The organism is Sphingomonas kyungheensis (assembly GCF_037120395.1).
In the GTDB taxonomy this organism is placed as follows: Bacteria; Pseudomonadota; Alphaproteobacteria; order Sphingomonadales; family Sphingomonadaceae; genus Sphingomonas; species Sphingomonas kyungheensis.
In genome coordinates, this window is sequence record NZ_JBBBDM010000002.1 from 1 (window position 1) to 222,027 (window position 222,027).

At 68.7% G+C, this 222,027-nt stretch carries 225 protein-coding genes and 3 tRNA genes (1 of these 228 only partly in view); 98 read left to right on the top strand and 130 right to left on the bottom strand.

From position 1 onward, the window contains the following. Positions 1-342 precede the first annotated feature (342 nt). Genes V8201_RS03950 through V8201_RS03965 form a run of 4 tightly spaced genes read left to right on the top strand, consistent with a single transcriptional unit; the run spans position 343 to position 2,863 of the window. Positions 343-771, top strand: coding sequence for a hypothetical protein (locus tag V8201_RS03950; protein WP_373276456.1), 429 nt, complete (start codon positions 343-345; stop codon positions 769-771). 3 nt (positions 772-774) lie between these two features. Then, positions 775-1,041 (top strand): HPr-rel-A system PqqD family peptide chaperone, encoded by a 267-nt coding sequence (locus tag V8201_RS03955; protein ID WP_037534705.1) that lies wholly within the window; start codon positions 775-777, stop codon positions 1,039-1,041. Continuing rightward, positions 1,038-1,892, top strand: coding sequence for an HprK-related kinase A (locus V8201_RS03960; protein WP_336544540.1), 855 nt, complete (start codon positions 1,038-1,040; stop codon positions 1,890-1,892). Before V8201_RS03955 ends, V8201_RS03960 begins: the two co-directional genes overlap by 4 nt. Beyond that, positions 1,877-2,863, top strand: a complete 987-nt coding sequence (locus tag V8201_RS03965) for a nucleotidyltransferase domain-containing protein (protein WP_037534702.1) — start codon at positions 1,877-1,879, stop codon at positions 2,861-2,863. The genes V8201_RS03960 and V8201_RS03965 overlap by 16 nt, the downstream gene beginning before the upstream one ends. Before the next feature lie 315 nt (positions 2,864-3,178). On the opposite strand, the gene V8201_RS03970 is transcribed toward V8201_RS03965, so the two are convergent. Further along, the gene (locus V8201_RS03970; RefSeq protein ID WP_336544541.1) at positions 3,179-3,886 is read right to left on the bottom strand and encodes an HAD family hydrolase; all 708 of its coding nucleotides are present in this window, start codon (positions 3,884-3,886) and stop codon (positions 3,179-3,181) included. A 61-nt stretch (positions 3,887-3,947) separates the two neighbouring features. On the opposite strand from V8201_RS03970, the gene glmU reads away from it, so the two are divergent. Genes glmU through glmS form a run of 4 tightly spaced genes read left to right on the top strand, consistent with a single transcriptional unit; the run spans position 3,948 to position 7,912 of the window. Beyond that, positions 3,948-5,300 (top strand): bifunctional UDP-N-acetylglucosamine diphosphorylase/glucosamine-1-phosphate N-acetyltransferase GlmU, encoded by a 1,353-nt coding sequence (gene glmU / locus V8201_RS03975; RefSeq protein ID WP_336544542.1) that lies wholly within the window; start codon positions 3,948-3,950, stop codon positions 5,298-5,300. Positions 5,301-5,325: 25 nt separating this feature from the next. Then, positions 5,326-5,700 carry a ribbon-helix-helix protein, CopG family gene (locus tag V8201_RS03980; RefSeq protein ID WP_271300209.1) on the top strand — a complete coding sequence of 125 codons (375 nt, stop codon included), beginning with the start codon at positions 5,326-5,328 and terminating at the stop codon, positions 5,698-5,700. Next, positions 5,697-6,074, top strand: coding sequence for a PIN domain-containing protein (locus tag V8201_RS03985; protein ID WP_037534696.1), 378 nt, complete (start codon positions 5,697-5,699; stop codon positions 6,072-6,074). Before V8201_RS03980 ends, V8201_RS03985 begins: the two co-directional genes overlap by 4 nt. A gap of 14 nt (positions 6,075-6,088) precedes the next feature. Continuing rightward, positions 6,089-7,912, top strand: coding sequence for a glutamine--fructose-6-phosphate transaminase (isomerizing) (glmS, locus tag V8201_RS03990; RefSeq protein ID WP_037534695.1), 1,824 nt, complete (start codon positions 6,089-6,091; stop codon positions 7,910-7,912). A 194-nt stretch (positions 7,913-8,106) separates the two neighbouring features. On the opposite strand, the gene V8201_RS03995 is transcribed toward glmS, so the two are convergent. Continuing rightward, positions 8,107-8,526, bottom strand: coding sequence for a MerR family transcriptional regulator (locus tag V8201_RS03995; protein ID WP_336544543.1), 420 nt, complete (start codon positions 8,524-8,526; stop codon positions 8,107-8,109). Between the two features lie 72 nt (positions 8,527-8,598). Between V8201_RS03995 and V8201_RS04000 the strand changes: the two genes are divergently transcribed. After that, positions 8,599-9,348 (top strand): MauE/DoxX family redox-associated membrane protein, encoded by a 750-nt coding sequence (locus tag V8201_RS04000; RefSeq protein WP_336544544.1) that lies wholly within the window; start codon positions 8,599-8,601, stop codon positions 9,346-9,348. A gap of 208 nt (positions 9,349-9,556) precedes the next feature. On the opposite strand, the gene V8201_RS04005 is transcribed toward V8201_RS04000, so the two are convergent. Next, positions 9,557-10,195, bottom strand: coding sequence for a 50S ribosomal protein L25/general stress protein Ctc (locus tag V8201_RS04005; RefSeq protein ID WP_037534659.1), 639 nt, complete (start codon positions 10,193-10,195; stop codon positions 9,557-9,559). A 296-nt stretch (positions 10,196-10,491) separates the two neighbouring features. Then, positions 10,492-11,397 carry a TraB/GumN family protein gene (locus tag V8201_RS04010; protein ID WP_037534658.1) on the bottom strand — a complete coding sequence of 302 codons (906 nt, stop codon included), beginning with the start codon at positions 11,395-11,397 and terminating at the stop codon, positions 10,492-10,494. Positions 11,398-11,493: 96 nt separating this feature from the next. Here V8201_RS04010 and V8201_RS04015 point away from each other — a divergent pair, with 96 nt between their 5' ends. The 12 genes from V8201_RS04015 to V8201_RS04070 all read left to right on the top strand — a co-directional run bounded on the left by V8201_RS04015 (position 11,494) and on the right by V8201_RS04070 (position 24,435). Then, positions 11,494-12,363, top strand: a complete 870-nt coding sequence (locus V8201_RS04015) for a glycine--tRNA ligase subunit alpha (RefSeq protein WP_336544545.1) — start codon at positions 11,494-11,496, stop codon at positions 12,361-12,363. After that, positions 12,360-12,827, top strand: a complete 468-nt coding sequence (locus tag V8201_RS04020) for an endonuclease domain-containing protein (RefSeq protein WP_333781843.1) — start codon at positions 12,360-12,362, stop codon at positions 12,825-12,827. The genes V8201_RS04015 and V8201_RS04020 overlap by 4 nt, the downstream gene beginning before the upstream one ends. A gap of 7 nt (positions 12,828-12,834) precedes the next feature. Further along, positions 12,835-14,976 carry a glycine--tRNA ligase subunit beta gene (glyS, locus tag V8201_RS04025; protein WP_336544546.1) on the top strand — a complete coding sequence of 714 codons (2,142 nt, stop codon included), beginning with the start codon at positions 12,835-12,837 and terminating at the stop codon, positions 14,974-14,976. A gap of 65 nt (positions 14,977-15,041) precedes the next feature. Continuing rightward, positions 15,042-17,699, top strand: a complete 2,658-nt coding sequence (gene ppdK, locus V8201_RS04030) for a pyruvate, phosphate dikinase (protein WP_336544547.1) — start codon at positions 15,042-15,044, stop codon at positions 17,697-17,699. Positions 17,700-17,847: 148 nt separating this feature from the next. Continuing rightward, positions 17,848-18,555, top strand: a complete 708-nt coding sequence (locus tag V8201_RS04035) for a CoA transferase subunit A (RefSeq protein WP_336544548.1) — start codon at positions 17,848-17,850, stop codon at positions 18,553-18,555. Beyond that, complete coding sequence (locus V8201_RS04040; protein ID WP_373276457.1) at positions 18,552-19,514, top strand: HAD family acid phosphatase; 963 nt, start codon at positions 18,552-18,554, stop codon at positions 19,512-19,514. The genes V8201_RS04035 and V8201_RS04040 overlap by 4 nt, the downstream gene beginning before the upstream one ends. Then, positions 19,511-19,834 carry a DUF5076 domain-containing protein gene (locus V8201_RS04045; RefSeq protein ID WP_271300216.1) on the top strand — a complete coding sequence of 108 codons (324 nt, stop codon included), beginning with the start codon at positions 19,511-19,513 and terminating at the stop codon, positions 19,832-19,834. Before V8201_RS04040 ends, V8201_RS04045 begins: the two co-directional genes overlap by 4 nt. Continuing rightward, positions 19,834-20,487, top strand: coding sequence for a CoA transferase subunit B (locus V8201_RS04050; protein ID WP_037534650.1), 654 nt, complete (start codon positions 19,834-19,836; stop codon positions 20,485-20,487). Before V8201_RS04045 ends, V8201_RS04050 begins: the two co-directional genes overlap by 1 nt. A 59-nt stretch (positions 20,488-20,546) precedes the next feature. After that, positions 20,547-21,230, top strand: a complete 684-nt coding sequence (locus V8201_RS04055) for a glutathione S-transferase family protein (protein ID WP_336544550.1) — start codon at positions 20,547-20,549, stop codon at positions 21,228-21,230. Positions 21,231-21,289: 59 nt separating this feature from the next. Further along, entirely contained in the window at positions 21,290-22,729 is a 1,440-nt protein-coding gene (leuC, locus tag V8201_RS04060; protein ID WP_336544551.1) for a 3-isopropylmalate dehydratase large subunit, read from the top strand. A 115-nt stretch (positions 22,730-22,844) separates the two neighbouring features. Next, entirely contained in the window at positions 22,845-23,474 is a 630-nt protein-coding gene (gene leuD, locus V8201_RS04065; protein ID WP_037534644.1) for a 3-isopropylmalate dehydratase small subunit, read from the top strand. Further along, entirely contained in the window at positions 23,437-24,435 is a 999-nt protein-coding gene (locus V8201_RS04070; RefSeq protein WP_336544552.1) for an NADPH:quinone oxidoreductase family protein, read from the top strand. The genes leuD and V8201_RS04070 overlap by 38 nt, the downstream gene beginning before the upstream one ends. Positions 24,436-24,439: 4 nt before the next feature. Here V8201_RS04070 and V8201_RS04075 read toward each other — a convergent pair whose 3' ends face one another. Continuing rightward, positions 24,440-24,592, bottom strand: a complete 153-nt coding sequence (locus tag V8201_RS04075; protein ID WP_200870412.1) for a hypothetical protein — start codon at positions 24,590-24,592, stop codon at positions 24,440-24,442. Positions 24,593-24,745: 153 nt separating this feature from the next. Between V8201_RS04075 and V8201_RS04080 the strand changes: the two genes are divergently transcribed. The 8 genes from V8201_RS04080 (at position 24,746) to nadA (ending at position 30,883) form a co-directional block, all read left to right on the top strand. Then, positions 24,746-25,075, top strand: coding sequence for a DUF1476 domain-containing protein (locus V8201_RS04080; RefSeq protein WP_037534642.1), 330 nt, complete (start codon positions 24,746-24,748; stop codon positions 25,073-25,075). Next, positions 25,075-25,305 carry a BolA family protein gene (locus V8201_RS04085; RefSeq protein WP_037534640.1) on the top strand — a complete coding sequence of 77 codons (231 nt, stop codon included), beginning with the start codon at positions 25,075-25,077 and terminating at the stop codon, positions 25,303-25,305. Before V8201_RS04080 ends, V8201_RS04085 begins: the two co-directional genes overlap by 1 nt. Before the next feature lie 9 nt (positions 25,306-25,314). Continuing rightward, positions 25,315-25,635, top strand: a complete 321-nt coding sequence (gene grxD, locus V8201_RS04090) for a Grx4 family monothiol glutaredoxin (RefSeq protein ID WP_271300220.1) — start codon at positions 25,315-25,317, stop codon at positions 25,633-25,635. A 567-nt stretch (positions 25,636-26,202) separates the two neighbouring features. Beyond that, entirely contained in the window at positions 26,203-26,571 is a 369-nt protein-coding gene (locus tag V8201_RS04095; RefSeq protein ID WP_037534638.1) for a BlaI/MecI/CopY family transcriptional regulator, read from the top strand. Continuing rightward, positions 26,568-28,073 carry a M56 family metallopeptidase gene (locus tag V8201_RS04100; RefSeq protein WP_336544553.1) on the top strand — a complete coding sequence of 502 codons (1,506 nt, stop codon included), beginning with the start codon at positions 26,568-26,570 and terminating at the stop codon, positions 28,071-28,073. Before V8201_RS04095 ends, V8201_RS04100 begins: the two co-directional genes overlap by 4 nt. A 187-nt stretch (positions 28,074-28,260) precedes the next feature. Next, positions 28,261-29,118 (top strand): MBL fold metallo-hydrolase, encoded by an 858-nt coding sequence (locus V8201_RS04105; protein WP_336544554.1) that lies wholly within the window; start codon positions 28,261-28,263, stop codon positions 29,116-29,118. Then, positions 29,100-29,837: a DUF4230 domain-containing protein gene (locus V8201_RS04110; protein ID WP_336544555.1), complete on the top strand. Its 738-nt coding sequence runs from the start codon at positions 29,100-29,102 to the stop codon at positions 29,835-29,837. Before V8201_RS04105 ends, V8201_RS04110 begins: the two co-directional genes overlap by 19 nt. Positions 29,838-29,869: 32 nt before the next feature. Further along, the gene (gene nadA, locus V8201_RS04115) at positions 29,870-30,883 is read left to right on the top strand and encodes a quinolinate synthase NadA (RefSeq protein ID WP_271300221.1); all 1,014 of its coding nucleotides are present in this window, start codon (positions 29,870-29,872) and stop codon (positions 30,881-30,883) included. A 1-nt stretch (position 30,884) separates the two neighbouring features. Here the strand turns inward: nadA and V8201_RS04120 are convergent, their stop codons facing one another. After that, positions 30,885-31,031: a hypothetical protein gene (locus V8201_RS04120; RefSeq protein WP_200870411.1), complete on the bottom strand. Its 147-nt coding sequence runs from the start codon at positions 31,029-31,031 to the stop codon at positions 30,885-30,887. Between the two features lie 74 nt (positions 31,032-31,105). Here V8201_RS04120 and nadC point away from each other — a divergent pair, with 74 nt between their 5' ends. From nadC to V8201_RS04135, 3 genes are all read left to right on the top strand, one after another. Beyond that, positions 31,106-31,954 (top strand): carboxylating nicotinate-nucleotide diphosphorylase, encoded by an 849-nt coding sequence (gene nadC, locus V8201_RS04125; RefSeq protein ID WP_336544556.1) that lies wholly within the window; start codon positions 31,106-31,108, stop codon positions 31,952-31,954. 414 nt (positions 31,955-32,368) lie between these two features. After that, positions 32,369-32,815, top strand: a complete 447-nt coding sequence (locus V8201_RS04130) for a hypothetical protein (RefSeq protein ID WP_271300223.1) — start codon at positions 32,369-32,371, stop codon at positions 32,813-32,815. Beyond that, complete coding sequence (locus tag V8201_RS04135; protein ID WP_271300224.1) at positions 32,812-33,516, top strand: ribonuclease T2 family protein; 705 nt, start codon at positions 32,812-32,814, stop codon at positions 33,514-33,516. The genes V8201_RS04130 and V8201_RS04135 overlap by 4 nt, the downstream gene beginning before the upstream one ends. Before the next feature lie 3 nt (positions 33,517-33,519). Here the strand turns inward: V8201_RS04135 and V8201_RS04140 are convergent, their stop codons facing one another. The 7 genes from V8201_RS04140 to aroA form a co-directional block, all read right to left on the bottom strand. After that, on the bottom strand, positions 33,520-33,945 hold the full coding sequence (locus tag V8201_RS04140) for a DUF4112 domain-containing protein (RefSeq protein ID WP_200870410.1): 426 nt from the start codon (positions 33,943-33,945) through the stop codon (positions 33,520-33,522). A gap of 5 nt (positions 33,946-33,950) precedes the next feature. Next, a complete protein-coding gene (locus tag V8201_RS04145) occupies positions 33,951-35,381 on the bottom strand; it encodes an ABC transporter substrate-binding protein (RefSeq protein WP_336544557.1) in 1,431 nt (476 codons plus the stop codon). A gap of 5 nt (positions 35,382-35,386) precedes the next feature. Continuing rightward, positions 35,387-35,470: transfer RNA gene (locus V8201_RS04150), tRNA-Leu, on the bottom strand. A 75-nt stretch (positions 35,471-35,545) separates the two neighbouring features. After that, positions 35,546-35,824: an integration host factor subunit beta gene (locus V8201_RS04155; RefSeq protein ID WP_037534623.1), complete on the bottom strand. Its 279-nt coding sequence runs from the start codon at positions 35,822-35,824 to the stop codon at positions 35,546-35,548. Between the two features lie 131 nt (positions 35,825-35,955). Then, a complete protein-coding gene (rpsA, locus tag V8201_RS04160; RefSeq protein WP_037534621.1) occupies positions 35,956-37,677 on the bottom strand; it encodes a 30S ribosomal protein S1 in 1,722 nt (573 codons plus the stop codon). A 241-nt stretch (positions 37,678-37,918) separates the two neighbouring features. Beyond that, a complete protein-coding gene (cmk, locus tag V8201_RS04165) occupies positions 37,919-38,587 on the bottom strand; it encodes a (d)CMP kinase (protein WP_051583457.1) in 669 nt (222 codons plus the stop codon). Then, on the bottom strand, positions 38,584-39,915 hold the full coding sequence (gene aroA / locus V8201_RS04170; RefSeq protein ID WP_336544558.1) for a 3-phosphoshikimate 1-carboxyvinyltransferase: 1,332 nt from the start codon (positions 39,913-39,915) through the stop codon (positions 38,584-38,586). The genes cmk and aroA overlap by 4 nt, the downstream gene beginning before the upstream one ends. A 106-nt stretch (positions 39,916-40,021) precedes the next feature. On the opposite strand from aroA, the gene V8201_RS04175 reads away from it, so the two are divergent. The 3 genes from V8201_RS04175 to V8201_RS04185 all read left to right on the top strand — a co-directional run bounded on the left by V8201_RS04175 (position 40,022) and on the right by V8201_RS04185 (position 41,384). Further along, positions 40,022-40,342, top strand: coding sequence for a TIGR02300 family protein (locus V8201_RS04175; RefSeq protein WP_037534617.1), 321 nt, complete (start codon positions 40,022-40,024; stop codon positions 40,340-40,342). A gap of 84 nt (positions 40,343-40,426) precedes the next feature. Next, positions 40,427-40,502 (top strand) — tRNA-Ala (locus tag V8201_RS04180). 231 nt (positions 40,503-40,733) lie between these two features. Next, a complete protein-coding gene (locus V8201_RS04185) occupies positions 40,734-41,384 on the top strand; it encodes an outer membrane protein (protein ID WP_051583456.1) in 651 nt (216 codons plus the stop codon). 42 nt (positions 41,385-41,426) lie between these two features. Here V8201_RS04185 and V8201_RS04190 read toward each other — a convergent pair whose 3' ends face one another. Continuing rightward, positions 41,427-41,642, bottom strand: a complete 216-nt coding sequence (locus V8201_RS04190; protein WP_037534615.1) for a cold-shock protein — start codon at positions 41,640-41,642, stop codon at positions 41,427-41,429. 277 nt (positions 41,643-41,919) lie between these two features. Between V8201_RS04190 and V8201_RS04195 the strand changes: the two genes are divergently transcribed. Continuing rightward, complete coding sequence (locus tag V8201_RS04195; protein ID WP_037534613.1) at positions 41,920-42,138, top strand: hypothetical protein; 219 nt, start codon at positions 41,920-41,922, stop codon at positions 42,136-42,138. Positions 42,139-42,176: 38 nt separating this feature from the next. On the opposite strand, the gene V8201_RS04200 is transcribed toward V8201_RS04195, so the two are convergent. The 15 genes from V8201_RS04200 to V8201_RS04270 all read right to left on the bottom strand — a co-directional run bounded on the left by V8201_RS04200 (position 42,177) and on the right by V8201_RS04270 (position 55,804). Then, positions 42,177-43,505: a PQQ-dependent sugar dehydrogenase gene (locus V8201_RS04200; RefSeq protein WP_336544559.1), complete on the bottom strand. Its 1,329-nt coding sequence runs from the start codon at positions 43,503-43,505 to the stop codon at positions 42,177-42,179. Positions 43,506-43,843: 338 nt separating this feature from the next. Then, positions 43,844-46,063, bottom strand: a complete 2,220-nt coding sequence (katG, locus tag V8201_RS04205; protein ID WP_336544560.1) for a catalase/peroxidase HPI — start codon at positions 46,061-46,063, stop codon at positions 43,844-43,846. Between the two features lie 325 nt (positions 46,064-46,388). Beyond that, positions 46,389-47,297: a hemolysin family protein gene (locus V8201_RS04210; protein ID WP_336544561.1), complete on the bottom strand. Its 909-nt coding sequence runs from the start codon at positions 47,295-47,297 to the stop codon at positions 46,389-46,391. A gap of 10 nt (positions 47,298-47,307) precedes the next feature. Further along, a complete protein-coding gene (ybeY, locus tag V8201_RS04215) occupies positions 47,308-47,820 on the bottom strand; it encodes an rRNA maturation RNase YbeY (protein ID WP_336544562.1) in 513 nt (170 codons plus the stop codon). After that, positions 47,817-48,212: a PIN domain-containing protein gene (locus V8201_RS04220; RefSeq protein ID WP_037534774.1), complete on the bottom strand. Its 396-nt coding sequence runs from the start codon at positions 48,210-48,212 to the stop codon at positions 47,817-47,819. Before V8201_RS04220 ends, ybeY begins: the two co-directional genes overlap by 4 nt. Further along, the gene (locus V8201_RS04225) at positions 48,209-48,499 is read right to left on the bottom strand and encodes a type II toxin-antitoxin system VapB family antitoxin (protein ID WP_037534601.1); all 291 of its coding nucleotides are present in this window, start codon (positions 48,497-48,499) and stop codon (positions 48,209-48,211) included. Before V8201_RS04225 ends, V8201_RS04220 begins: the two co-directional genes overlap by 4 nt. A gap of 48 nt (positions 48,500-48,547) precedes the next feature. Beyond that, positions 48,548-49,546, bottom strand: a complete 999-nt coding sequence (locus V8201_RS04230; protein ID WP_037534599.1) for a PhoH family protein — start codon at positions 49,544-49,546, stop codon at positions 48,548-48,550. A gap of 302 nt (positions 49,547-49,848) precedes the next feature. Further along, entirely contained in the window at positions 49,849-51,177 is a 1,329-nt protein-coding gene (miaB, locus tag V8201_RS04235) for a tRNA (N6-isopentenyl adenosine(37)-C2)-methylthiotransferase MiaB (RefSeq protein WP_081793057.1), read from the bottom strand. 69 nt (positions 51,178-51,246) lie between these two features. Continuing rightward, on the bottom strand, positions 51,247-51,963 hold the full coding sequence (locus tag V8201_RS04240; RefSeq protein WP_336544563.1) for a lysophospholipid acyltransferase family protein: 717 nt from the start codon (positions 51,961-51,963) through the stop codon (positions 51,247-51,249). A gap of 24 nt (positions 51,964-51,987) precedes the next feature. Next, complete coding sequence (locus V8201_RS04245) at positions 51,988-52,410, bottom strand: Fur family transcriptional regulator (protein ID WP_037534772.1); 423 nt, start codon at positions 52,408-52,410, stop codon at positions 51,988-51,990. 76 nt (positions 52,411-52,486) lie between these two features. Then, complete coding sequence (locus V8201_RS04250; RefSeq protein WP_037534595.1) at positions 52,487-52,954, bottom strand: GNAT family N-acetyltransferase; 468 nt, start codon at positions 52,952-52,954, stop codon at positions 52,487-52,489. Then, positions 52,954-53,595, bottom strand: coding sequence for a tRNA (adenosine(37)-N6)-threonylcarbamoyltransferase complex dimerization subunit type 1 TsaB (tsaB, locus tag V8201_RS04255; RefSeq protein WP_336544564.1), 642 nt, complete (start codon positions 53,593-53,595; stop codon positions 52,954-52,956). Before tsaB ends, V8201_RS04250 begins: the two co-directional genes overlap by 1 nt. A 183-nt stretch (positions 53,596-53,778) precedes the next feature. Then, positions 53,779-54,372, bottom strand: a complete 594-nt coding sequence (locus V8201_RS04260) for a malonic semialdehyde reductase (RefSeq protein WP_336544565.1) — start codon at positions 54,370-54,372, stop codon at positions 53,779-53,781. Next, positions 54,372-54,944: a NifU family protein gene (locus V8201_RS04265; RefSeq protein ID WP_271300234.1), complete on the bottom strand. Its 573-nt coding sequence runs from the start codon at positions 54,942-54,944 to the stop codon at positions 54,372-54,374. The genes V8201_RS04260 and V8201_RS04265 overlap by 1 nt, the downstream gene beginning before the upstream one ends. Positions 54,945-55,009: 65 nt before the next feature. Beyond that, positions 55,010-55,804, bottom strand: a complete 795-nt coding sequence (locus V8201_RS04270) for an aspartyl/asparaginyl beta-hydroxylase domain-containing protein (RefSeq protein WP_037534587.1) — start codon at positions 55,802-55,804, stop codon at positions 55,010-55,012. A gap of 175 nt (positions 55,805-55,979) precedes the next feature. Between V8201_RS04270 and V8201_RS04275 the strand changes: the two genes are divergently transcribed. Further along, positions 55,980-58,850 carry a M16 family metallopeptidase gene (locus V8201_RS04275; RefSeq protein ID WP_271300235.1) on the top strand — a complete coding sequence of 957 codons (2,871 nt, stop codon included), beginning with the start codon at positions 55,980-55,982 and terminating at the stop codon, positions 58,848-58,850. A 41-nt stretch (positions 58,851-58,891) separates the two neighbouring features. Here the strand turns inward: V8201_RS04275 and V8201_RS04280 are convergent, their stop codons facing one another. Genes V8201_RS04280 through V8201_RS04290 form a run of 3 tightly spaced genes read right to left on the bottom strand, consistent with a single transcriptional unit; the run spans position 58,892 to position 63,497 of the window. Continuing rightward, complete coding sequence (locus tag V8201_RS04280) at positions 58,892-60,676, bottom strand: AMP-dependent synthetase/ligase (protein ID WP_336544566.1); 1,785 nt, start codon at positions 60,674-60,676, stop codon at positions 58,892-58,894. A 37-nt stretch (positions 60,677-60,713) separates the two neighbouring features. Then, complete coding sequence (ggt, locus tag V8201_RS04285; RefSeq protein ID WP_373276458.1) at positions 60,714-62,435, bottom strand: gamma-glutamyltransferase; 1,722 nt, start codon at positions 62,433-62,435, stop codon at positions 60,714-60,716. 39 nt (positions 62,436-62,474) lie between these two features. Beyond that, positions 62,475-63,497, bottom strand: a complete 1,023-nt coding sequence (locus V8201_RS04290) for a quinone-dependent dihydroorotate dehydrogenase (RefSeq protein WP_336544567.1) — start codon at positions 63,495-63,497, stop codon at positions 62,475-62,477. Between the two features lie 335 nt (positions 63,498-63,832). On the opposite strand from V8201_RS04290, the gene V8201_RS04295 reads away from it, so the two are divergent. The 7 genes from V8201_RS04295 (at position 63,833) to V8201_RS04325 (ending at position 69,962) form a co-directional block, all read left to right on the top strand. Further along, the gene (locus V8201_RS04295; RefSeq protein WP_051583454.1) at positions 63,833-64,294 is read left to right on the top strand and encodes an SUF system Fe-S cluster assembly regulator; all 462 of its coding nucleotides are present in this window, start codon (positions 63,833-63,835) and stop codon (positions 64,292-64,294) included. Between the two features lie 2 nt (positions 64,295-64,296). Further along, entirely contained in the window at positions 64,297-65,772 is a 1,476-nt protein-coding gene (gene sufB, locus V8201_RS04300) for a Fe-S cluster assembly protein SufB (protein ID WP_037534581.1), read from the top strand. A gap of 46 nt (positions 65,773-65,818) precedes the next feature. Next, on the top strand, positions 65,819-66,562 hold the full coding sequence (sufC, locus tag V8201_RS04305) for a Fe-S cluster assembly ATPase SufC (RefSeq protein WP_271300236.1): 744 nt from the start codon (positions 65,819-65,821) through the stop codon (positions 66,560-66,562). 307 nt (positions 66,563-66,869) lie between these two features. Continuing rightward, on the top strand, positions 66,870-67,943 hold the full coding sequence (locus V8201_RS04310; protein WP_336544568.1) for a SufD family Fe-S cluster assembly protein: 1,074 nt from the start codon (positions 66,870-66,872) through the stop codon (positions 67,941-67,943). Beyond that, complete coding sequence (locus V8201_RS04315) at positions 67,940-69,154, top strand: aminotransferase class V-fold PLP-dependent enzyme (RefSeq protein ID WP_336544569.1); 1,215 nt, start codon at positions 67,940-67,942, stop codon at positions 69,152-69,154. The genes V8201_RS04310 and V8201_RS04315 overlap by 4 nt, the downstream gene beginning before the upstream one ends. Continuing rightward, positions 69,151-69,609, top strand: a complete 459-nt coding sequence (locus V8201_RS04320) for an SUF system Fe-S cluster assembly protein (RefSeq protein WP_336544570.1) — start codon at positions 69,151-69,153, stop codon at positions 69,607-69,609. The genes V8201_RS04315 and V8201_RS04320 overlap by 4 nt, the downstream gene beginning before the upstream one ends. Next, on the top strand, positions 69,609-69,962 hold the full coding sequence (locus tag V8201_RS04325) for a HesB/IscA family protein (protein WP_037534573.1): 354 nt from the start codon (positions 69,609-69,611) through the stop codon (positions 69,960-69,962). The genes V8201_RS04320 and V8201_RS04325 overlap by 1 nt, the downstream gene beginning before the upstream one ends. Before the next feature lie 306 nt (positions 69,963-70,268). Here the strand turns inward: V8201_RS04325 and V8201_RS04330 are convergent, their stop codons facing one another. Further along, a complete protein-coding gene (locus V8201_RS04330) occupies positions 70,269-71,441 on the bottom strand; it encodes an N-acetyltransferase (protein WP_373276459.1) in 1,173 nt (390 codons plus the stop codon). A 134-nt stretch (positions 71,442-71,575) separates the two neighbouring features. Between V8201_RS04330 and V8201_RS04335 the strand changes: the two genes are divergently transcribed. Continuing rightward, entirely contained in the window at positions 71,576-72,667 is a 1,092-nt protein-coding gene (locus V8201_RS04335) for a fatty acid desaturase family protein (protein WP_336544572.1), read from the top strand. Positions 72,668-72,711: 44 nt separating this feature from the next. Then, positions 72,712-73,245, top strand: coding sequence for a hypothetical protein (locus tag V8201_RS04340; RefSeq protein ID WP_336544573.1), 534 nt, complete (start codon positions 72,712-72,714; stop codon positions 73,243-73,245). Position 73,246: 1 nt separating this feature from the next. Here V8201_RS04340 and lptG read toward each other — a convergent pair whose 3' ends face one another. The 8 genes from lptG to obgE form a co-directional block, all read right to left on the bottom strand. Next, complete coding sequence (gene lptG, locus V8201_RS04345) at positions 73,247-74,338, bottom strand: LPS export ABC transporter permease LptG (RefSeq protein WP_037534566.1); 1,092 nt, start codon at positions 74,336-74,338, stop codon at positions 73,247-73,249. Further along, a complete protein-coding gene (gene lptF, locus V8201_RS04350) occupies positions 74,335-75,531 on the bottom strand; it encodes an LPS export ABC transporter permease LptF (protein ID WP_271300242.1) in 1,197 nt (398 codons plus the stop codon). Before lptF ends, lptG begins: the two co-directional genes overlap by 4 nt. Before the next feature lie 80 nt (positions 75,532-75,611). Next, positions 75,612-77,573: an ATP-binding protein gene (locus tag V8201_RS04355; protein ID WP_373276464.1), complete on the bottom strand. Its 1,962-nt coding sequence runs from the start codon at positions 77,571-77,573 to the stop codon at positions 75,612-75,614. Between the two features lie 220 nt (positions 77,574-77,793). Beyond that, positions 77,794-79,056: a serine palmitoyltransferase gene (spt, locus tag V8201_RS04360; RefSeq protein ID WP_336544574.1), complete on the bottom strand. Its 1,263-nt coding sequence runs from the start codon at positions 79,054-79,056 to the stop codon at positions 77,794-77,796. Positions 79,057-79,058: 2 nt separating this feature from the next. After that, the gene (locus V8201_RS04365; protein ID WP_037534764.1) at positions 79,059-79,301 is read right to left on the bottom strand and encodes an acyl carrier protein; all 243 of its coding nucleotides are present in this window, start codon (positions 79,299-79,301) and stop codon (positions 79,059-79,061) included. Between the two features lie 43 nt (positions 79,302-79,344). Beyond that, complete coding sequence (locus V8201_RS04370; RefSeq protein WP_336544575.1) at positions 79,345-80,247, bottom strand: SDR family oxidoreductase; 903 nt, start codon at positions 80,245-80,247, stop codon at positions 79,345-79,347. A gap of 397 nt (positions 80,248-80,644) precedes the next feature. Then, the gene (gene proB / locus V8201_RS04375) at positions 80,645-81,748 is read right to left on the bottom strand and encodes a glutamate 5-kinase (RefSeq protein WP_037534559.1); all 1,104 of its coding nucleotides are present in this window, start codon (positions 81,746-81,748) and stop codon (positions 80,645-80,647) included. Positions 81,749-81,771: 23 nt separating this feature from the next. Further along, the gene (gene obgE / locus V8201_RS04380) at positions 81,772-82,818 is read right to left on the bottom strand and encodes a GTPase ObgE (protein WP_037534557.1); all 1,047 of its coding nucleotides are present in this window, start codon (positions 82,816-82,818) and stop codon (positions 81,772-81,774) included. A gap of 106 nt (positions 82,819-82,924) precedes the next feature. Between obgE and V8201_RS04385 the strand changes: the two genes are divergently transcribed. Then, positions 82,925-83,902 carry a helix-turn-helix domain-containing protein gene (locus V8201_RS04385; RefSeq protein ID WP_336544576.1) on the top strand — a complete coding sequence of 326 codons (978 nt, stop codon included), beginning with the start codon at positions 82,925-82,927 and terminating at the stop codon, positions 83,900-83,902. Positions 83,903-84,180: 278 nt separating this feature from the next. On the opposite strand, the gene V8201_RS04390 is transcribed toward V8201_RS04385, so the two are convergent. Beyond that, positions 84,181-84,762 (bottom strand): TetR/AcrR family transcriptional regulator, encoded by a 582-nt coding sequence (locus V8201_RS04390; protein ID WP_336544577.1) that lies wholly within the window; start codon positions 84,760-84,762, stop codon positions 84,181-84,183. A gap of 60 nt (positions 84,763-84,822) precedes the next feature. Between V8201_RS04390 and V8201_RS04395 the strand changes: the two genes are divergently transcribed. Next, positions 84,823-85,674, top strand: a complete 852-nt coding sequence (locus tag V8201_RS04395; RefSeq protein ID WP_037534554.1) for a metal-dependent hydrolase — start codon at positions 84,823-84,825, stop codon at positions 85,672-85,674. A 41-nt stretch (positions 85,675-85,715) separates the two neighbouring features. After that, positions 85,716-86,381 (top strand): YoaK family protein, encoded by a 666-nt coding sequence (locus tag V8201_RS04400; protein ID WP_336544578.1) that lies wholly within the window; start codon positions 85,716-85,718, stop codon positions 86,379-86,381. Here the strand turns inward: V8201_RS04400 and V8201_RS04405 are convergent. The 4 genes from V8201_RS04405 to hspQ form a co-directional block, all read right to left on the bottom strand. After that, the gene (locus tag V8201_RS04405; RefSeq protein ID WP_336544579.1) at positions 86,378-86,923 is read right to left on the bottom strand and encodes a GNAT family N-acetyltransferase; all 546 of its coding nucleotides are present in this window, start codon (positions 86,921-86,923) and stop codon (positions 86,378-86,380) included. The two genes, V8201_RS04400 and V8201_RS04405, sit on opposite strands and share 4 nt — an antisense overlap. A 172-nt stretch (positions 86,924-87,095) precedes the next feature. Then, the gene (gene rpmA, locus V8201_RS04410; protein WP_037534549.1) at positions 87,096-87,365 is read right to left on the bottom strand and encodes a 50S ribosomal protein L27; all 270 of its coding nucleotides are present in this window, start codon (positions 87,363-87,365) and stop codon (positions 87,096-87,098) included. Between the two features lie 27 nt (positions 87,366-87,392). Continuing rightward, positions 87,393-87,689 carry a 50S ribosomal protein L21 gene (gene rplU, locus V8201_RS04415; RefSeq protein ID WP_017979337.1) on the bottom strand — a complete coding sequence of 99 codons (297 nt, stop codon included), beginning with the start codon at positions 87,687-87,689 and terminating at the stop codon, positions 87,393-87,395. Between the two features lie 127 nt (positions 87,690-87,816). Beyond that, positions 87,817-88,197, bottom strand: coding sequence for a heat shock protein HspQ (hspQ, locus tag V8201_RS04420; protein ID WP_037534546.1), 381 nt, complete (start codon positions 88,195-88,197; stop codon positions 87,817-87,819). A 129-nt stretch (positions 88,198-88,326) separates the two neighbouring features. Here hspQ and V8201_RS04425 point away from each other — a divergent pair. Both V8201_RS04425 and V8201_RS04430 read left to right on the top strand, forming a co-directional pair. Beyond that, a tRNA-Ser gene (locus V8201_RS04425) sits at positions 88,327-88,416 on the top strand. Between the two features lie 506 nt (positions 88,417-88,922). Continuing rightward, positions 88,923-89,162: a hypothetical protein gene (locus V8201_RS04430; protein ID WP_336544580.1), complete on the top strand. Its 240-nt coding sequence runs from the start codon at positions 88,923-88,925 to the stop codon at positions 89,160-89,162. Positions 89,163-89,222: 60 nt separating this feature from the next. Here V8201_RS04430 and V8201_RS04435 read toward each other — a convergent pair whose 3' ends face one another. Then, entirely contained in the window at positions 89,223-90,089 is an 867-nt protein-coding gene (locus V8201_RS04435) for an SDR family oxidoreductase (RefSeq protein WP_336544581.1), read from the bottom strand. Between the two features lie 101 nt (positions 90,090-90,190). Between V8201_RS04435 and V8201_RS04440 the strand changes: the two genes are divergently transcribed. Then, a complete protein-coding gene (locus tag V8201_RS04440; RefSeq protein ID WP_336544582.1) occupies positions 90,191-91,084 on the top strand; it encodes a LysR family transcriptional regulator in 894 nt (297 codons plus the stop codon). 73 nt (positions 91,085-91,157) lie between these two features. Here the strand turns inward: V8201_RS04440 and V8201_RS04445 are convergent, their stop codons facing one another. Next, complete coding sequence (locus V8201_RS04445; protein WP_037534539.1) at positions 91,158-91,931, bottom strand: alpha/beta fold hydrolase; 774 nt, start codon at positions 91,929-91,931, stop codon at positions 91,158-91,160. Between the two features lie 333 nt (positions 91,932-92,264). Here V8201_RS04445 and V8201_RS04450 point away from each other — a divergent pair, with 333 nt between their 5' ends. After that, entirely contained in the window at positions 92,265-93,272 is a 1,008-nt protein-coding gene (locus V8201_RS04450) for a glycoside hydrolase family 43 protein (protein ID WP_336544583.1), read from the top strand. Positions 93,273-93,684: 412 nt separating this feature from the next. Here the strand turns inward: V8201_RS04450 and V8201_RS04455 are convergent, their stop codons facing one another. After that, positions 93,685-95,787 (bottom strand): TonB-dependent siderophore receptor, encoded by a 2,103-nt coding sequence (locus tag V8201_RS04455; RefSeq protein WP_336544584.1) that lies wholly within the window; start codon positions 95,785-95,787, stop codon positions 93,685-93,687. A 104-nt stretch (positions 95,788-95,891) separates the two neighbouring features. Then, positions 95,892-96,416, bottom strand: a complete 525-nt coding sequence (locus V8201_RS04460) for a hypothetical protein (protein WP_336544585.1) — start codon at positions 96,414-96,416, stop codon at positions 95,892-95,894. Here V8201_RS04460 and V8201_RS04465 point away from each other — a divergent pair. Continuing rightward, a complete protein-coding gene (locus tag V8201_RS04465; RefSeq protein ID WP_336544586.1) occupies positions 96,399-97,841 on the top strand; it encodes a pectate lyase-like domain-containing protein in 1,443 nt (480 codons plus the stop codon). The genes V8201_RS04460 and V8201_RS04465 overlap by 18 nt on opposite strands. Before the next feature lie 15 nt (positions 97,842-97,856). Here V8201_RS04465 and V8201_RS04470 read toward each other — a convergent pair whose 3' ends face one another. The 6 genes from V8201_RS04470 to V8201_RS04495 form a co-directional block, all read right to left on the bottom strand. Continuing rightward, positions 97,857-98,528: a DUF6445 family protein gene (locus V8201_RS04470; protein WP_336544587.1), complete on the bottom strand. Its 672-nt coding sequence runs from the start codon at positions 98,526-98,528 to the stop codon at positions 97,857-97,859. After that, the gene (locus tag V8201_RS04475) at positions 98,525-99,577 is read right to left on the bottom strand and encodes a LacI family DNA-binding transcriptional regulator (RefSeq protein WP_271300258.1); all 1,053 of its coding nucleotides are present in this window, start codon (positions 99,575-99,577) and stop codon (positions 98,525-98,527) included. The genes V8201_RS04470 and V8201_RS04475 overlap by 4 nt, the downstream gene beginning before the upstream one ends. Beyond that, a complete protein-coding gene (locus tag V8201_RS04480) occupies positions 99,577-101,070 on the bottom strand; it encodes a tryptophan halogenase family protein (RefSeq protein WP_336544588.1) in 1,494 nt (497 codons plus the stop codon). Before V8201_RS04480 ends, V8201_RS04475 begins: the two co-directional genes overlap by 1 nt. Next, complete coding sequence (locus V8201_RS04485) at positions 101,067-102,098, bottom strand: cupin-like domain-containing protein (protein WP_037534530.1); 1,032 nt, start codon at positions 102,096-102,098, stop codon at positions 101,067-101,069. The genes V8201_RS04480 and V8201_RS04485 overlap by 4 nt, the downstream gene beginning before the upstream one ends. Beyond that, entirely contained in the window at positions 102,091-102,813 is a 723-nt protein-coding gene (locus V8201_RS04490) for a SapC family protein (RefSeq protein ID WP_271300261.1), read from the bottom strand. Before V8201_RS04490 ends, V8201_RS04485 begins: the two co-directional genes overlap by 8 nt. Positions 102,814-102,924: 111 nt before the next feature. Next, positions 102,925-105,969, bottom strand: coding sequence for a TonB-dependent receptor (locus tag V8201_RS04495; RefSeq protein WP_336544589.1), 3,045 nt, complete (start codon positions 105,967-105,969; stop codon positions 102,925-102,927). Between the two features lie 190 nt (positions 105,970-106,159). Here V8201_RS04495 and V8201_RS04500 point away from each other — a divergent pair, with 190 nt between their 5' ends. The 4 genes from V8201_RS04500 (at position 106,160) to V8201_RS04515 (ending at position 112,174) form a co-directional block, all read left to right on the top strand. Continuing rightward, entirely contained in the window at positions 106,160-108,427 is a 2,268-nt protein-coding gene (locus V8201_RS04500; protein WP_336544590.1) for a beta-glucosidase, read from the top strand. A gap of 605 nt (positions 108,428-109,032) precedes the next feature. Further along, positions 109,033-110,949 (top strand): pilus assembly protein TadG-related protein, encoded by a 1,917-nt coding sequence (locus tag V8201_RS04505; protein ID WP_081793053.1) that lies wholly within the window; start codon positions 109,033-109,035, stop codon positions 110,947-110,949. A gap of 2 nt (positions 110,950-110,951) precedes the next feature. Continuing rightward, the gene (locus V8201_RS04510; RefSeq protein WP_037534759.1) at positions 110,952-111,518 is read left to right on the top strand and encodes a TadE/TadG family type IV pilus assembly protein; all 567 of its coding nucleotides are present in this window, start codon (positions 110,952-110,954) and stop codon (positions 111,516-111,518) included. A gap of 5 nt (positions 111,519-111,523) precedes the next feature. Continuing rightward, positions 111,524-112,174 (top strand): TadE/TadG family type IV pilus assembly protein, encoded by a 651-nt coding sequence (locus V8201_RS04515; protein WP_037534521.1) that lies wholly within the window; start codon positions 111,524-111,526, stop codon positions 112,172-112,174. Between the two features lie 87 nt (positions 112,175-112,261). Here the strand turns inward: V8201_RS04515 and V8201_RS04520 are convergent, their stop codons facing one another. The 11 genes from V8201_RS04520 to V8201_RS04570 all read right to left on the bottom strand — a co-directional run bounded on the left by V8201_RS04520 (position 112,262) and on the right by V8201_RS04570 (position 127,540). Further along, positions 112,262-112,702: a MarR family winged helix-turn-helix transcriptional regulator gene (locus V8201_RS04520; RefSeq protein ID WP_051583450.1), complete on the bottom strand. Its 441-nt coding sequence runs from the start codon at positions 112,700-112,702 to the stop codon at positions 112,262-112,264. A 216-nt stretch (positions 112,703-112,918) separates the two neighbouring features. Then, positions 112,919-114,040, bottom strand: coding sequence for a CapA family protein (locus V8201_RS04525; protein WP_336544591.1), 1,122 nt, complete (start codon positions 114,038-114,040; stop codon positions 112,919-112,921). Continuing rightward, positions 114,037-115,224: a CaiB/BaiF CoA transferase family protein gene (locus tag V8201_RS04530; protein ID WP_336544592.1), complete on the bottom strand. Its 1,188-nt coding sequence runs from the start codon at positions 115,222-115,224 to the stop codon at positions 114,037-114,039. Before V8201_RS04530 ends, V8201_RS04525 begins: the two co-directional genes overlap by 4 nt. Then, positions 115,221-116,408 carry a CaiB/BaiF CoA transferase family protein gene (locus V8201_RS04535; RefSeq protein WP_336544593.1) on the bottom strand — a complete coding sequence of 396 codons (1,188 nt, stop codon included), beginning with the start codon at positions 116,406-116,408 and terminating at the stop codon, positions 115,221-115,223. The genes V8201_RS04530 and V8201_RS04535 overlap by 4 nt, the downstream gene beginning before the upstream one ends. Further along, positions 116,405-118,750, bottom strand: coding sequence for a 2-hydroxyacyl-CoA dehydratase (locus tag V8201_RS04540; protein ID WP_336544594.1), 2,346 nt, complete (start codon positions 118,748-118,750; stop codon positions 116,405-116,407). Before V8201_RS04540 ends, V8201_RS04535 begins: the two co-directional genes overlap by 4 nt. After that, the gene (locus V8201_RS04545; RefSeq protein ID WP_336544595.1) at positions 118,750-120,000 is read right to left on the bottom strand and encodes a CaiB/BaiF CoA transferase family protein; all 1,251 of its coding nucleotides are present in this window, start codon (positions 119,998-120,000) and stop codon (positions 118,750-118,752) included. The genes V8201_RS04540 and V8201_RS04545 overlap by 1 nt, the downstream gene beginning before the upstream one ends. Continuing rightward, positions 119,993-121,063, bottom strand: coding sequence for a TRAP transporter substrate-binding protein DctP (gene dctP, locus V8201_RS04550; RefSeq protein WP_336544596.1), 1,071 nt, complete (start codon positions 121,061-121,063; stop codon positions 119,993-119,995). The genes V8201_RS04545 and dctP overlap by 8 nt, the downstream gene beginning before the upstream one ends. Continuing rightward, complete coding sequence (locus V8201_RS04555; RefSeq protein ID WP_271300270.1) at positions 121,060-122,364, bottom strand: TRAP transporter large permease; 1,305 nt, start codon at positions 122,362-122,364, stop codon at positions 121,060-121,062. The genes dctP and V8201_RS04555 overlap by 4 nt, the downstream gene beginning before the upstream one ends. Continuing rightward, positions 122,361-122,918: a TRAP transporter small permease gene (locus V8201_RS04560; RefSeq protein ID WP_271300271.1), complete on the bottom strand. Its 558-nt coding sequence runs from the start codon at positions 122,916-122,918 to the stop codon at positions 122,361-122,363. Before V8201_RS04560 ends, V8201_RS04555 begins: the two co-directional genes overlap by 4 nt. A 37-nt stretch (positions 122,919-122,955) precedes the next feature. Next, the gene (locus V8201_RS04565; RefSeq protein WP_037534510.1) at positions 122,956-125,742 is read right to left on the bottom strand and encodes a TonB-dependent receptor plug domain-containing protein; all 2,787 of its coding nucleotides are present in this window, start codon (positions 125,740-125,742) and stop codon (positions 122,956-122,958) included. A 37-nt stretch (positions 125,743-125,779) separates the two neighbouring features. Continuing rightward, complete coding sequence (locus V8201_RS04570; protein ID WP_336544597.1) at positions 125,780-127,540, bottom strand: CocE/NonD family hydrolase; 1,761 nt, start codon at positions 127,538-127,540, stop codon at positions 125,780-125,782. A gap of 523 nt (positions 127,541-128,063) precedes the next feature. On the opposite strand from V8201_RS04570, the gene V8201_RS04575 reads away from it, so the two are divergent. From V8201_RS04575 to V8201_RS04590, 4 genes are all read left to right on the top strand, one after another. Further along, positions 128,064-129,065, top strand: coding sequence for a fumarylacetoacetate hydrolase family protein (locus tag V8201_RS04575; RefSeq protein ID WP_271300273.1), 1,002 nt, complete (start codon positions 128,064-128,066; stop codon positions 129,063-129,065). A gap of 106 nt (positions 129,066-129,171) precedes the next feature. Further along, on the top strand, positions 129,172-130,476 hold the full coding sequence (locus V8201_RS04580; protein WP_037534508.1) for a thiamine pyrophosphate-dependent enzyme: 1,305 nt from the start codon (positions 129,172-129,174) through the stop codon (positions 130,474-130,476). A 172-nt stretch (positions 130,477-130,648) separates the two neighbouring features. Further along, positions 130,649-131,656: an alpha-ketoacid dehydrogenase subunit beta gene (locus tag V8201_RS04585; RefSeq protein ID WP_037534748.1), complete on the top strand. Its 1,008-nt coding sequence runs from the start codon at positions 130,649-130,651 to the stop codon at positions 131,654-131,656. Position 131,657: 1 nt separating this feature from the next. Then, positions 131,658-133,097: a dihydrolipoamide acetyltransferase family protein gene (locus V8201_RS04590; RefSeq protein ID WP_336544598.1), complete on the top strand. Its 1,440-nt coding sequence runs from the start codon at positions 131,658-131,660 to the stop codon at positions 133,095-133,097. Here V8201_RS04590 and V8201_RS04595 read toward each other — a convergent pair. After that, positions 133,083-133,457, bottom strand: a complete 375-nt coding sequence (locus V8201_RS04595) for a hypothetical protein (RefSeq protein WP_336544599.1) — start codon at positions 133,455-133,457, stop codon at positions 133,083-133,085. The genes V8201_RS04590 and V8201_RS04595 overlap by 15 nt on opposite strands. Positions 133,458-133,511: 54 nt before the next feature. Between V8201_RS04595 and V8201_RS04600 the strand changes: the two genes are divergently transcribed. Then, the gene (locus tag V8201_RS04600) at positions 133,512-133,928 is read left to right on the top strand and encodes a c-type cytochrome (protein ID WP_336544600.1); all 417 of its coding nucleotides are present in this window, start codon (positions 133,512-133,514) and stop codon (positions 133,926-133,928) included. Positions 133,929-133,938: 10 nt separating this feature from the next. Here the strand turns inward: V8201_RS04600 and V8201_RS04605 are convergent, their stop codons facing one another. The 10 genes from V8201_RS04605 to V8201_RS04650 form a co-directional block, all read right to left on the bottom strand. Next, entirely contained in the window at positions 133,939-134,298 is a 360-nt protein-coding gene (locus tag V8201_RS04605; RefSeq protein WP_235199738.1) for a hypothetical protein, read from the bottom strand. Next, entirely contained in the window at positions 134,295-134,711 is a 417-nt protein-coding gene (locus tag V8201_RS04610) for a hypothetical protein (RefSeq protein ID WP_336544601.1), read from the bottom strand. Before V8201_RS04610 ends, V8201_RS04605 begins: the two co-directional genes overlap by 4 nt. A 34-nt stretch (positions 134,712-134,745) precedes the next feature. Further along, a complete protein-coding gene (gene gloB / locus V8201_RS04615; RefSeq protein WP_336544602.1) occupies positions 134,746-135,474 on the bottom strand; it encodes a hydroxyacylglutathione hydrolase in 729 nt (242 codons plus the stop codon). Between the two features lies 1 nt (position 135,475). After that, a complete protein-coding gene (locus V8201_RS04620) occupies positions 135,476-135,925 on the bottom strand; it encodes a VOC family protein (protein ID WP_271300279.1) in 450 nt (149 codons plus the stop codon). Between the two features lie 72 nt (positions 135,926-135,997). After that, on the bottom strand, positions 135,998-136,831 hold the full coding sequence (locus tag V8201_RS04625; protein WP_271300280.1) for a tetratricopeptide repeat protein: 834 nt from the start codon (positions 136,829-136,831) through the stop codon (positions 135,998-136,000). After that, a complete protein-coding gene (locus tag V8201_RS04630; protein WP_271300281.1) occupies positions 136,828-137,541 on the bottom strand; it encodes an alpha/beta hydrolase in 714 nt (237 codons plus the stop codon). The genes V8201_RS04625 and V8201_RS04630 overlap by 4 nt, the downstream gene beginning before the upstream one ends. A 73-nt stretch (positions 137,542-137,614) precedes the next feature. Continuing rightward, the gene (locus V8201_RS04635; RefSeq protein ID WP_336544603.1) at positions 137,615-138,679 is read right to left on the bottom strand and encodes a M48 family metallopeptidase; all 1,065 of its coding nucleotides are present in this window, start codon (positions 138,677-138,679) and stop codon (positions 137,615-137,617) included. A gap of 1 nt (position 138,680) precedes the next feature. Beyond that, complete coding sequence (locus tag V8201_RS04640) at positions 138,681-139,778, bottom strand: YjgN family protein (RefSeq protein WP_336544604.1); 1,098 nt, start codon at positions 139,776-139,778, stop codon at positions 138,681-138,683. 417 nt (positions 139,779-140,195) lie between these two features. After that, on the bottom strand, positions 140,196-140,432 hold the full coding sequence (locus V8201_RS04645; RefSeq protein ID WP_037534498.1) for a DUF6356 family protein: 237 nt from the start codon (positions 140,430-140,432) through the stop codon (positions 140,196-140,198). A 21-nt stretch (positions 140,433-140,453) separates the two neighbouring features. Continuing rightward, a complete protein-coding gene (locus V8201_RS04650) occupies positions 140,454-141,896 on the bottom strand; it encodes a Mur ligase family protein (protein ID WP_336544605.1) in 1,443 nt (480 codons plus the stop codon). Between the two features lie 66 nt (positions 141,897-141,962). Between V8201_RS04650 and V8201_RS04655 the strand changes: the two genes are divergently transcribed. From V8201_RS04655 to V8201_RS04670, 4 genes are all read left to right on the top strand, one after another. Further along, the gene (locus V8201_RS04655) at positions 141,963-142,778 is read left to right on the top strand and encodes an LD-carboxypeptidase (RefSeq protein ID WP_037534497.1); all 816 of its coding nucleotides are present in this window, start codon (positions 141,963-141,965) and stop codon (positions 142,776-142,778) included. Between the two features lie 180 nt (positions 142,779-142,958). Beyond that, a complete protein-coding gene (thrS, locus tag V8201_RS04660; protein WP_336544606.1) occupies positions 142,959-144,950 on the top strand; it encodes a threonine--tRNA ligase in 1,992 nt (663 codons plus the stop codon). Positions 144,951-145,224: 274 nt separating this feature from the next. Beyond that, complete coding sequence (infC, locus tag V8201_RS04665; RefSeq protein WP_037534495.1) at positions 145,225-145,758, top strand: translation initiation factor IF-3; 534 nt, start codon at positions 145,225-145,227, stop codon at positions 145,756-145,758. 205 nt (positions 145,759-145,963) lie between these two features. Continuing rightward, positions 145,964-148,798, top strand: coding sequence for a TonB-dependent receptor (locus V8201_RS04670; protein WP_271300838.1), 2,835 nt, complete (start codon positions 145,964-145,966; stop codon positions 148,796-148,798). A 76-nt stretch (positions 148,799-148,874) separates the two neighbouring features. On the opposite strand, the gene V8201_RS04675 is transcribed toward V8201_RS04670, so the two are convergent. From V8201_RS04675 to V8201_RS04685, 3 genes are read right to left on the bottom strand one after another with little or no spacing between them, the layout of a single operon-like run. Further along, positions 148,875-151,619, bottom strand: coding sequence for a [protein-PII] uridylyltransferase (locus V8201_RS04675; protein ID WP_037534494.1), 2,745 nt, complete (start codon positions 151,617-151,619; stop codon positions 148,875-148,877). Positions 151,620-151,674: 55 nt separating this feature from the next. Continuing rightward, positions 151,675-154,251 carry a DNA mismatch repair protein MutS gene (gene mutS, locus V8201_RS04680; RefSeq protein ID WP_336544907.1) on the bottom strand — a complete coding sequence of 859 codons (2,577 nt, stop codon included), beginning with the start codon at positions 154,249-154,251 and terminating at the stop codon, positions 151,675-151,677. A gap of 28 nt (positions 154,252-154,279) precedes the next feature. Beyond that, positions 154,280-154,456: a type II toxin-antitoxin system RelE/ParE family toxin gene (locus V8201_RS04685; protein ID WP_235199735.1), complete on the bottom strand. Its 177-nt coding sequence runs from the start codon at positions 154,454-154,456 to the stop codon at positions 154,280-154,282. Between the two features lie 374 nt (positions 154,457-154,830). Here V8201_RS04685 and V8201_RS04690 point away from each other — a divergent pair, with 374 nt between their 5' ends. Next, on the top strand, positions 154,831-157,089 hold the full coding sequence (locus V8201_RS04690; protein ID WP_037534492.1) for an NADP-dependent malic enzyme: 2,259 nt from the start codon (positions 154,831-154,833) through the stop codon (positions 157,087-157,089). A 220-nt stretch (positions 157,090-157,309) separates the two neighbouring features. Here the strand turns inward: V8201_RS04690 and V8201_RS04695 are convergent, their stop codons facing one another. Next, complete coding sequence (locus tag V8201_RS04695; RefSeq protein WP_336544607.1) at positions 157,310-158,101, bottom strand: SDR family oxidoreductase; 792 nt, start codon at positions 158,099-158,101, stop codon at positions 157,310-157,312. Between the two features lie 117 nt (positions 158,102-158,218). Then, on the bottom strand, positions 158,219-159,361 hold the full coding sequence (locus tag V8201_RS04700; protein WP_037534490.1) for an acyl-CoA dehydrogenase family protein: 1,143 nt from the start codon (positions 159,359-159,361) through the stop codon (positions 158,219-158,221). Between the two features lie 559 nt (positions 159,362-159,920). On the opposite strand from V8201_RS04700, the gene V8201_RS04705 reads away from it, so the two are divergent. Further along, positions 159,921-160,412: a CHAP domain-containing protein gene (locus V8201_RS04705; RefSeq protein WP_051583447.1), complete on the top strand. Its 492-nt coding sequence runs from the start codon at positions 159,921-159,923 to the stop codon at positions 160,410-160,412. A gap of 418 nt (positions 160,413-160,830) precedes the next feature. Here V8201_RS04705 and msrB read toward each other — a convergent pair whose 3' ends face one another. From msrB to V8201_RS04725, 4 genes are all read right to left on the bottom strand, one after another. Further along, a complete protein-coding gene (msrB, locus tag V8201_RS04710) occupies positions 160,831-161,325 on the bottom strand; it encodes a peptide-methionine (R)-S-oxide reductase MsrB (RefSeq protein WP_336544608.1) in 495 nt (164 codons plus the stop codon). 68 nt (positions 161,326-161,393) lie between these two features. Further along, on the bottom strand, positions 161,394-162,389 hold the full coding sequence (locus V8201_RS04715) for an endonuclease/exonuclease/phosphatase family protein (protein WP_336544609.1): 996 nt from the start codon (positions 162,387-162,389) through the stop codon (positions 161,394-161,396). 124 nt (positions 162,390-162,513) lie between these two features. Then, a complete protein-coding gene (locus tag V8201_RS04720) occupies positions 162,514-163,737 on the bottom strand; it encodes an ABC transporter permease (protein WP_336544610.1) in 1,224 nt (407 codons plus the stop codon). Next, positions 163,734-164,654: an ABC transporter ATP-binding protein gene (locus V8201_RS04725; protein WP_336544611.1), complete on the bottom strand. Its 921-nt coding sequence runs from the start codon at positions 164,652-164,654 to the stop codon at positions 163,734-163,736. The genes V8201_RS04720 and V8201_RS04725 overlap by 4 nt, the downstream gene beginning before the upstream one ends. Before the next feature lie 66 nt (positions 164,655-164,720). On the opposite strand from V8201_RS04725, the gene queG reads away from it, so the two are divergent. After that, positions 164,721-165,773: a tRNA epoxyqueuosine(34) reductase QueG gene (gene queG / locus V8201_RS04730; RefSeq protein WP_271300288.1), complete on the top strand. Its 1,053-nt coding sequence runs from the start codon at positions 164,721-164,723 to the stop codon at positions 165,771-165,773. Here the strand turns inward: queG and V8201_RS04735 are convergent. The 3 genes from V8201_RS04735 to V8201_RS04745 all read right to left on the bottom strand — a co-directional run bounded on the left by V8201_RS04735 (position 165,770) and on the right by V8201_RS04745 (position 168,368). Beyond that, positions 165,770-166,846, bottom strand: a complete 1,077-nt coding sequence (locus V8201_RS04735; RefSeq protein ID WP_336544612.1) for a PepSY-associated TM helix domain-containing protein — start codon at positions 166,844-166,846, stop codon at positions 165,770-165,772. The two genes, queG and V8201_RS04735, sit on opposite strands and share 4 nt — an antisense overlap. Before the next feature lie 476 nt (positions 166,847-167,322). Then, positions 167,323-167,685 (bottom strand): hypothetical protein, encoded by a 363-nt coding sequence (locus V8201_RS04740; RefSeq protein ID WP_037534480.1) that lies wholly within the window; start codon positions 167,683-167,685, stop codon positions 167,323-167,325. Then, the gene (locus V8201_RS04745) at positions 167,682-168,368 is read right to left on the bottom strand and encodes an EI24 domain-containing protein (RefSeq protein WP_336544908.1); all 687 of its coding nucleotides are present in this window, start codon (positions 168,366-168,368) and stop codon (positions 167,682-167,684) included. Before V8201_RS04745 ends, V8201_RS04740 begins: the two co-directional genes overlap by 4 nt. A gap of 102 nt (positions 168,369-168,470) precedes the next feature. Here V8201_RS04745 and V8201_RS04750 point away from each other — a divergent pair, with 102 nt between their 5' ends. Next, positions 168,471-169,469 carry an adenosine kinase gene (locus V8201_RS04750; RefSeq protein ID WP_336544613.1) on the top strand — a complete coding sequence of 333 codons (999 nt, stop codon included), beginning with the start codon at positions 168,471-168,473 and terminating at the stop codon, positions 169,467-169,469. Positions 169,470-169,845: 376 nt separating this feature from the next. Here the strand turns inward: V8201_RS04750 and V8201_RS04755 are convergent, their stop codons facing one another. The 10 genes from V8201_RS04755 to hisB all read right to left on the bottom strand — a co-directional run bounded on the left by V8201_RS04755 (position 169,846) and on the right by hisB (position 175,839). Continuing rightward, complete coding sequence (locus tag V8201_RS04755) at positions 169,846-171,438, bottom strand: amino acid permease (RefSeq protein WP_336544614.1); 1,593 nt, start codon at positions 171,436-171,438, stop codon at positions 169,846-169,848. 159 nt (positions 171,439-171,597) lie between these two features. Beyond that, positions 171,598-171,975: a histidine triad nucleotide-binding protein gene (locus V8201_RS04760; RefSeq protein ID WP_037534472.1), complete on the bottom strand. Its 378-nt coding sequence runs from the start codon at positions 171,973-171,975 to the stop codon at positions 171,598-171,600. A 10-nt stretch (positions 171,976-171,985) separates the two neighbouring features. Continuing rightward, on the bottom strand, positions 171,986-172,294 hold the full coding sequence (locus V8201_RS04765) for a phosphoribosyl-ATP diphosphatase (protein ID WP_336544615.1): 309 nt from the start codon (positions 172,292-172,294) through the stop codon (positions 171,986-171,988). A gap of 32 nt (positions 172,295-172,326) precedes the next feature. After that, positions 172,327-172,482, bottom strand: coding sequence for a hypothetical protein (locus tag V8201_RS04770; protein WP_200870405.1), 156 nt, complete (start codon positions 172,480-172,482; stop codon positions 172,327-172,329). 122 nt (positions 172,483-172,604) lie between these two features. After that, a complete protein-coding gene (gene hisF / locus V8201_RS04775) occupies positions 172,605-173,366 on the bottom strand; it encodes an imidazole glycerol phosphate synthase subunit HisF (protein WP_037534468.1) in 762 nt (253 codons plus the stop codon). Next, complete coding sequence (locus tag V8201_RS04780) at positions 173,363-173,602, bottom strand: hypothetical protein (RefSeq protein WP_336544616.1); 240 nt, start codon at positions 173,600-173,602, stop codon at positions 173,363-173,365. The genes hisF and V8201_RS04780 overlap by 4 nt, the downstream gene beginning before the upstream one ends. Continuing rightward, on the bottom strand, positions 173,602-174,339 hold the full coding sequence (gene hisA, locus V8201_RS04785; protein WP_037534733.1) for a 1-(5-phosphoribosyl)-5-[(5-phosphoribosylamino)methylideneamino]imidazole-4-carboxamide isomerase: 738 nt from the start codon (positions 174,337-174,339) through the stop codon (positions 173,602-173,604). The genes V8201_RS04780 and hisA overlap by 1 nt, the downstream gene beginning before the upstream one ends. Next, positions 174,336-174,941, bottom strand: a complete 606-nt coding sequence (gene hisH / locus V8201_RS04790) for an imidazole glycerol phosphate synthase subunit HisH (RefSeq protein WP_336544617.1) — start codon at positions 174,939-174,941, stop codon at positions 174,336-174,338. Before hisH ends, hisA begins: the two co-directional genes overlap by 4 nt. Beyond that, on the bottom strand, positions 174,938-175,255 hold the full coding sequence (locus V8201_RS04795; protein ID WP_336544618.1) for a YciI family protein: 318 nt from the start codon (positions 175,253-175,255) through the stop codon (positions 174,938-174,940). The genes hisH and V8201_RS04795 overlap by 4 nt, the downstream gene beginning before the upstream one ends. Continuing rightward, positions 175,252-175,839, bottom strand: a complete 588-nt coding sequence (hisB, locus tag V8201_RS04800; protein WP_037534462.1) for an imidazoleglycerol-phosphate dehydratase HisB — start codon at positions 175,837-175,839, stop codon at positions 175,252-175,254. Before hisB ends, V8201_RS04795 begins: the two co-directional genes overlap by 4 nt. Before the next feature lie 75 nt (positions 175,840-175,914). On the opposite strand from hisB, the gene V8201_RS04805 reads away from it, so the two are divergent. Then, positions 175,915-176,400 carry an SspB family protein gene (locus V8201_RS04805; protein ID WP_037534460.1) on the top strand — a complete coding sequence of 162 codons (486 nt, stop codon included), beginning with the start codon at positions 175,915-175,917 and terminating at the stop codon, positions 176,398-176,400. A gap of 2 nt (positions 176,401-176,402) precedes the next feature. Continuing rightward, positions 176,403-176,816: a GNAT family N-acetyltransferase gene (locus V8201_RS04810; protein ID WP_235199734.1), complete on the top strand. Its 414-nt coding sequence runs from the start codon at positions 176,403-176,405 to the stop codon at positions 176,814-176,816. 19 nt (positions 176,817-176,835) lie between these two features. Here the strand turns inward: V8201_RS04810 and V8201_RS04815 are convergent, their stop codons facing one another. Further along, entirely contained in the window at positions 176,836-177,411 is a 576-nt protein-coding gene (locus tag V8201_RS04815; RefSeq protein ID WP_336544619.1) for a hypothetical protein, read from the bottom strand. Between the two features lie 64 nt (positions 177,412-177,475). Between V8201_RS04815 and fumC the strand changes: the two genes are divergently transcribed. From fumC to gmk, 5 genes are all read left to right on the top strand, one after another. Continuing rightward, entirely contained in the window at positions 177,476-178,864 is a 1,389-nt protein-coding gene (gene fumC / locus V8201_RS04820; protein ID WP_336544620.1) for a class II fumarate hydratase, read from the top strand. A 357-nt stretch (positions 178,865-179,221) separates the two neighbouring features. Beyond that, positions 179,222-180,547 (top strand): methyl-accepting chemotaxis protein, encoded by a 1,326-nt coding sequence (locus V8201_RS04825; RefSeq protein ID WP_051583444.1) that lies wholly within the window; start codon positions 179,222-179,224, stop codon positions 180,545-180,547. Between the two features lie 112 nt (positions 180,548-180,659). Then, the gene (locus tag V8201_RS04830; RefSeq protein WP_336544621.1) at positions 180,660-180,872 is read left to right on the top strand and encodes a hypothetical protein; all 213 of its coding nucleotides are present in this window, start codon (positions 180,660-180,662) and stop codon (positions 180,870-180,872) included. Continuing rightward, complete coding sequence (locus tag V8201_RS04835; protein WP_037534453.1) at positions 180,869-181,066, top strand: hypothetical protein; 198 nt, start codon at positions 180,869-180,871, stop codon at positions 181,064-181,066. The genes V8201_RS04830 and V8201_RS04835 overlap by 4 nt, the downstream gene beginning before the upstream one ends. A gap of 99 nt (positions 181,067-181,165) precedes the next feature. Then, positions 181,166-181,822, top strand: a complete 657-nt coding sequence (gmk, locus tag V8201_RS04840; RefSeq protein ID WP_271300297.1) for a guanylate kinase — start codon at positions 181,166-181,168, stop codon at positions 181,820-181,822. On the opposite strand, the gene V8201_RS04845 is transcribed toward gmk, so the two are convergent. The 8 genes from V8201_RS04845 to V8201_RS04880 form a co-directional block, all read right to left on the bottom strand. After that, positions 181,806-182,498 (bottom strand): ATP12 family chaperone protein, encoded by a 693-nt coding sequence (locus V8201_RS04845; RefSeq protein WP_336544622.1) that lies wholly within the window; start codon positions 182,496-182,498, stop codon positions 181,806-181,808. The genes gmk and V8201_RS04845 overlap by 17 nt on opposite strands. Next, positions 182,495-182,713, bottom strand: a complete 219-nt coding sequence (locus V8201_RS04850) for a hypothetical protein (RefSeq protein ID WP_271300299.1) — start codon at positions 182,711-182,713, stop codon at positions 182,495-182,497. The genes V8201_RS04845 and V8201_RS04850 overlap by 4 nt, the downstream gene beginning before the upstream one ends. Next, positions 182,710-183,363, bottom strand: coding sequence for an HAD-IA family hydrolase (locus V8201_RS04855; protein WP_336544623.1), 654 nt, complete (start codon positions 183,361-183,363; stop codon positions 182,710-182,712). Before V8201_RS04855 ends, V8201_RS04850 begins: the two co-directional genes overlap by 4 nt. A 41-nt stretch (positions 183,364-183,404) precedes the next feature. Further along, positions 183,405-183,992 (bottom strand): FMN-binding negative transcriptional regulator, encoded by a 588-nt coding sequence (locus V8201_RS04860; RefSeq protein WP_336544624.1) that lies wholly within the window; start codon positions 183,990-183,992, stop codon positions 183,405-183,407. Next, positions 183,992-185,119, bottom strand: a complete 1,128-nt coding sequence (locus tag V8201_RS04865) for an RluA family pseudouridine synthase (protein WP_037534444.1) — start codon at positions 185,117-185,119, stop codon at positions 183,992-183,994. Before V8201_RS04865 ends, V8201_RS04860 begins: the two co-directional genes overlap by 1 nt. Next, entirely contained in the window at positions 185,116-185,505 is a 390-nt protein-coding gene (gene crcB, locus V8201_RS04870) for a fluoride efflux transporter CrcB (protein ID WP_336544625.1), read from the bottom strand. Before crcB ends, V8201_RS04865 begins: the two co-directional genes overlap by 4 nt. 57 nt (positions 185,506-185,562) lie before the next feature. Further along, positions 185,563-186,639, bottom strand: coding sequence for an extracellular catalytic domain type 1 short-chain-length polyhydroxyalkanoate depolymerase (locus V8201_RS04875; RefSeq protein ID WP_336544626.1), 1,077 nt, complete (start codon positions 186,637-186,639; stop codon positions 185,563-185,565). Between the two features lie 128 nt (positions 186,640-186,767). Beyond that, the gene (locus tag V8201_RS04880; RefSeq protein WP_336544627.1) at positions 186,768-187,484 is read right to left on the bottom strand and encodes a hypothetical protein; all 717 of its coding nucleotides are present in this window, start codon (positions 187,482-187,484) and stop codon (positions 186,768-186,770) included. A 109-nt stretch (positions 187,485-187,593) separates the two neighbouring features. Here V8201_RS04880 and V8201_RS04885 point away from each other — a divergent pair, with 109 nt between their 5' ends. Further along, positions 187,594-187,815, top strand: a complete 222-nt coding sequence (locus tag V8201_RS04885; protein WP_271300305.1) for a hypothetical protein — start codon at positions 187,594-187,596, stop codon at positions 187,813-187,815. A 7-nt stretch (positions 187,816-187,822) separates the two neighbouring features. Here the strand turns inward: V8201_RS04885 and V8201_RS04890 are convergent, their stop codons facing one another. From V8201_RS04890 to V8201_RS04925, 8 genes are all read right to left on the bottom strand, one after another. Further along, on the bottom strand, positions 187,823-188,200 hold the full coding sequence (locus V8201_RS04890; protein WP_336544628.1) for a hypothetical protein: 378 nt from the start codon (positions 188,198-188,200) through the stop codon (positions 187,823-187,825). Positions 188,201-188,295: 95 nt separating this feature from the next. After that, a complete protein-coding gene (locus tag V8201_RS04895; protein ID WP_336544629.1) occupies positions 188,296-188,721 on the bottom strand; it encodes an OsmC family protein in 426 nt (141 codons plus the stop codon). A gap of 95 nt (positions 188,722-188,816) precedes the next feature. Beyond that, the gene (locus tag V8201_RS04900) at positions 188,817-189,122 is read right to left on the bottom strand and encodes a glycine zipper 2TM domain-containing protein (protein WP_037534430.1); all 306 of its coding nucleotides are present in this window, start codon (positions 189,120-189,122) and stop codon (positions 188,817-188,819) included. A gap of 85 nt (positions 189,123-189,207) precedes the next feature. Then, positions 189,208-189,348, bottom strand: coding sequence for a hypothetical protein (locus tag V8201_RS04905; protein ID WP_271300308.1), 141 nt, complete (start codon positions 189,346-189,348; stop codon positions 189,208-189,210). A gap of 45 nt (positions 189,349-189,393) precedes the next feature. Beyond that, positions 189,394-189,714, bottom strand: a complete 321-nt coding sequence (locus V8201_RS04910; RefSeq protein WP_037534429.1) for a hypothetical protein — start codon at positions 189,712-189,714, stop codon at positions 189,394-189,396. 228 nt (positions 189,715-189,942) lie between these two features. Continuing rightward, positions 189,943-190,545 (bottom strand): TIGR02466 family protein, encoded by a 603-nt coding sequence (locus tag V8201_RS04915; protein WP_037534427.1) that lies wholly within the window; start codon positions 190,543-190,545, stop codon positions 189,943-189,945. Then, positions 190,542-191,111, bottom strand: a complete 570-nt coding sequence (pth, locus tag V8201_RS04920) for an aminoacyl-tRNA hydrolase (RefSeq protein WP_037534426.1) — start codon at positions 191,109-191,111, stop codon at positions 190,542-190,544. The genes V8201_RS04915 and pth overlap by 4 nt, the downstream gene beginning before the upstream one ends. A 113-nt stretch (positions 191,112-191,224) precedes the next feature. Further along, positions 191,225-191,932: a FadR/GntR family transcriptional regulator gene (locus V8201_RS04925; RefSeq protein WP_037534424.1), complete on the bottom strand. Its 708-nt coding sequence runs from the start codon at positions 191,930-191,932 to the stop codon at positions 191,225-191,227. A gap of 93 nt (positions 191,933-192,025) precedes the next feature. On the opposite strand from V8201_RS04925, the gene pncB reads away from it, so the two are divergent. The 9 genes from pncB (at position 192,026) to V8201_RS04970 (ending at position 201,402) form a co-directional block, all read left to right on the top strand. Further along, positions 192,026-193,330 carry a nicotinate phosphoribosyltransferase gene (gene pncB / locus V8201_RS04930; protein WP_037534422.1) on the top strand — a complete coding sequence of 435 codons (1,305 nt, stop codon included), beginning with the start codon at positions 192,026-192,028 and terminating at the stop codon, positions 193,328-193,330. Further along, complete coding sequence (locus V8201_RS04935; protein WP_336544630.1) at positions 193,327-194,232, top strand: NAD(P)-dependent oxidoreductase; 906 nt, start codon at positions 193,327-193,329, stop codon at positions 194,230-194,232. Before pncB ends, V8201_RS04935 begins: the two co-directional genes overlap by 4 nt. A gap of 37 nt (positions 194,233-194,269) precedes the next feature. Further along, a complete protein-coding gene (locus V8201_RS04940; RefSeq protein WP_336544631.1) occupies positions 194,270-194,980 on the top strand; it encodes a phosphocholine cytidylyltransferase family protein in 711 nt (236 codons plus the stop codon). Beyond that, complete coding sequence (locus V8201_RS04945) at positions 194,977-196,086, top strand: CDP-glycerol glycerophosphotransferase family protein (protein ID WP_037534416.1); 1,110 nt, start codon at positions 194,977-194,979, stop codon at positions 196,084-196,086. The genes V8201_RS04940 and V8201_RS04945 overlap by 4 nt, the downstream gene beginning before the upstream one ends. 32 nt (positions 196,087-196,118) lie before the next feature. Beyond that, entirely contained in the window at positions 196,119-197,240 is a 1,122-nt protein-coding gene (locus V8201_RS04950) for a CDP-alcohol phosphatidyltransferase family protein (protein WP_037534414.1), read from the top strand. After that, positions 197,237-198,580 (top strand): lipopolysaccharide biosynthesis protein, encoded by a 1,344-nt coding sequence (locus V8201_RS04955; protein ID WP_235199733.1) that lies wholly within the window; start codon positions 197,237-197,239, stop codon positions 198,578-198,580. The genes V8201_RS04950 and V8201_RS04955 overlap by 4 nt, the downstream gene beginning before the upstream one ends. A 127-nt stretch (positions 198,581-198,707) precedes the next feature. Further along, entirely contained in the window at positions 198,708-199,748 is a 1,041-nt protein-coding gene (locus tag V8201_RS04960; RefSeq protein WP_336544632.1) for a diacylglycerol/lipid kinase family protein, read from the top strand. Beyond that, the gene (locus V8201_RS04965; protein ID WP_336544633.1) at positions 199,745-200,656 is read left to right on the top strand and encodes a hypothetical protein; all 912 of its coding nucleotides are present in this window, start codon (positions 199,745-199,747) and stop codon (positions 200,654-200,656) included. Before V8201_RS04960 ends, V8201_RS04965 begins: the two co-directional genes overlap by 4 nt. Then, entirely contained in the window at positions 200,653-201,402 is a 750-nt protein-coding gene (locus V8201_RS04970) for an NTP transferase domain-containing protein (protein ID WP_336544634.1), read from the top strand. Before V8201_RS04965 ends, V8201_RS04970 begins: the two co-directional genes overlap by 4 nt. 4 nt (positions 201,403-201,406) lie before the next feature. Here the strand turns inward: V8201_RS04970 and V8201_RS04975 are convergent, their stop codons facing one another. After that, positions 201,407-202,105: an HAD family hydrolase gene (locus tag V8201_RS04975; RefSeq protein ID WP_336544635.1), complete on the bottom strand. Its 699-nt coding sequence runs from the start codon at positions 202,103-202,105 to the stop codon at positions 201,407-201,409. 89 nt (positions 202,106-202,194) lie between these two features. Here V8201_RS04975 and V8201_RS04980 point away from each other — a divergent pair, with 89 nt between their 5' ends. Continuing rightward, positions 202,195-202,959 carry a hypothetical protein gene (locus tag V8201_RS04980; protein ID WP_037534409.1) on the top strand — a complete coding sequence of 255 codons (765 nt, stop codon included), beginning with the start codon at positions 202,195-202,197 and terminating at the stop codon, positions 202,957-202,959. Between the two features lie 276 nt (positions 202,960-203,235). Here V8201_RS04980 and V8201_RS04985 read toward each other — a convergent pair whose 3' ends face one another. Next, complete coding sequence (locus V8201_RS04985) at positions 203,236-204,126, bottom strand: prephenate dehydratase (protein WP_037534407.1); 891 nt, start codon at positions 204,124-204,126, stop codon at positions 203,236-203,238. Positions 204,127-204,241: 115 nt separating this feature from the next. On the opposite strand from V8201_RS04985, the gene V8201_RS04990 reads away from it, so the two are divergent. Further along, positions 204,242-204,940, top strand: coding sequence for a c-type cytochrome (locus V8201_RS04990; RefSeq protein ID WP_271300316.1), 699 nt, complete (start codon positions 204,242-204,244; stop codon positions 204,938-204,940). Positions 204,941-205,071: 131 nt separating this feature from the next. Here the strand turns inward: V8201_RS04990 and V8201_RS04995 are convergent, their stop codons facing one another. From V8201_RS04995 to V8201_RS05005, 3 genes are all read right to left on the bottom strand, one after another. Then, positions 205,072-205,947, bottom strand: coding sequence for an LOG family protein (locus tag V8201_RS04995; protein ID WP_037534402.1), 876 nt, complete (start codon positions 205,945-205,947; stop codon positions 205,072-205,074). A gap of 45 nt (positions 205,948-205,992) precedes the next feature. Beyond that, positions 205,993-206,649 (bottom strand): extensin family protein, encoded by a 657-nt coding sequence (locus tag V8201_RS05000; RefSeq protein ID WP_336544636.1) that lies wholly within the window; start codon positions 206,647-206,649, stop codon positions 205,993-205,995. Between the two features lie 193 nt (positions 206,650-206,842). Next, on the bottom strand, positions 206,843-207,538 hold the full coding sequence (locus V8201_RS05005) for a DUF4328 domain-containing protein (RefSeq protein ID WP_271300318.1): 696 nt from the start codon (positions 207,536-207,538) through the stop codon (positions 206,843-206,845). A gap of 406 nt (positions 207,539-207,944) precedes the next feature. On the opposite strand from V8201_RS05005, the gene V8201_RS05010 reads away from it, so the two are divergent. The 4 genes from V8201_RS05010 (at position 207,945) to V8201_RS05025 (ending at position 213,699) form a co-directional block, all read left to right on the top strand. Beyond that, positions 207,945-209,102, top strand: coding sequence for a phosphoserine transaminase (locus tag V8201_RS05010; RefSeq protein ID WP_271300320.1), 1,158 nt, complete (start codon positions 207,945-207,947; stop codon positions 209,100-209,102). 125 nt (positions 209,103-209,227) lie between these two features. Beyond that, complete coding sequence (gene serA, locus V8201_RS05015; RefSeq protein ID WP_037534396.1) at positions 209,228-210,805, top strand: phosphoglycerate dehydrogenase; 1,578 nt, start codon at positions 209,228-209,230, stop codon at positions 210,803-210,805. A gap of 291 nt (positions 210,806-211,096) precedes the next feature. Next, positions 211,097-212,197 (top strand): ATP phosphoribosyltransferase regulatory subunit, encoded by a 1,101-nt coding sequence (locus V8201_RS05020; protein WP_336544637.1) that lies wholly within the window; start codon positions 211,097-211,099, stop codon positions 212,195-212,197. Between the two features lie 212 nt (positions 212,198-212,409). After that, the gene (locus V8201_RS05025; RefSeq protein WP_336544638.1) at positions 212,410-213,699 is read left to right on the top strand and encodes an adenylosuccinate synthase; all 1,290 of its coding nucleotides are present in this window, start codon (positions 212,410-212,412) and stop codon (positions 213,697-213,699) included. A gap of 64 nt (positions 213,700-213,763) precedes the next feature. On the opposite strand, the gene V8201_RS05030 is transcribed toward V8201_RS05025, so the two are convergent. The 7 genes from V8201_RS05030 to V8201_RS05060 all read right to left on the bottom strand — a co-directional run bounded on the left by V8201_RS05030 (position 213,764) and on the right by V8201_RS05060 (position 218,529). Further along, positions 213,764-214,213, bottom strand: a complete 450-nt coding sequence (locus tag V8201_RS05030; RefSeq protein WP_336544639.1) for a hypothetical protein — start codon at positions 214,211-214,213, stop codon at positions 213,764-213,766. 67 nt (positions 214,214-214,280) lie between these two features. Continuing rightward, positions 214,281-215,351: a chorismate synthase gene (aroC, locus tag V8201_RS05035; RefSeq protein WP_336544640.1), complete on the bottom strand. Its 1,071-nt coding sequence runs from the start codon at positions 215,349-215,351 to the stop codon at positions 214,281-214,283. Beyond that, positions 215,348-215,602, bottom strand: a complete 255-nt coding sequence (locus V8201_RS05040; protein ID WP_336544641.1) for a DUF2442 domain-containing protein — start codon at positions 215,600-215,602, stop codon at positions 215,348-215,350. Before V8201_RS05040 ends, aroC begins: the two co-directional genes overlap by 4 nt. Beyond that, positions 215,571-215,831 (bottom strand): DUF4160 domain-containing protein, encoded by a 261-nt coding sequence (locus V8201_RS05045; RefSeq protein WP_336544642.1) that lies wholly within the window; start codon positions 215,829-215,831, stop codon positions 215,571-215,573. The genes V8201_RS05040 and V8201_RS05045 overlap by 32 nt, the downstream gene beginning before the upstream one ends. A gap of 10 nt (positions 215,832-215,841) precedes the next feature. Continuing rightward, a complete protein-coding gene (gene fabI / locus V8201_RS05050) occupies positions 215,842-216,633 on the bottom strand; it encodes an enoyl-ACP reductase FabI (protein ID WP_037534384.1) in 792 nt (263 codons plus the stop codon). Between the two features lie 8 nt (positions 216,634-216,641). Next, positions 216,642-217,586: a YihY/virulence factor BrkB family protein gene (locus V8201_RS05055; RefSeq protein WP_037534382.1), complete on the bottom strand. Its 945-nt coding sequence runs from the start codon at positions 217,584-217,586 to the stop codon at positions 216,642-216,644. 7 nt (positions 217,587-217,593) lie between these two features. Beyond that, positions 217,594-218,529 (bottom strand): DnaJ C-terminal domain-containing protein, encoded by a 936-nt coding sequence (locus V8201_RS05060; protein ID WP_037534380.1) that lies wholly within the window; start codon positions 218,527-218,529, stop codon positions 217,594-217,596. A 95-nt stretch (positions 218,530-218,624) separates the two neighbouring features. Here V8201_RS05060 and V8201_RS05065 point away from each other — a divergent pair, with 95 nt between their 5' ends. Then, positions 218,625-218,891, top strand: coding sequence for a hypothetical protein (locus V8201_RS05065; RefSeq protein WP_037534377.1), 267 nt, complete (start codon positions 218,625-218,627; stop codon positions 218,889-218,891). Between the two features lie 78 nt (positions 218,892-218,969). Here the strand turns inward: V8201_RS05065 and V8201_RS05070 are convergent, their stop codons facing one another. Next, on the bottom strand, positions 218,970-219,641 hold the full coding sequence (locus tag V8201_RS05070) for a hypothetical protein (RefSeq protein ID WP_336544643.1): 672 nt from the start codon (positions 219,639-219,641) through the stop codon (positions 218,970-218,972). 107 nt (positions 219,642-219,748) lie between these two features. Here V8201_RS05070 and V8201_RS05075 point away from each other — a divergent pair, with 107 nt between their 5' ends. The 3 genes in view from V8201_RS05075 to V8201_RS05085 are tightly spaced (at most 31 nt apart) and all read left to right on the top strand, a layout consistent with a single transcriptional unit that may run on beyond the window. Continuing rightward, positions 219,749-220,414: a response regulator transcription factor gene (locus V8201_RS05075; RefSeq protein WP_037531396.1), complete on the top strand. Its 666-nt coding sequence runs from the start codon at positions 219,749-219,751 to the stop codon at positions 220,412-220,414. Between the two features lie 4 nt (positions 220,415-220,418). Then, positions 220,419-221,801 (top strand): sensor histidine kinase, encoded by a 1,383-nt coding sequence (locus tag V8201_RS05080; RefSeq protein WP_336544644.1) that lies wholly within the window; start codon positions 220,419-220,421, stop codon positions 221,799-221,801. A gap of 31 nt (positions 221,802-221,832) precedes the next feature. Continuing rightward, a protein-coding gene (locus V8201_RS05085; RefSeq protein WP_336544645.1) for an NADH:flavin oxidoreductase/NADH oxidase crosses the window boundary here: on the top strand, positions 221,833-222,027 show its 5' portion. Its footprint extends 909 nt past the window's final position; 195 of the gene's 1,104 nt are visible here — the first part of the coding sequence; the start codon lies at positions 221,833-221,835; its stop codon lies off the right edge, out of view.

The window sequence follows — 222,027 nt, forward strand, 5'->3', positions numbered from 1 at the left end:
TACAACCGAACGCGACTGCAATGCCTCGGCTACACCGCTCCTGCTGAACAGCTTGCCAACCTCACGAAACAGTACACCTCCGCGGGAGCCTAGGGTTGGAAAGGGTCTCAGTCGTTGCTCTGTTTGACCCTGGGTTCCTGCTTTCGCAGGAACACTTTGACGTCGAGCTACGACGTCCACTTACACGAAGCACGCGCTCCTGCGGGATCCGACGCCGACCGAGCGGATCCGTTCGCCGGGCCTCACCCGACCCGCCAAATCCTTACCCGTCCCGCAACCGTACATTGCTCGCGCTTGCCAGTGGTTAGCGAATGTGAAAGGCAGTGGCGCTAGCGGGGTGGCATGACTGACGAGACGCCGGACGACGGCCCTATGCAAGCGCAGGCGCAGCCGGACGAGGCCGGCGTGGCGAGCCGGCGGCGCGTGCTGATGCTCGGCGCGGTGACCGCGGGCGCGGTGGTGTCGATCCGTCCGGCGCTGGCGCAGACCGCGGGATCGGTGATGACCTGCGAGATCCCGGTGCCCGATCTCGGCCGCGCCGGCCAGTTCATCGATGCCGAGGGCAATGTCGTCCCGTCCGGCACCAAGGGGGCGTTCCCGCCGGTGGCGCGCCCGTTCAAGGGCGAGGAGGTCAAGCGCGCGCTCCGCGGCGTCCAGCTGCCGGGGACGACCTATGAGAGCAGCCGCGCCTATGTAAATTACATCCGCCGGCTGCAGCGGGGGCAGGGGGGCTTCACCTGCTTCGCCTCGCTGCAGATGCCGCGCGGCTGAGCCATGCGCTACCGCGCCCCGGATGCCGCGGCGCTGCTGACCGCGGAGCTCGACGCGTTCACCGCGATCTTCCACCGCCCGTCGGGGATCACGCATCTGCTCGCCAGCCCGGCGCGCGAGATCCTCGCGCTGCTCGGCGAGGAGCCGCTCGACGGCGACATGCTGCTGGCGCGGCTCGCCGACCGCTACGACGTCGCCGATGCGACGCGCGACGCACTCGCCGCGCGGCTCGACGAGCTGGTCGTCGCGGGGTTGGTCGAGCCGCTATGAGGCACCAGTTCACCGTCCGCATCGGCCCGATCGGCTTCCGCGTCGGCAGCGACTGGGCCGCGCCGATCGCGGCGTTGCAGGACCTCTACCGCTATTACCCCTCGCCCAATCTGCCCGACTTCACGGTGCGGCTGGAGGCGACCCACTGGTGGCGGCGCTGGCTGCGGCCGTCGATCCGCATCGGCGGCGATTACATGCTGCCCGAGGCGGCGCCGCTGCCGCTCGGCTTCGGGCTGCTCGCGGCCGAGATGGCGATGAACCTGCAACTGGCGCTCGGCGGTCGGCGTTACCTGTTGCTCCACGCCGCCTGCGTCGCGCGCGATGGCGAGGCGCTGCTGCTCACCGGCGAATCGGGGGCGGGCAAGTCGACGCTGGCGACGCTGCTCGCGGCGCGCGGCTGGCGCTTCCTCAGCGACGAATTCGCGCTGATCGATCCCGAGACGGGGCTGGTCCATCCGTTCCCACGGCTGATCAGCCTCAAGAATGCCGCCATCGCCACCGCGATCGCCGCACGGCCGGATGCCAAGCTCGGGCCCCTGCTCGTCGGCACACCGAAGGGCGACATCCGCCATATGGTGCCCGATGCGCTTGCGGTCGGCGCGATGGACGAGCCGGCGCGGCCGGCGCTACTGCTCTATCCGCGCCACGGCTTCGCCGCCGAGACGCGCGGCGTGCCGCCGGCCGAATCGTTCGTCCGGCTGACCCAGGCCTCGACCAATTACGTCGCGATGGGCGAGGCGGGGTTCACCGCGCTGACCCGGCTGGTGCGCGAGGTGCCGGCCCAGGCGATCGACTATCCCGACGGCGCCACCGCGATCGACCAGGTGGAGGCGCTGTGGCGGACGCGCTGATCCTCGCCCGTGCGCTCGCCGATCCGCAGTCGCTGGCGCTCGATACCGACTGGATCGGGCTGATCACCACCGCGCGGGCGGAGCAATTGCTCGGCACGCTCGCCTATCGGCTCGACGGATTGCCCTTGCCCGAGGATGTCGCGCTGCTGCTCGCCGATGCGCGTGCCTCGGCGGAGAACGGGCGCCGCGCCGCCCTGTGGGAGGCGGAGATGGCGCGGCGGGCGCTGGCGCCGCTCGATTGTCCGGTGGTGCTGCTCAAGGGCACCGCCTTCGTCGCCGCCGGGTCGCTCGCCGGGCGCGGGCGGTCGATCGGCGATTGCGACATCCTCGTGCCGCGCGCGGCGCTCGACCGGGTCGAGGCGGCGCTGCTCGCCGCCGGGTGGGAATGGGTCAAGCCCGACCCTTATGACGATGCCTATTACCGGCGCTGGATGCACGAGCTGCCGCCGCTGATCCACCGGACGCGCGACCGGATGATCGACGTGCACCATACCATCCTGCCGCCGACCGCGCGCATCACCCCCGACGCGGCGGCGCTGCTCGCCGATGCCGAGCCGCTCGGCAACGGTCTGTCGGTGCTGTCGCCGCGTGATCTGATCGTCCACGCCGCGGCGCATCTGTTCGCGGACGGCGACCTTGCCGGCGGGCTGCGCAACCTGTGGGACATCCACTGCCTGATCGACGATCATGGCAGCGACGGCCTCGCCGCGCGCGCCGCACATCATGGTCTCACCCGCGAGACGGCACGGGCGCTGCGGCTGTGCCACCGGCTGTTCGATACGCCGGTCGCGCCGGAGCATCGCGATCTCAGGGGCGGCGACGCGCTCTACCTGCGCCGGGTGCTGGCGCGTGACGACTGGGGTCGGCCGATCCGCCCGGCGACCCGCTTCGCCTTCTACGTCCGCTCGCACTGGCTGCGCATGCCGCCGGCGATGCTCGCGCGGCATCTGTGGACCAAGTGGCGGCGTTGAATTGATTCACGCGGAGGCGCGGAGGCGATGCGCTCGTGGCGCCGCAGGCTCTCCAATCCGTCCCCTTTTGATCCGAGCTGCCGCATCCCCGACCGCGACCTCTCCGCGCCTCCGCGCCTCCGCGTGAAAAAAGGAGCGTGATCGGGGCCTTCGCTATTCGGATGCGAATCTGCGCATGTCCCGCCGGCAGGGTGACTCACGCGAAGACGCAAAGATGTCGTATGCGTGGCACCGCAGGCTTTCGCCTCCCGCCGATGCTTCAGCGCTGCCGCGCCCCTGAGCGCAACACCTTCGCGTCTTCGCGTCTTCGCGCGATTACCGTGACGGCGAGGCGAACCGTTCCAACGTCGGCACCAGCTCGGCATAGCCGTCGATCACCGCATCCGCGCCGAGCTCGCCCACCGGCTGCGTCAGGAAGCCGAACGCGCAGGCGATCGTCGGCAGCCCCGCCGCCTGACCGGCGCGGATGTCGAACAGCGAATCGCCGACGAACGCCGCGGTGCCGCCGCCGCAGCGCGCCAGCATCTCGTAGATCGGCTTGGGGCTCGGCTTGGCATTGCCCGGCCCCATCGTATCGCCGCCGATGATGCAGGCGAACCGCGCCGTCAGGCCGAGCGCGTCGAGCAGCTTGCGCGCCAACGCCTCGAGCTTGTTGGTCACCACCGCGATCCGCGCGCCGCGCGCCGCCAGCGTGTCGAGCGCCGCGATCATGCCGGGAAAGGGGCGGGTCAGATCGGCGATATGCGCCTCGTAATGATCGAGCAGCAGCCGGTGCAGCCGGTCGAGCGTCGCCGCGTCGCAGCCGCCGGTCGCCGCCATGCCCTGGGCCAGCATCGCGCGCGCGCCGCCGCCGATCATCGGCCGCACCGCCTCGACGCTCAGCGCCGGACGGCCGACCGAGGCGAGCGCGTGATTGACCGCGGCGGCAAGGTCGCCGCTGGTGTCGAGCAGCGTCCCGTCGAGGTCGAAGCCGACGATGTCGAACGGCGCGGCGGGCGAGGGGCGGGATGAAATCGGCGTCATGCCCGCGCGGCGGTGACGCGTCGCTCTGGAAATGGCAAGCCTTCCGTGGCAGTCGCTGCGCATGACCCAAGCTCTCGCCGTCATCATCCTCGCCGCCGGCAAGGGTACGCGGATGCAGTCCGATCTGCACAAGGTGCTCCACCCGATCGCCGGGCGGCCGATGCTGCTCCACCTGATCGACAGTCTCAACCGCGCCGGCGCGACGCGGCGCGTCGTCGTCGTCGGCGCCTCGGGCGAGCAGGTCGAGGCGGCGGTGGCGAGCACCGGCGTCGAGATCGCCTGGCAGCGCGAGCAGCTCGGCACCGCGCATGCCGCCCTGCAGGCCAAGGCGGCGCTCGACGGGTTCGACGGCATCGCGATCGTCTGTTTCGGCGATACGCCGCTGCTCGCCAGCGACACCGTCGCGCGGCTGGCGGCGCGGCTCGAGGCGCCGGACGCGCCGACCGTCGCGGTGCTCGGCTTCCGCCCCGCCGATGCGCGCGCCTATGGCCGGATCATCGCGGCGAGCGACGGCACGATCCGCAAGATGGTCGAATATAAGGACGCGAGTCCCGCCGAACGCGCCGTCGACCTGTGCAATTCGGGCGTCACCGCGGTGCGCACGCGCGACCTGTGGCGGCTGCTCGAATCGGTCGGCAGCGACAATGCCGCGGGCGAATATTATCTGCCCGACGTCGTCATGCTGGCGATCGCCGAGGGTGGCCGCGCGGTGTGCATCGAGACCGGCGAGGTCGAGGTCGCCGGCATCAACAGCCGCGGCGAACTCGCCGCGGTCGAGGCGGGCTGGCAGGCGGAGCGCCGCGCGCAGGCGATGGCGGCGGGCGCGACGCTGATCGCGCCGGAGACGGTGTGGTTCGCGCACGACACCGTCATCGGCCGCGACGTGGTGATCGAGCCGCATGTCGTCTTCGGCCCCGGCGTCAGCATCGCCGACGGCGCGACGATCCACGCCTTCAGCCATGTCGAGGGCGCCTCGGTCGGCCCGAAGGCGGAGGTCGGCCCCTATGCGCGGCTGCGCCCCGGCGCGGTGCTCGGCGCCAAGGCCAAGGTCGGCAATTTCGTCGAGATCAAGAAGGCGACGGTCGGCGAGGGTGCCAAGGTCAACCACCTGTCCTATGTCGGCGATGCGAGCATCGGCGCCGCCGCCAACATCGGCGCCGGGACGATCACCTGCAATTACGACGGCTTCTTCAAGTATAAGACGCAGATCGGCGCGGGCGCGTTCATCGGGTCGAATTCGGCGCTGGTCGCGCCGGTGGCGATCGGCGACGGCGCGATCGTCGCGGCGGGATCGGTGGTGACGCAGGATGTCGAGGCCGGCGCGCTGGCGCTTGTCCGCCCGCCGCAGGTCGCCAAGCCCGGCTGGGCGACGCGCTTCCGCGCGATGATGGCGGCGCGCAAGGGTGGTGGGTGATATCACTGCGTGATATCATACCGGCATGACCCGCGTGCTCGCCGACATCCCAGCCGATGATCTGCAATGGCTCGATCAGCGCGCCGCCGCGCTCGGCCGGTCGCGCGCGGCGATGCTCCGCGAGGCGGTATCGACGTTCCGGGCGCAGTCCCAGTCGGAGGACGGGGACTGGCTCGATCGCGGGTTCGGATTGTGGAAGGACCGCACCGATATCGGCGATGCCGTCGAATGGCAGCGGCGCGAACGGGCCAGCTGGACGCGACCGTGGGACGATGATTACGAAGCGGTCAAAGCGGAATTCCCCGATCTGTTCGACGCCGAGGACGACCGGCAACGCCAGGTCTATCTGGACATGGTGGCCGGTCGCTATCCCGAGCCAATCTATCCCGATCCGGCATGATCACTGCGACCTTCGATTCGAACATCGTCATCGATGCTCTGGCGGGCTTCATCCCGGCCCGTGAAGAGATTCGGCGCGCCCGCGACGCCGGCGGCGCCTGGGTCAGTCGGATGGTCTGGGTGGAAGTGCTCGCCAAAGGCATGCCGGAGTTGGTGCGGGAGGCGGAGGCGTTCCTGCATGGCTTCAACGTCGATGAGATCGATGCCGATATCGCCCTGCGCGCCGCGGCGTTGCGCCGCGAACGCTTGCGGCTGAAATCGCCGGATGCGATCATCCTTGCCAGCGCAATGCGATATGGTCGCACTCTTGTTACTCGAAATATTCGCGATTTTCCGGCATCCATGCCGGGCATCCGCGTCCCCTACCTGATCTGAAGGCAGTACCGACTATGTGTGGAATCGTTGGAATCGTCGGCACGGAAGACGTCGCGGAGCGCCTGCTCGACGGGCTGCGCAGGCTCGAATATCGCGGTTACGACTCGGCCGGGATCGCCACCGATCATGACGGGGCGATCGAGCGGCGGCGCGCCTCGGGTAAGCTCGTCAACCTGACGCGCGAGCTCGCCGCGCATCCGCTGCCCGGCACCACCGGCATCGCGCACACGCGCTGGGCGACGCACGGCGGCCCGACCACCAACAACGCCCACCCGCATGCGACCGACGAGGTCGCGGTCGTCCACAACGGCATCATCGAGAATTTCAAGCCGCTGCGCGACGAGCTGATCGCGCGCGGCCGCGTCTTCACCAGCGAGACCGATACCGAGGTGGTCGCGCATCTGGTCAGCGAGAAGGTCGAGGCGGGGCTCGATCCGATCGCCGCGGTGCGCGAGGTGCTGCCGCGGCTGCACGGCGCATTCGCGCTCGCCATCCTGTTCCGCAAGCATCCCGAACTGCTGATCGGCGCGCGGCTCGGCTCGCCGCTGGTGGTCGGCCATGGCGAGGGCGAAACCTATCTCGGCTCGGACGCGCTCGCGCTCGCGCCGCTGACGCAGCGGATCGCCTATCTCGACGAGGGCGACTGGGTGGTCTGCACCGCCGAGGGCGCGCAGGTCTATGATCGCGACAACCACCCCGTCGAGCGGCCGATCACCATCTCCGGCGTCACCGGAGAGCTGATCTCGAAGGGCAATCACCGCCACTATATGCTCAAGGAGATCTACGAGCAGCCGATCGTCGTCGCGCAGACGCTGCGCTCCTACCTCCAGCGGATGGAGGAGCGGGTCACGCTGCCGATCCCCGATTTCGACCTCGGCGCGATCAAGCGCGTCACCATCGTCGCCTGCGGCACCAGCTTCTACGCGGGCATGGTCGCCAAATATTGGTTCGAGCAGTTCGCGCGCGTGCCCGTCGATCTCGATGTCGCCTCCGAATTCCGCTACCGTGCGCCGGTCATGGAGCCGGGCGGGCTGATGATCGTCATCAGCCAGTCGGGCGAGACCGCCGATACGCTCGCCGCGCTGCGCCACGCCAAGAGCGAGGGGCAGAAGATCGCCGCGGTGGTCAACGTGCCGACCAGCTCGATGGCGCGCGAGGCGGACCTGCTGCTGCCGACGCATGCCGGGCCGGAGATCGGCGTCGCCTCGACCAAGGCGTTCACCTGCCAGCTCGCGGTGCTCGCCGCGCTGGCCGCCAACCTCGCGCAGGTGAAGGGGCAGCTCAAGCCGGGCGAGGAGAAGCAGATCGTCCGCCACCTCGGCGAGGCGCCGGCATCGCTCAACGCCGCGCTCGCCTATGACGAATCGATCCAGGAGATGGCCGGGGTCATCGCCTCGGCGCGCGACGTCCTCTACCTGGGGCGCGGCACCGATTATCCGCTGGCACTGGAGGGCGCGCTCAAGCTCAAGGAGATCAGCTACATCCACGCCGAAGGCTATGCCGCGGGCGAGATGAAGCACGGGCCGATCGCGCTGATCGACGAGAATGTCCCCGTCATCGTCATCGCGCCGTCGGGGCCGCTGTTCGAGAAGACCGTCAGCAACATGCAGGAGGTGCAGGCGCGCGGCGGCAAGGTCGTGCTGATCAGCGACTATGACGGCATCCAGGCGGCGGGCGAGAATTGCGTCGCGACGATCACCATGCCCAAGGTGCATCCGCTGATCGCGCCGCTCGTCTATGCGGTGCCGGTGCAGCTGCTGGCCTATCACGTCGCGGTCGCCAAGGGCACGGATGTCGATCAGCCGCGCAACCTCGCCAAGTCCGTCACGGTGGAGTGAGACGCGGATCCCCGCACGTCTGGCGTCGCGACCCGATACGCGCCTCGGCCACGCAGGCGCGCGGCGGCGCTGCCAGCTCCGGGATGCTGTCCCGGTCGAGCGCGTCCACCAAGGCGGAGATCTGGTCGCCCGTACCGGCACGAGGCACTGCGAGGAACGGTCGGGATCGGCGGTGATCGGTTGTCGCGCGGACGTCAGGGGACGGGCGCTTGGCCGTGCCCCCCGTCGAAGGCGGTCAGGATCGGGCAGGGGCCGGCATCGCCATTGCCGCATTCCTGCGCGAGACGCCGAAGAGCCGTTCGGGCCGTTTCGAGATGGGCGATCTGCGCGTCCAGCGCCGAGAGCCGCTCGATGGCGAGCGTGCGCGCCCGCGCGCGATCGTCGGTGGCATCGAGCGCCAATAGCTCGCGGATCTGCTCGAGCGTGAAGCCGGCCGCCTGGGCGCAGCGGATGAAGCGCAGCCGCCGGACGTCGGACGGGCCATAGCGGCGGATGCCGCCGCCGCTGCCCGCGCCGCGCGGTCGGTCCGGCGTGTCGAGCAGACCGCGCCGCTGGTAAAACCGGATCGTCTCGACGCCCACGCCGCCCTCGGCGGCAAGCGTCGCGATCGTCATGGAAGACACGCCTTGACTCCGTACCATGGTACGGCCCCTATATAGGGGCCGATCACGCATGGGAGAAGATACATGCCGGCCGCGACGAAGAAGGCGATCCTCTATCGTATGGTGATGCCGACCCACGTCTGCCCCTATGGGTTGAAGGCGAAGGATCTGCTGCAACGGCGCGGCTTCGCGGTCGAGGATCACTGGCTGGCGACCCGCGAGGAGACCGACGCGTTCAAGGCGCAGCATCATGTCAAGACGACGCCGCAGACCTTCATCGCGGGCGAGCGTGTCGGCGGCTATGACGACGTGCGGCGGTTCTTCGGCAAGGCCGTCGCCGACCCGAAGGCGGTGACCTATCGCCCGGTGGCGGTGGTGTTCGCGATGACGGCGCTGATGGCGCTCGCCGCGAGCCAGGCGGCGTTCGGTGCGCTGCTGACGCTGCGCGCGGGCGAGTGGTTCATTGCCTTCTCGATGTGCGTCCTCGCCTTGCTCAAGCTCCAGAACGTCGAGCGGTTCGCGACGATGTTCCTCAACTACGACCTGCTGGCCAGACGCTGGGTGCCCTATTCGTACGTCTATCCCTATGCCGAAGGCCTGGCAGGGGTGCTGATGGCGGCGGGCGTGCTGACCTGGCTGTCGGTGCCGATCGCGCTGGTGATCGGGACGATCGGCGCGGTGTCGGTGATCAAAGCGGTCTACATCGACCGGCGCGAGCTGAAATGCGCCTGCGTGGGCGGGGATAGCAGCGTGCCGCTCGGCTTCCTGTCGCTGACCGAGAATGTGATGATGGTCGTCATGGCGCTGTGGATGGCGTTCGCCGCTGCGCCTTGATCCGGCGCGATCCGGCCGACCGTCGGCATCTATCCGGCGATGACGTTCCTCGGGCCGCGGTTCGGCCTGCGGCTCCGAAGGCGTTCGTACGCGGTCGGGGAACGCCGCCCGGTGCGGGGGATGGGCGGGATCGGGATCGGGCCGGCGCATGAAAAAGGGCAGGGAAGCCGTGTCGCTTCCCTGCCCCTGTTCTCGTCCTGCGGAGGGATCAGCCCTCGGCGGTGTCCGAAGCGGCACCGGCGGCCTGCGTCTCCGCGACCTCGGCGTCGAGCGCCTCGTCGGCGGCGGTCGGCACCGTCGGCGGCACGATCGTGGCGATCGCGAAGTCGCGGTCGTCGATCGCCGGCTTGGCGCCCTTGGGCAGCGCGACGTCGCTGATGTGGATCGAATCGCCGATCTCGCGGCCCTTGAGCGAGATGGTGATCTCCGACGGGATGTCCGCCGCGTCGACGATCAGCTCGACCTCGTGACGGGTGATGTTGAGCACGCCGCCCTGCTTGATGCCGCGGCATTCCTCTTCGTCCGCAAACACGACCGGCACCGCGACGGTGACTTCGGTATGTTCACCGATGCGCAGGAAGTCGACGTGCACCGGACGATCGGTGACCGGGTGGAAGGCGACGTCCTTGGGCAGCGTCCGCTCGCCGGCGACCATGATCACCGAGGTCATGAAGTGACCGGTCATCAGCGCCTTGGTCAGCGCCTTCTCTTCGAGGTGAACCGCCGTCGGTTCCTTGTTCTGGCCGTAGATCACGGCGGGGACGCGGCCGTCACGACGCAGCGCCCGGGAGGCTCCCTTGCCAACCCGGTCGCGCGTCTCGGCTGCGAGCGTAATGGTGTCGCTCATCAGATTACCTTTTCAAAACGTGCTAAAGTCCGTTCCCGCGCCACGCCTCCAGGGATGACCATGGAGCGGAAGCGGGCGCGCATAGCGGAGAGTGCGCCAAAACGCAAATTCCTCCCCGGCACGGGGAGGGGGACCAGCGTAGCTGGTGGAGGGGGCTCTCCTCCCGCGCAGGCGGCTGTTACCTGCGAGGGGGTGTGGGCCCGGTAATGAGCATCACAAGTGGTGCCGCTTGCGGCAAGCCCCCTCCACCACGCCCTGCGGGCGCGGTCCCCCTCCCCGTGCCGGGGAGGATTGACTCAGTATTTCACCCGTTCCGCCTTGACGCCCAGCTTCGCCAGTTGCGCCTGCACCGAGTCCGGCCCGGCGAGGTGCCCCGCGCCGACCGCGATGAACACCGTGCCCGGCCGCGCCATCCGCTGCTTGATCCACGCCGCCCAGCGCGCGTTGCGATCGGTGAGCAGCACCTTGGCGACCTCGGGCGAGCTCTTCAGCTCGTCGTTCATCTCGGCGGCGAGCGCATCGGGATCGCCCTTCGCCCAATCGTCGACCATCGCCGCCATCTGTTGGTCGAGCTTGGGCAGTTCGTCGACGGTGCTGACCAGGAAGTCGAGCTGCGCCTTGTCCGACAGGCTGCCGAAGAAGCCGAGCTGCTGTTCGGCGGTCTCCAGCCCGGTCAGCGGCTTGTTCGCCTGTTTGGCGGCGGCGGTGATCACCTGTTCGGGGCCGTTGCTGCTGTCATAGCCGAGCTTGGACAGCGGCGCGACCGACAGCTGCGTCGCCGCCAGCCACGGCTTGAACGTGTCGAGCGCATTGGCGGGCAGGCCGAGGTTGGTCACCGCGGCGGTGAAGGCGGCGCGCTTGTCGGCGGGCAGGCGCTCGGTCAGCGGCGGCGTGCCCTTGGCGGCGACGCCGGTCGCCTGCACCAGGCCCTGCATCGCCGCGGGGTCGGGCATGACGATCTCCAGCTTGACCTCGTCCGACCGGTCGAAGGCGGTCTTCACCGCCTCGTCGAACCAGGTCAGGCCCGGCTTGAGCACGTGGATGGTGCCGAACAGGTAGACGGTCGTATCCTTGTCCTTGACCACCCACAGCGCCGGATCGGCATCGTTGGCGGCGCGCGCGGGCGCGGCGGGACGGGCGCAGGCGGGCAGGGACAGGCAGAGCGCAATCGCCGACAGTGCAGCGCCAAGGGGACGTATCATGCGGGGGATCTATCCATCATCGGGTCGTGTCACCCCAAGCTAATGCCGCGCCGCACCACTTGCTAGACGCTGTCGCATCGGCCAAAGCCTCGACCGATGGCAGCCGCACCTCTCTCCTTCCAGAAGATGATCCTGACGCTCCATGACTATTGGAGCGACCGGGGTTGCGTGATCCTCCAGCCCTACGACATGGAAATGGGCGCGGGCACGTTCCACACCGCGACGACGCTGCGCGCGCTCGGTCCCGATGCGTGGAACGCCGCCTTCGTCCAGCCGTGCCGCCGCCCGACCGACGGCCGCTATGGCGAGAATCCCAACCGGCTCCAGCATTATTATCAATATCAGGTGATCCTCAAGCCGAGCCCGCCCGATCTGCAGGAGCTGTACCTCGGCAGCCTCGCGGCGATCGGCGTCGACATGACGCGGCACGACATCCGCTTCGTCGAGGATGACTGGGAAAGCCCGACGCTCGGCGCCTGGGGCCTCGGCTGGGAGGTGTGGTGCGACGGGATGGAGGTGACGCAGTTCACCTATTTCCAGCAGATGGGCGGGTTCGACATGAAGCCGGTGGCGGGCGAGCTGACCTACGGGCTCGAACGGCTGGCGATGTACATCCAGGACGTCGACAACGTCTACGATCTCGCCTTCAACGACGCGGGCGTCACCTATGGCGACATCTTCCTCGAGAACGAGCGGCAGATGTCAACGTGGAATTTCGAGGTCGCCGACACCGCCAGCCTGTTCGACCTGTTCCGCAAGGCGGCGGCGGAATGCGAGAACAGCCTCGCCGCCGGGCTGGCGATCCCCGCCTATGAACAGGCGATCAAGGCGAGCCACACGTTCAACCTGTTGCAGGCGCGCGGTGTGATCTCGGTGGCGGAGCGCCAGGCCTATATCGGCCGTGTCCGCGATCTTGCCAAAGGCGCCTGCGCGGCGTGGATGGACAAGAACGGGTGGGCGGCGTGACCATTCCTCCCCGGCACGGGGAGGGGGACCGTCGCGCGCAGCGCGATGGTGGAGGGGGCTCTCCGCGCTCGCTTCGCCCCGAAACCGCCACTGCCCGCAAATTGCGCAAGTCGATGAGCCTGCCCGAAGTGCTGCTCTGGCAGCGGCTCAAAGGTCAACAGGCTGGCGCAAAGTTCCGCAAGCAGCATCCGGTCGGCCCCTATGTCGCCGATTTTTATTGCAGCGCGACCCGCACGATCGTCGAAGTCGATGGCGAAGCGCATGACCGCGCCGATCGGCCGAGCCGGGATATCGCGCGTGATGCCTTCTTGATCGAGAACGGGTATCGTGGTCTGCACATCCCCGCAAAGGACGTGCTGAAAGATGCCGACGCCGCTGCTGACGCGATCGCAGCGCTTGCGGCCAACCCCCTCCACCACCAGCCTGCGGCTGGCGGTCCCCCTCCCCGTGCCGGGGAGGATTGAGAAGATGATGACCGACTTCCTCCTCGAACTGCGTTCCGAAGAAATCCCTGCGCGGATGCAGGACAAGGCGCGGGACGATCTCTCCCGGCTGTTCGCCGCCGAACTGGGCAAGGCGGGTCTCGCCGCCGGATCGCTCGTCACCTATGCGACGCCGCGGCGGCTGGTGCTGATCGCGCGCGACCTGCCGGCCGAGACGCAGGCGGTGTCCGAGGAGCTGAAAGGCCCCAAGGCGAGCGCGCCGCCGCAGGCGCTCGAGGGCTTCCTGCGCAAGACCGGGCTGACCCGCGAGGCGCTGACCGAGCGCGACGGCGTGCTCTATGCGATCACCGAGCGGCCCGGCCGCGCCACCACCGACGTGCTCGCCCAGGCGATCCCGGCGATCATCCGCGGCTTTCCCTGGCCCAAGTCGATGCGCTGGGGCGCGGCCTCCGCCTCGACCGAATCGCTGCGCTGGGTGCGGCCGCTGCACGGCATCGTCGCTCTGTTCGGCGAGGATCTGGTCGAGGTCGAGATCGCCGGCATCCGGTCGGGCGTCGCGACCTTCGGGCACCGCTTCCACCATCCCGGCCAGATCACGATCGGCTCGGCGGCGGATTATGTCGAGAAGCTGCGCGCCTGCCACGTCATCGTCGATCAGGACGAACGCCGCGCGCTGATCCGCGAACGGGCGACGGCGCTGGCGGCCGAGGCCGGACTCGTGCTGGTCGAGGACGAGGGGCTGGTCGCCGAGAATGCCGGGCTGACCGAATGGCCGGTGCCGCTGCTCGGCCGGTTCGATCCCGACTTCCTGTCGGTGCCGCCCGAGGTGATCCAGCTCACCGCGCGGGTGAACCAGAAGTATTTCGTCTGCCGCGATGCCGAGGGCGCGCTCGCCAATGCCTTCGTCTGCACCGCCAATATCGAGGCGACCGACGGCGGCGCGCAGATCGTCGAGGGCAATCGCAAGGTGCTCGCGGCGCGGCTGTCGGACGCGCGCTTCTTCTACGAGACCGACCTCAAGACGCCGCTCGAGACGCAGGCGACGAAGCTGGCGAACATCGTCTTCCACGAGAAACTGGGGACGGTGGCAGACAAGGTCGATCGCGTCGCGACGCTCGCGCGGTGGCTGGTGGAGAAGGGGATAATCCTCCCCGGCACGGGGAGGGGGACCGACGAAGCCGGTGGAGGGGGGGTGCCACAGGCGGCATCGCCCGCGGAAGCCCCCCTCCACCACCGGCCTGCGGCCGGCGGTCCCCCTCCCCGTGCCGGGGAGGAGCATGTTGCGCTCGCCGATATGGCGGAGCGGGCAGCGCGGCTCGCCAAGGCGGACCTCGTCACCGGCATGGTCGGCGAATTTCCGGAATTGCAGGGCCTGATCGGCGGCTATTATGCCGCCGCGCAGGGCGAGCCCGACGCGGTCGCCGAAGCGGTGCGCGATCATTACAAGCCGGTCGGACAGGGCGATGCGGTGCCGGCCGCGCCGGTGACGGTGGCGGTGGCGCTGGCGGACAAGCTCGACAGCATCACGCAGTTCTTCGGTGCCGACCTGCGTCCCAGCGGATCGAAGGACCCGTTCGCGCTGCGCCGCTCCGCCCTCGGCGTGATCGCGCTGATCCTCGACAACGGCCTGCGCTTTCCGCTCGGCACCGCGGTGGACCGGGGCGTGCTCGACTTCTTCGCCGACCGGCTCAAGGTGCAGCAGCGCGAGGCGGGCGTCCGCCACGATCTGATCGACGCGGTGTTCGCGCTCGGCGGCGAGGACGATCTCGTCCGGCTGCTCGCGAGGGTCCATGCCTTGCAGGCTTTCGTCGCGACCGAGGACGGCACCAACCTGCTCGCCGGCTACAAGCGCGCCGCGAACATCCTCAAGAAGGAGGGCGTTCCCGATCGGGAGGCGGCAGTCGCCAGCTACGCGCCCGAACCCGCCGAAGCCGCACTGATCGCCGCACTCGACGCGGCCGAGCCCAAGGCGGCGGCGGCGATTGAGGCGGAGGATTTCGAGGGCGCGATGGCGGCGCTCGCCTCGCTGCGTGCGCCGATCGACGCGTTCTTCGACGACGTCACCGTCAACGACGCCGATCCCGCCAAGCGCGCCGCCCGGCTCCAGCTGCTCGACCGGGTCCGCGCCGCCGTTCATACGGTCGCCGATTTCAGCAGGATCGAGGGGTAGCGGCCCGATCCGACATGCTTTCCATCCTCCCCGGGGCAGGCATCCAGCGCAGTGAAGGATTAGCGATGACCCAATACGTGTACCGCTTCGGTGGCGGCGTTTCGGACGGCGGGAAGGGCGACAAGAATCTGCTCGGCGGCAAGGGCGCGAACCTTGCCGAAATGGCGTCGATCGGCCTGCCGGTGCCGCCGGGCTTCACCATCTCGACCGCGATGTGCACGCGCTATTACGAGGAAGGCGAGCAATTCCCGCAAAGCCTGCGGGACGAGGTCGCCGCCGGCATCGCGCATATCGAGGGGATCACCGGCAAGGCGTTCGGCGATCCGGCCAATCCCTTGCTCGTTTCGGTCCGTTCCGGCGCACGCGTGTCGATGCCGGGGATGATGGACACGGTGCTCAACCTCGGCCTCAACGACGCGACCGTCGAGGGGCTCGCCGCCCGCTCCGGCGACGCGCGCTTCGCCTGGGACAGCTATCGCCGCTTCATCCAGATGTATGCCGACGTGGTGCTCGAACTCGACCATGGCGCATTCGAGGAAGCGCTGGAGATCGCCAAGGAAGACAACGGCTTCACCCTGGATACCGAGCTGAGTGCCGACGATCTGCGCACGCTGGTCGGCGAATATAAGGCGCTGGTCGCGGCGGAATGGGGCAAGCCTTTCCCGCAGGACGTTGACGATCAATTGTGGGGCGCGGTCGGCGCGGTGTTCGGATCGTGGCAGTCGGAGCGCGCCAAGGTCTACCGCCGGCTCAACGACATCCCCGCCGACTGGGGTACCGCGGTCAACGTCCAGGCGATGGTGTTCGGCAATATGGGCGAGACCTCGGCGACCGGCGTCGCCTTCACCCGCGATCCGTCCAAGGGCGACCGCGCCTATTACGGCGAATTCCTGATCAACGCGCAGGGCGAGGACGTGGTGGCGGGCATCCGCACGCCGCAATATCTGACCCGCGCCGCGCGGGAGGACGCGGGCGCCAAGCCCGCGTCGATGGAAGAGGCGATGCCCACGGTCTATGCCGAGCTGGCCGCGGTGTTCGACCGGCTCGAGACGCATTACCGCGACATGCAGGACATCGAGTTCACCGTCGAACAGGGCAAGCTGTGGATGCTCCAGACGCGATCGGGCAAGCGCACGGCCAAGGCGGCGCTCAAGATCGCGGTCGACATGGCGAACGAGGGGCTGATCAGCCGGAACGAGGCGATCCTGCGCGTCGATCCGATGGCGCTCGACCAGCTGCTCCACCCGACGCTCGATCCCAAGGCGCCGCGCGACGTCATCGCCAAGGGCCTGCCCGCCTCGCCGGGCGCCGCCTCGGGCCGCGTCGTGTTCGACGCCGACAGCGCCGAGAAGCGCAAGGCGGCGGGGGAATCGGTCATCCTCGTCCGCGTCGAGACCAGCCCGGAGGATATCCACGGCATGCATGCCGCCGCCGGCATCCTGACGGCGCGCGGCGGCATGACCAGCCACGCCGCGGTGGTCGCGCGCGGCATGGGCCGGCCGTGCGTCTCGGGCGCGGGGTCGCTGTCGATCTCCGCCAAGGACAAGGTGATGAAGGTCGCCGGTCGGACGATCGGCGAGGGCGATACGATCACCATCGACGGCACCAGCGGCGAGGTGATGTTCGGCTCCGTCGCCACCGTCCAGCCCGAGCTCGCCGGCGATTTCGGCGTGCTGATGGAATGGGCCGACGGCGTGCGCCGGCTCAAGGTGCGCGCCAATGCCGAGACGCCGCTCGACTGCCAGACCGCGCGCGACTTCGGCGCCGAGGGCGTCGGCCTCTGCCGCACCGAACATATGTTCTTCGACGCCGACCGGATCACCGCGGTGCGCCAGATGATCCTCGCGCAGGACGAGGCGGGGCGTCGCGCCGCGCTCGCCAAATTGCTGCCGGCGCAGCGCAGCGACTTCACCGCGATCTTCGAGGTGATGGCGGGGTTGCCGGTGACGGTGCGGCTGCTCGATCCGCCGCTACACGAATTCCTGCCGCACGAGGAGAATGAATTCGCCGAGGTCGCCGCGGCGGCCGGCGTCGATATCGAGCTGCTCAAGCGCCGCGCCACGGAGCTGCACGAATTCAACCCGATGCTCGGCCATCGCGGCTGCCGGCTCGGCGTCACCTATCCCGAGATCTACGAGACGCAGGCGCGGGCGATCTTCGAGGCGGCGCTCGACGTCGCGGCCAGGTCGGGGAAGGCGCCGATCCCCGAGGTGATGATCCCGCTGGTCGCCACCAAGCGCGAGCTCGACCTGATGAAGGCGGTGGTCGACAAGGCGGCGCAGGCGGTGTTCGCCAAGCGCGGCACGACGATCGACTATCTCGTCGGCACGATGATCGAGCTGCCGCGCGCCGCGCTCAAGGCGGGTGAGATCGCCGAGACGGGCGAGTTCTTCTCGTTCGGCACCAACGACCTGACCCAGACCACCTTGGGCGTCAGCCGCGACGATGCGGCGCGCTTCCTCGGCGCCTATGTCGAGCAGGGCATTTACGCCAAGGACCCGTTCGTCAGCCTCGACGTCGAGGGCGTCGGCGAGCTGGTCGAGCTGGCGGCGGAGCGCGGGCGCAAGACGCGGCCCGACATCAAGCTCGGCATCTGCGGCGAACATGGCGGCGACCCGGCGAGCATCGCCTTCTGCGAGAAGGTCGGGCTCGATTACGTGTCGGCCTCGCCCTATCGCGTGCCGATCGCCCGGCTGGCGGCGGCGCAGGCGGCGTTGCGCTAGGCCTCCGTGCTCCGGCGCATGCAGGAGCCCAGGGCCGCAGGCGCGCCGTTTGGCTCTGGGTTCCTGCGGGCGCAGGAACACCGCGTCACATTGACCACGCCGCGCCCGCCCCGCTATCGCCGCGGCACAGACAGGAGAGTCACGGGCGATGAACAAGCTCTATCCCGATGCGGCCGCGGCGCTCGACGGGCTGCTGCATGACGGCATGACGATCTGCGCGGGCGGCTTCGGCTTGTGCGGCATTCCGGAGCGGCTGATCGACGCGATCCAGGCGGCGGGTACCAAAGACCTTACCATCGCCAGCAACAATGCCGGCATCGACGGCGAGGGGCTCGGCAAGCTGCTGCGGACGCGGCAGGTGAAGAAGATGATCTCGAGCTACGTCGGCGAGAACAAGGAGTTCGAGCGGCAGTATCTCAGCGGCGAGCTGGCGGTGGAATTCTGTCCCCAGGGCACGCTCGCCGAACGCTGCCGCGCCGGCGGCGCGGGCATCCCCGGCTTCTACACCAAGACCGGCGTCGGTACGCTGATCGCCGAGGGCAAGGAAGTGAAGAGCTTCGACGGCGAGGACTATATCCTCGAACGCGGCATCCGCGCCGACCTCAGCATCATCAAGGGTTGGAAGGCGGACGAGAGCGGCAATCTGATTTTCCGCAAGACCGCGCGCAACTTCAACCAGCCGATGGCGACCGCGGGGCGCATCTGCGTCGCCGAGGTCGAGGAAGTGGTGCCGGTCGGCAGCCTCGACCCCGATGCGATCCATCTGCCCGGCATCTACGTCAAGCGGATGATCGTCGGCGCGCCCTATGACAAGAAGATCGAGTTCCGCACCGTGCGCGAGCGGGCGGCGGCATGATGCGGCGCGCGGCCCTGCTGCTGGCGACCGCGCTGCTCGCCGGCTGTGGCGGCACGCGGCAGCGCGTCGCGACGCTGCCCGCGCCGGGCCAGACCTATACCGCCGACGGCAAATTGGTGCGGATCACCGGCCTCACCGCATTGCCGCCGCCGACTGGCGCGGCAGGGGCAGGGGCAGGGGCAGGGGGTGCGACGGCCGCCGATGCGCAGCCGGTGCCGCCGCAATATCAATATCTCTACGGCTCGGCGGAGGCGGCGGCGCTCAGCCGGCAGGCGTTCCGCGCGCTCGTGGCCTATGCGACCTATCGCCGCGCCGCCGGGGACAGCGTCGTGCTCGCCCCCGGCGCGACGCTCGCCGCGCCGCGCTGGCAGGCGTGCGACGGCAAGCCGCGCGCCGCGGTGTTCGATGCCGACGAGACGGTGCTGCTCAATCTCGGCGTCGAGGCGCTGGCGGCGCGCCACCCCTCCGCACCCTTCGATCCGGCGCAATGGGCGCGATGGGAGCGGACCGGCGCCAAGGCGGTCGCGCCGGTGCCGGGCGCCGTCGAGGCCTTCGCCGCGCTGCGGGCGGCGGGCATCGCGGTGATCATCAACAGCAATCGCGGCGCCGCCACAGCCGCCGGCACGGTCGCCGCGCTCAAGGCGGCGGGGCTGGGGGACTTCACGCCAGGCGGCGACCTGCTGCTGCGCGACGGGCCGAGCGGCAAGGACGCGCGGCGCAACGCGATCGCGGCGCGCTATTGCGTGGTGGCGATGGCGGGCGACCAGCTCGGCGACTTCAGCGACCTGTTCGCCGGTCCCTCCGCCGCCGCCCGCCGCGCGCTCGCCGAGGGCGAGGGGATTGCGGCGATGTGGGGCAACGGCTGGTTCGTGCTGCCCAATCCGGTCTATGGCAGCGGCCTGTCGGGCGGGTTCGCCGACGTCTTCCCCGCCGACAAACGCTGGAGCGACACGCCATGAAGCCGGCCAAGCCGCGCGCCATCCCGCTGTCGGCGATCCCCGATCTCGGCGCCCGATCGGTCGAGGTCGCGCGCATCTGGGTGACCGACCGCGCGGGGTCGACGGTGGTGATCGATGCGGGCGTGCTCGCCGATGCGGAGATGTTCGGCGTCCTGATGGCCGACACCATCCGCCACGCCGCCAAGGCCCATGCGCAGGCGCTCGGCATCGATGCGGGCGAGGCCGAAGCCCTGATCTGGCGCGGCGTCGATAGCGCGCGTCCCGAACTCGATCCCGACGCGCTCGCGCGGATCGCCAACCATCCCGGAGGATTGCACTGATGACCACGCAGACGACGGGCTGGGACCGTAACCAGATGGCGGCGCGCGCCGCACAGGAATTGCGTGACGGCTATTACGTCAACCTCGGCATCGGCATCCCGACGCTGGTCGCCAACCATATCCCGCCCGGCGTCGAGGTGACGCTGCAATCGGAAAACGGCATGTTGGGTATCGGCCCGTTTCCCTTTGACGATCAGGTCGACCCCGATCTGATCAACGCCGGCAAGCAGACGATCAGCGAATTGCCGCACAGCGCCTATTTCGGCAGCGAGCAGAGCTTCGCGATGATCCGCGGCGGCCACATCGACCTGACGGTATTGGGCGCGATGGAGGTGAGCGAGGGCGGCGACATCGCCAACTGGATGATCCCCGGCAAGATGATCAAGGGCATGGGCGGCGCGATGGACCTCGTCGCCGGGGTCAAGCAGATCATCGTCGTGATGGATCACACCGCCAAGGACGGCAGCGCCAAGTTCATCCCCGCCTGCACGCTGCCGCTGACCGGCCGCAACGTCGTCGACATGATCGTCACCGACCTCGCCGTATTCCGCCGCCCCGATCACCAGTCCCGCTTCCGGCTGGTCGAGCTGGCGCCGGGCGTCACCGCGGACGAGGTCGCGGCGAAGACGACGGCGGCGTTCGATCACGCATGAGCCGGCGCGGTCCGCTTCGCGGCTATAAGTAAGCGATCGATCATCGGAAAGTCGCGGCCATGAGTTACGTCCTGATCACCGCCAATCGCAATTATTCGAGCTGGTCGCTGCGGCCGTGGGCGTTGATGACCGCGCTCGGCATTCCGTTCGTCGATCGGATCGAGCCGTTCACGCAGGCGGAAAACCATGCGGCGTTCCGCGCCTTCTCGCCGACCGGGCAGGTGCCGGTGTTGATCGACGGCGATCGGACGATCTGGGATTCGCTCGGTATCGTCCTCTATCTCGCCGACCGGCATCCCGGCGTCTGGCCGGCGGACGCGGCGGCGCGGGCGTGGGCGCAATGCGCGGTGGCGGAGATGCACGGCGGCTTCGGCGCGCTGCGCAGCGAGCGGACGATGAACGTCGGCGTCCGCGCGACTCCGGCTACGGGGTCGGCGGCGCTGGCGCGGGACGTCGCCCGGATCGCCGAACTATGGGCGGAGGGGCTGGCACGCTTCGGCGGTCCATGGCTTGCCGGCGAGACGTTCAGCGCGGTGGATGCCTTTTACGCTCCGGTCGCCTTCCGCGTCCGCACCTATGGGATCGAGGTCGGCGACGCTGGGCGGCGCTGGGTCGACACGATCCTCGCCCATCCGGCGCTGCGCGCCTGGGAAGCGGCGGCGCTCGCCGAGACATGGCGCGAGGCGGAGCATGAGGCAGACCTGCATCGCTGTGGCATGGTCACGGCGGACTATCGTCGCTAGGCAATAATCTGTCGCACCGGGTTCCGCTCGCGCATCATTTGAGTTAACGGCCGCGCATCATGACCTCCATTCCGCACACCTTGTATGAAAAAATCTGGGCCGCGCACGTCGTCGAACGGCGTGAGGATGGCACCTGCCTCATCTATATCGACCGGCACCTCGTCCATGAGGTGACGAGCCCGCAGGCCTTCGAGGGGCTGCGCGTCGCCGGGCGGCGGGTGCGCCGGCCCGAACTCACCCTCGCGGTGCCGGATCACAATCTGCCGACGACGCCGCGGGTGGATGCGGTCGGGCGGATGCTGCCGATCGCCGATCCGGAGAGCGCGCAACAGCTCGACGCGCTTCGCCGCAACACCGCCGAATTCGGCATCGACTATATCGATGCGACGGCGGCGGAGCAGGGCATCGTCCATGTCGTCGGGCCGGAACTGGGTTTCACGCTGCCCGGCACGACGTTGGTGTGCGGCGACAGCCATACCTCGACGCACGGCGCGCTCGGCGCGCTCGCCTTCGGCATCGGCACCAGCGAGGTCGAGCATGTGCTGGCGACGCAGACGCTGCTGCTCAGCCCATCGAAGACGATGGAGGTGCGCGTCGACGGCACCCTGGGCTTCGGGGTCAGCCCCAAGGACGTGATCCTCGCGATCATGGGGCGGATCGGCGCGGCGGGCGGCACCGGCCATGTCATCGAATATACTGGCGAGGTGATCCGCGCCATGTCGATCGAGGGGCGGATGACCGTCGCCAACATGTCGATCGAGGGCGGCGCGCGTGCCGGTCTGGTCGCGCCCGACGATATCACCTTCGCCTATCTCAAGGGGCGGCCGATGGCGCCGCAGGGCGATGCATGGGAGCAGGCGGTCGCCTGGTGGCGCAGCCTCGCCACCGATGCCGGCGCGACCTATGACAAGCGCGTCGTGCTCGACGCCACCGACATCGCACCGGCACTGACCTGGGGAACGAGCCCCGAGGATGTCGTGCCGATTACCGGTGTCGTCCCCGCGCCCGACAGCTTCGCCGATCCCGCCAAGCGCGCCGCGGCGCAGCGCAGCCTCGACTATATGGGCCTGACGCCGGGCACGGCGATGCAGGACGTTGCCGTGCAGCATGTCTTCATCGGCAGCTGCACCAACAGCCGGATCGAGGATCTGCGCGCCGCCGCCGCGGTCGCCGACGGTCGCCGCGTCGCCGATGGCGTGCGCGCGATGGTCGTACCGGGATCGGGGCTGGTCAAGCGCCAGGCGGAGGCAGAGGGGCTGGACCGTGTCTTCACCCGCGCCGGGTTCGAATGGCGCGAGCCGGGCTGTTCGATGTGTCTGGCGATGAACCCGGACAAGGTCCCTGCGGGAGAGCGGTGCGCCTCCACGTCGAACCGGAATTTCGTGGGTCGACAGGGACCTGGCGCGCGCACACATCTGCTGTCGCCGGCGATGGCGGCGGCGGCGGCGGTCACCGGCCATTTGGCCGACGTGCGGGATCTGATGGGAGCGACGCGATGAAGAAGGTGCTGGTATTGCTGGTGGCAGGCGCGATGCTGAGCGGCGTCGCCGCCTATGTCGCGGGCGCGCGGGCGCTCGCGCATCCGGCCAAGATCGAGCGCTGACGGACGCACCGATGCAGCCCGTCACCCGCGTCAGCGGCACCGCCTATCCCTGGGGTGCCAAGAATATCGACACCGACATCATCATCCCGGCGCATTGGCTCAAGACGATCTCGCGTGCCGGCCTCGCGCGCGGTGCGTTCGAGACGGTGCGCGCACAGCCGGGCAACGTCTTCGACGATCCGCGCTACGCGGGTGCGCCGATCCTGATCGCCGGCGACAATTTCGGCTGCGGGTCGAGCCGCGAGCATGCCGCCTGGGCGCTCGCCGATATGGGCGTGCGCGCGGTGATTGCGCCGAGCTTCTCCGACATCTTCTCCGGCAATGCGTTCAAGAACGGCATCGTCCCCGTCGTGCTGCCGCAGGAGGCGGTCGATCGGCTGGTCGAGGTGGCGAAGGACCAGCCGGTCACCGTCGACCTCGAGACGATGACGGTGACGACCCCCTATCAGGACCGGTTCGCCTTCACGCTCGATGCCTTCCGCCGGCAATGCCTGATGGAGGGGCTGGACGAGATCGGCCTGACGATGGCAAGAGATACCGCGATTTCGAAATTCGAAGGCGCGGTGGATCGATACCGCCCCTGGATCGGGAGCAGGAGCGGTTATGCGGGCATTGCTATCGACGGCGCCGGGCGGACCTGACACTCTAGAACTCACCGAATTGGCGGACGTGCAGCCGGCACGCGGGCAGGTCCGCGTCGCCGTCAAGGCCTGCGCGATCAATTACCCCGACGTGCTGATCATCGAGGATCGCTACCAGTTCAAACCGCCGCGCCCGTTCGCGCCGGGCGGCGAGATCGCCGGGGTGATCGATGCGCTCGGCGAGGGTGTCGACGGCTGGCAGATCGGCGACCGGGTGATGGGGGTGATCGGCCATGGCGGGCTGGCGACGCAGATCGTCACCGATCCGCAGCGCCTGTATCGGTTGCCGGCCGAGCGCGACTTTGCCGAGGGGGCGGCGTTGCTGCTGACCTATGCGACGACGATCCATGCGCTGCTCGACCGCGGGCGCCTGGGCGCGGGCCAGGCGTTGCTCGTGCTCGGCGCGGCGGGCGGGGTCGGGCTGGCGGCGATCGAACTCGGCAAGGCGTTCGGCGCGCGCGTCGTCGCGGCGGTGTCGTCCGAGGAGAAGGCCGCGGCCGCAAGCGCGGCGGGGGCGGACGAGACGATCGTCTATGGCCGCGCGCCGTTCGACAAGGATGCGTCCAAGGCGCTCGCCGAGCGGTTCAAGGCGGCGGGCGGGAGCGGCGGATTCGACGTGATCTACGATCCGGTCGGCGGCGACTATGCGGAGCCGGCTTTGCGCGCGATCGGCTGGGAAGGGCGCTATCTGGTCGTCGGCTTTCCGGCCGGCATCCCCAGGCTGCCGCTCAACCTGACGTTGCTCAAGAGCTGCGATGTCTGCGGCGTCTTCTGGGGGGCGTTCGCCGCGCGTGATCCGCAGGCCAATGCCGCGCATGTCGCGACCCTGTTCGACCTGTGGCGCGACGGTCGCATCGCACCCAAGGTCACCGCGCGCTACCCGCTCGACCGTGGCGGTGACGCGATCGCGGCCATGGCGGCACGGACCGCGATCGGCAAATTGGTGGTGACGCTCGACTGAGCGGTCAGCGTATCGCGAAGAACAGCGCGAGAAGCATCGCCCATAGCAGGACCGAGATGACCGAGCCGACGACGATGCCGGTGAGCGGTGCGGCGCGGCTGGAACGGCGCGGGGTGGTGCGGACGGGGCCGCCGACGGGGACGGGCCGGTTGATCATGATCCTTCTCCTGCGGCGCGAATGGATTGCCGCGCCATATATAGTTATCGCTCCATTAACCTATTGGTTCCGGACCGGGCAATGCGGCGCTCCGTTGCGCCTGCCGGGGCCCCACCCTATGTGCGCAGACGAGCAACAAGGGGTGAGCCGACGATGTCCATGTTCGACGACCGCGAACGCAGCCACGAGGCGGCCTTCGCACGGGAGGAGGAGATGGCGTTCCGCATCACCGCGCGTCGCAACCGTCTGCTCGGCCAATGGGCCGCGGCGCAGATGGGGCTGACCCCCGAGGAGACCGACGCTTATGCCAAGTCGGTCGTCCAGGCCGATTTCGAGGAAGCCGGTGACGAGGATGTCGTGCGCAAGCTGTTCGGCGACCTTACCGCCGCCGGCGTCGACATCGACGATGCCAGTGTCCGCCGCGCCCTCGCCGAGAAGATGATCGAGGCGCGTCGCCAGCTGTTCCAGTCGGAGCAGGGCTGATGCCGATGGCCGCCGATGACATCGCCGCGCTGATCCGCGCCGCCATCCCCGACGCGATCGTCGAGATCACCGATCTCGCCGGCGACGGCGATCATTATGCCGCCCGCGTCGTCTCGCCGAGCTTCGCCGGCAAGCCGCTGCGCCAGCAGCACCAGGCCGTCTATGCGGCGCTCGGCACGCGGATGGGCGGCGAACTCCACGCCTTGCAACTCAAGACCGCTGCCGCCTGAGGAATGACCATGACTGACGATATCAACGCCCGCATCGACACCGTCGTGAAGAGCCACCCGGTGGTGCTGTTCATGAAGGGCAGCCCGCTGTTCCCGCAGTGCGGCTTCTCCAGCCGTGCGGTGGCGATCCTCGACCATCTCGACGTGCAATATGAGAGCGTCGACGTGTTGCAGGACCAGGGCATCCGTCAGGGCATCAAGGCCTATTCGGACTGGCCGACGATTCCGCAGCTCTACGTCGGCGGCGAATTCGTCGGCGGATCGGACATCATGATGGAGATGTATGAGAGCGGCGAACTCGCCACTCTGCTGAAGCGCGACGCGGCCTGACCGGACCGGCATGGCGGGCGCGGTGACGCCCCGTCATGCCGTCGTGATGACCGGCATGAACCCCGGGCGCGTTCGGCAGTACGTTCCGCTGACCCCGGTGCTCCGCACAGAGATAACGTTGTAAAGCCCTGCCAGCCCGCCTGCATGGACGGGGTCTGTGCGGCGCTCTCCGCCTGCCCGACACACCCCGTCACCCCGGACTTGTACGGGGTCCACCGCGCCGCGATATCGACGGCTCACGCTCCTGCGGCTCCGTGAATGCCGGACCACGCCCGGCATGACGACGGCAGGGGACGGTCGCGATCGTCAGGGAAGGCCGGGTGCGGGTGGGGTCGCGAGACGCGGAACAGCGATGACCCCACCCTGCTGAAGCGTCGTGACGCTCGGCTGTCCGACCCTACGCACGTGCCGTGCCAGTATTGGAAACCCGCGGAAATCTGCGGTGCAACCCCCTTCGCGCCACACGCAACCGCGTATCACCTGTAAGCCGATCCGACACCCGATCATCCTGCTTGACTACGCGCGTAATCGATACGATTACATACGTAGTTCAGACAGGAGCGCGACGTGGCCGAACGAATCAGCGATGCCGAACATGCGGTGATGGAGGTGCTGTGGGATGAGGCGCCGCTCACCGCGCAGGACGTAGCCGAGCGCGTCGATCCGGCGCGCGGCTGGAGCGCCAATACGGTCAAGACGCTGCTCGGACGATTGCTCGCCAAGGCGGCGATCACGCATGAGGAAGACGGCCGCCGCTATCTCTACCGGCCGCTGGTCGCGCGCGGCGACTATGTCTCGGGCGAATCGAAACGCCTGATCGACCGGCTGTTCGGCGGCAAGTTGACGCCGCTGGTCGCGCATCTCGCCGAGCGGGACGAATTGAGCGCGCAGGACATCGCCGAGATTGAGGCGCTGCTCAAGGCAATCAAGCCATGACCGGCTGGCTGATCGAGGCGCTGGTCGCCTCCACGCTGCTGATGCTGCTCGTCCTGCTGGTGCGCGCACCGGTGCGCCAGGCGTTCGGCGCGCAGCTCGGCTATGCGCTCTGGGCTTTGCCCGTGTTGCGGTTGCTGCTGCCGCCGCTGCCCGCGGCCTGGCGGCAGGTGGCGGTGACGCCGATCAGCCGGGCCGGCGAGACGATCACCATCTTCGTCGGCGACGCGCCGGCGCAGGCTGTCGCGGCGGCACCATCGGCGTCCCTTGCACCGATGATCGGCGCGGCGATCGCGCTGCTCTGGGCGGCGGGGGCGATCGGCTTCCTCGTCTGGCACCTCACCAGCCACGCCCGCCACTGCCGCCGGCTGCTGCGCAGCGCAGCGAGCATCGAGGAGGTGCGCGGCGTGCGCGTCATCGCCAGCAAGGCCGCCGCCGGCCCGCTCGCCTTCGGCGTGATGCGCCGCTACGTCGCCTTTCCGCTCGATTTCGCCGACCGCTATGACGCCGACGAGCGCGAACTGGCGCTCGAACATGAGATCGGCCACCACCAGCGCGGCGACCTCGTCGCCAATTGGATCGCGCTCGCGGTGCTGGCGCTGCACTGGTTCAATCCGGTGGCGTGGCGCGCCTTCCGCGCCTTTCGCGCCGATCAGGAACTCGCCAATGACGCGCGGGTGCTCGCCGGCCGCTCGACGATCGACCGGCATGCCTATGCCTGTGCGATCGTCAAGGCGGCGCATGGCGGTGCCGTCTCCGCCGCCTGCCATCTCCATACCATCGATGATCTGAAAGGGAGGATCCGCATGCTGTCCACGTCCCGTCTGTCGCCGCGTCGGCTCGCTGCCGGGGGCGCCCTGGTGTCATCGCTCGCCCTCGTCGGGCTCGGCATCACCGCTTCGGGCACCAGCGCGGCGAGCGCGCTGAGCGGCCGGGTGGGCGATGCGATGGGAGTCGATCTGCAAACCCCGGCCGCTCCTGCAGCACCGGCCGCTCCGCCAGCCCCGGCGGCCCCGGCGGCAGCCATCGCGCCCGCCGCCCCGGCCGCGCCGCATCGCGTCATCGTCAAGACGGTTCACGACGAGAATCGCGTCGTGACGATCAATCGCACCGCCGCCCCCGTGGTCGACGCGGGCGCCATCCAGCCTCGCGTCGATCGCGCGATGACGGGAGTCCCGGCTGTCACCGAGCGCCGCTGCGTCGATGGCGCCGATGGCGGGCCGCAGCGCTTCGTCATCACCACCGGCAGGGGCGATCGCCGCGCGATGGTCATCTGCAGCAATCGCATCCAGACGGCGGCGCTGGCCGGTGCCGAAGCCGGCCTCAACGCCGAGAAGATCCGGCTCGACGCGATGGCCAGCGCGCTGGCGAGCGTCCAGGCGACGCGCGCCCGCGTCTCCGACAATGACGCCATCCCGGCGGCGGAGCGGCAGGAGGCGCTTGCCGACATCGACGCGGCGCTCGCCGAACTGCGCGCGGAGATGGCGTCGGGCGGCAAGGACTGAGCGGCGCAGGCGGGTGCTGCCGAGGGCCTTGCGTCCGAAACAGCATCCGCGACGCCCGGCGCGGGGGAGACGCGCCGCGCCGCTCGCGCCGCACGGCGAGCGCTTTCGTCGCGCCATGCCCTCCCGGCCGCGCCCCAGCGGCAGTCCGCCCTTGCGCTCGGCTCCGTTGCAGGCCACATCCGGATCGATGGCTGAGCATCCGACCGGTATCCCGATCCAGCTCGAGCCGCTCGTCGTCCGCGTGCTCGCGCCCAATCCGTCGCCGTACACCTTCGGGGGCACGCAGACCTACATCGTCGGGCATGACGATCTGGCGGTGATCGATCCCGGCCCCGACGATCCGGCGCATATCGACACGCTGCTGCGTATCATCGCCGGCCGGCCGGTGCGCGCGATCGTCATCACCCATCATCATCGCGACCACAGCCCCGCCAGCAGCCCGCTCGCCGCCGCGACCGGGGCGCCGATCGTCGGCGCGGTGCCGCAGCACGTCACCGGCGACCATCCCGGGCTCGATGCGGCGTTCGACGCCGACTATGCGCCCGACCGCGTGCTCGCCGATGGCGAGGCCGTGCAGGGCGATGGGTGGACGCTACGGGCGCTGGCGACGCCGGGCCATACCTCCAACCATCTCGCCTTCGTGCTGCCGGAGACGGGGGCGCTCTTTTCGGGCGATCACGTCATGGGCTGGGCGACGAGCGTGGTCTCGCCGCCCGACGGCGACATGGGCCAGTATATGGCGAGCCTCGAGCGGTTGCTCGGTCGCGACGAGCGCATCTATTATCCCGGCCACGGCGAGGCGGTCGAACAGCCGCAGCGGCTGGTGCGCGGCATGCTCGGCCATCGCAAGCAGCGCGAAGGGCAGATCCTGCGGCTGCTCGCCGCCGGGCCGCTGCCGCTCGCCGACATGACGGCGCGGATGTACGTCGGGCTCGATCCGCGATTAATCCCCGCGGCGCAACGATCGGTGCTCGCACATCTCTATGATTTGAGAGGACGGGGCTTGGCAGACGAGGAGGGCGAGCAATGGCGGATCACGGGGTGAACGAGCCGGCGACGCCCGAACCGCCGCGCGGCTCGACCGGGTCGTTCCTCGGCAAGGCGGCGGGCGTGATCGTGCTGCTCGGCCTCGCCGTGCTGATCGGCCTGTGGGGCGTGCAGCGCTACGTCGAGCGCAAGCTGTCGCCCGATCCGACCACCGTCGCCAGCGCCAGCCTGCAAGGCCTGCGCGAACAGAACCGCCTGTCCGCCTTTGCCGCGCGATTCGTCGCGGTCAGCACCTCGCGCCAGTCGCAGCTCGGCCTGTCGACCGAGAAGACGCTGATCATGCCGGGGCTGGTGCGCTACGAGGTCGATCTCGGCAAGCTGACGCAGCGCGACGTCGCCTGGGATGCGGCGACGCGGACGCTGTTGGTGCGGCTGCCGCCGATCGAACTCGACGGGCCGCAGGTCGATCTCACCGCGATCCGCGAATATGGCAGCGGCGGCATCCTGTCGCGGCTGACCGATGCCGATACCGCGCTCGATGCCGCCAACCGCCGCGCCGGGCAGGCGGAGCTGGTCCGCCAGGCGCGCGACGCGACGCCGATGAAGCTCGCGCGCGATGCGACGCGCCGCGCGGTCGAGAACAGCTTCGTCATGCCGCTGCGCGCCGCCGGGATCGACGCCACCGTCAAGGTCAGCTTCGTCGACGATCCCACCGCATCGACCGAACGCTGGGACGAAAGCCGCTCGCTGGCGGAAGTGCTTGGCAACGCCCGTTGAGGGCGGGCGCGCAATCGCCTAACGGAGACGCTATGGACCTTCGCACCAGCTTCGCCGGGCTCGACCTGCGCGCCGAGATCGAGCGCCTCCGCAAGGAGCGCAACGCCGTGATCCTGGCGCATTATTATCAAAAGCCCGAGTTGCAGGACCTCGCCGATTTCGTCGGCGACAGCCTCGACCTCAGCCGCAAGGCGCAGGCGACCGACGCCGACGTCATCGCCTTCTGCGGCGTCCGCTTCATGGCGGAGACCGCCAAGATCCTCAGCCCCGACAAGATCGTCGTGCTGCCCGACATGGACGCCGGCTGTTCGCTCGAGGACAGCTGCCCGCCCGACCAGTTCGCCGCCTTCCGCGCCGCGCATCCCGATCATATCGCGTTGACCTACATCAACTGCTCGACCGAGGTGAAGGCGCTGAGCGACGTCATCGTCACCTCGTCCTCGGCGGAGGCGATCCTGGCGCAGCTGCCGCGCGACCAGAAGATCATCTTCGGGCCGGATCGCAACCTCGGCGGCTATCTCCAGCGCAAGACCGGGCGCGAGCTGCTGCTGTGGCCGGGCGTGTGCATCGTCCACGAGGCGTTCAGCGAGACCGAATTGCTCAAGCTCAAGGCCCAGCATCCCGGCGCGCCGGTCGCCGCGCATCCGGAATGTCCGGCGGTGATCCTCGACCATGCCGATTACGTCGGCTCGACGCGCGGCATCCTCGAATTCGCGCAGGCGATGCCGGGCGAGACGCTGATCGTCGCGACCGAGCCGCACATCATCCACCAGATGGAAAAGGCGATGCCGGCCAAGCGCTTCATCGGCGCGCCGGGGGCGGACGGCAACTGCAATTGCAATATCTGCCCGTATATGGCGCTCAACACGATGGAGAAGCTCTACGTCGCCTTGCGGGACCTCACCCCCCGGATCGAGATCGAGGAAGGTCTGCGGCTGAAGGCGAAGACCAGCCTCGACGCGATGCTGGCGATGGCATCCGCGACGGTCGGGCAGGGCGATCTCGGCCCCGCGCCTGCCGCACCGCTGCCGGTCACCGGCGACTGAGCTAGTGCGTCGGCGCGGCGACGGGGGCGATCAGATTGCGGGCTTCGTTGATATGGATGCCGACCAGGATCAGATCGAGCTCGTCCGCCTTCTGCAATGCGGCAGCCAGCAGGTGCTGCAACTCGTCCAGTGCCTCGCGATCGGTCATCGCCTGTTCCCCATGATCTGGCCGCGAATCCAGGACGATACGTCCACCGTGGCATTTGACAGGATCGTATACGCATGACCGGCTTTACTCTAGATGGTTTCGACCCGGATTGCTTCGTCACCGCGACGCTGGCCGAGGATCTCGGCACCGCCGGCGATATCACCGCGGCGGCGGTGATCCCGGCGGAGGCGCGCTTCACCGGCGTGATGGATACGCGCGACGAGATCGTCGTCGCCGGTCTCGGCCTTGCCGAGGCGTTCTTCCGTGCGCTCGACCCCGAGGCGCGGATCACGCCGCTGGTCGAGGACGGCGCGTGGGTGTCGGCACATAGCGAGCTGATGCGGATCGAGGGTCGGGCGCGCGCGCTGCTGACCGCGGAGCGGTCCGCGCTCAACACCATCCAGCATCTGTCGGGGATCGCGACGCTGACCCGTGCCTATGTCGATGCGATTGCGGGGACGGGCGCGGTGCTGCTCGACACGCGCAAGACCATTCCCGGCCTGCGCCGGCTGGAGAAATATGCGACGCGCTGCGGCGGTGCCCAGAACCACCGGCTCGGCCTGTGGGATGCGGCGATGATCAAGGACAATCACGTCGCGGTCGCGGGCGGCATCACGCCGGCGGTCGAGCGCGCGGTGGCGGCGGGGATCGACCGGATCATCGTCGAGGTCGACCGGATCGACCAGATCGAACCGGCGATCGACGCGGGCGCGACCCATCTGTTGCTCGACAACATGCCGCCGGCGATGCTGCGCGAGGCGGTGGCGCGGGTCGCCGGACGCGTGCCGACCGAAGCCTCGGGCGGCGTGCGGCTCGACACGGTGCGCGCGATCGCCGAGACGGGGGTGACCTATGTCTCGGTCGGGCGGCTCACCCAGTCGGCGCCGGCCGCGGATATCGGGCTCGACTTCACCACGGTGTGAGGGGTGGTCGAGGGCATTCCAGTCGATCGACCGCGACGTTTTCCTTTTGAGGCGCCCGCGACGAAGTTGATACTTTGCCAAGATATGCCAATTGCTCTGGATGACCAGTATTCCCGCGAAAGCGGGAATCCAGTGGCCCAGCAGAACAGCGGTACGCGGCAGAGAAACACTGGGCTCCCGCGTTCGCGGGAGCACTGGTATAGCTTGGCTACTGCACTACAAAGCGTCGGTTCTGTTCGGTAAGAAGCCATGAAGCTCGGCATGGTCTTTCGAGGCTGCGTCGAGCGTCAGGTCAATTGCGTCTCTTGGACTTCTCGAACACAGGGCCTGCTCCGGCAGGCCATCCCTCCAACTCCCTTGCACGCGGCGCGGCGGCGCGGCTAGGCTGGGGCGGTCTGACAAGGGGGACCTACCATGACCAAACCGCCATCGATCGCGCGGTTCGAGCAATTCTATTGGGCCTCGGTGATCCTCGGGCTGGTCAACGCCGGGCTCAACTGGAGCAAGTCGCAGGCGGTGCTCGCGGCCAATCCGATGCTTGCCAAGGCGACCTGGTTCCTGCCGGCCTCACAGGTGCTGGGGCTGACGATCGCGGTGCTGATCTGGTATTTCGTCGCCCGCCGGCCGAGCGTCATCGCGAAATGGGTGCAGGTGGTGTTCGCCGCGCTGGGGGCGTTCGGTCTGCTGTCGGCGCTCGCGCTGCTCGCCATGGGGCGGTCGGCGATGAGCGCCCAGATCGCGCTCGGTTTCGTAGCCAACATGCTCTACATCGCCGCCGCGGTGATGCTGTTCAAGCCGGACGCCCGGCTGTGGTTCGGCGAAGGGCTGGACGAAGACGACGATCTGGCGCTGCATCCGTGATCGTCCGTCTCGCCGCCGCCGCGCTGGTCGCGCTGTTGCCGGTCGCCGCCCAGGCGCAGGCCGATCGCTGCATCGCCCCGGGAGCGCTGCCGCGGCCGCGCCCCGATCTGCCAAGCGACAGCCAGCCGCGGCGCCTGCTGCCGATCGGCGGCTATACGCTCGCGATCACCTGGTCGCCGCAATATTGCCGCGACCATGGCGGCGACGGCGATGCCCGCTTCCAATGCCGCTCCGGGCAGCGGTTCGGCTTCACCCTGCATGGCCTGTGGCCCGACGGGGTCGGCAAGGACTGGCCGCAATATTGTCAGGCGACGCCGCTGCTGTCGCGCGCGACAATCCGGCGGCATATCTGCGCGACGCCGTCGGCGCAGCTGATGCAGCACGAATGGTCGAAGCACGGCACCTGCATGGCGGGCTATGATCCGGAACGCTATTTCACGACGTCGAACCGGCTCTACGGCAAGTTGCGCTTCCCCGACTGGGCGGCGCTGTCCCGCGGGCCGGTGACGGCGGGGGCGGTCGCGGCGGCGATGGCGAAGCGCAATCCCGGCCTCGGCGCGGACATGATGCGCGTCACCGCGACGAAACAAGGCTGGCTCGACGAGATCTGGATCTGCCTCGACACGGCCTTCCGCTATCAGCGCTGCCCCGTGCACCAGGGCGGCCTGCCCGGCGCCGCGACGGTGAAGATCGCGCTCTAGGCCTTAGCCGATCACCGCCGTCGCCGGATGATGTTTGTCGAGGTGACGGCGGATGATCCGCAGGTTGCGCGTGTTCGAGCGGAAGAAGAAGTCGGGCACCGCACCGATGAAGGGGATCAGCCCCAGCGCCCAGTCGATCCCGACATTGCCGAACATCCGCGCCATCTGCAGCTTCGACATGTGCAGATTGCGCGCTTCGAACACCAGCCACGCGCCGACGACGGCGGCGATCGTCGGACCGGCGACGGGGACGAGATCGAGGATCACGTCGAGCCCGAGCTTGCGGTTGGTGCCGGGGATGGTGACCAGCCCCTCCATCACCCGCTCCATCGCCTCGAGGCGGACGCGCACCGCGGCGGGGTCGCGGCCGACGGGGAGCGATTCGAGCATCGAGCGGGCTTCGATCCGGGTGGGGCGGGTGACGGTCATAGACCTTAATTGGTGTCGTCGCGCAGCCGGTTCAACGGGTGCCAGGCGCGCGTATTGGCGCGCCACTGGCGCAGCCGCATCGCCACCGCCGACCAGCGCAGCGGCCGCGCGATCGGGATGAAGGCGGTATCGGTGGCGAGCGCCGCATCGGCGGCGGCGATCAGCCGCGCGCGTTCGGCCAGCGTCGGCGCGTCGCGCGCGGCGATCAGCGCGTCCTGGACGGGTTGGGCGCAGACGGTGCAGGCATTGGCGAGATACCAGCGAGCGCTGTCATAAGGCGCGACGAGGTCGAGCAGGCGCAGGTCGGCGTCATCGCTCGCGCCGACGCGCACCGGCGTGATGCCGGCGGTGCGCAGCGATACGGCGAGCTGCGCGAAGACCAGAGTCGCGCCGGGGCCGGCGGGCAGGGCGATCCGCAGGCTGACCGGTGCGCCATAGGCCGCGACCTGCTGGCGGAGCGCGGCGGCGCGCTGCTCGGGCGTAAGCAGCGACCAGCCGGGCAGCGCCGGCGGCGCGGCGGAATCGAGCATCTCGGGCAGGATGCGCTCGGCCGGCTCCCAATTGGCCATCACCGCGGCTGTGATCGCGGCGCGATCGATCGCACCGCTCAGGGCGGCGCGATGCGCCGGGTCGGCCAGGAAGCCGTCGCGATGGACGATCGACAGGCCGAACAGTCCGGCGGCGGGATCGATGCGGATATTGGCCGGGGCGATGCCGGCGAGACCGACGAGCGGCCAGTCGACGAAACTGCCGCCTGCGACATAATCCGATTCGCGTGCCGCGAAGCGGACGAGCGCGCGTGCCGCCCGCTCGCCGATCAGCCGCACGTCCTGTTCGGGGGCGAGCCGCTGCGGATCGTCGGGATCGGCGCGGCCGGGATCGGCGGCGGGGCGGAGCAGCGGACTGCGCGTGCCGCGCACGATGCGCATCGGCCCGGCACCGCCGACCGTACCGCTCCGCCACAGCGCGAGTTCGGGCTGGGCGAACAGCTTGAGCAGATCGGGGCGAGGACGCGCCAGCCGCACCTCGATCACCTGCGGCGTCATCGTCACGATCTCATCGACCGCGGTGAGGAACGGGGCGAGCGGATTGCGCGATCGGCGCGCCAGCTGATGGCGGAGCTGGGCGACGACCTGATCCGCCTCGACCCGGCTGCCGTCGCTCCAGCGCGCGTCCCGGAGGCGGAAGATATAGCTCATCCCCTCGTCGATCACGATCCAGCGTTCGGCGAGGCCGGGTTCGATCTGGCCGGCGGCATCATAGCGCACCAGCCCTTCGGCGGTGGCGTCGAGCAGCAGCCCGGTCGGCGTATCGAGCCGGACGCGGGCGGGATCGATCGGCCGCGGCGGCTGGCCGATCGCGCTGACGATCACCGGCCCCGAATCGGGGCGCTGGTTGCATCCGGCGAGCGGCGCCGCGGCAACGCCGAGCGACACGAGGATGGTGCGGACGGCGGGACTCGAACCCGCACTCCAAAGGAAGCCGATTTTAAGTCGGAAGCGTCTACCGATTTCGCCACGTCCGCACACGCCGTCACGGGAAGCGCAATCGGCGGCGAGCGTCAACCCGCTACGATCATCCGCCGGCGTCGCGGCGGCGATCAGACGTTGAGCCGGGCCCGCATTTCCTTGCCGGGCTTGAAATAGGGAACGCGCTTGGCGTCGACCTCGACCGGGTCGCCGGTGCGCGGATTGCGGCCGATCCGGGCATCGCGCGCGCGGGTCGAGAAGGCGCCGAAGCCCCGCAGTTCGACGCGGCCATTGCTGGCGAGGCGCCGGGCGATCTCGTCGAAGAAGGTCGTGACGATCGCGTCGACCTCCGCCCCCGACAGATCGGGATTCAACTCACATAGTCTATGAACAAGCTCAGACCGGATCATCGCAAACTCCCCCCCGGATCATGCAACGGGCGCTTGATAGAGATCAATGGAGCTGGCGTATAGGCCCGAAATGAACTTAAACCAAGAAAAAAGGGACTGGAATGGTCTGCACCACTCCAGTCCCAATTCCCTTACTTCTTGTCGGCGTCCGCCGAGCGGGCCTTGAGCGCCTCGCCGAGGATGTTGCCGAGCGTCGCGCCCGAGTCGGACGAGCCGTACTGCGCAACCGCCTGCTTCTCTTCGGAGATCTGCATCGCCTTGATCGAGAACGTCGGCTTCTTCGAACGATCGAAGCCGGTCACCATCGCGTCGAACTTCTGGCCGACCTGGAAACGCTCCGGACGCTGCTCGTCGCGGTCGCGACCCAGATCCGTGCGCTTGATGAAGCCGGTCGCGCCGTCGTCGCCCTGCTGCACTTCGAGGCCCGCGTCGCGGACTTCGAGCACGGTGACGGTGACGATCGCGTTCTTGTTGAGGCGATCGCCCGATGCCGCAATGCCGCCGGCCGAGGGGCCGCCACGCTCGAGCTGCTTCATGCCGAGGCTGATGCGCTCCTTCTCGGCGTCGATGTCGAGCACCACCGCCTGCACGGTCTCGCCCTTGCGGTGCAGGTTGAGGGCATCCTCACCCGACACGCCCCAGGCGATGTCCGACATGTGGACCATGCCGTCGACGTCGTTGTCGAGGCCGATGAACAGGCCGAACTCGGTCGCGTTCTTGACTTCGCCCTCGACGGTCGAACCGATCGGATGGGCGGCGGCGAACGCTTCCCACGGATTGTTCTGCGCCTGCTTGAGGCCGAGGCTGATGCGACGCTTGTCCTCGTCGACCTCGAGCACCACCACATCGACTTCCTGCGACGTGCTGACGATCTTGCCCGGATGGACGTTCTTCTTGGTCCAGGACATTTCCGAGACGTGGACGAGGCCTTCGATGCCCGCTTCCAGTTCGACGAACGCACCATATTCGGTGATGTTGGTGACGCGACCCGACAGCTTGGCGCCGATCGGATACTTGGCGCTCGCGCCGTCCCACGGATCCGACTCGAGCTGCTTCATGCCGAGGCTGATGCGCTGCGTGTCCTTGTTGATGCGGATGATCTGCACCTTCACCGTGTCGCCGATCGCGATCATCTCGGACGGATGATTGACGCGCTTGTAGCTGAGGTCGGTGACGTGGAGCAGGCCGTCGATACCGCCGAGGTCGACGAACGCACCGTAATCGGTGATGTTCTTGACGACGCCGTCGATGATCTGACCCTCGGCGAGGCTCTGGATCAGGCCCGAACGCTGCTCGGCGCGGGTTTCTTCCAGCACCGCGCGACGCGACACGACGATGTTGCCGCGCTTGCGGTCCATCTTGAGGATCTGGAACGGCTGCGGGATATCCATCAGCGGCGTGACGTCACGCACCGGACGGATATCGACCTGCGAACCCGGCAGGAAGGCGACGGCGCCCGACAGGTCGACGGTGAAGCCGCCCTTGACGCGACCGAAGATCACGCCTTCGACGCGCGCGGTCTTGCTGAATTCCAGCTCCAGCTTGTCCCAGGCGGCTTCGCGGCGGGCGCGGTCGCGGCTGAGCATCGCTTCGCCATGCATGTTCTCGACGCGGTCGACATAGACTTCGACTTCGTCACCGACCTTGAGGTCGGCCTTCTGGCCCGGTGCGGCGAATTCGCGCAGCGGCACGCGGCCTTCGGACTTGAGGCCGACGTCGATGACGGCAAGATCGTTCTCGATCGCGGTGACGGTGCCGTGCACCACGCGACCCTCGAAACTGTCGGCACCGCCGAACATGTCATCGAGCATCGCCGCGAAATCGTCGCGGCTGGGAAGGGGCTGGGTAGCCATAAGGTTAGAGTGTCCTCGAGGTTTATCTGTTTCCGGCCAATCGGTTGGTTCCGATGGTCTTGGCTGAAAACGCCGCGCCGACCCCATGCCGATCGCGGCATCCGTTGGGCGTCGGCAGGCGGAGGCAGGCGATGCGCTGATGCGAAAAGGGCGCGAACGGGCCAGCCGGTCGCGCCTACCTCCACGAGCATCGGCTCGCAGGACAATATTCCCCTACGTCAAAAACCGCGTTTTGGCAAGCTCAGGCGGGGCTGGCGCCGCTGGCCGCATGCTCGCGCTGGCGGGCGAGCGCACCGCATCGCGCCTCGACCAGCTGGATCGCGCGCGCGATGCTCGCCTCGATCGTCATCTGGCTGGTGTCGAGCAGCGCCGCATCCGCCGCCATGCTGAGCGGCGCGGAGGAGCGGGCGGTGTCGCGCGCGTCGCGGGCGCGGATGTCCATCTGCACCTTGACGAAGCTGACGTCGAAGCCCTTGCCGAGCAATTCGCGATGGCGGCGCTGCGCGCGGACCTGCGTCGTCGCCTTGACGAACAATTTGGCGTCGGCATCGGGCGCGATCACCGTGCCGATGTCGCGACCGTCGAGCACCGCCCCGCCGGGCTGGCGCGCGAAGCGCTTCTGCCGCTGCAACAGCGAGGCGCGCACCAGCGGATGCGCCGAGACGATCGAGGCGAGCTGGCCGATATCGTCCGTGCGCAGCACCGGATCGTCGAGCAGCGCCTCGTCGAAGTCGCAGGCGGCGACCGCGTCGGCTTCCTTGGCGGGGTTGAGCTCCATCCGCTGCACGTTGCACGCCACCGCGCGGTAGAGCAGGCCGGTATCGAGATGCGGCAGGCCATAATGCTGGGCAAGCGCCCGGGCGATCGTGCCCTTGCCCGATGCCGCCGGACCGTCGACTGCGATGATCATGCTTCCTCCGACACGTCGTCCAATGTCTTATAGAAAGCCGGATAGCTGGTCGCCACCGGGGCTATGTCGTCGATGACGACCGGCCGTGTGGCATGCAGGCCGGCGACGGTCATGCTCATTGCGATACGATGATCGAGCAGCGAGGCGACGCGCGCGCCACCGGGGATCGCCTCGCCGCCGGTGCCGGTGATCGCCAGCCCGTCCTCATATTCCTCGCACGCGACGCCGCAGGCGGTGAGCGCCGCTGCCATCGCCGCGATCCGGTCGGATTCCTTGACGCGCAATTCGTGCGCGCCGCGCGCCACGGTGCGTCCGGCTGCGAAGGCGGCGGCGACGAAGAGCACCGGATATTCGTCGATCATGCTCGGCGCCAGTTCGGGCGGCACCTCGATCGCGGTGAGCGGGGCGTGGCGGACGTGAAGGTCGGCGACCGGCTCGCCGCCGACCTCGCGCCGGTCCAGCTCGGTGATGTCCGCGCCCATCAGCCGCAGCGCCGCGATCAGCCCGGTGCGCGTGACGTTGAGCCCGACGTTGCGGACGACGAGGTCGGAGCCGGGGACGATCGACGCGGCGACCAGCCAGAAGCCGGCCGACGAGGGGTCGCCCGGCACGGTGATCGTCTGCGGCCGCAATTCGGCCTCGCCGTGGATCGCGATGATCCGTCCGGCGGGATCGTCCTCGATCGTCAGTTCGGCGCCGAAGCCGCGCAGCATCCGCTCGCTGTGATCGCGCGTCGCCACCGGCTCGACGACGCGGGTGATCCCCGGCGTGTTGAGTCCGGCGAGCAGCACCGCCGACTTGACCTGCGCCGAGGCGACGGGGAGCGTGTAGGTGATCGGCACCGCCGGGCTGATCCCGCGCAGCATCAGCGGCAGCCGACCGCCCGGGCTGGCGGTGAAGGCGGCGCCCATCTGCGACAGCGGCTCGATCACGCGCCCCATCGGCCGGGCGGACAGCGAGGCGTCGCCGGTGAAGGTCGCGGTGATCGGGTGGCTGGCGACGAGCCCCATCAGCAGCCGCGTCGAGGTGCCGCTATTGCCCATCTCGAGCGCGGTGGCGGGTTGCAGCAGGCCGCCGACGCCGACGCCGTTGACGCGCCAGGCGCCCGCGCCGGTCCGCTCGATATCCGCTCCCATCGCGCGCAGCGCCGCGGCGGTGGCGAGCACGTCCTCGCCCTCGAGCAGTCCGGTGATGCGGCTCTCGCCGACCGCGAGCGCGGAGAACATCAGCGCGCGGTGGCTGATCGACTTGTCGCCGGGCACCTGGAGGGAGCCGGTGAGGGGGCCACGCGGGGCCACGCTCAGTTCCTGGGGATCGGAATGCGCCATGGCCGGGGGCTTTGACAGCCACCTTGCGCTATGGCAAGGCGCGCACCACCTCACGGGCAAGGCCTTGCTTTGCCTGCGACACCCAATTCCGAAAGGCACGAACGGCATGATCAAGCCGGAATGGGGCACGAAGCGTACGTGCCCGAAATGCGCGACGCGCTTCTATGACCTCGAAAAGGACGATCCCGTCACCTGCATCAACTGCGGGACGACGTGGAACCCGGAGCCGATCCTCAAGTCCAAGCAGCCGCTGCCGTTCGAGCAGGCCAAGCCCGACACCAAGGAGGCCGATCGCGACCTCGAGGGCGAGGACGAGGATCTGGAAGCGCTGGGCGAAGAGGAAGAGCCCTCGGCCGACGATGAGGTCGATCTCGGCGGGGACGACGATCTCGGCGTCGAGGCGCCCAACGACGAAGACGAACATTGATCTGAAAAAAAGGCATGGCAGGCGATCATTCAGCGCTTGCCATGCCCCGGTGCCCCCGCTAGTGGGGCGCCTCCCGGAACGAATGGGGCCGTAGCTCAGCTGGGAGAGCGCTGCAATGGCATTGCAGAGGTCAGGGGTTCGATCCCCCTCGGCTCCACCATTCCGTTCCCGAGCGCCCCTGTGTCGCTCCCTCATCCCCAGCATCCGAGTGCGAAGGCCTTGTCCTCGCTCCCACCGCCGGGATGTCATCCCTACCATTCTGAAGTAATTCCGCTTCGGGAATACTTGCTTCATCGGCACATGTCGTTGCCGGTGTTCGGGTCAAATACCTGTTAACCACTCTCATGCTTAAACGCTCGCGTCCGGTATCGATGCCGGTTCGGGAGACATTATGAAGATCATGCTTTTGGGGGCGGTCGCGGTCGCCGCGTCGGTCGCATCCTCCGCCTCGGCACAGACGGTCGATCCGCTGTTCACCGGCGCCCGGATCGAAGCGCGCGTCGGCTGGGACCGGCCGACGATCCGCGCCGGCGTGTCCGACGGCGTCGACAGCATCAACCGCACCGCCGGCAAGGACGGCGTCGTCTATGGCGGCGAGATCGGCTATGACTATGCGTTGAGCAACGTGCTGGTCGGCGGCTACTTCGGCTATGAGGGGTCGTCGGCGAAGGAATGCGGCGAGCTCTACGGTCAGGACCAGCTCTGCCTGCGCGCCGGGCGCAACTTCACCGCGGGTGCGCGGCTCGGGGTGCCGGTATCCGGGTCGTTCGCGCTCTACGCCAAGGGCGGCTATTCGAACGGCCGTGCCAAGCTCGACTATCGTGATGATACGCTGGTGCGCGCAGACGTGGACGAAGGCCGGAACTTCAACGGCTTTCACGTCGGCGGCGGCGTCGAGGGGACGCTCAGCGGCCGCGTCTACGGGCGGCTGGAATATGTCTACACCGGCTATGGCGAAAAGTCGGCGGTGAGCGACGGCCTGCGCGCGAGCATCGAGCCCCGGCGGCATCAGGTCGTCTACGGCATGGGTATCCGCTTCTGAGACGACGGGAGCCCGCGGATCGCGCGGGCTCCCGTCACCGGATCAATCGACCGGCTGCAGATTGACGGCCGAGGTCTTGCCGCGGCGGTCCTGCTCGAGGTCGTAGCTGATCCGCTGGTTCTGGTTCAGCGTCGCCATGCCGGCGCGCTCCACCGCGGTGATGTGGACGAAGGCGTCAGCGCCGCCCGTATCGGGGGCAACGAAGCCATAGCCCTTGTCGGCGTTGAAGAATTTGACGGTGCCGGTGATGCTGCTCATCGCAGATCCTTTCTACTTGCGGCGCGGCGGTACGATTACCGACGCGCCTGTCGCGCGCGAAGCAGGGAAGGAAGGAAGAGGGAGCCGCAAAGCACGCCGTAGACCGTCGATGTGCGACTCTAGCCTGATCTATATGGCGGACGCAGGGCGAAACGGCAAGGGGCAGGGCTTGCGCTGCGCTGCGGAAGCGGCCATCTTCTGGCTATCGGGCTGCTCCATCCGCGCATGGCCCGACTGAGAGATGATATGCGCTCCCGCTGCCCAAAGGGAGATCCGCATGTCACGCGCCATCAACGTCAATGCCGCCAAAGCCGATGTCGAAACCGCGTGCCGCAAGCATAAGGTGACGATCAGCGCGATCGAGACGCTCGCCTCGGGCGGCACGCGCGTCGTGCTGACCAACGCCGACGGCGCCGCGACGATGAACCGCGTGTTCGGCCGCAAGGTGCTGAACGGCGCGGTCGAGCGCACACCGCTGCGGCTGCGCACCGCCTGAGACGCGGCGCGCCGGGCGCGCACCGCGCGACACCGGCGTCAGCGCGCGCCGGCGACCCGCCAGATCGTGTTGCCGACGTCGTCCGCGACGAGCAAAGCACCGCTGCGGTCGCCGATCACGACCACCGGCCGCCCGCGTGCCTTACCGTTACCGTCGAGGAAGCCGCCGAGCACGTCGACCGGCTTGGCGCCCTCCGCCGGGAAGCCGCGCGCGGCGAACGGTACGAACACCACCTTGTAGCCCGACACCGGCTTGCGGTTCCACGAACCGTGCTCACCGATGAAAGCCCCCTGCGCGAACCGCCCGCCGAGCCTGACCTCGTCGCTGAACGCGAGGCCGAGCGCGGCGACGTGCGGCCCGAGCGCATAGTCGGGGCGCTTCGAATATTGCTGGAGGTCCGGGCGCGCCGGCTCGACCCGGGTGTCAGGATAGCCGCCCCAATAGAACCACGGCCAGCCGAACTGGTCGCCCAGCTCGACCTGCGTCAGATAGTCGGGCGCAAGGTCGGAGCCGAGCATGTCGCGCTCGTTGACCACCGTCCACAACTGCTTGTTGAACGGGCTGATCGCCATGCCCTGTGGATTGCGCAGGCCGGAGGCGTAGATGCGGAAGGTCTTCTCCTTGGGATAGACCTCGAGGATGTTGGCGCGATATTTTTCGGCCTCGAGCCCGTTCTCGGCGATGTTCGATGACGAGCCGACGCCGACATAGAGCGTGCGGCCGTCGGGCGCAGCGATCAGCGTGCGCGCCCAATGGTTGCCGCCGCCGTTGAGTTTGACGATCAGCTCGGGCTTGGCGGTGATCTGCGTCGCGCCGTCGGTATAGGGAACGCGCACCACCGAATCGGTATTGGCGACGTAGAGCTGGCCGTCGAGCAGCGCCATGCCGGTCGGCGAGTTGAGCCCGGTCATGAAGACGTGGCGCTGTTCGGCGACGCCGTCGCCATCCGCGTCGCGCAGCAGCGTCAGGCGATTGGCCGACGGCACGCCGGCCCCGGCCTTGCCGAGCAGCAGCCCCATCACCCAACCCTGGATGCCGCCGCCCTTGCGCGGCGGCGAATTCGTCTCGGCGACGAGCACGTCGCCATTGGGCAGCCGGTACAGCCAGCGCGGATGGTCGAGCCCCTTGGCGAAGGCCTTGACGGTCAGGCCGGCGGCGGGGGTGGGGGTCTCATTGCCCTGCCAGCCGACCACGTCGGCGACCTTGACCGTGGGCAGGGTCTGGACGCGCGCCTCGGTGATCTGCGGCCGCTTGCCGGTGACGCGGTCGAACGGCACCTGCGCCGTATCCGGCCAGGCAAGATAGACGACCACCGCCACCGCGATGACGAACAGAAGCGCGGCGAGGCGCAGGACGTGCTTGAGCATGAGCAGAGGATAGGGCGGCAAAGCGCGCGGCGGAAGGGGCGATATGGCGGTGTGCGGATGCGTCGGCGGGGCGCGGGTCGCTTGCTGCGCCCATATGGCTTCGCGCGCGTGACGTTTCCATCCAGTCCGTCCCGGCTCCCGCGCAGGCGATAGCCTTGTGTATCTCGGCACAAAGGTCGTCGTCCAGCGTGGCTGGTGGATTCCTGCGTGCGCGGGAATGCGGTTCACCGAAGCGCAAACCCTCGTCGGTCCGGCACGGTGCCTGCCAGAAACGACGAGCCCCCCGCGAAGGTTTGCGCCTTCGCGGGGGGCTCCTACCGTTAGTTACACCCGCCGGCTCAGCCCGGCAGCAGGTCGTAGCGGTCGGCGTTCATCACCTTGGTCCAGGCCTGGACGAAGTGGCGGACGAACATCTCGCCCGCGTCCGACGCGGCATAGACTTCGGCGATCGCGCGCAGCTGCGAATTGGAGCCGAACACCAGATCGGTGCGCGACGCGGTCCACTTCTTCTCGTGGGTATGACGGTCGGTGCCGAGGAATTCCTCGTCACTCTCGTCGCTGATCTGCTTCCACGCGGTGCCCATGTCGAGCAGGTTGACGAAGAAGTCGTTGGTCAGCTGCCCCGGCCGGTCGGTGAACACCCCGTGCTGCTTCGCCTTGGCATGGTTGGCGCCGAGCACGCGCAACCCGCCGACCAGCACCGTCATCTCCGGCGCGCTGAGGCCGAGCAGCTGGGCGCGATCGACCATCAGCTCTTCGGTCGGCACGTTGAACTGGACCTGGAGATAGTTGCGGAAGCCGTCGGCACGCGGTTCGAGCACCGCAAAGCCCTCGGCGTCGGTCTGCTCGGCCGAGGCGTCGGTCCGGCCGGGCTTGAACGGCACCTCGATCGTCTGACCGGCCGCCTTGGCCGCCGCCTCGATGCCGACCGAGCCGCCGAGCACGATCAGGTCGGCGATCGACACCGTCTTCGCGCCGGCTGCATCGAAGTCCGCCTTGATCTGCTCGTAGGTGCCGAGCACCTTGGCGAGCTGTTCGGGCTGGTTGACCTCCCAATCCTTCTGCGGCGCAAGCCGGATGCGCGCGCCATTGGCGCCGCCGCGATGATCGGATCCGCGCCACGTCGACGCCGACGCCCAGGCGGTGGTGACCAGTTCCTCGATCGACAGACCAGAGTCCGCGATGCGGCCCTTGAGGTCGGCGATGTCGGCCGACTCGATCTGCGGATAGTCGGCGAGCGGGATCGGGTCCTGCCAGATCAGCTCTTCCTGCGGCACTTCGGGGCCGATCAGGCGGATCTTCGGCCCCATGTCGCGATGCGTCAGCTTGTACCAGGCGCGCGCCCAGGCGTCGGCGAAATAGGCGGGATCAGCACGGAATTTCTGGCAGATCGCGTTATACGCCGGGTCGACCTTGAGCGCCATGTCGGCGGTCGACATCATCGTCGGCACCTTCTTGCCCGGGGTATGCGCCGCCGGCGCGAGCGTGTCCTCGGGATTGCCGACCGGCTGCCACTGATGCGCGCCGGCGGGGCTCTTGGTCAGCTCATATTCATGGTCGAAGAGCATGTCGAAATAGCTCATGTCCCACGTCGTCGGCGTCGGCGTCCATGCGCCTTCGAGGCCGCTGGTGATCGTATGATCGCCCATGCCGCTCTCATGCGTCGACGCCCAGCCGAGACCCTGGCTGGCGATGTCCGACCCTTCCGGCTCCTTGCCGACGTGGCTCGGATCGCCCGCGCCGTGCGCCTTGCCGAAGGTATGGCCGCCGGCGGTGAGCGCGACCGTCTCCTCGTCGTTCATCCCCATCCGCGCGAAGGTCTCGCGCATGTCGCGCGCCGAACCCTTGGGCATCGGGCAGCCGCCCGGACCTTCCGGATTGACGTAGATGAGGCCGTGCTGGATCGCGGCGAGCGGGCTTTCGAGCGCCAGCCCGGCTTCCTCGTCGATACGGGTCTGGCCGAGCCATTCCTCCTCGGTGCCCCAATAGACGTCCTTCTCGGGTTCGAACACGTCCTCGCGCCCGCCGGAGAAGCCGAAGGTCGGGCCACCCATCGATTCGATCGCGACGTTGCCGGCGAGGATGAACAGGTCCGCCCAGCTCAGCTGGCGTCCGTATTTCTGCTTGATCGGCCACAGCAGGCGGCGTGCCTTGTCAAGATTGCCGTTGTCGGGCCACGAGTTGAGCGGCGCGAACCGCTGCTGGCCGGCCGACGATCCGCCGCGGCCGTCGCCGGTGCGATAGGTGCCCGCCGAATGCCACGCCATGCGGATGAAGAACGGACCGTAATGGCCATAGTCCGCCGGCCACCACGGCTGGCTGTCGGTCATCAGCGCGGTCAGGTCCGCCTTGAGCTGATCATAGTCGAGGCTGAGGAATTCGGAGCGGTAATCGAAATCGTCGCCCATCGGATTGCCGCTGACGCCCTTCTGGTGAAGGATGTCGATCGACAGGGCTTCCGGCCACCAATCCTTGGCGGTGTGGCCGAGCAGACGGCGCTTCGCCGCAGGCTGGCGGCGGGGATCGTTGATCGGACTGCCTTCGGTGATCGCGTCCATGTGCATCTCTCCTCGATCGGGTTCGCAGGCGCGCCCGATTTGTCGAGCCACACCGGTATGATGCCATTGCTACCGGAACGAGACAGATCACGAAAACGCGAATATGCGAAGGCGGTGATCGGTTGGAGCGATCAATGGTCCGGAGTCGCGCCTGAGGTCGCGCTTACCTTGACCTCACCCGATCGCCGGCTTCGCCGCCTCTTCCCTTTCCCGCCGGGAGTATTGGATCGATCGTGCCGGGGGGCATGATCGATCCGATACTGGAAGAGGCGCGCCGCGCCGCTGGGTGAGGGCAGGGCGGAACGCCGGTGCGGCGCGGCTCTTGTCAGTCCTCGTCGCTCTCCCGCGGCAGCGGCGGGTGGAGGCGCAGCCGGTGGATGCGGCGTTCGTCGGCGTCGAGCACCTCGAGCTTCCAGCCGCTCGGATGGTCGACGCATTCGCCGACCTTGGGGACATGGCCGGCGAGCACCGCGGCGAGCCCGCCGAGCGTATCGACGTCATGATCGGTCTCGGCCAGGCGCGGATCGATCTGCATGCCTGCATCCTCCAGTTCGGCGCGGGCATCGGCATCCCACGCGCCGCCGTCGATCCGCACGAGCAGCGCCTCGGGCGCCTCGTCATGCTCGTCCTCGATCTCGCCGACGATCTCCTCGATCAGATCCTCGATCGTGACGAGGCCCTCGGTGCCCGAATATTCGTCGAGCACCACGGCGAGATGGACGTGGCTCGCGCGCATGTCGGCGAGCAGGTCGAGCGCGCCGCGCGACATCGGCACGTAGAGCGGTTCGCGGATCAGCCCGCTGATGTCGGCGGGATGGTCGGCGCCGGTGGCGAGGATCGCGAACACGTCCTTGATATGGACCATGCCGATGATCGTATCGAGTTCGCCGCGATAGACCGGCAGGCGGCTGTGCCCCGCCTCGGCGAAGATCTGCACGAGGTGCGCGAAGGTGGTGCCTTCCTCGACCGCGATGATATCGGCACGCGGTACGCCGACATCGCCGGCATCGCGTTCGCCGAAGTGGAGCAGATTGCGGACCATCTGCCGCTCGAGCGGCGTGAGGTCGCCCTTGGCGTCGGGGGCGGGATCGTCCTCGTGCCGGTCGATCGCTTCCTCGAGCTGTTCGCGAAGCGATTCTTCGTGCGCGCCACCGAAGATCAACGTCTTCAGTCCGCGCCAGATGGTCGATTCGCTGGAGTCGCCGTTGCCGGCGCTACTTCGGTCGTCTGCCATGGCGGCCGTGTCAGTCCTCTCGTATCAGATAGGGGTCGGCGATGCCGAGCGTGGCGAGCGCCTGTCGCTCGATCTCCTCCATCGCCTCGGCTTCCCCGTCCTCCATATGGTCATAGCCTAGCAGATGCAGCGTGCCGTGCACCAGCAGGTGCGTGGCATGTTCGGCGACGCCGACCTGCTTGTCCTGCGCCTCGGCGGTGCAGACGCCATGGGCGAGGACGATGTCGCCGAGCAGCAGTTCGCCGTCGTCGCTGTTCTGGCTGACCGTGTCGATCAGGTCGGGCTGGACCATCGGGAAGGAGAGGACGTTGGTCGGCTTATCCTTCTGCCGATATTGCGCGTTGAGCGTGCGCACCTCGTCGTCGCCGGTCAGGCGGACGCTGATCTCGACCAGCGCCGGCGTGGTGAGCAGATCGCCATGCGGCGTATGCTCGATCGCCGCCCGCACCGCGCGGGTCGCGAGCGCCTCCCAGTCGGTATCGGCGGGCCAGGGGTCTTCGCGGGTGAGTTCGATGTGGATCATGCGAGGTCCGTGCGGGAGAAATCATTGCCCTTGTAGAGCAGGCGTGCGTCATGCGCCTTGGCGCAAGCATAGGCGAAACAATCGCCCATGTTGAGCCGGGCGGGGTGGCGGCCCTTGCCGTAGCGACGATGGGCCTCGAGGGCCAAGTCCGCCTCCGCAGCGCCAATCGGCACCACGGCAACATGACGGGATGCGATGAAGTTCGCGACGTCTGCGCGCGCGAAATCCATCATGATGCCGCGTCCCGAGCTGAGGGCGATCGTGCTTTCCCAGATCGCCATCGCCGACGTCAGTCTGCGGTCAGCCTGATCCACACGATCCGCGAGCGCCTCGAACCCTTCTTCGAGAGCGAGCATCGAAACCATCGCGGAGGCGTCGATGAAGATCGTCACTCCGACCATGGATCGACGACGTCCTCTTCATCGGACAACGAATCGTAGAACGCCTTATCGATCTTCATCGCCTCGCGGTCGGGCAGAGGGTGCTGCGCGCGATATTGCCGCAACCAGTCGACGGTCCTGACAGTCACGGCACCGCCGTTCGGCGCTTCGGAAATCTCCGCAGTTTCGAGGGACGTCAGCCCTCGCCTGACTGCCTCGGTCTTGGTTGTGCCGAGCTGTGCTGCGACCTTGCCGGCAAGGGCAGCCGTTTCAGGATCTTTGATGAATAGCGAGGCCATCGATCGACTCCGGGATATCCTTCTATATGCCAAGGATATCCCGGCCGATCAATTGCCCGGTCCCTCATACGCCTCGACGATCCGCCCGACGATCGGATGGCGGACGACGTCGGCGGCGGTGAAGCGCGTCATCGAAATGCCCTCGACCCCCTCCAGCCGCATCGTCGCGTCGGCGAGGCCCGACGAGCCGACGCCGCCGGGCAGATCGGTCTGGTTGGGATCGCCGCATATCACCATGCGGCTGTTTTGGCCGAAGCGGGTGAGGAACATCTTCATCTGCGCCGGCGTGGTGTTCTGCGCCTCGTCGAGGATGACGAAGGCGTCGGCCAGCGTGCGCCCGCGCATGAAGGCGATCGGCGCGATCTCGATCTCGCCGCTGGCGATGCGGCGCTCGACCTGCTCGGCCGGCAGGCAATCGTGCAGCGCATCATAGAGCGGGCGCAGATAGGGGTCGACCTTCTCCTTCATGTCGCCGGGCAGGAAGCCGAGCTTCTCGCCCGCCTCGACCGCGGGACGCGACAGGATGAGGCGCTGGACGCTGCCGGTGATGAGCTGCGACACCGCCTGCGCGACCGCGATATAGGTCTTGCCGGTGCCGGCCGGCCCGAGTGCGAAGATCATGTCGTTGGTCGACAATTCGCGCATGTAATGCGCCTGCGCCGGGGTGCGCGGCACGATCGTCTTCTTGCGCGTGCGGATCATCACCGACGGGATCGCGCCGCGTTCGGCGCTGACGATGCCGTCGAGCGTCGGTTCGGACGCCATGGCGATCGATGCGTCGACCAGCCCGGAGTCGATCTCCTCGCCGCGTTGCAGCCGGTGGTAGAGGTCCTGCAGCACGTCGCGCGCGACCGCGACGTGATCGGCGCTGCCTTCGAGCCCGACGCGATTGCCGCGGGCAGTGATGTAGACGCCGAGCCGGTTTTCGAGCGCGACGAGATTCTGGTCATATTGCCCGAACAGCGTGGCGAGCAACTGGGGCTTGTCGAACAACACCTCGGCCCGGCTGCGTTCACCGGAGCGGGCGGGGACGGGCTTACGACTCATGCGGTCCTTTCATGCCGTGATGGCATGACCGGAATGTGGGATGCGCGCCGGCGAAAGGGAAGCGGCAAAACCCGCTTTCGCGCGTCGCTGTCGCGTCGGGGATGTTAGGGTCGGGCAGGGAGCGCAGCGTGAGGTGCGCATGCGGCTGGCCGTCGGGTGAGATGGCGGCCGGCGAAGATGGATTCACGCGAAGTCGCGAAGAGGATGCGCCTGCGGCGGACGTGGTCCTCTTTTTCCCATGGTCCATGGCATGGGCTGCGCCCGCGGCCGGCGGCACATCTCTGCGGCGCTGCGCGCCGAGATCAGGCCGCGGCGCGCATCCGTTCGGCGCCGGCGAGCGAGACGGGACCGGCGGACAGCAGATCGACCGTCACCATGTCGCCGATCGCCGCATCGGTCATGACATGGACCGATTGCAGCCACGGCGACTTGCCGAGCATCTGCCCGGGCAGCTTGCCGCGGCGTTCGATCAGCACGTCGCAGCGGCGACCGACGCTCGCCTGGTTGAACGCCTGCTGATCGCGGCCGAGCGCCGCCTGCAGCCGTTGCAGGCGGTCGTCCATCACCGTCGCATCGACCGCGCCTGCCATGTCGGCGGCGGGCGTGCCGGGGCGCGGGCTGTATTTGAACGAATAGGCCTGCGCATAGCCGACCGCGTCGACCAGCCGCAGCGTCTCGGCGAACTCCGCCTCCGTCTCGCCGGGGAAGCCGACGATGAAGTCGCCCGACAGCGCGATATCGGGGCGGACGGCACGGACCCGGTCGAGCAGGCGCAGGTAGGAATCGGTGTCGTGGCTGCGGTTCATCGCCTTGAGCACGCGGTTGCTGCCCGCCTGCACCGGCAGGTGGAGGAAGGGCATCAGGCTTTCGACGTCGCCGTGCGCGTCGATCAGCCCCTGCCGCATGTCATTGGGGTGGCTGGTGGTGTAGCGGAGGCGCGCGAGGCCGGGGATGCGATCGAGCACGCGGATCAGGTCGTGCAGGCCGCGACCGTCGTCGTCCCAGGCGTTGACGTTCTGGCCGAGCAGCGTGATCTCGCGCGCGCCGGCATCGACCAGCGCCTTCGCCTCGTCGACGATCGCGGCGAACGGCCGGCTGACCTCCGCGCCGCGGGTATAGGGGACGACGCAATAGGTGCAGAATTTGTCGCAGCCTTCCTGCACGGTGAGGAAGGCGGACGGTGCGACGCGACGGCGGGCCGGAAGCGCGCCGAACTTCGACAGCAACGGCATGTCGGTGTCGAGCGCCGGCGCGCCCGCGGCGGCGCGGGCGACCAAAGCGGGCAGGTTGTGATAGGCCTGCGGACCGACGACGACGTCGACCTTGGCGCGCGCGACGATCTCCTCGCCCTCGGCCTGCGCGACGCAGCCGGCGACGGCGATCATCGGCGCCGGCCGCGCCTCGATCCGGGCGTTCTTGCGCAGCCGGCCGATGTCGGAATAGACCTTTTCGGTGGCGCGGTCGCGGATGTGACAGGTGTTGAGCACGACGAGATCGGCGGCGTCGGGATCGTCGGTCGCGGTCATGCCGTCGGCGGCCATCAGCTCCGCCATGCGCTCGCCGTCATAGACGTTCATCTGGCAGCCGAACGACTTGACGTGGAAGGTCTTGGGTTTGTCGGCGGAAGTCATGGCAGGGCGCATACAGGATGCGGCGGCCGCTCGCCAGCCGCCGTGACCGCTCCCGCGTCGGCGGCGGCGCTATCCGGCGTCGACGATCGCCGCGCGTGCCTGCGCCGCGATCGCCTTGCGGCCGCCCGCCGCGGCAGGATCGAAGGGGGTCAGCAGGCGGAGCGTCACCGCGAAGCGGCCGCGCCGCCGCAGCACGCGCAGCGCGTGGGCGAGTCCGGGCTCCTCGCCGACCCAGGCGAGGTCCGCCGCCTCGCCGTAATCGAGGCGGATCGGCTGGACGACGACCCCCGGCGGCGGCGGGTCGAGCGCGGCGAGCAGCGCCGCCTTGAACGGCAGCAACGTCGTGCCGTCGCCGGTGGTGCCTTCGGGAAAGAGCGTCACCGGCTGACCGGTAGCGATCGCCGCGCGCAATCGGTCGATCTGCGCGGTGACCTGCAAGCGGTCCTCGCGCGTCACGAAGATCGTCCGGTTGAGCGTGCACAGCCAGCCGACCAGCGGCACGCCGCGCAATTCCCCCTTGGCGACGAAGGCGCTGCCGGTGGCGCCGGCGATCGCGAGGATGTCGATCCAGCTGAGATGGTTGCTCAGGAAGACGACGTTCCCCGCGCAGGGTGTGCCGAGGACGCGGACACGCGCGCCGACGATATGCGCGACGGCGGCGAGGAAGCGCCGCGGCCACGGCGAGGGCCGGCGCAGCAGCCGCCAGAGGCCATGCAGCAGCAGACCGCCCGGCAGGGCGACCAGCAATGCGGCGACGCGATAGCCGAGGCGCAGGTTGGCGATCATCCGGACGCGCCGCGTCGCGCGGCGTTACACCTTGCGATCGAGGCTGACGCCGTACAATTCCATGCGGTGATCGACGAGGCGGAAGCCGAGCTTCTCGGCGATCGCCTTCTGCAATTGCTCGAGTTCGGGGTCGACGAATTCGATCACCTTGCCGGTCTCGACGTCGATGAGATGATCGTGATGCGCCTCGGGCGAGGGTTCGTAGCGGGCGCGGCCGTCGCCGAAGTCATGGCGATCGAGGATGCCCGCCTCCTCGAACAAGCGCACGGTGCGATAGACGGTGGCGATCGAAATACCCGGATCGATCGCCGAGGCGCGCTCATACACCTTCTCGACATCGGGATGGTCTTCGGCTTCGGACAGCACGCGGGCGATCACGCGGCGCTGTTCGGTGATGCGCAGGCCCTTCTGGTTGCACAGGGCTTCGAGATCGATCTTGCGAGGCATGCTGCTCATGTAGTCCAGCCGGCTTGTTGCGAAAAGCGAAACCGACTCGCAATAGCCCCGCTCGGACGATTTTGCGTCACACCGCGCGGCGGTAGGTGTGCGCGTCGAACGCCTGGCCGGTCTTGCCGCGGTAATAATGCCGCCGTTCGCCGACCTTGGCGAAACCCTGTTCGACGTAGAGCCGGACCGCCTCGTTATTCTCGCGCACTTCGAGGTGGAGGTCGGCGATGCCGGTCATCTGCGCCTCGGCGATGACGCCGCGCAGCAGCGCGCGGCCGATGCCGCGGCGGCGGAAGGCGGGGTCGACCGCGAGCAGCAGCAACTCCGCCTCGTCGACGACACTGCGCACCATGGTGAAGCCGGCGGGCGCCGCATCGACATAGGCGAGCGTCAGCCGCACGCCGGGCATCGCCAGCACGCCGAGGCACTGGTTGCGCGTCCACGCCTCGCCGAAGCGCGGATCGAAGGCAGCCGTCATCAGCGCATCGACGAGGCCGACGTCGCGCGCATCGCCGCTGCGCAGGGTCACCTGCCGCGTCGCCATCAGGGGGTGATCCCGCCGGGCAGCTTGGCATCGGGCGCGCGGCCGTAGAGCGGGCGCGGCGGCAGCGCGGTGAGGGCGGGCGGCAGCAGCACGGCGTCGGCCGCGTCCGGCAGCGCCGGCTGGCCGTCGCACTCTGGCGCGACCTGTTGCAGCCAGCGCAGGCCATTGCCGACCGGCCAGCGCCCGGCGAGCGCGGCGATCGCCGCCTCCGGCTTGCGTGAGGCGAGCGCATCCAGGGCGACCGGGCCGGGCGCGAACGACTGGACGAACACCTCGCCATGGCCGCCTTCGAGCATCGCCGCGATCTCGCCGTCACGGCCGGCGGCGAAGGCGGCGGCGGCGATCAGCGCGAGGCTCGAATAGCCGCTGACGCCCGCATCCCAGCCGAGCGCGAGGCCGCGCGCCGCGGCGATGCCGACACGCAGGCCGGTGAAGCTGCCCGGGCCGACATCGACCAGGATGTGCCCGGCGCGGCCGCCGTCGGGCAGCGCGGCGATCATCGGCAGCAGCTGTTCGGCATGGCCGCGGCCGACCTCACGATGCGTCGCGGCGATGACCACGCCCGCCTCGATCAGCGCCACCGAACAGGCGGCGGTGGCGGTATCGATGACGAGGGTGCGAGGGGCAGGGGAGTCGATCATGTTTCGAACGCTTTGCGACGAGTCGTGGCGCGCGACAAGCGTCGGATGCGGGGGTGGCAATGGCACCGCGTAAGCCGCCGGCAGGATGTCAGCCCCCTCCGCCCCGGACCTTCCACGCGGGCAAATCCCGAGGGGAAGGCGGACGGTTCAGCGGCAGCGGACGTCGGGGATCACGAATGCCGCTTACGCGATCGTGTTGAACCGCCCGAAGCCCGGCCGCGGCAGGCGCTCGTGCAGGGTGGCGGGATCGCCATAGCCGAGCGTGGAGATGAAGTTGCTGCGGACGCTGGGCTGGTCGGCGAAGAACGCCTTGTCGACCGCGCCCTGATCGAAGCCGGACATCGGCCCGGTGTCGAGTCCCAGCGCCCGCGCCGCGATGATGAAATAGGCGCCCTGCAACGTCGAATTGCGCGCCGCCGACGCGGTGCGCAATTCGGTATTGCCGTCGAACCACGCCTTGGCGTCCACGTGCGGGAAGAGCTCGGGCAGGGTCTCGTGGAAGTCGACGTCCATGCCGATGATGACGCTGACCGGCGCGGCGCGGACCTTGGCCTGGTTGGTATCGGAACAGGCGGCGGCGAGCTTCGCCTTGGCCTCGTCGCTGACGCACCAGACGAGCCGGGCGGGCAGCTGGTTGGCGCTGGTCGGCCCCCATTTCATCAGCTCCCAGATCGCGTGGAGCTGATCCTCGCCGACCGGCCGGTCGGTATAATGGTTGAAGCTGCGCGCGGTGCGGAAGATGCGGTCGAGCGCCGAATCGGGCAGGGGATCGGACATCAGACGGCCCTCACTTCGGTGACTTCGGGAACGTAATATTTGAGCAATTGCTCGATGCCGCTCTTCAGCGTCGCGCTCGACGAGGGGCAGCCGGCGCAGGCGCCCTGCATGCGCAGATAGACCTTGCCCTTGTCGAAGCCGCGATAGACGATGTCGCCGCCGTCGTTCGCCACCGCCGGGCGGACGCGGGTGTCGATCAGCTCGCGGATCTGCGCGACGATGTCGGCATCGGCGGGGTCGTCGGACAGCGCCTCCTCGTCGGCGGGCACGCTGAAGCCGGCGCTGCCCTGGCGGAACAGCGGCATGTTGGCGGCGAAATGATCGAGCAGGATGGCGAGCACGTCCGGCTTGAGCTCGGCCCAGGCGACGCCCGGCGCGGCGGTGACCGAGACGAAGTCGCGGCCGAAGAACACGCCGGTGACGTCGCCGAGCGCGAACAGCATCTCGGCGAGCGGGCTCGCCTCCGCCTCCTCGGGCGTCGCGAAATCGCGCGTGCCGGCATCCATGACGATGCGGCCGGGCAGGAATTTGAGCGTCGCCGGGTTGGGCGTGGTTTCGGTCTCGATCAGCATGGCTGCCATGTGGCGCGTGGCGCACGGGGGATCAAGCGCTGCCCGGGAAAGCGATTGTTTCCACCCTAGATCTCGAGCTGTTTGATCGAGGCGTTCCATTTGGCGATATTGCCGCGCGCCTCCTGGACGAAGGCGGAGCGGCGCACCGCGCCGAGGAACAGGTCGGCGATCCACTTGCCCGGATTGCGCAACGGCCGCGCGAACTGGACGAGCAGCACCACGCGCGTCGCCGCGCTGTCGTTCCACACCTCGTGATCGTAGGTGTCGTCGAACACCAGGGTCTCGCCCTCCGCCCAGCGCACGACGCGGTCGCCGACGCGCATGCGGACGTCGCCGTCGCGCGGCACGAACAGGCCGAGGTGACAGGTGATCAGCCCCTTGGTGACGCCGCGGTGTGCCGGGATATGCGTGCCCGGCGCGAGGATCGAGAAGAAGGCGCTGTTGAGCCCCGGTACGCGCGAGACGATCGCCTGCGTCGCCGGGCAGCGCGCCAGATTGTCCTCGATCGGATAGCCATAGCCCCACAGGAAGAAGGAGCGCCACTTGCCGACCTCGGCGATCGCACGGTGATCGGGCGAGATCGTCGCGAGGCTGGGCGCATCGGCGCCGCGCAGCGCGACCGACTCGGCCTCGTCGCGGATCGTCTGCCACTGGTCGCGCAGCTGTGCGGTCCAGCCGAAATGGCGGACGTCGAGCACCGGATCGTTGGCGACGAGCGAGGAACCGGCGATCATCCGGTCGAACAGCCCGCGTAAGTGCCGGCCGATGCGGATGACGAGCGGCCGGCGGGCCGTCGCCTTGCGCGGCTTGCCCGAGTTCCGCCACATTGCCGGCGCCGCGTCGTTCCTGCTTACCGTCATCGTCCAACCATCATCCGAATCGCGCCGCAGGGACGCCGCATCGTTCGTCGGGCGCGATCCGCCCGGCTCCCCTCAGCCACCGGGCTATTGCCCGGCTGGGGCGAAATCATGACGGAAGTGAGGAGGATACGGACGCGCTGGCGGCGCCGCACGGCACCCGCTACAAGCGTCGCCTATGGCGTTTCTTTCCCGCGCATTCGCGCCCGTACTCGTTCTCGCCCTCGCATCGGCCACCGTTGCCCAGGTCCGCACCGCGCCCGCCGCGGCGCCCGCGCCGACGGTCAAGGTCGACACGACGCCCTGGCTCTACAAAGGCAGCGACCTGCCGCACGATCCCAATTGGTCGTTCGGCACCCTTCCCAACGGCTTGCGCTATGCGGTCCGCAAGAACGGCGTGCCGCCCGGGCAGGTATCGATCCGTGTCCGCATCGACGCGGGGTCGCTGTACGAGAAGGACAGCGAGCGCGGCTATGCGCATTTCATCGAGCATCTCTCGTTCCGCGGCTCCGAATATGTCCCCGACGGCGAGGCGAAGCGGGTGTGGCAGCGGTTCGGCGCGACCTTCGGCTCGGACAGCAACGCCTCGACCACGCCGACGCAGACGCTCTACAAGCTCGACCTGCCTTCGGCGACCGACGCCACGGTCGACGAGAGCATCAAGATCCTGTCGGGGATGATGGCCGCGCCGACGCTGACCGATGCGGCGGTGTCGGCGGAACGGCCGATCGTGCTCGCCGAACGGCGGGAGCAGCCGGGACCGCAGGTCAAGCTGCAGGATGCGATGAACCGGCTGTTCTTCGCCGGCCAGCCGCTCGCCGACCGTTCGCCGATCGGCACGGTCGAGACGCTCGACGCGGCGAACGGCGCGAGCATCAAGGCCTTCCACGATCGCTGGTATCGGCCGGAGCGCGCGGTCGTCATCATCTCGGGCGACATGGACCCGGCCAAGCTCGGCGCGATGGTGACGCGCCATTTCGCCGGCTGGAAGGGCAATGGCCCCAATCCCGCCGACCCCGATTTCGGCAAGCCCGATCCCAGCCAGCCGACCTCGGCGACGATGGTCGAACCCGGCCTGCCGCCGCTGGTGATGATGGGGGTGGTGCGACCCTGGCATTACAATGACGATACCAAGATCTTCAACCAGAAGCGGATGGTCGACACGATCGCCGCCAAGGTGATCAGCCGCCGGCTCGAACGGCGCGCGCGGGCGGGGGCGAGCTTCGTCCAGGCGGGCGTCGATCTCGACGACCGGTCGCGTTCGGCGAACATGACGTCGGTCTTGATCCTGCCGGTCGGCGACCAGTGGGAACAGGCGCTGAAGGACGTGCGCGCGGTGATCGCCGACGCGCAGAACAGCCCGCCGACCCAGGCGGAGATCGACCGCGAATATGCCGATTACGAGGTCGCGATCCGCAACGGCGTCGAGACCGCGCGGGTCGAGGCGAGCGCCAAACAGGCCGACGACATGGCCGGCGCGCTCGACATCCGCGAGACGGTGACCGCGCCCGAGAACAGCTATGCGATCCTCACCGACGCCAAGCAGAAGGGCATGTTCAATCCCGCCGCGGTGCTCGCCTCGTCCAAGAAGCTGTTCGAGGGCGATGCGACGCGCGCGCTCGTCAACACCCGCACCGCGGAGAAGGGGACGGCGGAGAAGCTCGCCGCCGCGCTCAAGGCGGACGTGTCGGCGCTGACGATCAAGCGCGCCAACCAGGCGGCGGTCGATTTCAGCAAGCTGCCTGCGCTCGGTGCGCCGGGCGTGGTCGCGGCGCGCGGGCCGCTGTCCGGCCTGCCGGCGGAGAAGGTGGTGTTCGCCAACGGCGTGAGGATGCTGCTCTTCCCCAATCCCGACGATACCGGGCGCGTCTTCATCCGGGTGCGGTTCGGCAGCGGCTATAACGCGCTGCCCGCCAACCGGCCGAGCCCCGCCTGGGCGGGGGATCTGGCGCTGATGGAAAGCGGCATCGGCACGCTCGGGCAGGACGATCTCGACCAGCTCACCGCGGGGCGGCAGCTCGGGCTCGACTTCGGCATCGACGAGGATGCGTTTTCGATCGCCGCGCTGAGCAGTCCCAAGGATTATGCCGACGAACTGACGCTGATCGCCGCCAAGCTGGCGCATCCGCGCTGGGATCCGGCGCCGGTGACGCGCGCCAAATCGGCGGCGCTGACCGCGATTCCCGGTTATGATTCCTCGGCGGACGGCGTGCTGTCACGCGACCTCGAAGGGTTGCTCCACGCCGGCGATCCGCGCTGGGCGACGCCCGACGCCAAGGCGGTCGAGGCGTTGACCCCCAAGGCGTTCGAGGCCTTCTGGGCGCCGCTGCTCGCCAGCGGGCCGATCGAGGTCGATGTGTTCGGCGACGTCAAGTCGGAAGAGGCGGTCGCGGCGGTGGCGAAGAGCCTCGGCGCGATCCCGCCGCGCGCCGCGCCGTCGGCGGCGGTGCCGCCGGTGCGCTTCCCCGCGCATGTCGCCACGCCGGTACTGCGCTACCACAATGGCCCCGACAATCAGGCGAGCGCGGTGATCGCCTGGCCGACCGGTTCGGGCACCGCCGATCTCGCGGAGGCGCGCCGGCTCGACGTGCTCGCGCAGGTGTTCAGCGACCGGCTGTTCGAACGGATGCGGCAGGCGGCGGGGGCGAGCTACAGCCCCGGCGTCGCGAGCAGCTGGCCCAAGGGGCTGCCCGGCGGCGGCCGGCTGATGGCGGTGAGCCAGGTCGCGCCGGCCAATGTCGCACTGTTCTTCCGCCTGTCGCGCGAGATCGCCGCCGACCTCGCCAAGACTCCGGTCAGCGCCGACGAGCTGGCGCGGGTCAAGGGACCGTTGCAGCAGGTCTATGCCCGTGCCGCGACGAGCAGCCTGTTCTGGCTCCGCGAACTGTCGGGCGGTGCCTATGACGAGCGCCGGCTGGAGGCGACGCGCCGGCTGGGCCGTGACTTCGGCGAGGTGACGCCCGAGGTGTTGCAGGCGACGGCAGCGAAATATCTGGTGCCGGCGAAGGACTGGACGTTGGCGGTGCTGCCGCGGAAGGCCGCCAAGTAAGGGCGGGCGGCGGGTTCGCGACCCGCCGCCCGCTCCCGGGATCACCCCCGATAAAGCGCGTCGAGCCGCTCGCCGTAGACGGTGCGGATGACGTGCCGGCGGATCTTGAGGCTCGGCGTCAGCTGCTCATTCTCGATCGTGAAGGGTTCGTCGGCGAGCACGAAGCGGCGGATGCGCTCGGTGACCGACAGGTCCCTGTTCACGCGTTCGACCGCATGGCCGATCGCAGTGCGATATTCGCTGTTCTCCGCGAGCCGCTCGAACTTGCAGGCGGTGCCGTTCGCCGCGCACCATTCCTGCGTCCATTCGGGGTCGGGCACGATCAGCGCGACCATATAGGGGCGGCGGTCGCCGTAGATCATCGCCTGGACGATCTCGGGCTGGAGCGTCAGCATGCCCTCGACCTTCTGCGGCGCGACATTCTCGCCCTTGTCGTTGATGATGAGGTCTTTCTTGCGATCGGTGATGGCGATGCGGCCCGCCGCGTCGATCTCGCCGATGTCGCCGGTGTGGAGCCAGCCGTCGCGCAGCACGCGCGCCGTCTCCGCCTCGTTGCGCCAATAGCCGTGCATCACCAGCTCGCCGCGCACCAGGATCTCGCCGTCGGGGGCGATCCGCACCTCGGTATCGGCGAGCGGCGGACCGACCGAATCCATGCGGATGCCGACCTTGGGCCGGTTGCACGAGATCACCGGCGCCGCCTCGGTCTGGCCATAGCCCTGCAGGAAGGTGACGCCCAGCGACTGGAAGAATAGCCCGACCTCCGGATTGAGCGGCGCGCCGCCCGACACCATCGCCTTCATCCGCCCGCCGAACCGTTTGGCGATCTTGGGCTTGAACAGGGTGCGGACCAGCAATTGCGCCGGCCGGTCGGCGAGGCGCAGTCCGCCCGCATTCTCGCGCGCGCCGAGTTCGAGCGCTTTCGCGAGCAGATAGGCCGCCATGCCGCCCTGTTTCTCGATCGCCTTGCTGATCCGCGTCCGCAGCACCTCGAACAATCGCGGCACGACGAACATGATCGTCGGCCGCACCTCCTCGATATTGGCGGCGAGCTTGTCGAGGCCTTCGGCGTAATAGATCTGCCCGCCGAGCGCGATCGGGAAATGCTGGCCGCCGGTATGCTCATAGGCGTGGCTGAGCGGCAGGAAGGACAGGAATACCTCGTCCTCCCAGCCGAAATCCTCGGCGATCAGCGCGGCGCAGCCCTTGGCGTTGTGCAGGATCGCGCCGTGATGCTGCATCACCCCGCGCGGCGCGCCGCCGGTGCCGCTGGTGTAGATGATGCAGGCGAGATCGTCGCGGCGGAAGGTCGCGCGCGCCGCGGCATCGGCGGGGTCGGTCGGATGGTCGGCGATCAGCCGGTGCCAGTCGTGGAAGTCGATCCCCGACGGCGCACGCATCGGATCGATGCCGATCACCGTCTGCCCCTGGTTCGAGCGGAGCACCGCGGTGAGCACGGTCTTCGCCAGCTTGTCGGTCGACACGATAGCGCCGCAGGCGCCCGAATCGGTGATGATATGCGCGTGATCGCGCTCGGTATTGGTGATGTAGGTCGGCACGGTGATGCAGCCGGCCGCCATGATCGCGAGATCGCTGATACACCATTCGGGGCGGTTCTCGCTGACCAGCATCACCCGGTCCCCCGGCTTCATCCCCGCTGCGGTCAGCCCCGCGGCGAGGCTGGCGACCTGCCGCGCCGCCTCGGCCCAGCTCGTCGCGACCCAGACGCCGTCGCGCTTGGCCCAGAGGAAGGGGGCGTCGCCCTTCTCCTTCGCCCGTGTGAAGAACATCGTGACGAGGTTGGGAAAATGCTCGAGGCTGCGCATGATCTCTCCTGTCGCGCCGGTCTTGCGCCGGCGACGGTTATTCGGACGGGCGGTTGGCGACCGGCGCGGCGCGGGTGGGATCGCTGACGCGGCCGTCCTCGCCGATCGCGACGCCTTCGCTGCGCGGATCGGCGGCGCCGACCCAGCGCCCGCCGACCCATTCGATCGCATTGGCCTTGAGCCCCATCGGCGCGACCTCGGTCCGCTCGCCGAGCGCGGCGAGCGCGGGTTGCAGCGTGGCGGCGGCGGTGCCGGTCTCCAGCGTCGCGACCGGGCCGGGCGCGTAGACGAGGCCGAGCGCGATCGCCTCCTGCGCGGACAGGTGCCAGTCGAGCACGCCGACCAGCGCCTTGGCGATCTGCGCGATGATCGTCGATCCGCCCGCCGCGCCGATCGCCAGCCGCACCTTGCCGCTGGCGTCGTAGACGATCGTCGGCGCCATCGAACTGCGCGGCCGCTTGCCGCCCTCGACGCGATTGGCGACGAGATAGCCGGCGTCGACCGGCACGATATCGAAATCGGTCAGCTCGTTGTTGAGCACCGTGCCGTCGACGACCAGCCCCGATCCGAACGGCCCCTCGACCGTCGTCGTCACCTCGACGACGTTGCCAGCGCGATCGGCGACGGCGAGATCGGTGGTGCCGGCGACCTCGCTGACCGGCGCCGGCGTGCGCGGCGGCGCGCCGCGCGGCGTGCCGGCGGTGACGGTGGCGAGCGTCCGGTCGGGGGCGATCAGTGCGGAGCGCGCGGCAAGATAGGCGGGATCGAGCAGCCCGGCGACCGGCACGCGGACGAAATCGGGGTCGCCGACGTAGAGGTTGCGATCGGCATAAGCGAGGCGCGAGCTTTCCGCGAACAGGTGCCAGGCGACCGGCGAGTCCTTGCCGAGCCGGGTCATGTCGAACCGTTCGAGCTGCTTGAGGATCATCAGCACGGTGATGCCGCCCGACGACGGCGGTCCCATGCCGCAAATCCGGTAGCTGCGGTACGGCACGCAGACCTCGGGACGCGGCTTGGCGTCGTAGCTGGCGAGATCGCCGGTGGTCATCTGCGACGGGTTGCGCGCCGCGCCGTTGACCGCCGCGACGAGCTTGGCGGCCTGTGGCCCGACGTAGAAGCTGTCGGGTCCATGCGCCGCGATACGGGTGAGCAGCGCCGCCTGCGCCGGATTGCGGACGATGCCGTCGGCGCCGACGGCGAAGGTCGCGCGTGCCTCCGGCGTCAGATGGCCGCCGTAGGAGGCGACCGAATTGGTGAAGCGCGGGCTGGCGCGGAAACCGTCGCGCGCCAGCCGGATCGCCGGCTGGAACAGCCGCGCCCAGGGCAGCTTGCCCGACTGGCGATGCGCCAGCGCCATGCCGCGCAGCGCGCCCGGCACGCCGACGCTGCGTCCGCCCGGCACCGCATCGGCATGGCTGAGCGGCACGCCGTCCGGTCCGAAGAACCAGTGCGGGGTCGCTGCGGCAGGCGCGGCCTCGCGCGCGTCGATCGTCGTGACCCGGCCGGTGCGGGCGGCGTGGCTGACCCAGAAGCTGCCGCCGCCGATGCCGGAGCTCTGCGGCTCGACGACGTTGAGCGCGAGCATCGTCGCGATCGCCGCGTCGGTGGCGCTGCCGCCCGCCTTGAGGATCTCGACACCGGCGGCGGCGGCGCGCGGATCGGCGGCGCTGACCATGCCGGCTGCCGGGGCCGACGCGGGGGTCTTGGCCAACGCCGGTGCGCTGGCGGCGGCGAGCAAGAGGGCGATCAGGGTCTTCATCGCGGCAAAGCCTAGCGGCTGGTCCGGGGAGGGCAAGCGTTAGCCCGCCGCGGCGGCGACATCGGCGAAGCCGTCGCGGGCGAGCAGGTGGTCGAGATCGCGCAGGATCGTCCGCGCCAGCCCCGGTCCGTGATAGACCAGCGCCGAATAGAGCTGCACCAGCCGCGCGCCGGCGCGGATGCGCGCATAGGCCTCGGCACCGCTGTCGATCCCGCCCGCGGCGATCAGCGCGATGTTGCCGCCGGTCGCGCTGCGCAGGTCGACGAGCCGCTGGCGGGCGAGCGGCGCGAGCGGCGCACCCGACAGGCCGCCGCTTTCGCCGGCGTGCGGCGCCCGCAGCGGCGGACGCGAGATGGTGGTGTTGCCGAGGATGATCGCGTCGAGCCGATGGCCGATCGCGGCGCGGGCGATGCCGTCGAGCGCGGCGGTATCGAGATCGGGGGCGATCTTGAGGAACAGCGGCGTCGCCCCCCGCGCCGCGGTGCAGGCGGCGAGCAGATCGTCGAGCGCCGCACCATGCTGCAGATCGCGCAGGCCCGGCGTGTTGGGCGAGGAGATGTTGATCGTCACATAGTCGGCGATCGGCGCGGCGGCGGTGACGCCGGCGACATAATCGGCGATCCGGTCGGCGGCATCCTTGTTGGCGCCGACGTTGATGCCGAGCCGCCCGGCGCCTCGCGAGGCGGTGCGGGCGCGCGCCAGTCCCGCTTCGAGGCCGCCGTTGTTGAAGCCCATGCGGTTGATCACCGCGCGATCGGCGACCAGCCGGAACAAGCGCGGGCGGGGATTGCCCGCCTGCGCCACCGGGGTGAGCGTGCCGATCTCGACTGCGCCGAAGCCGAAGCCGAACAGTCCGTCGATCGCCACCCCGTCCTTGTCGAGCCCCGCCGCGACGCCGAGCGGATTGGCGAAGGCGAGCCCGCCGATGCGGGTGGCGAGCCGCGGGCTGTGCCGCGGGGCGGGGAAGGGCAGCTTCGCCCGCACCGCCAGCGCCTTGAGCGTCAATGCATGCGCCCGTTCGGCATCGAGGGCGAAGAGCAGCGGGCGGAGGGCATAGGACATGCTGCGCCCATCGCATTGCGCGCGGCGGAAATCAAAGCTGGCGCGCGCCGCGCGGATGGTGGCCCGGCGGACACGGCGCAAACCTCAGCATTGTGTCTCCCGCCGATGTTGGCGGGTGGCGGACCCGCTGGCGCCAATGGCTGGATCGCAGGGGTTCGCGCGTCTGTATCCCCGTCTTCGCGGGGATACAGAAGGAGAGAATGACAGGTGCGGAAGGTCGGACCAGCGTCGGATAACCCGTCTCCCCGCTTGACCCGGCCGCGCAAAACCCTATCTGGCAATCGGATCGAATTGATCCGATTTGCGAGACATTCGCAACAAACCGTTCGGAGCCGATGCGACTTTCCAGCCTTGCCGACTATGCGGTCGTGATGATGTCTGCCGCCGCGCGCCATTGCGGCGGCGTGGCGCGGCTCAACGCGACGGTGCTCGCCGAGGAGACCGGCGTGCCGCTGCCGACCGCACAGAAGCTGGTCAGCCGCCTTTCGTCGGCCGGCCTGATCGAAAGCACGCGCGGCACGGGCGGCGGGTTCCGGCTGGCCCGGCCGGCGGCGGCGATCAGCCTTGCCGACATCATCGAGGCGGTCGAGGGACCGATCCAGATGACCGCCTGCGTCGAGGGCAATCGCCACGAATGCGGGCTGGAGGGCAATTGTCTCGTCCGACCACATTGGAGCATCGTCAACGAAGCGGTGCGCGGCGCGCTCGCCAACGTCACGCTCGCACGGCTTGCCCGTGCGCCGATCCACGATCCGATCCCAGACCCCATTCCCGCTCCGTTGAGCGAACAGGTGTAATCATGGCGACCAAGAACGCAGAGGCCTATGCGGCCGTCTCCAAGACCTACGAATGGGGCTTCACGTCCGATATCGAACAGGACTTCGCCCCCAAGGGGCTGAGCGAGGACACGGTCCGCTACATCAGCGCCAAGAAGAACGAGCCCGAATGGATGCTCGACTGGCGTCTGAAGGCGTTCCGGCTGTGGCAGACGATGGAGGCGCCGGATTGGGCCAAGCTCAACGTGCCGCCGATCGACTATCAGGACGCCTATTATTACGCCGAGCCCAAGGCGAAGCCGAAGCTCGGCAGCCTCGACGAGGTCGATCCCGAGATCCTGCGCGTCTACGAGAAGCTCGGCATCCCGCTCGAGGAGCAGAAGATGCTCGCCGGGGTCGAGGACGGCAGCGCGCCCAAGCGCCGCGTCGCGGTCGATGCGGTGTTCGACAGCGTCTCGGTCGCCACCACCTTCCGCAAGGAGCTGGAGGCGGCGGGCGTCATCTTCCGCTCGATCAGCGAGGCGATCCGCGAATATCCCGATCTGGTCCGCAAGTGGCTGGGCAAGGTGGTGCCGCAGCGCGACAATTACTTCGCGACGCTCAACTCGGCGGTCTTCAGCGACGGTACCTTCGTCTACATTCCGGAGGGCGTGCGCTGCCCGATGGAGCTGTCGACCTATTTCCGCATCAACGCGGAGAATACCGGCCAGTTCGAGCGGACGCTGATCGTCGCCGACAAGGGCGCCTACGTCTCCTACCTCGAAGGCTGCACCGCGCCGATGCGCGACGAGAACCAGCTGCACGCCGCGGTCGTCGAACTGGTCGCGCTCGACGATGCCGAGATCAAATATTCGACCGTCCAGAACTGGTATCCCGGCGACGAGAACGGCGTCGGCGGCATCTACAATTTCGTCACCAAGCGCGCGCTCTGCCAGGGCAGGAACAGCAAGGTGTCGTGGACGCAGGTCGAGACCGGCAGCGCGATCACCTGGAAATATCCGAGCTGCGTGCTCGCCGGCGAGAACAGCGTCGGCGAATTCTATTCGGTGGCGGTGACCAACAACCGCCAGCAGGCGGATACCGGCACCAAGATGATCCACCTCGGCAAGGGCTCGCGTTCGACGATCGTGTCGAAGGGGATTTCGGCGGGGCGGTCGGACAATACCTATCGCGGGCTGGTCCGCGTCGGCCCGACCGCGGAGAATGTCCGCAACTTCACGCAGTGCGATTCGCTGCTGCTTGGTGATCAGTGCGGCGCGCATACCGTACCCTATATCGAGGTGAAGAACCCCTCGGCGCAGATCGAGCATGAGGCGACGACGTCGAAGATCAGCGAGGACCAGCTCTTCTATGCGATGTCGCGCGGGCTCGACCAGGAAGCCGCAGTGGCGCTGATCGTCAACGGCTTCGCGCGCGAGGTCTTGCAGCAGCTGCCGATGGAATTCGCGGTCGAGGCGCAGAAGCTGCTCGGGATCAGCCTTGAGGGTAGTGTGGGTTAAGGAACAAGCTCCGCCTCCTTGAGGGGAGGGGCTTTAAGGAAGAATGATGCTCAAAATCGAAAACCTCCACGCCGAGATCGACGGCAAGGAAATCCTCAAGGGCCTGACGCTCGAGGTCAATGCCGGCGAGATCCATGCGATCATGGGCCCCAACGGCGCGGGCAAGTCGACGCTCGGCTATGTGCTCGGCGGGCGGCCCGGCTATGAGGTGACGGCGGGGTCGATCACCTTTGACGGGCAGGACCTGCTCGCGCTCGAACCGCACGAGCGTGCCGCTGCCGGCGTGTTCCTCGGCTTCCAATATCCGGTCGAGATCCCCGGCGTCAGCAACGTCCAGTTCCTGCGCGAGGCGCTCAACGCGCAGCGCGGCGTGCGCGGCGAGGCGCCCTTGTCGGGCGGCGAGTTCCTCAAGCTCGCGCGCAGCGAGGCGGCCAAGCTCGACATGGATGCCGAGATGCTCAAGCGTCCGGTCAACGTCGGCTTCTCGGGTGGTGAGAAGAAGCGCAACGAGATGGTGCAGATGGGCGTCGTCGACCCCAAGTTCGCGATCCTCGACGAGACCGACAGCGGGCTCGACATCGACGCGCTGCGCATCGTCGGCGACGGCATCAACCGGATCATGCGCGCGCCCGACAAGGCGGTGCTGCTCATCACCCATTACCAGCGGCTGCTCGACTATGTGCGGCCGGACGTCGTGCACGTCCTCGCCGACGGGCGGATCGTCCGCTCGGGCGGCGCGGAGCTGGCGCATGAGCTGGAGCGCGAGGGTTACGCGGGGGTGGCGGCGTGATGAATCACGCGGTGGTGCGGCGGTGCGAAGAGGGTAGGGCACCTGACCTGTCCTCTGGTGCCTTCGAGACGGTTTGTGCTCGCGCGGAGGCGCGGAGGCGCGGCGATGGCGTCGGCGGAGCAGTGCTCCCGTCGATCATCGCCAGCGATCTGGATAAGGCGCTGCCGAGTACGAAAACGGTCAGCGCCGCAGGCAACGATACCTTGTCTTCCTCTCTGCTCCGCGCCTCCGCGCCTCCGCGCGGACACAAACCTCCATGTCTTCGCGTCTTCGCGCCGTCGCGTGAACCCCATCAGCGAGCCGCCGCATGACCACCGTTCTCGATCTCCCCACCAGCCGCGACGAGGCGTTCCGCTGGGCGGACATGGCCGGCCTGCAAGCCGCGCGCGACCTGCCGGTCGCCGCGCCCCGACTGCCTGAGCCTATTCTGACCGACGCCGCGCGGCTGGTGTTCGTCGATGGCCAGCTCGACCGGCAGGCGAGCACGCCCGGCGATCTCGCGATCACCCCTGCGTCGATCAGCAGCGATCATCGACTCGCCCGCCATGCCGCGGGCGAGGGCCATGCGATCACGCTCGCGCCGCGTTCGGTGACGCGGCTGGAGATCGCGCGCGTCAACGCCGGCGGGGACGGGCAGACGCCGCTCGTCATCACGCTCGGCGAGGATGCCGTGCTGACGCTGGTCGAGAGTTTCACCGGGGCCGGGTGGAGCAACACGCTGACCCGCTTCGATCTCGGCGAGGGCGCGCGGGTGATGCGCGCGGTGCGGATCGTCCAGGACGCCGGCTTCGTCTCGACCCGCGACGAGGTGATGATTGCGCAGGCGGCGAGCTTCGTCTCGGTCGCGCTCGGCGCCACCGCGGCGGGGACGCGGCTCGACGCGGCGCTGACGCTCAACGGCGAAGGCGCCTATGCCGAGCTGGGTGGCGCGCTGCTCACCCGCGACGAGCAGCGGCAGGAATGTGCGGTGCGCGTCCGCCATGCCCATCCCAACGGCCAGTCGCACCAATTGTGGCGCGCGGTCGCGGCGGAACGGTCGACGGTCAGCCTCGCCGCCGCGGTGGAAGTGGCGCGCGACGCGCAGAAGACCGATGGCGAGCAGTCGCTGCGCGGCCTGCTGCTGCACCGCACCGCGACGGTCAACCTCAAGCCCGAGCTGGAGATCTTCGCCGACGACGTCAAATGCGCGCATGGCGCCACGGTCGGCGAGCTCGATGCCCGCGCGCTCTTCTACATGCAGAGCCGCGGCATTTCGGCCGGGCGCGCCAAGGCGCTGCTGACCCGTGCCTTCGTCGCCGATGCGATTGACCGGATCGGCGACGAGGGCGTGCGCGCGGTGTTCGCGGCGGATGCCGATACGTGGCTGGAGCGGACGTTATGAGCGACGAGACCCGCGAGGCCCCGCTCGATCGCGTCGCCGACTTCCCCGCCATCCCCGACGGCTGGGCCTATCTCGACACCGCCGCGACCGCGCAGAAGCCGCAGGTCGTGATCGATGCGATCGCGCGCGCCTATGGCGAGACCTATGCCACCGTCCACCGCGGCGTCTATCAGCGCTCGGCCGATATGACGCGCGCCTATGAGGCGGCGCGGAACAGCGTCGCGCGCTTCATCGGTGCGGGCACGCCCGACGAGATCGTGTTCGTGCGCGGCGCGACCGAGGCGATCAACCTCGTCGCGCACAGCTGGGCGGCGACGCAGCTCAAGCCGGGCGATCGCATCCTGCTGTCGATGCTCGAACATCACAGCAATATCGTGCCGTGGCAGATGGCGGCGGAGCGCGTCGGCGCGGCGATCGACGTCGTGCCGCTGACCGCGGATCATCGCATCGATCTCGACGCGATGGCGCGGATGCTCACCCCGCAGCACAAGATGGTGGCGCTCGCGCACGTCTCGAACGTGCTCGGCTCGGTGCTCGACGCGCGCCGCGCGACCGAGCTGGCGCATGATGTCGGTGCCAAGATCCTGCTCGACGGCTGTCAGGCGGTGCCGCGGATCGCGGTCGACGTCGCGGCGATCGGTTGCGACTTCTACGTCTTCTCGGGGCACAAACTCTACGGCCCGACCGGGATCGGCGTGCTCTGGGGGCGGGCCGAGCTGCTCGCACAGATGCCGCCCTATCAGGGCGGCGGATCGATGATCGACCGGGTGAGCTTCGCCAAGACCACCTATGCGCCGCCGCCGGGGCGGTTCGAGGCGGGGACGCCGCATATCGTCGGTGCGCTCGGCATCGCCGCGGCGATCGACTATGTCGAGGGCATCGGCCTCGCCGCGATCCACGCGCATGAGACCGCGCTGGTCCGCGACGCCCGCGCGGCGCTCGGCGCGATCAACTCGGTGCGATTGTTCGGGCCGGAGGACAGCGCCGGCATCGTCAGTTTCGCGATTGAGGGGGTGCATCCGCACGACGTCGGCACCATCTTGGACGAGGAGCGGGTGGCGATCCGCGCCGGCCATCATTGCGCGCAGCCGCTGATGGAGGTGCTGGGTGTCGATGCGACCGCCCGCGCCAGCTTCGCGGTCTATAACGGGCCGCGCGATATCGAGGCGCTGGTACGCGGCGTCGAACGGGTGACGAGGATATTCGGATGAGCGATACAATCCGTATCGAGGAAGTGGACGCGGTGGCGCCGGCGCCGCGCGCACGGGTCGACGAGGCGGTCGAGCCCGCGCCGCGGACGCGCGACTATCTCAGCGGCTTCCTGCAGCAGCAAACGCAGACCGATGCGCCAGGCGAGCCCGGCGGCGCGCTCTACGAGGCGGTGATCGACGCGCTCAAGGAAATCTACGACCCCGAGATTCCGGTCAACATCTACGATCTCGGGCTGATCTACGGGGTCGAGGTCGCCGACGGCGGTCAGGCGGTGGTGACGATGACGCTGACCACGCCGCATTGCCCGGTCGCCGAATCGATGCCCGCCGAGGTCGAGATGCGCGTCGCCGCGGTGCCGGGGATCGCCTTCGCCGACGTCAATCTGGTCTGGGACCCGCCCTGGGACCCGCAGAAGATGTCGGACGAGGCCAAGCTCGAATTGGGGATGCTGTGATGGCGACGACGCTGCGCCAGCGGCCCGCGCCGCTGATCCTCACCGCCACCGCCGACGCCCGCATCGCCGATCTGATGGCGCGCGCGCCCGACGGCGCGATCGGCGTCAAGCTGTCGACGCCGCGGCGCGGCTGTTCGGGCCTCGCTTATTCGGTCGACTATGTCACCGAGGCCAAGCCGTTCGACGAGCGGATCGAGACGCCGGGCGGCGTGCTCTACGTCGACGGCGGGTCGATCCTGTATCTGGTCGGATCGACGATGGACTGGGTCGAGGACGATTTCACCGCCGGCTTCGTGTTCAACAATCCCAATGCCAAGGGCGCCTGCGGGTGCGGGGAGAGTTTCACGGTCTGAGGGGGGTAGGATCAGGCTTGGATCGCCGGCGTGTCGTCTCGTCGGGTTATGCGATCTGAGCTTTGCCAAAACTTTGTGGAAGCACAGCCTGACCTCTCTACGCCCCACCCCGGCGGAGGCCGGGGTCCAGCTGGGCGGAGCTTCGGGAAGACTCGCCACGATCTCCCAACTGGACCCGGGCCTTCGCCGGATTGGTGCCCGTATCCGAGAGGCCTTGCAGCGTAACTGAGACTACCGCGACGCCCTCAGCCCGGACATCGCGACGATCCGCAGACGCGCCGCCGGTCCGCCCCAACCGACGCCGCCCTACAGCGTCCGCTCGTAGACATTGTATACCTTGTTGACCTTGCTATCGATCGTCTCGGCGATCGAGCGCATCCCCTGATTGTCGTCGAGGATCCAGCCGATCTCGCCGCGGCTCGCGCCATAATGTTCGACCGAGGCGCGGCGGATATATTCGATCATCATGAAGGCGAGCTGGCTCGCCATGCGCGATGCCTGCAATTCCTTGACCACGCCCATCAGCGGCACGCGCATCGTCCGCACCTTGGGCTTGCGCAGCCAGAGCAACAGCTTGGCCCAGCCGAACGGCAGCAGCGAACCGTTCAGCGGCTTGATCGGCTCGTTGAGGTCGGGAAGGGTGATCATGAACGCGACCGGCTTGCCGTCGAGCTCGGCGATGCGGATCAGGTCGTTGAACACGATCGGCTTGAGCTTGACGCCGACGTCCTTGATCTCGGGCGGGGTGAGCGGCACGAAGCCCCAATTGTCACTCCACGCGTCGTTGAGGATCGACAGGATGATCGCCGCCTCCTCCTCGAACTTGCGCTTGTCGACCTCGCGCACGACGATGCGCGGATTGTTCTCGCCCGAGCGGATAATCCGCTTGACGATGGGCGGGAATTCCTGGGTGATGTCGAGTTCGTAGGTGAACAGCTGCTTGATCTGGCGATAGCCGGCGCGTTCGATCCAGCCCTGATATTCGGGCTTGGCATGGCCCATCATCACCGTCGGCGAATGGTCGAAACCCTGGACGAGCAGGCCGGGCTCTTCCCAGATCGACTGCGAGATCGGGCCGAGCGCGCGCGTCATCCCCTGATCGCGCAGCCAGCCCTCCGCCGTGGCGAGCAAAGCGGTGAAGATGTCCTCACGCTCGGCCTCCATCAGCCCCCATTGGCCGACGCCGGGACCGAAGCCCTGATCGGCGGGCATGGTCAGCGCCAGCGTGTCGATATGCGCGGAAATCCGGCCGACGATGCGGCCGCCCTCCCGCGCGAGGAACAGTTGCGCCTTGGCATGGCTGTACCAGCCGTTCTTCTCCGGCGTGATCAGGCCGAGCGCCTCGCCCTTGAGCGGCGGTACCCAGGCGGGATCATCCTTGTACAGACGGAACGGCAGGTCGACGAACGCCTTGCGCTCGCTCTTGGTCGTGACGGGCGTGATCGTCAGGTCGCTCAATTGGGCCTCCCATTTTGGCATGCGATCTAGCACGCCAACACCGGTTGGCGAGTGACCTTTCCGTCATCAGTGATCGAGAGGTTCCACCGTTGCGGAGCAGCCGGCGTCTGGGAATGCCACGCTGTCGCCACTATCTTGGGGCAATGGACCACGCCATGGAATCCTCGCTGACCCTCTCCCGCGCCCCCGTCGCCGAGGCGACGGACCGTATGCCGCGACTGCGCATCGCCGACGACAAGGCGATGCTGCGCGCCGCCGCCGAGGCGACGCGCGACCTGATCGCACCGCGCCCGGCGATCTACTGGGCCGATCTGATCGCCTCGGTCGTCGTCGGTTACGGCGCGCTGGCCGCGGCGGTGACGCTGCGGCAGACCGGCTGGGTGGTGTTCGCCGCGGTGGTGGCAGCGCTTGCCCTGTATCGCGCGCTGAGCTTCATCCACGAAGTCAGCCATATGAAGCACAGCACCGTGCCCTATTTCCGTGGCGCCTGGAATGTGTTGGTCGGCGTGCCGATGCTCACGCCGAGCTTCATGTACGAAGGCGTGCACAACCTGCATCACGCCAAGACGCGCTACGGCACATCGGAGGATCCCGAATATCTGCCGCTCGCGCTGATGAAGCCGTGGACGCTGCCGGCGTTCGTGGTGATCTCGGCGCTGGCGCCGCTCGGTCTTTTGATCCGCTTCGCCATCCTGTCGCCGGTCTCCTTGCTGTCGCCGAAGCTGCGCACGATCGTCCGCGAGCGCTATTCGGCGCTCGCGATCAACCCGCAGTTCCGCCGCCGCGCGCCGGAAGGCGACGCTCTGACCCTGTGGAATCGCACCGAAGCGGCGGCGAGCTCTTGGGCGATCGCGGTGGTCGTGCTGACCGCGACCGGCGTCTTCCCGCTGCGCAGCGTCGCGATCGCGCTGGCGATCGGTGCGGGCGTCGCGGTGGTCAATCAGGTGCGGACGCTGGTCGCGCATCTGTGGGAGAATGACGGCGAGCCGATGTCAGTGACCGCGCAATATCTCGACTCGGTCAACGTGCCGCCGCCCGCGCTGCTGCCGGCTCTGTGGGCACCGGTCGGGCTGCGCTATCATGCGCTGCACCATCTGCTGCCGAGCCTGCCCTATCATGCGCTCGGCGAGGCGCATCGCCGGATCGGTGCGGCGGTCGAACAGGGTTCGCCTTATCACAAGGCGAGCTATGCCGGGCTGCCGGGGCTGGTGAACAAGATCGTGCGGAGTACGTTCCAGTCTCGCTAGACTAGATCAGGCGCCCGTTCCGGCGGGATCATGGGGGGCGTGTGATGGGGATTGCGGCCATTCTGATGATGATCGCGGCGGCGAACGGTACGCCGGCCGCAGTGCCGCCGGGCACGGTGACGGTCATCGTCGTTCCCGACGGCGACGAACATGCCGCCGACGCGCCTGCTTATGCCGAAGCGGTCGACGCCGTCTTCAACGCCGCCAATTATCTCGTCCTGCCGGCCACCGGGCCGAGCCGATACCGCGCCCATGTCGCAGTCGATCGGGAGGCGCGCGGTCTGGTCGGCGCACCCGCGACGACGAAGAAGGCGGATGCGGCGATGGCCAATTGGGGCGGCGGCATCTCGATCGCGCTGCCGACCGCGAAACAGGATCTGCGCGCGCTGATCGTGACGCGGATGACGATCACCCTGTCCGACTGGCGCAGCGGCAAGACGCTGTGGACGGGCAGCGCCGTCACCGCGCAGGTGGGTGGCACCGCCGCCAATGCCCCGGCGACCGTCGGCGGCAAGCTCGCCACCGCGCTGGTCGCCCGGATGCCGGCGGCCCTGCCCGAGCCGCTCTCGGTCCCCTGAGCTATTCCTCGGTGCGGATCAGCACCGCTTCACCGATCAGCAGGAACAGCAGGAACGGCGCCCAGGCGGCGAGGAACGGCGGATAGGCGCCGAGATTGCCCATCGCGATCGCGAAATTGTCGGCGACGAAATAGGCGAAGCCCAAGGCGACGCCGATCACCGCGCGCAGGAAGAGCTGTCCCGAACGCGCGATGCCGAACGCCGCGACCGCGCCGAGCAGCGGCATCAGCACCGCCGACAGCGGGCTGGAGAATTTGTGCCACCACGTCCCTTCGAGCGACTTGGTCGGCCGGCCGGCGTCGCGCAGGTCGCCGATCGCCGCGCGCAACGCGACGACGTCGAGCCCGTCCGGGTTGACCGCGCCGAGCGTGAACTGATCGGGCCGGACGCCCGGCGCGACCTTGACCGTGCCGAGGGTGGTGAGCTTGCCGGTGGCGACGTCGAACCGCGTCGTCGGCGCGATCGCCCAGCCGTCGCCGGCATGACGCCCCCGCGGCGCGCGGAAGATCGCGACCAGCTCGCCGCCGGTCCGGTCGTAGACGGTGATGTTGCCGAGCTGCGTCGTCTCGCCACGGCCGCGCACCTGCTGCACGGCGATCAGATCGTCGCCGTCGCGCACCCAGACGTTGCTGCGGTCGCCGCGATCGATCGGCAGCGCGCCGTAATTGGCGTCCTTCCACTGGTCGAGCGTCGCGGTGGCGCGGGTGACGATGCGTTCGTTGAACGTGAAGCTGATCGCCGCCACGCCGAGGCTGGCGACGAGCAGCGGCGCGATGATCTGATGCGCCGACAGGCCGCCCGCCTTGAGCGCGATCACCTCGCTGTTCTGGTTCATCGTGAAGAAGGTGGCGATCGTGCCGAGCAGCACCGAGAAGGGCAGCAGGAAGCTGATGATCTGCGGCGCGCGTAGCCCGACATATTGCCAGACCTGATCCTGCGTATTGCCCGGATGCGCGAGGATCGCGCCGGATTCGCCGAGCAGATCGAGCGTCTGCAGGATCAGCCACAAAGCGGCGAGCAGGCCGAAGGTCCGCACCAGGAACAATCGCGCCATGTAGAGCGAGATGGTGCGCGAGGGGAAGAAGCCGCTCATGCCGCCTGCTCCGCCTTGCGGCGACGCCCGGGCAGATAGCGCGTCACCAGCTTGAACGTCTTGGAGAAGGCGCGTTCGAGCGCGCCGATCGGCTGGCCGCCGGGGACATAGGCGATCTGATAGTACATCCAGATGATGATCGCCGCGAAGATACAGAAGGGCACCCAGAGCGCGATCAGCGGATCGATGCGGCCAAGCTCGCCGATCGACGCGGCATATTCGTTCACCTTGTGATAGGCGACGATCATCACGATCGCGAGGAACGCGCCGAACCCCGAGGTCGATCGCTTCGCCGGCACGCCGAGCGCCACCGCCAGCAGCGGCAGCAGGAACATCGTCGCCACCTCGACGAGGCGGAAGTGATATTCCGAGCGGCTGCTGTCGCGCTGCTCCGCGCTCTGCGCGCCATGGCCGAGCTTGGCGAGCTCGGGCAATGTGAATTCGAGGTTGCGACCGCCGCGCTGGCGGAAATTCTCGTAGCGCGGCAGCGGGATCGGCAGGTCGTGCGAGGTGAAGGTGAGGACGCGCGGTACGGTGAAATTGGGTGCCTTGTGGACAAGGGTGCCATTGGTCAGGCGGAAGATGATCGTATTGGGATCGTCGGTGGCGAGGAACTGGCCGCTGCGCGCGGTGACCGAATAGCTCGTGCCCTTGTCGTTGTAATAGACGAAGATGCCGTCGAGCTTGCGGCCCTTGTCATGGCTCTGCTCGATGCGCAGCGTCATGCGGTCGCCAAAATGGGTGAACTCGCCGACCTTGATCGAGGCGCCGAGCGCACCGGTGCGCAGCTCGAAGCGCAGCTGTTCGTAATAATAGCGCGCCTTGGGCTGGACGAAGCCGACGATGGCGATGTTGAGCGCCGCCAGCACGATCGCATACATGAATGGCACGCGCAGCATCCGCGTATAGCTCACGCCCACCGCGCGCAGCACGTCGAGTTCCGAATTGCTCGCCAGCCGGCGGAAGGCGAGCAGGATGCCGAGCAGCAGGCCGATCGGGATGCCGAGCCCGAGATATTCGGGCAGCAGATTGGCGAGCATCCGCCAGACGACGCTGACCGGCCCGCCTTCGGTGGCGACGAAGACGAACAGGCGCTGGATACGGTCGAGCACCAGCAGCATGGCGGCGATGGTCAGCGTCGAGAACAACGGCAACGCGATCAGCCGGGCCATGTAGCGGTCGAGAGAGGTCATGCGGTGGAGGGCTCGCGCCGGGGCAGGGAAGCGCCGGTATAGGGGCGAGGGCGGGGCGCGTCAGCTAAAATTCCGGTGCGTCACTCGGCGGCTAGCGCCTGCGGCGGGGCAGGGCGATCGGCGGCGAGCGCGGTGGCGATCGCGCGTTCGAGGCCGCTCAGCGTGAAGGGTTTGCGCAGCACCGGATGACGGCCGAATTCGGCGGCATTGGCCTCGCCCGCGAAGCCCGTGACGAACAGCACCGCGACGTGCGGATAGCGCGGACCGAGCGCGGCGATCATCTCCGGTCCGGTCTGTCCTGGCATCAGCACGTCGGAGATGATGAGATCGACGTCCGCCTCCGCGGCGAGCATCGCCGCCGCCTTGGCGGGCGCGTCGCAGGGGATCGGCGCATGGCCGAGTTCCTCCAGCGCCGCCATGGTCGCGGCGAGCACGCGCGGATCGTCCTCGACGACGAGGACGCGGCGCGCGCCGGTCGCCGCCACCGCCGCGGGCGCCGCATCGGGCTGCACCATCGCCGTGGCGGTGCCGGCGTCGCGCGGCAAGTAGAGGGTGACGGTGGTGCCGCGGCCGATCGCGGTATCGATGACGATGCCGCCGTGCAGCTGGCGGACCAGCCCGAAGATCTGGCTGAGGCCGAGGCCGGTGCCCTTGCCCGGTGCCTTGGTGGTGAAGAAGGGTTCGTAGACGTGTTCGAGCACCTCGGGCGTCATGCCGACGCCGGTGTCGGTTACCGCGATCGTCACATAGTCGCCCGCGCAGCAATCATCGACATGATCGTCGGCCAGTGTCGCCGCGCCGGTGGTGATGACCATCTCGCCGCGGCCGTTCATCGCATCGCGCGCATTGACCGCGAGGTTGAGCACCGCATTTTCCAACTGGACGCGATCGGCGAGGATGCGCCAGCCCTGCGCCTCGTCGCGCACCACCACGGTAATCGCGTCGCCGAGCGTCCGGTCGATCAGGTCCGACATGCCCGAGACCAGCGCCGCGGCGGCGATCGGTTCGGGCTTGAGCGATTCCTCGCGACTGAAGGCGAGCAACCGCCGGGTCAGCGCCGCGGCGCGATTGGCGCCGTCGGTCGCATTGTCGAGGTGCCGCATCACCGCGCCGGCATCCTGCCCGGCGGCGGCACGGCGGGCGAGTTCCAGCCCGCCGAGAACGACCGCGAGCATATTGTTGAAATCATGCGCGATGCCGCCGGTGAGCTGGCCGACCGCATCCATCTTCTGAATCTGGCGGACCTTGGCCTCCTGGACGCGCAGGTCATCGGTCGCCTGCTGCACCGCCACCGCGAGCGTTTCGGCGCGCAGCCGCTCGGCATCGGCCTCGGCGCGGGCGAGCGCGCGTTCGCCGACCGCGTGCAGCGTAAACCAGCCGAGCACCAGCGCCCCGACGACGATCAGCACGCCGAAGATCGCCAGCACGCCGGCGATGCGGCTCGACCGGTCGACGGTGCGCATCGCATCGGCGGTGCGCTGGTCGAGCAAGGCGCGTTCGCGGGCGATGATCTGGTCGAGCGTCGCATCGATCGCGGCGAGCGTCGGCGACTGGCGCGCCTTGTAATAACGGGCGAGTGCCTGGCTGTTCTGGCCGTAGGTGGTGCTGAGTGCGGTCAGCGACAGTTCCTCGCCGCGCTGCTGGAAGGCGGTGCGCAGTTGCTGGACGCGCGCGCTCTGTTCGGGCGTGTCGCTGGTCAGCCGTTCGAGCCGGCCGAGCTGCGACCCGGCCAACCGCCATTGGTCGAAATAGAGCTGGCCCAGCTCCTTTTCCGCCTTGCCGCTGATGACATAGCGACCGAGCGACGCCTCCGACCGGGCGATCGTCCCCGATACGGTGCGCGCGAGGATCATCACGTCATAGCTGTGCGCCTGCGCCTGCAACGCATGGTCGCGCTGGCGATTGGCGAGGCCGAGCGTGACGATCAACGCGACGAGCACCGCCGCGCCGAGCAGACCCATCACGACGAGCGTGATCGTCCGCCACGTCGCGTCGCCCTCCAGGGTCCCGGTTGGGACCGTTTCGGCATCGTCACGAGTCACGCGGGCCACGCTAGTCGGTTTCGCCGCGGCGGAAAAGCCGCCGGGCGGACCTAAGCGTGCGTTTGGGAATGCGCCCATGGCGCATCGGACGGTGCCGGCCCGCTCCTCCACCCGGCCTCCCCTCAAGGATACATTGTGGGAGGCCGGGTGGGGGAGCGGGCCGGCACCGCCTGAAATTGGCTCTTCCGCCAATTTCCAATGGATGTCCTAAGCGATCGGATCAGCCGATCGCGCCGACCGCCTCTCCCGCCGCGCGGAAGGCGGCGAGCACGCGGTCGAGCTGCGCGGGCTGATGCTCGGCACAGAGCGAACAGCGCAGCAGGAAGGTGCCGGCAGGCGTCGCGGGCGGGCGCGCCATGTTGACGTAGACGCCGCCGTGGAGCAGCGCCTGCCACATCGTCACCGCCTGTTCCTGGTCGTCGAGGATCACCGCGACGATCGCGCTGTCGGGTGCCTCGGTACCGAGCCGGAACCCCATCGCCTTGAGTCCGCCGTGCAGCTGACGCGCATTCGCCCAGAGCTGGGCGCGCTTGTCGTGCGCGGTCATCAGCTTGCGGATCGACGCCGCGGCGGTGGCGACGACCGACGGCGGCAGCGAGGCGGTGAAGATATAGGGGCGGCAGGCGAGGCGGATCGCCTCGAACTTGGGGTGGTTCGACACGCAGAAGCCGCCGACGGTGCCGACCGACTTGGAGAAGGTGCCGACGACGAAATCGACGTCGCCCTCCAGCCCCTGCGCTTCGTAGACGCCGCGGCCGTTGGGGCCGTAGAAACCCATCGAATGCGCCTCGTCGCTCAGCACCATCGCGCCGTGCTTCTTGGCGACCGCGACCATCTCCTTGAGCGGCGCGACGTCGCCGAGCATCGAATAGACGCCCTCGAGCACGACGAGCTTGCCCGCCTCCTTGGGCAGGCGGCCGAGCCGTTTGTCGAGGTCCTCGACGCTATTGTGGCGGAAGCGGACGATCTCGGCATTGCCTTGCTTGCAGCCGTCGTAGATCGAGGCGTGGCTGTCGGCGTCGAGGATGACATATTCGCCCTTGCCGACCAGCGTCGAGATCATGCCGAGATTGGCCATATAGCCGGTCGAGAAGACGATCGCGCCCGACACGCCGTAGAAGTCGCGCAGCGCCTGCTCGGCGTCCATATGGTCGCGGAAGGTGCCGTTGAGCATGCGGCTGCCGTTGGTGCCCGAGCCGAAGCGGCGCAGCGCGTCTTCCCCCGCGGCGAGCACGTCGGGGTCGAAGGTCATGCCCATGTAATTGTAGGTGCCGAGCAGGATCGTGTCGCGCCCGGCGATCACCGCCTCGGTCGGGCTCTTCACCTGCTCCATGACGATCGCGAACGGATCGGTGACGCCGGTGTCGATCAGCGCCTGCCGCTCGGCGATCAGCGCGTCGAACTTGCTCATCAGGTCGCGCTCGGGCGCGACCGGGGCGGGATCGAGGTCGAGCGATTCGGGCTGCAATCCGGTCTCGGTCATCGTCAGCCCCGCAGCTTGGCGACGGCGTCGGCGAGCTGGCCGACATTCTCGATCTCGGCCTGCATGTTCATCGTGATGATGATGTCGAACTCGTCCTCGATCGCCGCGACGAAGTCCATCACGGTGAGGCTGTCCCATTCGAGATCGCCCTGGAAGGTGGTCGCCTCGGTCAGCGCGACCTGCTTCTTGTTGAACGGTTCGATCTGAGCCTTGATCGTGTCGAGGATCTGGGTGCGGTCGGTCATCATGCTATCCTGGATGCCGCGCAAATGCGGCAGGGTTGCGGCGCTATAGCAATCCGTTGGCGCGATACCATCGTGCCGTTGCGGCGAGTCCGTCGTCGGTGGCGGTGGCCGGCGTCCACAGGTCGGCGGGCGGGCGCAGCGGCGCGCGCGCGGTCCAGTCGTCGTGGACGAGATAGCCGACGCGATCGGCGGTGAGCTTGGCGCCGTCGCCGCGCAGCGCCCGGTCGAGCCGCGCGCCGAGGCGCAGCACGGCGGCGGGCAGGTGCAGCGCGCGCACGCGGCGGCGGCCGACCGCGCGGCCGATCGCCTGCGCCAGCGCGGCGTGGGTCAGCGTCCGCCCGTCATCGACCTCGTAGATCGCCGGCGGCACCTCGCGCGTCGCCAGCGTCAGCAGCAGTTGCGCGAGGTCGGCGACCGCGACCAGCGCCACCTTGCCGGGCGGCGGCAGCAGCGCGATGCCGAGCCGCGCGGCGCGGAACAGGTCGCGCATCTCCATGTCGCCGGGTCCGTAGACGCCGCTCGGCCGGACGATGCTCCAGGCGAGCGGGCTGGCGGTGACGAGCGCCTCCGCCTCCGCCTTCGACCAGCCGTAGAGCGACAGCGCCGGCTCGCGGGCCGACAGCGACGAGACGTGGACGAAGCGGCGGATGCCCGCCCGCTCGGTCGCGGCGAGCATCGCGCGGGTGCCGTCGATATTGCCGGCGACGAAGCCGGCGCGGGTCGGCGCGCTTACCACTCCGGCGACGTGGACGACCGCCCCGGCGCCGTCGACCAGCGCGGCGAGGCTGTCGGGCCGGTCGAGCGCGCCGTCGATCCAGGTGACGCCATCACGGTCGGGCTGCGGCCGCCGGGTGAGCGCGCGCACCTGATGACCGGCGGCGATCGCCTGATCGAGCAGCGTTTGGCCGACGAAGCCGGTCGCGCCGGTGAGGGCGAGCGTGGTCATCGCGTCGACACCGGCGGGTTTCCGCCTGGTGCGATGTGGGGAAAGATCAGAGTTGCGCGCATGCTCCGGGTGCTCCGGCGCAGGCGGGAGGTTCGGGTTTGCAGGTACAGTGTGGGGTGTTTCGGTCGGGTCTGAGCGGTTCGCCCGCGTGCAATCTTGGCAGCGTTTGCAGCCTTTGACTTCCACCCACCACCCCGGCGCAGGCCGGGGTCCAGTCGGGTGAAGTGCCGCAAGACGTTCGGGCGATCTCCCACCTGGACCAGGGCCTGCGCCGTGGTGGTGCAGGGAGGTTGAATGAGAAGTCGCTCGCGGCGGACCACCGTCCCGGCCCGAGCATCACGGTCGCGGCTATGCCCGCGCATCACCGCAGCGTGAATCGACCAAACGGCGATCCCCATCACAGCAGCGCCAGATGGTTGCGATGCACCAGCGCCGCGCGCGGGGCATAGCCGAGCAGCGCCGCCTGCTCGTCGGAGCGGGTGCCGAGCAGGCGCAGCGCCTCGTCGGCGGCATATTCGGACAGGCCGCGCGCGATCGTGCCGTCGGGTCCCTCGATCGTCACCAGGTCGCCACGCGCGAACTTGCCCTCGATCCGCGTCGCCCCTGCGGCGAGCAGGCTGCCCCCCGCGGCCAATGCCCGCGCCGCGCCGGCATCGACATGGATGCAGCCGCGCGAGGTCAGCCCGCCGGCGAGCCACGCCTTGCGCGCCGGTGCAATGCGGTCGGCGACGAACAGCGTATGCCGCGCCGCATCGCCGAGCGGATGATCGCGCCGCCCGCTGGCGATGGCGAGATGCGCGCCGGCGCCGGTGGCGATCCGCGCCGCGGCGATCTTCGACACCATGCCGCCCGATCCCATGCCGGACGCCGAGCCGCGATCGGCCATGCCGGCGACCGCATCGATCTGCTCGACGCGCGCGATATGCCGCGCCTCGGGATGGGTGTGGGGATTGGCGTCGTACAGCCCGTCGACGTCGGAGAGCAGCACCACGCCCTGCGCACCCGCCGCCTGCGCGATCCGCGCCGCGAGCCGGTCGTTGTCGCCGAAGCGGATCTCTTCGGTGGCGACGCTGTCATTCTCGTTGACCACCGGGATCACGCCGAGCCCGAGCAGGCGGCCGAGCGTCGCCGCGGCGTTGAGATAGCGGCGGCGGTCCTCGAGATCGTCGAGCGTCACCAGCATCTGCGCGGCGGTGAGGCCATGACCGGCGAGCAGCTCGGCCCAGGTCTGGCTCAGCGCGATCTGCCCGGTCGCCGCCGCCGCCTGCGCATCCTCCAGGCTGGCGCGTCCGCCCCTGGCGAGTCCCAGCCGCCGCGCACCGAGCGCGATCGCGCCCGACGAGACGATCACCAGCTGCTGCCCCGCCGCCGCCCGCGCGGCGAGATCGGCGACCAGCGTCGCCAGCCAGTCGCGCCGCACCGCGCCGTCGGGAGCGACGAGCAACGCCGATCCGACCTTGACGATCAGCCGCGGGCAGGTGGCGGGAGGAAAGAGGTCCATCGCGGGCGTCTAGCCGGGCAGGGTCACACCGGCGACCAGCTGATCTCGTCCTCGCCCTCGTCCTGATCGGATACGGCCTCGGCGCTGGGGCCGATCACCTCGAGCAGGCGGTCGAGCACCCAGTCGACGCCCGTCCCCGCCGCGCCCGACAGCGGAATGACGTCGGCACCGCTCTCCTCGGCGAGTTCGGCGGACAAGGCTGCGATCAGCTCGTCGTCGAGCATGTCGATCTTGTTGAGCGCGACGATATGCGGTTTGTCGACCAGCCCGCCGCCATAGGCCTCGAGCTCCTCGCGGACGATACGGTAGCTGTCGGCGACATCGGCATCATTGGCGTCGACCAGATGCAGCAGCACGCGGCAGCGTTCGATATGGCCGAGGAAGCGGTCGCCGATGCCGGCGCCGTCCGCCGCGCCCTCGATCAGGCCGGGGATGTCGGCGATGACGAACTCGCGGCCGTGATGGCGCACGACGCCGAGCTGCGGGCGGGTGGTGGTGAAGGCATATTCGCCGACCTTCGCCTGCGCATTGGTCACCGCATTGATGAAGGTCGACTTGCCGGCATTGGGCAGGCCGACCAGCCCGGCGTCGGCGAGCAGCTTGAGCCGCAGCCACACCCACGCTTCCTCGCTCGGCCAGCCGGTGCCGTGCTGGCGCGGCGCGCGATTGGTCGACGTCTTGTAGCTGGCATTGCCGCGACCGCCGTCGCCGCCGCGCAGGAACACCTCGCGCTGGCCGACGCGGGTGAAGTCGAGCAGCACCTCGTCCTTGTCTTCCGACAGGACCTGCGTGCCGACCGGCACCTTGATGACGAGATCGTCGCCGCCGCCGCCGGTGCGGTTGCTGCCCGATCCGCCGCTGCCGCGCGGTGCCCGGAAATGCTGCGTGTAGCGGAAGTCGATCAGCGTATTGAGGCCGGCCACCGCCTCGAAGATGATGTCGCCGCCCTTGCCGCCGTTGCCGCCGTCAGGACCGCCATATTCGATGAACTTTTCGCGCCGGAAGCTGACCGCACCGGGGCCGCCCGAGCCGGAGCGGACGAAGATCTTGGCCTGATCGAGAAAATGCATGACGCCTCTTTAGCGTCCCCGGCGCAGACGGCCAGCCCCGCGACCCGCGAGACGATGGAGATCAGTGGCATCGCGCCGCGCCGGGGAGTAGATTGGACGGGTGACGATGCCGACCGAGTCCCTGTCCGATACGATTTCCGACCGGCTCGGCTGGCAGCGTGTGTTCAGCGTCGTCGATCTCGCCGAGCATGAGCGCCACGCGTGCTGGTGCGATACCGCCGGCATCGCGTCCCGCTTCGAGACGATTCCGGAAGAGCCGTTCGCGGCGACGCTGGCGCGGCTCGATCTCGGCACGATCGGGATCAGCCAGGCGCGCTTCACCGCGCAGACCTGGACGCGATCCGGTCAGGGCATCGCCCGCGACGATTGCGACGACCTGGTCGTCAACGTCCGCCACCGCGGCGGCGCGGTCGGCGATATGGCGGGACGCAATGTCGTCGCACCGGCGGGATCGGTGGTGATGGTCGATCTCGCGCAGACGCAGCGGCATCGTTCGGATGCATCGGACACGAGCGGCTTCGTCCTGCCGCGCGCGGTCGCCGAGCAATTGCTGCCGACCAGCGTCAGGCGGCTGCACGGCCATGTCGTCGCGCCCGACCATGCCGCTCTGCTCGTCTCGCACCTCGCCGCGTTGCGCCAGAGCGCGCACCACCTGCCGGCGAGCAGCGGCCCGGCGCTGGCGCAGACGGTGCTCGACCTGTTCGCGATCGGCGTCGCCGCCAGCCTCGGCAGCGTGACGAGCGACGCGGGGCGGCGCGACCGTGGGCTGCGCGTCGCCCTGTGCGATGCGATCGACCGGCATCTCGGATCGCCCTCGCTCAACACCGCGCGGCTGAGCCGGATGCTCGGCGTGTCGCGCTCGACACTCTACCGGCTGTTGCAGGACGAAGGCGGCGTGCAGGCCTATATCCGCAACCGGCGGCTGGCGCGCGTCGCCGCGCAATTGCGCATCGAGGCGGAGCGGGCGACGATCGCGACGCTCGCCGAACGCTGGGGCTTTTGCGATGCCGCCTATCTCGGCCGGGCGTTCCGCGAGGTCTATGGCATGACTCCCGGCGACTATCGCGCGCTGCACGGCGGCTGAACGGCGGTGATCGCCGGCCGGCCGCGACCCCCATCGCGTGCCGGCCGGCGATCCCGCACGGGCGGAACCTGGAGTTTCCGTCCGCCGGTACATCCTCCCCGTGGCGATCCGCTCCGCGGCGGTCGCCTTCTCCGACCGGAATCGCGCCGCGGGGAAGGGGCCTCCGACCGGCTCCGTCCCGCACCGCGACCGGTCCGAGTCGTTGCTCCTACCCCGCGCCGGCGCGCGACAGCAGGGGGCGGAGCATTGCCACCGTGCCAGCGACCATTGCGTCCGTCTCAGTCGGGTGTCGCCTGCGCGAGCAGGCTGGCGGCGCAGGCGCGCGCGGTGTCGCGCGGCAGGCCGAGCGCGCGCGCCATCGCCGCGCCGAGCAGGGCGTCGCCGAGCGCGAGCAGCACCAGTTGCAGCGTCTCGGCACCGATCGGCCGCCCGGCGGGCTCGACCCCCGCGGCGAGATCGTCGACCAGATCGTGAACCGCGGCGAGGATCGGATCGAGCGCGTCGCGATTGCCCGACAGGATCATCCAGCTCGCCAGCGCCCCCGCGCCGCCGCCGTCGAAGGCGTCGAACACCAGATCGACCAGTCGGCGCGGATCGGGCGGCGCGCTGCTGTCCCGCAGCACCGCGTCGCGGATCGTCGCGGTGATGTCGGTCGTCATCCGGCCGATCAGGGCAAGCTGCAATCCCTCCGCCGAGCCGAAATGGTGGAGCAGATTGGCATGGGTGCGACCGATCCGCGCCGCCACTGCCTTCAGCGTCACCGCCGGCGGCCCCGATTCGATCAGCAGCGCCTGCGCCGCGGCGAGCGCGGCATCGCGGCTGGCGGCGGGGGACAGGCGGCGGGGGGTTGCGCTGAGCACGGCGGGCACCTACTAACATTCATGTAAATAACGGGCGTCTGCCCGGTTTTGGAGGTTTGCATGGCAAAAGCAACCACGCCGGACGATCTGGTCATCACCCCGCGCGACCGCCGCTTCGGCCGCGGCACGCGGATGGCGCGCTGGTGGCTCAACGGCGATCCGATCGCCACCGCCTTCTACAATGCGCTGTCAGTGACCTTCCCCAAGGGCGAGGGCTATTTCGTCGACAGCGTGCGCCGCTTCCGCGACGGCACGCCGCCCAAACTCACCGCCGAGATCAACGCCTTCATCAAGCAGGAGGTGCTGCACACGCGCGAGCATGTCGCCTTCAACCGCCATGTCACCGATCAGGGCTATGACGTCCGGCCGCTCGACCGCGACGTCGACGCCGCGCTGGCGCTGACCAGGGACCGGCCGGCGATCGCCAGCCTTGCCGCGACCACCGCGCTCGAACATTTCACCGCGATGCTCGCGCACGAACTGATCGCCGATCCGCGCCATCTCGCCGGCGGCGAGGCGCAGGCCAAGGCGCTGTGGCTGTGGCACGCCGCCGAGGAGATCGAGCATAAGGGCGTCGCCTACGACACCTGGCTGCACGCGACGCGCGACTGGCCGCGCTTCCGGCGCTGGCGGGTCAAGGCGCTGGTAATGCTCGTCACCACCTGGCGGTTTGTCACCGGGCGGACGCGCGGGATGCTCGAATTGCTGCGTCAGGACGGATTGCACGGCCCGCGCGTCTGGGCGCGGCTCGCTTGGTATGCGTTCGGCAATCCCGGCATGGCGCGCAAGGTAGCGGGTGTCTGGGCCGCCTATTTCCTCCCCGGCTTCCACCCGTGGCGGCATGACGATCGCGCGCTGATCGGGCTGGCGGAGAGCGATTACGAGGCGGCGGTGATGCCGCGCCCGGCGTAGCGGGTTCCGCTGTCGGGCAAGTCGCCGCTAGAACGAGGGGCATGACCCGTTACGCCAAACGCTATTGGATCCTCGCCGCCGCGCTCGCCGCGCTCGCCGGCTATGTCGATGCGATCGGGCTGCTCAAAATGGGTGGCCTGTTCGTGTCGTTCATGAGCGGCAATTCGACGCGCTTCGCGGTCGGACTCGCGGTGGATCATGCAGCGGCGGCGACCGCGGCGCCGCTGATCGCGGCCTTCGTCGGCGGCGTGATGGTGGGGACGATCCTGACCCGGATCGCCGGCGACCGCCGCAAGCCCGCCGCGCTGATCGGCGTGACGCTGCTGCTCGCCGCGGCGGCGGCGAGCGAGGGCCGGGCGTCGACCGCGCCCACCACCGCGCTGCTCGCCGCGGCGATGGGAATGACCAATACGGCGTTCCAGCACGACGGCGAGGTGAGCATCGGCGTCACCTATATGACCGGCACGCTCGTCAAGTTCGGCCAGCGGCTCGCGGCGGCGCTGATCGGCGGCCCGCGCTGGGCGTGGCTGCCCTATCTGGTGCTGTGGAGCGGACTGGTCGGTGGGGCCTGGCTCGGCGCCACCGTCTATCCCGATTACGGGCGCGGCGCGATCGAGGCGGCGGCGGCCGTCGCGGCGCTGCTGGCCGGCTATGCCGCCTGGCTCGGCCCCGCCGGCCGTGATGCGGCGCGGCGGGGGCGGGGCTAGGCGGCGATCGGCATCGGCTCGCATCGCGCGCTGAGGTCGAGCTCATGCCCGACCGTCGCCGCAGGCTGGCTGCGCGCAGGCGATTCGCGCGGCGTCGTGCGGCCGGTCGGGCAGAAGCCGAGCTTGCGCAGCACCGCGCCCGACGCCGGATTGTCGGCGAAATGCCAGGCGGCGAGTCGCTCGATCGGCAGCGCATGCCGCGCCATTGCGACCACCGCGCGTCCCGCCTCGGTCGCATAGCCGCGCCCCCAGGCGGACGGCGTCAGCCAATAGCCGAGGTTGGGCGTGCCCTCCTGCTCCGATATGCCGATCCCGCCGATCAGCGCGGGCGCGCCGCCGCCGTCATGCGCGACGATGACGAAGCGCGGTTCGTCATGCGGCCGCGGCGCGGCGCAGAACGCCTGCGCGTCGGCGAGCGTATAGGGGCTGGGGACGCGCAGCAGCATGCGCAGCACCGCATCATGGCCGATCGCCTGCGCCAGCGCGCCGGCATCCTCGGGCCAGGGTGGCCGCAGCGTCAGTCTCTTCGTCCGGGCGAACATTCTCGCTCTCTCCTTGGCCGCGCCCGTGCCACGCATCTGTGACGCGGCAGGGACAAAAGGTTGGGGGAGCAAGAAAAAAGGGAGCCGGATGACCCGTCTCCCTTGATTGGTGGGCACTGGCTGGCAGTGCGACCGGGTCACCCTGGTGGGTAACCCGGCTGGTTACCCGATGTTATTCGGCGGCTTCCGCCATAATCTGCACCGAGCAGAATTTACGGCCGAGCTTGCCCTCGTGGAACGCCACGCGGCCGTCGACGAGCGCAAACAGGGTATGATCCTTGCCGATGCCGACATTGGCGCCCGGATAGAATTTGGTGCCGCGCTGACGCACGAGGATGTTGCCGGCGATCGCTTCCTGACCACCGAACTTCTTCACGCCGAGACGACGACCGGCCGAATCGCGACCGTTGCGCGACGAACCGCCTGCTTTCTTATGTGCCATGCTGCTCTACTCCTGTGCGCGCTGGGCTCAGCCGACCGAAACGATCTTGAGGATCGTGTGGTTCTGGCGATGGCCGTTCTTGCGGCGATAATTGTGACGGCGGCGCTTCTTGAAGACGATGACCTTCTCGCCCTTCGCCTGCGCGACGATCTCGGCGGCGACGGTGAGGCCCTCGACGCTCTTCAGCTCCGAGCCTTCGCCCGCGAGCAGGACGTCACCCAGCGTGATCGATGCACCGGCCTCGCCGTCCAGCTTCTCGACGACGATCTTGTCTCCGGCGGCGACGCGATACTGCTTGCCGCCCGTGCGCACGACTGCGAACATGGCTTTAGTCACTTCCCAAAAAACATATGCCCGCGCGGGAAGGCCCGGCGGGATGAGCGGTGGCAGCTAAGGAAAAGGCGCGCCGCTGTCAACCACCCGCCGCCCGATTCTGCTGGCGGGCCGGCGCCTAGTGGCGATGTTCGCGGCGCAGAGCGTAGCGGCCGTCGGCATAACCGGTGAACAGCCCGCTGATCGCCGGGTGATCGATCGGCTCGTCACTGTCGTCGGCGACTAGATTCTGCTGGCTGACGTAGGCGATGTAGCTCGATTCCATATTCTCGGCGAGCAGATGGTAGAAGGGCTGGTCCTTGGTCGGCCGGGCGCTTTCGGGAATCGCCTCATACCATTCGTCGGTGTTCGAGAAGACCGGATCGACGTCGAAGATCACGCCGCGGAAGTCGAACAGGCGATGCCGCACGACGTCGCCGATCGAGAAGCGCGCATGCGCCACCGCCGGCGCCTCGATCTCGGCGGCGGCAGCGGTACCAATAGGATCGTGACGAGGCATAGCGGTAATCTAGGGCGGTTTCTGCGCTGCACAAGCGGAAGGGTGTTGCCACCGCAAAACGAACCCGTTAGAGGCGCGCCCTCGACCGACCGATCGCGGGCCGCAGGGCCTTGCCGAAACGTCTTCTGCGGAGAGGTGGCAGAGTGGTCGATTGTACCGCACTCGAAATGCGGCGTGCCTTTACGGGCACCGAGGGTTCGAATCCCTCCCTCTCCGCCACTTCCACCGCCAGAATTATGCTGTCATCGCAGGTGCTCGCTGGGTGGCTCCGTCAAGCCAAGTGCACAGGCAGGTAATCGAACGCGGGTCCGGCTGGCATATGTTCCGCCCGCGCAAGCCCGCCAGTCCGTCCCGCTACTGCAACGCGTCTGCTGAGGTGATCCGCTCGGTGGTGCTGATGTACGTATGCTTCCCGTTGTCGCTATCGACCGTCAAGGAGCTGCTGTCCGGGCGGGGGATCGACATCTGACACGAGACGGTGTGCCGTTGCTGAAAGAGATTCGGCCCATTCTTTGCCGGCGATATCCGCCATCAGCGGGTGAGCCGGATGCGTGGCTTTCGCCATCGGCGGCGGCATCGGGACGAGATGTAGGTGAAGCTGAATGGCGAAAAGCTCCACCTGTGGCGGGCGTTCGGTCAGGAAGGCGAGGTGCTGGAAAGCTACGGACCAAGGCCCGTGACGAGGCGGCAGCGCTGACTTTCCTGGGGAAGGCACTGAAGGCCAGATGAGATCCCCGACGACGCGGTTCGGCGCGAATGCGAGGCCGCCCCTGCGCGGTCTTGACGATCACGACTACAAGCCGCTGATCGAGGGCATGATGAAGCGATTTCCAGAGGACACAGGGCCGGTCACCCAGGCCCGGGACGTCGCGGCTGCCGTGTTCGAGGCCGCGACCAACCCGGCCGCACCGCTCAAGATACCTGGCGGTGCAGATGCGATCGCCTGGATGGCGGACGCGGCCTGACGCGCGGAACCCGGCGGCCGGCGGGTAGCCACCCGCCGCTCGCCGGACGCCGCCCGAAGATCAGGCGGACGCGAGCCGCACGGCCGTCTCGCGATAGGCGTGCAGGGGCCGGCCGAGCAGGCTGGCCAAGCGCTCGCGGTCGCCGGCCGCGGGGATCATCCCGTCGCTGACGTAGCGCTCGGCCATCAGCCGCATCTCATAGGCCATCCAGCGCGGCATGACCGTCGCCATATTCTGTTCGAAGCCGCTGGGATCGTCGCCGCCATAGACGACGGGGCGGCCGAGGACGTCGGACCATATCGCTGCCACGTCGTCGCCGGTCAGCGTCTCGGGACCGACCACGTTGATCGTCTCGATCGATAGCTTGTCAGGTGCGCGGTCACGCCGGATCAGCTCGATCGCGGCGACCTCGGCGATGTCGCGCGCATCGACCATGGCCACGCCCCTGCCGCCGATCGGCATCGGATAGACATTGTGCTGAAGGATCACGTCCTTCACCATCGCCTCATTGTCGATGAAATAGGTCGGGCGCAGAATGGTGGCGCCGAAGTTCATCGCCTCGAGCATCCGCTCGGCTCCCGATTTGACCGCGAAATGGGGTACGTTGACGGCGCGGTCGGCGTCGAACACCGACAGATAGACGACGCGATCGACACCGGCCTCGCGCGCGACGTTGAGCGTGACGATCGCCTGGGTGAATTCGTCACCGGTCACCGCATTGAGCAGGAACAGCGTCCTGACGCCGATAAAGGCCGCGCGCAGGGAGTCGATATCGAGAAGATCGCCCTTGGCGATATCGACGCCGGTCGGAAACGCCGCCTTGGCAGGGTCGCGGGTGAGGACGCGGACAGAGGCGTTGCGAGCGACGAGCTGTTCGACGACGTGGCGGCCGACGCGTCCGGTGGCACCGATTACGAGGATGGTCATGAGGCTTCTCCTTGGGTCTTGCTGACCCGGGCAAGATGCGTGATCCATCGTACGGCAAATAGACGCGCAATCTGGACGCGCCGTCTCATGGGTGGAACGATATGGACCTGCTCGCGCTCGCCGATTTCACGCTCGTCGCCCGCCATGGTGGCTTCGGCAAAGCCGCGCGCGCCGCGCGCAGGCCCAAGGCGACGCTGTCGCGCCGCGTGGCGGAGCTGGAGGCCGCGCTCGACCTGCGTCTGTTCGAGCGCGGCCAGCGCGACCTCAAGCTGACCGAGGAGGGGCGGGCGCTGGCCGAAAGGGCAGGCGCTCTGCTCGCTGAGCTTGAGGAGACGACGATCGAGATCGCATCGGGCAGCGCAGCGGTCCGTGGGCGCCTCAGGATCAGCGCGCCCCTGCTCTTCTCCCAGACCGCGATGGGGCGGCTGGCGGCCGGATTCGCGCAGCGCCATCCCGATGTCCGACTGGAGGTCACGACCGACGACCGCGCGGTCGATATGGTCGAGGAGGGCTATGATCTGGTCATCCGGGTAAACCCGGCAGCGGACGATGCGCTGGTGGGCCGACCCTTCCTCCACGACCGGTTGGTCGTCGTTGCTGCACCTGAGCTATTGCCGCGGGCAGGCGGCATCTTTCCTGCCGTCGTGCGCGACCGCGATGTCGAGAGCAGCTGGACGATCGACACCGCCGATGGGCAACGCGCAATCGCGATCGATCCGGTGCTCCGAATGTCCTCGCTGGTCATGATCCGGGATGCGGCGCGTCTTGGTGCCGGCGTAGCGCGCCTGCCCCTGTCGCTGGTCAGCCGGGACATCGCAAGAGGGCGGCTGATGGCGTGGGGTGATGTCCCGACCTCACGCGTCGCGCTATGGGCGCTCTACCCCTCGCGACGCCTGCTGAACGCCAGGGTGTCGGCGTTCCTGGCGTTCCTGCGGCAATCCTTCCCGGACGGGACGGCCGAGGAACTCGCCGCCTATCTGGATGATCGCTGCTGACCCTCAGCGGCAATGCCGTGTGTGGGGCGATGCTGCCATCTTCGCGCAATCGCGCCGTCCGGCGGGTGGAGCATCATCGCGTCGCGTCGAGAATGACGGCGACGGTCTCCTCCGGCATGTCCCACATCGGAAAGTGGCCGCTGCCGTCAAACCAGTGGAGCTCGGCGCCGGGAAAGGCTGCCTGCGCGCGCGCAGCCTGTCTGGGGAGGCAGAGCCGGTCGTGCCTGCCCCATCCGATGACGACCCGGCCGGTGCCGGCAGCGGCGGGACCGGACTGCTCAGGTCCCGTGGCAAGGCTCCGCACCAGCGCATCGAACGTCGGCGTTGTACTGAGACCTTCCAGCTCGGTCGCGACGGTCTCCCCGTCAAGCGCCCAAGGACGCGCGGAGAGCTGAGCGAGCAGCGCCGTGCGCGACGCTGCATTCCGGCTCAACGCCGGCAGGCCTGGCCGGATGGCCCGCAGCAAGCGGCCGGAGGCGCCGATGGTGGTCCTGAAGAAGGTGCGCTCCCAGCCTCGCCAGAAGCCGCCCGGATCCAGCGCGACGACGTTGCCGACGAGTCCGCGCCGCGCGAGCTCCAGCACGATCCGCGCGCCCATCGAACTGCCGACGACATCGACGCCGGACAAGCCGGCCTCCGCGATGTAACGCTCCACGCTGCCGACCAGACCATCGAACGTCCCGCTGTCGGATTCGGCAAGGGTAGCCCCATGGCCGGGAAGGTCGACCGCGATGACCTTCCGCGAGGCGCTGAGTGGCGCCAAGACGGTGCTCCACGATCGCCAACTCCCGCCCAGGCCGTGGATCAGAAGCAGTGTGCGGCCAGTGCCGCGCTCGATCGTGTTCATGCCGTCTCCGCCTCGTCGTTGTGAGACGCTCAACGAGCCCGGTCGCTTCGCGGGCCCGCCTTTTCTCGGCCGATCTCGGCTGACGGGCGCTGGAGATCGGTCGCAGGGCCGATGCCGGACGGCGGTGGAGCCGGGGACGTCTGCCTGTTCAGCAAAAGGGTCCTTGGACATGAACGAGCGACCGCTTGCGAGTAGCGCTACGCCTGCACGAAATGGCCGATTTCGGGGCCAAGCTGACGTCAAAACTGTCAGCCTGGTATCGGCACCCCCATTTTCGTTGACCTGCCGTACCGTCCGGTTAACCCAGCGGATCCGATAATAGGAGGGGTAGGCATGGGCTGGCTGCGGGTGTGCGCTCTGGCGCTGGTATCGACGGTGGCGGTCTCCGCATCGACAGGCCTTTGCCAAGGCCGCGATTTGCCCGGCTCCAATCCGATCATCCGCGACACATTCCTTGCCGACCCAGCGCCGCTCGTCGTCGGCGACACCCTGTATCTCTACGTCGATCACGACGAGGCCAGGGATGGTGAGATGTTCAACATGCGGGAATGGATGGTCTATTCGACCACCGACATGAAGACGTGGAAGGCGTATCCGCCGATCCTGAACATCGCCGATCTGACATGGGCCAAGAAGGACGCTTGGGCGCCGCAGGCCGTTCAGAAGAACGGCAAGTTCTACCTTTACGTGCCGGCCGAGCATGATGATACGCACCCCGGCAAGGCCATAGGCGTCGCGGTGTCGGACAGCCCGACGGGGCCGTTCAAGGACGCGCGCGGATCAGCGCTGATCACCAACGAGATGACGCCCAAGGGTGAGCATAGCTGGGAGGATATCGATCCTACCGTGCTCACCGACCGCGATGGTACGTCGTGGATCGCGTGGGGCAACCGGCAGTGCTACATCGCCAAGCTCAAGCCCAACATGATCGAGCTGGACGGCCCGATCACCGAAATCACGCCGCCCCATTATGTCGAGGGGCCGTGGCTGCATCGACGCGGGGACCTTTATTACCTCACCTATGCCTCGATGGATCCGACGGGCAAGGATCGCAACGAGCACGTTGCTTATGCCACCGCGCCGAGCATTCAGGGTCCGTGGACATATCGGGGAAAGCTGACCGGATCGGCGGCCAATAGCTTTACGATCCACCCCGGCATTGCCGAATTCAAGGGGCAATCGTACCTGTTCCTGCACAATGCATCGCTGACGATCGGTGACCAGAAAGGCGCATTGGGGCGGCGGGCGATCACGGTCGAGCATCTCCGCTACAATCCTGATGGTACCATGAAACCGGTGATCCAGACCCAAGCCGGTGTGTCGGTGCCGTCTGCCGAATAAGGACGGTAAGGACCTCTCGCCTGTCGAAGCCACAACCGCGAAGACCAGCCTGAGATTTGGCGGCGCGCGTATGACGGCGGCCGCTGAGCTAGCCTCGGCCGCTATTGCGTGCCCGCCGATCTGAGTCGAACGGCTGGCGTAGATTGGGGCAGGGAAGCGGCATGGAATGACCGCATCTGGGGCGTCGACACGAAGGAAAGTCGCAGCAGGCGCCTGGTGCAGTCCGCCTGCGGCGAATGTAACTATGCCGTCAGCACCAATAGGGTGTCGAGGCCGCAGGTCGCCAGTTTTTCAGGCAGGAAATTCGCCAACGCCCACCCGCGGCCGGGCGGCTGCGACTGTCCCGCTTCATTCCTGCCACGGTTGATCTGCAATAAGGTGACGGAACCGGTAAAGTCCTGCCCTATCCGCTTCACATATCGAGACGAAGTGACGCCCGCACCATTCGTGGCGCGCCGGGATAGATCCACAAGGCGCTGTACGAACTGGCGGAATAGCGTTGATCGAGCAGATTGTCGGCCTCGAGACGGAACCGAACCCCCTCGAATAGCGGCGCTTCGATCGCCGCCTTAATCTTCACGTATTGCGGTAGCAGCACCGGATTGGCGGTGAGCGATCCCGCCCGATTGCCGACATAAGCGGCGCCCCCGATCAGCTGCCAGTTGCCACGGGTGGTCGGAATGCGATGGACGACCAGCAATGTGCCCGCGTGCTCCGGCACGTTCAGGACGTCCGGTGTCGGAAACGTCGTGTCATCCGCCTTCGCATCGAGCCATGCGTAATTGGCCACGATCTGCCAGCGATCGCCGAGCCGCGCTGACGCGTCGAATTCGATACCGCGGCTGACGATGCGACCGACGGGTGCAAGGAAGTTCGCATCAACAGGATCGGTCGTCAGGATGTCCTGCTTACGGATGTCGAACCATGTTGCCGCCAGATCGACACCCGGCAGCTTGGCCGCCACCCCGACCTCGTAGCCGCGACCCGTTTCCGGGCCGAAGCCCGCGCCGTTGCGATCCGTACCGGTGTTCAGCGCAAAGTTCTCACCCCAATTGGCGTGCACCGCGATTACGTCCGTGACGCGGTAGCGCACCCCGGCGCGGACGTGGACGGGCTCGTCGATGTTGCGGCCGACGCCGCCTGTGTTGTTGTTGACGATCGTCTGCCGGTACGGATCGATCCGTGCGCCGCCGACCAGCGTCAGCCGATCGGTGACGTCCCACATGTCCTGTATGTAGACTGTGCCTGCCCAGCGGCTCTCGTCGTTGTTGGTGAAGGGCCGCAATGGGGCTGCCACCGATCCATAGACCGGATTGTAGAGGTCGATCGCGTAAGGAACGGCAGCCGAGGGGTTGATGCGCAGCCAGCGTTCGCCGTAGAAAAAGCGATACCCCTTTACGCCCGCGCTGACCCGGTGCCGCCCGATCTGTCCGGCGAGCTCCAGGCGTGCTGACAGATCGTCGACACTGAAGTCACGCGATCGGCGCTGGCGCCACAAGGCGTTGCCGACGATGCGCGACTGGTCGGCCGACAGGCCCTTCAGCGTTCCCGTCCGCCAGACCACACCGCCCTTCAGCGTCCAGCCACCACCGAGCTCCGCCAGACCGGTCACCTGGTGCTGGTCCTGTCGGGATTTGGTGGTGCCGTTCAATGGTTCGCCGTAGTAATTCGAGCGGGGCAAGGCGTTGGCATCGCCGTTGATCGCCGGAATGCCGCGGTCGAACGGCGTGTCGTATCGGCTGAACTCACCGGTATAGGTGAGGCGTAGCGCTTCACTCGGCTGCCAGGTCAGTGACGGCGAGACAACGCGCCGGCGCAGCGGGACGGCATCGCGCCATCCATCGCTATCCTCGCCTGCGACGACGATCCGGGCAGCCACGGTCTCGATTAATGGGCCGGTGGCGTCGAGCTCGACACGCCGCGTATGGAACGCGCCATAACTGACCATCGCATCGGCATGCGGCGTGAAACGGGGCACCTTGGTCACGATGTTGACCCGGCCGCCGGGATCGACATCTCCGAACAAGGCACCCGCTGGGCCTTTCAGGACCTCGACCCGTTCGGTCGTCGCAGGGTCGCGCGGCGGGGCCATGCCGCGATTGGCGAGGAAGCCGTTCAGATAATATTCCGCGCCTCCGTCCGGGGTGCCGAGAAACCCGCGGACCGCGAAATTGTCGATGACCCCGCCACGGTTGTTCTGTTGGCTGAAACCGCTGACGAGTTCGAGGGCGTCGCTCAGCCGGTACGTTCCTGCCGCATCCAGGATGTCGCGTTCGATCGATCGGCTCGACTGTGACATGCGTTCGGTGACGCGATCCGACGATAGCGCACGATCGGCGGTGTCACGGGTGCCTAGCACGACGATTTCGTCCTCGTCGTCTCGTCCGGACGTCTCCTGCGCGTCCGCAGAGAGCGGCGCGACGCCGAGCGCGAGGGTGCAGGCAAAGGCAGAGGTATGCAGTCGTGGACGAAGGAACCTGAAGGACATTGTTGCTCCGGAATGCGGCACCTGCATGCGCTACTCGGCATGCGTAATGTTGCAACATATCATAATGCTTGCATGCTGCAATGCGCTAATTCCTGCCTATCGGCAACGGCTGCGTCTGACAGCGGCTTGCATCAAGCAGATCTGACGGCGCCGTTGTGCAGTACATCAGATCGGCCATCTCGTTCCGCTCGCCCAATTGGGAGAGCGTCGGCAGCGTGTTCCGTTTGTTCCGGCGCTTGTGACCCGAGGGGCAAAAAGGCCTCCGCGGCAAAGACATTTGCCTGGCCCGCAGCGCCGAGCGATATAGTGCCACACCTAAAGGGGAGGGCAAAATGCCACAGACGACAAGGCGCGGCGTAGTTGCCGGCATGGCAGCGGTCGGTGCTAGCGTTATCGTCAAACCGGCGTTTGCGATGGACAATGCGGATCCCGACTTTGGGCCGAATGTCTTGCTCGTCGACCCCGGCGCGCCAGACGCACAGGCGACGATCGCCCGCTGGTTCGGTGAGCAGGAGCGGGCCCATTTCACTGACCGACGCCTCGCCATCTTGCTGAAACCGGGTAACCATCACCTCGACATCAACGTCGGTTTCTTCACGCAGGTCGCCGGGCTGGGCACCACGCCAGGCGACGTAACCGTGACCGGCCATGTTCATGCCGAGGCGGACTGGGCAAACGGCATGGCGCTGGTCAATTTCTGGCGCGGGGCGGAAAATCTCACTGTGCGGCCGCCTGATGGCAAGGATCGCTGGGCTGTGTCGCAGGCGGCGCCCTATCGCCGCATCCATCTCGCCGGCGATCTGGCGTTGGACGACGGCGGTTGGTCGAGCGGCGGCTTCATGGCGGACTGCTGCGTCGACGGCACGATCCGATCCGGTACGCAGCAGCAGTGGTTCACCCGGACCAGCCGCATCGACGGCTGGCAGGGGTCGAACTGGAACATGATGTTCATGGGCGGCCCGGGCGCCCCGGCGACAAGCTTTCCTGCGCCGCCCTACACTACGCTGCAGACCGTGCCGGTGATCCGCGAGAAGCCGTTCCTGTGCGTCGGTCCGGACGGTGCGTGGAGCATATTCGTCCCGTCGCTGCGCCGCGATGCGGCGGGCGTATCGTGGGATGGAACGCCGGGCGGCCGCCACGTGCCGCTGCGCGACGTGCTGATCGCCGATCCGGCGACACCGGTGGCGACGATCAATCGCGCACTTGCCGCGGGGCGCCATCTGGTATTGACGCCGGGCGTGTACCGGCTGCGCCAGCCACTGCGGGTGACGCGAGCCGATACGGTGATCCTTGGACTAGGACTGGCAACCCTGCTCGCCGAGGGCGGCACGGCGGCGCTCACCGTGGCCGACGTGCCTGGGGTGACGATTGCCGGGCTGCTGATCGACGCCGGACCGCAGAACTCGCCTGTGCTGATGCAGATCGGGCCGCGTGGGGCGGATGGCGACCACGGCGACCGTCCAACTTTGCTGGCCGACCTGTTCTTCCGTGTTGGCGGAGCCGCTATCGGCAATGCCGGCACCTGCCTGGAGATCAACAGCCATCATGTCATCGGCGATCACCTGTGGATCTGGCGCGCCGATCACGGCGATCGCGACGGCGGGCGGGTCCATGTCGGCTGGGACGAGAGCCGAGCGACGCACGGCCTGGTCGTCAACGGCGACCACGTCACCTGCTACGGGCTGTTCGTCGAGCATTTCCAGGGCTGGCAGACGCTGTGGAACGGCGAGGATGGGCGGACCTTCTTCTACCAAAACGAATTGCCGTACGATCCTCCCAGCCAGCGCGGCTGGCGCGCGGACTCGCCACGGGGCTGGGCGGCCTACAAGGTCGCTGACCACGTCCGTCGGCACGAGGCGGTAGGAATGGGCATCTACGCCAATTTCACCGCCGATCCTTCGATCGTGCTCGCCAGCGCGGTCGAGGTGCCGGATGTGTCTGGCGTACGTGTGTCAGATGTGACGACAATCTCACTCGGCGGCGGCAAGGGGACGATCGCGCATCTGGTCAACGGGGCGGGGGAGGCGGCCCGTCCGGGCAGCACGCGCCAGACGCTGATCCGTTATGGCGGCGGGGCCTGACCCCGGTGGATGCGGCTAGCCGATCGACAAGAAGGCGGTGACGGTAAGGCGGCCAAGGGCGGGATCGGGCGACAGCATCGCATCGGCAGCGATTGCGCCGCTGTGCAACAGCTGACTGCGATAGAGGATGGCACGGTTGTAGCGACCCTCCGCCCCGCCGATCCGCTCGAACAGCGGGGTGTCGTCGAGAATATAGCCCTCCGGCGGAATCGCAGCGACCTCGTCCTGCAATCGGCCGAAGAACACGGGCGCGCGGGTGTCGTCGATCGTTTCAAAACCGGTGGTGCGGTGGCGGAAGAAGGCGGTGCCGTCGCGATGGGCGGGCGACAGATAGTGGACCATCGCTATTCGGTCGCGGCCATAGGCGTCCACGTGCGGCACGCGCTGACGGATGTCGAGCGCATCTGGCCGAGCGGTGACGATCGAGAAACTGGCGTCGACCACGCTGATCTGACGGTGAGGCCCGAACCGGCGGCCCAGTGACTCAGCGATCACCGGGAATTGATCGCGGAAATACCCGTCCGGCAACGGTGCCCGCAGGCCGGGGTAATGATGACCGGCGGGTTCGAAGGCAGCCGCTACGGCGGCCTGACGCAAGCTGTCGGGATGAGTCGCGAAGTCGTCGATCACGACCAGCGGCTCCCCCTCTTGCCCGAGCCGCTGCACAGAGATGGCAGGGCGCTTCACGCCAGCGATCTCGGGGCCGCGGTGGAGGCGCGGATCGTCAGTGTCGCGGGCACGATGATCGGCTCAGCGGCCTCGGGAGCCGGATCGCCGATCACACGTTTCACCGCGCATGCCGTCAGCTCCGCGATCGGCTGGACAATCGCGGTTAGCGGCGGAGCGACGAAGCGGACGATCGGCGTGTCGTCGAAGCTGAGGATCGACAGGTCGCCGGGTACGTCGAACCCGCGTTCGCGCGCCAGTTCCAGCGTCGCCAGCGTCATCTGGTCGCTGCACGCTATGATCGCAGTCGGCGGCACTGCGCCGTCGAGCAACGCCGCGGCTGCCGCCCGACCGGAGGCAAAGCCAAAATCGCCGACGGCAAGAAGGTCGTCGGTGGGCAGCCCGGCGTCCGCCATCGCCGCGAGCCAACCCTCGGTGCGCCAGCCGCTCAATTCATAATCGTCCGGACCGGCGATGAAGCCAATGCACCGGTGGCCGAGCGCGATCAGATGCTCGGTGGCGAGCCGCGCCGCCCCCGCCTCGTCCATCGCCACGGCAAAGCCGGGTCCGGCGATCCGCGAGCCGATCCGGGCAAAGGCGATGCGATGCTCCTCGAGCAGGCAGGTAATCAGCGTATTTTCGGAATGCGGCGGGGTCAGGATGACGCCATCGGGCCGGATGGCGGCGATCGCAGCGCGTAGCTCGCGCTCGATATGGTCGCTGTGCGTGTCGACGAGCTCGACGATCATCCGATAGCCGTGCTCGGCACAGGTCAGCAGACCGCCGAGCAGCATCTGGTCGACCCAGTCGGTGCCTTGGCGATCGCGCCATCCGGCGATGGTCCGCTCGCGGTCGTTGAGCGCAACGATCAGATAGGAGCGCGATCCCGCCATCCGCTGCGCGGCGATCGACGGCACGTAGCCGAGCCGCTCGATGGATGCCTTCACCCTGGCCAACATTTCCGGCCGGACGCTCGGCTCCTTGTTGATGACGCGACTCACCGTCTGAAGCGATACGCCCGCATCCGCCGCAACGTGACGGATGGTGACCGCTTGCCGACGCCGCGCCATCAGGTCGGCGCCGCGCCGCAATAGCGCGACACATAGTCGCTGTGCGCCGGAAGGCCGCGCACCGTCGTCGCGATACCCTGGCGCAAGCCGGAGAGGAAACGGTCAAGCTCCTCGTCGGGCAGCTTGGCGGCGATCGGATGACGCGCTGCGGGGGTGATGCCCTGACCGAGCATCACCTGGATCCAGCTGTTCTCCGCGAACAATTCGTCGTTGCGGCGGAAGACGCGCCCGGTCTCGCGGAACAGGCCGATCTTCTGCGCAAGACTGTCGGGGATATCCATTGCTGCGCACTGACGCCAGAACGGCGAATCCCGCCGCTCGGTGACCTTGTAATGGAGGATCAGGAAATCGCGGATCTGATCCATGTCGGTCAGCTGCTGATCGTTGAATTCGGCGATGTCGTGCGGCGAGATCGCGCCGGCCGCCGGCAGCAGCCGGATCAGGCGCAGGATCGCCCGTTGGATCAGGTGGATGCTGGTCGATTCCAGCGGCTCCATGAAACCGCCAGCGAGCCCGATGGCGACGCAGTTGCGATGCCACTGCTTGCGCCGCGCACCGGTGACGAAGCGCAGCATGTTGGGCTCGGTCAGCACCTTGCCCTCGACATTGCCGAGCAGTCGGTCGAGCGCCGCCTCCCGCGTCAGATACCGGCTGCAATAGACGATGCCGTTGCCGACGCGATGCTGCAGCGGGATCCGCCACTGCCAGCCGGCATCGTGCGCCATCGCGCGGGTATAGGGCACCGGTGGCCGTACGCTCTCGGTCTGCACTGCGATCGCGCTGTCACAAGGCAGCCAGTGCGTCCAGTCGTCGTAGCCGACATGGAGCGCCTGTTCGATCAGCAGCGCGCGAAAGCCGGTGCAGTCGACGAACAGGTCGCCCTCGACCCGGCTGCCGTCGTCGAGCACCAGCGCGGCGATGTCGCCGCTTTCGCCGTCGAGGTCGACGCGGGCAATCCTGCCCTCGATCCGGCGGGCGCCGTCGCTTTCCGCCATGCGGCGCAGAAACCGGCCGTAGAGCGTCGAATCGAGCTGATAGGCGTAGCTCAACCGGTCGTCGGGCAGATGGGCGAATTTGCTCTCGCGCGCCGCGATCAGTTCCAGACAGTAATCGTCGTAGGATTGCTGGTGGCCGCGCGCCTGCCCCTCCAACCAGAAATGCTGGAAGCCGGCGGCCCAATGGTCCTTGCCGGTCAGGCCGAAGGCGTGAAAATAGCTGTCGCCGGGACCTTTCCAGCCGTCGAACTGGATGCCCAGCTTGAACGTCGCTTGGGTCGCCGCCATGAATTCGGCCTCGGTGATGCCGAGCAGGCGATTGAAGGTGATCAGCGGCGGAATCGTCGATTCGCCGACGCCGACGGTGCCGATCGTGTCGGATTCCACCAGCGTGACGGCGGCAGTACGGCCGAGCGTGCGGGTCAGCGCGGCGGCGGTCATCCATCCAGCGGTGCCGCCACCTGCGACGACGATACGGCGCGGCATCGGCGCAGTCATCGGCTGAGCGCCCGCAACAGATAGCTGCGCAACCGGCTCGCCAATTCGGGTGTCATCGGGTCAAGCACGCCGCGGCCGCCCTCGGGCACATGCGCGGTGACCTGATCGTCGTTCTGGAAAACGTAGTAATCGAACATGTCCCGCCAATGCGCCTTCTGATCTGGAGGCAGGTCACGGATCGCCATCAGCGCGTGGTTGAGCGCCTCCTGCGGCTGGCCGAGCCAGCGCGGCGTCTCGCGCCACCAGTAATTGACCAGCACATTGAAGTCCTCCAGGCCTTCGACGTGGTGCCACCACAGGGCCGGAATGTAGAGCGCGTCGCCGGGCGCCATCTCGACCGTAAGGCCATGCGCCATCGCCTCGGCGAAGCGCGGATGGCGCGCGAGGTCGGGCGCGTGGAAGTCGACCATGCTGATCGCGCGGCCCGCCGGCGTGTTGTCGACCGGGCCGAGGTAGAGGTTGCGAAACTGTTCGCGCGGAAACAGTGTGAAGCGGCGGCGACCGGCGGCGACGACCGCGAGATTGTTGGGCACGTCGTTGTGCGCGGCGATGCGGGTGCGCGTGCCGATCCAGATGCTGGCGAGCGGTTCGCGGTCGCCGAGGTCGATGTGGTTGGCGGCGTGGAGTCCGTCGAAATACTGGTGGACGTCGATCGAGGCGAGATAGACCGTCGGCGCCTGCGGCTGGCCGGCGAAGGCTGCGATGCGTGCAAAAATGTCAGGCAGCTTCGCGTCGAAGGTGCGGAAGTTCATCGCCATCGCATCGTCGTAGAACAGCCGTCCGCCACTGCCCGGCTGGCCGACCGAGACGGTGAACGGCCGGTCGCGGTGATGGCGCAGCAGATAGTCGCGGGCGGCGTCGGCGGACTCGAGTCCCGCCCTGACCAGTGGCCAGTGAGCGGCGAGGCCGCGGATCACGAACGGCGCGTCCGCGCCGCGCAATCGGGCGTCAAGCGCCGCGGCGTCGGCGACCTGCTCCTCCGGTACGCGGGCGAGGCCCGCCAGAGGGCCGGGATCGGCCTCAGCCACGCGCCAGTTGCCGGTTACGACGCGCGACGAGATCGCCGATATGAGCGAGCGAAGCGATCGCCATGTAGATCGGGAGAAGATGCTGATCGGCATTCAGCTCCGCGAACGCTGCTCCATCAAGCGACGCGAGACGATCTTCGTTGATAATGTGGAACCCGACGAGCCGATTGGTCGAGCCGTCGTCCAAGGTCACTTCCAGCGTGAATGGCTCCAGCAGGTCGTAGCGCTGCAAGGCCTCGAAGAAGTCCGCCGATGCACGATAGCCCTCATCAAGCGCGCCGAGCTGTTCGGCCACGCGCTCCAGATAGGGCGTCGGCTGACCTGTTTCGTCGAAGATGCGGTCGCCGGTGCCATCGGCGGCAATTCGTGGCGAAGCGAGATCGATGTGCACCTGCTTCGCAGCGTCGTCGTCCGGACCGCCGCCGATCAGGAACGGCTGGACGTCCATGGCCAGCGGCCGATAGCCCGCGTCCCACGTGCCGGCGTCGAGAAACAAATTCTCGCCGTTTTCGAAGCCGAACATGGCGAGCGCGGTATAGCGGTCGCGGGCGTCGTTGAGACGGAATAGAATGGGATAGGCGCTCTGCACCGCCCGGAATTCGGTCGGGACGGTGATGCAGCACATCTGCCCGTCGCCGAGCGCGCCGTCGCGCGCGCTATTGATGCGCAGATCGCGATGCGCCTCCACGGTAAGGATCGCGTGCTGGCTGGTCATCGAAGGTCTCGCCGGTAAACGTCCACGAAGAACATGGCCGCAAGGCCTGCCGCGCCCCGGGAAAAAAAGCCAGCCTTCTCTGACGAGGAGGCTGGCAGGGGATGGGCAGGATCAGAAGGTGAAGCGAACGCCAGCCGAATAGCGGGCATCCTGCTTGTTGACGAAATTGACATTACGGTCGGAACGCAAGTGACCGCTGCGGTTCTCGCCCAGGATATTGATGCCCTCGACAAACACCGCGACCATTGGCGTGATCGCATAACTCGCGCTGCCGTCGAGCTGGCCGTACGTATTGACGTAATAGGGATTGGTGCCGGAGCCTGACAGATATCCCTTGCGCCAATTATACGCCGCGCGGGCATTGATGCCATATTTGTCGAAGAACAATACGGCATTGGCGCTGTCCGACAATCCCGTGATCGCAAACTGCGGGATGCTCGACGGCAGCAGGTTGTTGTAGTCGCGATTGCCGTTGACGATCGTGTAATTCAGGATCGTGCCGAAGCCGGTGTTCCAGAAATTGTGCTGGATCGCGAATTCAAACCCGTTGACGGCCGCGGTCTGGCTGCTGTTGAACGGCGTCGTGATGATGAAATTGACCGACGGATCACCGGGGCCGGCGAGCAATGCGCCGTTCTTGCCGACATATTGCGGGAAGTTCGCCGCATAGTAATTCTGGATGAAGGCGAAGGTCCCGTCATAGCCCGGCGCATTGATCGCCGCCTGATAGCGAGGACCATTCGTCGTCACGCCGTTCAGCGTCGTGGTCGGCGCGGTGACTCCCGGAATGATCGTGTTGATCTGCGTAGAGCCGATATAGTTGGCGACGTCCTTATGGAAGTAGCCGACCGAGATATAGTCTTCCTTGCCGTAATACCATTCTGCCGACAGGTCGACGTTCTTGGACTTGTAGGGGATCAGGTTCGGATTGCCGACGCGCCCGGTGCCGCCGCCAACGCGGAACAACTGGTCGATGTTTCGACCGCCCTGCAGGCTGCCGTAATCCGCACGGGTGATCGTGTGGCTGTAAGACGCGCGGAGCTTGACGTTGCGAAGCGGCGCGATGTCGACGTCGATCGATGGCAGCCAGTTGTTGTAGCTGCCCTTAAAGGTGGTGAAGCCACTGCCCGAATAGATGACGTTGAATTCGTTCTGCGAATTCTGCTGGCCGCCGGTCGGAGTCGGCACCAGTGCGCTCGCCGAAACGTCCGTGTTCTCGTACCGGATGCCGGCGATGAAGTGGCCGGTGCCGGCGAGCAGGTCGAACTTGCCGTTGAACTGGAAGTAGGGCGCCACGGTCTTCTCGCGGATCCGCGAGTCGGTCGTGTAGGGCAGCAGGCACTGCAGGTTGCCGCCGCAGGTGCCATAGGCCTTGTCGGTCAGCGCCAGTGCGGTCGGCAGGTCGAACGTAAAGAACGACTGGATGATATTGGGATCGTTGCTGCCGCTGATACCAGAGAATTTATCTGGGATGCTGGTCAGCGTAAAGATGTTGTCGGGGAGCAGGGCCGCCGCGGCAGCGCGCTGCGCCGGCGTGCTGCCACCGGCACCGCCCCAGGTGTCGTTCTGGAGCACGCTGTACGCCGAGCGCACCTTGTTGTCGGTGTATTCGAAACCCCAGTCCAGGCTGTCCATGAAGCCCTGATTGTGGTCGTAATGGCCGCGGATCATGACCTGGTTGATCTCGTCGCGGAAATAGGAATTGCGGAAGGCGTTGCCGGTCGGGACGATGTTTGCCGCGTTAAGCGCGTCGACGCCCGGATACATATTGTACGAGATGACCGGCAGGTCTTTGTCGAAGTTCAGCGTCTGGTTCTGGATGCCGAAGATCGCGGTGCCGAACGAGTTGCTGTTGCCGTAGGGGCTGTCCGGCTTGGACACCGCGGTCGAGTGGTGGGCGTCCAGCGTCATCGTAACGCCGCCCGGAGCCTGCCAGGTCAGATTGCCGCCGAGCGACTTGTTTTCGCTACGCGTCGCAGTCTGCGACACCGAATAGGCGAGATCCTTTGCCTCCGCCGCGGTGAACCGCTCGGTGTAGAAGGACGGGCCGGCGACCGGGCCGTCGGTCCATGCGCTCAGCGTGTCGTTGTGATTGTACCAGATGCCGACGCTATTGTCGCGGACGTCGATCGTGTTGCGCGAATACGTATAGTCGATCGTTGCGGTCAGGCTGTCGATCGGACGGAATTGCAGCACGGCCTGGCCGTTGATGCGTTCGCGACGGCCGTTGACGACATCGTAGCCGCCGTTCTGCGGGACCTGATAGACGTCGGTCGCCGTCGGCCGGTTGGTGATGTTGGCGTAGCGCGGATCGCCAGGCTGGGCGAGTGAGCCCCAATTGTTCTCGTTGCCGAGATAGCCGTCGCGCCATCCGATGTTCGCCGAATTCGCGCTGAAGTTGCGACGCTGATAGGCGCCGGTAACGAGGATGCCGATCCGGTCGTCGGCGAAGGTGTCGGAGAAGATGCCCGACACTTCCGGTGTGATGTCCTTGTGGCCGTTCTGCGACGTATCGACGACGCCGCGGGCGGAAATCGAGCCGCGCAGCCCCGTCTTGTCGAAGGGGCGGGGGGTGCGGATGTTGATCACCGAGCCGATGCCGCCCGACGGCACGGTGGCGCGGCCCGACTTGTACACCTCGAGCGAGGCGACGCCTTCGGAGGCGAGGTTCGCGAAGTCGAACGAACGCGACGCCGGCGCGCTGTTGCCGTCGCCGATCGTCGAGGTCGGCATCTGCCGCCCGTTGAGCGTGACGAGATTGTATTCCGGACCGAAGCCGCGAACGGTGACGAACTGGCCTTCGCCGCTGGCGTTGCGGTCGATCGACACGCCGGTGATGCGCTGCAGCGATTCGGCGAGGTTGGTGTCGGGGAACTTGCCCATGTCTTCGGCGCTGATCGCGTCGACGATACCCTGCGCGTTGCGCTTCAGGTCGATCGACTCGCGCAAGCTGGCGCGGATGCCGGTGACGACGATGTCACCGTCGCCCTGGCCGACGTCGCCGCTCGCCGCAGGTGCCGGATCGGTCTGTGCGGGGCCGGGCTGACCCATCGTGGCGGAAGCATCCTGCGCCGCAGCGGCGGCCGGCAGGATAAAGGCGACGGTGGAAACGCCGATGGCAAATTGCGAAAGCAGGCGAGCACGAACGCTACGCATGATAATCCTCCCCGATAACGACGACGCGGCTGGACCGCTCTTGTTGATAACGTTCACTTGTGCGAAGCGATCAGGGCTGTCAAGTGAGCCAAAGCATTGAAAAAGCGATGACGTGAACGTTCACCGGATTTGCTGTTCAATTCCGCAGAATCGTGGCCTGAAGGACACACCGGGGCCAAGGGGAGGATTTATGACGACGACGCACATCGCCCGCTGGGCATCGCTGGCGACGCTGGCCGTCGCCATCGCCACGACCGCCACCGCGCGACCGCCGCGTGCCGCACCGACGGTTCGCGACGGCGGCGGCAGCGCGGCGCGTGCACGCGCCGACGCGCTGGTCGCGAAGATGACGCTGGATGAGAAGATCGCCTTCCTGCACGGCCTGTTCCCGCCGATGGCAGCGGGCAAGACCGGCAACGAGCTGATTCCGTCTGCCGGCCATATCGACGGCCTCGCGCGGCTCGGCATCCCGCTGGTGCGCGAAAGCGATGCGTCGCTCGGCGTCGCCAACCAGGTCGAACAGCGCAAGGGTGACGTCGCCACCGCGCTGCCCTCGGGTCTGGCCACCGCGGCCAGCTTCGATCCGGCGATCGCCCGCGCCGGCGGCACGATGATCGGCGCCGAGGCGCGAGACAAGCGCTTCAACGTATTGCTTGCTGGCGGCGTCAATCTGACCCGCGATCCCTGGAACGGCCGTAATTTCGAATATCTCGGCGAGGATCCGCTGCTCGCCGGCATGCTGGCCGGCGCCCATATCGCCGGCGTCCAGTCGAACCGCATCGTCTCGACCGTCAAGCATTTCGCGCTCAACAGCCAGGAGACGGGCCGCATGGTCGTCGACGCGCGGATCGGCGAGGCGGCGCTCCGGATGAGCGACCTGCTCGCCTTCGAGATCGCGATCGAACAGGGCAAGCCCGGTTCCGTGATGTGCGCCTATAACAAGGTCAACGGCGACTGGGCGTGCGAGAACAAGCACTTGCTCACGGACGTGCTGAAGCGCGACTGGGGCTATCGCGGCTGGGTGATGAGTGACTGGGGTGCTGTCCATTCAACCGCCAAGGCCGCCAATGCTGGGCTCGACCAGCAATCGGGGCAGGAGCTCGACAAGGCGCTGTATTTCGCCGAGCCGCTGAAGGCTGCGGTGGAAAAGGGCGAGGTGCCGATGGCGCGGATCGACGATATGGTAGCGCGCTACCTGACCGGGCTGATCGAGACCGGCGCGTTCGGCGATACTGTGCCGGCAAAGGCGGTGACGCCCGACTATGCCGCGCATGCCGAGGTGGCGCAGCGCGCTGCGGAGGCGGGCATCGTTCTGCTCAAGAACGACGGCGACCTCCTGCCGATCGCGCGGGTCGCGAAGCGCATCGTCGTGATCGGCGGCAATGCCGACGTCGGCGTATTGTCGGGCGGCGGATCGTCACAGGTCCGATCGGTTGGCGGTGCGCCGGTTGAGATCCCGCTCGCCACCGGCGGGTCGGCGTCGTTCGCGCGCATCACCTATCACGCCTCGTCGCCGCTGCTCGCGCTTCGCAAGGCTCTGCCCGGCGTGCGGGTCGACTGGGTCGACGGCCGCAGCCTCAACGCCACGGTCGAAGCGGCCAGGAATGCCGACCTCGCCATCGTCTTCGCGACGCAATGGACGACCGAGGCGGACGACGTGCCCAACCTGAATTTGCCCAATCAGCAGGATGCGCTGATCGCCGCGATTGCCGCGGCGCAGCCGCATACGGTGGCGGTGATGGAGACGGGTGGCCCGGTGCTGATGCCGTGGCTCGACAAGGTGCCGGCGGTGGTCCAGGCTTGGTATCCCGGCCAGCGCGGCGGCGAGGCGATCGCCGCGATCCTGACCGGTGCGGTCAATCCGTCGGGGCGGCTGCCGATCACCTTCCCCGCCGACGCCTCGCAGCCGCCACGCCCGCATCCCGTTGGGCTCGACCGGCTGAGCGGGCTGGAGGCGGCTGCGGCGGCCAATCCGGCGGCTGCGTCGACCCATGTGCTGCAGAGCTTCCCGGTCGACTATGTCGAGGGTTCTGACGTTGGCTATCGCTGGTACGAAAAGAGAGGGCTGAAGCCGCTGTTCCCTTTCGGCCACGGCCTTTCCTACACCCATTTCTCCTATCGCAACCCGGTGGCGAAAGGCGGCCGCACATTGAGCGTAACGTTCGACGTCACGAATACCGGCGACCGCGACGGTATCGACGTGCCGCAGATGTACGTCGGGCGTGAGGAGGGGGGCGCTCCGCTGCGTCTCGGCGCCTTTACCCGGATCGCACTGAAGCGCGGCGAGACCCGGCGAATTACGCTGACCGCTGAGCCGCGCGTCGTCGCTGATTACGACACCGCGTTGCCCGGCTGGCGGATTGGGGCTGGGCGTTATCGGGTCGCAGTGGGACAGGATGCCGCTGACCGAACGACGATGTTGAGCGCCACGTTGACCGCCCAAACCCTCAAGCCCTGATCCTTTCACAAACGTTTGGCATGCGCTGAGGCTTTTGGAAACATATGGCACGGAACCGGAAGGCACCATGACCTTCATCGCTTCGTATATTGCTCTTCCAGAAGCTAAGGCGCTTGTCCTCCCGCTAGAGCTGAAGCCTGTCTTCGGCGAATGACGGGGGTCCGCTCTATTCTGCATAACGCATAGGGAGGTGAGAAGTGTTCGCTATGCTTCCTGCTATCCGGCATCGACGGATGGCAGGGGCAGGTAAGTGGAAAATGGCTTGGATGTCCTCTTATGAGCTGGCAGCCCGAACCGTCAGTTGTGCTCGGTCAGACGACAGGCACTTGCAGGTGATCCGAAGAGGATAGGTGCGCATGCGCCGCAATCCGCCGAGCCGCGTCCGCATCAGACCGACAGCTCCGCCATCATCTCCTGTCCCCGCTACGATCGTCGCGCCACCGCATTTGTCTCCGCCATCGCTCCCGCTGCCGCCCTAAAGGCAGACGGCGTGCCGACGGCCTTGTGTGTCGGCTTTGTATCAAAAGGCCCGATGCGACCGGCAACGATGCAATAATCTTTACCATTCTTGTTCTAAGCCCCTGGCGACAGGGGGTTCAGACACGATGGCAGGGGCATTCCGGGGGGCGGCGCAGCTTGGCCGCAGGCTTTGGCGCGATCGTCGCGGTTCGGCGATCACGCTGATGGTGGTCGGGCTTATCCCGGGGATCGCGGCATTGGGCTCGGCCATCGATACCGGTCGCGTCTACATCGTGAAGTCCCAGTTGCAGGCCGGTGTCGACGCTGCCGCGCTGGCCGGTGCCCGCGCCTTCGCGGTCGCTGACACATCGCCGGCGGGGCGCGACGCTCAGGCGATGGCCTATTTCCGGGGAAATTTTACCGACGGCTATATGGGCACCACCGGACTGACCGTGACGCCGACGTTCACGGCGATCGACGGTCGCAACAATACGACGGTGCGGGCCAGTGCGATCGTGCCGATGTCGTTCATGCGCGCCTTCGGCTTCGACCGGCAAACCGTCACCGCCGTCGCGCGGGCGGAGATCCAGCCGCATCCGCTCGAGGTGATGATGGTGCTCGACAATACGGGCTCGCTCAAGGACAATCTGCCCCGCGACGCCAATGGCGTGGTCAAGACGCGCATCACCGCGCTCAAGGATGCGGCGAAGAGCTTTCTCGGCGTACTCTATCAGGGCGGCACGGCGCGGCCCGATCTCGCGATGGGAATGGTGATGTATGATATCACCGTCAACGTCGGCAAATTGCTGCCGAACTGGCAGTCGCCGACCGTCATCCGGCAGCAGTTCGCCTTCAATGACCAGTATATGGCGCAATATGGCGGATCCTGGCCGGCCAATCATCTCGCCTGGAAGGGATGCGTCTTCGCCGATGACAGCGTCAAGGATCTCAACAGCACGCTGACCTATCGCGAGCCGGATGCCTGGGATATCGATCGGACCTTACCGGGGGAGGGCGGCCACCCACCGCTCTCACCCTATTTCATTCCGCCGATGTACGTCCCGCAGCTCGCGCAGGATAAGGCCACCGCCGCAGAGCGTGCCCTGAACACCGGCGGTTTCTACAAGGTCGCCGGCGTCGAGCCGAACAACAACCTGTACCGCCTCGACGCCACCTATGCCGACCCCATGCTCAACTACGACGCCTATAGTAACGATTTCCAGAACAACCCGTACCGGCGGTGGCTGTACATGATGTACATCGGACTGAACGACGGTGCCGGCAGTGCGGGCAACGACGTCATCACGCGCACCGATGGCAGTTATTATGATCCCGCGGTGGCTCCGTGGAATTTCTCGACGCGCACGGGCACGCCCTTCAAGATCAATTACGGACGGATTCCGAACTTTTCCACCGACTGGAAGGTCGCAACCGAATATAGCGTCAATCCGCTCGGCGGCAGCGTCAACGACGGCACCAAAAACAGGACCGAATTCCCGTCCCCCAATTGGCAATGCCCCGAAGAGGCGCTGCCGGTCGCGTACGGGCGGGACCGCAGCGCCTATACGACGATGATCGACCAGAAGAATGCGGCCATCTATCCGGCCAACGGCACGCTGCACCATGCCGGCTTGCTGTGGGGCTATCGGCTGCTCGTCCGCGACGACGTCTTCCGGCGGACGAACCCGTCGCGGGAATCGCCGAAGCGGGCGCTGGTCTTCATGACCGATGGCGAGACGGCGCTCGGCACCTCGCAAAACGGCTATACCGACCGGACCTGGACCTTCTACGGCAATTACGCCGACAGTCCGATCTCGTCGACGCCGGGCGGATTGACCGGCCAGTCCGAACGGCGCTTCGCCAAGACCTGCGCATCGCTGCAGGCGGAGGCGAATCCGCCGACGGTCTACATCGTCGCGCTCACGACGACCGATGCGAATACGCTGAGCATGTTCGAGAAATGCGCTCCGGGGCATGTCTATCGCACCTCCGATGCGGCGACGTTGACGGCGGCTTTCAACGACATCGCGGCCGAACTCGTCGATCTCCACCTGGTGCAGTGATGATGCGACCTGTCCTTCGCGATGCCCGCGGCGTCACCGTCGTGGAGTTTGCCATCATCCTGCCGGCGATGCTGACGCTGATCTGCGGCACGATCGAAATGGGTCATATGATCCTGGCGCGGCAGGTGCTCGAGGGTGCCGTCGTCGACGCCGCGCGCAAGGCGACGGCCAGTCTGGAAACCGACGAGACGCGTCGTCGGGATATCATGACCGCCAGTATCACCCGATCCATGGCCGCCTTCGCCACCGCGCCCGGACAGACGATGGAGATCCAGACCAAAGTATATGCCGACTTCAGCTCGGCCTATCCCGAAACCTACACCGATCAGAACGGCAACGGGCGCTATGACGCCGGTGAACCGTATGTCGACCGCAACCGCAACGGCAAATGGGACGATACCACGGCGAAGACGGGGGCGCTCGGTGGCCCCGGCGACGTCGTGAGCTATACCGTGCGCTTTCCCAAGCGGCTTTTGTTCGGCTTCGTCGGTCGGTTCATCGGGCGGAGCGTCACGCTGCCGCTCAGCGTGACGACCGTCGTCCGCAACGAAGCCGTGGTGCGCGGTTGAACCGGATGCCGCTTGCGCAGCCATTGCGACGGCTCGCCGGCGACACGCGCGCCGTGTCGATCCTGGAATTCGCGCTGATGCTGCCGCTGTTCCTCGGTTTTGCGCTCACCGGGATCGAATTTGCCAATTACGTCATGGCGAACAACCGCGTGCAGCGGCTGGCGGCGATGAGCGCCGATCTCGTCGCGCAGAGCGGCACCGGCAAGATCGGCATCGGTGAGGGGCAGGTCTACGATCTGTTCAGCGCGATCGATCTTTCCGCGCAGCCGTTCGATCTGCGCCAGTTCGGCCGCATCGTCATCACCGGGGTCCAGGGGACCGATTCCGATAATGACGGCACGATCGAAAATCGCATCCTCTGGCAAAGGTTCGATGGCAATTTCGTCACACCGCCGATGCTGGGCTGCAATCAGTCGACGTCGATCGCGACCTTGCCGCAAAATCGCCAGCTGATCCGGGACGAGATCCTGTTCCACGTCCAGGTGAGTTACAAATATCAGCCGCTGTTCAGCAGTGTTCCGTTCACATGGTTGACCCTGCCGACCAGCTTCACCCGCAGCGCCATGTTCCGCGCGCGTAACAAGGATTTCACGACGCCGACGCCGGATAGCCGTTTCCCGCCGAAGAAGTATTGTACTTCTGCAACGGGGCTGTGAGCCGACGAGCATAACGTTCCGCGGCTCCTGGCGCGGGTCAGGCGGCCGTTCCTTGAATCCGGAACGGCGCGGTGTGCGGCAGACTCCCTACGCATCCTGACGGAAGCAGGAGTGATAGATGCGGTCGAGCAGGCTGCTGAGGACCTGAAGGTCGTCGGGGCTCAGCGCGTTGAGCACATCACGCTCGACGGTTTCGAGCTTCGCGAACAACCGGTCGAGCGCCGCTTCGCCATCACCGGTGACGTAGAGCGCGTGGCGTCGACGGTCCGCGGTCAACCGGCGGCGTTCGGCGAGGCGCAGGCGTTCGAGGTCGTCGATCACCGCCACCGCGGCGGACTTGTCCAGCCCGACTTCGCGCGCCAGCGTGCCCTGCGATACGCCGGGATTGGCCGCGATCACGGCCAGGGCCGAGAATTCACCGGGGCGCAGCCCGAGCGCGACGCTTTCCGCCGTGAACGCGCTGGACAGGTAGTTCTGGATGCGACGGAGCCGGAAACCTATGAAATTGTCGAGGCGGCCGAGCGACATCGGCTCTGTAGGCGCGGGAGCGGGCATGGCCTTCGGCTGTAGAGGCTGATCCCCCGGAGACAAGGCAGAACCGCGCACCGGTACATCGGCATCCCCCGGCGGCCTTCGGGCCCGGCTGTAAGACGGGCATGCCGCGCAGCGACGCGACCGATGTCAGCGGCGTCCGCCCGCGCACGCCATGCCGGTGCGGCTGTGTCGCGTGCGGCAGGCGGAGGCTCAGCCGCTGCCGTCGTCGGTCAGCACGACCCAGTCGTCCGCCCACGTATAAGCGAGCTCGGGCAGCCCGGCGGCGATGCCGATCGCGTCGATGTAGCGGGCGACGGCCTCCGCCCGCGGCCCGGTCGCCGGCTCCGGGCGGCCGGGCGGGGCGCTCCACATCGGGCGGAAGCCGGCTTCGATACGCCCGTCGTCGCCGATCCGCAGTCGCGCGATCAGGCCGTTGACCGCCTCGGGATGAAAGGGGGCGAGCGGATAGGCGGGGTCAGGCTCGAAGCCGAACATCCGCTGCCGCCGCTCCGCCCATTCGGCGCGCGCGGGATGATCCTGCGCCGGGCTGAGCGCATGCGTGACGACCACGCCATTGCCGAGACCGTGGAAGATCGGCCGGCCGCGATGGAATTCGATGCCGCGCGCGATGTGCGCATGATGGCCGATGACGGCATCCGCGCCGGCGTCGATCGCCGCACGGGCGAGCGGGCGCTCATAGGGAGCGAGCGCGGCGGGGCGGTGGGTGATGCCTTTGTGCAACGCGACGAGGACGATATCGGCGTCCCGTCGGGCCGCGGCGATCGCTGCCTGCATCCGCGCAACCGAGGCGGGATCGGCTTCGGTCAGATCGGCCTGCGGCCGCGTCGGGCTGCCGTCCGCCGTGGCGACGCGAACGAAGGCGCAACCGGCACGATCATCCCCAGCCCAGGCGATCTCCGGACCGACGCAATTGTAGCTGAGCAGCGCGATCCGCCGCCCGTCGCAGATGACGATCGCCGGTGCCTCGGCCGTCGCGCGATTGCGATCCGCACCGGCGTGCGCGATGCCGAGCCGGTCGAGCTCGGCGATCGTATCGGCGATGCCGATCGCGCCGCAATCCGCGATATGGTTGCCCGCCGTCGACAGCAGCCGGACGTTCGCCCGCGCGATCGCGGCGAGGTGCGCCGGGTCGGCTCCCGGTGCGGGAACGTCGCCGGACAGCTCTTCGCCGCGGCGGGTATGCGGCACTTCGAGATGGCCGATGGCGAGATCGGCCTCGCGCGTCACTGCGGCGACGCCGCCGATCCAGTGATCGGGGTCGGGGACGTCGAGGATGATGTCGCCGAGCATCATCACGTCGAGCCGGTTCATGCCACCACTCCCTCACGACGCAGGTCGGCGATCTGCGCCGCGTCGAGGCCGAGTTCGCCCAGCACCGCGTCGCTGTGGCTGCCGAGCACCGGCACGGTCGCCGGCGGATGGTTCGCCGTGGCGAAACCGGCGCCGACCACCGCCAGCGGCCGGTCCCAACCGGGCAGTACGACCGGATGCAACGTGCCGCGCTCGGCAAGATGCGGATGCTGCGCGATCTCACCGACCTCGCGCAGCATCGCCGCGGGTACGCGTGCGGCGGCAAGCCGCGCCTCCAGCTCCTCCGCCCGCCAGTCGGCGAGCGTCACGGTCAGCCAGTCGCGCAACGCGTCATAATGGGCGACGCGCGCGTCATGCGTCGCAAAGCGCGGATCGGTCGCCATGTCCGGATGGCCGAGCACCGCGAACAGCGTTTCGACCTGCTGCTGGGTGTTGGCGCCCAGCGCGATCCAGCCCGCCCCCGTCGGATAGAAATCGGCAGTCGCGACGAGGCGGAAGCCGCGATTGCCCGTGCCGCCCGGCGTCCGACCGGTATAGGAATGGACCGAGACGCTGGTGTTGACCAGCTTGAGCGCCGCGTCGAGCATCGCCACGTCGACATGCTCGCCGATGCCGGTACGGTCGCGCCGACGCAACGCGGCGAGCAGGCCGATCGTGGCGAGATAGCCGGTAAACCCGTCGACGATCGGCAGGCCGATCTTCTTGGGGCCCTCGGCATCGGCGTTGAGCAGCGCGATCCCCGACATCGCCTGCGCAATATGATCATAGGCGCCGCGATCGGCGAGCGGCCCGGTCTGGCCGAAGCCGGTGATCGAAACGAGCAGCAGCCGCGGGCAACGGGCGTGCAGCGCGTCGAAGCCGAAGCCGAGCCGGTTAAGCGCGCCGGGTCGGAAATTCTCGACGAGAATATCGGCGCGCTCGACCAGCCGCCACAGCACCTCGCGCCCCGCCGCGGTCTTGAGGTCGAGCGCGAGCGAGCGCTTGCCGGCGTTCATCGCCGCGAACGGAATGCTCAGCATCGGTTCGCCGCCATGTTCGGTATAGTGGCGGAAGCCGTCGCCGGTTGCCGGCGGCTCGACCTTGACGACGTCCGCGCCCAGCTCGACCAGCATGTTGGTACAGGTCGGCCCGGCGATCGCATGGCTGAGGTCGACGACGCGCAGGCCCTCGAGGGCATCGATCATCGTGTGCTCCTGTCGCCGGTGAAGACGCCCGCGTCGGCAAGCGCCTGTTGCGCGGCGACGTCGAGACCGAGTTCGGTAAGGATGTCACTCCGTTCCGCACCGGGCAGGCCGGCGGCGCGGTGCGCGGGCGGGTCGATGCCGGCGATGTGGAACGGCGTGCCGATCTGCTCGACCGCTCCGTCGCCGACCGGCAGCGTGACGTGCATGCCGCGCGCCCTCGCATGCGGGTGGCGCAACGCCTCGGCGGGGGTGAGCAGCGGCATCGCCTGCGTGTCCGCGGCGGCGAGCAGGTCGAGCCAGGCGTCGCGCGGTCGGGTGCGGAAGAGTGCGGCGAGATCGTCGTGTATCGCCGGATGCGCGTCGCTGTCGAACTGCCGCGCGGCATAGTCGGGGCGGTCGACCGCGGCGCAGAAACGCTGCCAGTAGCGCGGCTCCATGTCGGTGGTGCAGAGCCATCGATCGTCGGCGCAGCGCCAGACCCCGCCCTTGGGATGCCAACGACCGTCGACCGGGGGAATGGCGTCGGGTGCCGAGCGGCCGAGCGCCACCGCGATCAGCGGCAACGCCGCATCGGTCATCGCAATGTCGACCTGCGTGCCCTTGCCGGTCTGCGCGCGCTGCTGCAACGCGACGAGCATCGCAATTGCCGCATGCGATCCGGCGAGCACGTCGGCGACCTGCACACCGGGCAAGGTCGGCGTCGCGGTGCCATTGAGCCGCGACAGCGCCCCGGCGAGCGCGAGCGCGGCGGGATCGTGGCCCGCGCGGCCGTGCAGCGGGCCGGTCTGCCCGGCGAAGGACATCGAGCAATAGATCAGCCGCGGATTCACCTTCGCGAGCGCCTCATAGCCGAGCCCCATTGCCGCCATCACACCGGGCCGATAGTCCTCGACCAGGATATCCGCGCTGCCGACGAGCGCGTGCAGCACCGCCTGTGCGGCGGGATGGCCGGGATCGATCACGATCGATCGCCGGTTGCGCCAATAGGACGGGCGGGCGCGGCGCAGCCGTGCCGTCGCGGGATCGTCGTCCTGCTCGAACATCCGCGCATGTTTGGCAAGTTCGCGCGGATTCTCGACGCGGATCACGTCCGCGCCCATGTCGCCGGCGATCCAGCCGGGATAGGCGCCGGGCAGAAATCGCGAAAACTCGATCAGGCGGAGCCCGGCGAGCGGCGCGGTCATGCCGTTGCCCCGCAGCGACGCAAGTCGGCGCACCGCGTCGCCGGCCCTTCGATGAAGGTGGTGATCCGTCGATCGAGCGCGTCGGCGGTGGCCGCGTCCATCGCGAAATTGTCGATGCCGAGTTCAAGCACCGGAATGCCCGCGGCGGCGAGCGCGCGCAATACGAACGGATCGGCATCGGCGAGCGCCACCGCGCCGTCGACCTGATGCGACTGCGCCTCGTGGACGTGCCACGGTCCGGCCCAGCTCGGCATGCGCAGTTCGTCGCCCATCGTCAGGAAGCGCGCCGCGAGCGCACGCATCGGATCGCGGCCGCGATCGAAGCGGCGGATATAACCGTCCGCGGCGAGCGCGAGGTACATCGACCAGACGAACACCGCGCCATGGCTCTCCTCCCAGCGCTGGTAGAACGCCGTCTCGCTCCACAGGCCGCGACCGACCCACATCAGCCGGACGCGTTCGTTCGGTACGGCGGCCGCCCCGGCAGCGACGCGGGCGGCGACCTCGTCATAGAAGGCGCGGGCGGCGTCGCGCGCCCAGACGGTGCCGCGGTGCCATTGCGGCACCATCGTCGCCGGCATCGAATCGACGATGCTGATCGGTGCGGGGACGCTGCGCGCGACCAGGTCGCGGGTGCGGCGGTAATAATCCTCCTGCTCGTTGACGAGGTCGAGCACGGCGACGAACCGCGCCTCGTCGAAGACGCGGCCGGTCGTCGCCTCCAGCGCCGCGATGACGTCGCGCAATTCGCTGACCAGCAGATCGATCCGTTCGGGTTCGAGCGCTTCGTCCCAATGGTCGGGCAGCACCTCCCACCAGCGCGTCTCGATGTCGAGCCGCGGATCGACGGTGCGTTCGTAGAGGAAGGCCCGGGCGCCGGTCCGAGCGGCCCAGGCGTCGAAGATGCCGATCGTCGCGTCGCTCGATCCGACTGCGTGGAGGGAATCGGGACGGGGCAGACCGCCCCAGACACCCTCTACGTCCATCGCCGCCGCAAGGCCTTGCGCGCTATACGCCTCGACATCGGTCGGATAGCCGGCGTCGCGGAGCAGCATGCGGTAGCGCTGCGTCTGCTGCTTGGCGGCAACGATCGACGCCCACCATTGGTTGACGACGAACGGCACGTCGAGCGCACGCAGGATTTCCTGCGGCGCATTGGCATTGACCATCGCGAAGGGCGCACCGGCGGCGACCTGCGCCCGCAGTTCGGCGAACCAGTCGCGCTGATAGGCACCGAAGCCGGCGAGTGCGGCGAGCGACTTGCGGCTGCGCGGCGGCGGCGCGGCGGCCGGTCGCGCCGGGGCAGGGTCGGCGGCGGCTGGTCCGTCGATCGTCCGCAGCGTCAGCGTCATGCCATCGGGCAGCGCGCGGGCGATCGCCGGCGCGGTCCAGGCGGCCGCCTCATCGGCATCGATCGTCAGGTGAACGATCGCCGCCGCACCGCAGGCTGCGGCACGCGCGACGATCGGCTCGGCGTCGGCAGTCGGGCGGCGTGCGGCGAGCGGCGCGAGGCCGGGCGCGGCAGCGGCGGCGCGGGTGGCGGGTGCGGCGGCGAGCAGGCGGCGATCACCCCATTCGTGGTCGTCGCCGACGATCGTATCACCGTCCGCCTCCAGTGCGCGATAGGACGCATCGCTTTCGGGCGCGCTGCCGGTCACGAAGACGCGCCGGCCGCTGGCGATCTCGGGCAAGGCGTCGAGTGCGGCGAGGAGTCGGGTGAGCTCGGCGGGGGGCAGGATCGTGCTCGCGCCGATGATCCGCAGCCGGTCGCTGCCGCGCAACTGCCTTTCCCCCAGTGCACGTAGGAGCGTACGGGCCGCTTCATCCTCCGCCGCGGCCTGCGCCAGGGCGGCATCGGTGGGTGCCCGTCCGCCCAGCGCGATCAGCCATGCATCAAGCTGCGCCAGCCGTGCCGCATTATAGCGGTGCGAGGCGGGACGATCGTGGTGAAGCAGATCGAGCAGGTGGAAATGCGCCGGCGCTGTTTCGCCGAGTCGGCGGCGCTCGCGCAACGCGGCGAAGATTTGCGCCTGTTCGGCATCGGCGCGGGTGATCAGCACCGCCTCGTCGAGGCGATCGGCGGCGAGCAGCCGCTCGACCAGCCGGTGCGCGCGCCGCCGCCCGGTCGCCGGACCCATGACCGCATCCGCGATCGGGGTGGCCGGTCCCTCCGTCGCGGCAAGGCGGACGGGCGCAAAGCCTGCCGCACGCAACCAGGTGAAGGGCGCGTCGCTGCCGATCGTGCGGATGACGCGCACGCCCTCTGCGGCGAGGCGGTCCGCGACCGCATCGGGGTCCGCATAAGCGGCGGCGATGGCGGCGAGCGCGGCGGCGGCGTCCATCAGATCACACCCGCATCGCCGAGCGCGCGCAACCGCTCCTCGTCATAGCCGAGCAGATCGCGGAAGACGTCGCGATTGTGATCGCCGATGCCGATCGGCAGCGTCGCATCGAATCCGGTGCTCGCTGCCGAGAAGCGGATCGGGATGCCCGCGGTCCGCAGCTCCGACTGATGCGGATAGCGGGGATGCGCGATCGGCATCGTCTCGCCGCGCCCCATGACGCGTGGATCGCTCAGCGCCTCTTCCGGATGACGCACCGGCGCGACCGGCACGCCTTCGGCTTCGAGCCGCGCCACCACCTCGTCCACCGCGAGCGTGCGCGACCAGGCGGTGATCGCCGCCTCCAGCGCCGGCGCGTTGGCGACGCGCGAATCGCGGGTGGCGAAGCGCGGGTCGGCGGCGAGGTCGGGCTGACGCATCGCGCGGAACAGCCCCTGCGCGAGCTTCTCGTGCACCGCGACGATCGCGACATAGCCGTCGGCGCATTCGAAGACGCCGAACGGCGACAGCCGCTGGACGGTGAGGCCGGTCCGCGCCGGCATCCCCGCGGCGGCGAGGGCCGACCAATTCTCGATCGCGACGAACGAGGTCAGTGCGCCGAGCATCGAAACGTCGACGTGCTGGCCGACGCCGCTGCGATGCCGCTGTTCGAGCGCGGCGAGGATGCCGATCACCGCGAACACCGGCGCGAGCATGTCGGCGATCGGGATGCCCATCCGGACCGGCGGCGCGTCGGGAGCGCCACTGGTGTACATCGCCCCCGACAGCGCCTGGATGATGACGTCCATCGCCTTGCCGCCCTCCGGCGCGTCGGCGCCGAAACCCGACAGCGAGCAATAGATGATGCCCGGATTGGCCTCGCGCGCGACGGCATAGCCGATGCCGAGCCGGTCGGCGGTGCCGGCCGTGAAATTCTCGACGACGATGTCGGCGGTGCGGCACAGATCGGCGAACACCGTCTGCGCGCCGGGTGCCTTGAAGTTGAGCGATACCCCCTTCTTGCCGCGGGCTCGCGACAGATGGGAGATCGACACGTCGTCGTCGTGCATCCGTTCGATGCTCACGCCGTCGCGACCGACATAAGGGCTGTTCTCCCGCGCGAGATCACCGCCGCGCGGATCCTCGATCTTGATCACCTCGGCGCCGAGGCCGGCGAGCAGCAACGTCGCATAGGGTCCGGCGAGTGCGCGGGTGAGATCGATGACGCGCAGGCCCTCCAGCGGGCGCGGCGGAGTGGAGGTATCAGTCATGGGCACCTTGCGGATCGGAGGAGGGGCAGGCGGTCGGCATGCTGGCGCGATGCGCCGCGATCAGGCGTTGCGCGGCGGCGAACAGCGGCGTGCCGTCGCGGCCGTAGCGAGCGAGGTCGCGGGCGATGCGCGCGGCATTGGTGTTGTAGAGCGTATCGAACCCGCGCTGGTCGGCGGGGTCTATCGGCAGGAAGGCGACGCCATGGCTTTTGCCGAAGGCGATGCCGGCGCGTTCGGCGGCGTCGATCTCGTCGATCAGGGCTGCTTCCCACACGCCTTCGCTGTCGGCCAGCAGCCGTTGCAAATCGGGCGGCAGCGTCCGCCAGCGACGCAGGCCGATCGCCCGCGCCGGATAGGAGCCGCGGCTGACCTTCAGCGTGGTGAAGAAGCGCGCGACCTCGGCGAAATGAAGGCTCTTGAGGGTATCCGCGGGGGCGACGACACCGTCGATCACCCCCTTGGCGAGCGCCGAATAGACGTCCGCCATCGGCATATCGACCGGATCGGCACCGAGGGCGCGCAGCACCTCGAGATTCTCCGCCGGCGCGCGCAGGCGCAGGCCGCGCAGGTCGGCGAGGCGACGGATCGGGCGGTTGCGGGTCAGGATGCCGGGGAAGTTGCCGGGCTGAACGGCGAGCACGCGAAGGCCGCGCAGTTCGTCGTCCAGAGCGGGGAAATGTGCGGCGAGACACTGATAGACGGCGATCTGTTCGGGCATCGATGCGACGCCGCCGTAGAAGCCGGCCTGCGCGCGCTGGGTATGTGCGCCGCCGCGGGTGTAGATGGGGGTGATCAGGCCGATGTCGGCGACGCCGTGGCGGATCTCCTCCATGCTCTGGTCGCTCGACAGCAGCGCACCGGCCCAGAACGGCTTGATGCGCAACCGCCCCGCCGAGGCCTGTTCGACGTGACGCATCCAACGGATGTCGGCGCGGCTGAACGGATGGCCGGGCGGATAGGGACTGGCATAGGTCAGCGTCGTCACGCCCGCCGGCGGGGCCGGTGCCGCGCCGCAGGCGGCAAGCAGCCACAGCGCGGCGAGGGCGGCGAGATGGCGGATCATGCGAGCGCTCCGGGCAGCCACAGCACCACCGCCGGCACCGCGATGAGCAGCGCGAGATGCAGGAAGTCGGCGAGCAGGAAGGGGACGATGCCGCGGAAGATCGTGCCGAGCGGAATGTCACCGGCGATCCCCTGGATGACATAGACGTTGAGCCCGAGCGGCGGGTGAACGAAGCCGATCTCCATCGTCCGCACCAGGAAGATGCCGAACCAGATCGGACTCAGCCCGAGCTGGTGGACGATCGGCAGGAAGATCGGCGTAGTGAGCAGCATCAGCGCGAGTCCGTCGAGGAACGAGCCGAGCAGCAGCAGCACCAGCGCCATCGCGATGATCGCGATCGTCGGCCCGGCGTCGAGCCCGGCAACGAGGTTGGACAGCATCGCGGCGATGCCGGTGACGCTGATGAAGGTCGCGAACAGCAGCGCGCCGATCACGACGATATAGATCATGCCGGTCGTGCGCAGCGTCGCCTCCAGCGCGCCGCTCACCGCCACGCGGGTCAGCCGGCCGCGCTTCCAGCACAGCGCGAGCGCGGCGACCGAACCGACCGACGCCGCCTCGGTCGGGGTGAACCAGCCGACGAACAGGCCGCCGATGACGAAGACGATCAGCAGCCCGACGTCACCGATCTTGCGCAACGCCGGCCAGCGCTCGCGCCACGGCGCGCGTGCTGCCGGCGGCCCGAGTTCGGGGCGGAGGCGGCAGAGCAGGGCGATCGTCGCGATGTAGAACAGCGCCTGGGTGATGCCCGGCACGATCGCGGCGGCGAACAGCTTGCCGATCGACTGTTCGGCAATGATGCCGAAGACGATCAGCGCCCCCGACGGCGGCACCAGCGACCCCAGCGTTCCGCCGGCGGCCAGCGCGCCGGTGGCGAAGGAGGGGGCGTAATTCGCCTTGCGCATCTCGGGCAGCGCGACCGAGGTGATCGTCGCCACGGTGGCGAGGCTCGACCCGCTGATCGCGCCGAAGCCCGCGCAGCCGCCGATCGAGGCCATCGCCAGTCCGCCGCGGCGATGGCCGATGAACCGTGCCGCCGCGTCGAAGAAGTCGCGGCTGGCGCCGGCGGCGAAACAGAGATGCGCCATCAGCACGAACAGCGGCAGCACACCGAGTTCGTAGCGCGAGATCGTATCGAAGGTGATGACGCCGACCTTGATCAGCGCCGCCTCGGGCGACAGCAGCAGCGTCAGCCCGACCCCGCCGACCAGCGCCAGTCCGACGCCGATCGGGATGCCGAGCGCGAGCAGGGCGAGCAGCACGAGGATGCCGCCGCCGCCGATCCATTCGGACGCGATCACGGCCGCGCTCCGCGCAGCGCCCGGCGGGCGAGGATCAAGGCGGTGGCGATCGCACCGGCGATCCAGGCGGCGCGCAGCCAGCGCAGCGGGATATGGAGGATTTCGGTCAGCTCGAATGCCGACCAGAGATCGGCGAGCAACCACGCCGAACCGATCGCGATCCACAGGAAGATCAGCGCGCTGACCGCATCGGCGCCGCGCAGCAGCCGGGCCGATGCGGCGGCATGCAGCCGTTCGAGCAGGATGTGCACGCGGGCGTGACCATCGACGATCGTGGTGAGCAGGATCGCGCTGGTCGCGACCAGCACGATACAGGCCTGGACGATCTCGATCGCGCCGAACAGGCGGATACCGGCGTGGCGACCGGCAACGGCGAGCGCGTCGGTCGCCATCGCCCCGAGCAGCCCCGCCGACCCGATCGCGAGCATGGCCCGCGCCAGCCGCGACCGGCCCGCCCTCGCCGCCGGCATGGGCTCGAGGTCAGCGGTGACGAGCGGCACGCGTGGCTCGGGCCCGATCGGCGTGCCGTCGGCGGCATTCGGGTGATCGGTCACGTCGGTCTCCGCAAGGATCGGCCAGCCCGGATCATCGTCAGAAGCGCTTGCGCAGCGTCACCGCGATCTCGCGCCCGACGGGATTGGCGGCGGTGGCGTCATAGCCGCCGCTGCCGTTGATCGTCGGCGCGAAATCGAGGAACGGCGGCTTGCGGTCGAACAGGTTGAGCGCATCGAACGACACGCTGAAGCCGCCGGCGAACAGGCTGCGGCTCGCCGGATCGCCGACATCGAAGGTCACGCCGAGGTCGACGGTGGTATAGCTCGCGACCTTCTGCACGCCGTTGTTGGGCAGGGTGTTATTGTCATAGCCGCCGACATGATTGACGGTAAGCCGCGTGTTGGCGCCGTCATAAGCCCAGTAGAGACTGCCGCGACCCTTGAACTTGAGCGGATTGAACACGGTGTTGCGGCGATCGATCAGGTCGCCCGCCGGAGTGATCGCGCTGCGGTAGCGGGTCAGATAGGTGGCGTTGGCATTGAGCGTGAAGCGGCCGGCGCCGTTCGTGTCGAAGGTATAGCTTGCCACCGCATCGATGCCGCTGGTCTTCGAGCGGCCGAGGTTCTGGGTCCGGCCGTCGATGAACAGCGTCGGATTGGCGGGGAGCACGCCGCGCGCGATGGTGATACCCTGCGCGAGCAGCTCCTGCACGCGCGCCGCGGCGGCGGCGCCGCGCAGGATGACGCCGGTGCCGGCGAATTGCGCCTCCCGGCTGAGGATGGCGAGATCGCCGAGGTAGCTGTCGACCTGTCCGGTGTAGTTGACGTCGAAATAGGTCAGGCTGATCCGCCCGCCGGGCAGCGGATCCCAGTCGAGCCCGGCCGACCAGGTGGTCGCCTCCTCCGGGCGCAGCGCGGTATTGCCGCCGGACAGAGCCGCACCCTGGACGATCGCGCCGCCCAGCGCCGGATCGGCATAGGGCTGGACGAAGATGTTCGAGCTGTTGCCGTAGATCTGCGAGAACAGCGGCGCGCGGAACGACGTGCCGTAGCTGCCGCGGATCACCAGCCCGCGCAGCGGCGACCAGTTGGCGCCGAACTTGGGATTGGTGGTGCTGCCGACATCGCTATATTTGTCGTAACGAACCGCAGCGGTGAGCTCGAGCCGGCGCAGCCCGGGCAGGGCATTGGCCGAGCCGAAGATCGGCACGTAGAGTTCTGCATAACCGGAATCGACCTGGCGGTCATAGTCGCGGAAGGTGAGCGGGCTGGTCGGCGCGCCGCGCTGGATGCCGAGCGCGACCTCCAGCTCCTGCCGCTCATAGCCCGCGGCGAGCTTGACGCCGCCGCCGGGCAGGTCGAACAGCGTGCCGTTGACCGTCGCCTCGACGCCGGTGAAGCGGTTGCGCGTCGGCGCGTTGAACACCTGATCGTTGATCGCGGCGAGCACCGCCGCCGAGGTGCGGCCGAGGCCATAGGGATCGAAGGCGGTCGCCGGGTTCGAGCTGGCGAGTGCGGCGTTGAGCGCGGGTGTGTTGATCCCGTTGGGGGTGTTCGACACGTCGTCGTTGCGGCCGTAGATCACCTGCCCCTGCACCTCCCAACCGCCGAACTTGGCGCGCAGGCCGCCGGCGGTCTGCCAGCTTTCGGTCGAGCCGAACGACAGATTGTTGGGCAGATCGTCGAGGCGGATCTGTACCGTTTCCGCGCCGGTCGTGCCGGGCGGGCGGGTGAAGAAGGCATTGGTTCCCGGCACGCTCACCGTCGCGCCGGTATAGCCGCCGAACCGCTTGAACTGGCGTTTCGAATAATAACCGTCGCCGAACGCGTCGAGCCAGTCGGTGAGGTGGACGGTAAAGGTGGCGTTGGCGCTGTCGTAGCGCGTCTCCGGAAACAGGTCCTGGCCGGTGAAGCCTTCGCAGAGGTTGGCGGTGCCGGCCACCAGCTGCCCGGCGCTCGCCGGTGTCACGCCGCCCTGCGGAATGGCGTAATTGCGCCCGCCGACGGTGAGCGTGCCGGGATTACACTGGCTGACGCGGAAATCGCGGCCGCCGTAGCGGCGCTGGTCGCTGGTGAAGAAGTCGCGATTGTCGCCCGACAGATTGCTGCGGAAGACGTGTTCGTAGGCGACCATCACCTGGCCCCAGTCGCCGGTCTTGCCCGCGGCGATGCCGAACTGGCTCTCGTGGAAATTGCGTGCCGCGCCCATCCGCGCGATCGTCTCGACACCGTTGAGGGTGCGGCGCGGGATCAGGTTGACGACGCCGGCGATCGCGTCCGATCCATAGACGGCGGAGGCGCCATCGGCGACCACCTCGACGCGTTCGAGCCCGAGCGAAGGGATGATCGACGGATCGACCGAGCGGCTGTTGTTGACGACGCGGTGGCCGTCGAGGATCGTCAGCGTCGCATAGGGGCCGATGCCGCGGATATTGATTGCGTTGCCGAAGGTGATGTTGCTGTTGCCGCCCGACTGGCCGCGTGAGTTTTCCGACGTGCCGAGATCGAAGACCTGCGGAATCTCCTTGATCAGCCGATCGGTCGTGACCGCCCCCGATGCCTCGATCGCGCGGCGGTCGATCGCGATGACGCTTGATCCGACCGGCGCGGCGCCGCGGATCCGGCTGCCGGTGACGACGATGTCAGCGGCAGGGACGTCCTCCGCGCCGATCGTCACCGGCCCGGCGGCGGCAGCGTCGGACTGTACCGGGGCGGGGGCACCAGTGCGGCCCTGCTGCGAGGCGCTCTGCCCGTCGGCCGGCGTGACGCTGTCGGTGGCCGGTGACGGCGTGTCCTGTGCGGCGGCAAGATTGCTCCAGCCGAGCGCGGCGAGCGCGACACCGGAGACGAGGGCAAGGCGACGACGCGACGTGATGCGATGCATGATCCGTATCCTTGATGAAGTCGGGCGACCAGGCGCGTCAGCGGAAGCGGACCGGCGCGGTGAAGGGGATGTCGATGTGCGAGGCGGCACCGGTGGTCAGCGTCACCGTCCGCGCCAGTGCGTCGCGGATGGCGGGCAGGTTGCGCTGGCGCGGGTCGGCGCCGGTGATCGTCACGCGCAGCCGATGCCCGGCGGGGATCGTATAGGCCCGCGGCGACAGCGCGAAGGTGAGCGTCTCCGCCCGACCCGGCGTCGCCGGTGCGACATCGGCCCTAAGCCCCGAGTGATAGGGCAGGTCGAGGTGGTTGTAGGGCGCGACACCGGTCTTGCGATGGCTCATCGCCAACCGGCCGAAGGCGAGCATCGTCACCTTGCCCGTCGGATCGACCGACTCGAGATACCCAAAGACATTGCCGTCGGGGCGGTCGATCGCGGCCCGTACGGTAAGGATCGGAAAGCCCTCGATCGCCGCATCTGCGGCGAGCGGACGGCTGGTGAAGGTCAGACCCTTGCCGTCGAGCGGGCTCGGCCAGAACTGGAAATAATCCTTGGTGGCGACGTCATAATCGACGCGGAAGGGGCGCGGTGCCGCGGTGCCGGCGCGCAAGGAGAGGCTGCAGGAATCGACCGCGGCAGGCGTATCGTTGGCCGCGGCCGTGAGGTAGATGGCGGTGCGGCCGATCCCGGTGCCGGGCAGACGGGCGCGATGGACGAGTGTGCCGCCGCCCTGCCGTTCCTGCCACCAGCTATAGCGCGGCTCGCGATCGATGCCGTTGTCGACGTCCTTCAGATAGCGATCGAAGAAGCGCTTCTGTTCGCCGACGATGTCGAACACCTTGGGCGGTTCGCAATGGCTGCCCGGCCCGACGATCAGCTTGGCGTCGAGATTGGCCGCGGCCTGGATGATCTGTTCGGTCGGCTCGTCGTTCCAATTGCCCCACAGATACCAGGCGAGCTGCGGGCTTTGCAGCGCCTTGAGGTGGGTATAGGGGCCGACCTCTTCCCAATAGCGGTTGCCGGTGAGCGGCGAGACGCTGTCGCGATACGGCATTCCGGCCCACAGCGGTGCCATCGGCGTATTGCGAACATGGTCGGCGACCGCTTCGCGGAGCAGCGCGCCGTCGCGATCGGCGTCGACCGGTACGCTCGCCAGGTCGACATCGAGCGGTTCGTCGGGGCGGGTATTGAACTGGGCGGTGATGCCGCCGTTGCGGACGAAGGCATATTTGTCGATGTCGGTCGCCGCGGCGAACACCGCCTTCAACGCCGGTGGCAGCGCGCCCGCAACGAGCATCGCGCTGCCGCCGAGATAGGAGCAGCCGGTGAGGCCGACCTTGCCGGTGGTGTAGGGGCGGGCCGCAAGCCACTGGACGATATCATAGCCGTCATGGGCCTCGGTCTGGTCGAGGAAGCCGCGTCGCGCCCCGAACGAGGCGCCCTTGCCGCGCACGTCGGCGGTGGCGACGACATAGCCGGCATGGACGAGATCGCGCAGCCCGAAGGTCGTCGAGTCGATCAGATCGACGAGTTCGCCGTCCTTGCGGTAGCGCGCCCGGTACGGGGTGAAGGCAAAGACGACCGGAAAGCGCCCAGCGCGCGCCTTGCCGCCGTCGGCGGGGCGGTAGACGTTTACCGCGAGGCGGGTGCCGTCGCGTACCGGCAAATAGAAGGACGAACGGACCACCGACGGATCGTCACGCACGGTCGCGATCACATCGGTCTGCGCACCTGCCAGGGTCGTCAGTCCGGCGAGCCCGATCGCAGCGGCGCACGGCAGCGCATAGCGTAAAACCGCCATCATCCTCTCCTATCCCGGCAGCTTCTGCGAGCACCGTGAAATCGTGGAGACCACATTTTGTATGATTATACAACTGTTATATAAGAAAACTTATTATGGACCGGGTGGTCTCGCCCGCATCCGGACACATGAGGGACGACGACGGCATCCGCATCGTGCTGTCGTTGACGGCGGGATCGGCCTTCTGCGGTCCTAGACAGGCGGAAAACACGTTCGGACCGCCGCGGGAACTCTTGGGTTTGAAGCTTGCGCCTCGGTCATGGCCGGATGGCGGACGCAGGGGCATTCCGGACGATCGAGACGCTGCCGAGGTTCGGCTTTGCCTGCCTCTGGCTTTGTCTTGCCCCGGTCGCGATCGCCCGATTCCCTCCTCACCCATTTGCAAACCGAACGGGGTAGATTGCGGAACGAGGTCGCGCGTTCCAGCCGTCGCGCGACCCTGTCGTAACGTCCGATACTTTTCCGTCGCAACCGTGCGACGCTGCCGATACACTCTCACGCCAACGATGAGAGGATGCGCCTGATGAAACTCGCCAGTCTGAAGCACGGCCGTGACGGCAGGCTCGTCGTCGTATCCAGCGATTGCGCCTGGTATGCCGAGGCGACGCAGATCGCGCCGACGTTGCAGGCGGCGCTCGACGATTGGGACCGGCTGCTCCCCGATCTGCGCAACCTCGCCACCGATCTCGATCATGCGGTCATCCCGCGGCTGCGCTTCCACGAACATGACGCCGCCGCGCCGCTGCCGCGCGCCTATCAATGGGCGGACGGCTCGGCCTATGTGAACCATGTCGCGCTCGTCCGGCAGGCGCGCGGCGCGGAGATGCCCGACAGCTTCTGGCACGATCCGCTGATGTACCAGGGCGGATCGGACGGCTTCCTCGGCCCGCGCGACGCAATTCCGCTCGCCGACGAAAGCTGGGGCTGCGATTTCGAGGCGGAGGTGGTGGTCGTCACCGGCGACGTGCCGATGGGGGCGAGCCGCGACGCGGCGCTCGCCGCGGTGCGGCTGGTCGGGCTGACCAACGACGTGTCGCTGCGCAACCTCATTCCCGGCGAGCTCGCCAAGGGCTTCGGCTTCTTCCAGTCGAAGCCGGCGAGCGCCTTCTCGCCGGTCTTCGTCACGCCCGACGCCTTGGGCGACTGGTGGCGCGACGGCAGGCTGCACCGCGCGCTGCACGTCGATCTCAATGGCCAGCCGTTCGGTCGTGCCGATGCGGGCGAGGACATGACCTTCGACTTCGGCACGCTGATCGCGCATGCGGCGAGGACGCGCGCGCTCGGGGCGGGGACGATCGTCGGCTCGGGCACCGTCTCCAACCGCGGTCCCGACGGCGGGCCGGGCCAGACGATCGCGGCGGGCGGCGTCGGCTATTCCTGCCTCGCCGAGCTGCGCACGATCGAGACGATCGCGGGCGGCAAGCCGGTCACGCCGTTCCTCCGATCGGGCGATACGGTGCGTATCTGGGCGGAGGACGATCGCCACCATCCGATCTTCGGGGTGATCGAACAGACCGTCGCCTGACCTCGACAGGCCACTATCCATCGAAAAGACGCTTGAAATTTAATTACAGGCGCGCAACACGATCCAACAACAGCGCCGACCTCCCGGTCGCGCGTCGAGGAGAGAGATGGTGGCCAGCGAGTTGCCTCGCGCCGATGCACCGCCCCGGAATCTGCCCGGGCTGACGCTGCACGTGCCCGAGCCGAAATTCCGCCCGGGCGATGCGGTCGACTTCGTCGGGATCGAGGTGCCGCCCGCCGGCGCCGCCCGCCGCCCCGACACCGCCGCACCGGCGAAGGACTTCCCCGAACTCGCCTATACGCTCGTCCGCGTGCTCGACGAGGAGGGCCGCGCGGTCGGCGCCTGGGACCCGAAGCTGTCGCCGGATACGCTGCGCCGCATGCTGCGCAACATGGCGCTGCTGCGGGCCTTCGACGAGCGGATGTTCCGTGCGCAGCGCCAGGGCAAGACCAGCTTCTACATGAAGGCGACCGGCGAGGAGGCGGTGGCGATCGCCGCGGCGCAGGCGCTCGCCGACGACGACATGTGTTTCCCCTCCTATCGCCAGCAGGGGCTGCTCATCGCGCGCGGCTATCCGCTGGTCGAGATGATGAACCAGATCTATTCGAACCGTGGTGACAAGTTGCAGGGCAAGCAGCTGCCGATCATGTATTCGGCGCGCGATCACGGCTTCTTCTCGATCTCGGGCAATCTGACGACGCAATATCCCCAGGCGGTCGGCTGGGCGATGGCCTCCGCCGCCAAGGGCGACACGCGCATCGCCGCCGCCTGGTGCGGCGAGGGATCGACCGCGGAGGGCGACTTCCACTCCGCCTGCACCTTCGCCGCGGTCTATCGCGCGCCGGTGATCTTCAACGTCGTCAACAACCAATGGGCGATCAGCAGCTTTTCGGGCTTCGCCGGCGCCGAGGCGACGACCTTCGCGGCGCGCGCGATCGGCTATGGCATCGCCGGGCTGCGCGTCGACGGCAATGATGCGCTGGCGGTCTATGCCGCGACCTTATGGGCGGCGGAGCGCGCGCGGACCAATCAGGGCCCGACGCTGATCGAGCATTTCACCTATCGCGCCGAAGGTCATTCGACCTCCGACGATCCGACGCAATATCGCAGCGCCGGCGAGCCCAATGCCTGGCCGCTCGGCGATCCGATCGCGCGGCTGAAACAGCATCTGATCACGCTCGGCGAATGGGACGAGGCGCGTCACGCCGCGCAGGATCGCGAGCTCGCCGAATATGTCCGCGCCGAGCAGAAGGAGGCCGAGAAGAACGGCATCCTCGGCCATGGCCTGCACCAGCCGCTTGATTCGCTGTTCGACGGCGTGTTCGAGGAGATGCCGTGGCACCTGCGCGAACAGCAGCAGCAGATGATCGCCGAGGAAGAGGCGAGCGGCCGGCCATGGGCGCGCAAGTAATGGCCGCGTTTGCATTCCTCCCCGGCACGGGGAGGGGGACCAGCGAAGCTGGTGGAGGGGGGCTGCCCCAGACGCATCGCTGGTGGAGCGCCCCCTCCACCAGCCTGCGGCTGGTCCCCGTGCCGGGGAGGATTTTGGCGTGACGATGAACGAAGACGAACCCACCACCCGCATGAACATGATCCAGGCGATCAATTCGGCGCTCGACATCTGCATGGCGCGCGATCCCGACGTGCTGGTGATGGGCGAGGACGTCGGCTATTTCGGCGGCGTGTTCCGCGCCACCGCCGGGCTGCAGGCGAAATACGGCAAGACCCGGGTCTTCGATACGCCGATCACCGAGACGGGGATCATCGGCGTCGCGATCGGCATGGGCGCCTATGGCCTGCGCCCGGTGCCCGAAATCCAGTTCGCCGATTACATCTACCCGGCGCTCGACCAGTTGGTCAGCGAGGCGGCGCGGCTGCGCTATCGTTCGGCGGGCGAGTTCATCAGCCCGATGACGGTGCGATCGCCGTTCGGCGGCGGCATCTTTGGCGGCCAGACGCACAGCCAGAGCCCGGAAGGCATCTTCACCCACGTCTCCGGCATCAAGACGGTGATCCCGGCGACGCCCTATGACGCCAAGGGCCTGCTGATCGCGGCGATCGAGGACAATGATCCCGTCCTCTTCTTCGAACCCAAGCGCATCTACAACGGCCCGTTCAACGGCTATTGGGATCGCCCGTCGGAGAATTGGTCGAAGCATCCCGCTGGCGAGGTGCCGACCGGTTACTACAAGGTCCCGCTCGGCAAGGCGGCGGTGGTGCGCGAGGGCGAGGCGCTGACCATCCTCTGCTACGGCACGATGGTCCACGTCTGCACCGCGGTGGTCGCCGAACAGGGCGTCGATGCCGAGATCATCGATCTGCGCACGTTGGTGCCGCTCGACATCGAGGCGATCGAGGAATCGGTGAAGAAGACCGGCCGCTGCATGATCGTCCACGAGGCGACGCGGACCAGCGGCTTCGGCGCGGAGCTGTCGGCGCTGGTGCAGGAGCGTTGCTTCTACCATCTCGAAGCGCCGATCGAACGCGTCACCGGCTATGACACGCCCTATCCGCACAGCCTCGAATGGGCGTATTTTCCGGGGCCGGTGCGGATCGGCCAGGCCCTCAAGAAGATCATGAAGGACGCATAGGATGGCCCGCTTCACCTTCAAGCTGCCGGACATCGGCGAAGGCATCGCCGAGGCCGAGATCGTCGCCTGGCATGTCGCGGTCGGCGACCGGGTCGAGGAAGACCAGAATATCGCCGACATGATGACCGACAAGGCGACCGTCGAGATGGAATCGCCGGTTGCGGGCGTCGTCGTCGAACTCGCCGGCGAGGTCGGCGATCAGGTCGCGATCGGCGCCGCGCTGGTGGTGATCGAGACCGAGGCGGCCGCCGGCGATACGGTGGCGGCGGCACCGCCGAGCGCGGAACAGGCCGAGGTGGCGGCGCAATATGAGGCGGAGAATCCGGGGGTGGAGGAGGCGCAGAGCGCTGCTACCGGCCCGGCGCCCGGTGTCTCTGCCAAGCGCGTTACCGCGAATATCGTTGGTGCTGAGCCTGTCGAAGCAGGGGACGCGGGCCGCACGCCCGGGGAAACCCGTCCTGCGACGAGCGCAGGGCTGACGGGGAAGGGGAGCGAGGCGACAGGCCCGACCAGTTCGGGGCCATCACGGGCGGAGGACAGCGCAGCCACCACCGGCCACGCCCCGGTGCTCGCATCCCCCGCGGTGCGTGCCCGCGCCCGCGATCTCGGCATCGACCTCGCGCAGGTGAAGACCGACGCCGATCGCATCCGCCATGCCGATCTCGACGCCTTCCTCCGCTACAATGCCGGCCAGGGCTATCAAGCGCCCGGTGCGAGTCGCGCGCGCGCCGACGAGCAGGTCCGCGTCATCGGCATGCGGCGTCGCATCGCCGAGAATATGGCCGCGGCGAAGCGGCATATCCCGCATTTCACCTATGTCGACGAGATCGACGTCACCGCGCTCGAAGGCATGCGCGCCGACCTCAACGATCATCGCGGCCAGCGGCCCAAGCTCACCCTGCTGCCGCTGCTGATCGTCGCGATCTGCCGCACCTTGCCCGACTTCCCGATGCTCAACGCGCGCTATGACGACGAGGCGGGCGTGGTGACGCGCTCGGGCCGCGTCCATCTCGGCATGGCGACGCAGACCGATGCGGGGCTGACCGTGCCGGTGATCCGCGACGCGCAGGACCGCAACGTCTGGCAGCTCGCGACCGAGATCGCCCGCCTGGCCGAGGCGGCGCGCGCCAACAAGCTGCGCCCCGACGAGCTGGGCAACGGCACGATCACCGTCACCTCGCTGGGGCCGCTCGGCGGCATCGCCACCACGCCGGTGATCAACCGGCCCGAGGTGGCGATCATCGGCCCCAACCGGATCGTCGAACGCCCGGTGTTCACCGGCGCCAAGGTACCGGGAGGGGGCGACGAGATCCGCCGCGCCAAGCTGATGAACGTATCGATCAGCTGCGATCACCGCGTCGTCGACGGCTGGGATGCGGCGAGCTACGTCCAGGCGCTCAAGCGCCAGCTCGAAACACCGGTGCTGCTATTCGCCGACTGACCGCGAGCGGCGCTCCGCCGCGGCGATCCGACGTTCGACCCGGCGCAGCATCAGATCGTAGCTGTCGCGCTCGCCCGGCGTGAGCGCGACGCCGCGCGCGAAGGTACGGCCGACGCCGTCGCGGACGCGGGCGAGATCCTGCCGCATGAAGGTCGCGGGGCCGGATGCGATCAGCCCGGCGCGCTGGCGCTGATCGATCCGCTGCCCGGTCTGGATCAGACGCCGCGCGAAATACGCCTGTTGCGCGACGCCGCTGGCGAGCCGCGGGCGTTGCGGTGCATAGGTCGGGCCGGTGGCCGGCGCTGGCGCCAGGACGGCGGCCGCCGCGACGAGCGCGAGAGGCAGGATCGGATGAGCCATGACGTGTCGATAATCGACAAATGTAAACAAGTCCGTAGCGGCCTTAGTCGCGGCATGCTGACCGGCGCCTGCCTGCTGCTCGCGGCCTGTTCGGCGGACGATCGTGCGGCGCGGCGGGCGGCGGCGGGGCCATCGCCCGACCGTGCCGACTGGGCGCGCGTCGCCGATGCGCGGGCAGGCGAGCGGCTCTTCGCCCGTTGCGCCGCCTGCCATGCGGTGCACCGCGGCGCCCCCGACCGCAACGGCCCGACGCTGTTCGGCGTGGTCGGCGCGCCGGTCGCCGGCGTCAGCCCGCGCTTCGGCTATACCGCCGCGCTGCAACGGATCGGCGGTCGCTGGACGCTCGAGCGGCTCGACGCATGGCTCGCCGATCCGCAGGCGTTCGCGCCGGGCACGTCGATGGGCTTTCCCGGGCTCGCCGACCCGCTCGACCGGGCGGATGTCATCGCTTACCTGAAGGAGCAGCGTTGAGCCGTGCCGGCTATTTCGCCGCCTTCACATAAGGCGTGAAGCGATCGAAGCGGCAATAGGCCGAGGGGATCGACATGCCCGGCGTGATCACCCGGAAACGATCGTTGCGGCACAATTGCCCGCCATAGACTTCGACCACCAGCGTCGTCAGCGGCGCGAGCGAGGGGCAGGCGCCGACCGGCCCCGTCCGCCACACCCGCCCGGCGCCGCGGCGATAGAGGATGGTCTGGCCGTCGATCACGCTCGGCCCGTCGTTGTTCGACAGGCTGATGCAATCGACCGGCGGCTGGGCGACCAGTCCGGCGAACGGGTCGGACTTGGCGGCGAGCAGCGGCAGTGCGAGCGCGACGAGAGCGAGCGGCCGGATCATTTGCCGCTCTTGCTGTAGCGGACGAAGGGGCCGAACGAGCAGCTGCCGCTGAACGTGCGGCTGGCCGAATCGACCGTCGTCGCGATGTCGCCCCGGCACAATTGACCGGTCGGCGTGCGTGTGATCAGGATATCACCGCGGCCGACGCGCTCGCAGCCGCCCGCCGTGTCGCTGCGATATTTGACGCCGTTGCTGACCACGTAGACCAGCGTCGGGCCGAAGGCCTTGACCTGGGTCGTCGGGAAGGGCGGCAGGCAGGTGGTGCTGTTGCTCGGCGTCAGGCCGGCGAGTTCCTTGGCGAGATCGGCGGCGGCGGTGGCGGATGCCTGCTGCGCGCGCGCGAGTTCCCGGGGGGTCTGGGTGCAGCCGGCGATGGCGATGGCCGCCAGAGCGACGAATGGCCTTGGGATCATCATCGAAACCTCCTGCACCGGGTTACAAAACGTCTCAGCCGCGAAAACTGTCCTTGGCGGCGCGCATCGTCGCGAAGGCCTCGGCATCGGCAGCGCGGAGGAAGGGATTGGTCGCGCGCTCCACGCCGATCGTCGTCGGCACCGTCGCCTCGCCGGCCGCGCGCTGCGCGGTCACCGTCGCCATCCGCGCGACGAGCGCGGCATTGTCCGGCTCGACGGTGAGGGCGAAGCGGCCGTTCGATTCGGTATATTCGTGCCCGCAATAGACCTGCGTCGCGCCGGGCAGGGTCGCATAGCGTTGCATGTTGGCGAACATCTCCGCCGGCGTGCCCTCGAACAATCGGCCGCAGCCGAGCGCGAACAGCGTGTCGCCGGTGAAGATCGCATCGGCCGCCTCGATATGGAAGGCGATATGGCCGGCGGTATGCCCCGGGACATGCCACACCGCCGCCTCGACCGCGCCGATCCGTACACGATCGCCTTCGCCGACGGTCGCGTCGAGCGTTCGAATCTTGTCCGCCTCGGCCGCCAGGCCGATGATCCGGGCGCCCTGCGCCTGCAGCGCGGCATTGCCGCCGGTGTGATCGGGATGCCAGTGCGTCGTCCACACCTGCCCGATCGTCCAGCCGCGGGCCGCGGCTTCGGCCTGGACCGGTGCCGCTTCGCCGGGATCGACCGCCACCGTCTCGCCGCTCGCCGGATCGTGGATCAGCCACGCATAATTGTCGGCGAGCACCGGCACGCGGACGATCGCCAGCGTCATCTCACCAGCTCCCGGTGTTCGGCATCGACGCCCAGGGTTCGGCAGGGGCGAGCGCGGCGCCGGCCTGGAGCAGCTCGATCGAGATGCCGTCGGGCGTCTTGACGAAGGCCATGTTGCCGTCGCGCGGCGGGCGGTTGATCGTCACGCCTGCGTCCATCAGCCGTTGGCAGCTGTCGTAGATATTGTCGACGCGATAGGCGAGGTGGCCGAAGTTGCGGCCGCTGCCATAGGTTTCCGGCGGAGTACCGTCCTCGGCAGGCCAATTGTAGGTCAGCTCGACCTCGGCGCGGCGATCGCCGATCTTCTGATCCTCCGCGGTGGCGAGGAAGATCAGCGTGAACCGCCCCGCCTCATTCTCGATCCGCCGCACCTCCTCGAGCCCGAGCAGGCGGAAGAAGGCGATCGTCGCGTCTGGATCGCTGACGCGGATCATCGTGTGGAGATAGTGCATGGCCGGGTCCTGATTTTGACGGAAGCGATGTACCCCTGCAACGCCCGGCAGGCCAGAGGGTGTCCGTAGCGATCAACGTCCCGTCGGTGGCTTCGCCGCGGCCGGGGCGTCCCCGAACTGGGCGAGCGCGGCGCGCGCGTTGCGGCCGGCGGGCGCATCGGGGGCGAGCCGTGCCGCCGCCGACCATGCCGCGCGCGCGCCCGCCTCGTCCTGCGCGAGCGCGGCGATATTGCCCGCCTCGAGCTGCACCGAGGCATCGTCGGGCGAGCGGCGCAGCGCCTCGCCGATATCGGTCCGCGCGCGGGTCAGATTGTTCATTCGCCGCGCCAGCGTCGCCGACAGCAGCCAGGCGAGGGGATCGTCGCTCGCCTGCGCCAGAGCGAGATCGAGATCGCGCCGCGCCGCCGGCAGGTCGTTCGCCGCGACCAGCGCGCGCGCATGATCGAGCCGCGCCTCGCCGAGCGCGAGGCCTTCGAGCGTGCCCGCGACCAGCGCGGTGTCGAGCGAGACCCGCGCCGCCGGCACGTCGCCCGCGGCGAGCTGCGCATTGCCCGCCTGCGCCCAGTAATTGGCGGCACGCTTGTCATGCGCGGCATCGGCGGCCTTGGCGGCGGCGGTGAAGGCGAGCGCGGCGGCGGCGAAATCACCCTGCTGCGCCAGTGCCAGCCCATTGCACTGGCGCGCGAAATAGCTGCCGCCGCGCAGCGACCAGCGCAACGCTTCGGCCTGCGCCGCGGCGGGATCGGTCTGGGCGAGGGCGCGGCAGCGCGCGAACCGCAGCTCGCGTGCGTCGACGTTGGGGACGGTCGCCTTGGCGGGCGCGACCGGTACGGCGGCGTGATTCGCGGTCGCCACCGGTACGGCGGCGGGGGCGGCCTGGATCAGCGCGGCCAGCAGCAGGATCATCGCATTACGTCCTCGGTCGCCCGGATGATCAGCGCGATATCCGATTCGCGCGACAGCCGGTGGTCGCCGTCCTTGATCAGCAGCGTCTGCACGTCGGCTGAACGAATCATCTCGCCGAGCCGCACGGTGCGGTGCCACGGCACGTCGCCATCCGCCTGTCCCTGGATCAGCCGCACCGGGCCGTCGAAGGGAATCGTCCCGAACATCAGCCGATTGGCTTCGCCCGCCTGGAAGAAACCGCGGGTGTAGACGGTCGGCTCCGGGCCATAGGGATTGGCGCGCTCGATCCGGCCGTCGCTGAGGATCGTCATCTTCTCCTCGGTGGTGAAGCCCCAGTCGGTGAAATCGGGCGCGGGCGCTATGCCGACCAGCGCGACGACCTGCTCGGGCCGCGCCTTGGCGGCGAGCAGCATCAGCCAGCCGCCCATCGACGATCCGACCAGCACCACCGGCCCCTGCGCGACGTGATCGAGCATCGCCAGCACGTCGTCGCGCCAGCCGATCAGCGTCTGCTCCTCGAACACGCCCTCGCTCTGCCCGCAGCCGCCGTAGTCGAAGCGCAGGAAGGCCCGGCCGCGCGCCTTCGCCCAGGCTTCGAGCGCAAGCGCCTTGCTGCCCTGCATGTCGGAGGCATAGCCGGGCAGGAAGACGATCGTCGGCGCGGTGCCGGGCGTGTGATGATAGGCGAGGCGGGGGCGCTGGGCAGTCATCCCCGCTCTGTATCGCGCCGGCGCGGGTGCGTCATCCTTGGCTTTTCCATCGCTTGACCGCGGCGGCGGCCGGCTAGAAGCGCCATTCGATCCGGTCGGTCTCGCCGCGGCAGATGCCGCGCAGCGCCTGCCAGTCCGCCGGATCGAGCGCAGGCGTATAGCCCGCATCCGCCTTCGCACTGGTCCGGAAACGCGCGGCGCGGGCGTCGGAAAGGGGGTGGCTGGCCAGATAGGCGAACATCCGCTCGGTGCCGGCCTGCGCCTTCGCCAGCCGGGCGAAGAAGGCGGCGGTGGGGCGCGGCGAGACATGCGCCTCGTCGAGCAGCCGGATCGCATAGCCGTCGGCACGCGCCTCCGCCCCGCGCGAATAGGCAGTGGCGAGCAACGCATTGGTATAGCCGCCGACATGCCCCTCCATCCCGCCGAGCAGCACCGACAGGCCGAGCTGGCGCAGCAGCGATTCCATCACGTCGCGGCCGCGGACATGGCCGATCTCATGTCCGATCACGCCGGCGACCTCGTCGGGCGAGCGCGCTGCCTGGAGCAGGCCGTCGAAGACGACGATCCGCCCGCCGGGCAGCGTCACCGCATTGACCATCGGCAGCTTGACGACGTGGATGTCGCGCGTCGGGTCGTCAGGGTCGATGCGCTGCGCCAGCCGGGCGAGCGCGGCGGTGCCGGCGGGGTCGCCGCAGCCGGTGCGGCCGAAGTCGCCGACCATCACCTCGCCGAGCCGCTGCTCGACCGAGGTCGGGATCAGCCGCGCAAGCAATGCCGGCGTTTGCAGCACGATCGCGACCGCGACCGCGGCGAGCATCGCGGAGATCGCCGCCGCCCGCCACAGCCCGAGCCGGTCGATCCAGCCGCCATAGCGTTGCGCCCCCGGCAGTCGTGCGGCGATCTCCGGCGGCACGGGAGCTGCGAGGCCGATCCGCCAGCCCGGCCGTCCGCGCAGTCCGAAGCTGCGCCGGTCGCCATCGGCATCGGCGGGGGTGAGTGCGGCGAAGGCGTGGCGCTCGTCACTGACGCCGTCGCCGACGAGGCGGAAGCCGTCGTCGCCGTCGACGGTCAGCCGTGCCGACCGGCGCAGCGCGCTGCGGCCGTCGTAATGCCAGACCTCGGCGCTTGGGTCGCTCACCTCAGAAGGCGCCGACATCGAAGGCATCGAGCAGCCCTTCGCCCTGACCTGGCGCGCGCTCGCGCGACTGGAGCAGATCATCCACCGCGATCTCGCCATAGGCGTTGAGGTGGCGGATGAAGAACGCCCAGTTGCGATATTGCAGGAAGATCGCGCCGATCCCGAAGGTGACGACGACGAGCGCGAGATTGCCGAGGTAGAGCAGGATCCAGTCGCGCGTCGTCGCCTCGAAGCCGAAATCGAGCGACCCCAGCGACGTCGCGCCCACCGCCTCGCGGAAGAAGGCGGCGTAGAAGGTCATCGCGATGAGCCCGAGCACGCCGAAGAAGACGATATAGAAGGCGAGACCACCGAGCGCGATCGCCAATACCATGCCGGGGCTGGGGACGGTGCGGCGCGGCCCGTCGAACCCTCCGCTGAAGCCAATCGCCGCGACGAGCAGCGCCACCGCGCCGAACAGGATCACCGGCAGGAGGTAGAAGAGCAGGAAGCGTCCGAACACCGGCTGCCAGCGCGCGTGGCTGCGGAACGGCAGCGAGCCGAAACTCATCGCGTTCCAGCGCTGGTTCCACAGCCGCACCATCGACCAGGGCATCAGCAGATAGACGGTGAACGTCGCGACGATCGTCTGCCAGAAATAGCGCCAGCCATAGCCGAGTCCGGCCTGACTGCTGCCGCCGCGGATGCCGTGCCAATAGGTGCGGCTGAGCCGGTAGCGCAGCGCCCGGAAGCGCGCGACGCCGACCAGATAGAGGATGGCGAGATAGACGATCATGCCGGTCACCGCCGCCGCACCCTGATGCCCGCGCATCAGCGTTCCCTGGATCGCGAGATTGACGATGCCGAACGGCAGCACGATCACGAAGAAGGCGATGACATAGCCGAGGAACAGCTCCAGCCCCGTGCCGGTATATTCGAGCCGGTCGTCGATGAAGCGCGTCCGGCTCCACAGATAACGCCGCGTCCGCGCCCGCCCCCAGAAGGTGTAGATGCCCAGCGTGACGATCGTCAGCAGCAGATTGGTGAAGGCGATCGGCGCATAATCCTGCCACCGCCCGGTGAAGCGGAACGCCCGTGCCGGCGCCGATGGATCGCTCATGATAGTCCCCCCGCGGCGAGTGGAGCGGAGCGGGCGGGGTAGGTCAACGGGGGAATGTGGTTAATCGCAAGGCGGGGCCGGAAGGGAGAGGGGATGGCAATGATCGCTTACCGGCGGCAGCGCGGGTGTGTCATCATGTCACTTCACGCGCCTCTTCGCCTTGGCGGTGTTTGGAGGTGCGGCGGAGGTCGGTCCCCTTGCCGCAAACACCAGTATTCCCGCGAAGGCGGGAATCCAGTGGCCAAGCAGAACATCGGCTGCTCAAAAGAAGAAACTGGGCTCCCGCCTTCGCGCGAGTACTGGGTGCAATAAGGCGGAGTCTTCCGCCAATCCTCGCCTATCGCGCTGCCGCCCCTCTACTCCCGTCGAACCACGAATGCCGGAACGCCCTCGATGCACCGGCCGGTCGTCACCTGTTCAGATCACGAATTCCACCGTGTTGACCTGCGCCGTGTCGGCGCGCTTGGCGACCATCTCGGCGTGGAGCGCGGCGATGGTGCGGCTGCCGGTGGTCTGGAAGGCGAAGGGCAGCACGCCATGGACCAAAGCGGCAAGGCCGCCGCCGATCATCCGCAGGCCGAACCGCGTCGCGACGCCGAAATGCTCGCCATAGCTTTCGCCGACCGAGGCCGGATGCTGGGTGAAGAGCTTCATGACTACCTCCTGCGTATCACTCTAGCCGCGTCGCCGCAGCGACTCCAGCATCTCCGCGGCGAGCAGGCTCAGCGTGTCGTCGCGCGCGCCCATCACGACGATCCGGTCGCTGGGCCGCGCCGCCGCGACGAGCGCCGCCGCCGCCGCGGCGCGATCGGCGATATGCACCGCATCGCGTCCGCCAGCGCGGATGTCGGCGACGAGGTCGGCGCTGGTCACCTCACGCGCGACGGTGCCGCCCTGATAGACCGGATCGGGCAGCACCAGCCGATCGTCGGGCGCGAGCCGCTCGGCGAACATCGCCGCCAGTTCGTGGCGCATCACCTTGAGCGGGCCATAACCGTGCGGCTGGAACAGCAGCAGCAGTCGGCCGGGAAAGGCGTGGAGCGTGTCGAGCGTCGCGGCGATCTTGTCCGGGTTGTGGCCGAAATCGTCGATCACCGCGACTCCCGCCGCCTCGCCGACCAGGTCGAAGCGGCGGCGCAGCCCGGTGAAGCCGCCGATCGCCACGGCGGCGCGATCGAGCGGCACGCCTGCGGCGACCGCGGCGGCGATCGCGGCGAGCGCATTGGCGACATTGTGCCGGCCGGGCACCTGCAACCGCACCTTTATCGGCGCATTCCCGGCCGCGATCAGATCGAAGCCGATGCCGAACGGCGCCTCGACCAGCGCGCGCGCGGCGAAATCGGCGTCGCGATCGATGCCGAAGGTCGCCACCTGCGCCGGCGGCAGCGTCGTGGTGAGCGCCGCCGCCTCGTCATTGTCGAGGTTGACGATCGCCGTCTCCGCCTTGGCGATGAACGCGCCGAACAGGCCGCGCAGCTCGTCGAGCCCCTTATGGTCGAGGCTGACGTTGTTGAGCACGGCGATGCGAGGCGCATAATGCGCGATCGACCCGTCGCTCTCGTCGACCTCGCTGACGAAGGCGTCGCCGTCGCCGATCAGCGCGCTGGCGAAGGGCGCGTCGGGCGCGGCGAAATTCTTCATCACCGCGCCGTTCATCACCGTCGGGTCGCGCCCGGCCTGATGCAGGATCCAGCCGATCATGCCGGTGACGGTCGACTTGCCGCTGGTGCCGGCGACGCCGATCGGCAGCGCGCTCTGGTTGAACAGCGTGCTGAGCAACTCGGCGCGGGTCGCGCGCGCGCAGCCGAGCCGGCTTGCCGCGACCATATCGGCGACCGTCTCCTCGACCGCGGCGGAGGCGACGACGATCTGGTCGGGCGCGACGACGCCGCTGCCGTCCTGCGGGAAGAGCGCGATGCCGCGCGCGCGCAATGCGTCGAACTTGGCGGGCACGCGCCCCTGATCGAGCCCGCGATCGGAGCCGGCGACGATCGCGCCGCGCCCCGCCAGGATCGTCGCCAGCGGCATCATCCCCGATCCGCCGATCCCCACGAGGAAGAAGCGTTTGCCGGTCACCGGGCCGCCGAGCGGGGAGGGGGAAAGATTGCCGTGCGCCATGACGCTGCGCTATCGACCCGGTCTGGCAGGGGCAAGGCTCTGCGATGCGGCGGAGCGACGGACGGCATGCGAATTGGGGTGGTGGCACCGGCGAGCGTCGGCAACAAGGATGCCGAGGCGCCGTTCATCGCCTTCGCCGCGCTCGCCTATCCCGAGGTCGATCTCGTCATCCACCCGCAATGCTGGGAGGTGGCGGGCCATTTCGCCGGCGACGACGCGCGCCGGGCCTCCGCCTTCCTCGAATTCGCCAACGATCCCGGCTTCGACGCGATCTGGTGCCTGCGCGGCGGCTATGGCTCGAACCGCATCCTGCCGCTGGTGCTGCCGCAGCTCGGCCCGGCGGCGCGGCACAAGAGCTATCTCGGCTATTCGGACATCGGCTTCCTGCTCGGCGCGCTCTATGCGCGGCGGATCGGCCGGCCGGTGCACGGCCCGATGGCGAGCGACATCCGCCGCAAGGACGGCGATGCGACGATCGCCCGCTCGCTCGGCTGGCTGGCGCGCGGCGACCGGGCGGGGCTGGAGCCAGGGCTCGACGGCCGGCCGGCGGCGGCGTTCAACCTGTCGATCCTCGGCGCGCTGATCGGCACGCCCTATCTGCCCGACCTCACCGACCACGTCCTGCTGATCGAGGAAGTGTCGGAGCCGATGTACAACATTGACCGGCTGCTGTTCCACATGGGGCATGCGACGCAGCTCAAGGGCATCGCCGGCGTCCGGCTGGGCGCGGTGACCGCGGTGCAGCCCAACGAGCCCGAATGGGGCGATAGCCTCGAATTCATGATCCGCCGCTGGTGCGGCGACCTCGGCGTGCCCTATCTCGGGCGGGCGGAGATCGGCCACACGCAAGCCAATCGGGTCGTGCCGTTCGGCATCGCCTGAATCCTCCCCGGCACGGGGAGGGGGACCAGCGCAGCTGGTGGCGGGGGGCTTCCACAGGCGGGCCGTCTGATGAGGGGCCCTCCGCCACCGATGGGTGGCGGAGGGGATTTGCACCAGAGCTTGCCTATATACCCCGCGGCGCTTTATTCGCGGGCGCCTCACCCCAGTTGAAAGTTCATCATGTCTGCCATGTTCCGTATCACGCTGCCCGACGGTTCCGTCCGCGAGGTTGCGCCCGGGACTACCCCCGCGGACGTCGCCGCCGCGATCGGCCCCGGCCTCGCCAAGGCGGCGATCGCCGCGCGGATCGACGGGCAGGTGCGCGATCTCAACCGGCCGTTCGAGGGCGACACCAACCTCGCGCTGGTCACCGCGAAGGACGAGGCCGATGCGCTCGAAATCGTCCGCCACGATCTCGCGCACGTGATGGCGGAGGCGGTGCAGCACCTCTTCCCCGGCACGCAGATCACCTTCGGTCCGGCGACCGACGACGGTTTCTATTACGACTTCGCGCCGAAGGATCGCCCCTTCACCGACGAGGACCTGCCCGCGATCGAGGCCGAGATGCGCCGCATCATCGCCCGCGACGAGCCGTTCACCCGCGAGGTGTGGACGCGCGAGCAGCTGATCGAGACCTGGACGAAGCAGGGTGAGACCTTCAAGGCCGAATGGGCCGCCGAACTGCCCGACAATGAGGAACTGACGATCTATCGCCAGGGCGAATGGCTCGACATGTGCCGCGGCCCGCACATGGTCTCGACCGGCAAGCTCGATCCCAACGCCTTCAAGCTGACGCGCGTGTCGGGTGCCTATTGGCGCGGCGACCAGAAGAATGCGATGCTCAGCCGCATCTACGGCACCGGCTGGCTCAACAAGAAGCAGCTCGACCAGCATCTCTTCATGCTGGAGGAGGCGGCGAAGCGCGATCACCGCAAGATCGGGCAGGAGATGGACCTGTTCCACCTCCAGCCCGAGGCGCAGGGGTCGGTGTTCTGGCATCCCAAGGGCTTCATCCTGTGGCGCCAGCTCGAAGCCTATATGCGCCGCCGCCTCGACGCCGCCGATTATGCCGAGGTCAAGACGCCGCAGCTGATGGACGCCAAGCAATGGGAACAGTCCGGCCACTGGGGCAAATATCGCGAGAACATGTTCGTCGTCCCCGACGAGGTGCCGAACACCGCCGACGAGGGGGCGGTGCTGTCGGGCGAGGGCGATCTGATGGCGCTCAAGCCGATGAACTGCCCGGCGCACGTGCTGATCTTCAAACAGGGGATCAAGAGCTATCGCGACCTGCCGATCCGCATGGCCGAATTCGGCTGCTGCCACCGGAACGAGGCGCATGGCGCGCTGCACGGCATCATGCGCGTGCGCCAGTTCACCCAGGACGACGCGCATATCTTCGTCCGCGAGGATCAGCTGGTCGATGAGGTGCGCAAATTCTGCGAGCTGCTCGACTCGGTCTACAAGCACCTCGGCTTCGAGCGCTATGCGATCAAGCTCGCGCTGCGCCCGGAGAAGCGGTTCGGCTCGGAAGCGATGTGGGACTGGTCCGAACAGTCGCTGCGCGACGCGGTCGCCGCGACTGGCCGCGACACCGCCGACTATGGCTGGGAAGAGCTGCCGGGCGAGGGCGCCTTCTATGCGCCCAAGCTCGAATTCCACCTGACCGATGCGATCGGCCGGACCTGGCAGGTCGGCACCATCCAGACCGACACGGTGCTGCCCGAGCGACTCGACGCGAGCTACGTCGGCGAGGACGGCAATCGCCATCGCCCGATCATGCTTCACCGCGCGATCCTCGGCACGTTCGAACGCTTCATCGGCATTCTGATCGAACATCATGCCGGCCGCTTCCCGCTGTGGCTGTCGCCGGTGCAGGCGGTGGTCGCGACGATCGTCTCCGAGGCGGATGGCTATGCCGAGGAGGTCGCGGCAACGCTGCGCAAGGCGGGGCTTCGCGTCGAGACCGATCTGCGCAACGAGAAGATCAACTACAAGGTGCGCGAACATTCGGTCGCCAAGGTGCCGGTGCTGCTCGTCGTCGGCAAGCGCGAGGCGGAGGAAGGCAAGCTCGCCGTCCGCCGGCTCGGCAGCCAGGCGCAGCAGATCGTGACCATCGAGGAAGCGGTCGCTATGCTGCGCGAGGAGGCGACCCCGCCCGATCTGCGCTAACGCCGGGTCACCAGCCAGCCGTCGAGTAGTTCGTATCGGCCCGGTAATCGCAGGACATCCTCCGCAGTGCCGGGCCATCGGATCGGGTGGCCACGACAGAGTTGTGCGCATTCGGCATCGGTCAGTGGGAACGGTGTGTCCGGGTCCCAGGTCCACAGGCCAAGGCGTTCGGCCGTTACCGGTACATCATCGTGCATAGACATCTTCCGAAAGCGATCCGGAAAGCCTATATCTAATCCAAACCACCACAGGAGCTATACCCATACGTCCTCCCATGATGCGCCGACCAAATCAGGCGCCGCCGATGAATGGCCCTCGTTTCAACGAGTGGATCGTCAGCCCCAAGGTCCGCGTGATCGACCATGAGGGCGAGAATCTTGGCGTGATGTACACGCGCGAGGCGATGGCGCAGGCGCAGGAACTCGGCCTCGATCTGGTCGAGGTGTCGCCCAACGCCGATCCGCCCGTCGCCAAGTTCCTCGACGTCGGCAAGTTCAAGTACGAGGCGCAGAAAAAGGCGAATCTCGCCCGCAAGTCGCAGAAGACGCAGGAGATCAAGGAGATCAAGATGCGTCCGAACATCGACGACCACGATTACGACACCAAGATGAAGAAGGTCGTCGAATTCATCGAGGAAGGCGACAAGGTCAAGGTGACGATGCGCTTCCGCGGTCGCGAGCTCAGCCACGGTCAGCTCGGCATGGCGGTGCTCCAGCGCGTCGCCGAACAGGTCGCCGAGGTCGCCAAGGTCGAGGCTTATCCGCGCATGGAAGGCCGGCAGATGCTGATGGTGCTCGCGCCCAAGTGAATTCTGGCAGCCATTGCGGCCTGCCGTAGCGTCATGCATTTTCGAACACCGGGTCCGGCGACGGGCCCGGTGTTGCGTATAAGCGACACTCGGTTCGAAAATGCTGGCGACGTCTATAAACTTGTAGACGCTCACGCCTAGGCGATCCTAGCTTCCGAAGAAACCCGATATTCGAAAACGAGATCGGTACAGGGAGAGGATGACCATGCGCCTTACTGCGTATCTGCTGTCGGCCGCCACGATCGCGCTCGCTTCGCCGGCCGCCGCGCAAAACAACTCGCCCGAACCGTCGAGCCCGGCGACGCAGACGACCTCGACGACCGCCGCGGCATCGGTGACGCAGGACGAGGCGCCCGCCGCCGACATCGTCGTCACCGCCCAGGGCCGCGTCCAGGCGCTCGCCGACGTGCCGGTCGCGGTGTCGGCGATCACCGCCGAAACGCTGCAGAACTCCGGCGCGAGCGACATCCGCCAGCTCAACCAGCTCGCGCCGTCGCTGCTCGTCTCGTCGACCGGCTCCGAATCGAACGGCTCGGCGCGCATCCGCGGCATCGGCACGGTCGGCGACAATCCCGGCCTCGAAAGCTCGGTCGCGGTGTTCATCGACGGCGTCTATCGGTCGCGCTCGGGTATCGGCCTCACCGAACTCGGCGAGATCGACCGGGTCGAGGTGCTGCGCGGTCCGCAGGGCACGCTCGGCGGCCGCAACGCCTCGGCGGGCGTGATCAGCATCATCAGCAAGGCGCCGTCGTTTCAGGGGGTCAGCGGCGGCGGTGAGGCGACCTACGGCAATTACAATTTCTACCGCTTCGCCGGCAATCTCAACGTGCCGCTCAGCCAGACGATCGCGGCACGGGTCGACGGCGTCTACGTCAAGCGCGACGGCTTCTACCGCGACTATACGAACAACACCGACGTCAACGATCGCAACCGCTATTTCGTCCGCGGCCAGTTGCTGTTCGAGCCGACCGACGCGATCCGCTTCCGCCTGATCGGCGATTACACGCATCGCGACGAGAAATGCTGCGCGGCGACCTATGTCGACCGGTCGGTCAACGAGGCGGTCGGCAACCTCAACAACCCCGTCGCCTCGGTCAACGCCGGCCTCGCGGCGGGCGGCAACGGCAACAATATTGTCAACGTCATCCGCGATCTCGGCCAGCCGCTCAACCTCGTCACCAACCCGGGCTACAGCCGCGACGTGTCGACCAGCCCGGGTCGCAGCTTCGCCGGCATCACCAGGGACTGGGGCGTGTCGGGCCAGCTCGACTGGACCTTCGGACGCACCAAGCTGACCTCGATCACCGCCTATCGTGACTATGATTCGGACCAGGGATCGGACACCGACTATAGCCGCGTCGACATCCTCTATCGCGCCGCCGACGGCAATTCGGCCCGGCGCTTCCGCACCTTCACGCAGGAGCTGCGCCTCAACGGCTCGCTGTTCGCGGACAAGCTCGACTGGCTGGTCGGCGGCTTCTTCGCCAACGAAGACCTGCGCGTGCTCGATAACCTGCGCTTCGGCACGCAATATGGCCGGTTCGCGACCTGCCGGCTCGTCTCGGGCAGCGCGCTCGCGCCCTTTTACGCGCCGGGCAACACCGGTTGCCTCAGCAACACCGGCCGCGCGGTACTCGCCGGCCGGGTGCCCGGCGTCGCCTCGCCCTTCGGGGCGGCGGGGGCGACGATCGTCGGCGCGATCGATACGCTCGATGCGATCAACGACAAGGGCTCGACCCGCGACGTCTACAATCAGAACAGCCGCAACTGGGCGATCTTCACGCACAATATCTTCCACGTCACCAACACGGTCGATCTGACGCTGGGCGCGCGCTACACCAACGAACGCAAGCGCTTCGACGCGACCTTCACCAACGACAATGTCGGCTGCGTCACCAACCAGCGTGCGCTCGCGCCCTTCCTCGCCAATGCCGGGCTCGCGGCCACCGCGGCGGGGATCATCGGCCTGTCCTGCCAGGGCAACAACACCGCCGAGCTCAACGGCGTGTCGATCAACAGCCGCCGCAAGGAGGATCGCGTCACCGGCACGGCGATCCTGTCGTGGAAGCCGATCGACCATCTGCTGCTCTACGGCAGCTATTCGCGCGGCTATAAGGCGGGCGGCTTCAACCTCGACCGGTCGGCGCTCAAACAGCCGGTCTTCAGCTTCGCGCAGCTCGGCGGCGCGCAGGCGCTCGCCAATTCGCTGCAATTCGCGCCCGAGACGGTCAATGCCTTCGAGGTCGGCGCCAAATACGGCACCGGGCCGTTCACGCTGTCGGCGGCGGCGTTCATCCAGGACTTCAGCAACTTCCAGCTCAACACCTTCAACGGTACCGTCTTCCTGGTGCAGAACATCAACGGCTGTTCGTCGAGCCTCAACGGCGGCGATCGCGATCAGAGCAAGTTCACCGCCGCGAGCAATTACAATGCCGCCGCAACGACCACCGGCGTCTGCCCGTCGGGCGATGTCAGCTATGGCGTCCGCGCCAAGGGCGTTGAGCTGGAGGCGGCGCTGGTGCCGGCACGCGACGTGCGCGTCAGCCTCGGCCTGACCGTCACCGACACCAAATATCGCGACCAGCTCGTCGGCTCCGCGGCGGGGGCGCCGCTCGATCAGGCGCTGCGGCTGCTGCCAGGGCGGACGGTGTCCAACTCGGCGGACATCGTCGCGACCTCGTCGGCGTCGTGGACGCCGCAGCTCGGCGGCGGCTATTCGGCGCTCTTCTACGTCGATACGCGCATGACCGGCGACTATAACACCGGCTCCGACCTGTTTCCGCAAAAGGCGCAGGACGGCTATGCGATCGTCAACGCGCGCATCGGCCTGCGCCTGCCCGACGAGCGGATCAGCCTCGAATTCTGGGGGCAGAATCTGACCAACGTCACCTATGCGCAGGTCGCCTTCAACTCGCCGTTCCAGGAGGGCGCCGCCAACGCGGCATTCCAGGATCCGCAATATCCCGGCGGCCGCCAGCTCTTCTCGCAATATCTCGCCGAGCCGCGCACCTATGGCGCGACGATCCGCGCGCGGTTCTGATCCGCGCGCCGACACACTCTTTCATCAGGCAACGACACTCCGGCCGGCCGCAGCGATGCGCGCCGGCCGCTTTGTGTCAGGCGGCCATCTCGACCATGTCGCCCGCCGCCGCGGTCCGCAGCCGGCGCTCGAGCGTCTTGAGCCGGGCCGAGGCGGTGATGCGGTCACCGGTCAGGTCGGTCACGTAGAAGGTGTCGACCGCGCGCTCGCCATAAGTGGCGACATGCGCCGAGTGCAGCGTCACCTTCGACTGGAACAGCGCCTGGGCGAGCTGGTTGAGCAGGGCCGGCCGGTCGCGCGCATTGACCTCGATCACCGTGAAGCGGTTGGAGGCGTGATTGTCGATCAGGACGTTGGGTTCGATGTCGAAGGCATCGGCGCGGGTGCGCGGCGCGGGCTTGGCGACCAGCCGGTCGGTCAGCTTGCCGCGATTGGCGAGCGCATCCTCGATCGCCATCTTGAGCCGCCGGAGCTGCGCGCTGTCGTCGAACGGCCGGCCGAACGGGTCCTGGACGAGGAAATTGTCGATCGCCATGCCGTCGCGCGTCGTGTGGATGCGCGCGTCGATGATATTGCCGCCGGCGACGTGGATCGCGCCGGCGATGCGGTAGAACAGGCCGGGATGGTCGGCGGCATAGATGGTCACCAGCGTCGCGCCGCGCGTCGCATAGACCTGCGCGTCGATCGAGAGCTGCGCGGCGCCCGCGGCGTCGATGAAGCGTGCGTTATGCGCGAGCACGTCGTCGGGTTCGGCGATCCAATAGGCTTCGGGGAAACGGCGGACGAAGGCGTCGAACCGCGCCGGCTCCCAGCCGAGCGTCGCCTGCAGCGTCTCCTGCCGCGTCGCGATGCGTTCGGCGCGGCCGCGCTGCTTGTGACCGAGGCGCAGCACCTCCTCCGCGCCCTCGTAGAGGTCGGCGAGCAACTGGCGCTTCCAGCCGTTCCAGGTGCCGGGGCCAACCGCGCGGATATCGACGATGGTGAGGACCAGCAGCAGCCGCAGCCGCTCCGGGCTCTGCACGACCGCGCAAAAGTCGAGGATCGTCTTGAAGTCGGACAGGTCGCGCTTGAACGCGGTCGCCGACATCAGCAGGTGCCAGCGGACCAGCCACGCCACCGTCTCCGTTTCGGCGGCGGTGAGGCCGAAGCGCGGGCAGAGCTTCTCCGCCACCTCCGCGCCGAGGATCGAATGATCGCCGTCGCGGCCCTTGGCGATATCGTGGAGCAGCACCGCGACATAGAGCACGCGCCGCGAGACGATATGGCGGATGATCGCCGAGGCGAGGGGGTGTTCGACCTTGCACTCGCCCTTGTCGATCCGCGCGAGCAGACCGATCGCGCGGATGGTGTGCTCGTCGACGGTGTAATGGTGGTACATGTCGAACTGCATCTGCGCGACGACGCGGCCGAAATCGGGCACGAAGCGGCCGAACACGCCCGCCTCGTTCATCCAGCGCAGCACCAGCTCGGGATCGCGCGGCGAGGTCAGCACGTCGAGGAACAGGCTGTTGGCGCGCCGGTCGCGACGATGGCGGGCGATCAGCTTGGCGTCGCGCGCCGCGGCGCGCATCGCCAGCGGGTGGATCTCGACGCCGTGGAGGTCGGCGAGCTGGAAGATCTCGATCAGCCGGACCGGGTCCTCGCTGAAGAAATCGTCGCGGGGCAACGCCAGCCGGCCGCGATCGAGCACGAAGCCGTGCAGGCGGTCGGGCCGCCGCCGGATCGTCGGCAGGCCGAACCGCCGCCCGCGCGCCGCGAACCGCTCGTCGAGATGCGCAAGGAAGACGCCGGTGAGGTTGCCGACCGTCTTCGCCTGGAGGAAGTAATATTGCATGAATCGCTCGACCGCCGATTTGCCGGGGCGGTCGGAGAAGCGCATTCGCGTCGCGATCTCGCGCTGGACGTCGAAGGTCAGCCGGTCCTCGGCGCGGCGGGTGACGCTGTGCAGATGGCAGCGTACCGCCTGGAGGAAATTGTCGGCGCGGTGGAAGAGCCGATATTCCTCCTTGGTCAGCAAGCCGACCTCGACCAGATCGGCGCCGCGCTGCACGTCGTGGATATATTTGCCGATCCAGAACAGGGTGTGGAGGTCGCGCAGGCCGCCCTTGCCCTCCTTGACGTTGGGTTCGACGACATAGCGGGTGTCGCCCATCTTGCGGTGGCGGGCATCGCGCTCGGCGAGCTTGTCGGCGATGAACTCGCGCTCGGTGCCATGCTGCACCTCGGTCTTGAAGCGGCGCGCAGCCTCGTCATACAATGTCACGTCGCCGGTGACGTAGCGCGCCTCGAGCAAGGCGGTCCGGATCGTCACGTCGCCCTTGGCCTGCCGCACCATCTCGTCGAGCGAGCGGCTCGAATGGCCGATCTTGAGCGCAAGGTCCCACAAGGCATAGAGCATCGATTCGATGACCTGCTCCGCCCAGGGCGTCTGCTTGCCGGGGGTGAGGAAGCCGATGTCGACATCCGAATAGGGCGCCATCTCCGCCCGCCCATAGCCGCCGACCGCAATCAGCGTCAGCCGCTCGCCCGCGGTCGGATTGTGGATCGGGTGCAGCCGCTGCGTCGCGAGGTCGAACAACAGGCGCAGCAGCTGGTCGGTGAGATAGGCCTGCGCGTTCGAGGCCTCGAGCCCGCGCGACGGATGCACCGCCAGCCGCCGCTGGATCTCGGCGCGTCCCTCGGCGAGCGCCTCCTTGAGGATCGCGGTCGCCTGCAGGCGCAGCGCGATGCCGTCGGCCGCGATCGCCGCGATCCGCTCTTCCAGCGCCCGGCGGTTGACGATGGCGCGACGGTTGGGGAGGTGGTCGAAACGGAAGTGCATGACGGTCGGCTATAGCGGCGTGCAGGTTAAGGGGACATGCCGTTTCGCGCCCCGGCTATCCCTCGCGCGCCAGCGCCTTCAGCCGGTAGAGCGTGTCGAGCGCCTCGCGCGGGGTCAGCGCGTCGATATCGAGCGCTTCCACCTCGGCGCGGATCGCGTCGCACGTCGCCTCCTCGACCTGGGCGGCGGCGGCGAACAGCGGCAGGTCGTCGAGTCCCGCGGCGAGGCCGCCGGTCTTGGCGCGCCCCGCCTCGAGCTTGGCCAGCACCGCCTTTGCCCGCGCCACCGTTGCCGGCGGCATGCCCGCCAGCCGCGCGACGGCGAGGCCGTAGCTGCGGTCCGCCGGCCCGGTGGCGAGTTCGTGCAGCAGCACCAGCTCCCCCTTCCACTCGCGCGCGCGGACGTGATGCAGCGTCAGCGCGTCGCAGCGTTCGGCCAGCCGCGTCAGCTCGTGATAATGGGTGGCGAACAGGCAGCGGCAGCGATTGTCCTCGTGGATCGCCTCGACCACCGCCCAGGCGATCGCGAGGCCGTCGTAGGTGCTGGTGCCGCGGCCGACCTCATCGAGGATGACGAAGCTGTTGGGCGTCGCCTGCGCGAGGATCGCCGCGGTCTCGACCATCTCGACCATGAAGGTCGAACGGCCGCGGGCGAGATTGTCCGAGGCGCCGACGCGGCTGAACAGCCGATCGACCAGCCCGAGCGTCGCCCGCGTCGCGGGGACGTAGCTGCCCGCCTGCGCAAGCACCGCGATCAGCGCATTCTGGCGCAGGAAGGTCGACTTGCCGCCCATGTTCGGGCCGGTGACCAGCCACAGGCGCGAATCCGGGGTGAGCGTACAGTCGTTGGCGACGAACCGGTCGCCCGACCTGGCCACCGCCGCCTCGACCACCGGATGCCGGCCGCCGACGATATCGAAACAGGCGTGTTCGGCAAGCGCCGGCCGCGCCCACTGCCCCTCGGCGGCGCGTTCGGCGAGCGCCGCGGCGACGTCGATCCGCGCCAGCGCATCGGCGGTGGCGGCGATCGCCTCGCGGCTGGCGAGCGCGGTGCCGATCAATTCCTCGAGATGCGCGGCCTCGGCGGCGAGGGCATGCGCGCCGGCCTGCGAGACGCGCGCGGCGACCTCGTGCAGCGCCGGCGTGTTGAAGCGGACGACGCCCGCCAGCGTCTGGCGGTGGGTGAAGCCGCTGTCCGGCTGCATCAGCGGATCGGCGGCGCGCGCTGGCACCTCGACATGATAGCCGAGCACGTTGTTGTGGCGGACCTTGAGCGTAGCGATCCCGGTCGCGCTTTTCATCTCCGCCTCGAGCGCGGCGATCGCGCGCCGGCCGCCGGCGCCGGTGTCGCGCAATTCGTCGAGCGCATCGTCATAGCCCGCGGCGATATAGCCGCCGTCGCCCGCCTCGATCGGCGGCGCGGGCACCAGCGCCCGGCGCAGCAGGTCGACGAGCGCGCCATGGCCGCGCAGCCGTGGCGCGATCCGGTCGAGCAGCGCGAGCGGCGTATCGATCGCGGCGAGCCGCTCGCCGAGATGCCAGGCGCCGTCGAGCCCGTCGCGGAGCTGGCCGAGATCGCGCGGGCTGCCCCGCCGCGCCGCCAGCCGCCCGAGCGCACGGCCGATATCGGGAAGCGCGCGCAACGCCGCGCGCACCGCCTCGCGCTGGGCCGGCGCATCGTGAAAATATTGGACGAGGTCGAGCCGCGCATCGATCGCCGTCCTGTCCATCAGCGGCGCGCCGAGGTCGCTCGCCAGCAGCCGTGCGCCGGCGCCGGTCACCGTACGGTCGATACAGTCGAGCAGGCTGCCCTTGCGCTGGCCGCCGGTGGTGCAGGTGAGTTCGAGGCTGTCGCGCGTCGCCGCGTCGATCGCCATCGTCTCCGCGGCGGCGGTGAGCCGCGGCGGCCGCAGGAAGGGAAGGGCGCCCTTGGCGGTGTGGTCGAGATAGGCGATCAGTCCGCCCGCCGCGGCGAGGCCGGCGCGGCTGAACTGGCCGAACCCGTCGAGCGTCGCGACGCCGAACAGCGCCTTGAGTCGCGCCTCGCCCTCGCCGCTGTCGAACGTATGGCGCGGGCGCAGCGTCGTCGCGCCGGGCTGCTCGCCGGCGTCGGACGCGATCACCTCCGCCGCGCCGAGCCGCGCAAGCTCTGCCCCGAGCGCGTCGGCGGAACAGTCGATCACCTCGAACCGGCCGGTCGAGACGTCGGCGGCGGCAAGCGCCACCGCGCCGGCCGCCTCGCCGATCGCGACGCACCAATTGTCGCTGCGGGCGTCAAGCAGCGCCTCCTCGGTCAGCGTGCCGGCGGTGACGACGCGGACGATACCGCGCGCGACCAAGGCTTTGTAGCCGCCGCGCGCCTTGGCCTCGGCCGGCGTCTCGGTCTGTTCGGCGATCGCGACGCGGTGACCCGCCTTGATCAGGCGTTGCAGATAGGCGGTGGCGGCATGGACCGGCACGCCGCACATCGGGATCTTCTCGCCGTCATGCTCGCCGCGCGCGGTGAGGGCGATATCGAGCACGCGGCTCGCGATGCGCGCATCGTCGAAGAACAATTCGAAGAAATCGCCCATGCGATAGAAGAGCAGGCAATCCTCCGCCTCGGCCTTGAGGCCGAGATATTGCGCCATCATCGGGGTAGGGGTGGTCATCAGGGTAAGGTCAATCCAGAAGACGGGCGCCGTGGCGGACGGAGAGGATGAACACGGTCTCGTCCGCGACCGAATAGCGGAGAATGTAGGGAGGAACAGACGTCATCTCGCGAATGCCGTCCTTGGGCCGGCCGCGCCGCGGAAAGATGGCGAGGCTGTTGCCTAGATCGAGCAATCTGGCTGCCACGTCCTACGCCGCGACGGGGTCAAATCGATGGACGTAGCGGGCTATTTCCCGGATATCGTCGACGGCTCCGGGACGCCAGACGACATTCGCCATCGCCTCTATTCATTCTGTTCGGCAAGCCAAAGGGGGAAGTCCTTGAACCCCGGCTGCCCCCAGGTCCGCAGCCACTCACTGACGATGACATGATCGACACCATAGCCGGACTCATAGCCCGCCTTCGCCCGGGCGACGTCATCCCGCGTCGCTGGCCGCGGATAGCGGGGGGGTATTTGAGCATCGGGCGTCATGCCGGCAGCATAACCCCTGACGCTGCGGGTTGAAAGCCCGGCCCGAACCCGTCAAGAGCCGTAGCGTCAGCCCGTCAGCGAGGTCCCATGTCCGACGAAGCGTCCGTCCAATACTCCGAGCGCGAGGCGCTGCTGTTCCATTCGGAGGGGCGTCCCGGCAAGATCGAGATCATCGCATCCAAGCCGATGGCGACGCAACGCGACCTCGCGCTCGCTTATTCGCCCGGCGTCGCGGTGCCGGTGCAGGCGATCGCCGACGATCCCGCCGCGGCCTATGATTACACCGCCAAGGGCAATCTCGTCGCGGTAATCTCGAACGGCACCGCGATCCTCGGCATGGGCAATCTCGGCGCGCTCGCCTCCAAACCGGTGATGGAGGGCAAGGCGGTGCTGTTCAAACGCTTCGCCGACGTCGACTCGATCGACATCGAGTTGAAGACCGAGGACGTCAACCGCTTCATCGACGCGGTCGAGCTGATGGAGCCGACCTTCGGCGGCATCAACCTCGAGGATATCAAGGCACCCGAATGTTTCATCATCGAGCAGACGCTGCGCGAGCGGATGAACATCCCGGTCTTCCATGACGACCAGCACGGCACCGCGATCATCGCCTCGGCGGGGCTGATCAATGCGTGCCTGCTCACCGGGCGCAAGCTCCAGGACGTCAAGCTCGTCGTCAACGGCGCCGGTGCGGCGGCGATCGCCTGCACCGAGCTGATGAAGGCGATGGGCGTGCGCCACGACAATGTCATCATGTGCGACAAGACCGGGGTGATCTATCAGGGTCGCGACGGCGTCAATCAATGGCAGTCGGCGCATGCCGCCAACACCGACAAGCGCACGCTGACCGAGGCGCTGGAGGGGGCGGACGTGTTCCTCGGCCTGTCGGCTGCGGGCGCGCTCAAGCCGGAGATGGTCGCGCATATGGCGCCGTCGCCGATCATCTTCGCGATGGCCAATCCCGAGCCGGAAATCCGCCCCGAGATCGCCAAGGCGGCGCGGCCCGACGCGATCGTCGCCACCGGCCGCTCGGACTATCCCAATCAGGTCAACAACGTCATCTGCTTCCCGTTCATCTTCCGCGGCGCGCTCGACGTGCGCGCGACGGGCATCAACGATGCGATGAAGATCGCCGCCGCCAATGCGATCGCCGAACTCGCCCGCCGCCGCGTGCCGGAGGAGGTGGCGGTCGCTTATGGCGTGCAGCATAGCTTCGGCCCCGAATATATCATCCCGTCGCCGTTCGACCCCCGGCTGATGGAGCTGGTGCCGTCGGCGGTCGCCAAGGCGGCGATGGATTCGGGCGTGGCGCTCAAGCCGATCCTCGACATGGAGGCCTATCGCCAGACGCTGCGCGCGCGGCTCAACCCGACCACCTCGGTGCTCAGCCTCGCCTATGAGGGCGCACGGGCGCGGCCGAAGCGCGTGCTGTTCGCCGAGGGCGAGGAAGAGGTGGTGCTGCGCGCCGCCATCTCGTTCAAGGAAGGCGGCTATGGCACGCCGGTGCTGGTCGGCCGCGATGACGTCTATGACCGGTTGAAGGCGCTGGGCGTCGCCAATCCGCAGGAATATGAGGTCCACAACAGCCGCCATTCGCCGCTCGTCCCGAAGATGGTCGACTTCGTCTACGGCCGCCTCCAGCGCCGCGGCTATCTGCGCCGCGATGTCGAGCGGATGATCAACCAGGATCGCAACGTCTTCGGCGCGGCGCTGCTCCAGCTCGGCGAGGCCGACGTGATGATCACCGGCATCACCCGCACCTGGGCGGAATCGATGCGCCAGGTGAAGCGCGTGATCGATCCCGAGGCGGGGCGCACCCCCTTCGGCATCCACGTGCTGGTCGGCCAGAGCCACACCGTGTTCATCGCCGACACCACCGTCAACGAACGGCCGACCGGCGAGCAGCTCGCCGATTTCGCCGAACAGACCGCGCAGGTCGCGCGCCGCATGGGCCACGAACCGCGCGTCGCGATGCTGAGCTATTCGACCTTCGGCAACCCCAAGGGTGCCTGGGTCGACAATATCCGCGAGGCGGTGGCGGTGCTCGACGGGCGCAACGTCGGCTTCGAATATGAAGGCGAGATGCCGCCCGACGTCGCGCTCAACCCGCGCCAGCTCGCCAATTATCCGTTCGCGCGCCTGTCCGGCCCGGCCAACATCCTGATCATGCCGGGCCTGCAATCGGCGCATATCTCCGCCAAGCTGCTCCGCGAGCTGGGTGGCGACAGCGTCATCGGGCCGATGCTGGTCGGCATGGAAAAGCCGGTGCAGATCGCGCCGATGACCTCGACCGCGAGCGAATTGGTGACGCTGGCGGTGCTCGCCGCAGGCGGCATCGCCCGCTGATCGGGGGCGGCGGGCGCGTCCCGTCGAGGGCTTCACACGCGGGCGGCGCGTGTGGAGCCCGTCCTACGATGGGCGCAGGGCTCACGGCCGGGGAAGCGTACGCCTGATCTCCGTCCGTGCTGAGACTGTCGAAGCACGGGCTTCCACACGCGGCGGGCGCATATGGCACCCCCGCCTCGGAGACGCCCAGCGCCCGCTTTGTCGGCGGGCGCCGCCGTCATTACCCCGCGTCGATGCTCGTTCCGAGCGCGGCATGGACCAAGCCACCGTCGACGGCGATCGTCTCGCCGACGACATAGTCGCCCGCGCGGCTGGCGAGATAGATCGCCGTCCCCGCCATATCCTCGTCGACGCCGATCCGGCCTGCGGGAATGCCGCGCGCGATCGCATCGCCATGATCGCGCGCCGCCTTGTTCATGTCGCTCGGGAAGGCGCCGGGCGCGATCGAGGTGACGTGGATACCGTCACGCACCAGCCGCGCCGCAATCCGCTTGGTGAGGAAGATCAGCGCCGCCTTGGAGGCGTGATAGCTGTACGTCTCCCACGGATTGAGCCGCAGGCCGTCGATCGAGGTGATGTTGATCACCTTGGCGGGACGGGCGCGCGATCCCGCCGCCTTGAGCAGGCCGTGCAGCGCCTGGGTCAGGAAGAAGGGCGATTTGACGTTGAGGTCCATCACCTTGTCCCAGCCCGCCTCGGGGAAATCCTCGAACGGCACGCCCCAGGCCGCGCCGGCATTGTTGACGAGGATGTCGAGCCGTTCCTCGCGCTCCGCCAGTTGCGCGGCGAGCGCCTGGCAGCCGGCGACGGTGCTGACGTCCTGCGGCAGCGCGATGCAGTTCGGCCCCAGCTCCGCCGCCACCGCCTCGCAGGCATCCGCCTTGCGCGACGAGATGTAGACGGTCGCCCCCTGCGCGACGAAGCCCGCGGCGATCATCTTGCCGATGCCGCGGCTGCCGCCGGTGACGAGGGCGATCCGGCCGTCGAGCCGGAACAGCGTGCTGATGTCCATGTGTCTCTCTCCTGATACGGGTCCGGCTTGGCCGTGACCGTCGCGATTGCCGGCTGCGCCACCCCCGATATCATCCCCGCGCAGGTGGCGATGACGGGGAAGGGGATGGAGTGAACCTCATCCGCCGCGCTTGATCGTCTCGCGTGCGATGATCACCTGCTGGATCTGGCTGGTGCCTTCGTAGATGCGGAACAGCCGGACATCGCGATACAGCCGCTCGATGCCGTAATCCGCGATATAGCCGGCGCCGCCATAGATCTGCACCGCCTTGTCGGCGACGCGGCCGACCATCTCGCTGGCGAAATATTTCGCCGCCGCCGATTCGAGCACGACATCGTCGCCGCGATCCTTCGCCGCGGCGGTCTCCAGCACCAGAGCGCGCGCTGCCAGCGCCTCGGTCTTCATGTCCGCGATCATCCCCTGGATGAGCTGGTGCTGCGCGATCGGCTGGCCGAACTGGCTGCGGCCGGTGGCATAGCCGACGCTGTCGGCGATCAGCCGCTCGGCGACGCCGACGCAGACCGCGCCGATGTGCAGCCGGCCGCGATCGAGCACGCGCATCGCGATTTTGAAGCCTTCGCCCTCCGCCCCGAGCCGGTTGGCGGCGGGGACTGGCACGTCGTCGAAATGGACGTCGGCGACCTTGGCGCCCTTCTGCCCCATCTTCTTCTCGGGCTCGCCGACCGAGACGCCCGGCAGGTCGCGCGGCACGAGGAAGGCGGAAACGCCGCGCGCGCCCGCCTCGCCGGTGCGCGCCATCACCGTGAACAGGTCGGCGCGATCGGCATTGGTGATATAGCGTTTGGTGCCGGTCAGCCGGTAGACATCGCCGTCGCGCACCGCGCGCGTCTTGACGCTGCCCGAATCGCTGCCGACGTCGGGCTCGGTCAGCGCGAAGCTGGTTATCACCGCGCCGCTCGCGATCCGCGGCAGCCAGTGCGCCTTCTGTTCGGGCGTGCCGGCCATCACCAGCCCCTGGCTGCCGATGCCGACATTGGTGCCGAAGGCGGATCGGAAGGCCGGCGTCGTCCGCCCCATCTCGATCGCGACACGGCATTCCTCGACCATGTCGAGCCCGAGCCCGCCATGATCCTCGGCGATCGACAGGCCGAATAATCCCATCTCGCGCATCTCGGCGACGACCGCGTCGGGGATCGCGTCGGCCGCCTCGACCTCCGCCTCGAGCGGGCGGAGCCGTTCGGCGACGAACCGCCGCACGGTGTCGATCAGCGCATCGAAGGTTTCAGGGTCGAGAGCCATGTCGCTTCCACTGCCATTTAATTGGCAGAGAGGTAATGCGATGCGCCCGCGCCTGCAAACCCGAACTTCGAAAAACAGGCGGATGCTCTTGGGTGGGGCCATACTGGAACGGCTGCGGAAAAAGCCTTCCGCCATCCCGGACGTGTTGGGGCGTCGACCGGCCGCGGCAATAGGGCCCGTACCTGCCGCCATTCGTCCCGCCGCACGGTCCGGTTTCCGCGCGTGGCTGCGATGACGGGGCGGTAGAGGCGATCGGTCGAGCCCGACGGCGAGGGGCGGCGCGCGGACGATCATCGCATCGTCATGGGAATGACAGGAAACCCACCCGATTCCACATTCTTGCGCCGTTCATCGGCCAGAAAGAGACAAGGCTCCGGACGCATCCCGTCGTCTCGTCGGCGCCGCAACACCGTTCGTCTCTTATGGTTCCTCCGACCATTGGAGAAAAGGAATCGGGCGGCTAGCGACATCCTCGACGAACGGGTTTTGACCGGGGGGTCAGCAAGTGACTGTAAAGACGTTGGCGGCGCGTTTTGCGCTGGTGTTTTCCTGTGCCTTGATGACGACGACGCCGGCATTCGCGCAATTCTGGCAGTGCGCGCCTTATGCTCGCGAGATCTCGGGCATCGATCTGCACGGCAACGCCAACACCTGGTGGGGCCAGGCCGCCGGCCGCTACGAGCGTGGCCATGCGCCGAAGGTCGGCGCGGTGCTCGCCTTCCAGGCGACGCGGCGGATGCGCGTCGGCCATGTCGCGATGGTCTCGCAGGTGGTCAGCGATCGGGAAGTGCTGCTCACCCACGCCAATTGGTCGCGCCCCGGCGGCATCGAGCGCAACGTCCGCGCGATCGACGTCTCCGCCGCCGGCGACTGGAGCGAAGTCAAGGTCTGGTACGGCCCCAACGGCGATCTCGGCACGTCGAGCTACCCCACCAGCGGCTTCATCTACTCGGGCCACGCCCCCGCCGCGACCGCGACCGACGCGGATACCGACACCACCATCATCGCCACCGCCGCCACCGTGCCGGTGGTCCCCGTCGCCGGCGAATAAGTCGGGAGCCTCGCGGGCGGCAGCCCGACAAACCGACCGCCAAGACTTTCTTGTTCGTCATCCCGGCGCAGGTCGGGATCCATGGGCACGGGCGGCACGCCATGGCGCGGGACCGTCCCATTCATCCGCCGCCGACGCCAAACCGAAGCGCGCGCGCCCCCCAATCCACTTCTCCGCGCCTCCGCGTGAACCCTCTTCACCTTCGCGGCATCGCGCCTTCGCGTGAATCCCTCGATCGGTGCGCCTAGCGCGAATCTTTGATTCACGCGGAGGCGCGGAGGCGCGGAGGCGCGGAGGCGCGGAGGGGGTGCGATGAAGGGCAGCGATACGCCACGAACGGGCGTGAGTTAGCGAGCGGGCCGCACTCCGCGCCGAGACTGCAGCGCCGGACGAAACAGCGCCCTCCGGAAGCTCCCGGTTACGCCGGGCGGAAGGTCATCGCGACGCCGTTCATGCAATAGCGCTTGCCCGTCGGCTTCGGCCCGTCGTCGAAGACGTGGCCGAGATGGCCGCCGCACTGGCGGCAATGCACCTCGACGCGCTGCATCATCAGCGATGAATCAGTGCGTGTCGCCACCGCCTGCGGCAGCGGCGCGTAGAAGCTCGGCCAGCCCGTGCCGCTGTCGAACTTCGTGCGCGAGGCGAACAGCGGCAAAGCACAGCCCTTGCACAGGAAGGTGCCGGCGCGATGCTCGTCGTTGAGCGGGCTGGTGAACGGTCGTTCGGTGCTCTCGTGACGCAGCACCGCCCAGGCCTGATCGCCGAGCTTCTTGCGCCACGCCGCATCGCTCATCTGCACCGGGAAACGCTCGGCGGCGGCGGCGGGCGCGCTGCGGCAGCCCCAGAGAGCGACGCCGGCGACGCCTGCGGCAGCCAGCGACAATAACGAACGGCGAGAAGGATCGTGAGCCATGTCCGCTATGTAAGGCGCCGCCGCCGTCGCCGCATCCCCCGCGCCGCGTCGGTACGCTGGCGTACCCGTCACAGGTTGAAGGCGAACTGGCGGATCACGCCGATATGGTCGGACAGCCGGTCGCCGTCGGGCAGCGTGCCGAAGCTGCGCGTCGCGCCCGCCGTGGTCAGCGTGCCGCGATAGGCGACCAGGGTCTTGGCATGCGCCAGCGTCGGCGTCGGCGCGATCGCGCGGCAGGTCGCGCCGCACGCCGTCTCCGACGCGGCGATCGTCATGCCGTCGCCGCCGAGCGCCGCGCCGAGATAGGCCTGCCGCTGCGGATCGTTGCCGACGTTGAAGTCGCCGGCGAGCATCACCGACGCGCCGCCCTCGCCGACGCCGGCGATGAAGCTGCGCAGCGCATCGGCCTGCCGCTGATAGGCATAGAAGCTGCGCGCGTCCTTGACCCCGGAGGCGGCACGCGAGTTGAGGTGGGTGTCGACGACGACCAGCGGCGCGCTCTGCCCCGGCACGCGCAACGCGACCGCGAGCATCCCCTTGTTGGCGAGGCAGTCGAAACCGGCACAGGCATAAGCCGGGAAGGCGACGCGCTTGACCCACAGGATCGGATAATCGGAAAAGACGGCGAGGCCGCTATCCTCGCGCGCGCCTTCGGTCTCGCCATGCCACAGGCTCGCGTCGGCGACGAAGGCGCGCTGGTCCGCGGTCGCCGGCGCGGCGCGATCGTCCGCGGCGCTCGGGCCATAAGCGACGTAGCGATAGCCGGCGGCGCTGCCGATCGCCTTTTGCGCCGCGCCGAACGCCTCCTGCACCGCGACCACCTGCGGCCCGTCGCCGCGGTCGTGCATCGCGCGCAATTCGGCGGCGATCGTCGCAGCGGCGGCGGTGCGGCCATGCGTCAGCGGCCAGGGCAGACCTTCGACATTATAGGAGAGCACCGTCACCGGGCCGGCCGTGGGCACGGCGTGGACGACCGACGGCTCCACCGCCATCACCGATTTCGGCTCGGCAAGACCGGTGACGAACAGCACCGACGCCAACAGCAGCACACCCGGCATCCGCATGATACGAACCCCCCATCACGTTGGAACCGTCATTAGGCTCAGGCGTGTGACGCGGTGACGTACGAGCGATGACATAGGTGTCATCTGACATGAGAATCGTGCCGTCGCGGCAGGTTGGCGGCGCTCAGCCGGAGCGGGCGCGCTTCCAGAACGGCCGCGCGCTGCCCGATTGCAGCACGCCGCGACGGAACAGCCGCGCGCCGAGCGTGATGAAGATCGTCACCCACAGCAATTGCCACGCGATCGCCGCGACATGCGGCCACAGCGACGGCGAGGTCGCCGCCTGGCCCGCCATCGCGAACGGCGACGACAGCGGGAAGAGCTGCGCGACCGTCGCGATCCAGCTGTCCGGCCGCGCGGTGCCGGCGAGCGCCAGCGCGAGCATCCCCATCTGCACGATCGAGATCGGCAGCGCGAGCATCTGGATCTCGCGCGGGGTCGACGCCTGCGCGCCGACGACGAGGAAGGCGGAACCGAGCAGCAGATAGGCCATGGTGAAATAGAGCACGAACAGTGCGACGAACGCCGGCATGCCGACCGCCGCCTGGATCGCCAGCGCCGAAGCCACGTCGGGCGGCAGCAGCGCGCCGAGCCGCGCGATGATCGTCCCCCAGAAGCCGACGAACAGGATGGCGACGCCGAACATGCCGAGCAGCTTGCCGAGGAAGACGCTCTCCAGCGGCACCGCGGCGGCGAGCACCTCGATCACCTTGTTGTTGCGCTCCTCCGCCATCGTGCCGACCACCTGGCTGGCGAGGAACAGGTTGAGCAAGAAGACGCCGAACACCGCGAACGACGCGGACTGGCGGCGATTGGCCGCCGAGCTGCGCGGCCGTTCGCTCGCCGTCTTGACCGCGGTGACCGTCGGCGTCGTGCCGCCGCGTTCCGCCGCGACCGTCTCCGCGGCGAGCAGCGCGAGGTAATCGGCGGCGCGGCCGCCGCGCGCGCCATAGGAGATCTGCGGCCGGTCGAGCGGGCCGTAGAGGACGGCGCTCGCCTCGAACTGATCGCTGGCGAAGGCGGCGCGCGCCTGTGCGGCGGGATCGCGGCCGGGCCGTTCGGTGACCAGCACCGGCGGCGCCTCGTCGTCGCGGCGGAAGGCGGTGCGCAGCCGCTTGTCCGCCGCCGCCATCGCGCCCGCGGCCCGATCACCGACGATCGCGATGATCCGCGTCTTGTCGGCACGGCTGTCGGCGACGCTCGCCGCGCCCATCCCGCCGATCGCCGAGAAGGAGCCGAGCAGCACGGGCGCGAACAGGAACAGCAGGAAGACGGGGGTGAACACCGTCGCGACGAAATCGCGCCGCGCGATCGTCAGCGCCTGACGGAAGGTCCGGACCGCGCTCATGCCACCTCTCCCTCGGCCGCGGCGCGGCCGACGATGCGCACGAAGGCATCGTGCAGGCCCGGCCGCTCGATCGACAGGCCGGCGATGCCGTGGCCGCGCTCGATCAGCGTCACCAGCGTCCGCTCGATTCCCTCGGGCGGCAGTTCGAATCGCCAGCCCGGACCGTCGGGCACGGTATCGTGCGGCAGCAGCGCGGCGATCGCGGGATCGGGCCGCGTCGGCAGATAGCGGACACGGCTCGGCAGCGTACCGCGCGCCTCGTCCACCGTGCCCTCGAACCGGCGTTTGCCGCCGGCGATGATCGCCAGCCGGTCGCAGACGCGCTCGGCATGCGCCATGATATGCGTCGAGAACAGCACCGTCGCGCCGCGGTCGCGCTCGGCGAGGATCAGCGCCTCGAGCTTTTCCTGATTGACCGGGTCGAGCCCCGAGAAGGGCTCGTCGAGCACGAGCAGGTCGGGGCGGTGCACGACCGAGCCGAGCAGCTGCACCAGCTGCGCCATGCCCTTGGACAGTTTCTTGATCTTCTCGTCGACGGCATGGCCGAGGCCCGCCGCCTCCATCATCTCGGCGGCGCGGGTGCGGCCGGTGCGGCGGTCGAGGCCGCGCAGCGCGCCCATGAAGGCGATCGCGTCGCGCGCCTTCATCGACGGATAGAGGCCGCGTTCCTCGGGCAGATAGCCGATCCGGTCGCTCGCCTCGCGCGGCGCCTCGTGGCCGAGCACGACGCGCCGGCCGCCATCGGGTTCGACGATGCCGAGCAAGGTGCGCAACGTCGTCGTCTTGCCCGCGCCATTGGGGCCGAGCACGCCGTAGATCGCGCCGCGCGGCACCGCGAGATCGATCCCGTCGACCACCCGCCGGTCACCGAAGCGTTTCACCAGCTGTTCGGCGAGCACCGCCCAATCGTCCGCCAAACCCCGTCCCCCGTTCGCCGCGTCACGAGGCGTGTATCGCGGCGCTGCCTGTGGTAGCGGGCGAACGTGCCGCAAGACAAGCCGCAAGCCGATATCGCCAGCAGGATCAAGGCCAAGGCGGCGGAGCTGGGCTTCGTCGCCTGCGGCATCGCGCGCGCCGACGCCGCGCCGCACACCGCCGCGCGGCTGCGCCAGTGGCTCGACGAGGGGCGGCACGGCGACATGATCTGGATGGAGGAGCGCGCGCATCACCGCGGCTCGCCTGCCGGACTATGGCCGGCGGTGCGCAGCATCGTCGCGCTCGGCATGAGCTACGCGCCCGCCGCCGATCCGCTGCGGCTGGCCGGGGAGGGGGAGCGCGCGCGCATCTCCGTCTATGCGCAGGGCGGCGACTATCACGATGTCGTCAAGAAGGCGCTGAAGGCGCTCGGCCGCTGGCTGGCGCAGGAGGCGGGCTGCGACCTCAAGGTGTTCGTCGACACTGCCCCGGTGATGGAAAAGCCGCTCGCCGAGGCGGCGGGGCTCGGCTGGCAGGGCAAGCACACCAATCTGGTCAGCCGCGCGCATGGCAGCTGGCTGTTCCTCGGCGCGATCTACACGACGCTCGACCTCGCGCCCGATGCCGCGGGCCGCGACAGTTGCGGCTCGTGCGACGCCTGCCAGCGCGCCTGTCCGACCGATGCCTTCCCGGCACCCTATCGGCTCGATGCGCGGCGCTGCATCTCCTATCTGACGATCGAACATGCCGGGCCGATCCCGGACCAGTTCCGTGCCGCGATCGGCAATCGCATCTATGGCTGCGACGATTGCCTTGCGGTCTGCCCGTGGAACAAGTTCGCGGCGGCAGCGGCGGCGAACCTCGCCTTCCAGCCGCGCGCCGAGCTGACCGCGCCCGCGCTCGCCGACCTGCTCGATCTCGACGATGCCGGCTTCCGGCAGGTCTTCGCCGGATCGCCGATCAAGCGGATCGGCCGCAACCGCATGGTGCGCAACGCCGCGATCGCCGCGGGCAACAGCGGCGCGGCAGAGCTGCTCCCGGCGCTCGCCCGGCTGCGCGACGACGCCGACCCGGTCGTCGCGGAGGCCGCCGCCTGGGCGATGGCGCGGCTAGCCGGCTAGCCGGCTGACCGCAGGACGCGGCGCGCCGGCCGCGCCCGCCGCTGCCGCGCCTGCCAGCGCGTCCGCCAGAAGCCGTAGACGGCAAGGCTGCCGAGCATCGCCAGCGCCAGTCCGGATGTGGTCATCGCCAGTTTCCAGACGATCCCGCCGACCTTGGCGGCATGGATCGGATAGAGCTTCTCGCGCCACCAGCCGCTGCCGGCCGCCTGCGCCGGATCGACCACCCCCGCCACCGCCAGCGTCGCGGGATCGAAATAGAGGAAGGTGCGCCCGTTCGGCGTCCATTCGAACGGCTGCCGCAACCGCAGCGCGATCGGCTTGCCGGGCTTGCGCGGCCATTGCAGCCGCCGCGGCTCGGCTTCCGGGAAGCGGGCCGCTGCCTCGGCGAAGACCAGGGCATAGGCCGGCCGCGCGCCCGCCGGCGCCGGCGGCACGTCGGGCAATGCCGGCTTGGCGTCGCGCCCGACCAGCAGGTCGCCGACCGCGGGCAGCGCCATCATCGCGCCGGTGAGCAGCGACACAGCGAGCAGCGGCGCGGTCAGCACGCCGAGATCGCGATGCTGGTGGACGATCGCCCCCGCGGTCATCTTCGCCGGCCACAGCCGCGGCCGGAAGCGCGCGCGCATCCGCCACCACAGGATGACGCCGCTGATGACGAAGCCTAGGCCGATCAGCGCGGCGATGCCGTTGATCGTCTCGCCCGTCTCGCCGAGCAGCAGCCGGTGGTGCAGGTCGAACAGCCACAATTCGGGGCGCTGCCACAGCGACGACCAGCGCACGACGGTCTCACCGCTCTGGCTGAGATAGGCGCCGCCGCCATCGGCAAAGGCGATCTGGTGAACGCCGATCGCGTCGCTCGCGAAGCTGATCCGGTCGATCGCACGGTCGCCCTGTGCCAGCGTGTCGACGATCCGTGCCAGCGCCGCCGGATCGTGGTGCGGCGCATCACCGGCATGCGGCACGAAGGTCAGTCGATCACGCCAGACCAGCAGCGCCCCGCTGAGGCCGAGCAGGGCGAGCAGCAGCCCGGCGATCCCGCCGATCCAGCGATGCAGCAGCGACAGCAGCCGCATTGCGATGTCCCCCGATGGTGAAACGCGGGACTTAAACGGCGTGGGATAGTATCGCAAGTGGTTCGCAATAGCGATGAAGGTTTCACCGTGATGTGAGGTACTTGCCGGGTAGGCCCGTCAGGCGGGACGTGCCCGACAGTCATCGGTCGCCGTCGCGGCCGCTCCTAAACGGGGCCAACATGGGTCCCGGAACGAATCGAAACGTCTGCGGACGTCACGAGCCCACCACTTTCCCCACCCCGGCGAAGGCAAAGGCCGGGGTCCAGTCGGGGAAGGTCTGTAATGACGCACCACGGTCCCCGACTGGACCCCGACCTCCGCCGGGGTGGTGGGTGATTTGGGGCAGGTGTCTCGAACCCATTAACGATGCCAATAGGCTCCCGCCCGCTCGGGCTCGTCACGGTGTTGCGGGAACGGTCATCGCTCAGGCAAGCGACATCACCTCGCTCCCCCGCGCCCCACCAGCGAACCGCCTGCTACTTCCCGCCGTCGCGCCGGGTCAGCGCCGCGACGCAGCTCGCGCGATCGATGCTGCTGCCGTCGGGTTCGCGCGCGTCGAGATAGGTGACGCGCGGCGGCTGCGATCCGTCGGGGTAGAGATAGGCGTCGAGCACGCAGATCGGCCCGGCGAACTGCAGCTTGCGCGCGGCGCCTTCGCGGATGTCGGCGTCGGGCTTGCCGAACAGCGTGACCAGCCCCGCCTCGTTCTGGCCGATCACCCGCTCCAGCCCGGCGCTGGTATAGGGGATGACCGGTTTGCTCGCGGTCGGCGGCGCGACCCCCGGTGCGGCGCACGCTCCTGCCAGCAGGGCCAATCCCAATACCGCAACCGTCTTCACGCCTTCATCCCCTTCGACGCATGGAACAGGTGCGTCGCCATCGCGGCGCCGAGGATCGGCGCGACGAGGTTGACCAGCGGAACCACGAACAGCCCGGTGCCGACAAGCCCGAGGAGGAAGCGCTGCCCCCGCGTCGCCGCGCGCCAGCCCCGCATCGTCGCATCGTCCATATGCCGGCTCGCCACCATCTCGCCGAGGTCGCGGCCGAGCAGCACCGCATTGACCAGGAAGAAGCCGATCGCCGGTCCGATCCCGGTGAACAGCAGCGCGATATAGACGGGCAGCATCAGCAGGTTGACTGCCACCGCCCGCGCCGCCGAGCCGAGCGCCAGCCGCACAGAGCGCGCCGGGCCGACCGTCCGCGCCGCGGCGTGGGCGGCGGGATAGTGGCGCGCCTCGACCGCCGCGACCACCTCGTCACCGAACAGGCCGAGCACCGCGACCGCGATCACCCGGAACAGCAGCCATGCGCCGAGCACCATCAGCACCACCGCCGCCGCGCCGGCAAGGCCATCGCCATAGCCGCTGCCGAGCCCGCCGACGAGCAACGCCCGCAATCCGACATACAGGCCGGCGCCCAGCGCCGCGAAGACCGCGAGCGTCACCAGCAGCGACTTGACCAGCACGCGCAGCACCGCGCCATCGGTCAATTGGGCGACGGACAGGGCGAGCGCGCGCAGCATCGTCCCGGCGTGACGCGCACCGGCGCCCGCGTCAACCGCCGCCACGTTGCGCGCCCGCCGTGCGCCCTCTAGGGACGGCGTTTCGCTTTCGGAGCCTTATCCTTGTCCCAGCCCAAATATGACGTGGTCGCGATCGGCAATGCGATCGTCGATATCCTTTCGCAGGCGGACGACGCCTTCATCGAATCGATCGGCGTCGCCAAGGGATCGATGCAGCTGATGTTCTCGCCCGAGGATGCCGACGCGCTCTATGCCAAAATGGGTCCGGGACGCGAGGTGTCGGGCGGTTCGGCGGCGAACACCGTCGCCGGCATCGCCGCGCTCGGCGGCCGCACCGCCTTCATCGGGCAGGTCGCCGACGATCAGCTCGGCGAGGTGTTCGCGCACGACATCCGCGCCGCCGGCGTCGATTTCGCCACGCCGGTCCGTCCCGGCCAGCCGACCACCGCGCGCTGCCTGATCTTCGTTACGCCCGACGGCCAGCGGACGATGAACACCTATCTCGGTGCGTCGCAATATCTGCCCGAGCAGGCGCTCGATCTGGCGATGATCGAGGATGCGGCGATCCTCTACCTCGAAGGTTATCTGTGGGATCCCGAGGAGCCGCGCGCGGCGATGCGCGCGGCGATCGAGGCGGCGCGCAAGGCCGGCCGCAAGGTCGCCTTCACGCTGTCCGACGTCTTCTGCATCGGCCGCCACGGCGGCGATTTCCGGCAACTGATCGCCGATGGCCTCATCGACATCCTGTTCGCCAATGAGGGCGAGCTGACCGCGCTCGCCGAGGTCGAGGATTTCGATGCGGCGGTCGCCAAGCTCGCCGCGCAGGTGCCGACCCTGGTCGTCACCCGCGGCGCGGCAGGGGCGAGCGCGATGCAGCACGGCCAGCGCGCCGACGTCGCCGCCGAGCCGATCGCGCGCGTCGTCGACACGACGGGGGCCGGCGACCTGTTCGCGGCGGGCTTCCTCCACGGTCAGGCGCAGGGCAAGGGGCTGGAAGCGTCGCTCAAGCTCGGCGCGATCTGCGCGGCGGAGATCATCAGCCACTTCGGCGCCCGCCCCAACGTCGACATGAAGGCGCTCGCCGCGAGCAAGCTCGGCTGATCCTTGTCCTCTGCGCCGCCGCGCACGCTTTTGCGCGCGGAGGCGCAGGGGACGCAGAGACAGCGCTTCGGCGATAGAATGTAGCTGCCGGACGCTACCCCGCGTCCGCCGCGCGGCTGCGCAAATATCACGCGAAGACGCGAAGGCGCGAAGATGGCGCGTCCGTCTCAACGCAGCGATTCCCTCGAACGGTAACGGGGCAGGGGCTTGGCCCCGCTCACATCCTCTTCGCGTCTTCGCGTCTTCGCGCGATCATCTTCACGCGAAGGCGCGGAAAAGAGCAGGGCTCATCGCGTCATCGATCGGCGCCCCTCCCGCCACGAAAAAGGCCGGAGGATCGCTCCCCCGGCCTTTCTCATGTCGATCGTCCGGACGGTCAGTCCAGCGGCTTGGCGACTTCCGGCTGCATCGCCGGATCGTCGACCGTGTCGAAGATGCCGCGCCCGACGTAGGAGCGGCTGCGGCTGTAGCCGAAATAGATCAACAGCCCGAGCAGCCCCCAGATCGGCAGCACCAGCTTGGCGGTCAGCGGCAGCGACAGATAGAGGCCGACGCAGCCGATGATCGCCAGCGGCGCGACGATATAGACCCCCGGCGTGCGGAACGGCCGCTTGCGGCCCGGATCGGTCTTGCGCAGCACCATCACCGACACCGCCACCATCAGGAAGGCGAACAGCGTCCCCGCGTTGGAATAATCGGCGAGCTTGCCGACCGGCAGCACCGCCGCCGCGATCGCCGCGGCGACGCCGGTGACGACGGTGACGACGTGCGGCGTGTGGAACTTCGGATGCACCGCGGCGAGCCGCTCGGGCAGCAGCCCGTCGCGCGCCATGGTAAAGAAGATGCGGGTCTGGCCGAACATCATCATCAGCACCACCGACGGCAGCGCCAGCACCGCGGCGAGGCCGACCAGCCGCCCGATCGCCGGCCAGCCGATCGTGTCGAGCACATGGACCAGCGCCTCCTTCGAACAGACCAGCGGCTCGACGGCGCCGCCCGCGACGATGCTCGCACAGCGGCCGGCGAGTTCGGCCGATCCGGGTGCGAGCACCTGACCGGCGCTCATCACCGGCTGCGCGCCGATCGCGCCGATCGCGCCGCTCGCGACGAGCAGGTAGAAGATGGTGCAGATCACCAGGCTGCCGATCAGGCCGATCGGCACGTTGCGCTGCGGGTTCTTGGTCTCCTCCGCCGCGGTCGACACCGCGTCGAAGCCGACATAGGCGAAGAAGATCGACGCCGCGGCGCCAAGCACCCCGACGCCGCCGGTCGGCAGGAAGGGATCGAAATTGGTCGCATTGGCGACCGGCACGGTCAGGACGACGAAGGCGGTAAGCGCCGCGATCTTGATCAGCACCAGCACCGCATTGACGCGCGCGCTCTCGGTGGTGCCGATGATGAGCAGCCAGGTGACGAAGGCGACGACGATCACCGCCGGCACGTTGATCCAGCCGCCGACCGACATGGCGGTCTGCAGATCGGCATTGGGCGTCGCGCCGAACGCGATCTGCATATGCGCCATCAGCGCATCGGCGTTGCTGATCGCCGCGGGGAAGGCGACGCCCAATCCGCGCAGCAATCCGACCGCATGGTTCGACCAGCCGACCGCGACCGCGCTCGCGCCGACCGCATATTCGAGGATCAAGGCCCAGCCGACCATCCAGGCGAGGATCTCGCCCGTCACCGCATAGGTGTAGGTATAGGCCGATCCCGATACCGGCACCATCGAGGCGAGTTCGGAATAGCAGAGCGCCGCGACCGCGCAGACGAAGCCGGCGACGACGAACGACAGCAGCATGCCCGGCCCCGCCTTTTGCGCGGCTTCGGAGGTGAGGACGAAGATGCCGGTGCCGATGACGGCGCCGATCCCCAGCATGGTCAACTGGAACGCGCCGAGCGAGCGGTGCAGCCCGCGTTTTTCGGCGGTGGCGAGAATGGCGTCGAGAGGTTTGACGCGCCCGAAAATCATGAAGCTCTATCCCCCCAGATGCGGACGGTCGTTGACTGCCGCCGCATGGTGAAGCGAACGATGCTAACCCCTAATGGGGCAGAGGCAATCCCTTATCTGGGTAAGCGGCCCGGCTCACCGCAGCGCGCGGCGCCGGTGCCATCGCCGAGACGGGTGTTTTCAGCCCGCCAGCATCGGCCCCAGCGGACGCCCGCCGAACAGGTGGACGTGGAGGTGCGGCACCTCCTGCCCGGCATCGCCGCCGATATTGGCGAGCAGGCGATAGCCCGGTGCGACCAGCTCGTGCTCGCGTGCGACATGGCCGATCGCGCGGACGAAGCCGGCGATCTCCTCGGCCGAGCCGCGCGCGCTGAAATCGTCCCACGAGACATAGGCGCCGCGCGGGACGACGAGGATATGCACCGGCGCGACCGGCGCGATATCGTGGAAGGCGACGGCATAATCGTCTTCGTAGACGCGTCGCGACGGGATCTCGCCACGCAGGATGCGGGCGAAGACGTTCTGGTCGTCATAGGGCTGCGTGGCGTCGATCGGCATGTCGGTCCTCCTAGCGCGAGGCTTTCTCGTCATGGCCCGATACGCCCTCGCGCCGGGCCAGTTCGGCGCGCACGTCCTCCAGCCCCAGTCCGGCGTCGGCGAGCAGCACGAGCAGGTGGAAGACAAGGTCGGCCGCCTCGGCGGCGAGCGTTTCCGGCGCGGCGAGCGCGGCGATCACCGTCTCGGTCGCTTCCTCGCCGACCTTCTGCGCGATCTTGGGTCGCCCCTTGGCGAACAGGCTGGCGACATAGGAGCGGCCGGGGTCGGCGGCGTCGCGGCGGGCGCGGATCGTGGCGTCCAGGCGGTCGAGCGGGTCCATCGCCCCCGCTTGGCGCGAGAGGCGGGTGCCGGTCAATCCTTACCTGTGAACCGCCGCCGCAACGCGCGCCGCACCAGCCACAGGCCGAGCGCCGCGACGACAAACAGCGCAAGGTCGGACCATTCGGGGCCGGTGCGACGATGGACGACGCCGGAGTGGCCGCCCGCGACGGAGAGAAGCGCGATCATAGGCGGTTCCGTAGCACGTCTTTGCTGTCCTCACCCCTCGCCGGCTATGCCGTCTCGTCCCCTCTCCCGGCGGGAGAGGGTAAGGCGCGCAGCGCCGCGGGGTGAGGGCAGGGGCAATGCACTCAGTGGCGGCGCACCGGTATCCCCGCCGCGGCGAGGGCGGCGTGCGCGTCGGCGATGCTCGCCTCACCGAAATGGAAGATCGAGGCGGCGAGGACGGCGCTCGCATGGCCGTCGCGCACCCCGGCGACGAGATCGTCGAGGCCACCGACGCCGCCGCTCGCCACCACCGGCACGCTCACCCGGTCGGCGATCGCGCGGACGAGAGCGAGGTCGTAGCCGCTGCGCGTGCCGTCGCGGTCCATCGAGGTGACGAGCAACTCGCCCGCGCCGAGCGCGGCGAGCCGTTCGGCATGGGCGATCGCATCGATCCCGGTCGGGCGACGGCCGCCATGGGTGAACACCTCCCAGCGTTCGCCGACGCGGCGCGCGTCGACCGAGGCGACGCAGCATTGGCTGCCGAAACGCTCGGCGATGTCGGCGACCACCTCGGGCCGTGCCACTGCCGCCGAATTGACCGCGACCTTGTCCGCCCCCGCGAGCAGCAGCGCGCGCGCGTCCTCGGCGGAGCGGACGCCGCCGCCGACGGTCAGCGGCATGAAGCAGACCGACGCGGTCCGCCTAACCACGTCGAGGATCGTGCCGCGATCCTCATGGCTGGCGGTGATGTCGAGGAAGCAGAGCTCGTCCGCCCCGGCGGCATCATAGGCGCGCGCCTGTTCGACCGGATCGCCGGCGTCGCGCAGCGCGACGAAATTGACGCCCTTGACGACGCGCCCGTCGGCGACGTCGAGGCATGGGATCACGCGGGCGCGGACGGTCATGACAGCAATGCCCGCACGACGAGGATCGCCGAGACGATCAACAGGATCGCGACACATCCGACCATCGCGACGCTACAGAGCAGGAAGGCGAGCGGATGCTCGTCGCGCCGCACGCCGATCGGGTTGATCCCGCCGAGCGGCATCTCGATCCGGCCGTCGCGGATCTGGTCGCGCAGCGTCGGTACATAGGCGCCGGCCATGCCCCCGGCGAACAGACCGGCGAGACCCGGGTTCATCATTCCGCCGCCTGCGCGACGCTGAGCGCGGCGGCGAGGTCGAGCCGGCCGTCGTACAGCGCGCGACCGGTGATGACGCCCTCCACGCCGTCGCGCGCGTGCAGCGCGAGGACGTGGATGTCGGCGATTCCCGCGACGCCGCCGCTGGCGATCACCGGAATGTCGACCGAGCGGGCGAGGTCGACCGTCGCCTCGATATTCGCGCCCTTGAGCAATCCGTCGCGACCGACGTCGGTGAACAGCAGCGCCGCCACCCCGGCATCCTCGAACCGCCGCGCGAGATCGACGACGCTGGTCGTCGACACGTCCGCCCAGCCCTTGGTCGCGACCATGCCGTCGCGCGCATCGACCGCGACGACGACGCCGCCGGGAAAGTCGCGCGCCGCGCCGCGGACGAATTCGGGATCGTCGAGTGCCGCGGTGCCGATGACGACGCGCGACACGCCGAGGTCGAACCAGCGTTCGACGCTGGCGCGGTTGCGGATGCCGCCGCCGAGCTGCACATGGCCGGGAAAGCGCGCGACGATGCCGCGCACCGCCTCGCCATTGACCGATTCCCCCGCAAAGGCGCCGTCGAGGTCGACGACGTGGAGATGCTGCGCCCCCGCCTCGGCGAACAGCATCGCCTGTGCGGCGGGATCGTCGCCATAGACGGTGGCGCGGTCCATATCGCCCTCGGCGAGGCGGACGACCTGGCCGTTCTTGAGGTCGATGGCGGGAAAGACGATCAGGCTCACGGCCGCCACTCCAGGAATTTGGCGAGCATCGCCAGGCCGTAGCGCTGGCTCTTTTCGGGATGGAACTGGACGCCCAGCATCGTGTCGCGCGCGATCGCGGCGGTGACCGGGCCCGCATGGTCGCTGGTCGCGATCACGTCCTCGCCCTCGAACATATAGCTGTGCAGGAAATAGGCCTCGCCCGCCGGCACCAGCGGATGATCGCCGAGCGGGACGACGTCGTTCCAGCCCATATGCGGCACCTTGGCGTCCATCGTGCCCGGCTCGATCCGCCGCACCCGACCGCGCACCCAGCCGAGCCCTTGATGGACCCCCATCTCCTCGCCCGAGTCCGCCATCAGCTGCATGCCGACGCAGACGCCGAGGAATGGCGCGCCCTCGCGGCGGACGCGCTGTTCCATCGCCTCGATCATCCCCGGCACGTCGCGCAGCGCACGCGCGCAGGCGCCGAACGCGCCGACGCCGGGCAGGACGATGCGGTCGGCTTTCGCCACCACCTCGGCATCGGCGGTGACGGTAAGGTCGGTGGCGCCCGCCGCACGCAGGGCATTCTCCACCGAATGGAGGTTGCCCGCGCCATAGTCGATCAGCGCGATCGTCATGACAGCAGGTCGCCGAGCGGCAGCGCCGCCATGCTCGCGGTGAAGGGGATGATCTCCGCCGTCGCCAGCCCGCGCGCGACGAAGGGATCGGTGGCGATCAGCTCCTCGGTCACGCTCTTGCTGCCGACGACGATGATGATCCCGCCGCTGCGCGGCTGCTTGCGGCCCGAGGCGACGAACCGGCCGTTGGCATAGCCGTCGGCGAGCCAGTCGACATGATCGCTCATCGCCGCGTCGATCGCATCGAGGTCGCCGCCATAGGTCAGCGAGACGATGCACATATGGGCGCCCGGCCGGGCGAAGGGCTCGCTCACAGCACGCCCTTGGTCGAGGGGATCGCATCCGCCTTGCGCGGATCGATCTCGACCGCGGCGCGCAGCGCGCGGGCGAGGCCCTTGAACGCCGCCTCGACGATATGGTGGTTGTTGCTGCCGTACAGCGTCTCGACGTGGAGCGTGATGCCGGCGGTCTGGGCGAAACTGTGGAACCAGTGTTCGATCAGCTCGGTGTCGAGCTCGCCGAGCCGCGACACGGTGAAGGCGGTCTTCCACACCAGCCACGGCCGCCCAGAAATGTCGAGCGCGACGCGGGTCAGCGTCTCGTCCATCGGCGACAGCGCGTCGCCATAACGGCGGATGCCGCGCTTGTCGCCGAGCGCCTGCGCCACCGCCTGGCCGAGCGCCAGCGCCGAATCCTCGACGGTGTGATGCCCGTCGATATGCAGGTCGCCGTCGACCTTGAGGTCGATGTCGATCAGCCCGTGGCGGCTGAGCTGTTCGACCATATGATCGAGGAAGCCGATGCCGGTGTTGATCGAATAGACGCCGGTGCCGTCGAGATTGACGGTGACGTCGATCCGCGTTTCGGCGGTGGAGCGGTTGATCGTGGCGCTGCGCATGTCGGCTCGTCCCATAGGAGCGTGCGGCGTCACACACAATCTTGACCCGTCCGGGCGATACGCTACCCAAGGGGCATGACCGATGGCCTGCCCGATAGCCTTATCCCGTATGACGAGATCGTCCAGGAGGCGCTGCGTGCCGTCGTCGGACGGGTGCTCGGCTCCGTCGCCGAATCGGGCGGCCTGCCCGGCGAGCATCACTTCTACATCACCTTCAAGACGCAGGCGCCGGGCGTCGACATCCCGCAGCGGCTGATCGAACGCTTCCCCGACGAAATGACGATCGTGCTGCAGAACCGCTATTGGGACCTGCTGGTCGACGAGCGCAAATTCTCCGTCGGGCTGAGCTTCAACCAGGTGCCGTCCAAGCTGGTCATCCCCTATTCGGCGATCACCGGCTTCCACGACCCCGCGGTCAATTTCGAACTGCGCTTCCAGGCGACCGAGGACCCGAGCGACGGCCCCGAGCCGCATGACGAGGCGGAGAACGACGGCCCGACCGCGACACCCGCGCCGGACGGATCCAACGTGGTCAGCGTGGACTTCAAGCGGAAGAAATAAGCGTGATCGAGATCGTCGCCGCGCCCGGGGATCGGGAGCGCGAGGCGATCCTCGCGCCACTCGTCGCCTTCAACGATGCGGCGGTCGGGCCGACCGAGCGTCACCCGGTTGCGATCGTGCTGCGCGACGAAGCCGGCGCTATCGTCGGCGGTCTGTGGGGCATGGCGAGCTATCGCTGGCTGTTCGTGCAATATCTCGTCGTTCCGAGCACGATGCGGGGGCAGGGGCTCGGCCGGCAGCTGATGGCCGCGGCGGAGGCGGAGGCGCGGCGTCTCGATTGCGTCGGCCTGTGGCTCGATACCTTCAGCTTCCAGGCGCGCGGCTTCTACGAAAAGCTCGGCTATCGCTGCTTCGGTCAGATCGACGACTATCCACCGGACGAAGCGCGATTCTTCCTGTCGAAGCGGATCGGCTGACCGTGGCTAGGCGGCGATGCTATGCCGGATCGGGTTTCGTCACTCGAAACAACGGCTTCGCGCACGCATAGGCCGCCTTGTACGGCTTGTCCCAACACCGCGCGAGACCCTCGAAGACGTTCATATTCAACGGCCAGGAGACAGGGTGCGGCTTGCCGTCAGGACCGTTGAAGGTAACGCCGGTCGGGCGCGGCAGCGCGGCGAGCTTGGCCTTCGCCATGTCAAACGCCGGGCGGTCGCGGCGCAGGAAGGCGATCGTGCCGTCGACATAGAGATTCCAGCCGAAGCCATGATCCTGCTCGGCAGTCTTATAGGCCCGGCGGAACAACGCGATCGCCGCAGCGGTCTGGCCTAGATCGGCGCGCAACTGCCCCTCGTGCCAGTACAGGATGGTTTCGCGGGCATGATGCGCGACGCGCCAGTCGTGGATGAGGTCGGCCGCGTCCGCCTCGCACCCATCCTCCTCCAACTTGCGCCAACCGCCGGTCATATCCTGATCGAAAGCGTCCAGATCGAGCGCGAGCAGCCGATCGCGATCATAAGCGCAGGGCGCGGCGGCGGTCGGCTGCGCGACCAGCAGGGCGATCCAAATCATCAGCGCCGAGACTGCGCGACCGCTGCCCTTGAATCAACCCACCCCGACGGTGATATTGCGTCGCATGACCATGCGCACCGAAACCGACTCGGTCGGCCCGATCGAGGTTCCCGCCGACGCCTATTGGGGCGCGCAGACCGAACGCAGCCTCGAGAATTTCCCCTTCGGTCCGCGCGAGCGGATGCCGGTCGAGATCGTCCATGCGCTGGCGATCGTCAAACAGGCCGCGGCGCGGGTCAATCGCCGCCATGGCCTCGCCGCCGACAAGGCCGAGGCGATCGAGGCCGCGGCGGCGGAGATCGTCGCCGGGACGCTCGACGATCAATTCCCGCTGGTCATCTGGCAGACCGGCAGCGGCACCCAGTCGAACATGAACGTCAACGAGGTGATCGCCGGCCGCGCCAACGAGCGGCTGACCGGCACGCGCGGTGGCAAGACCCCCATCCACCCCAATGACGACGTCAACCGCGGCCAGTCGTCCAATGACAGTTTCCCGACCGCGCTTCACGTCGCCGCCGCGCTGGCCGTGACGCGACAGCTCTATCCCGCCTTGCAGAGCCTGCACGACGCGCTCGCCGCCAAGGCGGCGGAGTGGGACGATCTCGTCAAGATCGGCCGCACGCATCTGCAGGATGCGACGCCGCTGACGCTCGGCCAGGAATTTTCAGGCTATGTCCAGCAGCTCGCCAATGCTCGGGCGCGGATCGAGAGCACGGTCGAACGCGCCATCCTGCCGCTCGCGCAGGGCGGCACCGCGGTCGGCACCGGGCTGAACGCGCCGCAAGGCTTCGCCGAGGATGTCGCGGCGGAGATCGCCGCGCTGACCGGCCTGCCGTTCGTCACCGCGCCCAACAAGTTCGAGGCGCTGGCGTCGAACGACGGGCTGGTCGACCTCCACGGCACGCTCAACGTCCTCGCCGTCGCGCTGACCAAGATCGCCAACGACATCCGCCTGCTCGGCTCCGGCCCGCGCTCGGGCCTCGGCGAGCTCGACCTGCCCGCCAACGAGCCCGGCAGCTCGATCATGCCCGGCAAGGTCAATCCGACGCAGGCCGAGATGCTGACGATGGTCGCCGCGCAGGTGATGGGCAACAATGCCGCGGTCACCGTCGGCGGATTGCAGGGCCATATGGAGCTCAACGTCTTCAAGCCGCTGATCGGGGCGAACGTGCTCCGGTCGATCGCGCTGCTCAGCACCGGCATGCAGAGCTTCGCCGACCGCACCGTCGCCGGCCTCCGCGCCAATCGCGACCGTATCGCGCAACTGGTCGAGCAATCGCTGATGCTGGTGACGGCGCTGGCGCCCGAGGTCGGCTATGACAATGCCGCCAAGATCGCCAAACACGCGCATCAGACCGGCACGACGCTGCGCCAGGCGGGTCTGGCGCTCGGGCTGGTCGACGAAGCGACCTTCGACCGGCTGGTGCGGCCGGAGACGATGATCGGGCGATAGATGTCGCGATGCGGCAGCCGGTGACGCGCTGATCCGGAGGCTTTTGCCGGCTGAACCACGTTCGCGGCGCGATCCCGTCCGGGTCGGGACGGGATCGGCGACAGCAATTCCGGTCGCCGCGATACGGAGATCGCCTCCGTATCGGCGGTGAAAATAATTCTGCTTCCGCGTTCGGGCGAAGCCATTCGGATTAACCAGATACTGTCGTCGGGCGGCGGCCACTAGCGGCGAAAGCCGCCAATTCCCTATGCGGACGGCCGCGATGCCGCCGAAATTTGCTCTACATTAGTTAATCAGAGCGATGGGGGAGGCGGATAAGCGGTGCGAAACTGGATTGTCGGGCGGAAGCGTCCATCGATGGCCGAATTTTACTTCAATGCCTCGCCGGAGGCGATCTACATGGTGCAGGACGGGCGGTATATCGACTGCAATCCTGCGGCGCTGCGGCTGTTCGGCCGCACCCGCGACGACTTCATCGGCCAGCCGCTGGGACTGACGTCCCCCGAATTGCAGGACAATGGCGTATCCTCGCGCGCCGCGACCGCCGCTCTGTTGCAGGAGGTGGAGCGTACCGGCGTCGCGCGGATGCCGTTCCGCGGGTTGCGCAAGGACGGCAGCCAGTTCCCCGCATTGGTGTCGGTCTTCCTCGCGGAGAATGACGGGCGCCCCGCGATCATCGCGACCTGCATGGACATCAGCGAGATCGACGCGCTCATCACGGCGATCACCGGCGGGCTGAGCCGGCTGGCCGGGGGCGATCTCACCCAGCCGATCGCGACCAGGCTCGATGAGCGGTACGAGCCGGTGCGCGCCGCCTATAACAAGGTGCTCGTCGATCTGCGCGCGATCATCGCCGGGGTCGGCGAGCGTGCCGATGCGATCGATGCCGACACGCATGCGATCCGCCGCGATGCCGAGGCGCTTGCCGAGCGCACCGAACGCCAGGCCGCCGCGCTGGAGGAAAGCGCCGCCGCGCTCGAGGTGCTGACGCGCGATGTCGCGGCGGCGGCGACGGACGGCATCCGCGCCGATCAGCTCGCGGCCGAGGCGAGTGCGGCCGCCGCGGCGAGCGGCGACGTGGCGCAGCGCGCGATCGCGGCGATGCATGGCATCGAGCGGAGCGGCACCGAAATCGGTGACATCATCGCGCTGATCGACGGCATCGCCTTCCAGACCAATTTGCTCGCGCTCAACGCGGGTGTCGAGGCGGCGCGGGCGGGCGATGCCGGCCGCGGCTTCGCGGTGGTGGCGCAGGAGGTGCGCGCGCTCGCGCAGCGGTCCGCCGAAGCCGCGCGCGAGGTCAAGGCGCGGGTCGGCGCGGTCGGCGGCGAGATCGCCACCGGCGTGCGGCTGGTCGGCGAGACCGATGCGGCGCTCCGCCATATCCGCGAGCGCGTGGAGGACGCGCGTGCGCTCGTCGCGCGGGTCGCCGACAGCGGACGCAGTCAGGCGGAGGGGCTCGGCCAGATCAACACGGCGATCAACGAACTGAGCGTGATGACGCAGGAAAATGCCGCAATGGCGCAGGAGACCAAGGCGTCCTCCTCCGGCCTGGCCGGTCGCGCCGCCGAACTGGGGCAGCAGATCGCGCGCTTCCGGCTCGAACCCGCCCCGGCCGGCGGCGGGCGGGTGCTGACGCCGATAGCGCCGCGCCGCGCCGCGCTGACCCGCCGGAGCGGGTAGGGCGGGGCGTATCGGCGGCGTGATGGCCTATTCGTACCGGACCGGACCCGAAACGAGGAACTTCCCTTCGACTCGCGCGCTTGCTTTTCCGCAACGTCAAGAGGGGACGAACGTGAGTACCACCACCACCGGCGCGCTGATCGGCGCGGCGATCGATTCGCTGTCCGGCGATGACGACGGCGTCGCCGATGGCGCGATCATCGGTGCGGTGACCGCCAACGTCCTCAAGGTCGTCGCACCGCTCATCGTCACCTATGCGGTCGGCTGGGCGGTGTTGCGCGGCGCGGCGGAACTCAAAGACCGGATTTTCGGAGAGGTAGAATGATCGGCAGGATTATCGGTGCGCTCGTCGGACGCGAGATGGATCGTCGCGAGGGCGGCGGCGGGCTGAAGGGCGCGGCGATCGGCGCGCTGACCATGGGCGCGATGCGCCGCATGGGTCCGCTCGGCATGCTGATCGGCGGCGGCTACGTCGCCAAGAAGGCCTATGATCGCCGCCGTCAATCGCGCGGCGCCTGACCCCTCCGGCTCCCGCCGCCGCGCGGGAGCCGTGACCTTCCGTGACTTTTCAACGGTCGCGCGCTTGACGCCTGCCCCCGGCAGACGCCACTAGCGCGCATGCCGTCGTCACACCCCGCCGATCCGCACCACTTCCGCCGTCGCGGCGTGTTGTTCGTGCTGTCCTCGCCGTCCGGCGCTGGCAAATCCACCATCGCGCGCAAATTGCTCGCCGACGAACCCGAACTGGCGATGTCGGTCTCGGCGACGACGCGGGCGATGCGGCCCGGTGAGGTCGACGGCAAGGACTATCATTTCGTCGATCTCGAGGAATTCCGCCGCATGGTCGCGGCGGACGAGTTCCTCGAATGGGCGCATGTCTTCGACCATCGCTACGGTACGCCGCGCGCGCAGGTCGAGGCGATGCTCGCCGCCGGCAAGGACGTCTTGTTCGACATCGACTGGCAGGGCGCGCAGCAGCTGTTCCAGATCGCCGGTGGCGACGTCGTCCGCGTCTTCATCTTCCCGCCGTCGATGGAAGAGTTGCGTGCACGGCTGACCAACCGCGCCACCGACAGCAGCGCGGTGATCGAGGCGCGGATGGCGCGCGCGGCGAACGAGGTCAGCCACTGGGACGGCTACGACTATGTGCTGGTCAACGACGACGTCGAGCAATGCTTCCAGGGGGTGAAGACGATCCTCGCCGCCGAGCGGCTCAAGCGCTCGCGTCAGACCGGGCTGATCGGCTTCATCCGCAAGCTCACCCGCACGTCCTGAGCGCGTTCAGGAACGCCACCGCCGCGTCATAATCGCGGCGGGCGTTGGCGAGCGCCTGCGCGGCGAGCGCATCCTCGCCCCATTGTTCGGCCTGGAACGTCTGGTCGACCTGCGCCGCCGCCCACAGGGTGTCGGCATCGCCGGCCCGGTCGAGCAGCGCGAGCGCGAGCACCAGCGATCCGGTGATCGTCACCACCGGCGACAGGCCGGCGAGCGTGAACGGATCGCCCGCCGCGACCGCCTCGCCGAGCCGCGCCAGCGTCGCCGCTGGCTGCGCCCGCGGCATGACGCCGCTCACCGTCTCGAAATGCACGTCATAGCGGGCGCGCGCCCAGTCGAGCCACGGATCCCACGCCGCCCGCTGCCGCGCGACCAGCGCCTCGGGCGATTCGGCGCGATAATAGAGCAGGTCGCTGTCGGCATAAGCGGCGAGGCCCGCGGCGAAGGCGGCGGGGGCGGGGGCGATCCGGTCGATCGCCGCATTGGCGAGCCCGGTCAGCGGCATCGCGCGCGGATCGATCGTCTCGCCGACCGCACGCCATTCGTCGGCGACCAACGCGGCGAGCGCCGGCGCCGGCAGGGCAAGCGGCGTCCGCCCCGGCGTGCGCACCGGCCGCCCGTCGAGCGTGACGACGCGATCGGCATCGACGCCGACCTCCTTCCAGAATCGCTTCACGAGCGCGGCGTCCGCCAGCGCTGCGCCAGGCTCGCCGGCACGATCGCGATCACCGCCAGCGCCGACAGCGTGATCGCGACGCCGAGCAGCTTGCTGGGCCAGTCGTGCGCGCGCACCGCCAGCACCAGCCCGAACACCGCGCCGAGGCTGCCGGCGATCCGGCTGCCGACGATCGCCAGCCAGCGGTTGCGTGCCTGTGTATCGTCGCGGCTCATGCGAGGATCTCCAGCAGCGCCTGCGTCCGCGACGCGACGACCTGCGCACCGCCGCGGACCAGATCGTGGACGTCGTGATAGCCCCAGGCGACGCCGACCGCGCGGGCGCCCGCCGCCTTGGCCATCGCCATGTCGAAGCTGGTGTCGCCGATCATCGCGCAATCGTCGGGTGCCGCCCCCGCCTCGGCGATGGCGGCGAGCAGCATCGCCGGATCGGGTTTGGACGGGTGCCGGTCCGCCGTCTGCAGCGTCACGAAATGGTCGGACAGGCCATGGTGGGCGAGGATATGGGCGAGCCCGCGATCCGATTTGCCGGTGGCGACGCCGAGCCGCCAGCCGCGCGCGCGCAGCGTATCGAGCACCTCGACAATCCCCTCGAACAGCGGCTCTTCGGCCATCCGGCCGCTGGTCCGCAGCTCGAAGAAGGCGTCCTTGTAATCCGCCGCGATCCGGCGGTGGTCGGCGTCGTCCGCCTGCGGCACCAGCGCCCGCACCGCCTCGACCAGGCTCAGCCCGACGATCTGGCGGATTTCGGCGCGCGGCGGCGGCGGCAGTTTGGCGATGGCGAAGGCGGTTTCCATCGCGAGACAGATATTGGCCTGACTGTCGACCAACGTCCCGTCGCAATCGAACACGGCAAGATGTGTCATGGGCTTGCCCTAGCGGTGGCGGCGGGTCGGCGAAAGGGGCGTCAACCCTCGCCAGCCATGCGATCCGCCAGTGCCGTGCTGCCGATCCGGCGCAATCCGGCGACAACGCCGGCACGATCGGCGGCCGGCTTGTTCTGGCTGAGCTTGGTGGTGCCGCGCACCGCGGTGATGGTGACATCGAACCCGCGGATCCCCTTGAGCAGCCGTTCGAAGGCGGCCGGGTCCATCTTGTCGCGGTGCCATGGCTCGTCCTGCGGCTCGTGTATTGTGGCGAGTCGATCGAGATGGGCGATGAGGTCAGGGGCGCCGTTCGTCCGGGCGATACCTTCGATTTCCACGGCGACGAAATTCCACGTCGGCACCTGATCGCCGGGCGGCTGATACCAGTTCGGGCTAATATAGCCGTGCGTCTCGATCAGGCTGAGGACCACGTGCGCCTTATCGAGATGCCGGGTGATCCGGTTGGCGCGGGCGACATGGAAGCGGACCGCGTCGCCATGCCGGGTGATCGGCGCGTGCACCACCATCGGCCCGTCTTCGGTCGCCGCGAAGACGTGCGCAAAGCCGATCTGCTCCGCCGCATTCAGCGCCAGGGCTGCATCGGCGCGGAACACGGGGTTGGGATGCATCAATCCTTGCTGCCGCGGCGCCGGCGTTCGCCGCGATGTTCCTTGCGCATCGTCTTGGCGTGCGCCTTGGCGCGCTGCTTCAGCACGGCCTTGGGCGGCGGGCCCTTCTTCGGCTCCTCGAACGGCATCGCATCGCCCTTCGCCTCGTCGAAGCCGAGCGTCGCCAGGCTCTCCGCGAAATGCGTCGGCAGCGCGGCAGTTTCGTCGATGCTGCCGCCGTCGGGATGGTCGACGCGGATCCGGCGTGAGTGGAGGTGCATCTTGCGGCTGACCCCACCGGTGAGGAAGGCCGCGGCGCCGCCATATTTGCCGTCGCCGACGATCGGATGGCCGATCGCCGCCATATGGACGCGCAACTGGTGCGTGCGCCCGGTGAAGGGTTGCAGCTCGACCCAGGCGCAGCGATTGCCGGCGCGCTCGATGACGCGATAGCGGCTGCGTGCCGCCTGGCCGTTCTCCTCGTCGACGTGCATCTTCTCGCCGCCGGTGCCGGGCTGCTTGCCGATCGGCAGATCGACCATGCCGTCGTCGATCGACGGGACGCCGACCACCAGCGCCCAATAGACCTTGCGCGCGGTGCGGCCCGAGAAGGCCTTGGCGAAGAAGCCGGCGGCGCGCGTCGTCCGCGCGACGAGCAGCGCGCCCGACGTATCCTTGTCGAGCCGGTGGACGAGCTTGGGGCGGCCCTCCGCCTCATATTGCAGCGCGTCGAGCAGGCCGTCGACATGTTCGGAGGTCTTGGTGCCGCCCTGCGTCGCAAGGCCGGGCGGCTTGTTGATCACCAGCGCCTGGAGATCCTTGTGGATCACCATCTCGCGCGCATAGGCGATCTGGTCGTCGCTGAGCGGCGGCCGCTCGCGCTTGGGGCGGGGGGCGTCGGCGGTATCGGCGATCGCCGGTTCGGGCGGCGGCACGCGCAGCGTCTGGCCTGCCTTGATCCGGTCACCGGGCGTCGCGCGCGCGCCATCGACGCGCAGCTGGCCGGTGCGCGCCCATTTGGCGACGGTGGTAAAGCTCGTCTCGGGCAGATGACGCTTGAACCAGCGGTCGAGCCGGATGCCGTCGTCGTCATAGCCGACGTTATACTGGCGGACGCCGTCGCGCCCTTCGGTCTTGCCCTCGCTCATGCCGCCGCTCCGCCGAGCACGGCGCGCGTCAGGGCAAGGCCGGCGAACAGCGCGACGATCGATCCGATCACCGAGACGAGGGCATAGCCGAGCGCCGGGCCGATCGCCCCGCGCTCGATCATCGTCACCACGTCGAGGCTGAAGCTCGAGAAGGTGGTGAAGCCGCCGAGCACGCCGACGCCGATGAACAATCGCCACGATTCGGCGCTGCCGCCGGCGCGGGCGAGGATCGCGGTCAGCACGCCCATCAGCAGCCCGCCGATCAGATTGACCGCGAGCGTGCCGACCGGAAACGCCGGCCCGAAGACGGCGAGCGCGGCGCGGCCGGTGAGATATCGTGCGGCAGACCCGAGGGCACCGCCGATCATAACGAACAGAAGAGGCATGGTGCCAGCCCTAGAGGACTATTCAAGCCAAGGGAATGCGGGGCGTTGGCGCGCCGGTCAGCGCAGCAGCCCGGCGGCGCGCAAGGCGTCGTTGATGACGCCGGCCACACCGCCCGCGCGCTGCGGAGTGGGAGGCGTGACCCGGGTCAGCCTCGGGCGCGCCTCGCCGGTCGAAAGGGCAGGGGCGAGACCCCAGAAGGCGGCGATCCGGCGCGTCGACGAAATGCCGACGTCGAGCATGAACGGCGCGGGCATGCCGCACGCCTCCGGTCCGTGCGCGGCGATCGGCGTGCCATGGCCCATGCCGTGGATGCGATGATCCTCCAGCACCAGCCGCCCGCCGGCGTCGCGCCAGCCGCGATAGGCGCGCTGGCCTTCGCTGGTGCGGATCGCCGGTTCGGCGGACAGGTCGTGCATCGCGCGCCATTGCGTCAGCAGCGCCTCGGCATTGACGGGATCGACGGTGGCGTCGGCATCGCCGTGCCAGACCGACAGCGTCGGCCAGCCGCCGCCGTGCCGCGATGCCTGATGCGCGAGCCGGCCGAGCGCGGCGGCGTCGGGCATGTTCTGCCCGCGCATCCGTTCGAGCGCCTGCATCACCCCCGAAGCGGTGCCATAGGGCAGGCCGCCAAGGATCGCGCCGCCGGCGAACAGCTCGGGATAGGTGGCGAGCATCACCGCCGCCATCGCGCCGCCCGCCGACAGGCCGGTGACGAACACCCGTGCCGGATCGACATCATGATCCGCGCTGACCGCGGCGATCATCTCGCGGATCGAAAACGCCTCGCCGTGATCGTGGCTGACATCCTCGGGCGCGAACCAGTTGAAGCAGAGATTGGGATTGTTGGCGCGCTGCTGTTCCGGGAAGAGCAGCACGAAGCCCTGCGCATCGGCGAGCTGCGACCAGCCCGATCCGGCATCATAGCCGGCGGCGGTCTGCGTGCAGCCGTGCAGGACGACGACGAGCGCCGGGCGGGCGGGCACCGTCGCCGGCACATAGACGCGCGCGCGCAGGTTGCCGGGATTGCGGCCGAAGCCGGTGCGGTCGCCCAGCCGGTCGACCCCGTCGGACGCCGGCATCCGTTGCGCCTGCTCGGCGGCGAGCCGGGCGATCGTGTCTGACAAACGACGCATGCGCGCACTCCGAAAGGGACAGGATCGCCACCCGACGTGTGATGCTGCGATGCACAATATGGCGCGGGCGTCAGCGATAGCAAGGAAGCTGCCGTATCTTCCCGCGGCGACTGCCTTTCCCGCGACGCTCAGCGGACGATCAGGTCGACCTCGCTGCCGCCGCCGGGCGCGGCGCTGGCGTAGACGACATAGGCCGAGTCGCCGCGCGTGCCGCCGAGCACGTGTTGCGCGCCCGAGGCCTGATGGTCGACGCTATAGCCGGCGCGGCTGACGCGCGCATTGTACCAGTCGAGGATGCGCCCGACCGGGGCGCTGCTGGTGAAGCTGACGACGCGCAGGCCGCAGGCATCGTTGCCCGCCGCCTCGCGTACCCGCGCATCGGGGTAGAGCGGCACCGCCGCGGGCAGCCGGTTCGCCCAGCCCGCCGAATAGGTGACACGCTGCGCACAGGCCGCCTGTCCCGCCGACTGGCGCTTGGCGAGTTCGCCGAGCGTCAGGGCGCCGTCGGCGGCCCGGCATCGCGGGCAGTCGCGTCCGGCGGTGGGGGTCGGCTTGAGGTCGGCGGCGGCGACATGGTCGCTGATCGGGACGACCGGCTCGGGCGGCGCCGACAGCGGATCGGGGCGGCTCGGCGGCCGGACGACGTTGGTGTTGGCGCTTTGCGTCAGCGCCGGGTCGACCATGATCTGGTCGCGCAGCGCCGCGGTCAGCGTCGGATCGGCCTGATTGCCCGATCCCGCGGTCAGCTCGCGGTCGAGGCTGTCGAGATCCTGCTGCGAGGCGGGCGGCTTGCTGCACGCCGCCAGCGCGAGCGTCAGCAGGAGGAGGGCGGGGCGGGCGGTCACCCCCTTGTCATGGCGCAGCAGCGGTTAAGGCGCCACCGGCATGTGCGGTTAACAGAACGTCACGCGGCGGTGGCTTGTCCCGTGCGGGGACGGCAGCCATATCGTCGCCATGCTCAACATCGTCTCCATCGCCCTCGGTCTGGTCACGCTGACGCTTGGGTTGGTCGCCTTCATTCCGCTGCTCGGCTGGATGAACTGGATCGTCATCCCGATCGGCATCGTCGGCGCGGCGGTCGGCGCATTGTCCTCGTCCAACGGCGGACGCAACCTCAACCTCGTGCTGATCGTGATCTTCGCGATCCGGCTGAGCCTGGGCGGCGGGATCTTCTGACGCTGGTCTAACCCTCGTCGGGTGGGGCGACGGGCTCGGTCTCGACCGCCGCTGCCGCCTCGTCTTCGGGCGTCACCGTCTGCGGCCGATCGCGGAGAGCGGCGCGTTGGTCGCGGCGCAGATCATCGGCGGTGTCATGGCGGTCGCCGTGACGCGCGCGCAGATCGGCGCGGGGATCGTCGTCGCGGCTGTCGTGATCGAGATAATCGCCGCGATGCGCGTGCAGGTCGCCGCGCGGATCATCGTCGGCCAGCGTGTGCGCCCGCAACGGGTGTAGGATGATGATCGTATCGCCGTCGCGCACCTGTCCGGGCGACAGGGCAAGTGCTTCATCGACTCCGGGCAGGGCCGCGAAACCGACGGCGGCGAGGATCAACGGACGCATCGGACCATCCCTAAGGCGAATGGCCGATCGTATACCGTCGGTCGGATCGGTCGACAATGGTCCCCCGGCCGCGATCGCGGCCGGGAGAGCCCGGCTCAGCCGAAGGTCGTGTCGAGCGTAATGTCGCAGTCGAGCACCTTCGACACCGGGCAGCCCGCCTTCGCCTCATTGGCGATACGCTCGAATTCGACGCGGTCGAGGCCCTCGACATGACCGGTCAGCGTCAGCGCCGATTTGGTGATGGTGAAGCCGTCGCCATCCTTGTCGAGCGTCACCTTGGCGTCGGTCTTGAGATTGCCCTGGCTATGGCCGGCGCCGGCGAGCGCGAAGGCGAGCGCCATCGTGAAGCAACCGGCATGGGCGGCGGCGATCAGCTCCTCGGGGTTGGTGCCGGGGCCATCCTCGAACCGGGTGTTGAAACCATATTGCGCGTCGGACAGGATACCCGATTGCGTCGAGATCTTGCCCTTGCCTTCTTTGCCAAGGCCTTCGTAGCTCGCCGAAGCGCTGCGCGACACCATCTTCTGTCTCCAATTGGGAAAGGTCCGGTTGCGATACGCAGAAGGGGCGCCGCGAGTTGCCCCGCGACGCCCCTGCCGATCGAATTAGCTGCGGCTTAGCGGCAGCGACGCTTGCCGCCGCGGTCGATCTCACGACCGAGCAGACCACCCGCTACCGCGCCGCCGAGCGTGCCGACCGTGCGGTCGCCGCGCGTGTCGATCGTGCGGCCGAGCAGCGCACCGCCGACCGCGCCGACCACCGCGCCGGTGGTGCCGTCGGGCTTCTTGCAGCGCAGACGGCCGCGATCGTCGCGCCATTCGCGATACTTGTGGCGCTGCGCATCCGCCTTGGAGACGGGGATCGCCATCGTCGCCGGGACCACCATTGCCGCACAGCCCATCGCCAGCATCAAACTCCGCATTCTACTACTCCCGTGGTTCGAAAATCATGTTGCAACAACGTCATCCTGTTAGGCGCGGTTGCATGAACCTGAAACAACGTTCCGTTCAGGAAACGATTTCGGTATCGGCCTCCGCCGTGCGCCGCTTACGATAGCGGTCGGCGAGCAGCGCCGCGCCGAGGACGAAGCCGCCCGGTGCGAGCAGGATGACGGCGGCGAGCCCGATCTGGCCTTTGGTAATACGCATCCGTCCGGACGTAGCGGCCGGTGATGAACGACGGATGAGGGCGGCCTAGAACTTCGTCTTGAAGTGCAGCATCGCCCGCGGTGCGCTCTTGCCGTCGGGCATCGTGCCCTGTTCGGCCTGTGCCGCCATGTCGACCGTGCCGATCGTCGTGCGGGCGCGGATCGGCCGTTCGGCGTAGCGCGTCGGATCGAGCCGGGGGAGCCGGTCGGCGGTGCGGTCGCGCCCGCAGACGACGATATCGCCCCGTGCGTCCTCCGTCCCGCACGGCACCGCCGCCGTCGCGGGCGCGACCGGGCGCATGTCGGCGGGCAGGGGCGGACCCGCGACCGGCAGGCTCTGCAACGCCATCATCACCGCCAGCCGCATCCCCATCGCCTCCCGACGACGGCGATGCTGCCGAGGGATTGCGGCAAAGGCGTGACGGCTGCTTCGGTAGACCGCGGCGGCTCGGAATTGAAAAGGGTTCACGCGGAGGCGCGGAGATGTGGCTTGCGGGGAGGTCCTCCCGATTCCTTGGTCGGAGAGGAGATGCCGCTGACGCGGCGGGCGCGACGCCGCGTGGAGTCCTATCCGCTGGCGGACAGTCCCCCGACCCTAGCGATAGTTGAAGCTGATGCTGATCCGTTCGCCCTTGGCGGCATTGGCGACCACCTCGTGCCGCAGCCAGCTTTCCCACAGGAAGACGCTGCCCGGCTGCGGTGCGGCATAGACGAAGGTGGCGTGATCCTCACCCGCGTCGGCGCGGCGGGTCGGTGCCGCCATCATCATCGCCAGCCGCGGGTCCTCGAGCTTGAGCGCGCCGGCGCCCGGCGGCGTCGCGATATAGAGCGTGCCGCTCACCGCGCTGTGCGGATGGATATGGCCCGAATGCGTGCCGCCCGGCTTGAGCACGTTGACCCACAGGCTGTCGAGCTTGAGCCGCCGCCCGCCGAGGTCGAAGGCACAGGCTTCGGCAAAGCGCGCGACATGCTTGTTGAGCAGCCGGACGAGGTCGGCGAAGCGCGGATCGCGCGCCGGCAGATCGTTGAGCGAGGCATAGGAGGTATAGCCGCGATAGCCATGCGCCTTCGACCAGGCGACGCCGGCGCGATCCTCGCGTGCGAGATCGTGGCACGCCTCCTCGAGTTCGGCGAGCAGCGCGGCATCGCCGAGATCGTCCTCGTAGAAGCGCGTGGCGAAAAGCGAGCGGACGGTCATGCCGCGAGCCGCATCGCGACATCGTTCATGAAGCGGACGTCGTCACCCGCGGCGAGCCACGGCGCCTCCGCACCGATCGCGCCGAGCATGTCGGCGAGCGGATCGAGCTCCGCCTTGGCGTAATTGCCGAGGACATAGCCGGTGACGCGATCCTTGTGGCCGGGATGGCCGATGCCGATCCGCACCCGCCGGAACTCGGGGCCGAGATGCTGGTCGGTCGAGCGCAGCCCGTTGTGCCCGGCGGTGCCGCCGCCGCGCTTCACCTTGACCTTGAACGGCGCGAGATCGAGCTCGTCGTGGAAGACGGTGAGCGCGTCGGGTTCGAGCTTGTAGAAGCGCAACGCCTCGCCGATCGCGCGGCCGCTGTCGTTCATGAAGGTGGCGGGCTTGAGCAGCAGCACCTTTTGGTTGCCGACGCGGCCTTCCTGCGTCCAGCCCTGGAACTGCTTCCGGACCGGCGCGAAGCCGTGCATGTCGGCGATCAGGTCGATCGCCATGAAGCCGACATTGTGGCGGTGCATCGCATATTGCGGCCCCGGATTGCCGAGCCCGGCCCAGATCTGCATGGGAAATCCTTCTTCGCTGGCGGCCTCTTAGGCGAGGCCGTCGCCCGCGTCATCCGTGCGTTCGGCAAGGCTGCCGCGTGTCGCGCCGGCGGGGGAGCGGGCCGGCACCGTCATCAGGCACGCAGCAGCCGCTCGGTATCCTCATGTGCCTGTTGCAGCAGCACGATGGTGGCGTCGCGCGCGGCGGCGGGATCGCTGGCGGCGATCGCATCGAACAGCCGGCGGTGCTGCGGCATCGAATCGCGCGGGCGGCGGCGGTCGCGGAACTTGAAGATCGTCGTCCAGCGCACCGCCGAACCGATGCTGCCCGACAGGCTGACCAGCAGTTCGTTGTCGGTCGCTTCGAGGATGACGTTGTGGAAACACTGGTCGGCGGCCTGGCCCTCGGCGGTGTCGAGCCCGAGCGACGCCATCCGCAGCAGCGCCTCGTCCATCCGCGCCAGCTGATCGGCGCTGCGGTAGCGCGCGGCGAGTTCGGCGGCGGCGGGCTCGACGATCATGCGCAGCTGGAACAGGCTGCGCACGAAGGCGGCGGGCGGTTCGCCCTCGAACATCCAGGCGAGGACGTCGGGGTCGAGCAGATTCCACAGGCTGCGCTCGCGCACCCGCGTGCCGGACTTGGGCCGGCTTTCGACCAGCCCCTTGGCGGAGAGCATGCGCAGCGATTCCCGCACCACGCTGCGCGACACGCCGCGCCGGCCGGCGATGTCGATCTCGCCGGGGATGACGCTGCCGGGCGGATACTGTCCGGTGACGATGGCGATGCCGAGGTCGCGGGCGATCAAACTGTGCGCGGGTTCGCGCCGTTCACCCTTGACCATGCGTTCTCCCTTCTATGTCTGACAAGCGTTAAGCGTCCCGTCGCCGCTTGGGAAGCCTTGGCGCGTCCCGGCATCCGGGCTAGCGCATCCGCCATGGCCGTTACCGACATCGCCACGCGCACCTGGGATCATAATTGGCGGCTCGATCCGATCGTGCGCAGCCTGCTCGACACCGATTTCTACAAATTGCTGATGCTGCAGATGATCCGCCATCTGCACAGCGATACGCAGGCGACCTTCCGGCTGATCAACCGCAGCACCGGCGTGCGACTCGCCGAGGTGATCGACGAGGCGGAGCTGCGCGCGCAGCTCGATCATGCCCGCACCGTCCGCTTCGCCAAGAAGGAGCTGATCTGGCTCGCCGGCAACAGCTTCTACGGCAAGCAGCGCATGTTCGCGCCCGACTTCATCCAGTGGCTGGGCGATTTCCAGCTGCCGCCCTACCATCTGCACCGCGTCGACGGACAGTTCGAGCTGACCTTCGACGGGCCGTGGACGCATACGACGATGTGGGAGATCCCCGCGCTGGCGATCGTCAACGAACTGCGCGCACGCGCCGCGCTGCGCGACAAGGGCCGGTTCGCGCTCGACGTCCTCTATGCCCGCGCCAAGGCGAAATTGTGGGAGAAGGTCGAGCGGTTGCGCGCGCTGCCCGATCTGGTGATCTCCGATTTCGGCACGCGCCGCCGCCACGGCTTCCTGTGGCAGCGCTGGTGCGTCGAGGCGTTGAAGGAGGGGTTGGGCAGCCGCTTCATCGGCTCGTCCAACGTGCTGCTCGCGATGGACAATGATCTGGAGGCGATCGGCACCAACGCGCACGAGCTGCCGATGGTGATGGCCGCGCTCGCCGACGACGATGCCGGCGTCGCGGCCGCGCCCTATCGCGTGCTGCAGGAATGGCAGGCGCATTACGACGGCAATCTGCGCGTCGTGCTGCCCGATGCCTTCGGCACCACCGCCTTCCTGCGCGATGCTCCCGACTGGGTGGCGAACTGGACCGGCTTCCGCCCCGACAGCGCGCCGCCGATTCCCGCGGGCGAGCAGATCATCGCCTGGTGGCAGGCGCACGGCCAGGACCCGCGCGACAAGCTGCTGATCTTCTCCGACGGCATGGATGTCGACAGTATCGAGCGCGTCTATCGCCATTTCCACGGCCGGGTGCGGATGAGCTTCGGCTGGGGCACCAATCTGACCAACGACTTCCGCGGCTGCGACCCCGATGGCGCGGCTGGGCTCGAACCGATCTCGCTCGTCGCCAAGGTGACGCGTGCCGACGGCCGCCCGGCGGTCAAACTGTCCGACAATCCCGCCAAGGCGACCGGCGAACCGGACGAGATCGCCCGCTACCTGCGCATCTTCGGCGCGGATGGGCATAAGGAAAGCGCGGTGCACGTATGACGCCTCCGATCGACATCCTCGCGCTGTCGCCGCTGCCCGACACGCTCGCGCCGTCGCTCGCCGGGCGATATGCCACCCATATCGGGCTCGACGACGCGCCGCGCGATCGGGTCCGCGCGCTGGTCGGGGGCGGGGCGATGCAGGTGGATGCGGCGCTGCTCGCGCGGCTGCCCGCGCTGGAGATCGTCGCGATCCACGGTGTCGGCCATGACGGCGTCGATCAGGCGGCGCTGGCGGCGCGCGGCATCCGCCTCGCGATCACCGCGGGAACGCTGACCGAGGATGTCGCCGATCTGGCAATCGGGCTGTGGCTGGCGGTCGAGCGGCGGATCGTCGCCAATGATCGCGCGGTGCGCGGCGGCGGCTGGGACGTGCCGCTCGCCCGGCGCGCGACCGGGCGGCGGATCGGCATCTTCGGGCTCGGCGCGATCGGTCGGGCGATCGCCGCGCGTGCCGCGCCCTTCGCCGCCGACCTGATCTACACCGCGCGCAGCCCCAAGGACGTGCCGTGGCGCTTCGTCGCCGATCTTACGACGCTGGCGGCGGAGAGCGACGTGCTGTTCCTCGCCGCCGCGGCCGGTCGCGAGACGCATCATGCGGTCGATGCCGCGGTGCTCGCCGCGCTCGGGCGGCAGGGCGTTCTGGTCAACGTCGCGCGCGGCGCGCTGGTCGATCAGGATGCGCTGATCGCCGCGCTCGCCGAGGGGAGGATCGCCGGCGCCGGCCTCGATGTCTTCGCCGACGAGCCGACGGTGCCCGCCGCGCTGCACCGGGACGATGTCGTCCTGTCGCCGCATCAGGGCTCGGCGACCGTCGCGGCACGCAGCGCGATGGCGGCGATGGTCGTCGCCAATCTCGACGCGCATTTCGCCGGAGACCGGCCGCCGGGGCTAATCGACTGATTTGGCGGGACGCTTGCAGGCCGCTACAGGTGGTCCGATGCAAGCTGTGATCCTCAGCGCGGGCATCGGTTCGCGGTTGCTGCCGCTGACCCGCGAAATCCCCAAATGCCTGGTCGAGGTCGGCGGGCGCTCGATCCTCGACCATCAGCTCGCCGCGTTGCACGCCGCGGGGGTGGAGCGGGCGGTGATCGTCGGCGGCTATCGCTATCGCCAGATCGGCGCGCATCTCGCGCAGGCACGGCCGCCGCTGCCGGTCCGGCTGGTATTCAACCCCTTCTGGGCGGTGGCGAGCAGCATCGGCAGCGTGTGGATGGCGCGCGACCAGCTCGATGCGCCCTTCTGCCTGCTCAACGGCGATACCGTCTTCGCCGCCGATCTGCTCGCCGCGGCGCTGGCGGCGCCGGGCGAGGGCGTCGGGCTGCTCGTCGAGCGGCTCGGCGAAGCGGAGCCGGACGACATGCTCGTCACCGTCGCCAATGGCGGCATCTGCGCGGTCGCCAAGGATCTGGCGCTCGACGTCGCGACGCATCGCTCGCTGGGCGTGATCGTCTCGCACGGCGGCGACGCCTATGCGCAGGCGCTCGAACGCGTCATCGCCCGGCCCGACGGGATCGACGCCTTCCATCATGCGGTGGTCGCCGAGCTTGCCGGCTATGCGCCGGTCCGCGCGATCGTCGCGGGCGAGGGGGCGTGGCAGGAGATCGACCGCCCCGCCGATATCGCCGCCTGGACCGGGCGCGGCGGATGAGCGCCGATGTCGCCTTCCTGTTCCTCGGCGAGACGCTGCTGATCCCGCACCTCTATCCGGTGGTGGAGGCGTTGCGCGCGGCGGCGCCCGATCTGCGCGTCGATTGCTGGGTGGCGACGTCGATGCACGAGGCGTTGCTCGGCGAGTGGCTTGGTCCGGCGCCGGGGCTGCGCATCCGCCGCGCGCCGGGCTTCCGCGATCTCGGCGACTGGCCGGCCGGGCGCAATCCGCCGCTGCCCGCCAAGCTGCCGCTGCTCGCCCGGCTCGCGCCGCGGCTGTGGCGCACGCGCGTCGTCGTCTCCGCCGAACAGACCAGCCTGTGGATTCCGGCGCTGCTGCCGGTGCCCAGCCGCTACGTTAACATCCTCCACGGCGCCGGATCGATGATGAATCGCGACGACCGCCGGCGCAAGGCGGCGCGGCTGACCATCGTCGCCGCGGAGCGCGAGCGTGCGGCGCTGGCGGCGCATGGCGTCGATCCCGCGGCGATCGCCGTCACCGGCTATATCAAGGCGGGCTTCGACCGGCGGCAGGGCGCGGCGCTGCGCTTCGCGGCAGACCGGCCGAAGCTGCTCTATGCGCCGCACTGGCAGCGGCATCGGTCGTCCTGGTGGGACTGGGGCGCGGCGGCGGTCGAGGCGATCGTCGCGTCGGGCCGCTTCAACCTGATCTTCGCACCGCACCAGCGGCTGGTCGAGACCGCGCCCGACGTGCGCGACGTCGCCGCGGCGCTGGCAGGACGCGGCGACGTCCACGTCGACCTCGACAGTTTCGCGATGGTCGACGGCAGCTATACCGCCGCGGCCGACCTCTATCTCGGCGATACGTCGAGCCAGGTCGTCGAATATCTGATGCGGCCGCGCCCGTGCGTCTTCCTCGACCCGCGCGGCGTCGCCTGGGCGGGCGATCCCAGCTACGACATGTGGCGCGCGGGCGAAGTGGTGACTGAGCGCGCCGCGCTGTTGCCGGCGCTCGACCGCGCCGGTGCGCGGCATGGCGACTATCTGGCTGCGCAACGCGCGTTCGCGGCCGAATCGCTCGGCGATACGAGCGGGGCGGCGCCGGCGCGGGCGGCCGCGGCGGTGCTGGCGGTGCTGCGCGGCTAGCCGGATCGTGACACTGTCGCTATCCGGCGGAAATGGTTCCCGATCCTTCTACCTTGCCGACCGTCGTCCCGGTCGGCGACAATCCGACGCCGATCTGGGGCATGTCGGTCGCCGAACGGCTGCGGCGGATCGTCGCGGCGCGCGGCCTGCGCAACGGCGAGGCCGGCGGGGGGGCGGTGCTGCTCGCCAACCTCACCTTCGTCTTCGATCCGTCGTGGCTGCCGCATCTGCTCGCCCGGCCGGGGACGATCCTGACCCGCGACGGCGTGCCGGTGCTCGCGCATGTCGCGGCGGCGGACGCCGACCGGATCGCCGCGGCGATGCGCGCGGATCAGCCGGTCGCGCCTGGCGGCCTCGCGGTGATCGCGGCCGAGGATGAGGCGGGGATCTTCAACGAGGCGCTGCGCAAGCGCGAACGTCCCTTCGCCGAGCGGCTGACCCCGGCGAGCGTGCCCGCGATCGAGCGCGCCAGCTATGTCGGCGCGTACAAGGGCGTCACCGACCTGCTCACCAAATATCTGTGGCCGGAATGGGCCCTGTGGCTGACGCGGCGCTGCGCCCGTGCCGGCATCTCGCCCAATCAGGTGACCGCGATCGGCTCCCTGCTGTGCATCGTCGCGACCGTCGCCTTCTGGTACGGCTGGTTCTGGAGCGGTCTGGCGATCGGCCTCGTCTTCATGGTGCTCGACACCGTCGACGGCAAATTGGCGCGCTGCACGATCACCTCCTCGGCGCTCGGCAATGCCTGGGACCATGGCGTCGACCTCGTCCATCCGCCCTTCTGGTGGTGGGCCTGGGCGACGGGCTGCGCGGCCTATGGCCGGCCGCTGTCGCACGATGCCTTCGTCGCGGTGATCGCGGCGATGCTGTTCGGCTATGTCGCGCAGCGGCTGATCGAGGGCGCGTTCATCGCCCGGTTCGGCATGCACATCCATGTCTGGGAACGGTTCGACAGCCGCTTCCGCCTCGTCACCGCGCGGCGCAACCCGAATATGGTGATCCTGTTCGCCGGGCTGCTGATCGGCCGGCCCGACTGGGGCATCATCGCGGTCGCGGCGTGGACGATGCTGTCGCTCGTCGTCCATCTCGTCCGCCTCGTCCAGGCGATGGCGGCGAAGGCGCGCGGGCGGAGGATCGTCAGCTGGCTGGCGTGAGTTCCGACGACGCCGGACCGGATGCGCCGCGGCTGTTTCCCGGCGGGCCGATGCGGGCGATCGCGCGCAATCTCGGCTGGATGCTGGCGAGCCGCGGCGTGCTCGCCGTGCTCAGCCTCGTCTATCTGGCGATCGTCACGCGCACGCTCGGCGTCTCGGGCTTCGGCCGCTTCGCGCTGATCACCGGCGCGAGCCAGGCGCTCGCCACCGTGGTCGGCTTCCAGACGTGGCAGATCATCGTCCGCTACGGCACCGGCCACCTCGATCCCGGCGGCGAGACGCGGCTGGCGCGGCTGTTCAGGGCGTGCGGGCTGCTCGATCTCGGCAGCGCGATCCTCGGCGTCATCCTCGCCGCGGTGATCATCCGCATCTGGGGCGAGCCGCTCGGCGTCCGCCCGGTGCATATGCGCGCGACGATGCTGTTCACCATCGCGCAACTGCTGTCGATCCGCTCGACCCCGCTCGGCATCCTGCGGCTGCGCGACCGTTTCTCCTTTGCCGCGGCGGCGGACAGCGTGACGCCGGTGATGCGGCTGATCGGTGCGGTCGCCGCCGCGGTGCTGCTGCCGAGCGTCACCGGCTTCCTGATCGCCTGGGGGCTGGCCGAGGTGCTGACCGCCGCGGCCTATTGGGCGGCCCTGGCGCGGACCGGCGACCTCAAATTGCTGTTCGCGCGCGGCATCGGCGTGCGCGACGTCGTTCGCGATCATCCCGGCATCGTCCGCTTCTCGCTCGCCACCAACGCCAGTTCGTCGCTCGGCCTGTCGAGCAAGCAGATCCCGCTGCTGCTCGTCGGCGGCACCGTCGGCACCGCATCGGCGGGTGCGTTCCGACTCGCGCTGCAACTCGCGCAGGCGCTGACCAAGGTGTCGCAGCTGCTCGCCCGCGCCGCCTTTCCGGAAATCGTCCGCGCGGTCGCGGCGGGCGGGCTCGCGCGGGTGCGGCGGATGATCCTGCGCTCGTTCCTGATGGCGACGGTGGTCGGTGCGGTCGCCTTCCTGCTCGTCGTGCTGCTCGGCCATCCGGTGCTGACGCTGATGGGCGGCAAGGCGTTCGGCCGGGCCTATCCGATCCTGCTGTGGCTCGCCGCGGCGGGGTGCATCGATCTCGTCACCGTCGGCTTCGAGCCGTTGCTGCTCGCCGCCAACCGGATCGGCGCGACCTTCGTCGCGCGCGTCGTCGGCATCGTCGCGCTGTTCGGCATCAGCTTCTGGCTGAGCCCGTCGCTCGAGGTGATCGGCGTGTCGATCGCGGTGCTGGTCAACGCGCTCGTCGTCGCGCTGTTGCTCGGCCTGGCGACGCAAAGCTTGCTCCGGGTGAAACCAAGCGCCGCCGACTGAGTTGGCCCAGTCCCGACTGCGTCAGCGAAAATATCACACCGTTCCAGAGCTTTTTATCGTAACGGCCGTAATCCTGCCCCTTTCGTCTGTGACAGTTTGGTGAAAATTGCATGACAAGGATTGCAGATTGGCGACGCGGATCGAACGACGGTGGACGGGGCAGGCGATAGGATCGGCCGGCGCGGCGCTGTTGCGGCGCTCGGCGCCGGCCTGTCTGCCGCGGCCGGAGCGCGCGCCCGTCGCGCCCGCATCGGCGCCGTTGCTGGTCGGCGTCATCGCCAACGGGCGCAGCCATCGCAACCTCAAGCACGGCATGCGGCTCGATCACTGGCCCGACGTCGCCTATGACGCGCCCGAGACGTTCGAGGCGCTGGAGGCGACGCTGCGCGACTATGCGGCGCGCGACATCGGCCTGCTGGTGGTCAACGGCGGCGACGGCACGTTGCGCGACGTCTTGACCGCCGCGGCGCGGGTGTTCGAGACGCTGCCGGCGATGGCGATCATCCCTTCGGGCAAGACCAACGCGCTGGCGCTCGATCTCGGCATCCCGCAGGACTGGACGGTGCGCGACGCGATCGCCGCGGCGCGGGCCGGACGCTTTGTCTCGCGCGCCCCGATCGAGGTGCTGCGCGGCGACGATCCGTGCCCGGCGGCGCGTGGCTTCCTGTTCGGCATGGGCGGCTTCGTCCGCGCCACCGAACTCGCGCAGAGCACGCATCGCGTCGGCGCGTTCAACGGCATCGCGGTGGCGCTGTCGCTCGGCTGGAGCATGGCGCAGACGCTGTTCGGCGGCGCCGGCAACGTGTGGCGGCGCGGTACGACGATCCGCCTCGGCGAGGACGGCGCGACCCCGGCGACGCGGCAGCTCTACCTGCTGCTCTGCTCGACGCTCGAACGCCTGCCGCTCGGCATCAAGCCGTTCGGCGGCCCGCGCCCCGGCCTCAAGCTGCTCACCGTCGAGGCGCCGCCGCGGCATCTGCTCCGCATCCTCCCCGCGATCCTCAACGGCACGCGGGGCAGCAAGGCGGTGGCGCAGGATTTCACGCGCAGCGACCCGGCCGTCATGCACGTCACCGCCGGCGAGGGCTTCATCCTCGACGGCGAACTTTACGAGGGCGGCGAGCTGACCCTGCGCGCGGGAGAGCCGATCCGGTTCGCCGCCGCGTGACGCAGACGCTGCTGTCGTTCGTCGCCGACGAGCTCGACGCGGCGGTCAGCGCCCCCGTGGCCGCCGCGGCGGAGGCGGTGACGCGGCGGCTCGGCGGCGTCGCGGTGCTGTTCTACGGATCGGTGCTGCGGACTGGCGATCTCGACGGCGTGCTCGATTTCTACGTCCTGACGCCGCGCCTGCGCGGCTGGGGCCTGCGCAAGCTGGCGACGCGCACGTTATGGCCCGACGTCAGCTTCCACGAGGTCGAGGTCGACGGCATCATGATCCGCGCCAAGGTGGCGACGCTGCCGCTCGACATCTTCTGCCGCGCGGTCGAGGGGCGGAGCGTCGACACGACGATCTGGACGCGCTTCGCGCAGCCCGCCGCGCTGATCTGGGCGGCCGATGCGCGGGTGCGCGACCGCGTCGTCCGCGCCGTCGCTTATGCCACGGCGACCGCGGCGCGCTTCGCCGCGGTGCTGGGGCCGCAGCATGGCGCACCGGCGGATTTCTGGCTCGCGCTGTTCCGCCAGACCTATTCCGCCGAGCTGCGCGTCGAGGCGCCGGGGCGCGAGCGGCAGATCCTCGCCTTCGTACCCGAACGCTTCGACCGGCTGCTGCCGCTCGCCTGGCAGGGCGCCGGGATCGGCCATCGCCGACAGGGTGGCGACTATGCGCCGATCGTCGCCGAACGCGACGTGCGCGCGACGCTCGCCGCCTGGTGGCTGCGCCAGCGGCTCGGCAAGTGGCTCAACGTCGCGCGGCTGGTCAAGGCGGCCTTTACCTTCGAAGGCGCGGGGGCCTATGGCCTGTGGAAGCTGCGTCGTCACACCGGCGTCGACCTGCCGCTGACCCGCTGGCGCGAGCGTCATCCGATCCTCGCCGCGCCGGGCGTGATGTGGCGGGTGTGGCAGGCGCGGGCATGAGCTTCAACGCGCTGGTGCTCGCCGGATCGCGCGGCGGCGTCGATCCGCTCGCCGCTTATGCCGGGGTCAGCGACAAGGCGCTGATCGTCATCGACGGCGAAACGATGCTCGCGCGGGTGATCGGGGCCTTGCGCGCGGCGGGAGCGGCGCGGATCGCGGTCTCCGCCAACGCCCCGGCGGTCCGTGCCGAGGCGCTGCGGCTTGATGCCGAACCGATCGACGCCGCCGCCGGGCCGAGCCGCAGCACGTTGCTCGGGCTGGAGGCGCTCGGCGCGCCGCTGCTCGTCACCACCGCGGATCATGCGTTGCTGCGGCCCGAGTGGATCGCCGACTTCCGCGCCGATACGCCCGCCGATGCGAACGTTGCCGCGCTGCTCGCCCGGCGCGCGCTGATCGTCCGCGATGCGCCGCCGACCCGGCGCACCTATCTGCGCTTCGCCGACGGTGGCTGGTCGGGCTGCAACCTCTTCCTGCTCCAGACCCCGGCGGCCGCAGCGGCGCTGCGGCTATGGATGGCGGTGGAGCAGGACCGCAAGCGGCCGTGGCGGATCGTCCGGCGGCTCGGCCCGGCGACGCTGCTGCGCTATGTCACCGGGCGATTGACGCTTGATGCGGCGCTGGCGCGGCTCGGCGCGCAGGTCGGCGTGCGCGCCGCGGCGGTGGCGGCGCGACACGGGCTCGCCGCGGTGGATGTCGACACACCCGCCGATCTCGATCTCGTCCGGACGCTGGTCGCGCGCGGCTGAGCCGTCAGCCCCAGTCGACGACTGCCCAGCCACGTTGCTCGGCGACGCGGCGCAGGGCGGCATGCGGATTGACCGCCACCGCCGCATCCGCCCAGGCGAGGCTCGGCACGTCGGTGACGTGATCCGAATAGCAGCGCACCTCCACTTGCGCGCGGTCGATGCCCTGTTCGGCGAACCAGGCCTCGATCATCGCGAGCTTGGCGGGGCCGTAGCAATTGCCCCCCTCGATCCGCGGCAGCAGGTTGCCGCGCGTATCGGTCGCGGTGCGGGTGGCGATCAGCGCATCGGCATCGACCGCCTGCGCGATCGCCTTGGCATAGAAGCGATAGGCGGCGGTGGCGATGACGATGCGAAAGCCCGCGGCGCGATCCGCGGCGATCTGCGCGCGCGCGCCGGGGCGGATCTGCGCCGGGCCGAAGCGCGCGACCCATGCCGCCGCCAGCGCCTCGGCGCGCGCCGGCGACAATGTACCGAGCGCCGCGCGATGCATCACCTGCTTCAGCCGGTCCCGGTGGAGCAGCCCGGCCGCGCGCAGCCCCGCCGCGCCGAGCACCAGCGGCAGCGCCGTCAGCCGCCACGGCGCATGGCGCAGCACCGCGTGGAGCAGGAACGGCGTCCAGGTCGGCGCGCGGGTGATCGTGCGATCGAGATCGTAGATCGCGATCCGCCGGCGCGGCAATGCGGGGGAATCTGTCGGAGCCATGACGCGGCGATGACAAGCGAAGGTGGCAAGCGCGTGGCAGTGTAGAAGCTGTTGCAGGACATTCACCTGCGCGCTACGCGCGAGCTTCCATGCGGTCCTATCAGCCTTCGTCGGACCGTCGCCGGGCGATCTCGCTGACGCTGACGATCCTCGCGCATCTGCTCATCGCCTTTCTGCTCTGGCGGCTTGCCCCGGTGCTCGACCAGACCAAGGAGCCGGGCCGCTCGCTCACCGTCAACATGCTGCCGGTCGGCGACGCCGAATCGACCGCGACGAAGAGCGAGAAGGCGCCCGCGCGCGCCGCCGCCAAGGCGAGTCGCCGCACCGCGCCCGAGCCGCCCGCCGCGCCCAAGACGCCGGCGCCCGATGCCTCCGTACCGCCGCCGGTCGATACGCCGTTCCCGGGCTATCTGGTGCTCAACAAGAATGATTTCGCCGCCTCCGACGTCGGCAAGATGCCGTCGCGCAAATCGGGCGGCAGCGCCGGCAAGCAACTCGCCGCGGCGGACGGCGCGGGCGACGGCGATGCCGGCGATTCGAGCGCCGCGGCGGGGACGGGCCCGGGCGGCCAGCGGCTGTACAATGCCGAATGGTATGTCGAGCCGGCGCAGTCGCAACTGTCGCCCTATCTGCCGCCCAACGTCCCCAAGGGTGCCTGGGCGGAAATCGCGTGCCGCACCGCTGCCCGATATGCGGTGGAGGATTGCGTCCAGCTCGGCGATTCGCAGCCCGGATCGGGCCTCGCCCGCGCGATCCGCGAGGCGGCGTGGCAATTCAAGGTCCGCCCGCCGCGGATCAACGGCACGCCGCAGGTCGGCGCCTGGGTGCGCATCCGGATCAGCTTCACCAAGTGATCGGAAGTGGCTTGCACGCGGAGTCGCTGCATAAGGGTGCAGCCCTATCTTCCTCTTCGACCGGTTACAGCGCACAATCTGCCCTTCTGCACACCCCCTCCGCGCCTCCGCGCCTCCGCGCCTCCGCGTGAACCGAATTTCTTAGCGTCTTCGCGTGATGTAGGTTCCGCCAGCGGGTGGGCAGCCGGCGGATGGTTCACGCGGAGGCGCGGAGGCGCGGAGGGATTGGATCGTTTCAGATGGTGCTTGGCAGAGCGTCGCTGCAAATCGCTGTCGTCACCCCCGCTCGCGCGCGCGGCGATAGGTGCCGAGCAGGCGCAGCCATTTGGAATGGAAGCCGAGTTCCTCCATCGCGCGGTCGAAGGCGGGATCGCCGGGCTTGCCCTCGACATCGGCGTAGAATTCGGTCGCCGCGAACGAGCCCGACCGCTGGTAGCTTTCCAGCTTGGTCATGTTGACGCCGTTGGTCGCGAAGCCGCCCATCGCCTTGTAGAGTGCGGCTGGGACGTTCTTCACCTCGAAGATCAGCGTCGTCATCCACGGCCCGTCGCCCGCCGGCGGCTTGCCGCCGCGCGCCAGCACGACGAAGCGCGTGGTGTTGTGATCGGCATCGGCGATGTCGACCGCAAGCAGGTTGAGCCCGTACAACGCCGCCGCGCCCGGCGGGGCGAGCGCGGCGATGGCGGGATCGCGCCGCTCCGCGACGAAGGCGGCGGCGCCTGCGGTATCGGGGTAGGAGACCTGGTGGATGCCGTGCGCCTTCAGCCAGTGCCGGCACTGGCCGAGTGCCTGCGGGTGGCTCATCGCCTCCCGCACCGCGTCGCGAGCGCCGCTGCCCATCAGCGCGTGGCGGATCGGCAGGAAATGTTCGCCGGTGATCACCAGCCCCGATTCCGGCAGCAGGAAGTGGATGTCGGCGACGCGGCCGTGCAGCGAATTCTCGATCGGGATCATCGCGCAGTCGGCGCGGCCGTCGCGGACCGCGTCGATCGCATCTTCGAAGGTGAAGCAGGGCAGCGGCAGGCCGTCCGGAAAGGCTTGCATCACCGCGACATGGCTGTTCGCGCCGGGTGCGCCCTGAAAGGCGACGGCGCGGTCGGGTCGGGCGGCGGCCGCGGCGGTCATCGCGGCGACGATCGGGCGGGCGGGGGCGGCGTAGGTTTCCATCGACCGGCGGCGGTAGAGCGGGCGGCGGGCGGCAGCAAGCGCGCGCTTGCGGAGGGGGTCGCCGTTTCCTATGGGTTCATGGCGCAGAGCAGAACATAGGGGCAGCGTTAGGCAGATGGATAACCGCATCAACACGATCGCCGGGTGGACTCTGGCAGCCTGCGGGGTTGCGCTCGGTCTGTCGATCGTCGGCGGCATGGCCTTCCACAGCGAGCGCCCCGAAAAGCTCGGCTATGCGATCGAGGGCGTCGAGGCCGAGGGCGGCGCGGGCGGCGGTGCCGCCGAGGTGCCGATCGCGACCTTGCTGCCGACGGCGGACGTCGCCAAGGGCGCGGAAGTCTTCAAGAAATGCGCCGCCTGCCATACCGCGACGCAGGGCGGCGCGAACGGCATCGGCCCCAATCTCTATGCGACGCTGGGTGAGCCGATCGGCCAGGGCAAGGGCGGCTTCGCCTTCTCCGACGCGCTGAAGGGCGTCGGCGGCAACTGGGACTTCGACAAGATGAACGCGTGGCTGACCAGCCCACGCAAATTCGCGCCCGGGACCAAGATGACCTTCGCCGGCCTCGGCAATCCGCAGGATCGCGCCAACGTCATCGCCTATCTCAACTCGCAGGGTTCGAACCTGCCGCTGCCCGCCGCGCCCGCCGCCGGTGCCGCGCCGGCCAAGCCGGACGCCAAGGCGCCGGAGGGCAAGGATTCGGTGACCAACACCGATGCGGTCAACAATCTCGCCAACACCGGCACGCCGGCATCGGGCGCGCCGTCGATCGACCCCAACGCCGCCAAGGAAGGCGCGAAGGCGGGGAAGTAAGCCTCGGGCGTCTCGCCCCTGGCCTTACCCTGCGGCGCTGCGCGCCTTACCCCTTCTCCCGCTGGGAGAGGGGGGAGACGGCGAAGCCGGCGCGGGGTGAGGGCAGGGCGAGCCGGTCGTGAAAGAGGTGCTCACCCCTCCTTCTTCGCCTGCTCCTCGTAGAATTCCCGCACCACGTCCCACGCCTCTTCGGCGGTCTCGACATAGGTGAAGATGCCGAGGTCGCGCTGGCTGACCACGCCCTCGTCGACCAGCGCCTGGAAGTTGACCACCTTCTCCCAGAATTCGCGGCCGAACAGGAGCACCGGGATCGGCTTGATCTTGCCGGTCTGGATCAGCGTCAGCAGCTCGAACAGTTCGTCGAAGGTGCCGAAACCGCCGGGGAAGGCGGCGAGCGCCCGCGCGCGCAGCAGGAAATGCATCTTGCGCAGCGCGAAATAGTGGAACTGGAAACTGAGCGACGGCGTCACATAGGGATTGGGCGCCTGTTCGTGCGGCAGCACGATGTTGAGGCCGATCGATTCCGCGCCGACATCCGCCGCGCCGCGATTGGCAGCCTCCATGATCGACGGCCCGCCGCCCGAGCAGACGACGAACTGGCGCATCCCGCGCTGGTCACGCGGCACGCGGCTGGCGATCTGCGCCAGTTCGCGCGCGACCTCATAATATTTGCTCTTGGCGACGAGCCGTTCGGCGATGCCGCGCGACACGTCGTCGCTCGCCAGTTCGAGCATCGCCTGCGCCTTGGCGGGCTCGGGGATGCGGGCCGAGCCGTACATGACGAAGGTCGAGGCGATCTGCGCCTCCTCGAGCAGCAATTCGGGCTTGAGCAGCTCGAGCTGGAAGCGCACCGGGCGCAGATCCTCGCGCAGCAGGAAGTCCATGTCCTGGAAGGCGAGCTTATAGGCGGGATGCTCGGTCTGCGGCGTCGAGATGGCTTGCTGGGCGCTCGCGGCATCCTGGCTGGCGCGCGGGAAAACCCGTTCGGGAAGGCGTGTGTCGGTCATCCGCGGGCGTTAGAGCAAAGCCCCCGACGGCTCAACGCCCGATCGTCAGCGGCAGACGCCGGCGCGGTCGTCCTCCAGATGCAAGTGATTGCGATGCGCGGCATTATAGCCGGGCGACAGCACCGTGCCGAAGCGCTTGCAGGCGGAAGCGTGGATCGTCGACAGGAAGCGCTGGACCTGCGGGTCGGGCGAGGTCCAGTCGCGCAGGATCGTCACCCGCCGCCCGTCCTTCAGCGTCACCCCGCCGACGTCGATCGCATTGGCGATGGCATGGCCCGACCGCCGGTCGCCGCCGCGCCGCGTGCCGACGACGTTGCGGCAGGCATAGCTGCCCATGCTCTGCACGCTGGCCAGCTCGCTGCCGAGGATCTGATAGGCGGCGGGGGCGACCGCGTTGCGCACCCAGCCGGAGAAGGCGCGCGCCTCGCCGCAGCGGATCGCGGTGATGCCGGTGACGGGTACGCCGATGTCGATCAGCTGGACCGCGCCCGACAGGCCGCAGCCATTGCCGAAATCCTTGTCGGGCAGCGTCTTGTAGCTGACGTCCATGCCGCGCAGATCGGCGAGGCATTGCGCGGTCTGGCGGGAGGAGACGGTGGCGATCGAATCGCGCGGCGGCGCCGGACGTTCGGCGCGCCCGCAGGCGGCAAGCAGGAGGACGAGGCCGAGCGCCAGCGCCCGCCGGTCAGGGCATGGGATCATCGTCCCCGTCTACAGCGCCGCGCTGCGCCGCCAAGAGCGCGGTTTGGCGTGCCGACAGTCTTGCGATGACGCGGGTAGCGAGCAGGGTGAACAGACAGGACGGTGCCGCCCTGATGGAAAAAGCCCGCAGCGGCCCGCCCCGCGAGGGTCCCTTCGCACGCCGCTGTCGGGATCATGCGGCGGTGTCGGCGGCTCAGCTCCGCCGTCCCCAACGCCGCGACCCGGTGTTGCTGTGATAGATTAGCGCGACGCGCTGCAACGCCGACAGTTGCAGGATGATGACGGAGAAGACCGCGCTCAACGCGATGTCGACGGCGACCTTGACCAGCAGCAGCATGTCGGCGGTGAGCAGGTCATGCTGCAGCGTGGCGCCGATGTACTGGCGCAGGCCGACGAGGCTGAGCACGCCGTTCGCCAGCCACAGGCCCCACCACCAGCGCAGCATGGCGGGCACCTCGACCAGCGCCGCCGCCTTGGGCGCGACGGAGATGCGCCACGTCTCGCTGATCAGGCCGAGCGGCTTGATCAGCCCGGCGACGGGTACGAAGAACCAGCCGACCGCCCAGGCCGGGCTGGTCTGCGGCGCGGTGGAAAACCGGTCGTCGAGGGCATGCGCGTTGCGGTTGGTGACATAGACCCAGCGCAGTACCGCCAGCGCAGCGAGCGCGAAGGCGACGGCGGTCAGCGCCTGCAAGGCGGACGACAGGGCCGCGACCTGCGTAAACGCCCATCGGGGGATTGCCCCCTTGCCAAGACCGCTGACCGCGCAGATTTCGATGATCCGGCCGATCCCGTCGAGCATCACCAGCACGGTCCACAGCCAGATCGCCCCCACGGCGATGCCGCCGGCGGTGGTGGGATCGCGCCGTTTCGGGTTGGTAACGCCCATTCCGCTTCCTCGTCGCATTGCATCAATGGCTCATTGTAGACGGATCGCCTCGTGTTGGAGCGTCGACAGCCGGGCGATGATCCGCCACGCCGTCCCGGCTACCAGCAGGGCGGCGACGGCGGCGAGCCTCGGACAGATGTCGCTCGCGGTGCCCTGCCACCGATTCGTCACGCCTCCGCGACGCCGCAAGCGACCGGTGGCGGAGCCTGCTACGACACCGTGTCTCCGCCGACCCGGTCCGGTCTCGCAACACCTGTCGCCCCCTCGTCGCTTTGCCAAAGTTTCTTGTAGAGGCGTTTTCGCCACCGAAGCTTTTTCGATTGTCACGGTCGCCGCGTGTCTCTAGGGCCGTCGGCGGGCCACGCCGTCCCAACGCGGCGCGTGCTCTCTGTGAGGAGAGACTATTTTGACGGATACCTTCACCGCCCCCGATGCACGGGGTGCGTCCAAGCCCGCCACCAAGCCGGCGCGCCCCTTCTTCAGCTCCGGACCCTGCGCCAAGCCACCCGGCTGGGAGGCGTCGAAGCTCGCCACCGATTCGCTTGGCCGCTCGCATCGTTCGAAGATCGGCAAGCAACGGCTGCAATATGCCATCGACCTGATGCGCGAGCTGCTCGGCCTGCCCGACACGCACCGGATCGGCATCGTCCCCGGCTCCGACACCGGCGCGTTCGAGATGGCGATGTGGACGATGCTCGGCGCGCGGCCGGTGACGACGCTCGCGTGGGAAAGCTTCGGTGAAGGCTGGGTGACCGATGCGGTCAAGCAGCTCAAGATCGATCCCACCGTCATCCGTGCCGATTACGGTCAGTTGCCCGACCTTGCGCAAGTCGACTGGTCGAACGACGTGCTGTTCACCTGGAACGGCACCACCAGCGGCGTGCGCGTGCCGAACGCGGACTGGATTCCGGCGGACCGCGAGGGGCTGAGCTTCGCCGACGCGACCTCGGGCGTGTTCGCCTATGATATCGACTGGGCAAAGATCGATGTCGCGACGTTCAGCTGGCAGAAGGTGCTCGGCGGCGAGGGCGCGCACGGCGTGCTGATCCTCGGCCCGCGCGCGGTCGAGCGGCTGGAAAGCTACACGCCGGCCTGGCCGCTGCCCAAGGTGTTCCGCCTCGTGTCCAAGGGCAAGCTCACCGAGGGCATCTTCAAGGGCGAGACGATCAACACGCCGTCGATGCTCGCGGTCGAGGATGTCATCGTCAGCCTCGAATGGGCGAAGTCGCTGGGGCAGGGCGGGCTGATCGCGCGCTCGGACGCCAATGCCGCCGCGCTCGACCGGATCGTCGAGGCGCGCGACTGGCTCGGCCATCTCGCCGCCGATCCGGCGACGCGGTCGAAGACCAGCGTCTGCCTCACCGTCGAGGGCGCCGACGAGGCGTTCATCAAGGCGATGGCGTCGCTGCTCGACAAGGAAGGCGCCGCCTATGACGTCGCCGGCTATCGCGACGCGCCACCGGGCCTGCGCATCTGGTGCGGCGCGACCGTCGACACCGCCGATATCGAGGCGCTCGGGCCATGGCTCGACTGGGCCTATGCCACCGCCAAGGCGGCGGCTTAACGTCAAGCCGTCATCCCCGCGCAGGCGGGGATCCCTACACGCAGGTCGTCGCAGGAGCCGCACCGTCAGCGGCTATGGATCTCCGCCTACGCGGGGATGACGATCGTTGTTCGAAGGAATTACCCATGCCCAAAGTCCTCATCAGCGACAAAATGGACCCCAAGGCCGCGCAGATCTTCCGCGAGCGCGGCGTCGAGGTCGACGAGATCACCGGCAAGACCCCCGACGAGCTGAAGGCGATCATCGGCCAGTATGACGGCCTCGCCATCCGCAGCTCGACCAAGGTGACCAAGGAGATCCTGGAGCACGCCACCAACCTCAAGGTCGTCGGCCGCGCCGGCATCGGCGTCGACAATGTCGATATCCCCGCGGCGTCCGCCAAGGGCGTCGTCGTGATGAACACGCCGTTCGGCAATTCGATCACCACCGCCGAACATGCCATCGCGCTGATGTTCGCGCTCGCCCGCCAGCTGCCCGAGGCCGACGCCTCCACCCAGGCGGGCAAGTGGGAGAAGAACCGCTTCATGGGCGTCGAGCTGACCGCCAAGACGCTCGGCCTGATCGGCGCGGGCAACATCGGCTCGATCGTCGCCGACCGCGCGCGCGGGCTCAAGATGAAGGTCGTCGCCTTCGATCCCTTCCTCACGCCCGAGCGTGCGATCGAGATGGGCGTCGAGAAGGTGTCGCTCGACGATCTGCTCGCGCGCGCCGACTTCATCACGCTGCACACGCCGCTGACCGACCAGACGCGCAACATCCTCTCGGCCGAGGCGCTCGCCAAGACAAAGAAGGGCGTACGGATCATCAATTGCGCGCGCGGCGGCCTGATCGACGAGGCGGCGCTCAAGGAGGGGCTCGACAGCGGTCATATCGGCGGCGCGGCGCTCGACGTCTTCGTCGAGGAGCCGGCCAAGGCCTCGCCCTTGTTCGGCACGCCCAATTTCGTCAGCACGCCGCACCTCGGCGCGTCGACCACCGAGGCGCAGGTCAATGTCGCGATCCAGGTCGCCGAGCAGATGGCCGACTTCCTCGTCTCGGGCGGCGTCACCAATGCGCTCAACATGCCGAGCCTGTCGGCGGAGGAGGCGCCCAAGCTCAAGCCGTACATGGCGCTCGCCGAAAAGCTCGGCAGCCTCGTCGGCCAGCTCACCACCGGCGCGATCACCCGCATCTCGGTTCATACCGAGGGCGCGGCGGCGGAGCTCAACGCCAAGCCGATCACCAGCGCGGTGCTCGCCGGCTTCCTGCGCAACCAGACCGACACGGTCAACATGGTCAACGCACCGCTGCTCGCCCGCGATCGCGGCGTCGAGGTGCGCGAGGTGCGCACCGAGCGCGAGGGCGATTATCACACGCTGCTGCGCGTCTCGGTGAAGACCGCCGACGGCGAGCGTTCGGTCGCCGGCACGCTGTTCGGCGATCAGGCGCCGCGGCTGGTCGAATTGTTCGGCATCAAGGTCGAGGCCGATCTGGTCGGGCCGATGCTCTATGTCGTCAACGAGGATGCGCCCGGCTTCATCGGCCGGCTCGGCACCGCGCTGGGCGAGGCGGGGGTCAATATCGGCACCTTCCATCTCGGCCGGCGTCAGGCGGGCGGCGAGGCGGTGCTGCTGCTCTCGGTCGACGAGCCGGTCGATGCCGACCTGCTCGCCAAGGTCAAGGCGCTGCCGGGCGTCAAGACCGCGATGGGTCTGACCTTCTAGGTTCGGTCGACGCTCCGTGTCCGGCGCGGCTGTGCCGCGGCGGTCCACCGGTCCGCGCGGAAGCGCGGTGGGCGCGGGGGGCGGCTGTGCCCGGGCGGTACGCGCCGGTTCGTCCGCGGCATGGCGTCGCGGTCGCCGGCGCGTCGCCGGCGAACCCTCCGCGCCTCCGCGCGAACCCCGTCGCCCCACCCGGATTCGCGCAACGGTGATCGTCGATCCGTGCCAACCCGCGGTGGGGGCACGCGATCCGGCGTTGCCCCCGTTCCCGGCCGCGGATAGGGGACGGCTACGATGACACCCCTGCTTCCCGAAGGCTTCCGCGACCGGCTGCCGCCACATGCCGATGCTGCCGCCGCCGTCGAGGCCCGCGCGCTCGAAGCGGCGCGCCTCTATGGCTATGAGCGCGCCGATCCGCCGCTCGTCGAATATGCCGATGCTTTGGGCTCGCGGCTCAAGGACGGCGCGCTGACCGACGCGGTGCGCTACGTCGATCCGGTGTCGCAGCGCACGCTGGCGATCCGCCCCGACGTCACCGCGCAGATCGCGCGGATCGCCGCGACCCGCATGGGCCACCACCCGCGCCCGGTGCGCTTGTCCTATGCCGGGCCGGTGCTCAAGCTGCGCAGCCCCGAACTCGCCCCGGCGCGCGAATGGCGGCAGATCGGCTGCGAGCTGATCGGGCTCGATTCGATCGCTGCGGCGCAGGAGGTGGTGGCGGTCGCCGTCTCGGCGCTGACCGCAGCGGGGGCGAGCGGCCTGTCGATCGACTTCACCTTGCCCGATCTGATCGACACGCTCGCCGCCGGGCCGTTGCCGGTCGCCGCGGAGCGGATCGCGCTGCTCCAGGAGCGGCTCGACGCCAAGGATGCCGGTGCGGTCGCGGCGATCGCGCCCGACTATCTGCCGCTGATCGAGGCGGCGGGTCCGTTCGACGGCGCCATCGCCCGGCTGCGCGCCTTCGACACCGGACAGGTGCTCGCCAGCCGGCTCGACGGCCTCGCCGCGATCGCCGCGGGGCTGGGCGAGGACGTCACGCTGACGCTCGATCCGACCGAGCGGCATGGGTTCGAATATCAGTCGTGGCTCGGCTTCTCGCTGTTCATCGCCGGCGCGGCGCGCGAGGTCGGGCGCGGCGGCACCTATGCGGTGATGCACGAAGGCGGCGCGGAGGAAGCGGCGACCGGCTTCTCGCTGTACGCCGACGCCATCCTCGCCACCGCGGGCACGGCCGATCGCCGCCGCCTGTTCCTGCCGTTCGGCACGCCGGCCGAGGCGGGGACGGCGATGCGCGCCGCCGGCTGGGTCGCAGTCGCGGCGCTGACCGCGGGCGACACGCCGGAAGCACAGCTCTGCACGCACCTCTATGTCGATGGCGAAGCGCGGGCGCTCTGATCGGCTCGCATTGGTGACGTGTCGGTGGCGGGACGCAAGGCGCTCGTCCCGTCACCGACGGCAGAGCCATACCGTTCCCCGCCCTCAATTCCCGCCAAGCGGTTGACCCCGCCGGCGCACGCCGGTAGGCGCGCGGCATCTCAGGACCGTTCGTGTGCCGAGTCCTGTCGAAGGGCGCACGGATCAACGCCGGCAGGCGGAGACCTGTATCCATGGCCAATGTAGCAGTCATCGGCGCGCAATGGGGCGACGAAGGCAAGGGCAAGATCGTCGACTGGCTCGCCGAGCGTGCCGATATGGTGGTGCGCTTCCAGGGCGGCCATAACGCCGGCCATACGCTCGTCGTCGGCGACAATGTCTACAAGCTGTCGCTGCTGCCCTCGGGCATCGTCCGCGGCACGCCGAGCGTGATCGGCAACGGCGTCGTGCTCGACCCCTGGGCGCTCAAGGCGGAGATCGAGCGGCTGGCGGCGCAGGGCGTCACCGCGACGCCCGAGACGCTGCGCATCGCCGACACCTGCGCGCTGATCCTGCCGCTCCACCGCGACCTCGACGCCCTGCGCGAGGATGCGAGCGGCGCGGGCAAGATCGGCACCACCCGTCGCGGCATCGGCCCGGCCTATGAGGACAAGGTCGGCCGGCGCGCGATCCGCGTCTGCGATCTGGCGCATCTCGACGATCTCGGGCCGCAGCTCGACCGGCTGCTCGCGCATCACGACGCGCTGCGCGCGGGGTTCGGCTCGCCCGCGATCGATCGCGCCGCGCTGCTCGCCGAACTGCGCGAGATCGCCGGGTTCGTGCTGCCGTTCGCCAAGCCGGTATGGCGCGACCTCAACGAGGCGAAGGGCCGCGGCAAGCGTATCCTGTTCGAAGGCGCGCAGGGCGTGCTGCTCGATGTCGATCACGGCACCTATCCCTTCGTCACCTCGTCCAACACGATCGCCGGTACGGCGGCGGGCGGATCGGGGCTGGGGCCGGCGGCGGTCGGCTTCGTGCTCGGCATCGCCAAGGCCTATACCACCCGCGTCGGGTCGGGGCCGTTCCCGACCGAGCTGGAGGACGAGACCGGCGAGCGGCTCGGCCAGCGCGGCCATGAATTCGGTACGGTGACGGGGCGCAAGCGGCGTTGCGGCTGGATCGACACGGTCCTGCTGCGCCAGTCGGCGGCGGTCGGCGGCATCACCGGCATCGCGCTGACCAAGATCGACGTGCTCGACGGCTTTGAGACGGTCAAGATCTGCACCGGCTATCGCCTCAACGGCGAGGCGCTCGACTATTTCCCGGCGCATGCCGCAGATCAGGCGGCGGTCGAGCCGGTCTACGAAGAGATGGAAGGCTGGCAGGAGTCGACAGCCGGGGCACGGAGCTGGGCCGATCTGCCGGCGCAGGCGATCAAGTATATCCGCCGCGTCGAGGAGCTGATCCGCTGCCCGGTCGCCCTCGTGTCGACCAGCCCGGAACGCGAGGACACGATCCTCGTCCGCGATCCGTTCGCCGACTGACGGCGGACACGAAAAAGCCGGGCGGTGTGACCCGCCCGGCCTTTTGTTCGCAGCTTCGAAAAGCTTATTGCGGGGTGGCGGTGCCACCCGTGGTGGTGCCGCCCATCGTCCCGGTGGTCGACGTGCCGCCCATCGTGTCGGTGGTGCCGCCCATCGTGCCCGTGGTCGAGCCGGTGCCGGTGCCGGTCGTGCCGCCCATCGTATCGGTGGTGCCCATCGTGCCGGTGGTCGAGCCGCTCATGCTGCCCGAACCGGTCGTGCGACCGCTACGGGTGCTGCGCGACTTGCGCGACGAACGGCTCTGCGTCGTGGTGCCGCTCGACATCGTCGAATCGGTCGGCGCGGTGGTCGTCTGACCGCCCATCGTACCGGTCGTGCTGCCGCCCATCGTGCCCATGCTGCCCGAGGTGCTGCCGCCCATCGTGCCGCCAGCGGTGCCGCCGGTCGTCGTCTGGGCATAGGCTGCGGCGGGGATCAGCATCGCGGCGGCCATCAGCGGAATGATCTTACGCATCGTTCTCTCCTGCTTTGTCGTCCGCCCCCAACGGGCCGATGCAGGGAGGGTTCCGTTTTATTAACCTTCAGCGCCCCGTCTGGCCGCGATGCAGCAACGCCTGGTCGGCAAGTACTAGGGCCATCATCGCCTCGACCACGGGTACGCCGCGGATGCCGACGCAGGGGTCGTGACGGCCCTTGGTGGCGATCTCCGCCGCCGCGCCGCTGCGGTCGATCGTCGGTACCGGGATGAGGATCGAACTGGTCGGCTTGAACGCGACGCGCAGCCGGATCGGCTGGCCGGTGGCGATGCCGCCGGTGATCCCGCCGGCATGGTTGGCGAGGAAATCGGGACCGTCGGCGCCCGGCCGCATCGCATCGGCATTCGCCTCGCCGGTCAGCGCCGCGGCGGCGAAGCCGTCGCCGATCTCGACGCCCTTGACCGCATTGATCCCCATACAGGCATGCGCCAGCTCGGCGTCGAGCTTGGCATAGAGCGGCGCGCCCCAGCCGGCCGGCACCCCGGTCGCCTCGCACGCCACCACCGCGCCGAGCGACGAACCCGCCTTGCGCGCGCCATCGACCAGCGCCTCCCAGCGTGCGGCCGCGGCGGCGTCGGGGCAGAAGAAGGGGTTGGCATCGATCGCCGCGTCGTCAAACGCAGCATAATCGATGGCATCGCCGCCGATCGCCTCGACCCAGCCGCGGATGCGCACCTGCGGGATCACCGCCCGCGCCACCGCGCCGGCGGCGACACGCGACGCCGTCTCGCGCGCCGAGGAACGACCGCCGCCGCGATGATCCCGCAGGCCGTATTTGGCGTCATAGGCATAATCGGCATGGCCGGGGCGATAAGCCTTGGCGACCTCGGAATAATCCTTCGATCGCTGGTCGACGTTCTCGATCATCAGGCTGATCGGCGTACCGGTCGTCCGCCCCTCGAACACGCCGGACAGGATGCGCACCTGATCGGGCTCGCGCCGCTGCGTCGTGAAGCGCGAGGTGCCGGGGCGGCGCTTGTCGAGCCACGGCTGGATGTCCGCCTCGCCGAGCGCGATCCCCGGCGGACAGCCGTCGACCACCGCGCCGATCGCCGGACCATGGCTTTCGCCCCAGGTGGTGAAGCGGAACAGATGCCCGAAGCTGTTGATGCTCATGCGGCGCTACGCTTTGCCTGGGTCATGTCGCCGCGACCGGCGAGCAGGCCCGCGACCGAGATATCCTCGTCGAGCTCGTCCCAGTGCAGACCGCTGGGGCTGATCCACACCTTGTCGCGATCCGCCGCCGATCCGTGCAGCAGCCGGGGATACCAGGCGAGCGGCACGCCCAGGGTGCGGCCATCGTCGAGGCGGACCCACATCTGATCGTCATCGAACTCAACGCTCGTCGCGCGTACCGAAATGCTCATGCCAGGCGCTCGTAATCTCAGGTCGACGAAGGCTGACCTGCTCGATGATCCATCGCAGGGCGCGGGCGTCCAGTCCATGATTATCGGCCAACGTCACCTCGGGATACAGCCAGAGCTTCGCATCACCGATGCCGCGTTTGGCAACATGGACGTGGATCGGCTCGCGCGGGTCACCTTCATTGGAGTAGAAGTGGAACCGCCATCCGCGAGCGACGAAGACGACCGGCACCGTCGTCGTCTTACGCCAGCGCGATATCCGGGGCGTCCTCCGCCTTCATGCCGATGACGTTATAGCCCGCGTCGACATGGTGGATCTCGCCGGTCACGCCCGCCGACAGGTCGGACAGCATGTACAGGCCGGCGCCGCCGACATCCTCGATCGTCACGGTGCGGCGGAGCGGCGCGTTAAGCTCGTTCCACTTGAGGATATAGTTGAAGTCGCCGATGCCGCGCGCCGCCAGCGTCTGGATCGGCCCGGCGGAGATCGCGTTGATGCGGATATTGTCGGGGCCGAGATCGACCGCGAGATATTTGACGCTGGTCTCCAGAGCCGCCTTGGCGACGCCCATCACGTTGTAATGCGGGATGACCTTCTCGGCGCCGTAATAGGTCAGCGTCAGGATCGCGCCGCCGTCCGGCATCATCGCGCGCGCGCGCTGCGCCACCGCGACCAGCGAATAGGCCGAGATGTTCATCGTCATCAGGAAATTGTCGAGCGTCGTGTCGTAATAACGGCCGCGCAGCTGCGACTTGTCGGAGAAGCCGATCGCATGGACGACGAAATCGATCGTCGGCCATTCCGCCTTGAGCGCATCAAAGGTCGCGTCGAGCGCCGCCATGTCGGCGACGTCGCAATCGAACAGTCGCGCGACGCCGAGCTGTTCGGCGAGCGGCCGGACGCGCTTCTCCATCGCCGCGCCCTGATAGGAGAAAGCGAGTTCGGCGCCATGTTCGGACAGGTGTTTGGCAATGCCCCAGGCGAGCGACTTGTCGTTCGCCAGCCCCATGATCAACCCACGCTTGCCCGCCATCAAACCCGTCACGCCGTCTTCGCCTTTTCTGTCACCGATTGCCCCTGTAGCGCCGGTTCGGGGGGTTCCGCCAGTGCCGCGTTGAGATGCGCGCCGAACACCAGTCCCAATCCGATCAGGTAGAAAAACAACAGCATCACGACGACCCCGGCGAGGCTGCCATAGGTCATGTCATAGCCGCCGAGATGCCCCAGCACCCATGGCAGCAGCGTCGTCATCCCGACCCACCAGACCGTGGTGAACGCCGCACCCGGCCATTTGCGGCAGTCGGTATAACGATATTTGGACGGCGTCACCGAATAGAAGAGCAGATAGAGCGCGCCGAACATCACCAGCCCCGGGATGATCCGCGACAGGCCGACCCATCCGGCGAGCCCTTCCGCAAAGGGGAGCAGGCGGTAGATGAACTGTTCCGCCGCGGTCAGGATGCCCTGGACGAGGAAGCTGAGCAGCGCGATGATCACCGACAGGATGATGACGCCCGACGACGACAGGCGCGACCGCCAGAACGGCACGCTTGCCTTGACGCCATAAGCACGATGGAAAATGTCGCGAATCGTCTCGACGAAGCTGCCGACCGTCCACAATCCCACCAGCCCGCCCAGCCACAGCAGCGATCCCGTCCGCGCGAGCAGCACGTCCGCGATCGGCTTGCGCAGGATATCGGCGACATCGGGCGGCAGCACGTGGAGGAACGAGGCCACGGCCCGCTGCGTCTCGGCGCTCTGCCCGAGCAGCGACAGCACCGCCGCGGCGGTGATGAAGAACGGGAACACCGTCATCAGTGCCAGATAGGCGAGGTTGCCGGCGTGGATGAAGCCATCGGTGAACACGCCATAGGCGGCGCGCTTGGTGATCTCCCACGCCGCGGGGCCGGGTTTCAGCTTGGCGAGCTGGTGGCGCGCGCGATGATGCGCGCGCGCCTCGGGGGTAAGGACATTCGTTTCGGTCACGACCGCGTCAGACGCCCATGGCGGCTCGCGGGTTCCGCGGGTCGTTCCACCCGGCGACGAACTGTTGCAGCGCTGCATCATCGGCAGGCAGGTCGATCAGCAGCGTGACGAGCTGATCGCCGCGCGTGCCGTCCTTCTTGTGAAAGCCCTTGCCCTTGAGCCGCAGCGTCTTGCCCGAGCTGGTGCCCTTGGGGATGGTCAGCATCACCGGCTTGTCGACGGTCGGCACGCGCACGGTGCCGCCGGCGACCGCTTCCTTGAGCGTGATCGGCAGGTCGAGCCGCACGTCGTCGCCGTCGCGCTCGAAGAAACGGTGCGGCTGCACCTCGATGGCGACGATCGCATCGCCGGCGCCGCCCGGCCCGGCCTCGCCCTTGCCGGCGAGCTTCATCTGCGTGCCGCTTTCGAGCCCGGCGGGCAGTTTGAGGTCGATCGTCTTGCCGTCGCCGAGCGTCACGCGCTGCGGGCTGAGCGTCGCCGCGTCGATGAAGGGCACCTGCAGCCGATAGGTGACGTTGGCGCCCTTGGGCTGCGCACGCCGGCCGAAGCCGCTCGAAAAGCCGCCGCCCCGCGCCTGTCCGCCGCCGAACAGCCCTTCGAAGATGTCGCTCATGTCCGGATCGCCGCCGGCGCCGAATTCATAGCCGGCGCTGTTGAAGCCTGCCGATCCGGCGCGGCCGCCGCCCGGTCGCGCGCCGCCGAAGCCGAAGGGCGCGGCGGGGTTGCCGTCGCCGTCGATCTCGCCGCGGTCGAACTTCGCGCGCTTGTCCTTGTCGTTGAGCAGGTCGTAGGCGTTGGTGACCTGGCTGAACCGCTCGGACGCTTTGGGGTTGTCCTTGTTGCGGTCGGGATGCAGTTCCTTGGCGAGCTTGCGGTACGCCTTTTTGATGTCCGCCTCGGACGCGCCGCGCGCAACGCCCAAGGTTTGATATGGATCGGCCATTGGGTCCCCGTTGGTGTATTACGGACCCATGTGGGGGAGGGCGCGACGCAACGCAATCGCTCGCTGCATCGTTGGGTCTTTCAAGGAGATACGATGTGACCGACAAACAACCGATGCAGGCGATCGACCCGAATCACGCCGAAAAGGCCAAACAGGACGACGGTGTCGAATGGCCATCGGGCAAGGGCGACAGCGAAAGCAGCGGCGGCGCGTACCCCAATCCGCACACCGGCAAGGGCAAGCAGGACGATGTCGGCGGCGGCTTCCTCGGCCATGGCGGGCAGAGCCATATCGACTATTCGGGCACCGGCGACGACGACACCGACGAAGCGGTCGGCAATGAAAACGCCGTGACCAAGTAAAACGGGTCTCTTCGCGGACGATACGTCGCTCCCGTCGCCGCTGAACGACGACGGGAGCGATTTTTGTGTGCCGCTGGCTCAGCGCGCCGGGGTCGGCGCCGGGGCCGGGGCGACCGGCGCGGCACCGGCGCGGGGCGCAGGCGGGGCGGCGCCGTTCACCGGCGGCGGCGGCGGGGGCGTTCCGGCCGGGCCGACCGCGGGCGGCGGCGGCGTTCCGGCGGGACCTGCGCCGGGCGGCGGCGGCGGCGGGCTGCCGGCCGGACCGACACCCGGGGGCGGGGGCGGGGGCGGCGTTCCGGCGGGACCGGCACCGGGCAGCGGCGGCGGCGGCGGCGGTGCATCCGCACCCGGACCGCCCGGGCGGGGCCGCGGGCCGACCTCATTCACCTCGCCCGATGGGCCGACGAGGAAGTGCGCCCGCAACTGGCCCTCGTCATAGCGGCCCTGGACCAGCACCGCATTGCCGCGCGTCATATGGGCGGTGCCGTCGCGCCCGGCGTCGATCATCGCACGGCCGCTGCCGTCCTGGACGACGAACCGGTCCCCGAACACCTCGGCGACACGGCCCTTGACCGTGACGATGCCGTTGCTGTTGGCGAGGCGGGCGATCGGCGTCGCCACCGTCGGGGCCATCTCGACGCCCGGCCGGGTCAGCGCGACCGCGCCGGCGCCGCCCGCTGCCCCCACCGCGACCAGCGCCGCCGCACCGAGCGCCAGCCGCTGCCGGATCGTCATATGTAGTCTTGCCATCGATCGTCTCCTTCATGTCGATGACCGGCTTCTACGGTGATTCGGCCGACCCCCGCTGAACCAGGCGGTTCATGTTCGGTTTAGCCAGGGAGAATAGGGCCACGGTCATGCGCATCCTGCTAGTCGAAGACGATCCCGACCTTGGCCCGGCCACCGCCCGCGCGCTGCGCGCCGAGCATTTCGCGGTCGATCTCGTCGCCGACGGGATCGACGCCGGCCATCTCGGCGAAACAGAGACCTATGACGCGGCGGTGCTCGACCTCGGGTTGGCGGGCAAGGACGGGATCAGCGTGCTGCGCGACTGGCGCGCCGCGTCGCGCGCGCTGCCGGTGCTGATCCTCACCGCGCGCGACGGCTGGTCCGACAAGGTCGCCGGCTTCAAGGCGGGGGCGGACGACTATCTGGTCAAGCCGTTCCGCGTCGAGGAACTGGTGATGCGGCTGCGCGCGCTTGTCCGCCGCGCCGCCGGCCATGCCCAGCCGGTGCTGACCTGCGGACGGCTGTCGTTCGATACGCAGATCGGCCATTTCGAACTCGACGGCCTGCCGCTCAAGCTCACCGCGTTCGAATGGCGCGTGCTGTCGACGCTGATGCTGCGGCGCGAGGCGGTGATCGAGCGGCTCGACCTGCTCGAACGCGTCTATGAAGGCGATGCCGATGTCGATTCGAACAGTCTCGAGGTGATCGTCGGCCGCCTGCGCCGCAAGATCGGCGCCGAGATGATCGAGACGATCCGCGGCCGCGGCTATCGGCTGACCTGCGGCGAGGGCTGAGCCGGTGCTGCGCTCGATCCAGGGGCGGATGCTGCTGCTCTCCGCGGTGGCGATCCTCGCCGCGCTCGGCATCGCCGGCTGGGCGATCGCCGGCGTGCTCGAACGCGTCGTCACCGAAGGCATCGACCGGCGGCTCGATGCCGAGATCGCCTTGCTCGCCAGCACCGTCGCGCCGGACGGGCAGGTCGACCGCGCCCGGCTCACCGCACGGGCCGGCGCCTTGGAGGCGGGGCGCGGCTGGACGTGGCGGATCGACGGACCCGACGGGGCGATCGGCTCGGCCGACCCGCCGCGGCTCCGGCCCGGCCCGGTCGCCGCACCGCCGCCGCCGCCCGGCGTGCCGGATGCACCGGGAGCGCCGCCTGCACCGATCGCCGAGGATGCCGCCGCACCGCAGGGGCTCGACGGCGTCGATCAGGCGGGCCGCACCATCCACGCCCGCCGCCTGCGCCTCGTTACGTCGCGGGGCACGGTATCGCTGCTTGCCGCCGCGCCGCGCGCGGTGGTGGCACGGCCGCTGCGTGAGGCGTTGACGCCGCTGCTCGTCGCGCTGGCGATCCTCGCCGCGCTGCTCGCCGCCGCGTCGCTGCTGCAACTGCGCCTCGGCCTGCGCCCGCTCGCCCGGATGCGCGAGCAGCTCGCCGCGATCCGCGCCGGCCTGCGCGAGCGGGTCGACGACGATCAGCCGGTCGAGCTGCGCGGCCTCGCCGACGAACTCAACGCGCTTGCCGCGGATCGCGCCGCCGCGCTCGCCACCGCGCGCCAGTCCGCGGCCAATCTGGCGCATGCGCTCAAGACGCCGGTGGCGACGCTCGCGCTGCAGCTGCGCGACGATCCGGCCAAGGCGGCGCAGGTCGCGCGGATCGACGCGACGATCCGCCACCATCTCGCCCGCGCCCGTGCGGGAGCGACCGATACCCGCGCCAGCGTGCGTATCGCCCCGGCGGTAGACGATCTCGCGCTGGCGATCGGCCGCCTCCACGCCGGGCGCGGCATCACCGTCACGCCGCAGGTGGGCGGCGACCCGGTCGCGGCGATGGACGCGCAGGATTTCGACGAACTGCTCGGCAACCTGCTCGACAATGCCGCGCGCCACGCCGCGACGCAGGTGTGGATCGATGTGCGCGTGGCGAGCGGCGACGCGCGCCGCATCGTGCTCACCGTCAGCGACGACGGTCCCGGCATCCCCGCCGCGGACCGCGCGCGCGTCACCGAGCCGGGCGTACGGCTCGACGAGCGCGGCGAAGGCCATGGCTTTGGCCTCGCCATCGTCCGCGAGCTGACCGAGCTGCACGGCGGCAGCCTGACGCTCGGCGAGCGTGACGGCGGTGGCCTTGCCGCGAGCGTCACGTTGCCGGCGCGGCACCAATCGGCCGGTCAAGCGTAGCGCCTATCCGTCTCCCGTCCGCCGAGGTGCCATGCCGACTCCCGCCCTGTTCCAGCCGATCACCGTCGGCGCGCTGACGATGCGCAACCGCATCGTCATTGCCCCGATGTGCCAATATTCCGCCGAACAGGGGCGGATGACCGACTGGCATCTCATCCACCTCGGCCATCTCGCGCTGTCGGGGGCGGGGCTGCTGACGATCGAGGCGAGCGCGGTGACGCCCGAG

Bases quoted from the DNA above. Each gene is read 5' to 3' on its own strand.
- V8201_RS04105 (WP_336544554.1), top strand. From the start codon at position 28,261: ATGGCTGAGCATCCGACCGGTATCCCGATCCAGCTCGAGCCGCTCGTC.
- V8201_RS04230 (WP_037534599.1), bottom strand. From the start codon at position 49,546: ATGAGTCGTAAGCCCGTCCCCGCCCGCTCCGGTGAACGCAGCCGGGCC.
- V8201_RS04700 (WP_037534490.1), bottom strand. From the start codon at position 159,361: ATGGCTCTCGACCCTGAAACCTTCGATGCGCTGATCGACACCGTGCGG.
- sufC (WP_271300236.1), top strand. From the start codon at position 65,819: ATGCTCAAAATCGAAAACCTCCACGCCGAGATCGACGGCAAGGAAATC.
- V8201_RS04405 (WP_336544579.1), bottom strand. From the start codon at position 86,923: ATGTTCGCCCGGACGAAGAGACTGACGCTGCGGCCACCCTGGCCCGAG.
- V8201_RS04225 (WP_037534601.1), bottom strand. From the start codon at position 48,499: ATGGCCTCGCTATTCATCAAAGATCCTGAAACGGCTGCCCTTGCCGGC.
- V8201_RS04595 (WP_336544599.1), bottom strand. From the start codon at position 133,457: ATGGCTCATCCGATCCTGCCTCTCGCGCTCGTCGCGGCGGCCGCCGTC.
- V8201_RS04705 (WP_051583447.1), top strand. From the start codon at position 159,921: ATGACGACGACGCCGGCATTCGCGCAATTCTGGCAGTGCGCGCCTTAT.
- sufB (WP_037534581.1), top strand. From the start codon at position 64,297: ATGGCGACCAAGAACGCAGAGGCCTATGCGGCCGTCTCCAAGACCTAC.
- V8201_RS04900 (WP_037534430.1), bottom strand. From the start codon at position 189,122: ATGCGGAGTTTGATGCTGGCGATGGGCTGTGCGGCAATGGTGGTCCCG.
- V8201_RS05000 (WP_336544636.1), bottom strand. From the start codon at position 206,649: ATGATCCCATGCCCTGACCGGCGGGCGCTGGCGCTCGGCCTCGTCCTC.
- V8201_RS04290 (WP_336544567.1), bottom strand. From the start codon at position 63,497: ATGTCCTATGCCCTCCGCCCGCTGCTCTTCGCCCTCGATGCCGAACGG.
- V8201_RS04805 (WP_037534460.1), top strand. From the start codon at position 175,915: ATGACCGATGGCCTGCCCGATAGCCTTATCCCGTATGACGAGATCGTC.
- gmk (WP_271300297.1), top strand. From the start codon at position 181,166: ATGCCGTCGTCACACCCCGCCGATCCGCACCACTTCCGCCGTCGCGGC.
- V8201_RS04520 (WP_051583450.1), bottom strand. From the start codon at position 112,702: ATGTCGCTCGGCCGCCTCGACAATTTCATAGGTTTCCGGCTCCGTCGC.
- V8201_RS04070 (WP_336544552.1), top strand. From the start codon at position 23,437: ATGCGGGCATTGCTATCGACGGCGCCGGGCGGACCTGACACTCTAGAA.
- lptG (WP_037534566.1), bottom strand. From the start codon at position 74,338: ATGAGCGGCTTCTTCCCCTCGCGCACCATCTCGCTCTACATGGCGCGA.
- fabI (WP_037534384.1), bottom strand. From the start codon at position 216,633: ATGGCGGGCAAGCGTGGGTTGATCATGGGGCTGGCGAACGACAAGTCG.
- V8201_RS04480 (WP_336544588.1), bottom strand. From the start codon at position 101,070: ATGACTGCGCCGATGCCGCGCCGTATCGTCGTCGCAGGTGGCGGCACC.
- V8201_RS04995 (WP_037534402.1), bottom strand. From the start codon at position 205,947: ATGACCGACACACGCCTTCCCGAACGGGTTTTCCCGCGCGCCAGCCAG.
- V8201_RS03955 (WP_037534705.1), top strand. From the start codon at position 775: ATGCGCTACCGCGCCCCGGATGCCGCGGCGCTGCTGACCGCGGAGCTC.
- V8201_RS04695 (WP_336544607.1), bottom strand. From the start codon at position 158,101: ATGGACATCAGCACGCTGTTCCGGCTCGACGGCCGGATCGCCCTCGTC.
- rpsA (WP_037534621.1), bottom strand. From the start codon at position 37,677: ATGGCTACCCAGCCCCTTCCCAGCCGCGACGATTTCGCGGCGATGCTC.
- V8201_RS04895 (WP_336544629.1), bottom strand. From the start codon at position 188,721: ATGGTGTCGCGCAGCGCTTCGGCGAGCTACGAAGGCCTTGGCAAAGAA.
- spt (WP_336544574.1), bottom strand. From the start codon at position 79,056: ATGACCGAGACCGGATTGCAGCCCGAATCGCTCGACCTCGATCCCGCC.
- V8201_RS04340 (WP_336544573.1), top strand. From the start codon at position 72,712: ATGGGGATTGCGGCCATTCTGATGATGATCGCGGCGGCGAACGGTACG.
- V8201_RS03950 (WP_373276456.1), top strand. From the start codon at position 343: ATGACTGACGAGACGCCGGACGACGGCCCTATGCAAGCGCAGGCGCAG.
- V8201_RS04640 (WP_336544604.1), bottom strand. From the start codon at position 139,778: ATGAGCGATCCATCGGCGCCGGCACGGGCGTTCCGCTTCACCGGGCGG.
- aroC (WP_336544640.1), bottom strand. From the start codon at position 215,351: ATGAGCATCAACAGCTTCGGGCATCTGTTCCGCTTCACCACCTGGGGC.
- V8201_RS04875 (WP_336544626.1), bottom strand. From the start codon at position 186,639: ATGCGTCGTTTGTCAGACACGATCGCCCGGCTCGCCGCCGAGCAGGCG.
- V8201_RS04120 (WP_200870411.1), bottom strand. From the start codon at position 31,031: ATGACCGATCGCGAGGCACTGGACGAGTTGCAGCACCTGCTGGCTGCC.
- crcB (WP_336544625.1), bottom strand. From the start codon at position 185,505: ATGCCTCTTCTGTTCGTTATGATCGGCGGTGCCCTCGGGTCTGCCGCA.
- grxD (WP_271300220.1), top strand. From the start codon at position 25,315: ATGACTGACGATATCAACGCCCGCATCGACACCGTCGTGAAGAGCCAC.
- V8201_RS04435 (WP_336544581.1), bottom strand. From the start codon at position 90,089: ATGACCATCCTCGTAATCGGTGCCACCGGACGCGTCGGCCGCCACGTC.
- hisH (WP_336544617.1), bottom strand. From the start codon at position 174,941: ATGACGATCGCGCTGATCGACTATGGCGCGGGCAACCTCCATTCGGTG.
- V8201_RS04855 (WP_336544623.1), bottom strand. From the start codon at position 183,363: ATGACACATCTTGCCGTGTTCGATTGCGACGGGACGTTGGTCGACAGT.
- V8201_RS04055 (WP_336544550.1), top strand. From the start codon at position 20,547: ATGAGTTACGTCCTGATCACCGCCAATCGCAATTATTCGAGCTGGTCG.
- V8201_RS04200 (WP_336544559.1), bottom strand. From the start codon at position 43,505: ATGCTCAAGCACGTCCTGCGCCTCGCCGCGCTTCTGTTCGTCATCGCG.
- V8201_RS04835 (WP_037534453.1), top strand. From the start codon at position 180,869: ATGATCGGCAGGATTATCGGTGCGCTCGTCGGACGCGAGATGGATCGT.
- V8201_RS04755 (WP_336544614.1), bottom strand. From the start codon at position 171,438: ATGATTTTCGGGCGCGTCAAACCTCTCGACGCCATTCTCGCCACCGCC.
- V8201_RS04735 (WP_336544612.1), bottom strand. From the start codon at position 166,846: ATGCGGCTGCTGTCGCTGCTGCATCGCTGGATCGGCGGGATCGCCGGG.
- V8201_RS04370 (WP_336544575.1), bottom strand. From the start codon at position 80,247: ATGACCACGCTCGCCCTCACCGGCGCGACCGGCTTCGTCGGCCAAACG.
- V8201_RS04990 (WP_271300316.1), top strand. From the start codon at position 204,242: ATGGATAACCGCATCAACACGATCGCCGGGTGGACTCTGGCAGCCTGC.
- V8201_RS04580 (WP_037534508.1), top strand. From the start codon at position 129,172: ATGGTGGCCAGCGAGTTGCCTCGCGCCGATGCACCGCCCCGGAATCTG.
- V8201_RS04575 (WP_271300273.1), top strand. From the start codon at position 128,064: ATGAAACTCGCCAGTCTGAAGCACGGCCGTGACGGCAGGCTCGTCGTC.
- V8201_RS04430 (WP_336544580.1), top strand. From the start codon at position 88,923: ATGAGATCCCCGACGACGCGGTTCGGCGCGAATGCGAGGCCGCCCCTG.
- tsaB (WP_336544564.1), bottom strand. From the start codon at position 53,595: ATGATCGACTCCCCTGCCCCTCGCACCCTCGTCATCGATACCGCCACC.
- thrS (WP_336544606.1), top strand. From the start codon at position 142,959: ATGTCTGCCATGTTCCGTATCACGCTGCCCGACGGTTCCGTCCGCGAG.
- proB (WP_037534559.1), bottom strand. From the start codon at position 81,748: ATGGACCTCTTTCCTCCCGCCACCTGCCCGCGGCTGATCGTCAAGGTC.
- V8201_RS04440 (WP_336544582.1), top strand. From the start codon at position 90,191: ATGGACCTGCTCGCGCTCGCCGATTTCACGCTCGTCGCCCGCCATGGT.
- serA (WP_037534396.1), top strand. From the start codon at position 209,228: ATGCCCAAAGTCCTCATCAGCGACAAAATGGACCCCAAGGCCGCGCAG.
- V8201_RS04245 (WP_037534772.1), bottom strand. From the start codon at position 52,410: ATGCCTCGCAAGATCGATCTCGAAGCCCTGTGCAACCAGAAGGGCCTG.
- V8201_RS04765 (WP_336544615.1), bottom strand. From the start codon at position 172,294: ATGGACCCGCTCGACCGCCTGGACGCCACGATCCGCGCCCGCCGCGAC.
- V8201_RS04445 (WP_037534539.1), bottom strand. From the start codon at position 91,931: ATGAACACGATCGAGCGCGGCACTGGCCGCACACTGCTTCTGATCCAC.
- leuC (WP_336544551.1), top strand. From the start codon at position 21,290: ATGACCTCCATTCCGCACACCTTGTATGAAAAAATCTGGGCCGCGCAC.
- V8201_RS04495 (WP_336544589.1), bottom strand. From the start codon at position 105,969: ATGCGTAGCGTTCGTGCTCGCCTGCTTTCGCAATTTGCCATCGGCGTT.
- V8201_RS04600 (WP_336544600.1), top strand. From the start codon at position 133,512: ATGCTGACCGGCGCCTGCCTGCTGCTCGCGGCCTGTTCGGCGGACGAT.
- V8201_RS04630 (WP_271300281.1), bottom strand. From the start codon at position 137,541: ATGACTGCCCAGCGCCCCCGCCTCGCCTATCATCACACGCCCGGCACC.
- miaB (WP_081793057.1), bottom strand. From the start codon at position 51,177: ATGACTTCCGCCGACAAACCCAAGACCTTCCACGTCAAGTCGTTCGGC.
- V8201_RS04865 (WP_037534444.1), bottom strand. From the start codon at position 185,119: ATGAGCGAGGGCAAGACCGAAGGGCGCGACGGCGTCCGCCAGTATAAC.
- V8201_RS04690 (WP_037534492.1), top strand. From the start codon at position 154,831: ATGTCCGACGAAGCGTCCGTCCAATACTCCGAGCGCGAGGCGCTGCTG.
- V8201_RS04890 (WP_336544628.1), bottom strand. From the start codon at position 188,200: ATGCGTCCGTTGATCCTCGCCGCCGTCGGTTTCGCGGCCCTGCCCGGA.
- V8201_RS04310 (WP_336544568.1), top strand. From the start codon at position 66,870: ATGACCACCGTTCTCGATCTCCCCACCAGCCGCGACGAGGCGTTCCGC.
- V8201_RS04670 (WP_271300838.1), top strand. From the start codon at position 145,964: ATGCGCCTTACTGCGTATCTGCTGTCGGCCGCCACGATCGCGCTCGCT.
- V8201_RS04335 (WP_336544572.1), top strand. From the start codon at position 71,576: ATGGAATCCTCGCTGACCCTCTCCCGCGCCCCCGTCGCCGAGGCGACG.
- hspQ (WP_037534546.1), bottom strand. From the start codon at position 88,197: ATGCCTCGTCACGATCCTATTGGTACCGCTGCCGCCGCCGAGATCGAG.
- V8201_RS04605 (WP_235199738.1), bottom strand. From the start codon at position 134,298: ATGATCCGGCCGCTCGCTCTCGTCGCGCTCGCACTGCCGCTGCTCGCC.
- V8201_RS04510 (WP_037534759.1), top strand. From the start codon at position 110,952: ATGCGACCTGTCCTTCGCGATGCCCGCGGCGTCACCGTCGTGGAGTTT.
- V8201_RS04395 (WP_037534554.1), top strand. From the start codon at position 84,823: ATGGCAAAAGCAACCACGCCGGACGATCTGGTCATCACCCCGCGCGAC.
- V8201_RS04195 (WP_037534613.1), top strand. From the start codon at position 41,920: ATGTCACGCGCCATCAACGTCAATGCCGCCAAAGCCGATGTCGAAACC.
- V8201_RS04265 (WP_271300234.1), bottom strand. From the start codon at position 54,944: ATGCTGATCGAGACCGAAACCACGCCCAACCCGGCGACGCTCAAATTC.
- V8201_RS04530 (WP_336544592.1), bottom strand. From the start codon at position 115,224: ATGATCGATGCCCTCGAGGGCCTGCGCGTCGTCGACCTCAGCCATGCG.
- V8201_RS04825 (WP_051583444.1), top strand. From the start codon at position 179,222: ATGGCCGAATTTTACTTCAATGCCTCGCCGGAGGCGATCTACATGGTG.
- msrB (WP_336544608.1), bottom strand. From the start codon at position 161,325: ATGGCTCACGATCCTTCTCGCCGTTCGTTATTGTCGCTGGCTGCCGCA.
- V8201_RS04515 (WP_037534521.1), top strand. From the start codon at position 111,524: ATGCCGCTTGCGCAGCCATTGCGACGGCTCGCCGGCGACACGCGCGCC.
- V8201_RS04100 (WP_336544553.1), top strand. From the start codon at position 26,568: ATGACCGGCTGGCTGATCGAGGCGCTGGTCGCCTCCACGCTGCTGATG.
- V8201_RS04650 (WP_336544605.1), bottom strand. From the start codon at position 141,896: ATGGCGCACGGCAATCTTTCCCCCTCCCCGCTCGGCGGCCCGGTGACC.
- V8201_RS04140 (WP_200870410.1), bottom strand. From the start codon at position 33,945: ATGACCGTCACCCGCCCCACCCGGATCGAAGCCCGCTCGATGCTCGAA.
- V8201_RS04570 (WP_336544597.1), bottom strand. From the start codon at position 127,540: ATGGCGGTTTTACGCTATGCGCTGCCGTGCGCCGCTGCGATCGGGCTC.
- dctP (WP_336544596.1), bottom strand. From the start codon at position 121,063: ATGATCCGCCATCTCGCCGCCCTCGCCGCGCTGTGGCTGCTTGCCGCC.
- V8201_RS04535 (WP_336544593.1), bottom strand. From the start codon at position 116,408: ATGACCGCGCCGCTCGCCGGGCTCCGCCTGATCGAGTTTTCGCGATTT.
- V8201_RS04015 (WP_336544545.1), top strand. From the start codon at position 11,494: ATGGCAGCCGCACCTCTCTCCTTCCAGAAGATGATCCTGACGCTCCAT.
- V8201_RS04545 (WP_336544595.1), bottom strand. From the start codon at position 120,000: ATGACTGATACCTCCACTCCGCCGCGCCCGCTGGAGGGCCTGCGCGTC.
- V8201_RS04905 (WP_271300308.1), bottom strand. From the start codon at position 189,348: ATGCGTATTACCAAAGGCCAGATCGGGCTCGCCGCCGTCATCCTGCTC.
- V8201_RS04760 (WP_037534472.1), bottom strand. From the start codon at position 171,975: ATGCCGATCGACGCCACGCAGCCCTATGACGACCAGAACGTCTTCGCC.
- cmk (WP_051583457.1), bottom strand. From the start codon at position 38,587: ATGATCATCGCAGTCGACGGTCCGGCGGCATCGGGCAAGGGCACGATC.
- hisF (WP_037534468.1), bottom strand. From the start codon at position 173,366: ATGACCGTCCGCGCCCGCGTGATCCCATGCCTCGACGTCGCCGACGGG.
- obgE (WP_037534557.1), bottom strand. From the start codon at position 82,818: ATGCATTTTCTCGATCAGGCCAAGATCTTCGTCCGCTCCGGCTCGGGC.
- V8201_RS04110 (WP_336544555.1), top strand. From the start codon at position 29,100: ATGGCGGATCACGGGGTGAACGAGCCGGCGACGCCCGAACCGCCGCGC.
- V8201_RS03985 (WP_037534696.1), top strand. From the start codon at position 5,697: ATGATCACTGCGACCTTCGATTCGAACATCGTCATCGATGCTCTGGCG.
- V8201_RS04625 (WP_271300280.1), bottom strand. From the start codon at position 136,831: ATGATCCTGCTGCTGGCCGCGCTGATCCAGGCCGCCCCCGCCGCCGTA.
- V8201_RS05030 (WP_336544639.1), bottom strand. From the start codon at position 214,213: ATGCGTAAGATCATTCCGCTGATGGCCGCCGCGATGCTGATCCCCGCC.
- V8201_RS04500 (WP_336544590.1), top strand. From the start codon at position 106,160: ATGACGACGACGCACATCGCCCGCTGGGCATCGCTGGCGACGCTGGCC.
- V8201_RS04260 (WP_336544565.1), bottom strand. From the start codon at position 54,372: ATGTCCGATCCCCTGCCCGATTCGGCGCTCGACCGCATCTTCCGCACC.
- lptF (WP_271300242.1), bottom strand. From the start codon at position 75,531: ATGACCTCTCTCGACCGCTACATGGCCCGGCTGATCGCGTTGCCGTTG.
- V8201_RS04610 (WP_336544601.1), bottom strand. From the start codon at position 134,711: ATGATCCCAAGGCCATTCGTCGCTCTGGCGGCCATCGCCATCGCCGGC.
- V8201_RS04675 (WP_037534494.1), bottom strand. From the start codon at position 151,619: ATGCACTTCCGTTTCGACCACCTCCCCAACCGTCGCGCCATCGTCAAC.
- V8201_RS04745 (WP_336544908.1), bottom strand. From the start codon at position 168,368: ATGCTGCGCGCGCTCGCCCTGTCCGTCGCCCAATTGACCGATGGCGCG.
- V8201_RS04000 (WP_336544544.1), top strand. From the start codon at position 8,599: ATGCCGGCCGCGACGAAGAAGGCGATCCTCTATCGTATGGTGATGCCG.
- V8201_RS04050 (WP_037534650.1), top strand. From the start codon at position 19,834: ATGACCACGCAGACGACGGGCTGGGACCGTAACCAGATGGCGGCGCGC.
- ppdK (WP_336544547.1), top strand. From the start codon at position 15,042: ATGACCCAATACGTGTACCGCTTCGGTGGCGGCGTTTCGGACGGCGGG.
- V8201_RS04400 (WP_336544578.1), top strand. From the start codon at position 85,716: ATGACCCGTTACGCCAAACGCTATTGGATCCTCGCCGCCGCGCTCGCC.
- V8201_RS03970 (WP_336544541.1), bottom strand. From the start codon at position 3,886: ATGACGCCGATTTCATCCCGCCCCTCGCCCGCCGCGCCGTTCGACATC.
- V8201_RS04005 (WP_037534659.1), bottom strand. From the start codon at position 10,195: ATGAGCGACACCATTACGCTCGCAGCCGAGACGCGCGACCGGGTTGGC.
- V8201_RS04525 (WP_336544591.1), bottom strand. From the start codon at position 114,040: ATGAACCGGCTCGACGTGATGATGCTCGGCGACATCATCCTCGACGTC.
- glmS (WP_037534695.1), top strand. From the start codon at position 6,089: ATGTGTGGAATCGTTGGAATCGTCGGCACGGAAGACGTCGCGGAGCGC.
- V8201_RS04450 (WP_336544583.1), top strand. From the start codon at position 92,265: ATGGGCTGGCTGCGGGTGTGCGCTCTGGCGCTGGTATCGACGGTGGCG.
- V8201_RS04770 (WP_200870405.1), bottom strand. From the start codon at position 172,482: ATGATCGCGCTTCTCTCCGTCGCGGGCGGCCACTCCGGCGTCGTCCAT.
- V8201_RS05005 (WP_271300318.1), bottom strand. From the start codon at position 207,538: ATGGGCGTTACCAACCCGAAACGGCGCGATCCCACCACCGCCGGCGGC.
- V8201_RS03960 (WP_336544540.1), top strand. From the start codon at position 1,038: ATGAGGCACCAGTTCACCGTCCGCATCGGCCCGATCGGCTTCCGCGTC.
- V8201_RS04850 (WP_271300299.1), bottom strand. From the start codon at position 182,713: ATGAGCCGCGACGATACACAGGCACGCAACCGCTGGCTGGCGATCGTC.
- rplU (WP_017979337.1), bottom strand. From the start codon at position 87,689: ATGTTCGCAGTCGTGCGCACGGGCGGCAAGCAGTATCGCGTCGCCGCC.
- V8201_RS04155 (WP_037534623.1), bottom strand. From the start codon at position 35,824: ATGATCCGGTCTGAGCTTGTTCATAGACTATGTGAGTTGAATCCCGAT.
- V8201_RS04175 (WP_037534617.1), top strand. From the start codon at position 40,022: ATGATCAAGCCGGAATGGGGCACGAAGCGTACGTGCCCGAAATGCGCG.
- V8201_RS05070 (WP_336544643.1), bottom strand. From the start codon at position 219,641: ATGGCAAGACTACATATGACGATCCGGCAGCGGCTGGCGCTCGGTGCG.
- ggt (WP_373276458.1), bottom strand. From the start codon at position 62,435: ATGAAGACCCTGATCGCCCTCTTGCTCGCCGCCGCCAGCGCACCGGCG.
- V8201_RS04970 (WP_336544634.1), top strand. From the start codon at position 200,653: ATGAGCTTCAACGCGCTGGTGCTCGCCGGATCGCGCGGCGGCGTCGAT.
- V8201_RS04490 (WP_271300261.1), bottom strand. From the start codon at position 102,813: ATGACCAGCCAGCACGCGATCCTTACCGTGGAGGCGCATCGCGATCTG.
- V8201_RS03995 (WP_336544543.1), bottom strand. From the start codon at position 8,526: ATGACGATCGCGACGCTTGCCGCCGAGGGCGGCGTGGGCGTCGAGACG.
- V8201_RS04985 (WP_037534407.1), bottom strand. From the start codon at position 204,126: ATGGAAACCTACGCCGCCCCCGCCCGCCCGATCGTCGCCGCGATGACC.
- V8201_RS04935 (WP_336544630.1), top strand. From the start codon at position 193,327: ATGACGCCTCCGATCGACATCCTCGCGCTGTCGCCGCTGCCCGACACG.
- V8201_RS04980 (WP_037534409.1), top strand. From the start codon at position 202,195: ATGCGGTCCTATCAGCCTTCGTCGGACCGTCGCCGGGCGATCTCGCTG.
- V8201_RS04315 (WP_336544569.1), top strand. From the start codon at position 67,940: ATGAGCGACGAGACCCGCGAGGCCCCGCTCGATCGCGTCGCCGACTTC.
- V8201_RS04860 (WP_336544624.1), bottom strand. From the start codon at position 183,992: ATGCATCCCAACCCCGTGTTCCGCGCCGATGCAGCCCTGGCGCTGAAT.
- V8201_RS04815 (WP_336544619.1), bottom strand. From the start codon at position 177,411: ATGATTTGGATCGCCCTGCTGGTCGCGCAGCCGACCGCCGCCGCGCCC.
- V8201_RS04045 (WP_271300216.1), top strand. From the start codon at position 19,511: ATGAAGCCGGCCAAGCCGCGCGCCATCCCGCTGTCGGCGATCCCCGAT.
- V8201_RS04075 (WP_200870412.1), bottom strand. From the start codon at position 24,592: ATGATCAACCGGCCCGTCCCCGTCGGCGGCCCCGTCCGCACCACCCCG.
- V8201_RS04620 (WP_271300279.1), bottom strand. From the start codon at position 135,925: ATGCACTATCTCCACACGATGATCCGCGTCAGCGATCCAGACGCGACG.
- V8201_RS04645 (WP_037534498.1), bottom strand. From the start codon at position 140,432: ATGAAGCTCTTCACCCAGCATCCGGCCTCGGTCGGCGAAAGCTATGGC.
- V8201_RS04185 (WP_051583456.1), top strand. From the start codon at position 40,734: ATGAAGATCATGCTTTTGGGGGCGGTCGCGGTCGCCGCGTCGGTCGCA.
- V8201_RS04365 (WP_037534764.1), bottom strand. From the start codon at position 79,301: ATGACCGACCGCACCCAGATCCTCGACACGATCAAGGCTCAGATCGAA.
- gloB (WP_336544602.1), bottom strand. From the start codon at position 135,474: ATGACGCTGGCGATCGTCCGCGTGCCGGTGCTCGCCGACAATTATGCG.
- V8201_RS04885 (WP_271300305.1), top strand. From the start codon at position 187,594: ATGCTCAACATCGTCTCCATCGCCCTCGGTCTGGTCACGCTGACGCTT.
- V8201_RS04190 (WP_037534615.1), bottom strand. From the start codon at position 41,642: ATGAGCAGCATCACCGGCACCGTCAAATTCTTCAACGCCGACAAGGGC.
- V8201_RS04925 (WP_037534424.1), bottom strand. From the start codon at position 191,932: ATGGTCAAGGGTGAACGGCGCGAACCCGCGCACAGTTTGATCGCCCGC.
- V8201_RS04475 (WP_271300258.1), bottom strand. From the start codon at position 99,577: ATGGCGCGGCGTCGGCAAGCGGTCACCATCCGTCACGTTGCGGCGGAT.
- V8201_RS04715 (WP_336544609.1), bottom strand. From the start codon at position 162,389: ATGCGGATGCCGGGTGTGCTGCTGTTGGCGTCGGTGCTGTTCGTCACC.
- V8201_RS04915 (WP_037534427.1), bottom strand. From the start codon at position 190,545: ATGACCGTCCGCTCGCTTTTCGCCACGCGCTTCTACGAGGACGATCTC.
- V8201_RS04330 (WP_373276459.1), bottom strand. From the start codon at position 71,441: ATGCCAAAATGGGAGGCCCAATTGAGCGACCTGACGATCACGCCCGTC.
- pncB (WP_037534422.1), top strand. From the start codon at position 192,026: ATGGCCGTTACCGACATCGCCACGCGCACCTGGGATCATAATTGGCGG.
- ybeY (WP_336544562.1), bottom strand. From the start codon at position 47,820: ATGATCCACATCGAACTCACCCGCGAAGACCCCTGGCCCGCCGATACC.
- hisB (WP_037534462.1), bottom strand. From the start codon at position 175,839: ATGCGCAGCGCCACGATCAACCGCTCCACCGCCGAAACGCGGATCGAC.
- V8201_RS04325 (WP_037534573.1), top strand. From the start codon at position 69,609: ATGGCGACGACGCTGCGCCAGCGGCCCGCGCCGCTGATCCTCACCGCC.
- V8201_RS04040 (WP_373276457.1), top strand. From the start codon at position 18,552: ATGATGCGGCGCGCGGCCCTGCTGCTGGCGACCGCGCTGCTCGCCGGC.
- V8201_RS04505 (WP_081793053.1), top strand. From the start codon at position 109,033: ATGGCAGGGGCATTCCGGGGGGCGGCGCAGCTTGGCCGCAGGCTTTGG.
- V8201_RS04945 (WP_037534416.1), top strand. From the start codon at position 194,977: ATGAGCGCCGATGTCGCCTTCCTGTTCCTCGGCGAGACGCTGCTGATC.
- V8201_RS05040 (WP_336544641.1), bottom strand. From the start codon at position 215,602: ATGAGCATTTCGGTACGCGCGACGAGCGTTGAGTTCGATGACGATCAG.
- V8201_RS04385 (WP_336544576.1), top strand. From the start codon at position 82,925: ATGCCGACCGAGTCCCTGTCCGATACGATTTCCGACCGGCTCGGCTGG.
- V8201_RS04295 (WP_051583454.1), top strand. From the start codon at position 63,833: ATGCGACTTTCCAGCCTTGCCGACTATGCGGTCGTGATGATGTCTGCC.
- V8201_RS05075 (WP_037531396.1), top strand. From the start codon at position 219,749: ATGCGCATCCTGCTAGTCGAAGACGATCCCGACCTTGGCCCGGCCACC.
- V8201_RS04270 (WP_037534587.1), bottom strand. From the start codon at position 55,804: ATGACGGTAAGCAGGAACGACGCGGCGCCGGCAATGTGGCGGAACTCG.
- V8201_RS04010 (WP_037534658.1), bottom strand. From the start codon at position 11,397: ATGATACGTCCCCTTGGCGCTGCACTGTCGGCGATTGCGCTCTGCCTG.
- V8201_RS04280 (WP_336544566.1), bottom strand. From the start codon at position 60,676: ATGCGCAGCCTCGAGCATTTTCCCAACCTCGTCACGATGTTCTTCACA.
- V8201_RS04585 (WP_037534748.1), top strand. From the start codon at position 130,649: ATGAACATGATCCAGGCGATCAATTCGGCGCTCGACATCTGCATGGCG.
- V8201_RS04320 (WP_336544570.1), top strand. From the start codon at position 69,151: ATGAGCGATACAATCCGTATCGAGGAAGTGGACGCGGTGGCGCCGGCG.
- V8201_RS04080 (WP_037534642.1), top strand. From the start codon at position 24,746: ATGTCCATGTTCGACGACCGCGAACGCAGCCACGAGGCGGCCTTCGCA.
- V8201_RS04950 (WP_037534414.1), top strand. From the start codon at position 196,119: ATGGTTCCCGATCCTTCTACCTTGCCGACCGTCGTCCCGGTCGGCGAC.
- V8201_RS04655 (WP_037534497.1), top strand. From the start codon at position 141,963: ATGCGAATTGGGGTGGTGGCACCGGCGAGCGTCGGCAACAAGGATGCC.
- V8201_RS04590 (WP_336544598.1), top strand. From the start codon at position 131,658: ATGGCCCGCTTCACCTTCAAGCTGCCGGACATCGGCGAAGGCATCGCC.
- V8201_RS04460 (WP_336544585.1), bottom strand. From the start codon at position 96,416: ATGAACATGGCCGGTCACGGTTACGTCGCCTGGCGTGGTGCCCAGCCC.
- V8201_RS04455 (WP_336544584.1), bottom strand. From the start codon at position 95,787: ATGCAGGTGCCGCATTCCGGAGCAACAATGTCCTTCAGGTTCCTTCGT.
- V8201_RS04720 (WP_336544610.1), bottom strand. From the start codon at position 163,737: ATGAGCGCGGTCCGGACCTTCCGTCAGGCGCTGACGATCGCGCGGCGC.
- V8201_RS04910 (WP_037534429.1), bottom strand. From the start codon at position 189,714: ATGCGGCTGGCGGTGATGATGGCGTTGCAGAGCCTGCCGGTCGCGGGT.
- V8201_RS04940 (WP_336544631.1), top strand. From the start codon at position 194,270: ATGCAAGCTGTGATCCTCAGCGCGGGCATCGGTTCGCGGTTGCTGCCG.
- infC (WP_037534495.1), top strand. From the start codon at position 145,225: ATGATGCGCCGACCAAATCAGGCGCCGCCGATGAATGGCCCTCGTTTC.
- V8201_RS04565 (WP_037534510.1), bottom strand. From the start codon at position 125,742: ATGCATCGCATCACGTCGCGTCGTCGCCTTGCCCTCGTCTCCGGTGTC.
- glmU (WP_336544542.1), top strand. From the start codon at position 3,948: ATGACCCAAGCTCTCGCCGTCATCATCCTCGCCGCCGGCAAGGGTACG.
- V8201_RS04275 (WP_271300235.1), top strand. From the start codon at position 55,980: ATGGCGTTTCTTTCCCGCGCATTCGCGCCCGTACTCGTTCTCGCCCTC.
- pth (WP_037534426.1), bottom strand. From the start codon at position 191,111: ATGCAGATCTGGGCCGGGCTCGGCAATCCGGGGCCGCAATATGCGATG.
- aroA (WP_336544558.1), bottom strand. From the start codon at position 39,915: ATGGCGCATTCCGATCCCCAGGAACTGAGCGTGGCCCCGCGTGGCCCC.
- katG (WP_336544560.1), bottom strand. From the start codon at position 46,063: ATGGACGCGATCACCGAAGGCAGTCCGATCAACGATCCCCGCCGCCAG.
- V8201_RS04035 (WP_336544548.1), top strand. From the start codon at position 17,848: ATGAACAAGCTCTATCCCGATGCGGCCGCGGCGCTCGACGGGCTGCTG.
- V8201_RS04240 (WP_336544563.1), bottom strand. From the start codon at position 51,963: ATGATCGCCAACCTGCGCCTCGGCTATCGCGTCGCCGCATTGCTGGTC.
- V8201_RS04130 (WP_271300223.1), top strand. From the start codon at position 32,369: ATGACCAAACCGCCATCGATCGCGCGGTTCGAGCAATTCTATTGGGCC.
- leuD (WP_037534644.1), top strand. From the start codon at position 22,845: ATGCAGCCCGTCACCCGCGTCAGCGGCACCGCCTATCCCTGGGGTGCC.
- V8201_RS04210 (WP_336544561.1), bottom strand. From the start codon at position 47,297: ATGGCAGACGACCGAAGTAGCGCCGGCAACGGCGACTCCAGCGAATCG.
- V8201_RS04780 (WP_336544616.1), bottom strand. From the start codon at position 173,602: ATGAACCCGGGTCTCGCCGGTCTGTTCGCCGGGGGCATGGCCGGCGCC.
- V8201_RS04250 (WP_037534595.1), bottom strand. From the start codon at position 52,954: ATGGCGACGCGGCAGGTGACCCTGCGCAGCGGCGATGCGCGCGACGTC.
- fumC (WP_336544620.1), top strand. From the start codon at position 177,476: ATGACCATGCGCACCGAAACCGACTCGGTCGGCCCGATCGAGGTTCCC.
- rpmA (WP_037534549.1), bottom strand. From the start codon at position 87,365: ATGGCACATAAGAAAGCAGGCGGTTCGTCGCGCAACGGTCGCGATTCG.
- mutS (WP_336544907.1), bottom strand. From the start codon at position 154,251: ATGATGGCGCAATATCTCGGCCTCAAGGCCGAGGCGGAGGATTGCCTG.
- V8201_RS05020 (WP_336544637.1), top strand. From the start codon at position 211,097: ATGACACCCCTGCTTCCCGAAGGCTTCCGCGACCGGCTGCCGCCACAT.
- V8201_RS04085 (WP_037534640.1), top strand. From the start codon at position 25,075: ATGCCGATGGCCGCCGATGACATCGCCGCGCTGATCCGCGCCGCCATC.
- glyS (WP_336544546.1), top strand. From the start codon at position 12,835: ATGACCGACTTCCTCCTCGAACTGCGTTCCGAAGAAATCCCTGCGCGG.
- nadC (WP_336544556.1), top strand. From the start codon at position 31,106: ATGACCGGCTTTACTCTAGATGGTTTCGACCCGGATTGCTTCGTCACC.
- V8201_RS05025 (WP_336544638.1), top strand. From the start codon at position 212,410: ATGGCCAATGTAGCAGTCATCGGCGCGCAATGGGGCGACGAAGGCAAG.
- V8201_RS05060 (WP_037534380.1), bottom strand. From the start codon at position 218,529: ATGGCCGATCCATATCAAACCTTGGGCGTTGCGCGCGGCGCGTCCGAG.
- nadA (WP_271300221.1), top strand. From the start codon at position 29,870: ATGGACCTTCGCACCAGCTTCGCCGGGCTCGACCTGCGCGCCGAGATC.
- V8201_RS03980 (WP_271300209.1), top strand. From the start codon at position 5,326: ATGACCCGCGTGCTCGCCGACATCCCAGCCGATGATCTGCAATGGCTC.
- V8201_RS04975 (WP_336544635.1), bottom strand. From the start codon at position 202,105: ATGGCTCCGACAGATTCCCCCGCATTGCCGCGCCGGCGGATCGCGATC.
- V8201_RS04540 (WP_336544594.1), bottom strand. From the start codon at position 118,750: ATGGACGCCGCCGCCGCGCTCGCCGCCATCGCCGCCGCTTATGCGGAC.